The following is a 228975-nucleotide window of genomic DNA, read 5'->3' as shown; positions in this document are numbered from 1 at the left end:
GGCGCAGCGTGCTGATCGCGCTGACCGAAAAGGGGCTTGCGACCGTCGAAGAGGCGGTCGGCGCCCATGTCGCCAATCAGCAGCGGCTGACGCGCAACCTGACGGCCGGGGACAGGGCCGAATTTGACCGGCTGCTGAAGAAGTTCCTCGCGGATTTCGAATAGTCAAATGGCGGCGAGCGCCTTGCGGACACGCTCCAGATGCGCCTTGCGCCTGGCTTCCGTGGCGCGGTCCATGTCATGCAGGCTCAGCATGCGGAAGACGAGCTTTTTCGAACAGAAGCTGGCGATACCGCGCTTCAGCAGGCGGCGGACGGGATTGCCCATATAGAAATGCACCAGCCACCATGGCGAGCCCGTCGTCGTCAGCGCATAGAGCAGCCTGATATTGGTGAGCTCCGGCACGATCCGGCCGCCGGCGGCATCATGCGTGAAGGCCACACCCGGCGCGAAGACGCGGTCGAAGAAGCCTTTCAGGATGGCTGGGAAATTGAACCACCACTGCGGAAAGACGAGGACGAGACCATCGGCCGCCTTCAGCCGGGCCACCATGTCGGCCACATCAGAGGTGCCGTAGGGCATATCGAAGTAAGCACGGCGCTCGGCTTCGGAGAGGCGTGGATCGAAATTCTGAGCGTAGAGATCGACGAGGTCGACGGCATGGCCGGAGGCTTCCAGGGCTTCGCGAGCCGTGCGTGCCACCGAGGCGGCAAAACTTTCCGGCAGCGGATGGGCAAGCACCAGCAGGATCCGCATCGTCAGAACAGGCTTCCCTGCTTCGTCGGCTCCGCCGGTTTTGTGCTGCGCTTCTTGGTGCCGCCAGGCGGAGTGCCGCCTTCCGTGGTCATAGCCCCAATACGGCCGTCGGCAAATTCGATGGCGATGCCCATGCCGGCGGAGAGTGCGGCCGCTTGCGAGACCGGCCTGTTGTCCTCATCGCGAATGACGGCGTAGCCGCGCTTCAGCACGTTCTTGTAGGAGAGCGACTGCAGCACGCGATCCTGCGCCGAGAGCTCGGCGCGGGCGCGCGTCAGCTGGTGGCGGATCGCCGTATCGGCATGGCGGGAAAGATTGCCGAGACGTTCGCGGGAGCGGCCGGTTTGCGCTTTCAACCGTGCCGGCAGCGAAGCAAGGATCGCCTCGGCACGCTCGACACGCGATGTCGAGCGGTCGATCAGCCGCTCGACCATGCGCTCGGCCCGCACCATCCGCTCGTTCAACATCTGGCGGCGCTCGGCAAGGCGACCGGAAAGAAGGTCCGGGCGCAGATGTGTGGCGACGCGCTCGAAGCCGCGGCGCTTGTTGATCGTATTGAGCTCCAGTCCGCGGCCGAGGCTGGCCGCCGCCTCGTCGAAGCGGCGGCGCGGCAAGGCGAGAAGCTGATCGAGCGAGGGCAATGCCCGCATCAGACTACGGACGGACTGGCGGCGCTGATCCATCTGCCGGTTCATACAGCCCTGCAGGCGCGCGGCAAGCGCCGCAGCCTGCGCCTCGAGCTCCGCCTTGACGGGCACGGCCATTTCCGCCGCCCCGGTCGGCGTCGGAGCGCGGACATCGGCGGCATAGTCGATCAGCGTCCAGTCGGTCTCGTGGCCGACGGCCGAGATCAGCGGTATGCGGCTTTCGGCCGCTGCGCGCACGACGATTTCGTCGTTGAAACTCCAGAGATCTTCCAGGCTGCCGCCGCCGCGCGCGACAATCAGCACATCCGGGCGGGGGATGGCGCCGGCGGGCTCCAGCGCATTGAAGCCGCGAATAGCGTTCGCCACCTCCTCGCCGGATCCCTCCCCCTGGACCTTCACCGGCCAGACGAGAACATGCACGGGAAACCGGTCGGAGATGCGGTGAAGGATGTCGCGGATGACGGCGCCGGTCGGCGAGGTGACGACGCCGATCACATGCGGCATGAAGGGCAGCCGCTTCTTGCGAGCGGCATCGAACAAGCCCTCGGCGCCGAGCCTGCGTTTACGCTCCTCGATCAGCGCCATCAGCGCGCCGGCCCCTGCCGGCTCCAGCATCTCGATGACGATCTGATATTTCGAGGAGCCGGGAAAGGTGGTGACCTTGCCGGTGGCGATCACCTCCATGCCTTCCTCGGGGCGGAACTTCAGCCGCGAGAAAGTGCCCTTCCAGATAACGGCGTCGATACGGGCGCGATCGTCCTTCAGCGCGAAATAAGCGTGGCCGGAGGAGTGCGGACCGCGATAACCGGATATTTCGCCGCGCACGCGAACCTGGTCGAAAGCGGTTTCGACGGTGCGCTTGATCGAGCCGGAAAGCTCCGAAACCGAATATTCGGCAAGGTTGGTCGGCGAATCGCTGTCGAAGAGGTTGCTCATCCCTCCTTTCTATTTCCATTGGCGGGAAACGGGAAGGTCGCGACCGCAGGAGAGACCCGTTTTCCCGACTGCTGAACCGTTGGCGTGGCAAAGTCATCGCCGTTCCATCAAGCTTCATGCTCCAGGCATTGCGTGCATGCGGTCGTTGCAGCAGCAAGAATGACAAGAAAAACGGGAAAATTCGCTTCGCCGGGGAACGCATAGATAAAAAGCGCGTTTTACCCGAAAGGGATTGCTAACCACCGCAATACAAAGGATTTTCAGCCCAGAGAGCCGGTAAATCTTTGTTAGTTGGCGCTTCCTATGCTTCCCCTCGTTCTCTCTGGGAAGGTGCTGAAATGATTATTCTCACAGCAGCAGCATTGGGCATCAGCGCCGGGTTAATGCGCTCGGCCGCCAGCATCGCGTTGGTGGCCGCGCTGATCGGAATGAGCTTCACGCTGGCGGCGATAACCTCGCCGGGGCCGGTTTCACTTCTGGCGCTTGTTTATGCCATTCTCGGCTACAATGGTGGTCTTATCCTCTTCGTGCTCGGGCTTTATGCCAGCGACCGTCTGCGGGCCGTCCGCACGTCTCACTGACGTCGGCGCAACATCAGGCTGTCGGCGTCAATTCGCCGTCGGCCGGTAACGGAAGAATTGGACGCCCGTATCCGGCACCTTCGCCAGCGGTTCCAGATAGGGCGGAATATTCCCCTTGCCGAGTTCGGCATAGAGCCCATCCGGCTTCAGTTTAGCGAGTTCGCGCGTCTGCAGGTCCTTCGGGCAGAAGGCAAGCGTCGTGACACGGGCCCCCTTCAGGAAGGCTTCCGCCTCCTGCGGCTTTGCCAGGCCGATATGCATTTCCGTCAGCATGCCGCCCTGATCGCGATGATAGGGGGCGGAGAGAACCCGATTCTGCGTGAAGCGGAGGATCGGTACACCCATTTCCGATGGCGCGGAGACCAGGCCGGGCGGGAGTTCCGCAAGCGATGCCAGCGCCTCTTTCGATGTGCAGGAAAGCGCCTTTGTCGGCTCCGCCGCCTTCTGCGCATCGTTCTCCATCTGCATTGAAACAAGCCCGCCGCCGACGGCCCAGACCGCCGGAACGCTTGCGAGTACGGTCATCACATAGACGAAGGCGACGGCGACATTCTCGCTGTCGCTGTTGGAGATGCGCCTGACATCGATGATCAGCAGGGCGAGCGGCAGGATCGAAAGCAGGTTCGAGAAAGTAGCGCCGCGCACCTGGACCAGCGCGATCGCCCAGCTCGTGGCGAGCAGAAAGAGCAGGACCAGGTGGATCTGCACGCGGTCGCGCCGAATGATGCGAAAGATGCAGACGGCAATGCCGAAGAGACCTGCCGCGTAGAAGGCGCCGACCGAGGTGGGATCGGTGCGCGCCAGCGCCAGGAGCGATTGGGCTTCCGAAATATGCCGCAGCCAGAGTTCGACCAGCATCGGATCGAGACCGCCCAACGGATCGCTCAGGCATTGCGGTGCGATGACGATCGCCGCACCGAAAACGCCGGCGCCGACAAAGGCGAGTGCGGCAAAGCGTAAGGGCCGACGCAAGCCGCTCGCGAAAACGGCCGAAAACAACAGGAGGCCGCTGCCGATCGCCGCCAGACTGTAATAGCCGAGCGAGAGATTGTCGCAGGTGACCATCGAATAGAGCCGGGGCGGCACCGTTGCGAAGAAAAGAATGTTGATCGCAATCGTCAGCGACAGCCCGAAGGCCCGGGCGGGGATGGCGAAATTCTCGCCTTCCCATGCCCAGAGCAGGGCGACCGTGAGGCAGACGACAGCGACGAAAGGGGTGGTCTCGGCGCCGATGGCGATGGCGACAGCCGCCGCAACGCCGGCGACCGCGTAGCTCCAACCGCGACGCTCGGGATCCACGAGCATCGCCACCATCGTCGCGACCAGCGCCAGCTGCGCATTGTGATGATCGATGGCGCCCGGAGCGAAGCGGTTTCCGGTGTAGATCGCCGGAGCGGTGAGACCGAGAGCGATATGCATGCCGGCAACCCCGCCGATCCGCCGGCCCGCCACGCCTATGGCGAGCATGGCAGGAACGATGAGCGATACGGGCCAGACGGCGAGCGCCAGCGCCTCGGCGGTTTCACGCGGCGCAAACAGCCCGAAAAACCGGATCAGCGAAGCGATCGGCAGATCGATCAGCCTCGACCAGTGCATCAGCGTACCGCCGGCAAGGCCGAGACGATATTGCATCAGATCGAACCAGCCTTGGCCGGCAAGAAAATCGCGAACCTCGACGAGACGCATGCCGTCGTCATTGTCGGGACCAACATAATCGGTGGCGCCGGAGAATTTGGTAACAAGGATAACGGCGGCGAGGATAACACTATAGGCAATGACAGCCGGCCAGAGACGCGTCATGAGGCCCCCGAGCCGGCTCCTGCGGGCGGCGGTCACGGCGGATGCATCAGCGATCGGCTGCACGGCGTTCATCGTGGTTAGCGCTTCGTTTCCAGATGGCCGAACCTTAGCGGGCGCCGATCAAGAAAGTGTAAAGCCGTCTGCGACCGCAGCCGATTTTGCCTGCGTCATAGCGTCTTATTAACGCTGCGTGATTTAGGCTGGTAACGGCTTTTCAGTGTAACGAGTAGAGTTATGGCCCGAACGCTTACCGATCACCCGGACATTGCCGTCCTGCTTCCCTGCTATAATGAAGCTGCGACGATCGGCGCTGTGGTGCAGGGCTTCCGGGCGACGCTGCCGGATGCGGCGATCCACGTCTACGACAATAATTCCACCGACGGCACCGCGCTGCAGGCGATGCTGGCCGGAGCGCATGTCGTGCGCGAGCGGCGCCAGGGCAAGGGACACGTCGTGCGCCGCATGTTCGCCGACATCGAGGCCGACATCTACATCATCGCCGACGGCGACGGAACCTATGCACCCGGCGATGCCGAGGAGCTGGTGCGGACGCTTCTCACCGAGCGTGCCGACATGGTTGTGGGAACCCGGCGGGGCGTGCATGCCGATGCCGGCCGTCAGGGCCATGCGCTTGGCAACCGGCTTTTCAATCTGCTCTACCGGATGATCTTCGGCCCTGACTTCACCGATATCTTTTCCGGCTATCGCGCTTTTTCGCGCCGCTTCGTCAAGAGCTTCCCGGCGGTATCCGGCGGCTTCGAGATCGAAACCGAGATGTCGGTGCATGCCTCCCGACTGAAACTGCCGGTGAGCGAACTGGAACTCGATTATGGCCGCCGCCCGGAAGGCTCGCACTCCAAGCTTTCGACGTTCCGCGACGGCGGAAAAATCCTCTGGATGTTCGCAATGCTGATGAAGGAAACCCGGCCCTTCGCCTTCTTCAGCGCGATCAGCGCCGTCTTCATGCTGACGAGCCTCGGCTTCATGACGCCGGTGCTGGCGGAGTATTTCGACACGGGCCTCGTCAGCCGCATGCCGACCTGGGTGCTGTCGATGGCGCTGATGATGATCTCCTTCATGCTTTTTACCGCCGGCGTCATCCTGGATTCGGTGGCCCGGGCCCGGGCCGAGCAGCTTCGCATCCATTATATGAGCCTGGAGACCCCCAGTGCTGCCAAGGCGCCGCTCGCCGACACCAAACCGGCGCCGCGTGAACGTCCCGGCAAGGCGGATGCGGCATGAGAAAGCTCGTCCGCTTCGCGATCGCCGGCGGCATCGGCTTCCTTGTCGATGCCGGCATGCTGGCGGCGCTGCTTCATCTGACGCCGCTCGGGCCGTTTCTGGCCCGGCTCGTCGCCATCGCGGTGGCAATGGCGGCCACCTGGGCCTTCAACCGCAGCTTCACCTTCGATCGCTCCGGCCGTTCGCTTGCCGCCGAGGGCTTCCGCTACGGCTCGGTCGGCGTGACGGCGGCGCTGGTCAATTACGGGCTTTACTCTGCGCTGCTGCTTTCGCTGCCCGCGCTTCAACCGCTGGCGGCCATGGTGATCGCCAGCGTCGCCTCGATGGTCTTCAGCTTCTTCGGCTATTCGCGCTTCGTCTTCCGCCCGGAATGAGCGGAACGATCAGACTGCCTCCCAGCCGTCCTTCTCACTGGCGCGGTAGATCGCATCGATCACCTTCTGGTTCAGCTTCGAGTTTTCGAGCGTGACGATCTCTTCCTTGCCGTTCTTGACCGCGCGAGCGAAGGCCTCGACCTCGCGCCTGTATTGGCGGCTGTCCTGATAGCGGAAAATGCGCGATTCATTGTGGCTGCGATCGGCAAGTTCGATCTCTTCCGGTCCCCAGCGATTGGCGTTGAAGGGCGATTTGACCTCGATGTAACCTTCGGTGCCATGGAAGACCATGACCTGGCGGTTGGCCATCTGGGTCGAGACGTAGAAGCTCAGCTCGAAATCGCCGAAATCGGCCTTGACGCTCGAATAGACATCCGTGCCGAAATCCGGGTCGCGCTCGGTGATCGCCTGGACCCAGAGCGGCTCCTTGCCGGTGGAAAAACGCGTGCTCATGACGGGATAGACGCCGATATCGGGAAGGCCGCCGCCGCCGAGTTCGGGCACGTTGCGCATGTTGGCAGGATCGCGGTTAAAATAGGTGAAAGCGCCCTGCACATGCCGGAGCGAACCGATGACACCCTCGCCGATCAGCGAACGCACCTTCTGCCAGACCGGAGAATAGGTGACCATATAGGCTTCGGTGACCACCACGCGGTTGCGGTCGCGGGCAGCGATCACCGCGTCGATATCACTAGTCTTCAGGGCCAAGGGCTTTTCGCAGAGCACATGTTTGCCGGCATCGGCTGATTTGATCGACCATTCGATGTGCTGCGACGTCGGCAGCGGGATATAGACGGCGTCGATGACGTCGGAGGCCAGCATCTCCTCGTAAGAGCCGAAGGCATGCGGCACGGAGAAGCGATCGGCCATCTCCCTTGCTCGCGCCAGATCGCGGCTGGCAATCGCCGTGACGACGCAATTTTCCGCGTCCTGGATGGCGGGAACGACATTGTCGCGGCCGATCTTCGCCGTTGAAATGATACCGAAACGCAGCATGTGCGAGCCTCCCAAAACCAATGTCGCGCACCATATTCAGGCCTCCGCCACGACGCAATGGCGCGACATGAAATTGCGGAAGCCGGGTTTGCCTGCCGCCGGGATCGCGCTAACTTGGCCAGACGGCGTTCTGCCGTATCCGCGATTCAATACAGCCTTTTATATTTCACCCATTTTGGAGAGCCTTATGGAAATGCGCCGGCTTGGGAAAACAGGCCTTTCGGTCGCGCCGATCGTGATCGGCGGCAATGTCTTCGGCTGGACGGCCGACGAGAAAACATCCTTCGCCATTCTCGACGCCTTTTTCGATGCCGGGCTCAACACGATCGATACGGCGGACGTCTATTCCGCATGGGTTCCCGGCAACAAGGGCGGCGATTCCGAGGAGATCATCGGACGCTGGTTGAAACAGGCGCGGATCTCCCGCGACAAGGCCGTCATCGTCACCAAGGTCGGCTCGGAAATGGGCCAGGGAAAGACGCTCAAGGCGAGCTACATTCTGGCGGCAGTCGAGGCGTCGCTGCGCCGGCTGCAGACAGACTATATCGATCTCTATCTCACCCATTGGCCGGATGCCGACACGCCGCATGAGGAGACGCTCGGCGCCTTTGCAAAGCTGAAGCAGCAGGGCAAGATCCGCGCCATCGGCTGCTCGAACTATGATGCCGATCTGCTCCAGGCGTCCGTCGACGCAGCCGAGAAAGCCGGCCTGCCGCGATACGACGTGCTGCAGCCGGAATATAATCTCTACCAACGCGCCAGTTTCGAAGGGCCGCTTGCCGATCTTTGCATCCGTCAGGATATCGGCGTCATCACCTATTTCGGCCTTGCCGCCGGCTTTCTCACCGGCAAATACCGCAGCAAGGCCGACACGCAGGGACGGGCGCGCGAAGGCCGTGTTTCGCAATATCTTGACGCCAAGGGACTGCGCATTCTCGCCGCGCTCGACAAGGTTTCTGCCGAGACCGGCGCCAAGCCGGCGGAAATCTCGCTTGCCTGGCTCTTGCGCAAGAAAGGCGTGACGGCGCCGATCGCCAGCGCGACCAGCCTGTCACAGCTCGAAAGCCTGGTGAAGTCGGCGACACTTTCCCTTTCCAACGACGCAATGACGCTGCTCGACAAAGCCGGCGCTGAAAGAACAGAGCCATGACCGCAACGATACGTGATGCCCGCCCCGAGGATGAAGCCCGCTGGCGCGAACTCTGGGCCGCCTATCTCGCCTTTTACGAGGTGACCGTCGATGCCGATATCACCGACCAGACATGGCGCCGGGTCTTCGATCCGGCCTCGGCGATCGCGATGCGCGTCGCCGAGATCGATGGCAGGATTATGGGCTTTGCTCTTTTCCTGACGCATGAGGGCACCTGGATCCGCGGCAGGGACTGCTATCTCGAAGACCTCTTCGTCGATCCCGATGCGCGCGGCAAGGGCGTCGGCCGGGCGCTGCTGGACGATCTAGTCGCGCTCTGCAAGGCGAAGGGTTGGTCGCGGCTCTATTGGCATACGAGCGAGCAGAACAAGACGGCCCGCGCGCTCTACGACAGCTATGTCGAAAGCGACGGCCACATCCGCTATCGCATCAGTTTCTGAGCGGGGGGAATCCTTCGTACAAAGCAGCGTGATCACCCTCCCAGTTCGCCATGCCCGGCTTGGTCAGGATGCCGCGCGGGCTGACATAGCTCTGGATCACCCGCTTCGGCCGTTCGTGCCATTGGATATTGAAGGCCCAGAGCTTCGGAAAGAAGCAGAGCGAGGCGTAGGGCAAATGGTCGTGGATCCACCAGGCGAGCCGCTGCCAGTCGCTTTCATCGCGATAGCGGTCGATCACCCACGGCACGGCAATGCAGACGGCGGCGCCCATGCAGCCGTCGAAGTCCCTCAGATCCCAGATGTGATGCGCAGCGGTGGCGGCATTGGTGGAACAGTTCAGATTGTTCGCGTTGCCGAAGCGGTTGACTTCGGGCGAGCGGTAGCCGGAGCGGATGTGCAGACGCCCGAACGTCGCTTCCAGCGGCTCCAGCAGTTCCTCGCAAAGTCTTTTGCCGGCTTCGATCGCCAGATCGGGATCCTCGGGGATATTGGGAATGCGGTAGAAATCGGCGATTTCCGAATGCAGGAAATCGCGGAAGAAGAAGTTTTGCGACAGCCGCACGCGGCCGAGATCCTCCAGACCTTTCATCGAACCCGGCTTTCGCATGATCTTTTCGTCCTCCCCATCGGTGGCAGGATGATTGCCCGGCGCGGTTTTCCAGTCCACCCGAAATCGGTCGGGAACAAATTGCGCGATCTTCGCTTCTTAGTGTGTCGCCGCATTCGCGGCCTTTCCCAAAACAAGGATCGAGAAAATGGCCAAGGAAAAGACGTTGGAAGATCTCTTCTACGACACGCTCAAGGACATCTATTTTGCCGAGCGGCAGATATTGCGTGCCCTGCCGAAGATGGCGCGCGCCGCCCAGTCCTCCGAACTGAAGGCCGGTTTCCAGAAGCATCTCGAGGAAACCGAAGGCCAGGTCGAGCGCCTGCAGCAGGTTTTCGAAAAGATCGGCAAGCGCGCTCAGGGCAAGACCTGCGAGGCGATCCAGGGTATTATCGCCGAGGGCGAAGAGATCATGGAAGAATTCAAGGGCACACCGGCGCTGGATGCCGGGCTGATCTCCGCTGCCCAGGCGGTCGAGCACTATGAAATCGCCCGTTACGGCACGCTGAAGACCTGGGCCGCAACGCTCGGCCTGAAGGATGTCGTCGCCCTGCTCGACCAGACGCTGCAGGAGGAAACGGCCACCGACAAGATCCTTACCAAGCTCGCCATGACGGCGGCAAACCAGAAGGCAAAAGCCGCCTGACGAAAACGAGGGAAACGAGCGGCGGCCCTCACCGGCCGCCCGCATCCCTCTCCACATATCTGAAGAAATCGATGAAAGCGCGTAGCGCCGGCCGCATTTGCCGCCGGCTCGGATAATAGACAAACGGCCCGGGATAGGGCGCGCACCAATCCTCCAGCACCCGCACGAGCCTGCCGGCCGACAGCTCGGTGTGCACCCGCATGTCGAAGAGATAGGCAAGACCGGCGCCGTTCAGCGCGGCAAGAAGGGCCAGCCGGTCCTCGCTGACAACAAGCGGCCCGTCGACCGCGACGATCAGTTCCTGCCCGTCCTTTTCGAATTCCCAGCGATAGATGGAGCCGTTGGTGAAGCGTCGCTTGATGCAGCGATGATGGACGAGATCGCGCGGGTGCTGCGGCTTCGGATAGCGCTCGAAATATTCGGGCGAGGCCGCAATCACCGTCGTCAGATTGGGCGAGATTCTGACGGCGATCATATCGGCCTCCAGGCTCTCCTCCAGCCGGATGCCCGCGTCGAAACCCTCCTTGACGATATCGGTGAAGCCGTCCTCATTGGCGATCTCCAGCGTAATATCGGGATAGAGATTGAGAAAATCGCCAAGGCGCGGTGCGAGCAGGATATCGGAGGCGAAGCGCGGCGCAGTGACGCGCAGGTTTCCGGCCGGTTTGCCGCGCGTATCATTGACCGCCTCCAGCGCGATGCCGATCTCTTCGAGCGCCGGACGCAACCTTTCGAGAAGCAGCGAGCCTTCCTCCGTTGGCGCGACACTGCGGGTCGTGCGCGCCAGAAGCCTGACGCCGAGACTGTCCTCCAGGCTCGATATGGCATGGCTGACCGCCGACGGCGCGATGAGCAGTTCCTTGGCCGCGGCCCGGAAGCTGCGATGTTCCGAGACGGCAGCGAGAACGGCGAGTTGAGAGAGTTGCCTTCTGTTCATTGATCGAAATTATAGAACAGGCTGTTAGAAACTGCATGCATTTTTTGATTGATATGGTGCCGATATAGTCTGCCCGTACCGCAATGATCTCCCAGGCGGTTCGACGCCAGCTCAGAAAAGGAGCGCATCATGAAAACCAGAAAACTCGGAAACGATCTGTCGGTCTCTGCCGTCGGCCTCGGCTGCATGGGCATGAGCTTTGCCTATGGCGCCAGCGACGAAGCGGAATCGGTGAGAACACTGCACCGCGCCGTCGATCTCGGCGTCACTTTTTTCGACACGGCCGAGGTCTATGGCCCCTTCACCAATGAGGTTCTTCTCGGAAGAGCGCTGAAGCCCTTCCGCGACCGCGTGGTGATCGCCACCAAATTCGGATTCAAGATCGATACCAGCCAGGCCGGCGCTGCCGCCATCGCCGGCGTCGACAGCCGTCCTGAACATGTGCGTGCGGTTGCCGAAGCCTCACTCAAGCGTTTGGGCATCGAGACGATCGATCTGCTCTACCAGCACCGGGTCGACCCCAACGTGCCGATCGAGGAGACGGTCGGCGCCATGGCCAAGCTTGTGAAGGAAGGGAAAGTCCGCGCCCTCGGCCTCTCGGAAGCCGGCAGCGCCACCATCCGCCGCGCGCATGCGGTCCATCCAATCGCAGCGCTTCAGAGCGAATATTCACTGTGGACGCGTGATCCCGAAGAGGATGTGCTTGCCACCTGCCGGGAACTCGGCATCGGCTTCGTGCCCTACAGCCCGCTCGGCCGCGGTTTCCTGACAGGAGCGATCCGCAAGGCCGACGACCTTGCCACCGACGATTTCCGCCGGCAGGTGCCGCGTTTCCAGGCCGAGAATTTCGATGCCAATGTGGCGCTTGTCGCAACGCTCGAAAAACTTGCGGCTGCAAAAGGCGTGACGGCGGCGCAGCTGGCGCTGGCCTGGGTGCTGAACCAGGGCGACGACATCGTGCCAATCCCCGGCGCGCGCAAGCTTCACCACCTCGAACAAAACGTCGCCGCTGCCGATATCACGCTCAGCACGGAGGAGATCGATCAGCTCGGCGAAGCGATCCCAGCGGCACAGGTCGCCGGCAAGCGCTATGCCGATGCCTCGCTTGCCATGACGAACATTTGAAAACGGACAAGCCCGGCCGGTCGCACAGGTCGGGCTTGCCTTCGCGGCCGGCGAAACTATCTAACGCCATCTCGGAGAACGGGATGGAAACATGTCGGACAGGCAGGCAGTCGAACAGACGGTTCATCTCTATGTCGAAGGCATGGCCTTCGCGAATGCGGCAGCCTTGAAGAAGGCCTTCCACCCGAAAAGCTCGATCATCGGCTATTACCAGAATGCCGTCGAATGGCTGACGCGGGACGAATTCATCGCCGCGATCCTGGCCGAGGAGCCGGCCCCGCCCGGCACGCAGCCTTTCATGGACATCCAGAACGTCGATGTCGAGGGCGACGCAGCAAGCGTGAAGGTCACCGACGATTTCGCCGGAATGCGCTTCACCGACTACCTTTCGCTGCTCAAGATCGAAGGCCGGTGGGTGATCGTCAGCAAGCTCTATCATCTGCACACATGAAAAGACCGGCCGCTTGCGCGACCGGTCCAATCTATCTTCGGCAGATGAGGCTCAGCTTCTGAGGACGCCGCCGGTGAATTTCGTGACGCTCGCCACGATCCTCTGCGTCAGCGCCTCGAAATCCTCGTCCGTCAGCGTACGATCGACCGGCTGGATTTGAACCTCGATCGCTACAGACTTCTTGCCCTCGCCGACCGATGCGCCCTCGAAGATGTCGAAGACGGTAACGCCGGTGATGAGCTTGCGGTCGGCGCCGGTCGCAGCCTTGACGATCGCGCCTGATTCCACCGTCTTGTCGACGACGAAAGCGAAGTCGCGCTTGACCGCCTGGAAGGGCGACAGATCGAGCGCCGGCTTGGTGCGGGTCGCCTTCTTCTTCGGCTCCGCCATGGCATCGAGATAGACTTCAAAGCCGCAGAGAGCGCCGGAGACGTCAAGGGCTTCCAGCGTCAACGGATGGAATTCGCCGAAATAGCCGAGCACGATCTTCGGCCCCATCTTGATCGTACCGGAGCGGCCGGGGTGATACCACTCGGGGCCGCCCTGCTCGATCTGGATATTGCCCATCGGCAGGCCGCAAGCTTCGATGACGGCGAGCGCATCGGCCTTGGCGTCGAAGACGTCGACCGGCTTGCCGCCGCCCTTGGCTGTATTGGACCACATGCGGCCGGCGCCGGCGAGCGAGGCCGTGCCGCGGCGGATGCCGCCGGCGACGCGGCGCTGGCCTTCCGGCCGGTCGTTTTCATAGGTGCCCGAGACCTCGAAGATGGCGACGTCGGCATAACCCTTGTCGGCATTGCGCTGAGCTGCGGTCAGCAGACCCGGCAGCAACGACGGGCGCATGTCGGACATTTCGGCAGCGATCGGATTGGCAAGCTTGAGGGCTGGCGAACCGCCGCCGAACAGCTTGGCATGTTCCTCCGGAATGAAGGACCAGGTGACAGCTTCCAGCATGCCGCGCGCGGCTAGCGCCCGTTTGGCCGCACGGGTGCGGATCTGCAGAGTCGTCAGAATCTTGCCGTTGACGGCGGAATGGCTTTCGAGCGGCGCCGGCTTGATATTGTCGACGCCATGGATACGCATGACCTCCTCGACAAGATCGGCCTTGCCGTCGACATCCGGGCGCCAGGAGGGAACAGCAACGGAGACGCGCTCGCCGGAGCCGGAGACCGTGAAGCCGAGACGCGTCAGGATCGTATTGCTTTCCTCATTCGAGACGTCGAGGCCGGTCAGGCGCTTGACCTCCGAATAGGGGAAATCGACGACCTTCGGTTCGTAGCCGTGATAGCCGACAATCTCTGCCCTGGCGGCGGTGCCGCCGCAGAGTTCCAGCACCAGTTCCGTCGTGCGTTCGAGACCGGGAACCATATATTCCGGATCCACGCCGCGTTCGAAGCGATAGCGGGCATCGGTAATGATGCCGAGACTGCGGCCGGATTTGGCGATGTTCATCGGATCCCACAGAGCGGATTCGACCAGGACGTCGACGGTGTCGTCGTCGCAACCGGAATGTTCGCCGCCCATGATGCCGCCGATCGATTCGATGCCTTGTTCATCTGCTATGACGACATTGTTCGGGCCGAGCTTGTATTCGCGCTGGTCGAGCGCCAGCACGGTCTCCCCTTCCCTCGCCCGGCGGACGGTGAGACTGCCCTTGATCTTGGCGGCGTCGAAGACGTGGATCGGCCGCCCCTGATCGAAGGTCATGTAATTGGTGATATCAACGAGCGCATTGATCGGACGCAGGCCAATGGCGGTGAGCCGCTGCTGCATCCAGCGCGGGCTCGGGCCGTTCCTGACGCCGCGCACGAGACGCAGGGCAAAGCCGGGGCAGAGCCTGGGATCATCGAGATCGAGCGTCAGCTTCACCGGCGTTTCGCCTTCGATGGCGTAGGACGGCGCGGGCCGCGTCTTCAGCGTGCCGAGACCGGAGGCGGCGAGATCACGGGCGATGCCGTGGATCGAGGTGCAGTCCGGCCGGTTCGGCGTCAGGTTGATCTCGATGACGGGATCGTCGAGATGGGCGTAGGCCGCATAGCTCTGGCCGACCGGTGCATCCGCGGGCAGATCGATGATGCCGTCATGATTGTCGGATATCTCAAGCTCCTTTTCGGAGCACATCATTCCGCGGCTTTCGACGCCGCGGATGTTGCCGACGGCCAGCGTCACCTCGATGCCGGGAACATAGGTTCCGGGAGCGGCGAAAGCACCGACGAGGCCGGCGCGCGCATTCGGGGCACCACAGACGACCTGGACCGGCGCGCCGGATCCGGTATCGACCATCAGAACCTTCAGGCGATCGGCCTGGGGATGTTTTTCCGCCGAGACAACCCTCGCGATGACGAAGGGCTTGAACGCCGCCTTGTCATCGACCTCCTCCACCTCCAACCCGATCTCGGTGAGGCGGGCGCAGATTTCATCCAGCGTGGCATCCGTTTCGAGATGCTCTTTCAGCCAGGAGAGCGTGAATTTCATCGTCCCAAATCTCCGTTCAAGCGCTCAGACCGCCGAACAGCGTCGGCATGTCGAGCGGGCGGAAGCCGTAATGCGTCATCCAGCGGACGTCGGCATTGAAGAAGTCGCGCAGGTCGGGCATGCCGTATTTCAGCATGGCGATGCGATCGAGGCCCATGCCCCAGGCAAAACCCTGATATTCGTCCGGATCGAGCCCGCCATAGCGCAGCACGTTCGGGTGGACCATGCCGCAGCCAAGGATTTCCATCCAGTCGGTGCCTTCGCCGAATTTTACGATCGGGCCGGAGCGGTCGCACTGGATATCGACCTCGAAGGAGGGCTCGGTGAAGGGGAAGAAGGACGGGCGGAAGCGCATCGTCACGCTGTCGACCTCGAAGAAGGTCTTGCAGAATTCTTCCAGCACCCAGCGGATGTTGGCGACATTGGCCTTCTTGTCGATGACCAATCCCTCGACCTGATGGAACATCGGCGAATGCGTGGCGTCGCTATCCTGGCGGTAGGTCTTGCCGGGAATGATGATGCGGATCGGCGGCTGCTGCGCTTCCATGGTGCGCACCTGCACCGGCGAGGTATGGGTGCGCAGGACCTTGCGCTCACCATTCTCATCCGGATTGAAGAAGAAGGTGTCGTGCATCTCGCGGGCCGGATGGCCTTCGGGGAAATTCAGCGCGGTGAAATTGTAGTAGTCGGTCTCGATATCGGGACCTTCGGCGATCGAGAAACCCATGTCGGCGAAGATGGCGGTGATCTCGTCGACGATCTGGCTGATCGGATGGATGCGGCCGCGCTCGGCAGGCGAGGAGCGCACCGGCAGGCTGACATCAACCGTCTCGGCCTTAAGCCGCGCATTGACAGCCGCAACTTTCAGCACCGACTTACGCTCGGCAACGGCGTCCGTCACCGCATTCTTCAGGGCGTTGATCGCAGCGCCCCGGGTCTGGCGTTCCTCCGGCGTCATGGCGCCGAGCGTCTTCAGGAGTTCGGAGACGGAGCCCTTCTTGCCAAGCGCAGACACGCGCACGGCTTCCAGGGCTGCCTCGTCATTGGCGGCGGCGATTTCCGCGAGCAGCGATGAGTTGAGCTGGTCGATATCTGACATTGTCACTTCTTTCCGTCCAGTATCAGGCGGGGATCGGGAGGCAGGCGGCGCCGAACGGGCGCAAGGAATATAAAGAAAGAAAAACCCGCGCCAGCCCAAACCAGCGCGGGTTTCCCAAAATTCAAAAAAGCGTCAAGCTTGGGAAGCGCTGGTTACCGAACCGCGCCTTCAAACTCGTTCGCCGTGCCGGTTTCCTTGAGATACTCAAGGGCCTTTTTGGCGGCAGCAACCAGGGCGCCGAATGCTTCCGGCTCGTGGATCGCCATGTCGGAGAGAACCTTACGGTCGACTTCGATGCCGGCCTTGTTCAGGCCGTCGATGAAGCGGCCATAGGTCAGGCCGAATTCACGGACGGCAGCGTTGATGCGCTGGATCCAGAGGGCGCGGAAGTTGCGCTTGTTGACCTTGCGGTCGCGGTAGGCGTACTGCTTGGCGCGATCGACGGCAGCCTTGGCGGTCCGGATGGTGTTCTTGCGGCGGCCGTAAAAGCCCTTCGCGGCCTTCAGAACCTTCTTATGCTTGGCGTGGGCTGCGACGCCTCTCTTTACACGTGCCATTTCATGATCTCCTTAATCTAACGCGTTACCGGAATAGTCTCAGAGACCGTTCGGCAGATAGTTCTTCACGACCTTGCGGCCATCGGGTTCTGCGAGAACCATCGTGCCGCGTGCATCGCGAATGAACTTGTTCGTGCGCTTGATCATGCCATGGCGCTTGCCAGCAGCAGCCGCCTTGACCTTGCCGGATGCGGTGATCTTGAACCGCTTCTTGGCAGCGGACTTCGTCTTCATCTTGGGCATTTTGCTACTCCTTCTGTCCTCCCTGCGCGCTTCATCAAAAAGCCCTCCTTGCGAAGTCCGGTTCTCCGGTCGTCGCAACAAGGTGCGGGAGCGTTTGTTGTTGATCTGCGGCGTCGGCGACGAACCGTTCCGCAAGCATTCGAAACTGCCACGGCATGCCCTGCCGGTCAGTTCGGACGCGCGCTTATAACCGCAGCCTCACGAAAGTGCAACGGGGCCGCGGAGGAATCTTCGGCTATGCATGTCGCCCGGAAGTGTGCGGCGGTTCCGGGATAACGACATGCATAAAACAAAGGCCGAAGATACGGTGGCCGAAAGCACGAAAGCCGCCCTTGCGGACGGCCTTGGGCAAAAAGTGTCTGGCGCTTACTTCGGCGCCAGCACCATCATCATCTGGCGGCCTTCGAGCTTGGGCTCGGCTTCCACCTTGGCGATCTCGGTCGTATCGGCCTTGACCTGCTGCAGAAGCTTCATGCCGAGTTCCTGGTGGGCCATCTCACGGCCGCGGAATTTCAGCGTCACCTTGACCTTGTCGCCCTCGTCGAAGAAGCGGCCCATCGCCTTCATCTTCACCTCATAATCATGGGTGTCGATGTTCGGGCGCATCTTGATTTCTTTGACTTCGACGATCTTCTGCTTCTTGCGCGCCTCGGCAGCCTTCTTCTGGTTGGCATATTTCAGCTTGCCCAGATCGAGGATCTTGCACACCGGCGGTTCGGCATTGGGGGAAATTTCGACAAGATCGAGGCCGGCTTCTTCTGCCATTCTCAAGGCCTGGTCGGTAGGCACGACGCCCATATTCTGTCCGTCAGCCGCGATCAGCTGAATTTTGGGAATGCGGATTTCACGATTCGAGCGCGGTCCGTCCTTCACGGGCGCATCGGTCTTAAAAGGTCTGCGAATGGTCGTATTCTCCTCGCGTTGTTTCGGAACGTTGCAGCGGCGCACGCTCAATCAGGGTGCACAAACCTATCTCGTTATCGCTGCAACGGAGTCAATATCATCCTTTAGCGGAAAAATCACCAGCTGTCAGCCTGCCAAGAATCTGTTTTATAGGCCGAAACAACAGGAGGTTTCGCCGATGTCCGATCAGATCAGCAATGCCCTACCGCAGTTCCTGACTGTTGGCGAAGGCGAGGCGGCACGGGAGATCGCCATGCTCCTGCGTCCGGCGCAGGCCGGCAATGCTGCCCCATCGCTCGTTTGGCTATCCGGCTACCGTTCCGACATGAGCGGCACCAAGGCGGCAGAGATCGATGGGCTGGCGGCCGAACTCGGTGTCGCCTGCATCCGCCTCGACTATTCCGGCCACGGGCTTTCCGGCGGCAGTTTTCGCGACGGCACGATCTCGCGCTGGCTGGAGGAAGCGCTTGCCGTCATCCGCCATGTTGCGCCCGAGCGCATCATTCTCGTCGGCTCGTCGATGGGAGGCTGGATTGCACTCCGGCTGGCGCAGGAACTCGCAGGGCAAGGTGGTCCGAAGCTCGCCGGCATGGTGCTGATTGCCCCGGCGCCCGATTTCACCTCCGAACTGATCGAGCCGAACCTTAAGGCCAGGGAGCGCAAGTCGCTGGCAGAGCGCGGTTATTTCGAAGAGCGCTCGCAATACAGCCCGGAACCGAACATTTATACGCGGGCACTGATCGAGGACGGGCGCAGGAACCGGGTGCTCGACGGCATGATCGAGACGGGTTGCCCGGTGCATATCCTCCAGGGCATGAAGGATCCCGACGTGCCGCATGCGCACGCGATGAAGCTTCTGGAGCACCTTCCCGCCGACGACGTGGTGCTGACCTTCATCCGCGACGGCGACCACCGGCTTTCCCGCCCCGGCGATATCGCCCTTCTGCTCGGCGCCGTCAAAGGCATCATCCGCGCATCCGCGAACGGGCGATAATCTCCCGAAGCCGGCTGCGAATCCTGTTGCATTTTAACCATGTCGGCGAGTCGCAAGGCTCTCCCAAGAAGTAACGATTGACTCTTCTCGGCCCTCTCCATTAACAATTTGTTAATAATTAAGGGGCGATCGAGGAAAGAGCGGGCGTGCGATTCAAAGGTATCTTTGTGGCCATGATGGCCGTGTTTGCGATGGCGCCTGCCGCCATCCCAGCTCCAAGCAGAAATGCTTCCATGGTAACAGGCAATGCCACCTCGCAACCGATCGGCCATTACGATTTCTGTCAGATCCACAGCAGTGAATGCGGCGCCAACCGCAACGCGGGGCCGGTCGAAATGACGCCGGCGAAGTGGTCGCTGGTCCGTTCGGTCAACGCCACGGTCAACAGCACGATCAAGCCGATGACCGACAAGGAAATCTACGGCAAGGACGAGGTCTGGGCCTATCCGACGACTGCCGGCGACTGCGAGGATTTCGCGCTCTTGAAGCGCCGCATGCTGATCCAGCGCGGCTTTTCGGCCGCCGACCTGCTGATGACCGTCGTGCGCAAGCCCGACGGTGAAGGCCATGCCGTGCTGACGCTGCGCACCGCCGGGGGCGATTTCGTACTCGACAATCTCGCTGCCGACGTGAAGCCCTGGTTTGCGACGGCCTATACTTTCGTCAAGCGCCAGTCGAGCTACAATGCAGGCCGCTGGGTCACCATCGAGAACGGCCGCGACCTTCTGGTCGGCGCTCTTCGCTAAGAATTTCCGAGGGGATGCGGGGGAAAAGGCCGGCGAAAGCCGGCCTTTTTGTTTGAGTGATCTCTCTGGCATGCCGCACCGTCTCCCGGCCTTCGCATGACTCCGGGCGTTCGCTGCTGCAATCGATTCGCCGGATCGATTGCTTGGGCTCCGCCCGACCGCAGCTCACCCATTCCCAATCAAAATACCGGCGGCGAGCACGAGGCCGCCGCCGAGCACGACCTGGAAGGCGGCGCGCAGGAACGGCGTTTCCATGTAGCGGTTCTGGATGAAGGCGATTGCCCAGAGTTCGAAGAAGACGATGATGGCGGCGGTGATCGTCGCCGTCCAGAAATGCGGGATCAGATAGGGCAGCGCGTGGCCGAGGCCGCCGAGCGCCGTCATGATGCCGCAGGCAAGGCCACGTTTGACCGGCGAGCCCCGGCCCGAGATCTTGCCGTCGTCATGGGCGGCTTCGGTGAAGCCCATCGAGATGCCGGCGCCGACGGAGGCGGAAAGGCCGACCAGGAAGGTCTGCCATGTATCCTGGGTGGCGAAGGCGGCGGCAAAGATCGGCGCCAGCGTCGAGACCGAGCCGTCCATCAAGCCGGCCAGACCCGGCTGCACATAGGTCAGCACGAATTGCCTGTGCGCCGTCTCGTCCTCGTCGCGCCTGATATCCTCAGGCGTATGTTTGTCGCCAAGCATGCGGGCGATGTCTTCGTGCCCTTGTTCGGCGAGTGCAAGGTCGCCGAGCAGTTCACGCGTCGAGGCGTCGGTGGTGCGCTTTGCCGCTTCGACATAAAAACGATAGGCCTGCTCCTCCATCGCCTCGGTTTCCTGCCGCATCGCGTCGAGTGACAGGTTGGCTCTCAGCCAGTCCGGCTTGCGCTCGTAAAAACCTTGCACATGCTCGCGCCGGATCAGCGGAATACGCTCGCCGAAACGCTGGCGATGGATTTCGAACAGCGATTTGCGGTGCGTGTCCTCGACCTCGGCCATATCTTCAAAGACCTTGGCCGAAGCCGGAAATTCAGGGCGCAGCCTATCGGCATAGGCGAGATAGATGCGGGCGTCGTCTTCCTCGGAGGCAATCGCAAGGGCGAGAATCTCCTGCTCGGAGAGCGAGTCAAAGGATCGTTTCGGCGACCTGAAAAAACGCGCCAGCATAAACTTCTCCAACAATTTAGAATAATTCTAAACCTAAGCAAGGAAGCGATGGTGGTCAAGTGGCGGGGCGGACCGGCTGACAGATTGCCGCAATCCGCACGAGCGGCTTTGGTTCGCTGAGGTAAAGACCTATATGGAGGCTGCCGCATCATGCGGCGCCGGGGTTTATGATGAACAATGACATTCAGGGCCGCCCTGCCCATGTCGCGGCGATCCGCGAAAAGGCGGAGGCCGAGATGCGGGCGATGGGGGTCGACGAGGCCTTTATCGGCAGACTGGTCGAAACGTTTTACGGGCGCGTGCTGGAGCATCCCGATCTCGGGCCGGTGTTCGATGCGCGGCTTTCCGGCCGCTGGCCGGAGCATATGGAGAAGATGAAGAGCTTCTGGTCGGCCGTCGCCTTCCGCACCGGCGCCTATGGCGGCAAGCCGGTGCAGGCGCATACGGGCGTTCAGAACGTAACGCCCGATCTTTTTCCGAAGTGGCTGTCGCTGTTTGCCGCAACGCTCGACGATGTCGCCCCCTCGCCGGAAGCCAAGGCCTGGTTCATGGCAACCGCCGAGCGGATCGCCAAAAGCCTGACGCTGTCGCTGTTCTACAATCCCGCTCTCGACGATCCCGCGAAAAAGGTGGGCTGATCACTATCTTGCGGAAAAGGTCGCGCCGGCACTTGCGGCAACCACCAAGGCAGTTCCGGCCATCTGCAGCAGCGTCATCGGCTGCGCCAGAATGACGAAACCTGCGAGTGCCGCAATGGCCGGCTCGAGGCTCATGAGAATGCCGAAGGAGGCTGTCGGCATGCGCCGCAGGGCAATCAGTTCCAGCGTGTAGGGCAGCAGCGGCACAAGAATGGCAAGGCCCGCCATTTCAACCAGGCCGTAAGCATCGAGCTTCGGCATGGCGCCGGCAAAGCCGAAGGGTGTCGCGACAAGAGCGGCGACCATCAACGACATGGACAGCCCTTCCAGCCCCTTGAAGCTCGCGCCGATCTTTTTCGTCAGGACGATATAGATCGCCCATCCGGTTCCCGCGCCGAGCGCAAAGAGAATGCCCCCGATATCGCCGACCCAGCCTTCACCGTCATGGGCGAGGGCCAGAACGCCAAGTGCCGCAATGAGCGGCCAGATGAGGCGCCGGCTGAGGCCATAGCCAATGGTCGCTACGGACAGCGGACCGAGAAAATCGATCGCCACGGCAAGACCGAGCGGAATGCGCTCGATCGACGCGAAGAAGCTTATGGTCATCAGCGCTGTCGTCGCGCCGAGAACCAGTGCGCTCGTCCATTGCGCCCTGTTGTAGCTGACGATGCGCGGCCGCACGACAAGGGCAAGAATGATGGCCGCAAAAGCCAGGCGCAGCCAGCTCGCGCCGGCCGGTCCATAGGTTGAGATGGCTGAGGATGAGAGTGCGGCGCCGAACTGGATCGACGACATGGACAGGAGGCACATCAGGCCACCGGTCGCTACTCCGCCAAATGCTGTTGACGCCTCTGCGGTCAGCGTGCCCGCGCCGGCATTTGCTCTTTCTTCCATGCTCGTCCCCGATTGTGCGCTCTTCTTACGAAGACGGCTTGCGAGCGACAAATTCAAACTTCTGATCCGGCCAGCAAAAGGCCTTATGCGATATCAAAGATGGCCGACCAGGATGACGTCTTCGGCATCCTCCAAACTCATGTCGAACACCTTCCTGCCGATGTCGAAGCTGAAGCCGTTGCGGGCGAAGGCCGAAAGCTCTTTGGCCTTTCGCTTTTCATCAAGCTCGACGCGGCGGAAGGGGCCGAAGGCGCGTTTGCGGGCGAAGATCGTCGCGGCATAGAGATCGTCAGCCTGCTCGAGGGCGGCCTCGACCTTGTCGCCGGAGACGCCCTTGGCCGCAAGTTTCCGGGCGATGGCGCGCTTCGATTTGCCGCCGCGCAGCTGGGAACGCGTGCTGATCTCGGCATAGGCGCCATCATCGAGCGCCTTGTTGTCATAGGCGAACCTGACGGCGAAATCGGCAAGGGCTTTGAGTTGCGCCGCGCCGATATTCTCGAACTTCTCTTTCGCCTTGCGAGTGATGGCATCAAACAGCTGCTTTTCGGTCATCATCCGCCGCTCCAAGCGATAAATGGCGGAGTTGCGCGCCCAGCTCAGCATGCGTGGTGTCGGTGTATCGGAGGAAACAGTCTCGTCGGTCATATCAAGCGATCAGGCTTCCAGGCCCTTGAGGACATTGGCGACGTTGAGGCCGATTTCCGGCACGCCGTAACCGCCCTCCATGCAGGTGACGACGGGCAGGCCGGCGGCGGAGATCATCTCTCCCATGCGAATGAAGTCTTCGGATTTCAGCTGGAAGAAGGAAATCGGGTCGCACTCGAAGGTATCGACGCCGAGGGCCACGACGATCGCCTCGGCGCCGAAGGCCTTGATGCGAGCGAGAGCATCGGCAAGGGCCGAAGACCAGACCTGCCAGGGCGTGTGCGGCGGCATCGGATAGTTGCGGTTGGCACCCGCGCCCTCCCCCTCCCCTTCCTCATCGGCATGGCCGAGGAAATAGGGAAAGGCGAACAGGGGATCGCCATGCAGCGAGGCGGTGAAGACATCGCCTCTGTGATAGAAGAGATCCTGCGTGCCGTTGCCATGGTGGAAATCGACATCGAGCACGGCGACCTTCTTCGCACCGTGATCGATGAGCCGCTGGGCCGCGACGCCCGCATTGTTGATGAAACAATAGCCGCCGAAGAGATCGATGCCGGCATGATGGCCGGGCGGACGGCAAAGCGCAAAGGCGAAACGGTTGCCGGCATTCAGCCAATCCGCGGCTGTGACGGCGCAACGCATCGAGGCGATCGCCGCTTCGTAGGAGCCTTTGGTGATGGAGGTGTCGGCGGCATTGGCGTAATGGCCGATCGCGCCGACGATATTGTCGGGCACGCGCTGGCTGGTGCGGCGGACCGGGAAGGAATTGGCGATCGCCTCACCCTCGAAGCCGGCCGCGACCCAGCGATCCCAGACGGTGGCGAGAAAATCGAGATAGGCGGGATCATGCACCTTTCGGGCCGTATCCAGCCCATGCGCATCCGGCGCCACGACATCCCGGAAACCGGCTTCAGTGACCGCCGTCAGGATCCACTCGGCCCGAAACGGCGCCTCGAAGGGCGTCACCAGCTGGCCGGCATAGAGCTCGGTCCTGGCATCACGCAGCTTGTGGTCTTCGGAATAGATGACGCGCATTTCAGATCCTGTCCTTGAACAAAAATCGATCGGCGAGATCGACACTTACATGGAGCGGGGCCAACAAAAAAGCGGCATGGCGCTCTTGATTGCCCAAGCAAACGAAGCCACCTTCGGCCGCCGTTCCGGAGCGAGGGAATCTGCCGCATGAAAGTGTTGATGGTCGATGTCGATGGCGTGCTGATTCATGGGCGTCCGGCCGACGGCCTCCCTCTCTTCACATTTCTGGAACGCGATCTGGGACTTAGTCTCGAGCTGCTGCAGCGGGAATTCTTCCAGACTCACTGGGGCGAGATCATCGTTGGCCGCGAGGCGCTGGAACCGAAGCTCGCCCAGGTGTTGGCAAAAATCGCGCCTCATCTCAGCGCCGCGACGCTGATCGATTACTGGTTTGAAAACGATTCCCGCATCGACCGCTATCTCTTGGAAGAGCTCGTCGCGCTTCGACATAGCGGTGTCACGCTCTTCCTGGCGACCAACCAGGAGCATAGGCGAGCGCGCTATCTGATGGAACAGGCCGGCCTTGGCGTGCATTTCGACGACATCCTCTATTCCGCAGCCCTCGGGCACCGGAAACCTTCTCTGGACTTCTTCAGGCTTGCAACCGAGCGCGCGGGCGTCCCGCCCGGTGACATCGCCTTCATCGATGATATGGCGGAAAATGTCGAAGCGGCGCGACAGTTCGGCTGGAATGCGGCCGTGTGGACAGCGGGCGCTACAGTTGCGGGTGCGTTTCCGGTATTCGGCCGGTTGGCTTGAGTCGATCTGGCGCAATCAGGCGAGCCGCTTGTAGAACAAGGTGGTGTCGCAAAAGCCGCCTTCCGGCCACAGAGCATAATCGGGAATGACGCCGACGCGCTGCCAGCCCAGGCGGGGATAGATCGCCTCGGCATCGCTGCCGGTTGCCGTATCGAGCACGAGCAGGGTCTTGCCGCGGGCGGCCGCCTCGCGTTCGGCGGCTTCCATCAGCAGCCGGGCAAGGCCGCGCCCGCGGGCGGAACGATGCACCAGGAGCTTCTTCAGATCGCCGCGATGCGGCTGGTTCGGCATCTGCGCGGCGCCCACCTGCACCGTGCCGACGATCCGGCCATCGAGTTCGGCGACAACAAGCAGGCTGCCGCCGCCGGCAACCGCATCGGCAACGTCCAGCCAATAGGGCTCGGCATCTTCAGGTCCATAGGGCTGCATGAAGCCGACGGAGGCGCCGCCCGTGACGCAATCGGCCAGCACCTCCGAGAGGGCCGGAATGGCGGCGCGGGCCTCCTCGGCAGAAAGGATGCGAATGTCAGGCATGTTCTGCTCCTGAAATGAAGGTCGTCATCGGCCGCCGCGATCGAGCACGACGCAATAGCGCGCCGGCGCATCGCCGGGATTATTAAAGGAATGGCCCTCGCCGACCGGCATGAAAAGGCAATCGCCTGGACGCAGCCGGTAGACCGCCTCACCCGCCGTCATCTCCAACTCGCCGTCGAAGAGCCAGACATGCTGCGTCATGTCATGGGATGCCGCATGCGGTGGGAAGCTGACGCGGGCGCCGGGTGGAAATTCGACTTCGACGATATCGACGGCGGAGCCGGTGCCGGGCGCCGATACCGCGCGCCTGAGATAACCGGTCTCCGGATCGCGCCAGACCTGCTGCTCCTGCCGCCGCGCCAGCGGCGAGGCCTGCTGCCCCTCCTCTGCAAAGAAGGCTGAGAGCGACAGGCCGAGCGCGGCGCAGACCCTCGCCAGCAGCGAGGCGGTCGGGCTCGCCTCCGCCCGCTCGATGCGCGAAATCATTGCGCGGCTGACGCCCGACGCCTCGGCAAGCTCATCCAGCGTCAGGCCCTTTTCCAGCCTCAAGGTGCGAATGCGGCTGCCGATCGCCTGTTCGAGTTCCTGTTCCATCGCCGATCCATGATTCTACTATATGAGAACTACATTATCTCATGATAGAATCAAGCCTCCCTCGATGCTTCATCTCGCTTGCCTTCACCCCCGCGCCGCCGATATATGGCAGCGGCGCTTGCAGAGCGGAGGACATCATGGACGGCAGCATGCAGAACACCGGAATCACGGGAAGCTTCACGGCCGCCGCCTGGGAGCAGATCAAACCTCTTATGGCCGAGATCGAGCGATTGCCGCTCTTGGAACGGCTTTCGGACGGCACGCTGCCGCCGGAGGTTTTCCGTCACTACATCCTGCAAGACGCAATCTATCTGAAGCATTATGCCCGGTGCCTCGCCATCGTCGCGGCCAAGGCGCCCGACAATGCACAGGTGCTGCGCTTCCTGGGTTCGGCGCAGAAGGCCATCACCGTCGAGCAGGGCCTGCATGCGGGCTTCCTCTCGCAATTCGGCATTTCGAGCGCGGATGTGACGGCCGCCGAGCCCTCGCCTTCCTGTTTCGCCTATACGAATTTCCTTCTGGCGACCGCCTATCACAGCTCCTATGCCGTTGCGCTTTCGGCCATCCTGCCCTGCTTCTGGATCTACATGCATGTCGGCGAAGGCATCAAAGGCAGGCCGGCGATCGACGGCAATGTTTTTCAGGCCTGGATCAACACCTATGGCGATCCGCAATTTGCAGCCGGCGCCCGCGAGGTGATCGCACTGACCGATATCGCCGCCCGCGCGGCATCGGAGACGGAGCGTGTCGCGATGATGGACGTTTTCGCGCGCGCCTCGCAGTATGAATGGATGTTCTGGGATTCGGCCTGGCGGCTGGAGACCTGGCCGGTCTGACGCACGCTGGGCAAACCCGCAAAATAGCGTAAAATCCGGGATAATTACCGCTTTGCGGCAGGGGGCGGCGCTGCTATATGGCGCGCATGAGCACCAATTCGACCACTCCGCTGTCCCATATCCGCAACTTCTCGATCGTGGCCCATATCGACCACGGCAAATCGACGCTGGCCGACCGCCTGATCCAGACGACGGGCGGACTTGCCGAGCGCGAAATGTCCGAGCAAGTGCTCGACAATATGGAGATCGAGCGCGAACGCGGCATCACCATCAAGGCCCAGACCGTGCGCCTGCACTACCAGGCGAACAATGGCGAGAAATATATTCTCAACCTGATCGACACGCCCGGTCACGTCGACTTCGCCTATGAAGTCTCGCGATCGCTGTCGGCCTGCGAGGGCTCGCTGCTGGTCGTCGACGCCAGCCAGGGCGTGGAAGCGCAGACGCTCGCCAATGTCTACCAGGCGATCGACAACAACCACGAGCTCGTCACCGTGCTCAACAAGATCGACCTGCCGGCCGCCGAACCCGACCGCATCAAGGAACAGATCGAGGAAGTGATCGGCATCGACGCTTCGGAGGCCGTGCTGATTTCCGCCAAGACCGGCCTCGGCATTCCCGACGTGCTGGAAGCGATCGTCCACAAACTGCCGGCGCCGAAGAGCCCGGGCGGCGACAAGGCGCCACTGAAGGCGCTGCTCGTCGACAGCTGGTACGACACCTATCTCGGCGTCATGGTTCTCGTGCGCGTCATCGACGGCGTGCTGACCAAGGGCCAGACGATCCGCATGATGGGCACGGATGCGAAATACCAGGTTGAGCGCGTCGGCGTGCTGACACCGAAGATGGTCAATGTCGACAGCCTCGGCCCCGGCGAGATCGGTTTTATCACCGCCTCGATCAAGGAAGTCGCCGATACGCGCGTCGGCGATACGATTACCGAAGACAAGCGCCCGACCGCAGAAGCCTTGCCGGGCTTCAAGCCGGCGCAGCCGGTGGTGTTCTGCGGCCTGTTCCCGGTCGATGCCGCCGATTTCGAGGATCTGCGCGCCGCGATGGGCAAGCTTCGCCTCAATGACGCGTCCTTCTCCTTCGAAATGGAATCATCTGCCGCTCTCGGCTTCGGCTTCCGCTGCGGCTTCCTCGGCCTCTTGCATCTCGAAATCATCCAGGAGCGCCTGGAGCGCGAGTTCGACCTCGACCTCATCGCCACGGCTCCTTCCGTCGTCTATCAGCTGACGATGACCGACGGCAGCGAGCGCGAACTGCACAATCCGGCCGACATGCCCGATGTCGTCAAGATTGCCGAAATCCGCGAGCCGTGGATCAAGGCGACGATCATGACGCCGGACGATTATCTCGGGGGCATTCTGAAACTCTGCCAGGACCGCCGCGGCATCCAGACCGAGCTGACCTATGTCGGCACCCGGGCGATGGTGACCTATGAACTGCCGCTCAACGAAGTCGTCTTCGACTTCTACGACCGGCTGAAATCGATCTCCAAGGGCTACGCATCCTTCGACTATCACCTCGAAGGCTACCGCGCCGGCAACCTCGTGAAGATGTCGATCCTCGTCAATGGCGAGCCGGTCGATGCACTCTCGATGCTCGTGCATCGCATGGCAGCTGAAAAGCGCGGCCGCGACATGTGCGAGCGGCTGAAGGAGCTGATTCCGAAGCACATGTTCAAGATCCCGATCCAGGCGGCGATCGGCGGCAACGTGATTGCCCGCGAAACCATCTCGGCGCTGCGCAAGGACGTCACGGCCAAGTGCTACGGCGGCGACGCCACCCGCAAGCGCAAGCTGCTCGACAAGCAGAAGGAAGGCAAGAAGCGCATGCGCCAGTTCGGCAAGGTGGAGATTCCACAGGAAGCCTTCATCGCCGCGCTCAAGATGGGCGATGAATAACGCTTCTCAATGACGTCTTATGCGCATATGATCTGCGCATAACACGAGGAGATCCTTATGGGTCATCAGGCGAGAAAAGCAGCGAATCTTTCACTTGATGAAAGCCTCGTTTTCCAGGCCCGCGAGCTCAAGATCAACATATCCAGGGCGGCGGAAGAAGGTATCGCGAAAGCGATAAAGGCCGAACGCGAGCGGCTGTGGCGGATCGAGAACGCCGAGGCTATCGCCGCTTCCAATGCTTATGTCGAGAAGCACGGCCTGCCTTTTCAGAAATATCGACAGTTCTGATGGCTCGGTTTCATGTTTACAATCTGATGCATAGCGATGCGTTCGCCCTCGATCTGCAGTCAGACCTACACGGCGAGCTGACGACGCGAATCATGGCGCCGATGCTTCCGCTGGAAGCTCTTCCCAAAATCATGCGTCAGCTCAATCCGCAATTCGTCATCAATGACGTGCCATACGTGATGGCGACCCAGTTTATCGGTGCGGTTTCCACTAAGGAGATCGGCGTCGTTGCCGCGGATCTCACCTCCGATAGCGATCGCATCGTCGCTGCCGTCGATTTTCTTTTCCAAGGCTTCTAAGCCCTCACCTCCTGCCCATATACTCCTTCACCAACCCCTCGTAGGCGTCCATCTCGGGTAGCGCTTCGTAACTATACACCGCGCCGGTCTCGGCAAACGACAGCTTCTCGCTCGTCCATGTCTCGATGAAGGGCTTGAACCAGCTGGGGTCGTCGAGCATGGTGACGCGTAGGTTGACGAACCAGTCCATGCCTTCCGGCCGGGTGAACATCCAGCTCATGCAGTGCGGGCAGAAATAATGCTTGGTGGCGCCGTGCAGGCCGCCGATAACAGGCTCGCCCTTGGCAACCTCGAAGCCTTCGCTGGGGATGGCGGCACTCAGCGAATAGGCGCTCGCCGTCATCTTCTGGCAGCCTGTGCAATGGCAGGCCATGGCCAGCAGCGGCGGAGCGCTGATCTTCAAGCGCACCCGGCCGCAGCGGCAGCCGCCCTCCATGGGCAAATTCGGTGATGTCATGATATCTCTCCCCTTCCGTCCTCTGATCTAGAGGAGGCGGCGTCATTGTCGAGGGAGCGCACCGGTGCAAATCTCAAAAGCGGTTTATCGGACGCGCGGGATTGCCGACCACCGTTGCGCCCGCCGGCACATCCTTCGTGACGACGGCGCCCGCACCCACGATCGCGCCATCGCCGATCGTCACGCCGCCGAGGATGATGGCGGCGCCGCCGATCCAGACGTCGCTGCCGATTGCGACCGGCCGGGCGATCTCGATCCCCCTACTGCGAAGCGCCGGATCCTTGTGATGCTCGGCGCAATAGATCTGCACGCCCGGGCCGAACATGGTGCGATCGCCGATCGTCACGCTGCCGGAATCAAGGATGGTGCAGCCGGCATTGACATAGACGCGCTCGCCGAGAACGATATTGATGCCGTAGGAGCAGTGAAACGGCGCTTCGATAAAGATATCGGAGGCGGCCTGTGCAAAAAGCGCCCTGAGGGCGGGCGCTGCGGAGCCGCGCTCGTCCGGCGGCAGCGTATTGTGGGCGTGGACGGCGAGCCGCGCCTGCCGGCGCAGGTGATCGAGCTCGTCGTCAAGGCAGCAATACCACTCACCCGCCACCATCTTCTCGCGTTCGCTTGCCATCAGCGCATCGCCCTTCAAGCCGGGACCTGCGACAGCATCTCGACCTCTTGCCGTTCGATCTGCCCGACCCAGGCGCGGGCGATGGCAAGGCCGGCGGCATCGGCGCCACCAGCATGCTGCGCAGTCAGCTCGGCATAGCTTTCCAGCCAGCCGGGCGCGATTCGCTCGATCGTATCGGGGAATTCCGCCTTCCACTGCTCGATCACCGTTCTGTCAGCCTCGAAATGAAACTGCGTGCCGTAGACGGCGCGGCCGATGCGGAAAGCTTGGTTTTCAGCGACAGGGCTGCTCGCGAGACGAACGGCGCCTGCAGGCAGGGAAAAGGTGTCGCCATGCCACTCGAAGATGGTGAATTCGCCGCCAAGCGCCGAGAGCAGCGGATCGGCGCGGCCTTCATCGGTGACGCCGATGCTGTGCCAGCCGAATTCGCGGGCGTTTCCGAGATGGTTGTCGGCGCCATAGGCGCGGGCAAGGATCTGGCTACCGAGGCAGATGCCGAGCACGGCCTTGCCGGCATCGCCGAAGCGGCGCGCGAGCCGGGCGAGCTCCGGCAGATAGGGATGCGTCTCGTCATCCAGCGCGCTCTGCTCGCCGCCGAGAACGACCAGCGCGTCATGACTGGCTATGTCTGGCGGCAGGATGCCATTCCGCCAGACCCGGAACCACTCGATCTCAGCACCCGCCTCGTCGAGCGCCGTCGCAAGCGCGCCGAGGCCGGTGTTGCGCATATTTTCGACGACTGCGACTCGCATAGGTTCTCCCCGATGGTCGGCAGGAAGAGACCATGCCAAAGAACGGCATGCAAGATGCTTGCGCATGCGCGATTGCGCCCGCAGGCTGCAAGGGCTTAAATCACCCCAAATGAAGGGAAAACGCAATGACCGAAAAAGCCCGCGTCTCGATCCTCTACTGCACCCAGTGCAACTGGCTGCTGCGCGCCGCCTGGATGGCGCAGGAGCTGCTGAGCACCTTTTCCGACAGTCTCGGCGAGGTGGCGCTGATCCCCGGCACCGGCGGCAATTTCGAAATCCGCGTCAATGGAGATCTCATCTGGGAGCGTAAGCGCGACGGCGGCTTTCCCGGGCCGAAGGAGCTGAAGCAACGCGTCCGCGACATCATCGAGCCCGGCCGCGATCTCGGCCATGTCGACCGCGTCTCGCACGAAAGCTGACCAAACCCGCTCAGCGATAGGGTGAGCGGCAGACCCTGTAGACGCCTTCATAGGTGAGGAAGTGATCCGTCCGCGGATTATAGGAACGGTATTCATTGGTGCACCAGGCGATGTGCTTGTTCATATCCCGTGCCGGCTGCACCTGGCGCACCGGCGGCGGGTCATAGGTCAGCTGCGGCCGCCCCGCCGCGCCCGGCAGATAATAGGTCGGCCCCGCGCCCCGCGGACGGTAATTCGGCTGGACATAGGCCGGGCGATGCCATTGCTGCGGCCCAAAACCGAAGCAGCCGCGAAAATCGCAGAGCGTCGATCCCGTGTTGACCGGCCCGAGACCCGGCTTCGGCGAATCAGCGCTGGCCACGACAGGCGCGAAAACGGCAAAAAGGCCGGCGAGCAGAAGCGTGCGGGCAGCGGGCATGAGGCGTTCCTTTCGAGACCCCCTCTATATAGGGCGCCCGGAGCGAACCGCGATGTCTCACCTCCAGCCGCTCCCTCGCATGTGATCGGCTGTTTTTTGCAGACTGTCAGGAAAACTTCAAAAACCCAGTTGACAGTCACGAGCCACCCCCTTACATCGCTCTCCGTCGCCCAGATGGCGGAATTGGTAGACGCGCAGGTTTCAGGTACCTGTGCCGCGAGGCGTGGAGGTTCGAGTCCTCTTCTGGGCACCATTTCCTTTTGATCGCTGCCAAGATCAAATATTCGAACCCTTCCAAAAATTACGCACTTGGCTCTGTGGACAGAGGCCATTGACGTGCTTGCCTGGATACCGCTCCGTGAGCGGCGCAGGTTGAAGCCGGTCACGCCGCCATGTGGGATGTCGTCTTCCCGCTTTCCGATACGACCGACAAAGCTGTAATGCCGGCTTCTCTGGCGGCGCGAAGAAGCAATTCCCTCAATTCCTCCATACCGGCCTCTCCCGCGACCGCATCGTCGCAAGCCTTCACAGCCGCGACATATTCCTCTCCATCGTCGAACGGCCAATCAATTATCAGAACTTCGGCTGCGTCTCGGAGGGTCTTGACGATCCTTCGCCGACCGCCAAGAAAGAGGACAAGAGGTGCAAAATTCGGTGATGCGTTCCATTGCATGACACTTTCTCCCAAAGGTTAGAATATTAGTAATGATGCAAGAAGCATGCCGGGGAGCGGAAGGCGCTCCTGGAAGTTCTGAGCCATTTTCGCGAGATCGCCGGCGGGTCTCGCACTCACCGCCTTTGGCATCGCGGCCGGGACATATTAAGCTGAAAGGACATCAACTGATTCGACCGTTCCAGAATCGTTGACCCCATCTCTTCTATGACCGCCGAGATCAGCGGTCTTCATGAGGAGGCCTGGCGATGGATGTCAGCGCATTGCAAATGTGTGAAACACGCTAATAGCAATTCCAGGCCAAGTCTCGATGGTAGCACCCATTGCAAATTCCACCCGGCTGATGGACGCCGTCTCCTCTCAAATCGATCACATTCTGTTCGAATGTGACGACGGAACCAGCATTTCAAGTTCGAGCCTGCTGGAATTCAGCGCGCAGCGCGCATTTCGACAGACGCCCCGGCGGCTGGTCTTCTGCATGTGCGAGAACGACCCGGGCGGTTTGCTGGGCTATCTCAGCCTACTCAAACTCGATGCCGTTCCGCTGATGCTGAGCGCTAGCCTGGCGGCGGCGCAATTTGAGAAGCTGGTGTCGGCCTATCGTCCGGGTTTTGCATGGCTGCCGGACCACCGAGCCGGTGAATTCGGCGACGGGCATGTGCTGCTCTCTCACATGGGATATAGTCTCGTCGCCGCCGCGGCAGATGAAGCTTATCCGATCGACGATTCGTTGGCGCTGCTGCTCAGCACCTCGGGAAGCACGGGAACGCCGAAGTTCGTGCGGCTTTCGCACGACAATATCCTCGCCAATGCTGAGGCCATCAGCACCTATCTGGGCTTGACCGGCGAGGAGCGGCCGCTCACGACGCTGCCGCCGAGCTATTCCTACGGCCTTTCAATCATCCACAGCCATCTTCTGGCGGGAGCCACGATCGCGCTGACCAACAAGACATTCTTCGATCGGGCATTTTGGGACTTTCTGAAATCGTCGAAGGCGACGAGTTTCGGCGGCGTGCCCTATCATTACGAAATGCTGAAGAAACTGCGTTTTCCATCCATGGATCTTCCGAGCCTCAGGAGCCTGACGCAGGCGGGCGCGCGGATGGAGCCCGAACTGACGCGCGACTTCGCCGAGCTTTGCGCCAACAAGGGTATCCGCTATTTCAGCATGTACGGGCAGACCGAAGCCACCGCGCGGATGTCCTATCTCTCTCCCGACAGGGCGATCGAGAAGGCCGGCAGCATCGGCCGGCCGATCCCGGGCGGCGCTTTTTGGCTCGAGGACGAGCACGGGCAGAAGATCGAGGGCAACGACGCAGCGGGCGAGCTCGTATATTACGGCCGGAACGTCTCGATGGGCTATGCGGAGGGCTATCGGGATCTGGCGCTCGGCGACGAGCGAGGCGGCGTTCTGCGCACAGGCGATATCGCCCGCCGGGACGCCGAAGGCGATTATTACATCGTCGGGCGCCTGAAGCGTTTCCTCAAAATGTTCGGCCATCGCATCAATCTGCAGGATGTCGAGGCGCAGTTGCTGGCGGCCGGTCACACCGTCGTCTGCGCTGGCCAGGACGATCAGCTGGAAATTTACCTCCCTCAAGGCTCCGGCGAGGCCGGTAAGCTCATCAAAGCCAAACTCATTTCGGATCTGAAGATCAGCCCGAAAGCGATCAGCGTCTATGCGATTGCCGAGCTGCCGCGGAATGATTCCGGCAAGATCCAATATAATCAACTGAAGTCATCTGCCGGGGATAGCCTCGCATGAGCGTTTTTGATCCCTCCCAATGGCTCGATCGCGAGCCCTATTCGATGAAAGCCGCGGAAAAATCGGGGGCGCTGACTGAAGTCATGCGCAATCTGACCGAATGGCATCGCGACCATTGCGCCGAATATAGCGGCATTCTCGACCTCGTCAGCGATAGGGCGGCAGCGGTGGACGGATTGGAGGACGTGCCGTTCATTCCGGTTCGGCTGTTCAAGGAATTGGATCTGTTGAGCATCGAGAGAGGTCAGGTGTTCAAGACGATGACCTCATCCGGCACCAGCGGCCAGCAGGTATCGCGCATCTACCTCGACAAGGAAACCGCGGCGCTGCAAAGCAAGATCCTCGCCCGGCTGATGGCCGAAGTACTCGGCAAGAAGCGGCTGCCGATGCTGGTCATCGATTCACCGAGCGTGCTGCGCAACCGCAACGCTTTCTCGGCGCGGGGTGCCGGTATTCTCGGCTTTTCCTTCTTCGGGCAGGACGTCACCTATGCCCTCGACGACGAAATGAACCTGGACATACCGGCCATCGAGGCCTTTCTCGAGCGGCACCCGGACCAGCCGATCTTCCTGTTCGGCTTCACCTTCATGATCTGGCAGCATTTCTATGCGCCGCTGAAGGCGATGGGTAGACGTCTGCCGATCGACGGGGGCATCCTGCTGCATGGCGGGGGCTGGAAAAAGCTGCAGGATCAGGCGGTCGGCAATGTTGAATTCCGGGCGGCGATGACCGAATGCGCCGGGATCAGGCGCGTCGTCAATTATTACGGCATGGTCGAGCAGACGGGATCAATCTTCCTGGAATGCGAAGAGGGGCATCTGCATGCGCCGATTTATGCCGATGTCATTATCCGCGATCCGAAGGATTTTCGGACGCTCGAAGTCGGAGAGACCGGGCTGATCGAAGTCATGTCGCTGATACCGCGCAGTTATCCCGGGCATGCGCTGCTGACCGAGGATATCGGCCGGATCGAAGGCGAAGACGACTGCCCCTGCGGGCGGCATGGCAAGTATTTCTCGGTGGCCGGACGCATCGCCAAGGCCGAGGTCAGAGGCTGCAGCGACACCTATGAAGCAAATTCCTGAACTGCCCGTCACCCTTCGCGTCGGCGGTGCGCTCAACATGCTGGAATGCAAGCCGCTGGCGCCCTACTCCACTCAGGCGATGGAATTTCTGGCGACCCTTTCGAAGGCGTTGCTCGCGCTGCCGGCAGCGCGCCAGTATCCCGATATCGCCGCCTTCGGCTATTGGTGCCGAGCCGCAAACCTTGCCAAACTCGCGCGCGAATTCGGCACGCAATATCCCCGTATCGGCCGAGGCCTCGTGCTTCACATCGCGCCGGCCAACGTCCCGGTCAACTTCGCCTTTTCCTTCGCCTTCGGGCTGCTGGCCGGCAATGCCAACATCGTTCGTATTCCTGAACGGGATTTTCCGCAGGTCGAGATCATCTGCGACGAGATCGCCAGGCTGTTCGCCCTGCCAGTGCACAGCCGGCTGGCCGCAATGAACCGGCTGATAAAATATCCGCGCGATGACGAGATCACCGGCGCTTTGTCGGTTCATTGCCAGGCGCGGATGCTCTGGGGGGGCGATTCGACGATCGCTCATCTGCGCAAGCTTCCCGCCCATCCGCGCAGTGTCGATATCGCCTTCGCCGACCGTTATTCCTTCTGCCTGATGCAGGCCGAGGCCGTGCTCAGGGCCGACGAGCGGGCGATCGCGGAACTCGCGAGGGGTTTCTTCAACGATGTCTTCCTTCTTGACCAGAATGCCTGCTCGTCTCCGCATCTGGTGATTTGGCAAGGCGATGAAGAGCAGGCCGCAAAGGCGCAGGACCGGTTCTGGCCGACAATGGCGTCGTATCTCCAGCAGCGTTACGAGATCGCGCCGATCCATGCCGTCGACAAGTTCGTCAATCTTTGCCGGACAGCAGACAGGCTGCCGCAGGCAAGCGGGAGCACGCGGCACGACAATCTGATCTACCGCGTCAGCCTGGATGCCCTGCCCTCCGATATCGAGCGGCATCGCGGCCAATACGGCTTCTTCTACGAATATGTGACCGCAGATCTCGGCTGCCTCGCCGGGATCGTCGGCGAACGTTACCAGACGCTGACCAGCTTCGGCATCGACCGGGACGCACTGGTCCGTTTCATCATCGATGAAGGGCTGACGGGCATCGACCGGGTGGTGCCGGTCGGCAGAGCGCTCGATATGGGCGCCATCTGGGACGGCTACAACCTCGTCCAGGAGCTTTCGCGGATCGTCAGTACAGCCTAGCGCAAGGACGGCGGCGCATTGTCGGTGTTCATGTTCAGGCGCAGCTGCTGCGATTCGGACCGCTTTTGACATCGAGTGAGGACATCAGACTATGAGCAACCGTGAGAAATATCAGGCCGCTTTTGCGGAAACCTTCATGCTGGACGCCAAGGACCTGCCTAACCTGAAATATCAGGAAGCCGCAGCCTGGGACAGCGTCGGGCATATGGCGCTCATGGCCGCGCTGGAGGAAGCCTTCGGTATCGAAATGGACATCGACGACATCATCGAATTCTCCAGCTACGAAGCCGGACAGGAGATCCTGGCAAAGTACAATGTGAGCATCGAGAAGGCCGCATGAGCGACGCAACGAACGCCGTCGCTTTCGATATCAACGGCATTATCAGCCATCAGCGAAATCGCTATCCTGTTCTGCTGATCGATCGCGTCACAGCGGTCGATCCCGGCAGGAGCGCCTCGGCGGTGAAGTGCTTTACCTATAATGAATGGTTCTTCCCCGGCCATTTCGATGATGAGCCGAATGTGCCGGGTTTCATCCAGATCGAATCGCTGACGCAGACCTTCATCATGACCTTCCTCTGTATGGAGGAATACAAGGGCATGAAGACCAATTTCGTTTCGCTCAACAATGTGAAGTTCAAGCGCAAGATCGTTCCGGGCGACGTCTTGGAGATCGATGCAGTCCTCGTCTCCTTCAAGCGCGGAATTGCAATCGGCTCGGTCAGCAGCGCGGTGAGAGGCGAACCTGCCTGCAGCGGCGATTTCATCGTGGCCGTGCCCGACATCCTGGATCGCTTCAAGCCGAAAACCCCATGAGATAGACGATCGATGAGAGTTGCCGACTATATAATGCAGCGTCTCGCTGAGGCCGGGATCGGACACGTATTCCTGGTCACCGGACGTGGCGCCTTGTTCCTGACCGACGCGCTGGCCAAACATGCTGAGCTGCAGGGCATATCGGTCCATCACGAACAGTCGGCTTCTTTCGCGGCTGCCGCCTACGCCCATCAGACCGGCGGACTGGGCGCGTGCCTCGTCTCCACCGGCTGCGCCTCGACCAACACGATCACGGGCGTGCTGTCGGCCTGGCAGGACGGCATTCCCTGCATTTTCATCTCCGGCCAGAATACGCTGAAAGAAACCAGCCGCTATACCGGCATTCCGCTGCGCACCTACGGCCAGCAGGAAGCCGACATCATCTCGATCGTTCAACCGATTACCAAATATGCGAAAATGATCACCTCGGCCGAAGAGATCGTCGAAGCCATGGACACGGCGCTGACGCTCGCTAATACCGGCCGGAAAGGCCCCGTCTGGATCGATGTGCCGCTGGACTTGCAGAGCGCCCAGATCGATCCCGAAACGATCGCGCGGGCAAGTCAGGCGCCGGTGCTGCCCATAGCAACGCAGCAAGATATGGATGCTGTCGTCGCGGCGTTGTCGGCGGCCAAACGCCCCGTCGTGCTGATCGGCAATGGCCTGCGTTCCAGCGGTGCGGCGGACGCCTTTCGGCAGTTCGTGGAGCGCTGGAACGTCCCGGTGACCTTCGCCGCCTCGGCTCCGGACGCCTATGGCAGCGCCAATGCCAGGTCAATCGGCTCCGTCGGTTCGATGGGGTGTTCGCGCGCCGGAAATTTCGCGGTGCAGAATGCCGATCTGCTGCTCGTCCTCGGCTGCCGGCTGACCTCGCTGACGACGGGACCGGACTTCTGCAAATTCGCCCGGGCGGCAAAGATCGTCGTCGTCGACATCGATCAGGTCGAGCACAGCAAGGAAACCGTGCAAATCGACCGATTCGTGCATGCGGAGCTCGCCAACTTCCTCGAACGGATCAATGCAGCCGACTGCGAGCCGGCGAATGCCGCCTGGATGGCCAAGTGTCAGCACTGGAAGGCAATCTTCTCAGGCCCCGAGCCCGACTTCAGGCACGCGGAGCGCGTCGACCTCTATGAATTGGCCGAATGCCTGACCGAGCTGATGCCGCCGTCCTCGACACTGGTCACCGATTCCGGATTGAACGAGGTGATCCTGCCGACCAACATCCAGTTTTCCGACGGCATGACCGCTGTTCATCCGGCCATGCAAGGGGCGATGGGCTTTGCCCTGCCGGCGGCGATCGGCGCCTATTATGCAAAGCCGCAGCCTGTCATCGCCGTCATCGGTGACGGTTCGATCATGATGAACCTGCAGGAATTCGAGACGATCCGCTACCGCAACCTGCCGGTCAAGGTCATCGTCATCAACAACAACGTCTATTCGATCATCCGCAGACGCCAGCAGGAGCTGTTCCGGAAGCGCGTGATCGGTGTCGATCCCGCCAACGGCGTGAGCGCGCCCGATTTCTCCAAAGTCGCCGCCTGCTTCGAGCTCGATTACATCAGGATCGACGCCCCGGATCAGCTGCGGAGCGGTCTTGAGGATCTTCTCAGCCGGGATGGACCGGTTCTCTGCGAGATCATGGGCCGCGAAGATCAGGAATATATCGAGCTGGGGCAGACACGTAGCGCGATCGACCGGCGTTTCGTACGCCGTCCACTCGAAGATCAGGCCCCCTTCCTCGACCGCGATCTTTTCCTTTCGGAAATGGTCATCGAGCCCATCGACCAATAGGCAAACTCATCATGGCAACTGTCACACTTCGCAACGGCCGGCTGATCGGTGATTATCTCGCGCCCTACGTCATCGCCGAGCTGAATACGAGCCATTTCGGCGAGGTGGCCACGGCGCGAACCATGATCGCTCAGGCGAAAGAGGCCGGCTGCGATTGCGTGAAATTTCAATCGTGGAGCACGGAGTCTCTTTATTCCGCCGGTTATTACCGCGAGAACGCGATCGCGAAGCGCATCGTCAACAAGTTCTCACTTGCGGATGCGAAGCTTGAAGAGCTCGCGGCCTACTGCCGGGAGATTGGCATCGACTTCGCCTCAACGCCCTATTCGCGTTACGAAGCCGAGTTCCTGGTGAAGGTCTGCGAGGTTCCCTTCATCAAAATCGCCTCGATGGAGCTGAACAATCTGCCTTATCTCCGCCATCTCGGCAGTCTCGGTGCTCCGCTGGTGCTCTCGACCGGCATGGGTTCGCTGGAGGAAATCATCCGCGCAGTCGAGGCCATCGAAGAGACCGGCAATCGGCAGATCATCATCCTGCACTGCACCTCGGTCTATCCGGCGCCGCCGGAGACCATCCGCCTTCAGAATATCCTCGGCCTGCGCAGCGAATTCCCGGCCTACCCGATCGGATATTCCGACCACAGCACGGGTATCGAGATCCCGGCCGCGTCGATCGCGCTCGGCGCATGCGTCATCGAAAAACACTTCACGCTCGACAGCTCGCGCATCGGCATGGACAACCAGATGGCGACGGAGCCCGAGGAAATGAAGGTGATGATCTCAGCCTGCCGTAAGGTGCATACGGCGCTCGGCGGCACGGGACGGATCCTCGATCCTTCCGAGCGAGACCAGATACCGAAGATGCGGCGGAGCATCATCACTGCACGCGCCTTGAAGGCGGGCAGCGTCATCGGAGCAGACGATCTCGATGCGAAGCGGCCGGGGACGGGCATTGCGCCGACCGAAATCGGTACCGTCGTCGGCAAGCGGCTGAAAGTCGACATCGATGCCGACGAGATCATCCTTCCGGAACATTTCGAGTAACTGGAAAGTCAGCCGATGACCCCGATACAGCAATATATCCACGATATCGTGCAGGAGAAAATTTCGGCGGTCATCGATCTCGTCGACGAGAGCGGCACTCCGATCGGAAGACTCGTTCCATTGACTGTCAGCCATCTCGACGACGAAGTCATCCTCGGTAAGCTGACCGACTGGCGTAACGCCAATATGAATTTCTTCCTGACGCATTTCACCGCGACCATCGAGCGGACGAGAAGCTGGCTTGCCAATGTCGTTTTCAAGAACCCGACGCAGCTGATGTTCCTGATCTATTCGTCCGACCAGCTGATCGGCCATTTCGGCTTCAAGGACCTGACGGAGAAGGACGTGCTGCTCGACAACGCCATGCGCGGCGAGCGCGGCGGCCATCCGAAATTGCTCCAGGCCGCCGGCCGCGCCCTGATCGACTGGCTGTTCGAAAAGACCAATGTCAAAACGGTCTATGGATATGTGCTGACGACAAATGCGGCAGCGATCATGCTTAACCGGGCGATGGGCTTTGGCCTCTGGGACAAATATCCGCTCAACAAGTCCGTGACGAATGGCGAGGCTCGCTGGGACATGGGACCAAAAGGCGGAAACAGCGACGACAATTCATACTGCTATCGCGTCGAGGTCGTCCGAAGCGGCGCCTGATGCGATCCCTAGGCACTACGGTAAGCCTCGCACAAGAACGAAATTGGATACCGGAACAGGATGAAATGCGGGCTTTTCCGCCTGTTGAAAGCCCGGCGCGTCGCAGGACGGGCGGGCGGACTTGATTAGATACTCTGGAGTTCGCTTGGGATGAAAGTCGTAATTCTCGCCGGTGGCCTTGGCTCTCGTCTTGCCGAGGAAACCAGTATCCGCCCCAAGCCTCTGGTCGAAGTCGGCGGCATGCCGATCCTCTGGCACATCATGAACATCTATGCCCATCACGGGCTCAATGATTTCATCATCTGCGCCGGCTACAAGGGCTACATGATCAAGGAATACTTCGTAAACCTTGTTCTCCATCACAGCGACGTCACCGTCGATCTCGCCTCCAACAGCATCGATTATCACGGCGGCAAGCGCCCGAACTGGCGCGTCACCGTCGTCGATACCGGCGTGCATTCGATGACCGGTGGCCGTATCGGCCGCGTACGCGACTATCTCAACCCCGGCGAACCCTTCTGCATGACCTATGGCGACGGCGTCGGCGACATCGACATCGCCTCTGAAGTCGCCTTCCATCGCAGTCATGGCTTAAAGGCGACGATGTGCGCAGTCTCCCCTCCCGGCCGCTACGGCGCCACAAACATCGAAGGAAAGTTCATCACCTCCTTCGTGGAGAAACCGAAAGGCGACGGCCAGCGTATCAATGGCGGATTTTTCGTGCTCGACCCCTCGGTGGTCGATCTCATTCCGAGTGATGACACGATTTGGGAAGCAGGGCCGCTGGAATGGCTCGCCGCCAACAACCAACTCGCCGCCTTCAAACATGACGGCTTCTGGCAGCCGATGGATACGCTTCGAGAGCGCAACCATCTGGAAGAACTCTGGAACACCGGAAAGGCGCCGTGGAAGCTATGGGCCTGACCAACTTCTGGAAAGGACGGCGGGTCTTTCTGACCGGACATACTGGCTTCAAGGGATCCTGGCTCTCCCTGTGGCTGGAACGGCTCGGCGCCGCGATGACTGCGGTGTCTCTGGCGCCCGAGACCGGACCGTCGCTCTATCGGAAGCTCGCCCCCTGGGACGATCGCCGCCACCATATCGTCGATATTCGCGATGCCGCGGCACTTCTCGCCATCTTCAAAGGCTTCGAGCCGGAGATCGTCATTCATATGGCTGCGCAGGCGCTGGTGCGGCGCTCCTATGAGAACCCGGCCGAAACCTTCTCGACCAACGTGATGGGAACGGCAAATATCCTTGACGCGATCCGGCACACGCCATCCGTCAAGACGGTGCTGGTCATCACTTCGGACAAGGTCTACGCCAATAACGGCAGCGGCATACCTTTCGTCGAAACAGATACGCTCGGCGGCAAGGATCCCTATAGCAACTCCAAGGCCTGCACAGAACTCGTCTGCCAGAGCTATCGCGATAGTTTCTTCAAGGGACGCGATCTCAGACTCGCGACCGTGCGCGCCGGCAATGTCATCGGCGGCGGCGACTGGTCCAGGGACCGGTTGATCCCGGACTTCATCCGGGCCTTCGAGGGCGGCGAGCCGATCATGCTGCGTTATCCCGAGGCGATCCGCCCCTGGCAGCATGTGCTGGAGCCGCTCGGCGGCTATCTCGGCTTTGCCGAGGTGCTGACGGAGGAGCGCGGCAAGAATCTGCCGGACGCGCTGAATTTCGGCCCGAATCCGGAAAGCTTCGCCACGGTTTCCGAACTCGCAGAAGCGCTCGGGCGCGCGCATGACGTCGAAAATGTATGGCGGCTTGCGCCGGGCGAACATCTGCCTGAAGCGCCGGCGCTGACGCTGAGTTCGGCCCTTGCGTTCGACACCATCGGCTGGCGCCCACGCCTCAGCCTGCAACAGACCATCGACTGGACTGCCGCCTGGTACAAGGCCAACCGCGAAGGCGAAGACATGCGCGCCTTCTCGCTCGGCCAGATCGCGGCATATGAGGAAGCAGTATCATGACAGCGCATAATTGCCGGTTTTGCGACGCTCCGTTGAAGCATCGTTTCGTCGATCTCGGCTCGACGCCGCTCGCCAATGCCTACCTGACGGAAGAGCAGCTCAACCAGCCGGAACCGTCCTATCCGCTGCGCGCCTTCGTCTGCTCCGAATGCTGGCTGGTGCAGGCCGATGCCTTTGTTCCGCCGGAAGATATCTTCAGCCACTACGCCTATTTTTCCTCTTACAGCGACAGCTGGGTGGAGCATGCGCGCCGGTTCACCATCATGGTGCGGGAGCGCTTCGGCCTCGGTCCGACCTCGCAGGTCATCGAGGTGGCGAGCAATGACGGTTATCTCCTGAAGCATTTTGTCGAGGCCGCCGTGCCGGTGCTCGGCATCGAACCGGCCGAAAACGTAGCCGAAGTCGCCCGCGCCATCGGCGTGCCGACGGAGGCGCGCTTCTTCGGCAAGGCGACGGCCGCCGATCTCGTTTCGCGCGGGCATGCCGCTGATATCGTCATCGGCAATAATGTGCTTGCCCATGTGCCTGACATCAACGACTTCGTCGGCGGGCTTTCGGCCGTGCTGAAGCCCGACGGCGTCGTCAGCGTCGAATTTCCGCATCTGCTGCGGCTGATGGAGAGCATCCAGTTCGACACCGTGTACCACGAGCATTTCTATTATCTTTCTCTGCTCGCCGTCGAAAAGGTCTTTGCCGCCCACGGCCTGAAGGTCTTCGACGTCGAGGAACTGCCGACTCATGGCGGCAGCCTGCGCATCCTCGCCTGCCGCACGACCTCGACCGCCCACGCCACCGGTCCTGCCCTTACCAAGGTACGGGCCGACGAAAAGGCCGCCGGCTTCAACAGGACCGAAACCTACGAAGCCTTCCAGAGCCGTGTCGCGCCAATCAAGCAAGGCCTGCTCGCCTTCCTCAACGAAGCCAAGCGGAACGGCAAGAGTGTGGCCGCCTATGGCGCGGCCGCCAAGGGCAATACGCTTTTGAACTTCTGTGGCGTCGGCACCGACCTCATCGACTATGTCGTCGATCGCAATCCGCACAAGCAGGGCCACTACCTGCCGGGCAGCAAGCTGCCGATCTATGCGCCGGAGAAGATGGAAGAAACCCGGCCCGACTACGTGCTGATCCTGCCCTGGAACATCAAGAATGAGGTGGTTTCCGGCAACAGAAAGGTCGCCGCCTGGGGCGGACGTTTTGCCGTCGCCGTGCCTGAATTGACGGTGCTCGGATGAGGTTTTCGCCAACCGCGGTTGCAGGAGCCTTCGTCGTCGACGTCGAGGAACGCGCCGACAACCGCGGGGTGTTTGCGCGAACCTTCTGTGCGGAAAGCTTTGCCGCCCACCGGCTCGCCTCGGTCTATCCGCAGTGCAACGTCTCGCAGAATCACAAGCGCGGAACGCTGCGCGGTATGCACTACCAGGCCGATCCGAAACCGGAGTCAAAGCTCGTCAGGGCAATACGCGGTCGGGTCTTCGACGTGGCGCTCGACCTTCGTCCGGCATCCGAGACCTACCTCAAATGGGCCGCGGTCGAACTCGACGGCGAAAAGCGCAACGCCTTCTACATTCCGGCGGGCTGCGCCCACGGGTTCCTCACTCTCGAGGACAATTGCGAACTCTTTTACCAGATGTCCGAAGTCTACGTTGCCGAACTCGCGAGGGGTGTGCGGTACGACGACCCTGAATTCGGCATCGCCTGGCCATTCGCGCCAGTCATCATCAGTGAGCGCGACGCCGCGCTCGAAAGCTATGTCAGGGGGACACTCACTTGAGCGGCATCAAACTCAGCATCTGCATTCCGACCTATAATCGCGAACCTTTCCTTCGCCATTGCCTGACCTATTGCGAAAACGACTACAAGTTCGATTTCCCCTTCGAGATCGTCATCTGCGACAACGCCTCCACCGACGGCACACAGCAGGTGGTCGAGGAATTCATCGCCCGCGGCCTGCCGATCCGCTACTTCCGCCGTGACGAGAATGCCGGCGGCGGACCGAACTTTGCCAGCGCCTTCCGCCTCGGCAAGGGCGAATATCTCATCTATCTCGCCGACGACGACATACTGATCCCCGACGCCGTGGCCGAAACCGTCGAATATCTCGACCGGAACCCGGACGTGACCGCCGTTCAGGCGCCATGGTTCCTTTATGACGAGGTCAACAAGACCGATCTCGGGCAGTTCTTCAATCTTGAATCCGACGTGAAGTTTCAGCGGGGCAGTTTCACCGAAGTCTTCCAGTTCATCTACGAACGCCACATCTTTCCCGAGATCGCGGTCTACCGCGCCTCCGCACTTCGCTCGGCCTGGGTTCCCCGGGAATTCTGTTTCTACCCGTTCTCGTTCCTCGCCCATTTCCTCGACCAGGGCGCCGTCAGCTTCCTCAAGCGGCCATTCTACCGCTCGGTCTCCAACACGGTGATCGAACGCGACCGGCCGCAAGCGGGCACCGACGAGGTGATGACGAGCTGGGACCGCTACCGCGCGGGCCTCGAATATTTCCTCTTTACCGGAGCCAAGCGTGGCGCGATCCACCTCACGGCGGAGACCCGGCTTCAATATGAAGAAAAGTGCAAGATCTTCACGCTCAACCGCATGGCTGTCGCCTTCCGCTTCTGGGCGATGCGCAAGAACTTCCTCAAAGCATATGAACTCTACGTCCGGATCGTCTGGGGCGGCATTATCGATCACCCCGAGATCCGGCCCTTCCGCGACCGCCTGCCGCTGATGGTCGTGATCCAGACACTCGTCGGTGAAGTGAACGGCGCGATCGGCGTCAACGCACTGCTGCTCGCCGGTTTCACGGAAACGCCCGCTCTAGAGGCACTGATGCGCGAACTCGGCCTCAAGCCGCGCGTGAAAGTGACGACGGAAATCGGTGCCGATCCGATCGAGACGACGGCGGTCTTCGTCGCCGACGGCAGCGACCGAGACTATTTTGTCTCGCTCGGCTACCTGCCTGGCATCGTCCTGCACGAACACGACCTCGCCCGGCATGTGATCATGTAAGCCTCAAGTCACGTGAGCCCCGGGGCGAGTTTCAGGCGCCAAGTTTATCCGATCTCCATTTCACTCAGAAGAAGCAGCGGCATGAGCAACAGGATCTTCTACACCAAGCCATCCATCACCCAGCTCGAAACGGACTACGCGGCGGATGCCGCCGCCACCGGCTGGGGCGCGCGCTGCTACGATTATCTCAACCGCTTCGAGCACGACTTCAAAACCTATCTCGGCAGCGGCTTTGCAATCGCCACGTCGAGCTGCACCGGCGCCATGCATATGGGGCTTGCAGCGCTCGGCGTCGGCGCCGGCGACGAAGTGATCCTTGCCGATACGAACTGGGTCGCGACCGTCTCGCCGATCGTTCATCTCGGTGCCACACCTGTCTTCGTCGATGTGCTTGCCGACACCTGGTGCATCGATCCTGAGCAGGTCGAGCGCCATATTACGCCGAAGACCAAGGCGATCATCGCGACACATCTCTACGGCAACCTTTGCGACATGGATGCGCTGCTGCAGATCAGCAAACGCACCGGCATTCCCGTCATCGAAGACGCCGCCGAAGCGATCGGCTCCGTCTGGCACGGCCGCCGTGCCGGCTCGATGGGCGCCTTCGGTACCTTCTCCTTCCACGGCACCAAGACGCTGACGACGGGCGAAGGCGGCATGTTCGTCACCGATGACGCCGCCCTTTACGAGCGCGTGCTGACGCTCAGCAATCATGGACGCGCCCGCGGCCAGACGAAGCAATTCTGGCCGGATGCGATCGGCTTCAAATACAAGATGTCGAATATTCAGGCGGCCATCGGCTGCGCCCAGCTCGAGCGTATCGATGAACTCGTCAATCGCAAGCGCGAAATTCTGGCTTCCTATATGATCCGGCTTTCGACCCTGCCCGGCATCACAATGAATCCGGAATATACCGGCACGATCAACGGCGCTTGGATGCCAACAGCAGTCTTCCATCCCTCGACCGGCATCACCCGCGAGATGCTGCAGCAGGCTTTTGATGCGGCGAATACCGACGCACGCGTCTTCTTCTATCCGCTCTCCAGCCTCGCGATGTTCGAGGACCGACCGGAAAACCTCAACGCCTGGAGCATTCCAGGACGGGCGATCAACCTGCCGAGCTATCATGACATGAGCGAGGCCGATATCGAGCGAGTGGCGGCAACGCTGGTCAGTCTCGCCTCGACTCGAATGTATCACAACAGCATGACATTGCGGCAGCAGGCCTGAAAAGGCCTTACCGCACCGGCTGATAGTGGCCGCGGAGCGGAACCTTTTCGCCCATGGTCACGAAGCCGTCGCGGTCGCAGACATACATCAGCGTCGGCATGCCGCCAGAGCGGAAGATTTCGTCATAGCGACGGCGGATCTGGACGGTCTCGGTGCGGCAATTATAGGATTCCTCTTCCTTCTTGTCTGGCTGCGCCTTGACGCCGGGAAGGCCCTTGTAGGGATAGAGGGGTTGAACAGTCGAATCCACGGATTTCGTCCAGTCGACAGCGAAGGCTGACGCCGGGGCGAGGCTGGACAGGGCGCCGAGCGATATCAGAAGCATCATCAACAGCCGCATGGGAATTCTCCTGCGGCGACAAACCGCTTCTCCTGCATGTAGGAAAACCGATGGCCCGCATCAAGCCGCCGCGGCGGGGGATTTCCTGAAATAGCCTCTGATGACGGAGTGGCCGAAGAGACCGGCGAGGATGGCAAAGGCGGCACCCAGGAAGAACCCGGCGAGGAAGCCGCCGATGATGCCGGCGACCATCAAGATCTTCTTCCCCGGACCATCGGCCTTGACCGGCGGTTCGGCCGGAGAGATGACGCGGATGTTGCTCTGGCTGAGGTTCTGCTCCTCGCTCGTCTGGCTCGAGCGCTTGAGCACCGTTTCGTAGATATCGCGCGCCGCCGTCGCCTTGCGCTGCAATTCGTTCAGCTCCACCTGCTTGTCCGAGGTCGTCGCCTGCAGCGCCTTCTGAACGGCGAGTTCCTTGGCGACGCTGTCCTCGGCAGCCTTGGCCTGCTCGTATTCGCCCTTTGCCGAGGTGGCGAGGCGCTGCAATTCGCCCCTGATTTCGCCTGCTATGCTCTGCAGCGAGGAGCGCGCCGCCTGCAGGCGCGGATGACGCGTGCCCATCTGGCTTTCGAGGCTGCCGACGGCGGCGGCCTGGGCGGCATATTGCTGACGCAAGCTGACGAGCGGCGAGGTGACGCCGCCCTCCGCCTGATTGCCGGCAACGATGTCCTCGACGCGCAGATTGGCGACGGCATCGGCGCGGGCCTTCGCCTGGATGGTCTTTTCCTGCGCCGTCACCAAGAGCGTGTTCAGCGAGACGAGGCGCTGGTCGGAGATCAGGTTGCCTTCAGTCGCGGCCATGTCGTTGTCGGCCCGAAAGGTTTCGACCGCCTGCTCGGCCTCCAGCACCTTCTGACGCAGGTCGGCAAGGCGTCCGTCAAGCGTCGAAGAGGTGTTTTCGTAGAGGCCGTTCGAAGCGCTGTTTTCCTCCTCGGTAAAGGAGGTGACGACTTGGTTGGCAAGCCTTGCCGATTTTTCGGGATCGTTGGTCGTCGCGGCGAGCGAAACGACATAGGTGCCGGTCTGGCGGGTGATGACAAGCGCTTTCTGCAGGGCGCCGATCACGGCCGCGCCATCCGTCCTGCCGCCGTTAAATTCCGGATCCTGGTCGAGCTTCATCGCTTGGACGACGCGGCCCAGCACATTGCCCGAGGTCAGAATCTGCACCTGGCTGTCGATCAGGGCCGAGATCATTTCCGGCGATGGGCCTGAAGATTGCGCGCCCGCCTCGGCAAGGCCGATCTGACGCGGATCGAAATAAAGGCTGCTGACGGCAGTGAATTTCTGGCCGATCAGCGGCGCCACCACGCCGCCCCCGACGGCTCCAAAAAGGGCCAGCACAAACACCACCAGTCGGCGGCTCCAGATCGCCGCGATGCTGGAGCGGAGGTCGAGAAGCGGGGCGGCGGGCGCGGATGTGCTCTGCTGCGGCACATTGGCCGCAGGCGGTTCTGGGGCCGCAGGCGGTTCTGGGGCCGCGGGCGGCTCGACGGCAGCGGCCGGCGGCGGCTCGGATCGACGGATTTCTGCAACCCGTGCCGACGGCGGCACGAAAGGCGGTGGGGCGGGTTGGGGCTCGGGACGGGCGAAATCATCCGGACGAACAACGGGACTGCGCGAGCGCACGCCTTCCGGTGCAGTCGGAGACGGCTCGTAACTCCGCCAGCCGGGCAGCCGGCTTACCCTGTTCCTGTCATACTGACTCATACGCGCACTCGTATCCCGCCCAGCGTGAAAGACTGAAGCCAAGGTGCGGAGACTTTAGAAATTCTTAGCTAACGGACCGTTAAGATAGGTGCAGCGAAGTCGATGTTGCGATTTTGCCGTGATTGCGAGGATAGCCATGAGGACGATACGACATCCGGTGGCGCTGCTGCTTGCGGCCGCCCTCATGGCGTCGCCGGTCTTTGCGGCCGGCGCGCCGTGTTATCGCGGCGTCAATCTTTCCGGCGGCGAATATAGCGAGCGCGGCGCCATCTACGGCACGAACTACATCTATCCGAGCGAGCAGACGATCCGCTATTTCGCCGAAAAGGGCATGACGATCATTCGGCTGCCCTTCCGCTGGGAGCGGCTGCAGCCGGCGCTCGGCGGGCGGCTGGACGAGGACGAATTCAAGCGGATCAAGGAAACGGTCGGCCTGATCCGAAAGCAGGGCATGGCCGTTCTGCTCGACCCGCATAATTTCGGCTATTACGATAAGGCGCAGGTCGGCACCGCGCCGGCGACGGACGCCGCATTCGCCGACTTCTGGGCAAGGCTCGCGGTCGAATTCGCTAATGAGGACGGCGTTCTCTTCGGCCTGATGAACGAGCCGCACGACGTCAAGGCGACGGACTGGCTCGATGCCGCCAACGCGGCGATCCGCGCCATCCGCGCCGTCGGCGCTCGCAACCTCATCCTCGTGCCGGGTACCGCCTGGAGCGGCGCTCACAGCTGGGAGGAGGATGTGATCGGCGGTGCCAACGGCACGGTGATGCTCGGCGTGCGCGATCCGCTCGATTTCTACGCTTACGAGGTCCACCAATATCTCGACGTCGATTCGTCGGGAACTCATGCCAGCTGCGAAGGCGCCACCGCCGCGGTCGAGGCCATCGCCGGCGTCACCGCCTGGCTGAAGCGAAACCATAAACGCGGTTTTCTTGGCGAATTCGGCGGCTCCGCCGATAAGGACTGCATGAGCGGCCTGACCAAGATCTACGCCACCATGTCCGACAACAGCGATGTCTGGCTCGGCTGGTCCTATTGGGCGGCGGGCGAATGGTGGCCGGCGGACGAACCTTTCAACGTTCAGCCGGGCAAGGGCCCCGAGCGACCGCAGATGCGGCTTCTCGCCGCGTCGGTGAAAGCGGATACCGGCGCCTGCACCGCCGTCAAGCCTGCGGGGAACTGACCTTGGCGGCCGTCGATCTGAAGGCAGCGACTTTCACGGCAGCGGGCAGCCGCCTCGATGCGGCCGGGGGAACGTCGCGCATCGACCATCCGGTGCTCTGGCTCGGCCTGCTTTCGATGCTCTATAACGGCATTCTTGCCTTCATCAACCACAACATCATGCCGCTGTCGATGACACATGTCGCCGCCAGCGAAGGCCTGATTCTGGCAGGCGCCATCATCTACATCCTCCATAAGGGGATCTACGAGACGGATCTGCCGGCCTTCCTGTTCCTGCTGTTCACGCTTGTCGTGACCGTCTATGTCAGCGTGCTCAACCGCATGCCGTTCGTCGATCATTTCCGCAACGTGCTGATCATCTTCTGCTTTACCGGCCTCGGCGGCTGGAGCAACGAGAGAACGATGAAGCTGGCCTTCCGCTGGGCAAGCCTCGTCGTGCTGATCTTCCTGATCTTCGAGATCATCAGCGTGCCTTTCTATGTCAGCATCGTGCATCCGTCCGATTATTTCGCCAATACGCGCGGGCTGCTGCCGCTGAGCTACAACAAGACGGGCCTTTTCCAGAATGCGCTCGGCTTTCCCGAGCGCTTTTCCTTCGGCATCATCGACCATCGCTCGTCGTCGATTTTCCTCGAACAGGTGTCGCTTGCCAATTTTTGCGGCGTGATCGCGATCTACCTGATTTCCATGTGGGAAAGATTGGGGCGCTGGGACCGGCTGCTCTTCATCAGCACGGCGGTGCTGATCCTGGTGACGAACGATACACGCACCATGCTGATCTTCTGTTTTGCCTGTATCGTCGGCTATTTCGTCTTTCCGAAGATCCCGCGGAATTTCAATCTGGCGCTGATGCCGCTGATCGTCGTCGCAGGTTTCGTCGTCTATACCCTCAAACCCAATGCGACGGGTGACAATTTCACCGGCCGCATCAATCTGACGATGAAGAAGATCATGGAGCTCGATCCTCTCGCCGTGCTCGGGCTTTCGGTCGACAGGGTCGCCGAGTTCGCCGACAGCGGCTATGTCTATCTGATCTACGCGGCGACGATCTTCGGCGTCGTCGCTCTTTGGCTGTTCGTCTGCCTCTTCCCCGCCGGGCGTACGGCGGCGCAGCGGCGCTGCGCCCATTCACTTTCTCTTTTCATTTTTCTGAATATGATGATCGGAGGGACCGCCGTTTTCTCGATGAAGATTGCCGGCCTCTTGTGGTTCGTCGTCGGATATATGCGCTTCCACGACAGCCCGCGCATCCGACAGGGTCGTGCGGTAGATGTACTGAGTTGACCGCAGCGGCACGGTAAATGGCGACCGCGCGAGCCCGAGGAGCAAGACATCAGATGCTTGTCCAGCTTCAATATCTGCGCGCGGTTGCGGCGCTGATGGTTGTTTATTTCCATGCGATATTGCAGCTTGCCAAGGTCAATCCCGCCGTCGATGCCACGGCTTTTCTTTATGGCGAAACCGGCGTCGACATCTTCTTCGTCCTCAGCGGTTTCGTGATGTGGCTGACGACGAGCGGGCGCGCGATCAGCCCCATCGATTTCGCCCGTCGCCGCATCAGGAGGATCGTGCCGCTTTATTGGCTGGCAACATTGTTTTCGGCTGTCGTGGCGCTGGCGGCCCCGTCATTGTTGAAATCGACGGTGTTCGACCTTCCGCATCTCATCGCCTCGCTGCTCTTTCTGCCATGGGCCAATGCCGCCGATCCAAGCACGATCACCCCCGTCGTTGTGCCGGGCTGGACATTGAATTACGAGATGTTCTTCTATTTCATCTTTGCGCTGCTGCTGCCGCTCTCGGAAACCCGCCGGATTCCAGCGATGTTTGCCGTCTTTGCGGTGATCCTGATTGCCTGCCGGGTGCTGCCGGAAACGACGGCCACCCGGTTCTACGGCGAACCGATCATGCTGGAGTTCCTCGCCGGCGTCTTGCTCGGCTGGCTGTACGGGCAGAAGGTGCTTCTTCCGAACCGCTGGGCATGGGCGGCACTGGCCACGGGTTTTGTGTTCCTCTTCATCAACGAAGCGCTGATGCCGCCGGAGAGCCGGTTCTACGCCTGGGGAATTCCGGCGATCTTCATCATCTACGGAGCAGTTTCCATCGACTTTTCCCGGCTGCCCGTTCTGGGATGGCTGAACTATCTCGGCGACTGCTCCTACAGCATCTATATCACCCACGCTTTCACGCTCGCTTTCCTGAGGGTGGCTTCGGACCGCCTGCCGCTCGGCATCCTGCAGCAGCCGGTGCTCTTCGTGATCCTGTCGCTGGTGCTGTCGTCAATCGGCGGCGCAATCATTCATGAAATCACCACGCCGCGCCGGAAGGTCGCCGTGGCAAGCCGTCCGCCGGCCTAACCCTTCGGATCCACTTTCCGTCCTTCACATGCTTGGTTTCCCGCCTCCCGATGTCGCAAATTGCTCATCAGCTTTCAGCGACATGCTTTAATTTCATTCACTGAAGGCGAGAATACACATCCGTGCGGCGCTGGCGGCACAGCGTTTTGAGCAACTTCTTTTAAGCTGATCCGGCGATGAGAGAACTTGCAGGAACGTGATGGTTTATCTTGCAATTTGTCGCATAAATGAAAGTGCGCCGGCCTATTCGCGGCACGGGCTTTGATCTAAGCACGGGCTGCGGCCTCCAAGAGGGAAGAGGGAGAGACATGAAAAGCTATGTATTGACGGTATCCTGCAAATCGACGCGCGGCATCGTTGCGGCGATTTCGAGCTATCTGGCCGAGAAGGGCTGCAACATCATCGACAGCTCGCAGTTCGATGACCTCGATACCGGCAGGTTCTTCATGCGCGTCAGCTTCATTTCCGAGGAAGGACTTTCCGGTTCCGCGATCAGCGCCGATTTTGCTGCCGTCGCCGCGCCCTTCGAGATGGAGTACGAATTCCACGACAGCGAGAGCCGCATGAAGGTGCTCTTGATGGTGTCGCGCTTCGGCCATTGCCTCAACGACCTGCTCTACCGCTGGAAGATCGGCGCCCTGCCGATCGATATCGTCGGCGTCGTCTCCAACCATTTCGACTACCAGAAGGTCGTGGTCAATCACGACATCCCCTTCCACCACATCAAGGTGACGAAGGAGAACAAACCGCAGGCGGAAGCCCAGCTCGTCGATCTCGTCGAGCAGACCGGCACCGAACTGATCGTGCTCGCCCGCTACATGCAGGTTCTCTCCGACCAGCTCTGCAAGCAGATGTCGGGCAAGATCATCAACATCCACCACTCCTTCCTGCCGAGCTTCAAGGGCGCCAACCCTTACAAGCAGGCCTATCAGCGCGGCGTCAAGCTGATCGGCGCCACCGCCCATTACGTCACCGCCGACCTCGACGAAGGCCCGATCATCGAGCAGGACACCGCCCGCATCACCCATGCGCAGTCGCCCGACGACTATGTCTCGATCGGCCGCGACGTCGAAAGCCAGGTGCTGGCGCGCGCCATCCACGCTCATATCCATCACCGCACCTTCATCAACGGCAACCGCACCGTCGTCTTCCCGGCCAGCCCCGGAAGCTACGCCTCCGAACGCATGGGGTGAGCCGGCCGAGGCCGCGCATCTCTTTTGCTGGCAGACAACAATCTCCCGTTGCCTGCCAGCGGCAAGTATTTGATTATCGCGCTTAAGGGGTAATCGAATCATGCTGCGGGAGGGGTGTCATGACCGACGAGGCGCTTGTGGATCGCATGACGCTGCCGCGTCCCGACGTCACCGTTGCTGACGCGGAAGAAATCCTTCTTGCCCATTACAGCCTGACCGGCACGCTCGCTGAACTCGGCAGCCAGCAGGATCGGAACTACCGCGTCGACAGCGATCGCGGTCGATACGTCCTGAAGATCTGCCATGCCGCCTACGAGGTCCGCGAGCTCGAAGCGCAGAATGCCGCGCTCAATCATCTCAAGAGCCGAGAGGATGCGCCACGCGTTCCGAAGGTAATCGCCACGAATGACGGCCGGGAAATTGTCGTCCTTACCGTGCGCGGGCGGGGCTATCAGGTCCGGCTGCTGGAATATCTGGAAGGCCAGGGACTGACGGAGATGAGATATCTGGCGCCGGCGTCCGTCGCGGCGCTTGGCGCGCTCTGCGCGAGGCTGGCGCAGGCGCTTGCCGATTTCGACCATCCGGGCCTCGACCGCAGCCTGCAGTGGGATTTGCGACGCGCCGGCCCTGTCGCCGTACAGCTGCTGTCCGCCATCACCGACAGCGCTGCCCGTGACCGGATCGCCAAAACCATGGTGATGGCAGTTCGCCGCATCCAGCCCCTGGCGCCGTCGCTTCGGCTCCAGGCCGTCCATCACGACGTCACCGGCGACAATGTCGTCGGCCATCGCGACGCCCATGGCCACACGATCCCCGATGGCGTGATCGATTTCGGCGACATCATCCGCGGTTGGCTGGTCGGCGACCTTGCCGTTACCTGCGCTTCGCTGCTGCATCAGGCGAATGGCGATCCCTTTCATATCCTGCCCGCCGTCACCGCCTATCAGGCGATCTATCCCCTGAGCGACGACGAGCTGAAGGCGCTCTGGCCGTTGATCGTCGCGCGCGCGGTCATCCTCGTCGCCAGCAGCGAACAGCAGATGTCGATCGATCCTGATAACGATTACGTCCGCAGCAATCTCGACCGCGAGCGGGCGATCTTCGATACGGTGATGTCGGTTCCGTTCGAACTCATGGAAGCCGCGATCCTCAAGGCGGCCGGCGCAGATGTCGCCGCCCCGTCGGCATCAGCATGGCTGCCCTTGCTGCCAGATATCGATCCCGCCACTATCGCCTATGTCGACCTTGGCGTACGAAGTGCGCATTTTTCCGCCGGCAACTGGCTGGACGCCGATATGGACTGGCGGCTGCTTGCCCGGGCTGCAACCGAAAGCGGCACGGCGGCGACGCGCTATGGTGAATATCGGCTTTCCCGCACTGCGCTCGGAAACGACGCGGGACAGGCGACCTTCGCCCTGCATGTCGACATCTGCCTTGCCGCAGGAAGCGCGGTCGCGGCACCCTTTGCTGGCCGCATCGGCTGGAAGGACCAGCATCTGACACTGACGGATGACAGCATGACCCTGCATCTCGATGGACTCAACCCTTTGGTCGAGGATGGCGTCGTGCTTGCCGCCGGCGATCCGCTCGGTTCGGTTTTCGGTGAAGCGTCGTCGCTCGGCGGCCTGCGCCTCCAGCTCTGCAGCGTCGCAGGCCTCGAACCACCGCTCTTTGCCATGCCGCGCAAGGCGCCGGCCTGGTCGGTGCTCTGCCCTTCGCCTTCATCCCTTCTCAGCCCGGGCGCGGATGCGCCGCGACCGGAGACCATTGAACTGCTCGTCAGGCGGCCGGCCCATCTCGCCAGCGCCCAGAAGAACTATTATGCCGCGCCGCCGCAGATCGAGCGCGGCTGGAAGGAGCACCTGTTCGATGTCGAGGGCCGCGCCTATCTCGACATGGTCAACAATGTCACGATCCTCGGCCACGGCCATCCCAGGATGGCGGCGGCAATCAGCGCCCAATGGCTGCGGCTCAATACGAATTCACGCTTCCACTATGCGGCGATTGCGGAATTTTGCGAACGGCTCGCGGCGCTCGCGCCTGATGGCCTCGACGCCGTCTTCCTCGTCAACAGCGGCTCTGAGGCGAACGATCTGGCGATTCGGTTGGCGCGGGCCCATAGCGGCGCCCGCAACATGCTCTGCCTGCTCGAAGCCTATCATGGCTGGTCGGCGGCGAGCGACGCCGTCTCCACTTCGATCGCCGACAATCCGCTGGCGCTGAGCACCCGACCGGATTGGGTGCATGCGGCCGTTTCGCCGAATACCTATCGCGGCGCGTTTCGCGGACCCGACACAGCGGCGAGCTATCTGGCCGCCGTCAAGCCGATGCTCGAGACGATCGACGCCGGCGGCCAGGGCCTTGCCGGCTTCATCTGCGAATCGGTCTACGGCAATGCCGGCGGCATTCCGTTGCCGGAAGGGTATCTGAAGGAGATCTATGCCGAGGTGCGCGCCCGCAGCGGGCTCTGCATCGCCGACGAGGTGCAGGTCGGTTACGGCAGGCTCGGCCATTATTTCTGGGGCTTCGAACAGCAGGGGGTCGTGCCCGATATCATAACCATCGCCAAAGGCATGGGCAATGGCCATCCGCTCGGCGCCGTCATCACCAGACGGGAGATTGCGCAGTCGCTGGAGAAAGAAGGGCCTTTCTTCTCCTCCACCGGCGGCAGCCCAGTCAGCTGCGTCGCCGGCATGACGGTGCTCGATATCATGGCCGAGGAGAAGCTGCAGGAAAATGCCCGAACGGTCGGCGACCATCTGAAGGCGCGACTTGCCGCGCTGATCGACCGACACCCGATCGCCGGCGCCGTCCACGGCATGGGTCTCTATCTCGGCCTGGAATTCGTCCGCGACAGAACGACGCTGGAGCCGGCGACGGAAGAGACGGCGGCGATCTGCGACCGGCTTCTCGACCTCGGTATCATTATGCAGCCGACCGGCGATCACCAAAATGTGCTGAAGATCAAGCCGCCGCTCTGCCTCAGCATCGAAAGCGCGGATTTCTTCGCAGACATGCTGGAAAAGGTGCTCCAGGAAGGCTGGTGATCCATGCTTTCGGGCGTTAACCAAATCGATCATTTCGAGGCATCTCGATTTTTACCGACGGGGCCCATTGTCGGAATCAGACAGACTTCCTATTTCTGCTGCGGCGATCGAAAGAGTGTCGATTCTGTCATGCGAATTTTACGAAGAGCTGATATGTTTCCTTCTGTAAGTTCGGGCCAGGATGGAATGAATTTTTTCGGATCGTCGATATTTTGACACGTTTCGGAATATGTTTCCGACAGGCTGTCGGGTAATTTCTACTAAGTTAGTAGATATTGCAGACAGCCATCACCGCCCCCGGACTCTTCCGGGACCATCGAGCGCAACGCCAACGAAAGGAACGAGACATGATAGACATCGAAATTCTCGCCACTCTCCTTGGGCGATCTGTGCTTGGCAATGACCGTCCGGGCGCCCTCTCCCGCCCGAACTGTCGAATGTGACGTTCGTCCTCCTTTCAACGGTACCAGACAAGTCAATTCGCCATGGCTGCGCATGCCCGCGCGGCAGGAGTTCTATCTATGAAGAAGCAAGTTATCGAATATGCTGGCGTTCCCGTCGGCATCGTTATCCCCGACGAAGACCGGCTGAAGTTCATCGCCGTGAAATTCCATGTCCACGACCTCGATGAGCAGCGGTTCGGTTCGCCCGACGAGGTGCGGCTGGCCATCCACGACCTGATGACCCGCCGTCATCCGAAGCCGCTTCATGCCTGACGGCATGCGGCCGCTAGCGACTTTCGCGGCTTTTCTGATGTGACCGGTCCTGCCAAAAGGGCCGGTCTTGTTTTTTGTGGGCAATTGCAGTCCTATCGGCCGGATCAGCGCCACCAGGATCAGCCCTTGCCCGATCTTCTCAATCTGCTCACCGATATCGAAGGCGTTTCCGTCGGCCATGCGACCAACCTCGCGCTGGGATCCGGCGTCACGGTCATCGTCTTCGACGAGCCGGCGGTCGCATCCGGCACGATGCTCGGCGGCGCGCCGGGCGGACGCGACACCGATCTGCTCGACCCGTCGATGACTGTCAGTGCCGTCGATGCCTTCGTGCTCTCGGGCGGCTCGGCCTTCGGGCTCGATGCAGCCGGCGGCGTGCAGGCCGGCTTGCGCGAAGCCGGCCGCGGCTTTGCCGTGGGTACGGTGCGAATACCGATCGTGCCGCAAGCGATCCTGATGGACTTGCTGAACGGCGGCGACAAGGATTGGGGCCTTCACTCCCCCTATCGTGAGATGGGTTATGCGGCATTGAAGGCCGCGACGAAGGGGGTATTTGCGCTCGGCACCGCCGGCGCCGGCACCGGGGCGACGACGGCCACCTTCAAGGGCGGGCTCGGCTCGGCCAGTGCCGTCAGCAGCATCGGTCATCGCATCGCTGCGATCGTCGCCGTCAATGCGCTCGGTTCGGCAACGATCGGCGACGGGCCGCATTTCTGGGCGGCACCCTTCGAGAAAGATGGCGAATTCGGCGGGCTCGGCATGCCTGCGACGACCGATCACCGGATGCGGCTCAAGGGGATGACCACGCCGGCAACGACGATCGGCGCGGTCGTCACCGACGCGCAGCTGACGAAGGCGGAAGCGCATCGGCTTTCACTTGCCGGTCATGACGGCCTTGCCCGCGCGCTGCTGCCGGCCCATCTGCCGCTCGACGGCGATACCGTCTTTGCCGCTTCGACGGCCAAACATTCAAGAAACGAGATGGCAAGCCTGATGGAGCTTTGCCACCTCGCCACCATCGTCATGGCGCGGGCGATCGCGCGCGGCGTCTATATGGCAAGCGCCCTTCCGGCCGAAGGCGGACAAATAGCATGGCAAGACCGCTATGCTGAACGCCATTGATTGAATAGGGTCTCAAGCTGATAGAATGGCGGAGACACGTGAATGCAGATCCTGGCGCTGATGTATTTTCGACGAGCTGGTGAGAACCAAATCATGTGCCGGGGGATAGTTTCGTTTGCGTCTTCGGCGCGCTTCATCAAGCGGCTTTCCCTCGTTGCTGCGTTATCGGCCGGTCTCGTAGTGACGGCAATGACACCGGCGGAAGCGGCCAAGACCACCCTCAATCTGGGCATGAGCGTCGAACCAACAGGCCTCGACCCGACGATCGCCGCGCCGGTCGCGATCGGTCAGGTCACCTGGCAGAATGTATTCGAGGGGCTGGTGGCGATCGATCAGACCGGCAAGGTCCAGCCGCAGCTGGCGAAGAGCTGGGAGATTTCGGCCGATGGCCTGATCTATACCTTCAAGCTGCGGACCGGCGTGAAATTTCATGACGGCGAAGCCTTCGATGCCGCCGCCGCCAAATTTGCGCTCGACCGCGCCCGCGGGACGGATTCGGTCAATCCGCAGAAGCGCTTCTTCGCCTCGATCGCCTCGATCCAGGCGCCGGACGCCGAAACGCTGGTGCTGCATCTCTCGGCGCCGACCGGCAGCCTGATCTACTGGCTGGGCTGGCCGGCATCTGTCATCGTCGCCCCGAAGACGGCCGACAACGACAAGGTCATGCCGATCGGCACCGGTCCCTTCAAGTTCGTCAGCTGGACGAAGGGCGACAAGGTCGAACTCATCAGGAATGGCGACTACTGGAACAAGGATGCGTCTGCCAAGCTCGAGAAGGTGACCTTCCGTTTCATCCCCGATCCGCAGGCGCAGGCGGCCGCGCTGAAATCGGGCGATCTCGATGCCTTTCCGGAATTTGCCGCGCCCGAGCTGATGAGTTCCTTCGACGGCGATGCCAGGCTCATCACCAAGGTCGGCAATACCGAACTCAAGGTCATCGCCGGCATGAACAATGCCAAGAAGCCCTTCGACGACAAGCGCGTCCGCCAGGCGCTGATGATGGCGATCGACCGGCAGACGGTGATCGACGGCGCATGGTCCGGCCTGGGCACGCCGATCGGCAGCCATTACACGCCGAACGATCCGGGCTACCAGGACATGACCGGCGTCCTGCCCTATGATGTCGAAAAGGCGAAGGCGCTGCTGGCCGAAGCCGGCTATCCCAACGGCTTCACCTTCACGATCAAATCGCCGCAGATGGCCTATGCGCCGCGCAGCGCCCAGGTGATGCAGGCAATGTTTGCCGAAATCGGCGTGACGATGAAGATCGAGCCGACCGAATTTCCGGCGAAATGGGTCCAGGACGTCATGAAGGATCGCAACTTCGACATGACGATCGTCGCTCATGCCGAACCGCTCGACATCGACATCTACGCACGCGATCCCTATTATTTCAACTACAGGAACCCGGCCTTCGATGCGCTGATGAAGAAGGTCCAGGAGACCGCCGATCCTGCCGCACAAAACGCGGTTTACGGCGAGGCGCAGAAGATTCTCGCCGAGGACGTGCCGGCGCTCTACCTCTTCGTCATGCCGAAACTCGGCGTCTGGGACAGGAAGCTGAAGGGGCTGTGGGAGAACGAGCCGATTCCGTCGAATGTGCTGTCCGAGGTTTATTGGGAGGAGTGAGCGGCGGGCCTGGTGGGGACGCGAAAATGAGGATGGCCTTGGACAGATCCGAGATGTATTTGGCCGATAGAGCGCGCAGCCCTTTCCCTGGCTCGCTAAGTCCGTTCAGCCGGGACCGACATGGTTTGATTTCGCTGGATGGCACTCCTGGCGTCAGCGCCTTCGATGACTCCTTCCACCCACCCCGCCTTCCGTCATGCTCGGCCTTGAGCCGAGCATCCACACGGCATCCACCAGCAGCCGCGACATGGATCCTCGGCTCAAGGCCAAGGATGACGGAGACTGGGGTTGACCTTCTCGCCAAACTCAACGTCAGCCCATGGGAGAGCCGCCGTGCCACCTCGGCAGCGCAGCCCACATGATCGCCCTCCTCGCCCGCCGCTTCGCCGGTCTCCTCGTCACCCTCGTGATCGTCTCACTGCTGATATTCGCCGTCATGGATCTCCTGCCGGGCGACCCTGCCTCGATCATGCTCGGCACCTCGGCAAGTCCGGAGACGCTGGCGGCACTGCGCCACGAGCTCGGTCTCGACCAGCCGCTCCTCCTGCGCTACGGGCAATGGCTGGCCGGCGTGGTGTCGGGCAATCTCGGCCAATCCTATACCTATGGCGTTCCCGTTGCGGGACTGATCGTCGAGCGGCTGGCGGTGACGCTGCCGCTGGCGCTGATGGCAATCGTGCTGTCGGTGGCGATTGCGCTGCCGCTCGGTGTGCTGGCCGCTTCGCGCCGCGGCGGTGTCTTCGCTGTCATCGCAACGCTGTTTTCGCAAATCAGCATCGCCGTGCCCGCCTTCTGGGTGGCGCTGCTCTTGATCATCCTTTTTTCGACGATGCTCGGACTGATGCCGGCCGGCGGCTTTCCGGGGTGGGGCGCCGGTCTTCTGCCGGCGTTGCAGGCGCTTGTCATGCCGGCCGTCGCGCTGGCGCTGCCGCAGGCAGGGGTGTTGACGCGCGTCGCACGTTCGGCGGTGCTCGAAACGATGCATGAGGATTTTGCCCGGACCGCCGTCGCCAAAGGACTGTCACGCAGTGCGGTGCTGTGGCGGCATGTCGTGCCGAATGCGCTGATCCCGATTCTGACGATGATCGGGCTGCAATTCACCTTTCTTGTCGCCGGCGCGGTGCTGGTGGAAAACGTCTTCTACCTGCCGGGTCTCGGGAGGCTCGCCCTTCAGGCACTCTCCCAGCGCGACGTCATCGTGATGCAGGACGTCGTGCTGTTCTTCGCGGGCTTGGTCATCGTGGTGAATTTCATCGTCGATCTCTCCTATCTGGCGATCGATCCCAGGATGAGGAAGGCGGCCTGAAGCATGACTTCCGTCATTTCCGCCACCATCATCAGTCGCCGGGTTTTAAAACTTAGCCGGCGAATTAACTTGATATCCGGAGCGGTGATCATTGGCCTGCTGGTCGCCGTTGCGCTGCTGTCGCTCGTCTGGACACCCTTGCCGCCGGCGAAGATGCAGATCATCCATAAACTGCAGCCGCCGCTCGCCTTCGGCCTGCTTGGCACGGATCAGTTCGGCCGCGACGTGGCCTCGATGCTGATGGCGGGATGCTGGAACTCCCTGTCGGTCGCCATCACCGCGGTTGCGATCGGCGGGACGCTTGGCTCGATATCAGGCATCTCCGCCGCGGCGTTCCGGGGTCCGGCCGAAGCGCTGCTGATGCGCATCTGCGACGTCATCTTCGCCTTGCCGCCGATCCTGTCGGCCATGGTGCTCGGCGCCTTTCTTGGGCCGGGGCGGTTCACCGCGATCACAGCGATCGCCGTCTTCATGATTCCGGTCTTTGCCCGGGTAACGCTGGCAACCTCGCTGCAGGCCTGGAGCCGCGATTATGTGACGGCGGCGCGCGCGATCGGCAATACGCGTCTGACCATTTCACTGCGCCATGTGCTGCCGAACATCATCGGCCAGATCATCGTGCATGGGACAATCCAGCTCGGGCTGGCGATCCTGACCGAAGCCGGCCTCAGCTTTCTCGGGCTCGGCATGGCGCCGCCGGCGCCGACATGGGGCCGGATGCTTGCGGATGCGCAAACCTATCTGGCGTTGGCCCCCTGGCTGGCGGTCCTGCCCGGCCTTGCCATCGCGCTCACCGTCCTTGGCTTCAACATGCTCGGCGACGGCTTGCGCGATCGTCTCGATCCACGTGAAGCGAGCCGCTGATGTCCTTCCGAAACAAAGCTCCGATGGCCGAAACCGACCTTACCATCCGTGAACTCAGGCGACGCTTCGCCGATAAGAGCCTCTCGCCGCTCGAATACTGGCTCTTCCTCGAAGACCATATCGCCGCCTGGGAGCCGTCGATCTCCGCACTCTACCTCTACGACCCGGAGGCGGCGCGCGTGCAGGCGAAAGCTTCGACGGAGCGCTGGGCGAAGGGACAAACGCTCGGCACGCTCGACGGCATCCCGGTCACGCTGAAAGAACTGATCGCGACGAAGGGCCAGCCGGTGCCGCTCGGCACTAGGGCGGTGGAACCAAAGCCGGCGGAGGCCGACGCGCCGGCTGCCGCGCGGCTGCGCGAGGACGGCGCGGTGATCTTCGCCAAGACCACCTGTCCCGACTACGGCATGCTTTCCTCCGGCCTGTCGAGCTTTCATCCTCTCAGCCGCAATCCCTGGAACATCGCGCAGAATCCCGGCGGATCGAGCGCCGGCGCCGCGGCCGCGGCGGCGGCCGGTTACGGGCCGCTGCACATCGGCACGGATATCGGCGGTTCGGTGCGGCTTCCTGCCGGCTGGACCGGCATCTTCGGCTTCAAGCCGAGCCATGGGCGCATTCCGGCCGATCCCTATTATGTCGGGCGCTGTCTCGGCCCGATGACGCGCACCGTCGAGGACGCCGCTTTTTCCATGGCGACGCTGTCGCGACCCGACTGGCGCGACGGCACCAGCCTGCCGCCCAACGATTTCGACTGGATGGATTTCGCTGTCGACATGTCAGGCATGAAGATCGGCCTGATGCTCGATGCCGGCTGCGGGTTTGCTGTCGATGATGAGATCAGGGTCGCGGTCGAATCGGCAGCGAAACGTTTCGAGAAAGCCGGCGCGACCATCGTCTCCGTTCAACCGGTGCTGACGCGCGCGATGCTTGACGGGCTCGACACGTTCTGGCGCGCCCGTCTGTGGAGCGATATCGCAGGGCTTAACGAAGAGCGGCGCGACAGCATCCTGCCCTATATCCGGGATTGGGCGAAGGTCGGCGCCGATATTAGCGGCGTCGATGCCGTCAGAGGCTTCAATCAGACGATCGAAATGCGCAGGAGCTGCGGACGGCTGTTCACCACGGTCGACGCCCTGCTTTCGCCGACCAATCCCATCATCTCCTATCCGGCCGAATGGGCGTCGCCGACCAACGATCCGACGAGGCCGTTCGAACATATCGCCTTCACCGTAGCGTGGAACATGTCGGAACAGCCGGCCGCCTCGATCAATTGCGGCTTCTCACGGTCGGGCATGCCAATCGGGCTGCAGATCGTCGGACCGCGTTTCGACGACATGCGGGTGCTCAGACTGTCGAAAGCTTTCGAGGATTGGACCGGCGGCGTGAGCGTCTGGCCGCAGCGGCCGATTACTTAGCTAAATGGGCGGCGATAGCCGGTCGGCCGTTGGTATAGCGAGCCGATGCGCTCGACGGCCGCCTCGAAATTCTCACGCGCCACCGTCATGCTATGGCCGTTGGCGTGGAGAATGGTTTGGGGATCCTCGAAAATGGCGACATGGCCCTTCCAGAACACCAGGTCGCCGCGGCGGATCTCCGAGCGGTCGATCGGCTCGCCGAGTCCGGCCGCCTGCATGTCGGCATCACGCGGCGCCTGTCTGCCGGTCATCAGCATCGCCAGCTGGACGAGGCCGGAGCAATCGATGCCAAGGCCGGATCGGCCGCCCCAGAGATAGGGTGTCTCGAGGAAACGGGCGGCGATACCGACATAATCGGCACCCTCGAGAGCGCCGATCGGCTGCACGTGCCTGGCGAAGATCGCCGTGCCGTCCGTCAGCACGACGTAGTGATTGCCGCGCACCTCCGCCTCGCCGGCGACGTGAACGCGGCTTCCCATCGACAGGATGGCCCGGTGCGGCTTGCGCAGCTCCGGCTCCGGATAGAGGAAGGTGCGCTGGACGGTGACGATGTGGGTCGGCGCCGGCCCGGTTTGCAAGAGCGCCTCCGCCTTGAGATAGCCGACATAACCGTCGGAGACAGCTTTCACCCAGCACCAGCCGTCGGCGCGATCGAAAACGGTCACCTCCTCGCCGAGGAGCAGTTCCGTATCGATGCCGCGGGCAAGGTCCGGCTCAGGGCGCAGGGCGGCGACGGGAAGGGCAACACGCGCTGCGGCGCCTTCCACAAATCGCGACGCCTTCACCTTGCCCTCGAGCCCCGCTTCCGCGAGATCCGGCCGATAGGCATGCAGGCGGCGGTCAAGCATCGTCATTTATCTTCCTTTCAGATCGGCAGCCGGCGGCCCTGATCCCGCACGAGATCGCCGAGCTTTTCCAGATAAAGCGCACCGCCGACGGTACGTTTGATGATCACATTGCGGCGGTCGGCATCGTCGCGCACGCGATCAACCAGGCCCATCTCACCCATCGTATCCAAGGCGCGGGTAATGACAGGCTTGGTGACGTTGAGCGTGGCGGCAAGCCCGCGCACCGTGTGGGGCGGCGGCACGAGATAAATATGCAGCAGGATCGCCATCTGGCGCAATGTCAAATCGCGGTCGTCATGACGAACCTGATCGAGCGCCACGCCATGCCAAAGCCCCAGCGCCTGCGAGGCGGTCAGTTCGATCGGCACGGCCCCTCCGGAAAATCGTTACGCTAGCGTTTCATTTTCCGGCAGTTGCAATGGACATGCAAGAGGTGGCCAGATCTGCCGCCCGGCAGGGTGAATAAAATTTTAACGATTGGCCGCGAGGCGCCGCGTGAAGCGGCGGCGCGACCTCTCTTGCATCCGTCAGCGCAGGCTCCCGCGGATATGATGAAAGAGCGCGCGGATCGCCTGTGCTTCGCCGCCGCCCGGCGAATGCGGCCGTTCGGACGGAGCCCAGCCGTAAATGTCGAAATGCGCCCAGCTCTTGGTCTTGCTGACGAAGCGCTTGAGGAAAAGGGCGGCGGTGATCGACCCCGCCATGCCCCCGGCCGGGGCATTGGTCAGGTCGGCGAATTTGGCGCGGATATCCCTTTCGTAGCCGGCATAGAGAGGCAGGCGCCAGATCGGATCGTCCGTCTCCAGGCTTGCTTCGGTCAGATCATGGGCCAGATTGGCATCATCGGTGAAGAAGGGCGGAAGATCCGGACCGAGGGCAACGCGGGCAGCCCCTGTCAGCGTCGCCATGTCGATCAAAAGGTCGGGCTCTTCCTCATCGGCATAGGCAAGCGCATCGGCCAGGATCAAACGGCCTTCGGCGTCGGTATTGTCGATCTGGACGGTCAGGCCCTTTCGGCTGCGGTAGATGTCGCCGGGGCGGAAGGCATTGGAGGAGATGGCGTTTTCGACGACCGGGACGATGACGCGCAGATCGACCTTCAGCTTGGCGTCCATGATCATCAGGGCCAGCCCCATGACATTCGCCGCGCCGCCCATGTCCTTCTTCATCAGCAGCATCGAGGCGGCAGGCTTGATATCGAGACCGCCGGTATCGAAGCAGACACCCTTGCCGACGAGCGTCACCTTGCGATGACCCTTCTTGCCCCAGCGCAGTTCGAGAAGGCGCGGCGCGTCAGCGCTGGCGCGGCCGACGGTATGGACCAGCGGGAAATTCTGCTTGAGCAGTTCATCGCCCGTGATGACCGATAGTTCCGCCTTGTAGTGCCCGGCCAGGGCGCGGAAGGCGGCCTCGAGCTGGTCCGGCCCCATATCGTTCGTCGGCGTATTGATGAGGTCGCGGGCAAGAAAGACGCCGGCGAGCTGGCGCTTGATGTCGGCGCCGTCGGCATCGCGGGGAATCATCAAGGTCGCTGCCGGCGACTTTTCCGATTTGTAGCGATCGAAACGGTAGCTGCCGAGCCCGAAGCCGAGGGCGAGGCGATTCGCCGTCAGCGGCGCGGTCTCGATGTGCCAGTCGCCGGCGGGCAGCGCACGGGCCAGCCTGCCGGTGATGTAGGGCTGTTCCGACGGGTTGGTGCCGAGGCCGAAAAGCGCGCCGCCGAGATGGCCGTCGGCCGTCGGGATCAGCAAGAGCGAGCCGCTTTCGGCCTTGTAGCCCGCCTTGCGCGCCCAATCGAGCGCAATCGGATCGATCGTGCCGGTCTCGATGTGGGCAGGCGTGACGGCAAAGATCGGCAGCGTCGAGCCGCCCTTCGTGTTGAAAGGAGTCGGTCTTTCGATGAACTGATAGGGGGCCATGATTGTCCTTCGGCGGTCGCCAGGAATCGTTCCTTAACGGTCTGTTAGGGTTAACAGACTATTGCTGGAGCGAAGATTGCGTCAAACCTTTCCCTGTTCCGCTTCGAGGTCAGGCGCCGATTTCGGAATCAGGAACGCAACATGCCTGCCTCGCGCATCACCATATCCATGAACCATATCCTGCGCGGCGCAGCAGCTTCGCTGATCATCCTCGCGCTTGCCGGCTGCTCGACGACGGCCAAGGACCGGATGACGACAGGCTCGGTGCCGAAGCTTACCAAGCCGGTCGAAGAGATGGATGCGACCGAGCTGCGCTCGGCGACGGACCGGATCGGCCAAGCCTATGAAAAGAATCCGCGCGATCCCGTCAACGGCGTCAACTATGCCAACCTGCTGCGCATGAGCGGCCGCGACGCGCAGGCGCTCGCCGTCATGCAGCAGGTGGCAATCGCCAATCCGGGCGACCGCAAAGTGCTGGCCGCCTACGGCAAGGCGCAGGCGGCGGCCGGGCAGTTCCAGCAGGCGCTCGACACGATCGGCCGCGCCCAGACACCCGATCGTCCCGACTGGAGGCTGATCTCGGCCGAAGGCGCAATCCTCGACCAGATGGGCCGGGCAAGCGAGGCCCGGCAGCGCTACCGCGACGCGCTCGACATTCAGCCGAACGAACCTTCCATCCTCTCCAATCTCGGCATGTCCTATGTGCTGACCGGCGATCTGCGCACGGCCGAAACCTACCTGCGCTCCGCCGCCGGCCAGCCGACCGCCGACAGCCGCATCCGGCAGAATCTTGCCCTCGTCGTCGGCCTGCAAGGGCGTTTTGCGGAAGCGGAACAGATCGCGCGGCGGGAACTTTCGCCGCAGCAGGCCGATGCCAACGTCGCCTATCTCAGGGGCATGCTCTCGCAGCAGAATTCCTGGCAGAAGCTCGCTGCCAAGGACAAGCCGCCGGGCGCAGCCGATGGCAGCAACACCAACTGATCTCGTCATTTTGCCGGATGACCAGGCCTTCTCCGCCTGTTCTACCTGATGCTGAGGCCCGAGAGAATGAGCCGCAGACCAAGGCCGCCCATCACCGCACTGGCGGCCCTGTCGATCCAGCCCTTGGCATGGAGATAGAGCCGCCGTGGGTGGCGGGCCGAAAAGGCGAGCGCCACGATCGAATACCACCCCGCCTCCACCGCGAAAACGCCGACCGGCAGCGCCACGAGGAGATCGAGCGGCACCGTTCTCGGCAGAAGCGCCGCAAAGAGACTGGCGTAGACGATGATGGTCTTCGGGTTGCTGAGCTGCGTCAGCAATGCAGTGATGAAGCTGCGCATGGGCGCACGATAGCCATTGACGGCATCGGAAAGCTCGATCGGCTTTGTGGCGCCTCGCCAGATATTGACGGCGATGTAGAGGAGATAAGCCCCGCCCGCTACCTTGAGCAGCACATAGAGCCATTCGAATTGCGACAGCAATGCCGTCAGACCGGCGAGCGCCAGCCCGGCGAAAACGACGCCGCCGGCGCCCATGCCGAATGCGGCCGCAAGTCCATCCAGCCGCGAACGCGAGATGGCGATCCTGGAGACGACGACGAAGCTCGGGCCGGGACTCATCGCGCCGACGACCAAGGCTGCCATGATGCTGATGAAAATGCCTGCGGAAGACATCGAAACCTCTTTTTCGAGATCGGATTGCGCTGGAAAAAGCAGCGGCCACTTCCGTGCTCCCGACCGCCCCATCCCGTTTACCAGCTATGCCAGCGCCGGTCACGCGGGTCGAAGGCCCCCAGCGGTTCAGAACCTATCCGCCACCTGGATGCCGGCCGGGCCGAGGATGACGGCGATCAGCACCGGCAGGAAGAACAGGATCATCGGCACCGTCAGTTTCGGCGGCAGGGCGGCTGCCTTCTTTTCCGCTTCGTTCATCCGCTCGTCGCGTCCTTCCTGAGCCAGAACGCGCAGGGCCTGTGCAACGGGCGTGCCGTAGCGGTCCGCCTGGATCAGCGCCTGGGTCACCGAGCGCACGAGCTCGAGCTGCGTGCGTGCGGCGAGATTATCGAGCGCCACGCGGCGATCCGGCAGGAAGGAGAGTTCGGCGGTGGTCAACACCATCTCCTCGGCAAGCGGCGGCGACTGTTCGCCGAGTTCCTCCGACACGCGACGCATCGCCGCCTCCATCGAGACGCCGGATTCGACGCAGATCAACATCAGGTCCAGCGCATCCGGCCAGGCGCGCTTGATCGAGTGCTGACGCTTGCTCATGCGGTTGGAGATATAAATATTCGGCGCATAAAAGCCGAGATAGGCGATGCCGATGACGGCGAGCATGCGCATGGGCATGCCGCGATCAGCAAGGCCGCCGAGACCGAAGACCCAGAAGCAGGCGAGCGCGAGGAAGAGAAATGGCAGCAGGAAGCGCGCGACGAGAAAGGTATTCAACGCATTTTCCGAGCGAAAACCGGCGGCGCGCAGCTTGTTGACCGTGTTTTCGTCGACGAGCGCCTTACGCAGGTTGAAGCGTTCGACGATCTGGCGGACCGAGCGGTTGTTCTGATTCCTGAGCGAAGTCTTGCCGGCACCTGGTTCCGTATTCATGCGCGCGCGTTCGCGGGCGCGGATCTGCTCGCGCTCGGTCGAGACAGCTTTCATGCGCTTGTTGAGATCGCCGCGCTCGAAGAAGGGGATGGCGATCGTGTAAAAAGTCGCGAAGACGGCGATCGCGACGAACACAGCGATCAGCATGCTCGGATTGGTCAGCGTTGCGGCAAGATCCTGCGACACGGTGCTTCTCTCCCGCTAGATGTCGAAATTGACCATGTTGCGCATGACGAGGATGCCGATCGACATCCAGACCGCCGAGGCGCCCATGATGAAATGGCCGCGCGGATCGGTGAAAAGAACGATCATGTAGTTCGGCGACGTGAGGTAAACGAGGGTCGCGACGATAAAGGGCAGAGCGCCGATGATGACGGCGGACGCCTTGGCTTCCATCGACAGCGCCGAGACCTTGGCCTTCATCTTCCTGCGCTCGCGCAGCACCTTTGACAGGTTGCCGATCGCTTCGGAGAGATTGCCGCCAGCCTGTGACTGGATAGCGATGACAATCGCGAAGAAGTTAACTTCCTGGAGCGGCATATGGAGCGTCATGCGGGCGCAGGCGTCGGGAATGCTGAGGCCAACCTGCTGAGCTTCGATCACGCGGAGGAACTCGCTCTTCACCGGCTCAGTGCCCTCAGTGGCGATGAGGCGGATCGCATCGTTGAGCGGCAATCCCGATTTGATCGAACGGGTGATGACATCGAGCGCATTGGGGAATTCGTTGAGGAACTTATTCTGGCGGCGCTTGATCAGGAAACCAATGACCCAACGCGGCAGACCGAGTCCGGCCACGAAAGCGATGCCGATCATGACCAGCCACGACGCGCCGATGATGAAAGCCATGAACAGCAGCACCGAAGCGAAAATGGCGCTGAAGAGATAGAACTGCGTCAGCGTGATCGTCAGGCCGGCCTGCACCAGCCGCGATTTCATCGACAGGGTCTTCTTGGTCTTTTCGTTCTGGCGCTTTTCCAGATCCTTCAGGTTGTCCTGCACCGATTTGCGCCGCTTCGACATCTCCTGCACCCGGTCGCGGGCGGCCTTGACCTTGGCGCGGTCGACCTCGGCCGATTTGACACGGTTGATGCGGCTTGCCGATTTCTTGTCGGCCTCGATCCGGGAAAACAACAGGGCATAGGCGACCGCCGCTGCGGAGACAGCGGCGAGGATGACGATTGCCAGGACTACCGGATCGAATCCGAACATCACCCTATTCCTTCGATTTCGCTTCCATCGCGTCGAGGGCGCCGGCCAGGCGCTTTTCCTCGTTGAAGTAACGAGCCCGATCCCAGAAATGCGGTTTGCCGACGCCGGTCGACATGTGCCGGCCGATCAGTCGGCCGCCCGCATCCTCGCCATCGATCTCGTAGCGCATCAGATCCTGGGTGATGATGACGTCGCCTTCCATGCCGATCACCTCGGTAATCTGGGTAATGCGGCGCGAACCGTCGCGCAGTCGTGCCGCCTGGATGATGACGTCGACGGAGGTAGAGATGATCTCTCGGACCGTCTTTGCCGGTAGCGAGAAGCCGCCCATGGCGATCATCGATTCGATGCGGCTCAGGCATTCGCGCGGCGTGTTGGCGTGGATCGTGCCCATCGAGCCGTCGTGACCGGTGTTCATCGCCTGCAAGAGGTCGAAGACTTCAGGTCCGCGCACTTCGCCGACGATGATGCGTTCGGGACGCATGCGCAGGCAGTTCTTGACGAGATCGCGCATGGTGATCTCGCCCTCGCCTTCGATATTCGGCGGACGCGTTTCGAGACGCACGACGTGCGGCTGCTGCAGCTGCAGTTCGGCCGTGTCCTCGCAGGTGATGACGCGCTCGTCGCGATCGATATAGTTGGTGAGGCAGTTCAGGAGGGTCGTTTTGCCCGAACCCGTGCCGCCCGAGATGATGACGTTGCAGCGCACGCGCCCGATGATCTGCAGCACGGTCGCGCCTTCCGGCGTGATCGCGCCGAAACGGACGAGCTGATCGAGCGTCAGCTTGTCCTTCTTGAACTTGCGGATGGTCAGCGCCGGTCCGTCGATCGACAGCGGCGGCGCGATGACGTTAACGCGCGAGCCATCGGGCAGGCGCGCGTCGCAGATCGGGCTCGATTCATCGACGCGGCGGCCGACCTGGCTGACAATGCGCTGGCAGATGGAGAGAAGCTGCGCATTGTCGCGGAAGCGGATTTCCGATTCGATCGTCTTGCCGCCGACTTCGATGAAGGTCTGGCCGGCGCCGTTGACCATGATGTCGGCGATGTCGTCGCGCGCCAGCAACGGCTCCAGCGGACCGTAGCCCAGAACGTCGTTGCAGATATCCTCGAGCAGTTCCTCCTGCTCGGAGATCGACATCGCGAAGTTCTTGATGGTGATGATGTCGTTGACGATGTCGCGGATTTCCTCGCGCGCGCTTTCGCCATCGAGCTTGGAGAGCTGCGAGAGATCGATCGTGTCGATCAGCGCGGAAAAGACCTGCTGTTTGGTGTCGTAATATTCGTCGGTGCGAACCGGTCGCTTGCGCTGCGGCGCCTGCATCGGCGGCGGCGTCACCTGCTGGCGCGAGGATTCGCGCTGGGGTTCGACGAGGACGGCAGGAGAAGAGGCCACGGCGGCGGCGGCCGGGGCCGGCGGCGGAGGAGCAATCGCGCCTCCGGCCTTTCCGAAACCTTCGTTTCCGCGTTTTCCAAACATGCCGCTTAATCCGATCTCTTCATTCTGGTGATCTATTTCCGCTTCAGGAGGCCGAGCAGGCCGCCCTTCTTCGCCTTCTTGATGGCGACCCGGCCGGTGACGATGTGCGATATCTGCGAAAAGGTTTCGGCCGTCGGCGACTTCGGATCGACTTCCGAGATCATCCGGCCGCTGTTGGCGGCGTTGCCGAAGAGGTTGATGTCAAAGGGAATGATCGCGATCGGATCGGCCTCCAGCGGCTCGCAGAAATCCGACGGCGATATCTCCGGACGTTTCGGCATGCCGACCTGATTGAGGATCAGATGCGGCGGCTTGTCATTCGGCCGCATCTTGCGCAGCGCGTCCAGCATATTTTTGGTGTTGCGCAGGTTGGCAAGGTCGGGAACTGCGGTGATGACCACTTCGTCGACACTCGCCAGAACCGAGCGCGTCCATTCCGACCACGCGTGCGGAACGTCGAGCACGGTGACGGGCGCGCTGCGCTGCAGGACGTCGAGCACCGGCTGGAAAGCCTGGCCATCGAAATCATAGGCGCGGTCGAGCAGCGAGGGTGCGGCAAGCAGGGAAAGGTGCTCGGAGCATTTCGTCAGCAGGCGGTCGAGAAAGACCTCGTCGAGCCGATCAGGCGCAAAGACCGCTTCGGCGATGCCTTGCGCCGGATCCTGGTCGAAGTCGATATTCGCCGTGCCATAGGGCAGGTCGAGATCGGCGAGTATAGTCTCGGTGGAGAAAAGATTGGAAATGCCGAAAGCGCAATTATGCGCGATGGTCGAGGCGCCGGTACCGCCTTTCGAGCCGATGAAGGCGATGCTGCGGCCGAGCGGCTCGGCTTCCGGATCAACGAAGATCGAGGCCATTGCCGTCAGAATGTCGGGCATGGCGACCGGCTGAACCATATATTCGGAAATGCCGTTGCGGATGAGTTCGCGATAGAGCCCGATATCATTGTAGTAGCCGACGATCACGACCTTAGTGGTCGGGTCGCAGACGGCGGCGAGCGGCGCAAGTTCGCCGAGCAGGCTTCCGGAATTGGCTTTGGTCTCGAGGATGATCAGGTTCGGCGTCGGCGCGGCGGCGAACATATTGGCGGCAGCGGCTATGCCGCCGCTGGTGATGCGCATGCTTACCTTCGCCATGCGCCGATCATTGGCGCAGCGTTCCATGACATGCTGCAGGGCCTCGCTCTCGCAGAAGGCGTGAACGGAGATGCGCGGCAACGGCCGCATAGCTTCCAAATCCGCCATCCGCACCGCCTCTTCGGCGTGGTGAAGTTCGCTGGGGTTGCTGATTTCGTATTCGATCGCGCTCATCGTCCGGTTCCGCCTCAGAAGCTGCTGTCGCTGCCGGCGACATCCTCGATCGTCGTTGTCGTCGTCCGGTATTCCTGGATGGCGTTGTTGCGCCGCTGTGCATCGATCGGGGTCATGCCACGAGGCGCCACCAGGTCCTCCGGATTGGCGATCTGGGCGGCGAGGTTGTTCTGCGAGGCGCAGCCAAAATTATAATAGTTCTGATTGGCGAGATCGTTCGAGATATCCTTCGGCCACTGGCCGCATTGCGTGGTGATCGCGGTCGTACCGGTAAAGCTCAACCGGATCGGCGCCGCATCGCCGGCACCGGCAGCGGCATAGGAGGTATTGATGATTTTCGAGCTCGCGATCCCTCTTGTCGTCAGTTCGGCACGCACCTGATTGCGCAGCAGATAGGCGGCCGCGGAATTGGGCGAACCTTCCGGCGACAGGACGTAAACCGGGCCCGACGCGCGTGAAATGTAATTGGCAGCAAAGCCGCGGATGAGGTCGCGCTGGGCGATGGTCAGGCGGCGGTCGGTCGAGGCGACGGGTATATCCACCGTCTGCTCGGCCTCGGTGACGATGATCGGATGGCGGGCGCGGTAGTCGTCGGGAATCCCGCCTGTCGTCAGCTGGTCATGCGGACCGGCACATCCGGAGAGGATCGCCACCGACATGACCGCCGTGGTAAAAAGCGCCCTGGAGTAACCGAGCTGGTGTGTCGTCGCATTGATGTGGGCCATCGCCTGATCTCTGTTTTGTGCCATTGCTGCCGATCGTGCCCCGCTCATTTGTAGATGAACCCGATCGAGCCGTGGAACTGCGCGTCGGCGACGGGTGCCTCGCGGCGGCCATAGACCTTGTTCACACGGTTGAGGAAGAAGGTTGCGCCGTCATTCTCAGGGCTGAAATTGTCATCCGGCCGGTTGAGCTGATTGCGCGCCACCGGACGCACCAGGTAGGGTGTGGCGATGATGACAAGCTCGGTTTCCTGACGTTCGAAGCCCTTCTGGCGGAACAGCGTGCCGAGCAGCGGGATCTTCGAGACGCCGGGCGTGCCGCCCATCGTCTGGGAAACATTGTCGCGGATCAGGCCGGCCAGCGCGATCGAGCCGCCGGAGGGGAGTTCCACCGAGGTCTCCGCCGAGCGGCGCTGATAGGTGGCGTTGCCGCTGCCGGCCACCGGCTCGGAGACGTTGGTCTTGATCTCCAGGCTGATGCGTCCAGACGACAGCACCACCGGTTTAAAGGCAAGGTTGATACCGTAGTTGAAGGGAACGACGGTGACGTTGCCGTCATTGTCGGTCGTCGAATAGAGTTGCTGGCCGCCGGAATTGAAGGTTGCCGCCTGGCCTGATATCGCCGTCAATGTCGGCTCGGCCAGGGTCCTGACCACCTTGGCCTGCTCCAGCGCGTTGAGATAAGTCGAAATGTCATATTTGCCGATCGAGCTCTTGAAGAGAGCCGCCAGGCCGCCGCCGACGGTGGCTGTGGCGCTGTCAGCGCTCGGAGCACCAAGCTGAGCAACCGTCATGCCGGAAGAATTGGAGACGAGATTGTCGAAGCCGAGTTGCTTCAGGACCTCGCGGCGAACCTCGGCGATCGTCACCTTGAGGGTGACCTGGTCCTCGCCCTGGATCTGCAGGAGGTTGACGACCTGCGACGTCTGGCGGCCTTCGGCAAAGAGCGCCACCGAGCTGTCGCCGCCGGTGCCGGATGCCGTCTCGGTTCTCGTCGTCGCTTCGCCGCCCTTCAGGAAGACCTGCGCTAGATCGGCCGCCTGGGTGGCATCCTGCGGGGTGCGCACGGTGCCGGTCAGCACGATATTGTCGGAGACGATTTCGACTTTGATGTTGGAGTCGGGAATGAAGCGGCGGAGATTGGTTTCAAGACCGGAGACATCGCGCTCGATCTCGATGTCGAGATTGACGACCTCCTGCCCGCCGGCGCCGAAGACAAAGATATTCGTCTGGCCGACCTTCTTGCCGAACAGGTAGATGCGCCGCGAAGTGCGGGTCACGGCATCGGCCATTGTCGGGTCGGAGACGAGGATATCATGGGCATCCTCCGGCAGATCGACGACGACGGCCTTGTTCAGCCCGAGCTTCAGTCGGCGATGGGCGTCGGGGCCAGTTTGCGAGATGCGGACAAGGCTTTCCGCGGCACGCGCCTCACTGACAACGAGAAGCGGTCCGAAAGAGGCCGGTGCCATGCCGGTCGCGCCGACTGCCAGCGAGAGGCAGCCTGTCAGGAGAAGCTTGGCGCGCCGTGTTGAATTACCCATTTGCACGTCCCTTTACTCCGCCTTCGGCGCTGCGCCGGCATCCGTCACGATGGAGCCCGACTTGATGACCTGAATGATCGCGCTGCCGTTGTCGCCGCTCAGCAGATAGTCCGCCGCACTGGTATCCTGCTCCTGCGCATCGGCGACGGAGCGCAGAGCGAGCGAAAGCCGGTCAGCCATCTGCTGGGCAACGGCGAGAACTTTCGTCTGGTCCGGGGTCAGCTCGAGCGTTGCGGTAGTGCCGACCACCGTCTTCGAGCCATCGTCCTTTTCCTGGATCTGCTGGTCGATGGCGAGAACGCGCACATTGCTCAGCACCGTCTCGGTGATGAGCTTGTTGGCCTCGGTACCCTTGCGGACCATGATGACATCGACGCGATCGTTCGGCAGGATGAAACCGCCGGCGCCCGTTGCCACAGATATCTCAGTCGCAACGGCGCGTTTGCCGGCCGGCAACAGCGAGGACAGGATGCGGCTGCTGGAATCGGCGACTTTTTCAGGCCGGATCGGCTCGCCTTCGAAAATCGGCAGACGCACGACGGCGCCCTGCAGATCCTTGATTGCATCCGGCTTGTCAGCCTCGGTGATGAAGCCCTGGACCACGCCGCCCTGCGGCCAGGCCATCCAATGCACCGTGTCGTCGCCCAGCCTTGCTCCGACCGGCAGATTTTTGCTCGAAACGAGGATGTTAACGGTGGGTTCTTTCTCGATAACCGACTGCACCCGCGTGACGACGCCACCACTGCCGCTCATGCGCATTGCCAGGAGCCCGGCGAGGCCGGCTGCCGCCACGGCGACAGCGAGAATTATAAGGCGGGCCGGTTTCATCGATCATTCCCCAGGGCACGATATGTTCGCCCTGCAGAATGCTCAGCAATTGGTGTAATTATGGTTAATGGAATGCTTACATTTTAAGTTAACGGGCATTTAAAATGCGTTATTTCAGGCTTTCCAGTGCAGCGATGAAGAGCGGCGAGGACGGGAAGGCCATGTAGCCGCCGATCGCGATGGCGATGCCGTAGGGGATCTTCTTGGCGAGCAGCAAAGAGTTCGGCACCGGCAGTCCGATCGCAAGGATGGTATTCGACTGGCCCCTCACCAGCAGGATGAGAAGGGTAAGGAGGCCGCCGATAATGGCAACATCGGTCATCAAGAAAAGCAGGGATTCGTTCAAGCCGAACCAGAGCGCGGTGGCGGTCAACAGTTTTGCGTCTCCGCCGCCCATCACATTAAAGGCAAAAAGAGCGAAGCATGCGGTAAAGAGGATCGCGCCGGCGGCAAGATGCATGCCGATCGCCTGCAGGCCGAGACCAAAAAACGGCGCCAGTGCGAGGAAAGAGACAACAAGGATCAGGGAAATACGGTTCGGGATCGTCATGGTGAACAGATCCGAGAAGGCCGCCATGGCGAGGCAGAGTGGCAGTATGACAAAGACTGCAGCTGCGATCATGCGTATACCCGATCTTAACAGAATGCGAAAAGGCTCACGGCCGTTCAGCGCGTGAGCCCGCTCGATGGACCAGCCAGATCAGATCCGGCCAGAATCAGGAAAGTGCCGCCTCGCGGCACCTCGATTAGTTCGCCTTCGAAGTGGCGTCGTCCATCTTGGTGCTCAGACCGTTGAACGTGTTGCCGATCTTCTCGCCGAGGGTCGTGGCGCCGGCGATGAGCGCTACGGAAATGAGGGCTGCGATCAGGCCGTATTCGATTGCGGTCGCGCCGGATTCGTCCTTCAGAAAACGGCTAAAAAGCTTGGTCATGGGTACTCCTAACTCCAGTTGATGTTCAGCACGTCCGCCAACTGTTGCCGTTGATCGGATGAACCGCAATCTAATGAATGGGCGTTTCCATCGGCTTAAGAAAAAGAGTTAACCGCATGTGAAAGCCGCCGGAGGCTCCTGCAGGGTAAGCTTTACCTTATTCATTTCGCTCAATATTTAATGATATTCAGAGGTTAACAACGGGATTCATCCGGAAACAGCACAGGCACGGCATCCAGCCGCAACACACCCCGGCCGAAGCCAGTGCCAAATCAGATCATCCTGCTTCACCGCGAAACAGCATGGCGAGATTAAGGCTTCATTCACCATTTTTTTCCATTCTATCGCCTATTGCGCTGTGATCGTGAAAGAGGACCAGATGTCATCGAGCGGCAAAACCATTTTCTTTGCCGGCATGATCGCCGTTTCCGGTATTTCGGGAGTTTCCTCGGCCGCAGACGATGACATGCTGCGCGTCTATATGGATCACGCGCGCGTCTTGAAGCTCGACCGCCCCGTCAGCAAGGTCATCGTCGGCAATGCCCAGGTCGCCGATGCGACCGTAGCCGATGCCAAGACGATCGTGCTGACAGGACGCAGCTTCGGAACCACCAATCTGGTTCTTCTGGACGCTGACGGCAACGCAATCCTGGACGAGCGCATCCTTGTGTCGATAGACGAGGGCAACACGGTGCGCGTCTACCGGCAGACCGAGCGCTCCGTGCTGTCCTGCACGCCCAATTGCGAGCAGCATGCGCAGCAAGCGGCCGCCGGCGCCACGTCACCCTGATCGGCCCGGTTCGGATCTTCTGGCATCAGAGCCTTTCCTGGTCAGATTGAATCATTCTGTTGGCTCAAACGGAGTCGGATGGTCGACCGGCCGGCGCGCGTCGTAGCCCAGCTCTACGGCCAAGCCGGCCGGTCGATCAGCCGGCCCGTTTCAGCCAACCCGAAGGGCCGCGCATCTTTCCGCCAGGATCAGAGGCGATCGGCTCGGACGTACCTGGAGGTATGCCCATCGCCAATCGCCTCTGCCCTGACGCAAACCTGCTCCGGCAGAATGCTTCAATCTGACCAGGAAAGGCTCTTAGTTAAAATCGTCGTATCGGCCTGAAACGGAAAATCAACGAACGGACCCTAGTGTGGCAGGCAGAGATGTCGCTCGGGTCCAGGCAATGACGGTAGTTGATCAGAAGACGGATAGAAAGCGCGCCTTTGCGCCGAACCGTTTCTCCCAGTTTCGCGCTGTCGCCCGCTCGCGCGACGGCGCAGCGGCAATCGAATTTGCCTTGCTTGCCATTCCGTACTTCCTGGTGATCTTCGCGATCCTCGAAACCTTCATCGCCTTCGCCGCCGAAGAACTCGTCTCCAACGCCGTCGATACGATGAGCCGCCGGATGCGGACCGGGCAGATCACCTACAATCTCGGCCGTACGACCGATATGAGCCGGACGCAATTCCGCCAGGCGTTCTGCAACGAGATCTCGATCCTGATCAGCTGCTCGACCAGCGAAGCCGCCACGCCGAGCAAGCTTTACGTGGATGTGCAGACGTTCGGCTCCTTCTCGGCGATTCCGACGACGATCCCCAAGGTTTCCAGTGACCGATATGCCGACATCAATACCGCCGCCTTCAAATATACGCCTGGCGGTGCCGGCACGATCAACATGCTGCGCGCCTACTATCGATGGGAAATCATCACGGATCTGGTCCGGCCCTATATCACGACGATCCGTCCGTCGGACGGTTCGATGCCGACGCAATATCTGATTATCGCCACCTCCGCCTTCCAGAACGAGCAGTATCCATAATGGCGATGCGCAACCCGTTCACCAGACTGGTACAGCAGGCGCGTCGGCTGGCGCGAGAGCGCGAGGGCGCCGGAGCGATCGAATTCGCGATCCTCTTTCCCGTGCTCGTCATGCTCTATATCGGCGCTTTCGAGATTACGATCGGCCTCAGCGTCAGCAAGCGCGCGACACGCGCCGCTGGTTCGATCGCCGACCTCGTCACCCAGCAGCAATCCGTTACGAAGAGCGCACTCGCGCAGATGCCGTCGGTCGCAACGGCGATGTTCGTGCCCTACAATTCAACATCGCTGACGCTGAAAATCACCGGAATTTCAATCGACGCCGGCGCCAATGCGAAAGTACTCTGGTCCTGGGCGCAGGACGGAACGACGCCCTATGCGAAGAATGTGACGGTGAGCGACGTGCCGGCCGATATGAAGACGGCAAACAGCTTCCTCGTTCGGACCGAACTCAGCATCCCTTATACGATGTTTCTGTTCGCTCCGAACTTCATGCCGGATGGGATGCGCACGATTACCATCAGGCGCAGTTACTTCTACCGCCAGCGGCAAGGCGACTCGATCTCCTGCGGCGACTGCTGACCCCTTCCCCGTCTCGAATTTGCCAAGCCAGGCGCGGCACTATATGCGTGGGCTTCAGCCTCCGACGGTCCGGAGGCCGGCGATCGGTCCTTTCGGGGGTAAAATGGCGCGCGCCTTTCTTTTCGTTCTCGATTCCTTCGGCGTCGGCGGGGCGCCGGATGCGGCAGCCTATGGCGACGAGGGCGCCGACACGCTTGGCCATATCGCCGAATTCTGCGCGGCCGGTGCCGGAGACCGCGCTGGGCTGCGCAGCGGGACGCTTTCCCTGCCCAACATGTCGGAACTCGGGCTTCTGCACATCGCCCGCGCCGCCTCCGGCCAATTTCCGGCCGGCATGCCCCTGCCGGAAAAGGTCTACGGCATTTATGGCGCGGCCAGCGAAATCTCTCGCGGCAAGGACACGCCATCGGGCCATTGGGAGATCGCGGGGACACCTGTCAATTTCGATTGGGGTTATTTCCCGACGGAGGGCGACGCCTTCCCGCTGGAACTGATAGAAGCGTTGTGCCGAGCCGGCGATGTGCCCGGCATTCTCGGCAACTGCCATGCCTCGGGAACTGAGATCATCGCCCGTCTCGGTGAGGAGCATATCCGCACCGGTAAACCGATCTGCTATACCTCTTCGGATTCCGTCTTCCAGGTCGCCGCGCACGAAGCGCATTTCGGCCTCGATCGGCTGCTCGCCTTCTGCCGTATCGCCCGCGGGCTGCTCGATCCCTACAATATTGGCCGCGTCATCGCCCGGCCCTTCATCGGCCAGTCGGCGTCCACCTTCCAGCGCACCGGCAACCGGCGCGACTTTTCGGTGCTGCCGCCGGAACCGACATTGCTCGACAGGCTCCTTCAGCACGGCCGGCACGTGCATGCGGTCGGAAAGATCGGCGATATCTTCGCCCATCAGGGAATTTCGCGCGTCATCAAAGCGACAGGCAACGAGGCGCTGATGGATGCGTCGCTGTCAGCGATCGACGCGGCGAACGACGGCGATCTCGTCTTCACCAATTTCGTCGATTTCGACATGAACTACGGCCATCGCCGTGATGTGCCGGGCTATGCCGCAGCCCTCGAAGCCTTCGACGCGCGCCTGCCCGAAGTCCACAAGAAGCTGAAACCCGGCGACCTCGTCGTGCTCACCGCCGATCATGGCTGTGATCCGACCTGGCGCGGCACGGACCATACGCGCGAGCGCGTGCCGATTATCGCCTTCGGCCCCGGCATCCGGTCGCGTTCGATCGGGGTGCGCCGCACCTATGCAGATATCGGCGAAAGCATTGCACGGCATCTCGGCATTCCGGCCGGGCCGCACGGAAGGAGTTTTCTGTGACATCGCATTTGAAGAAGGTCGAGCTGCACTGCCATCTGGAGGGTGCGGCACCGCCAGCCTTGACCGAGGCGCAGGCGCGCAAATACGGCATCGACATCAGCGGGCAGCTTCGCGACGGCGCCTATGTCTGGCATGATTTCGCAAGTTTCCTCGAATGTTACGACAAGGTTTCGGAAGTCTACAAGACCGAGGAGGACTATGCGCTTCTGACCGAAACCTATCTCGATGAACTCGCCGCCATCAACACGATCTACAGCGAACTCATCGTGTCGCCCGACCATGGCAAGCGCATCGGGCTCGGCGCAGATGCGTATATATCCGGCGTCTGTGAAGGCATCCGGCGGGCCAAGGCCAAAAGCGGCATCGAGGCCCGCCTGATCGTCACCGGCGAACGGCATTTCGGTCCGGAGAGCGTGATCGGTGCGGCCGAATATGCGGCAAAGGCCGGCAATCCCTTGATCACCGGCTTCAACCTGGCCGGTGAAGAGCGCATGGGCCGTGTCGCCGATTATATCAGAGCCTTCGATATTGCCCGCGATGCCGGCCTCGGGCTTACCATCCATGCCGGCGAGGTCTGCGGCGCCTTCAGCGTCGCCGATGCGCTCGATGCGGTGCGCCCGGCGCGCATCGGCCATGGCGTGCGCGCCATCGAGGATCTCGACCTGGTGAAGCGGCTTGCCGATCTCGGCACCGTGCTCGAGGTCTGTCCCGGCTCCAATATCGCTCTTCGGGTCTTTCCCGATTTCGCTTCGCATCCGCTGCGCCGGCTGAAGGAAGCGGGGGTGCCGGTGACGATCAGCTCGGATGATCCGCCTTTCTTCCACACGTCGCTCGAGCGGGAGTATGCGCTCGCCGCTGAAGCTTTCGGCTTCAGCGATGCGGAGATCGACGCCATGACGCGCACCGCAATCGAAGCGGCCTTCGTCGACGAGGAGACGCGGAAGACGCTGCTCGCCCGCGTTTGAGGGTGAGAGCCCTTCCTGACCGGGAAAGGCTCCGGAGGTTGGGGAAGATCGGCGCAAATTCGGCTGCACTCTTGCGGTCGGGCCAATTTCCGTGAAAGAAACATTCGATAGAAAGAATGAAAGGCTTCCCCATGGACGGCGTCACGGTCATCGATCACCCGCTTGTGCAGCACAAGCTCACCATCATGCGACGCAAGGAGACATCGACGGGAAGTTTCCGGCGCCTGCTGCGCGAAATCTCCACGCTGCTCTGTTACGAGGTCACCCGCGATCTCGAATTGACCATGGCAACGATCGAGACGCCGCTGCAGACGATGGACTCGCCGATCCTGGAAGGCAAGAAGCTGGTCTTCGCCTCGATCCTGCGCGCCGGCAACGGGCTGCTCGAAGGCATGCTCGATCTCGTGCCTTCCGCCCGCGTCTCGCATATCGGCGTCTATCGCGATCACGAGACGCTGCAGCCGGTCGAGTATTACTTCAAGGCACCGGAAGACGTGGCCGAGCGCCTGATCATCGTCGTCGACCCAATGCTGGCGACTGGCAATTCCTCGATTGCTGCGATCGACAAGCTCAAGGAACGCGGCGCCCACAATATCCGCTTCCTCTGCCTGCTCGCCGCCCCGGAAGGCATCCGCAACTTCCGCGCGGCGCATCCGGATGTTCCGGTCTTCACCGCGGCGATCGACAGCCATCTCAACGAGAAGGGCTACATTATGCCGGGCCTCGGCGATGCCGGCGACCGCATGTACGGAACCAAATAATTTCAGCCTTCCTTTACCAAATCGCAAGACTTTGTGGCCCGGACGGTTCGCTCCGGGCCTTTTTATTATCGATATTAGCAAGTTATCAGGATTTGAGGGTTAGCAAGCTGGAAGCATGAGGCCTCGCATGAAGCGGGGTTTATACAGGAAGGATTTCTGTTTCATGCTCGCGCGTACCGTCATTTTCGCCAGCATCGCCGCGGTGCTGGCCACACAGGTACCTTCCTTCGTTGGAAGTGTCAGCCAGCAACCTGCCGACGGTCTCTCCGCCAATTTCGTATCGGCCGACGCCGGCCAACCCGCTGCACCGGCGCCCGCTTCCGGCACTGGTACGATCCGCCTGCAGGCGGATGCGCAGGGGCACTATACCGGCAGCTTCAAGATCAACGGCAAGCCGGTGCCAGGGCTGATCGATACCGGCGCCACCTATGTCGCCCTCAACGAGACACTCGCGCGCCGGCTCGGCTACACCGCAAATCAGCTCGACTTCCGCTATGGTGTGAACACGGCGAACGGCCAGACGAAGGCCGCGCACGTGATCCTCGATCGCGTCGAAATCGGCGGCATCCGCGTCCGGAATGTCGAGGCCTTCGTGCTCAGGGACGACGCGCTGACGACCACGCTGGTCGGCATGAGCTTCCTGCAGAAACTCGCCTCTTATTCCGTCGCCGACGGCTCGCTCAGCCTCAAACAGTAAACCGCATCAGACCCGGCCTGCAATGACGGAGGCCAATTCCGGCTTCTCGTCAGCAATGCGATAATGCACGGCAAGGGCCGCAGCTGCTTTTTCCGCCGCGGCTTCGTCAGCAGCGTGGACGACAGCGATCGGATCGCCCGCATTGACCCGGGTGCCAAGCGGCAGGAGACCGGAGAAACCGACGCGGTGATCGATCCGATCTGCCGGATGATGGCGGCCGCCGCCGAGATCGATGACGCTGATGCCGATACCCCGCGCGTCGCAGGCGGCAAGCCAGCCGGATCGGGCGGCCGGGACTTCTTTTTCGACCGGCGCCCTGGCCAGGTATCTCTCCGGATTTTCGACGAGATCGGCCGGTCCGCCGAGCATGGATATCATACGCCCGAAGGTTTCGGCCGCCTGTCCCGATGACAGCGCTCGGCGCGCCATCGCATCGGCTTCTTCAGCGGAAGCGGCAATGCCCGATTTCACCAGCATCTCGGCGGCAAAGGCAAAAACCACGGTCTCGAGCCGCGTGCCGGTCTTCCTGCCCGCCAGGAAGTCCAGGCAGTTGCGCATCTCGACGGCATTGCCGGCGCAATCGGCGAGCGGCTCATTCATGTCGGTGATCAAGGCGGATGTCTGCACGCCCGCGCCGTTGGCCACTTCGACCAGGGAATGCGCCAGCATCTTCGCCTGACGGCGGTCGGCCATGAAGGCGCCGTTGCCGAGCTTGACGTCGAGCACCAGCGTCTCGAGCCCGGCCGCGAGCTTCTTCGACAGGATGGAGGCAGTGATGAGCGGAATGGAATCGACGGTGGCAGTGACGTCGCGCACGGCATAAAGCCTGCCGTCGGCGGGCGCCAAGCTTCCGGTCTGGCCGATGATGGCGCATCCCGCCTCCTTCACCACCTTGCCGAAGAGCTCCGCATCGGGGGTGATCCTATAGCCCGGAATGGATTCGAGCTTGTCGAGCGTGCCGCCGGTATGGCCGAGGCCGCGCCCCGAGATCATCGGGACGGCGAGGCCGCAGGCAGCGGCGATCGGCGCCAGCATCAGCGAGACATTATCGCCGACGCCGCCGGTCGAATGTTTGTCGGCGATCGGACGGTCGATGCCAGCCCATTGCAGCCTGTCGCCGGAATTGGCCATTGCCAGCGTCAGGGCCACGATTTCCTCGCCTGACATGCCTTTGAACCAGACGGCCATGGCGAAGGCGCCGATCTGGCCTTCGGACAGCTGCCCGGCGGCCAGCGCTGCGATGAAGGAGCTGATATCGGCGGCGTCGAGTTCCTCGCCATCGCGTTTACGCCGGATGATCTCCTGCGGAATCATCTCAATAGCTCGACGCCGCAGCCGGTGCCGGCTGCGCTCCGCTCAGAACCGCCAGTATGTCGTCGAGCAGGCCGGAAGCGCCGAAGCGGAAGGTCGAAGGCATGGCCCAGTCCGGCGCCATGATGGTTTCGGCAAGGCTGAGATAGAGCGCCGCATCGGTCACCGAGCCGATGCCGCCAGCCGGCTTGAAGCCGACCTTGCGCCCGCTTTCACGAATGGCCCGGATCATGATGTCGGCGGCTTCGAGCGTCGCGTTGACGGCGACCTTGCCCGTCGAGGTCTTGATGAAATCGGCGCCGGCATCGATCGCAAGTTCGGAGGCACGGCGGATCAAGACGGCATCCTTCAACTCGCCGGTCTCGATGATCACCTTCAGCAGGACGGGGCCGGCGCATTCGGCGCGCACCGCCTTGACCATGTCGGTCACCGCCTTCTCGTTGCCTGATATGAGCTTGCGGTAGGGAATGACCAGATCGATCTCATCGGCGCCGTCGGCAATCGCCTCACGGGTTTCGGCGGCGACATCGGCCACTTCCATATCGCCCGCCGGGAAATTGACGACCGTTGCGATCCGCACGGGATGGCCGGCGCCGAGGATATTGCGGGCATAGGCGACGAAACGCGGCCAGATGCAGATCGCGGCGCTGTTGCCGTAGGGTGTCTGCGCGCGGACGCAGAGCGTGTCGATCTGCGCCTCGGTGCAGTCGTCCTTCAGATTGGTGAGGTCGAGAAGGGAAAGGGCGACCGCCGCCGTTTCCCGGATGGAATGGCTATTCATTTTTCGCTTCCTTCGGCCGCAATCATCTCTCTCAATATGTCGGCAAGACGGGCGCCGCCGACGGGCGCCATGTCCTTGGTTTCTTCATGGCTGAGCTCATTGCCGGTCATGCCTGCTCCATAGTTGGTGATAACGGAAGCGGCCGCAACCCTCAGACCCAGCATTCTTGCGATGATCACTTCGGGCACTGTCGACATGCCGACGGCATCGGCGCCGAGAATGCGCGCCATGCGGATTTCGGCCGGCGTTTCGAAGCTCGGACCGGAAAACCACATATAGACGCCCTGCCCCAGCTCGATCTTGAGCTTTGCCGCCGCCTTCCGCATCGCCGCGGCAAGACCGGCATCATAGGCATTGGTCATGCCGACGAAGCGATGGTCGCTTTCCTCGCCGATCAGCGGGTTCATGCCGGAATAGTTGATGTGATCGGTGATCTGCATCACCGAGCCGGGCGGCATGTCGTCGCGCAGCGATCCGGCCGAATTGGTCAGGATCAGCGCCTCGACGCCGAGCGCCTTCAGCACCTCGATCGGCAGGCGCATGGCGCTGGCATCGCCCTTCTCATAATAATGCACGCGGCCGGAAAGCATGATGACCGGCTTTCCACCGAGGCGGCCGGCGACGACTTCGCCGGCGTGGCCGGAGACGGCGCTGACGGGAAAGCCCGGCAGGTCGCGATAGGGAATACGGATGGCGCCTTCCAGCTGGCCAACCAGGGAGCCGAGACCGGAGCCGAGCACGATTCCGTAGCGCGGCTTGATGGCGCCGAGCAATGCGGCGAGCAGGTCGACCGTCGCCCTCATCCGAGTTCCGTCTCGAAGCTGAAGGGAAGAAGCTCTTCCATCGTCATGGTCTTCTTCACGCCCGCCTCATCGCAGAGATAGATCTTCGTGTCCTTGGCGGCGAATTCGGAGATCTTCTGGCGGCAGCCGCCGCAGGGCGGGCAGAGCGGCAGCTTCTCGGCGATCACGGCCATTTCGACGATCTTCCTGGCGCCGCCCATGATCATGGCGCTGATCGCCGTCGGCTCGGCGCACCACCCCTGCGGGAAGGAGAGGTTTTCGATGTTGGCGCCGGTATAGACCTTGCCGTCCTCGGCGCGGATCGCCGCGCCGACCGGGAATTTCGAATAGGGCGCATGCGCAAAAGCCATGGCGCCGCGGGCGGCTTCGAACAGGTCGTGGGACATGATCAACGTTCCTTCGTATAGGGCACGCCGCCGGCCTTCGGCGGGATTGCGACGCCGATGAAGCCGGCAAGCAGAATGCAGGTCAGGATATAGGGCAGCGCCTGGAACACCTGGACCGGCACTTCACCGACCAGCGGCACCTGCTTGCCCTGCATGAAGTTCGCCAAAGCATCGAGGAAGCCGAAGAGCAGGCAGGCGAACATCACCGGTACCGGCTTCCACTTGGCGAAGACCAGCGCCGCCAGCGCGATATAGCCCTTGCCGGCCGACATGTCCTTGATGAAGGCGGCGGACTGGGCGATCGCGAGGTACGTGCCGGAAAAGCCGCAGAGGATACCGGCGCACATGACGGCGCGGTAGCGCAGCCAGGCAACCGAAATGCCTGCCGTATCGACCGCGCCCGGATTTTCGCCGACGGCGCGCAGCCTGAGGCCGAAGCGTGTGCGGTAAAGCACCCACCAGGAGAAGGGCACGGCGAGGAAGGCGAGGTAGGTGAGGATGTTGTTGCCCGAGATGACATTGGCATAGAGCGGGCCGAGGATCGGCACACTATGGATGGCATCTGCGCCCGGCAGGATGATCGGCGCGAAGCGCGCTTCCGGCGAAAGCTGCGGCGTGCGCCCGCCTTGGCCGAACCAGGCCTGGCCGAGCACGATGGTGATGCCGGCGATGAAGAAGTTGATCGCGACGCCCGAGACGATCTGGTTGCCGCGATTGGTGATCGAGGCAAAGCCATGCACCAGGCTGAGCGCCACCGAGCAAACAACGCCTGCGCCAAGCCCCAGCCAGGCCGAACCGGTAAGATAGGCCACACAGGCGGCGGCGAAGGCCGAGCCCAGCATCTTGCCTTCCAGACCGATATCGAAGATGCCGGCGCGCTCGGAAAACAGCCCCGCGAGCGCGGTAAAGATCAGCGGAATAGAGAGCCTGACCGTCGAGCTCAGGACGTTGATGAAGATGTCGTAGTAATCCATCGTCCGCTCCTCAGGCTCGCTTCAGTTGCTGGTAGACGTGCACCATTGCCGGCCGGAACATGTATTCCAGCGCGCCGGCAAAGAGGATCACCAGTCCCTGGATGACCAGAATCATTTCGCGGGTGATATTCGGCATCTCGAAAGAGATCCAATCGCCGCCCTGGTAAAGGGTGCCGAAAAGGATTGCGGAAAAGATGATACCGAGCGGATGGTTGCGGCCCATCAGCGACACTGCAATGCCGACGAAGCCGGCGCCACCAACGAACTCGACCTGCAGACGGGCGGAAGAGCCCATGACGGGATTGAGCGCCATCATGCCGGCGAGAGCGCCTGAAATCAGCATGGCGATAATGACGATACGTGCATAGGGTATGCCGGCATAGGCAGCCGCGGTCGAGCTCACGCCGAGCGTACGCATCTCAAAGCCGAGCTTGGTGCGCCAGATGAGGATCCAGACAAACCAGGCGGCAAGAAGGGCGATGATGAAGGAGACGTTGAAGGGTGCTGCGCCTAATTTGGCTCCGAAGATGCTCATGACCCAGCCAAGCTTGGGAAGCTGCCCACCCTCGAAGAAGGTGCGGGTTTCCGGCGCCATCTTGCCCGGCACGATCAGCACGTGCACCAGCAGATAGACCATAAGGGCGGCTGCAATGTAGTTGAACATGATTGTCGTGATAACGATATGACTGCCGCGTTTGGCCTGCAGGAAAGCGGGAACGAAGGCCCAGGCCGCACCGAAAATACCGGCGCCGACAATGGCGATCGGCATCGTTACATACCAGGGCACGTAATGATCGAGCGCAAGCGCTACCAGCGCACAGCCGAGCCCGCCGACGTAGGCCTGGCCTTCAGAGCCGATGTTAAAGAGACCGGCATGGATGGCGACGGCCACGGAAAGGCCGGTGAAGATGAAACTCGTTGCATAGTAGAGCGTGAAGCCTATGCCTTCGCCGCTGCCGAAGGCACCCTCGATCAGCAGCGAAAGGGCGGCGAGCGGGCTTTCGCCGATCAGCCAGACGACGAAACCGGAGATCAGGAAGGCGACGACCAGGTTTAAAAGCGGGATCAGACCGTAATTGATCCATCTCGGTAGCGGTACGGAAGCAGTGCTCATAAAGGCCTCACGCGGCAATGCCGGCCATCATCAGGCCGAGGGTCTGTTCACCGGCATCGGGCGTCTTCTCGCCGACGACCTGGCCGGCGAACATGACAAGGATACGGTCTGATAGGGCGCGGATCTCATCGAGTTCGACGGAGACGAGCAGGATCGCCTTGCCCGCATCGCGCATTTCGATGATCCGGCGGTGGATGAATTCGATGGCGCCGATATCGACGCCGCGGGTCGGCTGGCCGATGATCAGCATCTTCGGATCGCGTTCGATTTCGCGGGCGACGACGATCTTCTGCTGATTGCCGCCGGAGAAATTCGCCGTCTTCAGCCGCGGGTTCGGCGGGCGGATATCGTATTTTTCGATCTTCTCCATCGCATCCTTGCGGATCGCTTCGAGATCGAGCAGCGGCCCTTTGCTATAGTCCGGACGGCGGTGATAGCCGAGGACGGCGTTTTCATATTCCTCGAACTTCAGCACCAGCCCCATATGGTGCCGGTCCTCGGGAATATGGGCGAGGCCGAGATCGCGCAGGCGGGCGGGGTCGGCCTTGTCGATCGTCTGGCCATCGAGAAGGATTTCGCCTGAGACAGGCTTGCGGATTCCGGCAATCGCCTCCAGCAATTCCGATTGGCCGTTGCCGGCAACACCGGCGATGCCGACGATCTCGCCGGCGCGCACGTCGAAGGAGACGTTATCGACCATGGTGACGCCGCGATTGTCTTTGACCGTCAGGTTGCGGACGGAGAGCACGGCGGCGCCCGGATTGGCTTCGCCCTTCTGCACGCGCAGCAGCACGCGACGGCCGACCATCAGCTCGGCAAGCTCCTCCACCGTCGTTTCCGCCGTCTTGCGGGTGGCGACCATCTCGCCGCGGCGCATGACGGAGACCGTATCGGTGATCGCCATGATCTCGCGCAGCTTATGGGTGATGAGGATGATCGTCTTGCCCTGGTCGCGCAGCACCTTGAGGATGCGGAAGAGGTGGTCGGCTTCAGCCGGCGTCAGCACGCCTGTGGGTTCGTCGAGGATCAGGATCTCGGCGCCACGATACATGGCTTTCAAGATTTCGACGCGCTGCTGCAGGCCGACTGGGAGCTCTTCGATTAGCGCGTCAGGATCGACTTCGAGGCCGTATTCGGTTTCCAGCCGCTTGAGCTCGGCGCGGGCCGATGCGACGCCTCTGGCCAGCAGCGAGCCGCCTTCGGCGCCGAGCATGACGTTCTCGAGCACCGTGAAATTGTCGACCAGCATGAAATGCTGGTGCACCATGCCGATGCCGGCAGCGATCGCCGCCTGGCTGTCACGGATGGTGACCGGATTGCCGTTGACGCGGATCTCGCCGCTGTCGGCGTGGTAGAAACCATAGATGATCGACATCAGCGTCGATTTGCCGGCGCCGTTTTCACCGATGATGCCGTGGATCGTCCCCTTGGCAACGGTGAGGTTGATGTCCTTGTTGGCGTGGACGGCACCGAATTTCTTATCGATGCCGACAAGCTCGATGGCGGGCTTATCTGTCACTGCAGGCTCCAAATAAGAAAAGGGCGTATGGCGAAAATCCCCTCCGCCATACGCCCGATCTCAATCGTCGATTACATCAGGGCGCGGATCACTTCGGGCAAGCGTTGTCCGAGGTATAATCGTGAACTTTCACGGTTCCCGCAATGATGTCAGCCTTGGCCTTGTCGACGGCCGCCTGCATTTCCGGCGTGATCAGCGACTTGTTGTTGTCGTCGATCGCCGCGCCAACACCATCTTCCTTGACGCCGAGCGCCTGGACGCCGCCGGTGAACTTGTCGTTCTTGGTGTCGGTGTAGGCGTTGTAGACGGCGAGGTCGACGCGCTTGACCATCGAGGTCAGCACCGAGCCCGGATGCAGATGGTTCTGGTTGGAGTCGACGCCGATCGAGAGCTTCTTGTTGTCGGCCGCGGTCTGCAGCACGCCGAGGCCGGTGGCGCCGGCCGCCGCGTAAATGACATCCGCGCCCTGGTCGATCTGGTTCTTGGTGAGCTCACCGCCACGAACCGGGTCATTCCAGGCAGCGCCCGTCGTGCCGGTCATGTTCTGGAAAACCTGGATATCGGCCTTGGCGGCGCGAGCGCCCTGCTCATAGCCGCATTCGAATTTGCGGATCAGCGGAATGTCCATGCCGCCGACGAAGCCGACCTTGCCGGTCTTGGAGGCCATGCCGGCGAGAATGCCGACGAGATAGGAGCCTTCTTCTTCCTTGTAGACGACCGAGCGGACGTTCGGCTTGTCGACGACGGAGTCGACGATGATGAATTTGGTATCGGGGAATTCGGCTGCGACCTTCTCAATGGCCGAAGTCCAGGCGAAGGAAACGGCGACCACGGGGTTGAAGCCGCGGCTTGCGAAGTTGCGGATGGCCTGTTCGCCCTGGGTGTCGCCGGTCGGCTCGAAGTCGCGATAGGCAATGCCGGTCTCGGCCTTGAACTTCTCGGCGCCGTTATAGGCCGCTTCGTTGAAAGACTTATCGAACTTCCCGCCGGTGCCGTAAACCAGCGCCGGCTTGACATCGGCGGCAAGCGCCGTCGTCGACATGGCAGCCACGGCAAGGAGAGTGAGAAGGGATTTTTTCATTGTGCAGCCCTGTTGTTGCTATTCGTTAGGGGTCCTCCCGCAAGCCCTTTTCGGACATGTCTGCGGAACCACCGACCTCCCCCCGGAGGCCTGGCTGCGCGCATCCTTGCATGGCTCACGGAAAAATTCACCAGAAATTTTTCAGGCGGTAAAGATTTGCAGCGATTGCTGAAAATCAGTTCTTCCCGGCTGTTTTTTGGACATTTCCCCATCAAGGCTGCGGTTTTTCTAGCCAATCCGCCGGCAGATGCCAAAGCCGCGGAGGGCCGTATCAGCCTTCGCCGCATCGCACCGGCTCAAACCGATCGGCTATGCGATGAAGCGGCCGGAAACTTGCGGTTTCTTGTAGCCGACCATCCAAAGAAGCAGCGCGATCACCAGAAAAACCGCAAAGGCCGGCTGCAGCATCAGCCACTGAAAGATGAAGGCATAGAAGCGCGGGTGGATATAGTAGGAAAGCGCGGATTGCAGCGACGTCAGCGTGTCCGGGCTCACATCCTGCCAGGCATCCGACATCGGCGTCATGATCACGGCGGAGGCGGCAACCGACTGGATCGAATCGATGGTCCCGGCAATAACGGCTGCCGCAAGCGCGACAAGACTCGCCAGACGCAACAGGAAACGCATCAATCCCTCCGACGCTTCGATATGCCGGATAATTCCGGCGAGCCCGCGCCATTCTCCACCTTGAGAATTACATAGTCATCGCTGAGGTGAAGCACAATGGGATGGGCCGAGCGGAGTTTTATCGGAAGAAGTCAAAAAACTGTTAGATTTGGGTTGATCGGCAAAAATTCATCGGTATATATCGCGCCGTTCCGACGATTTGCACCTATCCGGGCGCGAACGCCAAAGGACAGGTGGCCGAGTGGTTTAAGGCGCACGCCTGGAACGCGTGTGTACGTGAAAGCGTACCGAGGGTTCGAATCCCTCCCTGTCCGCCATTTTCACATCTGGATCTTCCAAGATTGAATTTTAAGCCTGGGCGGCCCAAGCTTCGTGTCCATGGCGAATACGGACAATGAGAACATCCTCGCTCTCTGTAACCATATAGACGACGAGATGGGCCTTGAACGGATGAATGCGCATCGGAGGAGAAATTTCATGCCGTTCACGCGCCACGGGGATTGGCGGCAATCAGATCGAAGATGGCGTAAAGTTCATCGTGATATTGGCACGCTCTTCCACAGTCTGCAAGGAAGCGAAGGCTCGATCTCATTAAACGAAGTGTAGCGCTGACCAGAAAGATTCCTGAATTTTTACCACGCTGCTTCACCGCGTCTTTGCACGTTTGGGTTTAGGTTCTGCCAAACCAAAAACAGAGGTAAAACAGGTGGAAGAACTTTCGGTGAAGTCGAAGATCATCAAATCCGTCTATTTCAGCCAGGAAGACGGGCGGCTCAGGATCTGCTTCAAGAACGGCGAGGAGCGTCTGTTCGAAGGCGTGCCCTCTTCGGAAGCCCATGCGATGACGGCGGCGCCGTCTCCCGGACATTATTACCTCGACCGGATCAGAACGCGGTTTCGCAGACTGGCCGCCTGAAACCCGCCGGTTCAGCTGGGGATTGCGCCGGATTGAGACGGGGCCGGTGGATAGTAACCACTGGTTAACTCTCGCCTTCATCACCGTTGGATCGGCCCGAGCGGAAAGCGGCAATTGTCAGTGCTGCCGCTTTCAGAGATTCGGTCAGCCGGGAGGCTCGGTGGCGGACCCCAGCCAGGAAGCCGGGCCTCCCCGTCACGCCCTATCCATTTCGCCAGATCGATCCGAGGTCGGCTGCGATCGCCTTGAAATAGCGAAATGGGCTAATCCTGTGAAAAACCGGAATGCTCACATCCGGACTCGACAATGCTTCATTAGCATGATTGCATAAACCCATGGAACGGGAGGCCGGGTGATGATGTTCGAGAATCTGCTTGAGATGCAGGAGCGTGGCGTGCGCGATCGTGCTCGCGGCCGCAGCCTGGCGGACAATCCGATGTCGAAGCCGGATGTGCTGCCGATCACCGATTTTCAGGAATGGTATGCGATGTTTGACGCCTGGCGCTTCGGCTGGTCGATCGAGGATGCGATGGCGGGGCATATCGATGCGCCCCGTCATGGCCGCGCCTCACCTCGTGCCTATACCAGGACGGTCTGATCGACCCGATCCTCGGCGCCGAAGAATTTCAGGTAGCGTTCGACCTCCGCCGGTTCGCCGGTAGCCTTCTGCGGATTGTCGGAGAGTTTTACCGCCGGACGGCCGTTGGCGTCGCTGACCTTGCAGACGATCGAGATCGGATTGAGGCCTGAGATTTCCGTCGGCGCGCAGCCGGCAAAATCATTCGTCAGGTTGGTTCCCCAGCCGAAGCTCATGCGCACGCGGCCTTCGAAATGCCGGTAAGTGTCGATGATGGCGTCGACATCGAGACCGTCGGAGAAGATCAACAGCTTCTGGCGCGGATCGCGGCCCATCTTCTTCCACCAATCGATGATCTTTTCACCGCCTTCGATCGGCGGCGCGCTGTCCGGACGGAAGCCGGTCCAGTCGGCGACCCATTCGGGGGCGTCGCGCAGGAAGGCCGCAGTGCCGAAGGCGTCCGGCAGGACGATCAGCAGGTTGCCGCCATAGAGCTTGTTCCAGTCGCGCAGGATCTTGTAAGGGGCATTGCGCAGTTGCTCATCGGTCTGCGCCAGGGCGGCTGCCACCATCGGCAGTTCGTGGGCATTGGTGCCGACCGCCTCGAGATCGGAATCCATCGCCAGCAATACATTGCTCGTGCCGGTGAAGGCCGGACCGATACCTTCCTTCAGCGCCTCGACGCACCAGCGCTGCCAGAGAAAGCTGTGGCGGCGGCGGGTGCCGAAATCGGAGATGCGCAGGCCGGGCAATTCCTTCAGCCGCTCGACCTTCGACCACATCTTCGCCTTGGCGCGGGCGTAGAGCACATCCAGCGTGAAAGGGCCGAGCGCCTTCATCGCCGAACGCGAACGCAGTTCGTTGACGATGGCGAGCGCCGGGATCTCCCACATGGTGGTTTCCTTCCAGGACCCATGGAAGTCCAGCACATATTGCCCGTCCTTCTTCGACAGCTCGTATTCAGGGAGCTGGAAATTGGACAGCCACGCCAGGAATTCCGGCTCGAAGATCTGCGCGCGGCCGTAGAAACTGTTACCCGCCAGCCAGATCATCTCCTTCTTGGAGAGCCGCAGCGTGCGCGCATGATCGAGCTGCTCCCGCAATTCGCCTTCATCGATCTCTTCGGCGAGATGTACGCGCTTGGTGCGGTTGATCAGGGTGAAGGAGGCGTTCACATCAGGATAGAGCTTCCAGATCATCTGCAGCATCAGCAGCTTATAGAAGTCGGTATCGATCAGGCTGCGGATGATCGGGTCGAGTTTCCAGGCGTGATTGTAGACGCGTCTCGCGATATCGGTCTTGGCCATGAGATTCCTGCCCCTGTCCACTCCGGTCAGGTGCTGCCAAGTTCCGGGCCGGCGCACGAAACCGGCTCGTGCGCCTTCTTATCGAAAAATCGGCGAAGAAAGTCCAGACAAAACATAAACATCCCGCCGCATGGCGGCGACGGGATGCGGGAGATTATCTGTCGAACGCCTATTGGGCCGGAGGTTGAGCCGGGGCCACAGGAGCGGTATTCGGGGCCGGCGCCGTTTGCGGCGTCTCGGTCGGGACCGCATTGCCATTCTGCATGGTCGGCGCGCGTGCTGCGTCCGACTGCTGCTGCTGGAGCTGTTGGCCGGGCTGCTGCGGCGCCACCTCGTTCGCCTCGCGGCGGCCCCAGATCTCGACTGGAATCCAGACCACGAAAGCAAGGATCAGCGCCACGAGCAGCACGGTCAGGATACGATAACCCATACGCCCCTGCTTTGCCTTGACCGGCGGGATTTGCTGTTCCTTGTGAAGTTTTCCGTCGGATTTTTCCCAGCGTGTTTCGGTCTGATGCGCCATCATCGTCTCCTTCGCTGCCTTGGCGGCCGAACCGGCCGCAAAGAACTTCGCAAGGAAAACGGGTGGCCGTCTGGAAGGTTCCGGGCTCAAACGCGCCGCGGTCTTGGGAATAGCCAAACCGCCGCAGCTTTGGCACGAGATGCCGCTTAAATCTAATAACCGGCGGCGCGATCGATCACGAACTGCAGCGGCTCGCCGCGCTCAAAACGGGCGATCTGCGTCTCGACATGGCGGAACAGCGCGTTCTCTTCGGAGACCGCCGCGTCGTGCGGGGTGATGAAGACGTTCTCCAATGCCCACAACGGGCTGTCGGTGGCGAGCGGCTCCACTTCGAAAACGTCGAGAGAAGCGCCGCCGAGGGTCCCCTCCCCGACGGCCGAGACGATGTCGGCCTCGATCTGGCTCTTGCCGCGGCCGGCATTGATGAAGACCGGCTGTCCCAGCGCACCGTCGCGGCGGAGCTTCTTAAATAGCCCGCTATCATAGAAGCCCGTCGTCTCAGGCGTCAGTGGCAGCAGGCCGACCAGAATGTCGGTCTTGGCGAGAAACCGGTCCAGTTCGCCCGCGTCGAAGGTCTCAACGCCCTCGATTGTTTTGCGGGTGCGCGACCAACCGATGACGTTGAAACCCATCACTTTCAGCTTGGCGACCGCATCCTGGCCCAGAATGCCGAGCCCCATGACGCCGACGGTCACCTCCGCCGCTTCCGGCGCTACCAGCTTGGCCCATTCGCGCCGCCGCTGGTGACTGTCATGGCCATATTGCCCGCGTAGATGCATCAGACACTGCATGACGACCCATTCGCTCATGCGGGTCGTCAGGCTGCGGTCGACGAAACGAACGATCGGAATATCAGGCAGGCCGGCCATGCCGATGATGTGATCGACACCGGCGCCGCCCGAGAAGATGACCTTGAGGTTCGGTGCCCGTCGAAAGAGGTCGGCATCCGGCTTCCAGAGAAGCGCGTATTCCGTTTCGCTGAAATCACGCTCGCGATTGGCGGGATCGGCGAGATTGATGCTGCCGCGGTCGGCAAAGGCCGTCTTCAGGACCCGGTCGACACCTTCGGGGTTGAACTTGATATCGACGAGGACGGGAGGACGAACTGACATGATCTTCTTTACTGCTGCACGGCGGGCGTCGGCACCGCCTCGATGTTGAACGCGGCTGCCATCAGCGCCTTGGTGTAATCGTCCTTGGGCGCGCGGAAGATTTCCGCGGAGGGACCTTGCTCCACCACCTTGCCGAACCGCATGACGATGACGTCGTTGGCGAGCGCCTTCACCACCTTCAGGTCGTGGCTGATGAAGAGATAGGCGAGGTCGTGTTTCTTTTGCAGATCGCGCAGGAGGTCGACGACCTGCGCCTGCACGCTCATGTCGAGCGCGGATGTCGGCTCGTCGAGCATGACGAAACGGGGCTTCAGCACCATGGCGCGAGCTATGGCGATGCGCTGGCGCTGGCCGCCTGAAAATTCATGCGGATAGCGCCAGCGGGTCAGCGGATCGAGGCCTACCTCCTCCAGCGCCCAGCAGACACGCTGGTCGCGCTCCTCGGCGCTCAAGGCGCGCTCATGCACCTTCAGCCCTTCGGCAATGATATCGCCGACCGACATGCGGGGGCTGAGCGAACCGTAGGGATCCTGGAAGACGATCTGCAGCTGATTGCGCAGCGGTCGCATCTCATTGAACGAATAGCCGGCTATATCCTTGCCGATAAAGGCGATCCGGCCCTGTGAAGAGATCAGCCGGGTGAGCGCCAGGCCGAGCGTGGTCTTCCCGGAGCCGGATTCGCCGACGACGCCGAGCGTCTGGCCGGCGCGCAACGAAAGATCGATGCCGTCGACGGCCTTCACATGATCGACGACGCGGCGCATCAGCCCCGCCTTGATCGGGAACCAGACGCGGATATCCGAACCTTCCATCACCACCGGTTTCGACGGGTCGGCGAGCGGCGGCTCGCCGCGCGGTTCGGAAGCGAGCAGATGGCGGGTATAATCGTGCTTCGGATTGGCGAAGACTTCCTCGACCGTCCCGGTTTCAACAATCCGGCCCTTGGTCATGACGCAGACGCGGTCGGCGAATTTGCGCACGATGCCGAGATCGTGGGTGATGAACAGCAGCGACATGCCGTGTGCCGTCTTCAACTGCCGGAGAAGCTCGAGGATCTGCGCCTGCACTGTGACGTCGAGCGCCGTGGTCGGCTCGTCGGCGATCAGCAGTTCCGGCCGGTTGGCAAGCGCCATGGCGATCATGACGCGCTGGCGCTGACCGCCGGAGAGTTCGTGCGGATAGGCCTTCAACCGCTTCTCAGGCTCGCGGATGCCGACCTGATTCAACAATTCCAGCACCCGTTCGCGCGCCGGCTGGCCGGTAAGCCCCTGGTGCAGGGCGAGGATCTCGGCGATCTGCTTCTCGATCGTGTGAAGCGGATTGAGCGAGGTCATCGGCTCCTGGAAGATCATGGTGATGTCGTTGCCGCGCACCTCGCGCAGCGCCCGCTCCGATGCCTTCAAGAGATCCTTGCCCTTGAACAGGATTTCGCCGGAGGGATGGCTTGCCGAGGGATAAGGCAGAAGCCGCAGGATCGAGTTGGCCGAGACCGATTTGCCGGAGCCGGATTCGCCGACGAGCGCCACGACCTCGCCTTTGGCGATATCGAAGGAGATCCGATCGACGGCAAGCGAGGCTTCGCCGCCCTGATGAAAGGCAACCGAGAGATCGCGGACGGAAAGGAGCGGTTCTGTCATGTCACTCATTGAAACGTCTTCCTCGGATCGAAGGCGTCGCGCACGGCTTCGCCGATGAAGATCAAAAGGGAAAGCATGATCGACATGGCGAAGAACGCCGTCAGCCCGAGCCAGGGCGCCTGCAGGTTGGTCTTGCCCTGGGCGATCATTTCGCCGAGCGAAGGCGAGCCCGGCGGCATGCCGAAGCCGAGGAAGTCGAGCGAGGTCAGCGTCGTGATCGAGCCGGAGAGGATGAAAGGCAGGAAGGTGAGTGTCGCCACCATGGCGTTCGGCAGCAGGTGGCGCCACATGATGGTGCGGTTGTTGACGCCGAGCGCGCGGGCGGCGCGGACATATTCGAAATTGCGGGCGCGCAGGAATTCGGCGCGCACCACGCCGACGAAGCTGACCCAGGAGAAGAGCAGCATGATGCCGAGCAGCACGAAGAAGCCGGGCGGCAGGATCGCGGCGATGATCAGCAGGATGTAAAGCACCGGCATCGACGACCAGATCTCGATGAAGCGCTGCAGCAGGAGATCGGTCAAGCCGCCGAAATAGCCCTGCACCGCCCCTGCCGTCACGCCGATGATTGCCGAGCAGATGGTCAGCGCCAGGCCGAACAGCACCGATATGCGGAAGCCGTAGATGACGCGCGCCAGCACGTCACGCGCCTGGTCATCGGTGCCGAGCCAGTTGAGATTGCCGAGCGTGCAGCCGGGATCATTCGCCCCTTGCGGATAACCGGAGCAGCGTTCCTCCTTGGTCATCAGCCAGAAGGGGGCGGTCGGCGCCGAATGCGGAATGTTCGAGTTGACCGAGCGGTAGGAATAGCGGATCGGCGGCCAGATCATCCAGCCATTGGCGTTGATCTCGTCCGATATCACCGAGGAGCGGTAGTCGGTTTCGGCGAGGAAGCCGCCGAATTTTTCCTCGGGATAGTCGATCAGGACGGGAAACAGGATTTCGCCCTTGTAGGAGGCGATGATCGGCCGGTCGTTGGCGAGGAACTCGGCAAAGAGGCTGAGCGCGAACAGCAGCAGGAACAGCCACAGCGACCAGTAGCCGCGGCCGTTCGCCCGGAAATTCTTCCAGCGGCGGATGTTGGTCGGCGACAGCAGGCCCTTGCGCGGCGGTTTGACCGGGGTTGCGGTGGCGGGGTTTGCGGCGGCGTCCATCAGACATCCCTCCGCTCGAAATCGATGCGCGGATCGATCCAGGTGTAGATCAGGTCGGAAATCAGGCTGACGAAGAGACCGAGCAGCGAGAAGATATAGAGTGTCGCGAAGACGATCGGATAATCCCGGTTGACCACCGAGAGATAGCCGAGGCGGCCGAGGCCATCGAGCGAGAAGATGTTTTCGATCAGCAGCGAGCCGGTGAAGAAGGCGGAGATGAAGGCGCCGGGAAAACCGGCGATGATGATCAGCATGGCGTTGCGGAAAACATGGCCGTAGAGCACCTGCCGCTCGTTCAAGCCTTTGGCGCGGGCGGTGACGACATATTGCTTCTTGATCTCCTCGATGAAGGAATTCTTGGTCAGAAGCGTCGTGGTAGCAAAGGCGGCTAGCGAAAGCGAGATCAGCGGCAGAGTGAGGTGCCAGAAATAATCGAGTGGCTTCTGCCACCAGGCGAGCTCACCGAAATTATCGGAAACGAGGCCGCGCAGCGGAAACCAGTCGTAGAAGGAACCGCCGGCGAAAAGCACGATCAGCAGGATGCCGAAGAGAAAGCTCGGAACGGCATAGCCAATGACGATGACGCCCGAGGTCCAGACATCGAAGGTCGATCCGTCCTTGACCGCCTTGCGGATGCCGAGCGGGATGGAGATGGCGTAGGAGAAGATCAGTATCCAGATGCCGAGCGAGATCGATACCGGTAGCTTCTCCTTGATGAGGTCGAGCACGGAGGTGTTGCGGAAGAAGCTCTCGCCGAAATCGAAGCGGATGTAATTCCACATCATCTCGCCAAAGCGCGTCAGCGGCGGCTTGTCGAAGCCGAACTGTTTTTCGAGCTTGGCGATCAGCTCCGGATCAAGCCCCTGGGCGCCGCGATACTTCGAACCTTCGTCGCTGCCGCCGCCACCGAGGAGATCGCCGCCGCCGGACAGGCGCTGATCAGCGCTGTCGGCCTGGCCGGTCAGCTGGGCAATCACCTGCTCGACCGGGCCGCCGGGTGCAAATTGAACGACGATGAAGGAAATTGCCATGATGCCGATAATGGTCGGGATCATCAAAAGCAGGCGGCGAATGACATAGGCACCCATCAGCCTTCAGCCTCCGGGATAGTTTTTCCTGTCTGCACGCCGTTCATTCCAATGCCGCTCAATCCGCCAGCCTTCCCTTGCCGGCCTCGCCGGCTTGTCGTGATTCGCTCGTGCCATTTGGAGCCCAGGGCCCCGTTAATGCAAGCCCGCTCATTTTGCCGAGGCCGACCACCAGGCATCGGGGAAACCAAGGCTGTAGGCCGGAAATTCGGCAGGATGCGTGACTGTGTTCCAATAGGCAATATTAACGGTATCGCGGTAGAACAGCGGGATGACGTAGTGATTTGCCAGCAAGACCCGGTCCATTGCCTTGATCGCAGCGACCTGTTCATCGCGGTTCGGCGCGAAGATAATCATGCGGATGAGCTCATCGACGGCTGGGTTGGCAATGCCGGCGTAGTTGCGAGAACCCTGCTGGTTGACAGAGCCGGATCCCCAATAGTCGGCTTGCTCGTTGCCCGGATTCATTGTCTCCGCCCAGACATTCCAGATCATATCGAAGTCAAAGCTGCGTTCGCGGTTGACAGCTTGCGAAGCGTCGACTGTCCGAACTCGCGCATCTATGCCGATTTTCTTGAGATTGCTGGCATAAGGCACTGCCCAGCGCTCCAACATGGGGCTCGACAATAATATCTCGAAACTCATTGGCTGGCCGGTCTTGGTATTGACCATGCGATTGCCCTTCAGCTCCCAGCCGGCTTCTTTCAGAAGAGCAATCGCCTTTCGGAGGTTGTCGCGGCTCTTCTGCGGATCGCCGCCAACGGGATTGGTATACGGCGTCGTGAAGACCTCGGGCGGAACCTTGTCCTTCATGCCTTGCAGAATTTCCAGCTCCCGCCCCTGCGGCAGACCGGAGGAGGCGAGCTCGGTATTCCAGAAATAGCTGTCGATGCGCTTGTAACTGTTAAAGGCAACGGTGCGGTTCAACTCCTCGAAATCGAGGCCGTAGTTCAGCGCCTCGCGGACCCTGATATCCTTGAAGAGGTCACGCCGCATATTCGGCACAAGAGCCTGCAGAATGCCGGTGGAGCGCAGGGGATTTGCAACCTCTTCCTTCTTGACGCGTCCTTCCTTCACTGCAGGAAAATCATATCCAGTTGCCCAGCGGGCAGCCGTTGTCTCCTGCCAATAGTCGCTATTGCCGGCACGAAAGGCTTCGAACTCAACATCGCGGTCACCGAAATAGGTGTAGATGACATTGCGGAAATTGTTCTGGCCGACATTCACATTGAGGTCCTTGCCCCAATAGTCGTTACGCAGCTCATAGCGGATCGTTGCGCCGGGCGAGAAGGAAGCAATCTTGTAAGGCCCGGACCCCATTACGGGCTCCAGCGTCGTTTTGGTAATGTCACGCGGCTTGCCATCCGCTCCGGGCGCTTCCCACCAATGTTTCGGCACAATCATTAACTGGCCGAGAATGTTGGGCAGTTCGCGGTTGTTCTTCTCATCAAAGGTGAAGGTCACATCCCGCTCGCCGGTCTTTTCCGCTTTGACGACGTGATGGTAGTAGTTCCCGGCGACGGGGTTCAATTCCTTAGTCTTGTCCAGGCTGAAAATGACATCTTCCGGAGTTACCGGCTGACCGTCCGCCCATTTTGCTTCCTTGCGCAGGCGAAAGGTCGCGCTGGAGACGTCATCGGGATAGGATAGCCCCTCGGCAAGCAGACCGTAAGAGACGAGAAGTTCGTCATCGGCCGGCTTCATCAGCGTGTCGTAAGCAAGTGAGAGGCCTATCGCCGTTTGGCCTTTTGCCAGCAGAGGGTTGAAGGTGTCGAAGGCGCCGCTGGCGGAAAGACGCAGATCTCCACCTTTTGGAGCATCGGGATTGACGTAGTCGAAGTGCGCAAAGCCCGGCTTGTACTTCATCTCGCTGATGACCGAGCTGCCAATCTGAAAGGGTTGGTCCTGAGCTGTTGCCGTCATCGGCGCTAAGGCTCCCGCAAGCGTCAGAAACAAACCGATCTTCGACCACAAAGCCGCCATTCACGCTCTCCCCTAATTATTGGTGGGTTCGACAATACGAAAAATACAGGCGAAAAACAGGAGAGAGTTTGGTTTTTGCCGGGCTCGCGAAATTTTGACCTTGCTTTGCCGCGCCAAGGTTGAAGACCTCATCGGAATTGCAGGCGGCCGCAACGCTGCGGCGATCCGTCACCGCCGCCGCCTGTCGCCGCTAGCCAAAACATCGATTCACCAAAATCGCTTTTCACGATAGATTTGCGGCAAATCACTTCGGCAGCGCTTCAAGGAAACAGTATGGCTTTCGGCTTCGTTCAGGCTTTCAGAACATTCGGCAGACTGGCGCTTGCCGGCGCGATCGGGGCCGGCCTTGCCGCCGGCGATGTCGTCGCCGAGCAGAAAACGCCGAGCCCCGGCAGCGCCAAGGCGCTGTTCGCAGGCGTCAGCCTGCCGACGCAGGGGCCGGCGCAGCCGATCGGCTTTTATGCAAAGGGCTGCATGACCGGCGCGGTGGCGCTGCCGACCGACGGGCCGACCTGGCAGGCGATGCGGCTTTCGCGCAACCGCCGCTGGGGCAACCCGGCGATGATCGCGCTCCTGGAACGGTTTTCGCAGGATGCGGTCAAATATGCCGGCTGGCCGGGCATCCTCGTCGGTGATGTCGCCCAGCCGCGCGGCGGGCCGATGCTCAACGGCCATTCCTCGCACCAGATCGGCCTCGATGCCGATATCTGGTTCACCCCGATGCCGGCGCGCCGCATGACGGCTGAGGAGCGCGAGGACCTGCCCTTCACCAGCATGCTGCAGAAGGACAAGTTCCTCACCGTCAACCCCAAAGTATGGACGGAATCGCGGGCGCGGCTTTTGATGCTGGCGGCGAGCTATCCCGAAGTGGAGCGCATCTTCGTCAATCCGGCGATCAAGAAGAAGATGTGCGACACCTGGACCGGTGACCGCACCAACCTTGGAAAGCTGCGGCCGATATACGGCCACGACTCGCATTTCCACATCCGCATCAAATGCCCGCCCGGTGCTGCCGGATGCACGCCGCAAGCTCCCGTCGCCTCAGGAGACGGCTGCGACAAGTCGCTCGCCTATTGGTTCACCCCGGCACCTTGGGCGCCGCCGAAACCGCCCAAGCCCGGCGCCAAGCCGCCGAAGCCGCCGCGTGAGATGATGGTCTCCGACCTGCCGAAGGCCTGCTCTGCCGTGCTCGATGCCGCTTCCGTCGCTTCGATGCAGGCTGCCACCTATGGCGGGCCTTCCGCCGTAAGCGCGTTCGCCGCCGCTCCGGCAGCCGCGCCGGCTGATGACGACGAGGGGTTGCCGGATGTCGGCCCCGTCCCGAACGACAAGCCGGCGATCCAATGAAGGGGCGGACGCATTGTCTTTCAAATCGCAAATACTTGGTATAAAGCGATCAAATCGATTGAATTGTTGGGGCGGAGAATCACTTCATGGCCGGCAGCAAGTGCCTTGCGCTGATCGCGCATGACCAGAAGAAGGACGACATGGCGGCGTTCGCCCGCGCCAATCAGGACCTTCTTTCGCGCTGGAAGATCGTCGCGACAGGTACCACCGGCGGTCGCGTGCTCGATGCCGCTCCTGATCTCGACGTCACCAGGCTGAAAAGCGGGCCGCTCGGCGGCGACCAGCAGATCGGCGCGCTGATCTCGACCGGAGAGGTCGACGCGCTGATTTTCTTCGTCGACCCGCTGACGCCGATGCCGCATGATGTCGACGTGAAGGCGCTGATGCGGCTCGCCATCGTCTACGACATTCCGATGGCACTCAACCACGCGACCGCTATAAAGCTCCTTCCCACACTCGAAGCCTGATCAGCACGGAACCGGCCATGCCCAAACCCAGCCACAGCACCGCTCCGCTTCCCTTCCCGATCCTGATCGGCGATATCGGCGGCACCAATGCCCGCTTCTCCATCCTGACCGACGCCTATGCCGAACCGAAGCAGTTTCCGAACGTGCGCACGGCGGATTTCGCCACGATCGACGAAGCGATCCAAAAGGGCGTGCTCGACAAAACAGCGGTGCAGCCGCGCTCGGCGATCCTCGCTGTCGCCGGCCCGATCAACGACGACGAGATCCCCCTGACCAATTGCGACTGGGTGGTGCGGCCAAAGACGATGATCGAGGACCTCGGCATCGAGGACGTGCTCGTCGTCAACGATTTCGAGGCGCAGGCGCTGGCGATCGCCGCCCTGTCGCATGAAAACCGCGAACGTATCGGCAGCGCCACCGGCGACATGGTCGCCTCGCGCGTCGTGCTCGGACCTGGCACCGGCCTCGGCGTCGGCGGGCTCGTGCATGCCCAGCATACTTGGATCCCGGTCCCCGGCGAAGGCGGCCATATCGATCTCGGGCCGCGCAGCAAGCGCGATTATGAGATCTTTCCGCATGTCGAGACGATCGAAGGACGTGTTTCGGCCGAACAGATCCTCTGCGGACGCGGCCTCGTCAATCTCTATAACGCCATCTGCGTGATCGACGGCATCCAGCCGACGATGAAGGATCCGGCCGAGATCACCTCACATGCGCTTGATGGCAGCGACAAGGCCGCCGTCGAGACCGTTTCGCTGTTTGCCACCTATCTCGGCCGCGTGGCGGGCGACATGGCGATGGTGTTCATGGCGCGCGGCGGTGTCTATCTCTCCGGCGGTATCTCGCAAAAGATCCTCCCGGCGCTGAAGAAACCGGAATTCCGGCAGGCTTTCGAGGACAAGGCGCCGCATAGCGCGCTGCTTCGCACCATCCCCACCTATGTCGTGACGCATCCGCTGGCGGCGCTCGCCGGGCTTTCGTCCTATGCGCGCATGCCGGCCAATTTCGGCGTATCGACGGAAGGCCGCCGCTGGCGGCGCTGAGCCAGCGCGTGTCCCTCCGGGCCGCGCCGCGGTCTAGCCAAACCAGTCCCAACTCTTTATAGAGCCGGCCAAAGTGCGCGCCACGTTCACGACGCGCTCAGTCTCGGACAGGAAGCTTGATATTTGGAAGCCGTGGAAAGCAGAAAGCAGAGCGTCAGCAGCGATACCGTCACCGGCATCCTGAAGCGCATCATCGCTGAAAACGGCCGCGACCATCTCTGGGGTTATGTCTTCGCAATCGCCTGCCTCGTGGTCGTGGCGCTTTCGACGGCGTTCACCGCCTGGATCATGCGGGCGATCATCGACGAGGCCTTCGCCAATCGCCGCGCCGACGTCGTCTGGATCATCTGTCTTTCGATCTTCGTCGCCTTCGTGCTGCGCGGCTTTGCCAGCTACGGCCAGGCCGTGGCGCTTTCCAAGGTCGGCAACAATATCGTCGCCCGCTATCAGCGCCGCCTCTATGCGCATCTGATGACGCTTTCCGTTGGCTTTTTTAGCGAGGCACGCTCGGCTCATATCGCCGCGCAGGTGAGCCAGAACGTCAGCGGCATCCGTGACGTGCTCAACCTGACGATCACCTCGACGGTGCGCGACCTCCTGACCTTCGTTTCGCTGATCGGCGTGATGGTCCTCCAGGACCCGCTGCTCAGCCTCGCCGTCTTCATCATGGCGCCGCCGCTGCTCTATGCACTGCGTTATATTTCCAAACGCCTTCGCTCGGCAACCCGCGAGGCCGTGCATCTGAACAGCCACGTGCTGGGGGCCATGCAGGAGACGATCCAGGGTATTGCCATCGTCAAAGCCTTCACGATGGAAGAGGAACTGGAGAACAAGGTCAACAAACTCATCACGGCCGCCGAGAATCGGGCGAACCGGATTGCCCGGCTTTCCGAGCGCACCTCGCCGCTGACGGAGAGCTTCGCAGGCTTTGCCGTCGCCAGCGTGCTTGCCTATGCCGCCTATCGTTCGATCTATTACAATGTCGCCCCGGGCGCCTTCTTCTCCTTCGTGACGGCGCTGCTGCTTGCCTATGACCCGGCCCGCCGCCTTGCCCGCCTGCAGGTGCAGATGGAACGCGCCGTCGTCAATGCACGGATGATCTACGAACTGCTCGACATGGAGCCGCGCCAGCGCGACCTGCCGGATGCCCGGCCGCTGACGGTGACACAGGCCAGGATCGAATTCCGCAATGTTTCCTTCGCCTACGGCAATGAAAGCGTGCTGAACGGCGTCAGCTTCGTCGCCGAGGGCGGAACCACCACGGCGCTCGTCGGCCCCTCGGGTGCGGGCAAATCCACCGTCATCAGCCTCATTCCGCGCTTCTACGATCCGCGCGAAGGCGAGATACTGATCGATGGGCAGGATATCGCCCACATCACCAAGAAGTCGCTGCGCCAGCAGCTCGCCTATGTTTCGCAGCAGCCCTACCTGTTCGAAGGCACGATCCGCGACAATATCCGCTATGGCCGGCCGGAAGCGACCGACGCCGAGGTGGAAGAGGCGGCCCGGCTGGCCTATGCGCATGATTTCATCTCGGCGCAGCCGCAGGGTTACGATACGCCGGTCGGCGAAAACGGCGTGACGCTTTCGGGCGGCCAGCGGCAGCGGCTGTCGATCGCGCGGGCTTTGGTGCGCAACGCGCCGATCCTGCTGCTCGACGAAGCGACCTCCGCGCTGGACACCGAATCCGAGGCTGCCGTGCAGAAGGCGCTCGACGAGGCGATGACCGGGCGCACCGTCGTCGTCATCGCCCATCGGCTTTCGACCGTCGTGCGCGCCGACAAGATCGTCGTCATGCAGCAGGGTCGGGTGGTCGAGGAAGGCAATCATGAGACGCTTGCGAAGGTCAGCGACGGTCTTTACGCTCGCCTCAACAACCTGCAGAGGCCCTCGGCCTCGGATTCATACTAACCTGGTGAGACTGACATGAGCGATGCTGCGATGAAACTGGTGGTGGTCGGCGCAGCTGGGCGCATGGGGCAGACGCTGATCCGGCTCATCCATTCCATCGAGGGCGTGACTTTGCATGCCGCCGTCGAGCGCCCCGGTTCGCCGTACGTCGGCAGGGATGCCGGCGAGATTGCCGGGCTCGGCCCGACCGGCGTCATCATCGGCGACGATCCGCTCAATGCCTTCCTGCATGCCGAGGGCGTGCTCGACTTCACCTCGCCGGCGGCGACGGTGGAATTTTCGGGCCTCGCTGCCCAGGCCCGCATCGTCCATGTCGTCGGCACCACCGGCTGTTCGGAAGACGACAATGCCAGGATCGCCGCGGCCGCCCGCCATGCCCGCGTCGTCAAGTCGGGCAATATGAGCCTCGGGGTCAATCTGCTCAGCGTGCTCGCCGAGCAGGCAGCGCGGGCGCTCGATCCTGATGACTGGGATATCGAAATCCTGGAAATGCATCACAAGCACAAGGTGGATGCGCCTTCCGGCACCGCGCTTCTTCTCGGCGAGGCCGCGGCCAAGGGGCGCGGCATCGATCTGGCCTCGAAATCGGTCCGGGTGCGCGACGGCCATACCGGCGCTCGGCAAGCCGGCACAATCGGCTTTGCGACGCTGCGCGGCGGCTCCGTCATCGGCGAGCATTCCGTGCTTTTCGCCGGAGAAGGCGAAATTGTCACCCTGTCGCACAGTGCGGCCGACCGCTCGATCTTCGCGCGCGGCGCCATCAAGGCGGCGCTTTGGGCGCGCGACAAGAAGCCGGGCCTCTATTCCATGCTCGACGTGCTCGGGCTTTCTTCCCAATAACGACATTCGGAGACATATTGATGAGCGGAACCCTCGTCCTCGTTCGCCACGGCCAGAGCGACTGGAACCTGAAGAATCTCTTCACCGGCTGGAAGGATCCCGATCTGACTGAACTCGGCATTCAGGAAGCCAACACGGGAGGCGCCGCACTTGCCGAATACGGGATCAAATTCGACGTCGCCTATACCTCGGCGCTAGTGCGCGCGCAGCACACGCTGAAGCTCATCCTCGACAAGGTCGGCCAGCCCGATCTCGAAACGATCCGCGACCAGGCGCTGAACGAGCGCGACTACGGCGATCTCTCCGGTCTCAACAAGGATGACGCGCGCGCCAAGTGGGGCGAGGAACAGGTGCATATCTGGCGCCGTTCCTATGACGTGCCGCCGCCGGGCGGCGAGAGCCTGCGCGACACCGGCGCCCGTGTCTGGCCTTACTACCTCACGGAAATCCTGCCGCGCGTGCTGCGCGGCGAAAAGGTGCTGGTCGCCGCCCATGGCAATTCGCTGCGCTCGCTGGTCATGGTGCTCGACAAGCTGAGCAAAGAAGGCGTGCTCGCCCTCAATCTCGCGACCGGCGTTCCGATGGTCTACAAGCTGAAGGCGGATTCCACCGTCGCGTCCAAGGAAGTTCTGGGCGATATGTCCGGCGCACACTAATTCGATGAGGCGTGCCGCCGGAAGCGGTCGGCACGCCTTGCCTCAATTATTGGCCTCAGTTCTCGATCGTGAACTGCACCCGGTCGGCGGCGAAACGGCTGATCGAATATTGCACCGGCACGCCGTCGAGATCGGTGTTCATTGCCTTGGCGATCAGCAGGATCGCGCCGGGGGTGAGTTCCAGATCGGCAAGGTCGGCTGTAGCAGCATGGGCGGCCGTCACCTCGGTCGTCGCCCGGACATAGTCCGCCAGCCCGAGCTCGGCGAAAGCCTTGGTGATCGATTCATGCTTTCGGTAGGCCTCGCCGATCCCCGCGAAGCGTTCAGCGGGAAACCAGCTCGTCGCCTTTGAAACCGGCCGCCTGTCGGCATGGCGCAATGTTTCCAGCCGGATCACCTGCTCGCCCTGTTTCAGGCCCAACCAGCGGGCAACCTCGGCACTCGCCTCCTCCTGCGCCTCATCGAGCAGAAGACCACGCGTCTCACGCGCCTGATCGCCGATGCCGGCGGTGAAGCGCGTGCGCCGGGTGATCGGGAAGTTCAAGCGCTCCTTACGCTCGATCAACGTGCCGCGACCTTGCACCGCGCGCACGATTCCCTCCTGCGCCAGCGCCGCCAGCGCACTGCGTACCGTATGCCTGTTAACGCCGAATTGCAGCGCCAGCACCGTTTCCGGCGGCACCATTCCCGTTTCGTCATAGGTTCCATTGCCGATCGCCTCGCGAATTCGATCGGCGATCTGACGCCAGAGCGCCACACCTGTCTGCCTCTGCACCTGCTTCAGTCCTGCCATTCTGCCCCTGCCTTGCCCCACGATGTCACACGCTTGTCACGACACCGATTTAAGGCTAGGTATAGCTTGTATGGTTGTCTATATCAATAGACATTTCGGGGAAAGCAGCGATGATATCAGCGGACAAGAAGGACGCCGCGTCACAGACGGTCTCGGAGCGCAAACGCGCCGCCGATCTGCTGGCGCGTGCGGAACGGAGCGAACTCCAGGCAGCCTGGGATGCGTTGCCGCAGAAGCCCGTGGCTTATCCGGTGCGCGGACCGGAGACGGGACTGGTGATGGTGCGCGGCCGCATCGGCGGCGGCGGAGCTCCTTTCAATCTCGGCGAGGTGACGGTGACGCGCGCAACGGTGCGGCTCGAGACCGGCTCCATCGGCCATGCGCAGGCGCTCGGCACCGACCGGGAGAAGGCCCGCCTTGCGGCGATCTTCGATGCGCTCTGGCAGGAGGAGGCGACCAGGGATTTCGTCGAACAGGCGCTGCTTTCGCCGATTGCCGCACGCATCGCCGTCGCTGAGCGCCGCAAGGCGGACGAGACGGCGGCAACCCGCGTCGATTTCTTCACCATGGTACGGGGAGACAACTGATGGGTCTTGCGACAGAAGCCTTGACCGGCGGTTTTGCCGACCCGGTTTTCCATGCGCAGAGCGTCTTCAAGATGCTGATGGACGGCATGGCCCGTCCCGGCGCCATCCAGACAGTTGCGCCCGATATCGCTCCGCCGGCGCCGCTCGGCATTGCCGCCGGCGCGATCGCGCTCACCCTTTGCGACCACGACACATCAGTCTGGCTTACCTCGGGACTGGCGAAATCCCCCATGCCGGAGTGGCTCGGCTTCCACACCGGCGCGCCCCTGACAGCCGAAAAGGCCGATGCGCGTTTTGCCTTCATTGAGGCGGGCACTGCGCTTTGCTCCTTCGGCCTCTTCGCATCAGGCACGCAGGAATATCCCGACCGCTCGACGACTGTCGTCATCGAACTTCCCGAACTCGAAGGCGGACGCAGGCTGGCGCTGATGGGTCCGGGCATCCAGAGCGTCGTGGAGATCGCGCCGGCGGGGCTGCCGGAGACCTTCCTCAGGCTCTGGACCGAGAACCGTGCGCTCTTCCCGCGCGGCATCGACATCGTGCTGACGTCGGGCACGCGCTTCGCCTGTCTGCCGCGCACCACCAAGATCACAGCAACGGAGATCTGAGCTCATGTATGTTGCCGTCAAGGGTGGCGAGGCCGCCATCGCCAATGCCCACCGTCTGCTTGCCGACCGCCGCCGCGGCGACCGTTCGCTGCCGGCGATCGGCATCGAGCAGATCGTCGAACAACTCGCCCTCGCCGTCGACCGCGTCATGGCCGAGGCCTCGCTTTTCGACCGCACCCTCGCCGCGCTGGCCGTGCGTCAGTCGCGCGGAGACATGATCGAGGCGATCTTCCTGCTGCGCGCTTACCGCACGACGCTGCCGCGCTTCGGCTATTCCAAACCGCTCGACACGGCTGAGATGACGATCGAACGGCGCATCTCGGCGACCTACAAGGACCTGCCGGGGGGCCAGCTTCTTGGTCCTACTTTCGATTATACTCACCGGCTGCTCGATCCCTCACTGCTTCAGGACGAAGCGGTCGAGGCGCCCGCGCAGCGCACAGCCGAGACCGGCCGCGTCATGCGCGTCTCCGAAATCCTCGGCGAGGAGGGCCTGATCGAGGCTGACGGCGACATGCCCGAAGATCACGAGATCGGCGATCTGACCCGCGAGCCGATGGAATTCCCGATGACCCGCGATCTGCGCTTGCAGGCGCTTTCCCGCGGCGATGAAGGCTTCCTGCTGGCGCTCGGTTATTCCACGCAGCGCGGCTATGGCCGCAGCCACCCCTTCACCGGCGAGATCCGCATCGGCGCGGTCGAGGTGGAGTTCGACGTGCCGGAGCTCGGTTTCGCCGTCTCGCTCGGCGTCATCCAGATCACCGAATGCCAGATGGTCAACCAGTTCAAGGGCTCGGCCAAGGCGCCGCCGCAATTCACCCGCGGCTACGGCTTGGTCTTCGGCCAGAGCGAGCGCAAGGCGATGGCAATGTCGCTTGTTGATCGGGCGCTTCGCGCCGAAGAGCTCGGCGAGGACATCACCGCGCCGGCCCAGGACGAGGAATTCGTCATCTCCCATTCCGACAATGTCCAAGCGACGGGCTTCGTCGAGCACCTAAAGCTGCCGCATTATGTGGATTTCCAGGCGGAACTCGATCTCGTCCGCCGCATGCGCCGCGAATTCGAAGCCGCCCGCAATGCCCGCGAAGACATGAAGGAAGCCGCCGAATGAGCGATCTCGCCAGCTACAACTTCGCCTATCTCGACGAACAGACCAAGCGGATGATCCGCCGCGCCATTTTGAAGGCGATCGCCATTCCCGGTTACCAGGTGCCCTTCGCCAGCAGAGAAATGCCGATGCCCTATGGCTGGGGCACCGGCGGTGTGCAGGTGACGGCCTCGATCATCGGGCCCGATGACGTGCTGAAGGTGATCGACCAGGGCGCCGACGACACGACCAACGCCGTCTCGATCCGCGCCTTCTTCCAGAAGGTCGCCAATGTCGCGGTGACAACGCGCACCAGCGAGGCGACGATCATTCAGACGCGCCACCGCATTCCGGAAGAGAAGCTCGGGACCGGCCAGGTGCTCGTCTATCAGGTGCCGATCCCCGAGCCGCTGCGTTTCCTCGAACCGCGCGAGACCGAGACGCGCAAAATGCATGCGCTCGAGGAATATGGCCTCATGCATGTGAAGCTCTATGAGGATATCGCCCGCAACGGCCGCATCGCCACGACCTATGCCTATCCGGTCAAGGTGTTTGGCCGCTACGTCATGGACCCGTCGCCGACGCCCAAGTTCGATAATCCGAAGATGCACAGATCGAACGCGCTGCAGCTTTTCGGGGCCGGCCGAGAAAAGCGTATCTATGCCGTGCCGCCCTATACCGATGTCGTCAGCCTGGACTTTGAAGACCATCCCTTCGAGATCCAGCGCTTCGACAGGCCCTGCGCGCTCTGTGGCGCAGAGGATGTCTACCTCGATGAGGTCATCCTAGACGACAAAGGCGGGCGCATGTTCGTCTGCTCCGACACCGACCATTGCGAAGATCGCCGGGCCCAGGGGCATGCCGGCGAGATGCTGGCCCGGGAGGCTGCAGAATGACCGACACACCGCTTCTCAAGGTCAACGACCTCTCGAAGTTCTACGGCAAGCGCATCGGCTGTCGGAACGTCTCCTTCGAGCTCTGGCCCGGCGAGGTGCTGGCCATCGTCGGCGAATCCGGTTCGGGCAAGACGACGCTGCTCAACTGCATCTCCACCCGGCTGATGCCGACGACCGGCAGCGTCGAATACCATATGCGCGATGGCAGCTACCGCGACCTCTATCATATGAACGAGGCCGAACGCCGCTTCCTGATGCGCACCGACTGGGGCTTCGTGCACCAGAACCCGGCCGACGGGCTGCGCATGACCGTCTCGGCCGGCGCCAATGTCGGCGAACGGCTGATGGCGATCGGCGACCGGCACTACGGCAAGATCCGCTCCACCGCCATCGACTGGCTCGAACGCGTCGAGATCGATGCCGATCGCATCGACGATCAGCCGCGCGCCTTTTCCGGCGGCATGCGCCAGCGCCTGCAGATCGCCCGCAACCTCGTCACCGGTCCGCGTCTGGTCTTCATGGACGAGCCGACCGGCGGCCTCGACGTTTCGGTGCAGGCGCGTCTGCTCGATCTGGTGCGCGGCCTCGTCAACGATCTCGGCCTTTCGGCCATCATCGTCACCCATGATCTTGCCGTCGCCCGTCTGCTTTCGCACCGCATGATGGTGATGAAGGACGGCTCCGTCATCGAACAGGGTCTCACCGACCGCGTGCTCGACGATCCCAGGGAGCCTTACACGCAACTGCTCGTCTCCTCGATCCTGCAGGTCTGAGCCGTCGTTAGAAAATAGGAAGAAACAATGCCAACGCCCCTCGTCGTTTCCGAAGTCTCGAAGAGCTTCACCATGCACCTGCGCGACGGCATCAGGCTGCCCGTCGTCTCCGACGTCGCCTTCTCCGTGTCGTCAGGCGAATGCGTCGTGCTCGGAGGCCCCTCGGGCATCGGCAAGAGCTCGCTGCTCAAGATGATCTACGGCAATTATGCCGTCGATACCGGCCAGATCCTCATCCGCCACGATGGACGGATCGTCGATCTCGCCGCCGCCGATCCGCGCACCGTGCTCAAAGTTCGCCGCGATACACTCGGCTATGTCAGCCAGTTCCTGCGCACCGTACCGCGCGTGGCGGCGATCGACGTGGTGGCCGAACCGCTCGTGGCGCGCGGCGAAGAAATCGTCGTTGCACGCGAAAAAGCAGGCGCGCTGCTCGCCGAGCTCAACCTGCCGGAAGCGCTGTGGCAGCTTCCGCCCGCCACCTTCTCCGGCGGCGAGCAGCAGCGCGTCAACATCGCCCGCGGCTTCATCACCGAGCATACGATTCTGCTTCTCGATGAACCCACAGCCTCGCTCGATGCGAAAAACCGCGCCGTCGTCGTCGGCATGATCGCGGAGAAGAAAAAGGCGGGCGTCGCCCTTCTCGGCATCTTCCACGACGAGGAGGTGCGCGAGGCCGTCGCCGACCGCATCCTCGACGTCCAGCAATTCTCGCCGAGGAAGATCGCCGCATGAGCCGCCAGTTGGGCATCGAGCCCTATATCCACGAAACGGCTGATGTCAGCGGCTCCACTTTCGGGCGCTTTACGGAGGTCTCCGAACGCTGCCGCATCAGCGAAGCCACTTTCGGCGACTATTCCTACATCATGCAGGACGGCTCCGTCTGGTGCGCGACGATCGGCAAGTTCGTCAATATCGCTGCCGCCGTGCGCATCAACGCCACCAACCATCCGACCTGGCGCGCGACGCTGCATCATTTCACTTATCGCGCCGCCGATTATTGGCCGGACGCCGACATGGAGACGGACTTTTTCGCCTGGCGGCGCTCGAACCGGGTGACGATCGGCCACGACGTCTGGATCGGCCATGGCGCAACGATCCTGCCGGGCGTCAATGTCGGCAACGGCGCGGTGATCGGCGCCGGCGCGGTCGTATCGAAGGACGTCGCGCCATACACGATCGTCGGCGGCGTGCCGGCGAAACTGATCCGCGAACGGTTTTCGAAACCGGTCGGCGAACACATGGACCGGCTCGCCTGGTGGGACTGGGAACACGACCGGCTGCGCCAAGCCTTGCAGGATTTTCGCAACCTTGGCGCGGAAGATTTTCTGGCGAGATATGGTGGCTAAACCTCCGATATAGGCGCGGTGAATTGTGACACGAACTACACAAATATGACACGTGAGGTTCATGAAGCGGGACTAATGCGATGCTGACTAAGGTCTGGAGCGCAAGGGAAGAGCATGATGTTCGAGCTGAAGGATGTCACCCGCCGTTTCGGAAACAAGCTCGCCGTCGATGCCGTCACCCTCACTATTCCCCAGGGTCAGATGGTCGGCATCATCGGCCGCTCCGGTGCCGGCAAGTCGACGCTGCTGCGCATGATCAACCGCCTGCAGGAACCGAGTTCCGGTTCCATTCATTTCGCCGGCGTCGAAGTCTCCGGGCTGCGCGGCCGGGCATTGCGCAACTGGCAGCGCGACTGCGCGATGATCTTCCAGCAGTTCAATCTGGTGCCGCGCCTCGATGTTCTCACCAACGTCATGCTCGGCCGCCTCAATCACCGCTCGACGCTTCTGAGCCTCCTCAACATCTTCACCCGCGAGGAGCGCGTGCATGCGATCGCAGCACTCGAACGCCTCGGCATCGAGCAGACGGCGCTGCAGCCGGCCGGCACGCTTTCCGGTGGCCAGCAGCAGCGCGTGGCGATCGCCCGCGCCCTGATGCAAAACCCGAAGATGGTCCTCGCCGACGAGCCGATCGCCTCGCTCGACCCGCTGAACGCCAAGATCGTCATGGATGCGCTGCGCGACATCAACGAGCGTGAGGGCATCACCGTCATCACCAATCTGCATACGCTCGACACCGCCCGCAATTATTGTGAGCGCATCGTCGGCATGGCCGGCGGCCGCGTCGTCTTCGACGGCAAACCGTCGGAGCTGACGGCCGAAGCAGTGAAGGCAATCTACGGAACGGACAAGGATGGCGCCGGCATCGACGAAACCATGACGTCGACGTCCATCACTATCGCTGCCGAGCGGGCAGACAATCAATCCGCCGGCGCCCAACCGCTGGCATTGGCCGGCCTCTGAGCGGGACGGCCGCGATCGAACGCCCGCGTCAAGGGCACATTTCTTCGTAACGGGAAGGCCGGGGACACCGGTCGATAGGAGAGAACGCATGTTGAAGAAAGCACTCTTTGCGGCAACGGCGCTGTTCGCGCTCGCCGGCGCCGCCAATGCCGCAGACCTTAAAGAATTCCGCATCGGCATCCTTGGCGGCGAAAACGAAACCGATCGCCTGCGCAATTATGCCTGCCTCGCCGACCATCTGAAGCAGGAGTTCGGCTTCGAGAAGGTCTCGCTCTTCCCGGCCGCCGATTATGACGGCGTGATCCAGGGTCTGCTCGGCGGCACGCTCGACTTCGCCGAACTCGGCGCTTCCGGCTACGCCTCCGTCTACCTCAAGGACCCGAAGGCTGTTACGCCGATCCTGACGACGCAGCAGAAAGATGGTTCGACGGGTTATCACTCGATCGGCCTCGCACTGAAGTCCTCCGGCATCAAGACCATCAAGGACGCCAAAGGCAAGAAGCTCGGCTACGCCGATCCGGACTCCACCTCCGGTTACCTCGTGCCGCTGACGCAGATCCCGAAGGACACCGGCATGCCTAACGACAAGTTCTTTGCCTCGACCCAGTTCAACGGCGGTCATGAAAACAATCTGCTTGCCGCCTATGACGGCAAGGTCGACGTTGCCGTCGACGATTCGTCGGGCATCGGCGATTTCAAGGACGGCTACACCTCCGGCACCTTCCGCAAGGAAGTCGACAAGGGCGCCGTGGATCCGAACAAGCTCGTTGAAGTCTGGCGTTCGCCGCTGATCCCGAACGGCCCGCTCGTCGTGCGCAACGCCCTCGGCGAAGAGTGGCAGACGAAGCTCGCAGCCTTCTTCACGGCCCTGCCGGAAAAGGATCACAAGTGCTTCTCGGCCGTCGAAGGCGGCGACTACAAGGGCTACGCTCCCGTCAAGCACGACTTCTACAATGCTGTCGTCGAAGTTCGCAAGGCGGCCATCGGCGGCTGATCGCCTTTTGAATACGGAGGCGGCCGGCAACGGCCGCCCCTTCTTTTGTGACTACAGCGCCGCGCGTCTTTTCAGACGCGTAAAGGACGCTGTCGAACTTTGAATTTGCTACATAATTCCATCCTCAAATCGAACTCGATTTGAGGATGGAATTATGTAGCAGGCGGGGCATCCATGACTATTGCCGATACACAGCCGCACATGCAGAGCACGCAGGATATCCGCACCGCCTGGGAGCGGATGGTCGCCAGGCGCCGATTTTACACCGTCCTCGGCCTGATGATCCTCACTGTGGCTTTCGTCAGTTCCGTCCGATTCGCCGACGAGAGCAATGCCGGCCATTTCTTCGACCGCCTGCCACATCTCTTCGACTTCCTGAGCTGGCTCATCCCCAAGGATTGGAAGGACGTCTGGCGCGCGCTTTTCGACATAACAAGCGTCAACGACAAAGGCGGCGAGGAATTCAATTTCGACAAGGGCCGTGTCTACGTCTGGGGCGCCTTCTACATTCCGGAATATTTCGAGCTGATGATCGTTACGATCAACGTGGCGCTGATCTCGACAATTATCGCCTTCATCTTTGCTGTTCCCTTGAGCTTCTTTGCCGCGCGCAACCTGACGAGTTCATGGCCGCTGCGCATCTTCACCAAACGCCTGATGGAATTCCTGCGCGCCTTTCCGGAAATCGTCATCGCCGGCCTGTTTTCGGCGATCCTGTCGATCGGACCGGTCGCCGCCATCATCGCCATCACCCTGCACACGATCGGCGCGCTCGGCAAACTCTTCTATGAAGTGGCCGAAAATATCGACATGAAACCGCATGAGGGGATGAAGGCCGTCGGCGCCAACTGGTGGGAGCGGGTGCGCTTCGCCGCCCTGCCGCAGGTGTTGCCGAATTTCACCTCCTATGCGCTGCTGCGCCTGGAGATCAACGTGCGCGCCTCGACCATTATCGGCGCCGTCGGCGGCGGCGGCATCGGCGAAGAGCTGAAGCTGTCGATCTCGCGCGGCTTCGGCGCCAAGACGGTGGCGCTCGTCCTGCTGCTGTTCGTGACGATCGTCGCCGTCGACCAGTTCTCCGCATGGCTGCGCCGCCGTCTCGTCGGCGAGCACGCTTTCCTCCTGCAACATTGAGGCCGCCATGACGGTGATCGACGCCAACCGCATGCACGAAATCGAAGCGCGCTATCCGGAATATTTCCACCGCTCGTTCCGCCAGCGTTTCGGCGGGCTGATGATTGTCATCGCGACGCTGCTCTACGGCCTTTACGCCGTCTGGTTCTTCGACCTGCCCAAGCTTCTTGCCGAAGCCCACTGGGAGCGCGTCGGCATCTATCTCAGCCAATGGGTGAGCTACGATGTCCAGCCGGACCTCCGCATCCAGGAGGACGGCTCGATCGAGGTGCGTTATCCCCGCTTCTCGCCGCTCGGCGATAATCCGCATCCGGACTGGGTGGTCAACAATCCCGACGGCAGCATCACCGTTTCCGTCAGCGGCACCGGCCGCAGCGTCACCGTCTCGAAGAGCGAAACGATCGTGACTGCACACGGCGTCAGTGTGCCCGTCGACGTTTCGAGCGGCGCGCCTGAGGTGGTCGGGCCGGTGCCGAGCTGGATGACGGTCTATGACGACAACGTGCTCGCGGATCTCGGCTTTGCCGGCGACGTCAGCATTTCCGTCGACCGCGTCAAGGTCCGTAAACGCTTCCTCGGCTGGGCGAATTTCATCTTCGACACGCAATCCTCCTTCTTTGACAAGCCGGTCGGCGAAGTCATCGGCCTCATCGTCTCCGGCCCGCGCATCAAGCCCGACCAGACCAATCTGTCGCTCGCCTTCGATGACATCTGGAACAACAGCGAATGGCAGCATGGCGACGTCTGGACCAAGCTGTTCCAGACGATCGTCATGGCCTTTCTCGGAACGCTGCTCGGCGCGCTCGCCGCCTTCCCGCTTGCCTTCCTGGCGGCACGCAACATCACGTCGAACCGCATTTTGAACCAGATCCTCAAGCGCTCATTCGATTTCCTGCGCTCGGTCGACATGCTGATCTGGGCGCTGTTCCTGACCCGCGCCTTCGGCCCCGGGCCGCTTGCCGGCAGCGGCGCGATCTTCCTCACCGAGACCGGCACCCTCGGCAAGCTTTATTCCGAGGGACTCGAGAACATCGACAACAAGCCGCGGGAAGGCATCAAATCGACCGGCGCCCAGACGGTGCTCGTCCATCGTTACGGCATCATGCCGCAGATCGTTCCCATCTTCGTCAGCCAGACGCTCTACCAGTGGGAGTCGAACGTGCGCGGCGCCACCATCATCGGCGCCGTCGGCGCGGGCGGCATCGGCCTCAAGCTCTGGGAGGCGATGCGCACCAACGCCAACTGGGAAAACGTCGCCTATATGGTCATTCTGATCCTGATCGTCGTCTTCCTGTTCGACGCCGCTTCGAACGCGCTGCGCCACCGGTTGATGGGCACGAAGACGCACTGATCGATCGATGAGGGGCGGTGGCGGCGCTGCCGCCATCATCATTCTGTCACGGAAATCTTTTAGCCGGGAGCCTGCTTGCGGTTCGCCGCCAAATCACTGCACATTGCCCTCCCCGTTTCGATGATCCCCAGGATAAAAGCCTTGCGCTACGCCCTCTATTTCTCGCCGCCGAAGGAAGATCCCCTGACCGGCGCGGCTTCGCGCTGGCTCGGCCGCGATGCTTTCACCGGCGAAACCTATCCTGCACCCGACCATGAGACACTCGGTGCGGCAGAGCAGTTCGAGCTGACCGCCGACCCACGCCGCTACGGCTTTCACGCGACGATCAAGGCGCCGTTTTCGCTTGCCGCTTCCGTCACCGAAAAGGATCTCATGGCCTTCGCCGAGGAGTTTGCCGCCCGGACCCCTGCCTTCGAGATTCCTCAACTCGTGCTCGGGCAGCTCGGCCGTTTTTTTGCCCTTGTTCCGGCTTCTCTTCATCAACCTCTTCAGGATTTCGCCGCGAAGGTGGTAAAATCCTTCGAGCCGTTCCGCGCGACGCTTTCCGAGGCCGATATCGCGCGCCGCAATCCGGAGAGGCTCAGCGACAGCCAGCGCGCCAATCTGCAACGCTGGGGCTATCCTTACGTCATGGAGGATTTCGGTTTCCACATGACGCTGAGCGGCCAGGTGCCGGAGACACGTGCCGAGACGATGAAAACGGTCCTGGCGGAGCGTTTTTCCGGTTTCACCGGCCGGCCGCTTTCAATTTCCGGCCTCGCCGTCTTCATCGAGGAGAGGCGCGGCGCCCCGTTCAAAGTTCATTCCTGGCTGCCGCTTTCCGGCGCCAAAAGCTGAAAGACCTGACGATATGAGCAAAGAGACCGTCTTTTCCAACGCCCGCATCGTTCTGGAGGACGACATCCTTTCAGGATCGATCCTCATCCGCGACGGCAAGATCGCCGACGTCTCCGAAGGCAATTCGGTAGCCGGCGAAGATTTCGAGGGCGATTACGTCATTCCCGGCCTTGTCGAACTGCATACCGACCATCTCGAAGGCCATTACCAGCCGCGCCCGGGCATCCGCTGGCACAAGACCGCTGCCGTCCAGGCGCATGACGCCCAGATCGTCACATCGGGCATCACGACGGTCTTCGACTGCCTGCGCATGGGCGCGGACGAGGACGGCGGTTTCGAACATGGCGAGATGCGCGAGATGGCCGACGCCATTCAATCAGCGGAGAAGGAAGGCCGGCTGCGCGCCGAGCACCTCATCCATCTTCGCTGCGAGGTTTCGGCCGACAACGTACTCGAACATTTCGCCGATTTCGAAAACGATCCGCATGTGCGGCTGGTCTCGCTGATGGATCATGCGCCCGGCCAGCGACAGTTCCAGACGATGGATCAATACATCTTCTACTATCAGAAGAAGCGGGGCCTGAGCGACGAGGCCTTCGCCCGTTTCGTCGCCAAGCGCCAGGCGGAATCGGCGCGCAATTCAACCCCGCATCGCAATGCCATCGCCAAGGTTTGCGCCGAGCGCGGCATCACGGTCGCAAGCCATGACGACGCCACGCTCTCCCATGTCGACGAGGCAATCGACAATGGCGTGCGCCTTGCCGAGTTTCCGACCAGCTTCGATGCCGCCCGGGCATCGCACGAGCACGGCATGAGCGTACTGATGGGCGCGCCGAATATCGTGCGCGGCAAATCCCACTCCGGCAACATCGCCGCGCGCGATCTCGCCGAAATGGGCGTGCTCGACGTGCTGTCCTCCGACTACGTGCCGCTCAGCTTGCTGCACGCACCCTTCATCCTTGCCGACGAGGTGGAGAGCATCACCCTTCCGAAAGCGATCGCGATGGTGACGTCGACGCCTGCCCGCACCGTCAGCCTCGACGATCGCGGCCGGATCGCGACCGGGTTGCGCGCCGATCTCGTCCGTGTCCACCGCTCGCACGGCGTGCCGGTCACACGCTCCGTCTGGCGCCGGGGACGCCGTGTCGCATGACCCCGCACGAACCCCATGCAGCAGCCGGAGCCGAACGCGGCATCATGGTCGTCGTCGTCGGGCCGAGCGGCGCCGGCAAGGACACGCTGATGAATCTCGCTGCGCGGCGTTTTGCCGGCCGCGACAACGTGCATTTCGCCCGCCGCGTCATAACCCGCCACCGTGATGCCGGCGGCGAGGATCACCTTTCCGTCTCTCTCCAAGGCTTTGCCGCCATGGAGCAGTCAGGCTCCTTCGCCGTCTGGTGGGAAGCGCATGGCCTGAGATACGGCATTCCGGCCGAAGTCTCGGTGGCGCTGTCGCGAGGCCACGTCGTTGTGGCCAACGGCTCGCGCTCGGCGCTTCACCGCTTCCAGGCCGCTTTCCCGCGGCTGAAGGTCATCAATGTCACGGCCAGCCCCGACGTGCTCGCCAGCCGGCTGGAAGCGCGCGGCCGCGAGACACACGAGGACATCATGGCCAGGCTCGCCCGCGGCCCGCTGACCGTGCGTGGCGACTACGATGTGACGGAGCTCGACAATAGCGGCTCGCTCGAAGAGGCCGAGCAGAAGATGATCGCGATCCTGGACGGATTGCTGGCCGAAGTGCGCTGACCACGGTAGAGAAGCAGGATGCGCGCCATCAAAGTCGTCGATTACGACCCTTCCTGGCCGCTGCTGTTTGCTGAAATCAGCGTCGAAGTCTCCATCCTGCTCGGTGATCTCGTGCGGTCCATCGACCATATCGGCAGTACATCGGTGCCCGGCCTTGCGGCCAAGCCGAAGATCGACCTCGATGTCATCGCGATATCCGATGAAGCGCTACCGCCAGCAATCGAATTGGTACGCGCCGCCCACTTCATCTTTCACGGCGACCCTCATGGCGACGGCCGCTGGGTCTTTACCCGGAATCGCGAGTGTTATGGTTTCAGACTCTATCTTTGCGGTCCCGACAATCGCGCGCATCAAGAACGCATCCTGTTTCGCGATTATCTCAGAGACCATCCCGACAGGGCCAAAGCCTATGCCGACCTGAAACGCCGGCTGGCGGCGGAGGCAGACGGCGATTGGGATTTCTATACCGGCGGGAAAATCAGCCTTCGTCAATGAAACAGTAGAGTTGGCCGCGTTGAGAAGATGAGACCGAAGAGGCGTTGCGCACTTCGGTCATTGTCTATCAATCGCCGTCGCTTCGCCCGGAAACGATCTCGCGCTTGCCGACATGATTTGCCGGACCGACGAGACCTTCCTTCTCCATGCGCTCGACCAGTGAAGCAGCGCGGTTATAGCCGATGCCGAGGCGGCGCTGGATATAGGAGGTCGAGCACTTCTTGTCGCGCATGACGACCTTGACCGCCTGCTCGTAAAGCTCGTTGCCGTCCTCTGAGGCCATGGCGCTTTTGTCGAAAACGGCGCCGGCGTCTTCCTCTTCCGGCTCTTCCTCCTCGTCGGCGGTCACGGTGTCGAGATATTCGGGGCGACCCTGCGTCTTCAGGTGCGCAACGACCTTTTCCACTTCGGCATCGGAGACGAAGGGACCGTGGACGCGGGCGATACGTCCGCCGCCCTGCATATGCAGCATGTCGCCCTGGCCGAGCAGCTGCTCGGCCCCCTGCTCGCCGAGGATGGTGCGGCTGTCGATCTTCGAGGTCACCTGGAAGGAAATGCGGGTCGGGAAATTCGCCTTGATCGTGCCGGTGATGACATCGACCGACGGACGCTGGGTCGCCATGATCAGGTGAATGCCTGCGGCGCGCGCCATCTGCGCCAGACGCTGGATCGCACCCTCGATCTCCTTGCCAGCGACCATCATCAGATCAGCCATCTCGTCGACGATGACGACGATATAAGGCATCGGCGCAAGATCCAGCTCTTGGCTTTCCTCGATCGGCGCGCCGGTCTGCCGGTCGAAGCCGACCTGGACCATGATGTGGATGGTCTCGCCCTTTTCGCGCGCCTGGGAGACGCGGCCGTTGTAACCGTCGATGTTGCGCACGCCGAGGCGCGACATCTTGCGATAACGCTCCTCCATCTCGCGCACCGCCCATTTCAATGCCATGACGGCCTTCTTCGGGTCGGTGACGACGGGCGTCAGCAGATGCGGAATCCCGTCATAAACGGAAAGTTCGAGCATCTTCGGGTCGACCATGATCAGCCGGCACTGTTCCGGCGTCATGCGGTAGAGCAGCGACAGGATCATCGTATTGATGGCAACCGATTTCCCCGAGCCGGTGGTGCCGGCGACGAGCAGGTGCGGCATCTTTGCGAGTTCGGCGATCACAGGCTCACCGCCGATGGTCTTGCCGAGGCCGAGCGCCAGCTTATAGCCGCTCTTGTCGAAATCCTGGCTCTCGATCATCTCGCGGAAATAGACGGTTTCACGGGTAACGTTCGGCAGCTCGATGCCGATGACGTTGCGGCCAGGGACGACGGCGACGCGAGCCGACAGCGCCGACATCGAGCGGGCGATATCGTCGGCCAGGCCGATAACGCGCGACGATTTCACGCCGGGCGCCGGCTCGAATTCATAAAGGGTGACGACGGGGCCGGGGCGGACATGGATGATCTCGCCCTTGATGCCGAAATCCTCAAGCACGCTTTCCAGAAGACCGGCATTCTGCTCCAGCGTCTCCTGCGACATGATCTCGCCGAGACGTTCAGGCGGCTCCTGCAACAGCGCGCGCGGCGGGAATTCATAACCCGATGCATCGACCCTTTCAGGCCTCGCCGCAAGGCGCGGCGACGGCAGGACCGCGGCGACCGGGGGTGTAGGCCGAGGTACGGCGGCGGGCTGAGGCACGATGGCGGGCTGAGGCACCGGCGTGACCTGAGGCATCGGCGCAGTCTGGGGCGCGACCTGCGGCGCCGGTGCAATCGCCGCCTCGCGGGTACGCACGGGCCTTTCCAGAGAAATCGCCGCCGGCGGGCGCGGAGCTACCGGCGCGGGCGCTGCAGCCGGTGGCTGGACCGGTCGGGAAGCGGTCTGAGCGGGCTTCAGCGCGCCCGGACGCCATTCCATTATGCGAAACCGCGAGGTGATTGATTCGGGCGCGGTCTCGATCTTCGGAAGAATGATCGAGGGCGCGCGCACCGGTTCGCCTTCCTCGAAGGCCATGACTTCCCAGAAGGCAAAATCGGAAATCGAAGACAGTTCGGAAGCGACGCGCAGGGTAGGAGCCTCCGCCGCGGCGGCCGGCGGCTGCAGCGCCTCGATCTCCGCCTGCGCTACGGCAGGTTCAGCGGGCTCCGGCAGGTAGATATCGAAGGGCACGTCGACCGCCACCGGTTCTATCCGTATCGCCTGCTGCTCCGCTTCCGATTCGCAGCGAACGGGCTCGTTCGATGGGCGGCGGCGGCTGATCAGCGTTTCGGGCGTGCGGGTGAAGCGAACATTCGGCGCGAGCGAGAAGTTGCTCTGCCAGATCGGCGCCGGCGGCCTCTCGCCTGGATTTTCCTCCGGAAGCTCCGTTTCAATGCCGCTGGAAAAATCTGCGGCATCCGTCAAATTGGTTCTGGGAAAACGCATGCGTCCGCTACTCACTCATGCCTAACAAATTACGACCCTACCGGGATAGAAAAGGAAGGTTAATAAGTTCCTTCCAGCCGTATCGTTCCGATACGGCCCAGGGCGGCACATCGTCGTGAATTCAATGGGTTAGGGCAGGCGGAAAAATCTTTTTCGTTTTGGGGAGGCGGTTAATGCGCCTCGTCCCAATTGGTGGCGGCGCGGGCATCGACCTTGAGCGGCACGCGCATTTCGAGCGCCGGCATCGTAGCGTTTTCCATGACCGAGACGATGACCGGCATCGCCTTTTCGACGTCCTCGTCCTCGACCTCGAAAATCAGCTCGTCATGCACCTGCAGCAGCATGCGCACGCGCTCGGCAAGACCGGCTTCGGCGAGCGCCGGCTCCATCTTGATCATCGCCCGGCGGATGACGTCGGCCGCAGAGCCCTGGATCGGCGCGTTGATCGCCGCCCGTTCGTTGAAGGCGCGCACCGAAGGGTTTGAGGAGCGGATTTCCGGATAGTTGATGCGGCGGCCGAAGATCGTTTCGACATAACCCTTGTCGCGGGCCATCGCCTTGCGGCTCTCCATATAGTCGCGGATCCCCGGGAAGCGTTCGAAATATTTCTTGATGTAGTCGCCGGCTTCCGAACGCTCGATCGAAAGCTGGTTGGCGAGGCCGAAGGCGGAGATGCCGTAGATGATGCCGAAATTGATCGCCTTGGCCCGGCGGCGCACCTCGCCCGGCATGCCTTCGACCGGCACGCCGAACATTTCCGACGCGGTCATGGCGTGAATGTCGACGCCGTCCTCGAAGGCCTTGGTCAGCTGCGGGATCTCGGCCACATGGGCAAGCACCCGCAGTTCGATCTGGCTGTAGTCGGCGGAGATCAGCTTGTGACCCGGCGTCGAGATGAAGGCGGTGCGGATCTTGCGGCCTTCTGCGGTGCGCACCGGAATATTCTGCAGGTTCGGTTCGGACGAGGACAGGCGCCCCGTGGTCGTCGAAGCCAGCGAATAGGAGGTGTGGACCCGCCTGGTCTGCGGATGGACATAGCCCGGAAGCGCGTCGGTATAGGTGGATTTCAGCTTGGTGACTTGGCGCCAGTCGACGATCTTGCGCGGCAGCTCGAAACCGGCTGCGGCGAGATCCTCGAGCACCGAGGCGGAGGTCGACCATTGTCCGGTCTTCGTCTTGCTGCCGCCGGCAAGGCCCATCTTGCCGAACAGGATGTCGCCCAGCTGCTTCGGCGAACCGATGTTGAAACGCTCGCCGGCGAGCTGGTAGATCTCGTCTTCCAGGCGCGCCGCACCCTGCGCCAGTTCGCCGGACAGCCGCGACAGGATCTGCCGGTCGACGGTGATGCCGCGCGCTTCCATATGCGCCAGCACCGGCAGCAGCGGCCGCTCCAGCCGCTCGTAGACGCTGGTCAGCCCCGCCGCCGCCAGTCGCGGCTTCAGCACCAGCCAGAGGCGCAGCGTCACATCGGCGTCTTCGGCGGCATAATGGGTGGCGCGGTCGATATCGACGAGGTCGAAGGTGACGTTCGCCTTGCCGCTGCCCGCCACATCCTTGTAGGGGATCGGCGTATGGCCGAGGAATTTTTCCGAGAGCGGGTCCATGCCGTGCGCGCCGGTGCCGGCGTCGAGCACGTAGGAGATCAGCATCGTGTCGTCGAAACTCTTCGTCTCGATGCCGTAGCGTTTCATCAGGAGGTAGTCGTATTTCAGGTTCTGGGCGACCTTGAGAACCGATTCGTCCTCCAGCAATGCCTTCAGCCGCGGCAAGGCGTCACCCATGGGAATCTGGTTTTCGGCAAGGCCGCCGCCGAGCAGATCGCCGACGCCGTTCTTATGGGCGAGCGGCACATAGGCGGCACGGATCTTCGTGCCGGTCGGATCGGCGACATTGTCGGCGATCGCCATCGCAAAGCCGACAAGCTCGGCCTGCATCGCATCCAGTGACGTGGTCTCCGTATCGAAAGCGATGAGCCCTGTGTCGCGCGCAGCGGCAATCCATCGGTCGAGCGTCGCCAGATCGCGGATCGTTTCATAGGTCGAGTGATCGAAGGGCAGCGTCGCAAAAGCCTCGGCCCGCGCCTTGGCAAGATCGGCCGGCGAAAAAGCGCCTTCGACGCCGGCCTTCGCCTTCGCGCGCGGCGGCACGGGCACCGCTTCGCCCGAAACGTCTGGGATGCCGCCGGCGACGGGTTCGGGCTCGGCCGCGTCCAGATCGGGACCATGGGCCGCCTTGCCCCATTCGATAGCGACGACCGCCGGTTCGATGGCGCTCGCATCGCAATCGCAGACTTCGGCGACGCGTCGGGTCAGCGATGTGAATTCCATCGTCTTCAGGAAGCCGACGAGCTTCGGGCCGTTCTGCGGTTCCAGCACCAGCGCGTCGAGATCGAGATCGAGCGGCACGTCGGTGCGCAGGCGGACGAGGTCGCGCGAGAGCTTGGCCATTTCGATATTGGCAAGGATCGTCTCGCGACGCTTGACCTGCTTGATCTCGGTGGCGCGTTCGAGCAGCGTGTCGAGGTCGCCGTATTCCTCGAGCAGCTGGGCAGCCGTTTTAGGGCCGATGCCGGGAATGCCTGGAACGTTGTCGACAGAATCGCCGGTCATCGCCTGCAGGTCGATCATCTTTTCCGGCGGCACGCCCCATTTCTCGACAACGTCGGGAATGCCGATCTGCTTGTCCTTCATGCTGTCGTACATGTGGACATTGGGAGTGACGAGCTGCATCAGATCCTTGTCGGAGGAGACGATGGTGACGTCGGCACCTGCCGCCTCGGCCTGGCGGGCATAGGTGGCGATGATGTCGTCGGCCTCGAAGCCTTCGGTCTCGATGCAGGGCAGGTTGAAGGCGCGGGTCGCCTCTCTGATGAGGCCGAATTGGGGAATGAGCTCTTCGGGCGGGGCCGAACGATTCGCCTTATAGGCGTCGTAGAGATCCTTACGAAAGGTCTTGGCGGAATAATCGAATATGACGGCGAGATGGGTCGGCGTTACCCCGACATCGGTGTTGCGCGCATCCCGCAAGAGCTTCCACAGCATGTTGCAGAAACCGGAAACGGCGCCGACCGGCAGGCCGTCCGATTTGCGCGTCAGCGGCGGCAGTGCGTGAAAGGCCCGAAAGATGAAGCCGGAACCATCGACTAGGAAGAGGTGATCGCCTTTTTTCATGTGCGCATGGATAGCGCGGGCAGGAAACCAGGTCCATATAAAGTTCGGCCAAGAGCGGAAGGATTTCTGCTCACCAAACTGTTACCGATTTGTAACGTACCGTGACCCTTGAAAAACCACATTCGTAGCTACAAATCGATGTCACCGGCGCTGTTGATTGCGTCGCGGGTCTGATTACCGGCTTGTCCCCCGCCGCATCAGGCTTGGACAAAGGCCTTATCCCCCTCTCCGGGCCTTTGTCCCCATTTTAAAGTCGCCATGGCCAACCTCCAGGTCATGGCGACTTTTGTTTTCCAGGTCTGCGCAGTTCCGATCGCGGCTTGCATTTTTTGGGGCATCCTCTGCGATTTGCTGCATTGTCTCCGGCACGGTTTTGAGCCTAACTTGCAATCATGGGATTTAACCGCATGGATTCGGGAGCTTACCTTGCCAGCCAGCTGGCGAAGGGTTTTGCCCGCTCGCTGCACCAGCGCGCGGTAGGGCTTGGTTTCTCTCCAGGCCAGTTTCCCATCCTGCTGGAACTCTGGGCCGAGGATGGCCTGACCCAGAAACAGCTTCTCGACCGAGTCGCTATCGAGCAGGCGACCATGGCCAATACGCTTTCGCGCATGGTCCGCGACGGGCTGATCGAACGCCGGCCGCATCCGTCCGACAAGCGGGCGCAGCTGATTTTCCTGACGCCGAAGGCCCGTGCCATGGAGGCTGAGGCGATCGAGACCGCGCGTGAGGCGGATCTGGCGCTGTTCAAAGGCTTTCGCGGATTCGAGCGCGAGCTGACGCTCGAATATATCCGCCGGCTGCTGGAAAACGCCAAGGCGCTCTGACCGAGCCTACTCCCAGGCAAGACGCGTCGGTCGCCGCCGCGCTATCGGCAGTGCGTCGGCGTCAGCCGTTGAGGACAAGAGGTCTTTACGGGCGGCGAGCTTGATGCTCGGTTCGATATCCGGCTTGCCGAGCAAAAAGCCCTGTATCTGGGCGCAGCCTTCTTCGACGACGATCTGGCGCTGCGTCTCGGTTTCGACGCCCTCCGTCACGACAGGCATGCCGAGGCTGTGGCCGAGGCCGATGATCGCGCGCACGATCGAACGTGACGCTGCGTCATGTTCCAGCATGCCGGTGAAGCTGCGGTCGACCTTGATCTTGTCGAACGGGAAGGTTCGCAGGTTGGAAAGCGAGGAAAAGCCGGTGCCGAAGTCGTCCATGACGATGTGAACACCCAGACTGCGCAGGCGCTGCAGCGTGGCCATCACCCGATCGCGGTCACGGATGAGAGCGGCCTCGGTGATTTCGATTTCCAGCCGGTCGGGCGCGAGCCTCGTTTCCTCGAGGATTGCCTCGATCCGCTCGCAAAGGTTCGGCAGCATGAACTGCACCGGCGAGACATTGACGGCGATCGTCAGCGGGTGCGGCCAGCGCGCAGCCTCTGTACAGGCCTCGCGCAGCACCCATTCGCCGAGCTGGACGATCGATCCGCTTTCCTCGGCGATCGGAATGAAGACGTCCGGCTCGCTGATGCCGTGCCCCGGCCGGTTCCAGCGCATCAAGGCCTCGTAACCGCTGACCTCGCCACTAAGTGCACCGTAAATCGGCTGATAGCTGACATGGATCTGATTGCGGGTGATGGCGTGGCGCAGTTCGCTTTCGATCTGGCGGCGGGCTCGCGTGGCCTCGTCCATTTCCGCATCGAAGAAACAGGCCTTGCCGCGGCCGCCGTGCTTGACCCGATAAAGTGCGATATCGGCATTGTTGCAGATCTCGTCCACATCTCGTCCGTCGGCCGGATAAAGGGCAATGCCGAGGCTGACGCCGACGGCCGTGGGGTCGCGTGCCGTATCCATCTCGGCGGCGAATTCGTCGAGGATCGCGGCTGCGAGCTTCTGCGCGGCCGCCGGTTGCTGTCCGGCGGGCTGAATGATGGCAAATTCATCGCCACCGAGACGGGCGATCGTATCGCTTTCATCGGCGACGCGCCGGAGAATCGAGGCAACCTTGCGAAGAATTCGGTCGCCCTCGGCATGGCCGAAAATATCGTTGACGCTCTTGAACCGATCGAGATCGATATAGAAGAGGGCCACCTTGCTGTTCTTTCGTTCGGCCATCTGCAGTGCCTGGCGGACGCGCGTATCGAACAACGACCGGTTCGGAAGATCGGTCAGAACATCGTGGTGGGCGAGATGTTCGATCATCTCCTCGGCCTGCCTGCGCTCCGTCAGATCGCGCACCGCCAGCACGTCACAATTGTGCCCGCGATAGACGATCCTGCTCGTGTTCACTTCGACGGCGATCTCCTTGCCGCTGCTGGTACTGAGCAAGGTCTCGCCGGGCCTGTTCTGCCCCTGGATGGCGGTCAAAGCAGCGGACGGCGCCTTGCCGACAAGATCGGCAAGCTTCCAGCCGGAAAGAGTTTGGAACCGTTCATTGGCATCGATGACCCTGCCTTCGCGCAGGATCAGCAGCCCTTCCTGCGAGGCATTGGCGAGCCCTCTCAGATCCGTCAGATGGCTGTCGATAAAGACTACCGCGATAGCGGTCAGAATGAGAGCTGTCGCCGCTACCACGACGATCGCTGCCAGCAGGCTGGTATCGAGCACCATCGCCGGGACCTCTTTGCCGGGATCCGGCACAAGCGTGATGCTTGCCATCGAAATGAAGTGGAGAGCGCAGATTGCAAGAACGAAGATGACGGACGAGGTGAGGAGCCGCCTCAGGCCGCTCCATTGGAAGAAAGCGTAGAAGGCAGCGCTCGACAGCAGCGCTCCCGCCAGAACCGCACTCAGCGTCATGTAGGGATCGTAAACGATGACCGCCTGTGTCTCGATCGCCTGCATACCGGTCAGGTGCATCGAGGCGATGCCGAGCGCCATCAGGACGCCGCCGCGGATGCGCGAAAACCTGCCGCGGCTCTCCGACGCGACGACGATCGCCGCCCACGAACCGACAACCGACAGGAGGAAGGAAAGCGCCGTCAGCCCCAGTTGGTAGCTGATCGGCATGCCGCCGTCATAGGCCAGCATCGCGATGAAGTGCGTTGCCCATACGCCTGTGCCGAAGGCGAAAGCCGAGGCGCCGATCCAGAGCTTGCGGCGCCCGGCATCGCATCCTTGAGCGCGCGAAAGCGGCAGCATCGCTGCCATCGCGCCGACCAGGCAAACCGCCGCCGCTGCCAGCACCAGCCGCCAATCGTGATCGTCCCGAATACATGTAATGACCGAAAACATCCGTCCCCCCGAACAGCTGAATTCTGTCAGGTTATTTAGGTTGTACTAAATAACTGTAAATTGAATTAGAAGCTTCTTCTATATTATCCGGCAATCTTCTTGCACCCGATCTGGATATGGCCACTTTCGCGCCGCCCATTTTGCTTTTCCGCCTCGCCTGCCTTCCTCGTTTGGTCTATCGTCCGGCCAAATTTCAAAAAGGAGTCGAAAATGACGGATCTACAACAGGTGCTTGCGCGCGCGGATCAGAACCTTTCCTCAAGCCTCGATAAGCTGTTCGAGCTTCTGCGCATCCAGTCGATTTCCACTGATCCCGTCTACAAGGCCGAATGCCGGAAGGCGGCCGAATGGCTGGTCGCCTATCTCGAAGGCCTCGGCTTTACCGCCTCGGTGCGTGACACACCGGGCCACCCGATGGTGGTCGCCCACCACGCCGGCGCTTCCGCCGACGCGCCCCATGTGCTTTTCTACGGCCATTACGACGTGCAGCCGGTCGACCCGATCGAGCTCTGGGAAAACGATCCCTTCGAGCCATCGATCAAGGATGTCGGTGATGGCCGCAAGATCCTGACCGGGCGCGGCACCTCCGACGACAAGGGCCAGCTGATGACCTTCGTCGAAGCCTGCCGCGCCTATAAGGAGATCAACGGCGCACTTCCCTGCCGCATCACCATTCTGTTCGAGGGCGAGGAGGAATCGGGCTCACCGTCCCTGAAGCCTTTCCTCGAAGCCAACGCCGCCGAACTCAAGGCCGATTATGCGCTTGTCTGCGATACCGGCATGTGGGACCGCGACACGCCGGCAATCGCCGCGGCACTCCGCGGCCTCGTCGGCGAGGAGGTGGTCGTGACGGCGGCCGACCGCGACTTGCATTCCGGCCTCTTCGGCGGTGCTGCGGCCAATCCGATCCATATTCTCGTCGAGGCGCTTGCCGGCCTGCATGACGAGACCGGGCGCATCACGCTCGAGGGCTTTTACGACGGCGTCGAGGAAACGCCCGACAACATCAAGGCGTCATGGGAGACGCTCGGCAAAACGGCCGAGAGCTTCCTCGGTGAAGTCGGCCTTTCCATTCCCTCCGGCGAAAAGGGCCGGTCGGTGCTGGAACTCACCTGGGCGCGGCCGACGGCCGAAATCAACGGCATCTGGGGCGGATATACGGGCGAAGGCTTCAAGACGGTCATCGCTGCCAAGGCCTCGGCCAAGGTTTCGTTCCGGCTCGTCGGTACCCAGGACCCGGCCGCTATCCGCGAGGCTTTCCGCAGCTATGTCAGGTCGAAAATTCCGGCCGACTGCTCGGTGGAATTCCATCCGCATGGCGGCTCGCCAGCGATTCATCTCTCCTATGATTCGCCTGTTCTGACCAAGGCGAAGACGGCGCTTTCCGACGAGTGGCCGAAACCTGCCATCGTCATCGGCATGGGCGGCTCGATCCCGATTGTCGGAGATTTCCAGAAGATGCTCGGCATGGAATCGCTACTCGTCGGCTTCGGCCTCGCCGATGACCGTATCCATTCGCCGAACGAGAAGTACGAGCTTGTCTCTTACCACAAGGGCATCCGCTCCTGGGTGCGGATCCTTCGGGCGCTCGCCGGCTAAACGCGATGGCAGGCCTTGTGGCCGGCCCGTCAAAATCAAAACAAAAGGCCGGTCGCCCGGCCTTTCGTCATCCGCTCGGCTCGGTGCCAGTTCATCCGTGGTCAAGGAGCAAGCGGGTATGCCGTCAGATTGCCGCCCGAAGGTTAACAGGCGGTTAACGGTGCTCTCATGAGGTACTCTCGATGGACCATGAGAGCGCGCACCCGAATGTGGCGCACAAATCTCCCCCCGTTCAAGCTGCGTTCATCGCGCTCGATCTATAAGGTGTTGAAAGACAAAGCGAATGATGACGCCCTAACAAATGCCGGCGATCGCTCTATCTTTTGTTCCAGATGGCATATGCCAAGGAAACGCAGCCGAGCGCTGCCTGAAAAACACGCCAACGAGGAGTGAGAAGCGTGAGAAACCTCATCGTCAAAATAGCCGCGGCCGCGCTGCTTGTGCTGGCTCCGGCAATAGCGCAGGCCGCCGAGGGATACTCGACGGCCAACGTCAACATGCGCGCGGGTCCGAGCACCCGGTACCCGGCCGTCGCCGTCATACCGGCCGGTTCGTCCGTCGAAATCCGTGGATGCCTTTCCAACGTCAACTGGTGCGACGTCGAATTCTACGGCGGCCGCGGCTGGGTCTCCGGCCAGTACGTGCAGGCCGTCTACCAGCAACGCCGTGTCTATGTCGGTCCGCAATATTACCGTCCGCTCGGCATTCCCATGGTTACCTTCAGCGTCGGCAATTATTGGGACCGCTACTACCGCGGCCGCGATTTCTATCGCGAGCGTGACCGCTGGAGCCGCGGCCCGGACTATTATTATCGCGACCGGGACTACCGGGATCGGGATTACCGGCGGGAGTATCGGGATCGGGATTATCAGGTCCGCGAGTACCGGGATCGTGACCGCGACCGGCGCGACGACGCCCGAAGGGAGGAACGCCGCAGAGAGGTCCGCAGGGATGACGGCAACAGGAGTTCGGATTTCCGCGATCTGCCGCAGTTCAGAGGCGGGAAGGCCGACACCTACAATCATCCGGATCCAAGGGCTTCGCCTTTCGTCTGCCGCCCGGGCGATCCCTCCTGCGGCGACTGAAATATCGTGGGCGGCGGCAATGCCGCCCTTTCTGCACAGAATCGCTGGAAAGCGGAGCCACGAAAAAGCCCGGCGCTCCTTGGGGGGATGCACCGGGCCTGATGTCGATCGGCACGCGTTGAGGGGAGACGGCCGATCATTCGCGGGACGTGAGGGGCTGTCCCGCTTCTCCGTAAACAGCCGTCGAGCCTATTGGTTCCGCTCGCAGCGTAATTCTTTAAATCAGCATTCTATTTGATTGCTGCAACGCCTCCGGGGTCTGTGGTCATGACCTGCGCGGCTCGACAGCGCGACCCACCTCACTCGTTGTCCTTTAACACCCCGTTAAATCGCCGCAATTACAGTTCAGTCGGATGATCACGTCGCCCGCTGCATAGTTCCTTAAATCGAAATCAGTTTAAGGACAAAATTATGCAGCACTTCAAAGGTGCTACAGCGTCCTTCGCGCGTCTGAAGAGACACCCGGCGCTATAACAGGACGCCGTTATGCGAAGTGGGCTTCGCGATCGAACAGGGGATGCGACCGGTCCGCGATGGCAGGCAGAGGCAAATCAGGCGACAGAATCGAACCGTCCTTCAGCGGCCGCCCGGTCCGCGACGATGATGAATTTTCGCTCGACGCCGATGACCGCGTCATCGGAAGCAGATCCGTGCGGCGTGGCGGCTCCAAGCCCCCGCCGCAGCGTGCCGCCCGCCAGCGGCGGCGTGAGCCGCGGGAGCGTGAAGGCGGCGGCCTTTTCGGCTTCCTGCGCGGCGTGGTCTACTGGTGCGTCGTGCTTTTCATCTGGGCCGGCATCGGCGTTGCAGGGCTTGTCCTCTATTACGGCTCGCGCATGCCGAGCGCCAGCACATGGGCGATCCCCGAGCGGCCGCCGAACGTCAAGATCACCGCCGTCGACGGCAGCGTCATTGCCAATCGCGGCGCCACCGGCGGCGAGGCGCTGTCGCTCGAAAACATGTCGCCCTATATTCCCGAAGCCGTCATCGCCATCGAAGACCGGCGTTTTTATTCGCATTTCGGTGTCGATCCGCTCGGCCTCGGGCGGGCGATCGTCACCAATTTCACGGCCGGCCACATGGTGCAGGGCGGTTCGACGCTGACGCAACAGCTTGCCAAGAATCTCTTCCTCTCTCCCGAGAGAACGCTGGAACGCAAGGTGCAGGAGGTGCTGCTGGCGCTCTGGCTGGAGCAGAAATACACCAAGGACCAGATCCTTGCGATGTATCTCAACCGGGTGTTTTTCGGATCGAACGCCTATGGCGTCGAGGCGGCCTCACGCCGCTATTTCAACAAATCGGCGCGGGATGTGAACCTTGGCGAGGCCGCGGTGCTGGCCGGCCTGCTCAAGGCGCCGTCGCGGCTTTCGCCGGCCCGCGACGCGGAAGCGGCGAATGCGCGCGCCCAGCTCGTGCTCGCGGCGATGCGCGAGCAGGGTTTCATCACCGATTCCGAGGTCAAAACAGCGATGTCGCAGACCCCGGCTTCGGCCAAGAGCTACTGGTCAGGCGCCGGGCATTATGTCGCCGATATGGTCATGGACGAATTGCCGGGCCTGATCGGCGACGTCAAGGAAGATATCGTCGTCGATACGACGATCGACAAATCGCTGGAGAAGAAGGCCGAGCAGTCGCTGGTCGACGTGCTCGACAAGGAGGGCGGCAAGCTCGACGCCTCGCAGGCGGCGCTGGTCTCGATCGACGGCACCGGGGCGATCCGGGCACTCGTCGGCGGCAGGGACTATGCGACGAGCCAGTTCAACCGCGCCGTCAAGGCCAAGCGCCAGCCGGGATCTTCGTTCAAACCCTTCGTCTATACCGCGGCGCTGGAAAAAGGGCTGACGCCTTTTTCGGTGTTCAACGACGCGCCGATCCGCATCGGCGACTGGACGCCGGAGAATTACGAGAAGAAATACAATGGCGAAGTGACGCTCGCCACCGCGCTCGCCAAGTCGCTGAACACGGTGGCCGCGCAGCTGGTGATGTATGACGGGCCGGATCAGGTGATCAAACTCGCCCACCGGCTCGGGATCGAAAGCGAGCTGCAGCCGAACGCCTCGATTGCGCTCGGGACGTCCGAAGTGTCGCTGATGGAACTGACCGCCTCCTATGCCGCCTTCATGAACGGCGGCTACAAGGCGACGCCGCACGTCATCCGCCGGGTGACGACCGCCGAGGGCAAGGTTCTCTACGAAAATACCTATGACAGTCCGCCGCGCGTGCTTTCCGAGCAGATCGCCGCGCAGATGAATACGATGATGATGGGCGTCATCGAAAACGGCACCGGCAAGAGTGCCAAGATTCCCGGCTGGCAGGCGGCGGGCAAGACCGGCACGACGCAGAATTCCCGCGACGCGCTGTTCGTCGGCTTCACCAGCAACCTCACGACAGGCGTCTGGTTCGGCAATGACGACGGCAAGCCGATGAAGAAGGTGACCGGCGGCGGTCTTCCTGCCAAGGCCTGGAAGGAATTCATGATCGCCGCCCACAAGGGCCTTTCGCCGGCGCCGCTCTTCGGCAACGGCCAGCTGATCGACAATCCGAACAGCGGTCAGCCGATGGCGCAGGCAGCGCCCGACGGCGGGCAGCCGGTCACGGCCGAAGTGCCGCCGACGACGACGATCGGCGGCATCATATCAGGCGTCTTCGGCGGCGGCGAGAATGCCGAGCGCTATCCGCAGGCGCCTGTCCGGCAGCAGCGCGCAAGCCCCGGAAACGGCCCTGTCCCTCCTGCAGACGTTGCCGAAGGCGGCGGTTCAGGCTACGACGACATCGTGCCGCCCGGCGATGTCGGTGGGTCGCAGACGACCTCTTCGGTGCAGCCCCGGCGCACGACCCTGCTCGATCTGATCATGGGTCAATGAGATTCCGTGCTGCATGCCCGGCGCAAGCCATATATCCTAGAAATCGCACGCTTTCCGGGGATCGGGCGACCTCTTTCCGGGCTGCTGCGAAAATTGAAGGCAACACATTCGTTTTGCTGGATTCCGGGCTATTTCCCGCCTTGCAGTCGAGAAAACCGCTCCTTATATACGCCGCATCACCGCAATCACGATTGCGTAATCACGTAGACCCATCCCGTAAGGGGCTGTCAGGGAAATGCCTTCTGGGGGTTCCGACAGCTTGCTTCAAGGAGAGAATGACATGGCAAAAGTAATTGGTATCGACCTTGGAACGACGAATTCCTGCGTCGCAGTCATGGACGGCAAGGACGCAAAGGTCATCGAGAATGCGGAAGGTGCGCGCACGACCCCTTCCATGGTGGCCTTTTCAGATGATGGCGAGCGCCTCGTCGGCCAGCCGGCCAAGCGCCAGGCGGTCACCAACCCGACGAACACGCTCTTTGCGGTGAAGCGCCTGATCGGCCGCCGCTACGAAGACCCGACCGTCGAGAAGGACAAGCATCTCGTTCCCTTCACCATCGTCAAGGGCGACAATGGCGACGCCTGGGTCGAAGCCAATGGCAAGGGCTACTCGCCCGCACAGATTTCCGCGATGATCCTTCAGAAGATGAAGGAAACCGCCGAATCCTATCTCGGCGAAAAGGTCGAGAAAGCCGTCATCACCGTTCCCGCCTACTTCAACGACGCGCAGCGCCAGGCAACCAAGGATGCCGGCAAGATCGCCGGTCTTGAAGTGCTGCGTATCATCAACGAGCCGACCGCTGCCGCTCTCGCCTACGGCCTCGACAAGAAGGACGGCAAGACGATCGCCGTCTACGACCTTGGCGGCGGCACCTTCGATATTTCGATCCTTGAGATCGGCGACGGCGTCTTCGAAGTGAAGTCCACCAACGGCGACACCTTCCTCGGCGGTGAAGACTTCGACATGCGTCTCGTCGAATATCTCGTTGCCGAATTCAAGAAGGACAACGGCATCGACCTGAAGAACGACAAGCTTGCCCTGCAGCGCCTCAAGGAAGCCGCGGAAAAGGCCAAGATCGAGCTGTCGTCCTCGCAGCAGACCGAAATCAACCTGCCGTTCATCACGGCCGACGCCTCCGGCCCGAAGCACCTGACGCTGAAGCTGACCCGTGCCAAGCTCGAGAGCCTGGTCGACGATCTGGTCCAGCGTACGATCGCGCCCTGCAAGGCAGCCCTCAAGGACGCCGGCGTCACCGCTGCCGAAATCGACGAAGTGGTTCTGGTCGGCGGCATGAGCCGCATGCCGAAGGTGCAGGAAGTCGTCAAGCAGCTGTTCGGCAAGGAGCCGCACAAGGGCGTCAACCCGGATGAAGTAGTTGCGCTCGGCGCCGCCATCCAGGCCGGCGTTCTGCAGGGCGACGTCAAGGACGTTCTGCTGCTCGACGTCACTCCGCTGTCGCTCGGCATCGAAACGCTCGGCGGTGTCTTCACCCGTCTGATCGAACGCAACACGACGATCCCGACGAAGAAGAGCCAGACCTTCTCGACCGCGGAAGACAACCAGCAGGCCGTCACCATCCGCGTTTCGCAGGGCGAGCGCGAAATGGCTGCCGACAACAAGCTGCTCGGCCAGTTCGACCTCGTCGGCCTGCCGCCGTCGCCGCGCGGCGTGCCGCAGATCGAAGTCACCTTCGACATCGATGCCAACGGCATCGTGCAGGTTTCGGCCAAGGACAAGGGCACCGGCAAGGAACAGCAGATCCGCATCCAGGCTTCCGGCGGCCTTTCCGACGCGGACATCGAAAAGATGGTCAAGGATGCCGAATCCCATGCTGCCGAAGACAAGAAGCGCCGCGAGACCGTAGAAGCCAAGAACCAGGCCGAAAGCCTGATCCATTCGACGGAAAAGTCGCTGAAGGATTACGGCGACAAGGTCTCCGAAGCCGACCGCACTGCCATCTCGGATGCGATCGCCGCGCTGAAGTCCTCGACCGAGGCAACCGAAGCCGACGCCGAAGACATCAAGGCCAAGACCCAGACGCTCATGGAAGTTTCCATGAAGCTCGGCCAGGCGATCTATGAAGCACAGCAGGCCGAAGGTGGCGCTGCTGCCGATGCCTCCGCGGAAGGCGGCGACAATGTCGTCGACGCCGACTACGAGGAAATCAAGGACGACGACCGCAAGAAGTCCGCGTAATCCGCGGCGGCGTGGTTATGCTTCAACACCTGATCCGGCTGCTCACCATGGCAGCCGGAAATCCATTTCCGGGGTTTAATCCTTAATGGCAAAAGCGGACTTTTACGAAACTCTGGGTGTAGCCAAATCGGCGGACGAGAAAGAGCTGAAGAGCGCCTTCCGAAAGCTGGCGATGAAATATCACCCGGACAAGAACCCGGATGACAAGGAAGCCGAACGGAAGTTCAAGGAAATCAACGAAGCCTATGAAATGCTCAAGGACCCGCAGAAGCGGGCAGCCTATGATCGCTATGGCCACGCAGCCTTTGAGCACGGCGGCATGGGCGGCGGTGGCGGCGGATTTGCCGGCGGCGGCTTCTCCGACATCTTCGAGGATATTTTCGGCGAGATGATGGGCGGCGGACGGGCGCGCCAGCGCTCTGCGGGAGGCCGCGAGCGCGGCGCCGATCTTCGCTATAATATGGAAATAACGCTGGAAGAGGCTTTCTCCGGCAAGACGGCGCAGATCCGGGTGCCCACCTCGATCACCTGCGACGTCTGTTCGGGTTCGGGCGCCAAGCCCGGCACACAGCCTAAGAACTGCGGTACCTGCCAGGGCTCGGGCCGCGTGCGCGCGGCGCAGGGCTTCTTCTCGATCGAGCGGACCTGCCCGACCTGCCACGGCCGCGGCCAGATCATTCCCGATCCGTGTCCGAAATGCCACGGCCAGGGCCGGGTGACGGAAGAGCGGTCGCTCTCCGTCAATATTCCCGCCGGCATCGAGGACGGCACGCGCATCCGCCTGCAGGGCGAGGGCGAAGCCGGGGCCCGCGGCGGACCGGCCGGCGATCTTTATATCTTCCTGTCGGTGAAGCCGCATGAATTCTATCAGCGCGACGGAGCTGACCTCTATTGCGCCGTGCCGATCTCGATGACGACGGCGGCTCTCGGCGGAACCTTCGACGTGGCGACGCTCGACAGTACCAAATCGCGGGTGAGCGTGCCGGAGGGCACGCAGGCTGGCAAACAGTTCCGCCTCAAGGGCAAGGGCATGCCGGTGCTGCGTTCGGCGCAGACGGGCGATCTCTATATCCAGATCCAGATCGAGACACCGCAAAAGCTCACCAAGCGCCAGCGCGAGCTGCTGCAGGAATTCGAGCAGATTTCTTCCAAGGAGAACAATCCGGAGTCGACGGGTTTCTTTGCCCGGATGAAGGAATTCTTCGAAGGCTGATCTGTCGGTCGATAGGTAATCGCGAAAGCCGGGGACGGAAACGTCTCCGGCTTTTTTGCTCGCGCAAATCCTGATTTGGGACAGAGGCAGTTGATGCCAGGCGATCTGTTCAGATCCGCCGCGCAATCTGTTCCAGATCGACACGGTGCCCGATCGTAAAAGGAACTTGCGTTAACGCAGCCCGATGATGCCGCTTGCAAGTTTTTCAAATGACTTCAATCTTTGCCGTCAGTGCATGACCCAGGAGATCGGAATCGATATCAGCAAGGTGATGCACAGTTTCAAAGCGACAGAGCGTTTCCAGCGCGTCCCATTGGACGCAGGCGCTCTAACTGGGACCACCGAAGCAAGAGTATCCATCATGGCGCCAGCCTTTTCCTCTCAGTCCGACGATGTCGACGTTCTCGCCGGCGCCATCTACACATGGTGTGCCGAGCGCAATATCAAGCTTCGCAGCCAGCAGGGCCTTTCCATCGCCAGTATCGCGATCGACCTTTACCACGCCGGCCACCAGACGCAGGACGAGCTGCTGACGGCGTTGCATGGGTGCGAGATTCACTGATTCACCAGCGCGTCGCGAAATGCTTCTACCGCTGGGAACAGGCAGCCCCGACAGGTTCGAAGGTCATCCCTATCTGAAGATAGTCTTGCCTTTCTCGAGGTCAGCTGACCGCTTCAGCGGAGTCAAGCGGCGTTATCGACCGCATCGCCGCTCATGAGTGTCAGGATGGTCTTGACCGCTTCCTTGCCTGCCGCCGAGTTCAGCTTGTCGTAGCTCAGTGCAAGGGCATAGGCATCAGGACTGAGTTCGATACGGCCGCCGAATTCCGATATATCCGTCCCCTCGAAGAGGGCGGAGATCTCGACACCGAGAAAAACCGCGATCTGATGCAGCTTGCTGGCTGAAACGCGGTTCGTTCCCTTTTCATATTTCTGGATCTGCTGAAAAGTCAGCCCGAGTGCTTCACCGAGCTCGAGCTGGGAAACGCGACGAATGGCGCGAAGCTGTCTGATGTTGCGACCAACAATGATATCGACCGGATCTGGCACTTCACCACTCTCTTATACATGAACCTTTTGTTCACCATATCGTTTTCCCGAGATAACGCAACCCACTAGTTGCAAAATTCAACCGACTTTTTCTGGACATCACGTTACGTCAGCAGCCACCGAAGAATGTCGCAGAAGCCCTGCCATGCAGGCAATCCGAGAGCGCCGACGATGACCGTCGTCGGTGAGCACGCTAATGTCGGACGCCTCTGATGCGGTTGTATTTTTTGCGGATTTTGGGAAAACAGTACCGGAACGTTCCGGAATCGATCGTATTTGCTATTTGTCCGGTGAAGCGCGCGATCGCGGCCCGAAGCAGCGAGCTTGCCATCCGCGCCGCTTCGGCTTAGCTGTCACGCTTCACGAATACGGATACGCAATGCCGCATAAGGTTTCTCTTTCCCGTCTGAAGCTGACGGACTTCCGCAATTATGCGGCCGCGAGCCTTAGTCTCGACGGTCGGCATGCCGTGCTGACCGGAGACAATGGCGCCGGCAAGACCAATCTCATGGAGGCGGTCTCGCTGCTTTCGCCTGGCCGCGGCCTGCGCCGAGCCGCCTATGGCGACATTACCCGTGTCGGCGCGGCCGGTGGCTTTTCGATCTTCGCAGCGCTCGACGGCATGGAGGGCGAAGTCGAGATAGGAACCGGCATAGAAGCGGGCGAGGAGACCACAGCCCGCCGGCTTCGCATCAACGGCACCCCGGCAAAAACCGCCGACGAATTGACCGATCACCTGCGTCTTCTCTGGCTGACACCGGCAATGGACGGGCTCTTTACCGGCGCCTCCTCCGACCGCCGGCGCTTTCTCGACCGGCTGGTGCTGTCGCTGGATCCCGCCCACGGCCGCCGCGCCAGCGATTTCGAGCGCGCCATGCGCAGCCGCAACAAGCTGCTGGACGAAGGCCGTTTCGACCCTTCCTGGCTTGCGGGAATCGAAGAACAGATGGCAAGTCTCGGCATCGCCATGGCGCTCGCCCGCCAGGAGATGCTCGGCCTATTGACCCGGCTGACCGAGGAAACACTGGAGAGCTCGCCTTTCCCGTCTGCCTCACTGCAGCTCTCGGGTTTCATGGACGGCCAGTTCTCGCGCCCATCGGTCGACCTCGAGGACGACTACGCGGCGATGCTCGCCGAAAGCCGCTACCGCGATGCCGGTGCGGGGCGCACGCTGGAGGGACCGCACCGGACCGATCTCATCGTCCACCACCGCGAAAAGGCGATGGAGGCGGAGCGGTGTTCCACCGGCGAGCAGAAAGCGCTGCTTGTCGGGCTGGTGCTTGCCCATGCGCGGCTCGTCGGCAATCTTACCGGTCATGCGCCGATCCTGCTGCTCGACGAGATCGCCGCGCATCTCGATGAGAACAGGCGCGCCGCGCTGTTCGACCTCATCGACGGACTCGGCGGTCAGGCCTTCATGACCGGAACGGATCGGGGAATGTTCTTGGCCCTTGGCGACAGGGCGCAGTTCTTTACGGTTGCGGACGGAAGGGTGTTCGGATGAGGGAGACAGCTTTTCCCGATGTCGAGGACCATGCTACCATCGCCGCCATGGAACCTCTCAGCCCCGATGAAATCGCCCGGTATCAACGCCATATCCTGCTACCCGAAATCGGCGGCGCAGGCCAGCAGAAACTCAAAGCCGCCCGCGTGCTGGTGATCGGCGCCGGCGGGCTCGGTGCGCCGATCCTGCAATATCTCGCCGCCGCCGGTATCGGCACGCTCGGCATCGTCGACGACGACCGGGTGTCGCTATCCAATCTGCAGCGCCAGGTGATCCATGATTCCGGCACGATCGGCGAGCTGAAAACCGAAAGCGCCGCCTTGGCCATTGCCAGGCTCAACCCGCATGTGCGGCTCATCCGCTTCGAGGAACGCTTTTCTCGCGAGACTGCCCGGCGTCAATTATCCGGTTTCGATTTCCTGATCGACGGCTCCGACAATTTCGATACGCGTTATGCCGCGGCCGATGCGGCGGAGGAAGCACTTATTCCGCTCGTCACCGGCGCCGTCGGCCGTTTCGACGGTTCACTGACGGTGCTAAAACCTTATGAGACGGCCGAGGACGGAGCGCCCAACCCAGGCTATCGCGACCTGTTTCCCGAGCCACCCCCGGCGGGTCTGATTCCCAGCTGCGCCGAAGCCGGCATTATCGGCGCGCTCACCGGCGTCATCGGCACGATGATGGCGATGGAGGCGATCAAGCTCATCACCGGCGCCGGCGAGCCGCTGATCGGGCGACTGCTGCTTTACGACGCACTCTCGGCCCGGTTCGAAACCGTGCGCTACAAGCGCCGCCGCACCAGGCAGGCCGGATGACGATTATCCGCCTCGATCCGAGTTTCACGCGCTGGGACGAGCTGCTCGCCCTCATCCTTGCGGCCTTCGCTTCGATGAACGGCAGGATCGATCCGCCGTCCTCGGCGCTCAGTCTGACAGCGGAGGTGCTGGCGGCAAAGGCGGAGGCTGAGATCGGCCATGTCGTCATCGAAGATGGCAAACTGACCGGCTGCCTGTTTCTGCGGCCGGAGGCCGATTGTCTCTATGTCGGCAAGCTCGCCGTTCTGCCGGCAGCGCAAGGCAAAGGCCTCGGCAGGCGTTTGCTGGCAGTTGCCGAGGAGACGGCCGCAGAATTCGGCCTTGCCGCCTTGCGGCTGGAGACACGCATCGAGCTTACCGACAATCACGCCGTCTTTGCCGCCTGGGGCTTTTCCAAAACCGCCGAGAAGGCGCATCCCGGTTTTGCCAGGACGACCTTCATCGAGATGCGGAAGAGCCTTGGACGCTGACGCGCGTCAGCGGCCAGGCAGCACCCGATTCGGCGGCCTGTGGCCATCGATGAAGGTGCGGATATTGATGATGACCTTGTCGCCCATGTCGATCCGGCCTTCGATTGTCGCCGAGCTCATATGCGGCAGCAGCACGACCTTGCCCTCGTTGGCGAGCTTGACGAGCTTCGGATTAACGGCCGGCTCGTTCTCGAAGACGTCGAGGCCGGCGCCGGCGATCTTGCCCTCCCTCAGGCACTTGATCAGCGCGGTTTCATCGACGACGTCACCGCGCGCCGTATTGACGAGATAGGCCGTCGGCTGCAGCAGCGCCAGGCGGCGCGCCGAAATCAGGTGAAAGGTCGCCGGCGTCGAGGGGCAGTTGATCGAGACGATGTCGACGCGGGCCAGCATCTGGTCGAGGCTTTCCCAATAGGTTGCCTCCAACTCATCCTCGACGGCCGGATTGACGCGCTTGCGGTTGTGGTAGTGAATCGCAAGACCAAAAGACTTGGCGCGGCGGGCCACGGCTGTGCCGATTCGCCCCATGCCGACGATGCCGATCCGCTTGCCGTGAATGCGCCGGCCGAGCATCCAGGTGGGAGACCAGCCGGCCCACTCGCCCGGCTTGTCGGTCAGGATCCGCGCCCCTTCGCCGAGCCGCCTCGGAACCGCGAGAATCAGCGCCATCGTCATGTCGGCAGTGTCCTCGGTCAGGACGTTCGGCGTGTTGGTGACGGTGATGCCCTTGCGCGCCGCCGCCTCGACGTCGATGTGGTCGGTGCCGTTGGAGAAGCTGGCAATCAGCTTCATCTGCGGTCCCGCCTCATCGATCAGCGCCGCATCGATGCGATCGGTGACCGTCGGCACCAGCACGTCGGCGGTCCGCACAGCGGCGATAAGCTCGGGAACGGAGCGCGGCGCGTCATCGATGTTCAGCTCGGCATCGAAGAGCTCCCGCATTCGGGTTTCGACGGCATCCGGCAGCTTGCGGGTGATGTAGACCTTCGGTTTTTTCTTCGCTGTCATGGCCGCCTGCGATGCCTTGTTCAGAGGTCTTTAACCAAGAGGGGTGATAATTTTCCCGTTCCGGGCAATTTCTACCAGACCCGCACGCGAAGACAAACAAAACTCGTGGTGCAGCCGGGGAATGTCAAAGCCCGGACCGCGTGCAGGCCGAGCTTGCCCGCGAATTCGAGCAAACGGAAGCCTCCATGCGCAGCAAAGTCCTGAAGTCCTGCCTCGCCCTCGCGATCGCTCTGGCCGCATCCATGGGAACCTTAGAATTTGCTCATGCGCAGGCGGCCAAGGGGCCGAGCGGCCTGCCATTGCCGCGCTTCGTCACATTGAAATCGAAGCGCGTCAACCTGCGCATCGGCCCCGGAACGGACTTCGCCGTATCGTGGATGTATCTGAAGTCCGGACTGCCGGTGGAAATCATCCAGGAATACGACAATTGGCGCCGCATCCGCGATGCCGACGGCACTGAAGGCTGGGTCAATCAGTCGCTTCTATCAGGCCAGCGCGCGGCGATCGCCGCACCCTGGATGAAGACGAAGGGCAAGGGGGTCTATGTCAATCTGCGCCGCGAGGCGCAGCCCTCCGCCTCGATCGTCGCCAAGCTCGAACCCGGCGTGATGCTGACGATCGGCGAATGCAACGGCGATTGGTGCCACGCAGAGACCGACGGCGCCGCGGGCTGGGTGGCGCAGTCGGAAATCTGGGGCGCCTATCCCGGCGAAGCCTTCAAATAAGCCCCGCCTGTTTGGCGGCCTCGGAAAGCGAGGTCATCGGGCGTGGGCCGATCTGCTGAATGACTATGCCGGCGGCGAGACAACCGAGCTTGCCGCAATCCTCGAGCGACCGTCCCTGCGTGTAGCCATAGAGGAAGCCGGAGGCAAACAGGTCGCCGGCGCCCGTTGTATCGACGACTTCCCGGATCCTGATCGCATTGACGTAATAACGCTCCCGGCCCTTCAGGATGACGGCGCCGTTCTCGCTCATCGTCACGGCGGCGATCTTGCAGTCCGCGGCAATCCTGTTCAGCGCCTCTTCGAAATCGTCGGTCTGATAAAGCGACAGCGCCTCCTGGCGATTGGCAAAGACGATATCGACCTTGCCGGAGCGCATCAGATCGAGGAACTCGCCGCGATACCGGTCGACGCAGAAACTGTCGGACAGCGTCATCGACATTTCCCGGCCGTGTTGATGGGCGATGCGGGCGCAATCGAGAATCGCCTCCTTGGCGCGCGGCGGATCCCACAGATAACCTTCGAAATAGGTGACCTTGGCATCGGCAACGACATCGGCCTCGACATCCTCAGGACCGAGTTCGACGCAGGCGCCGAGATAGGTATTCATCGAACGCTCGCCATCTTCGGTGACGAAGATCATCGAACGCGCCGTCGGCGGGAAGGTGCCCTTCGGCTTCGTCTGATAGTGGACACCCTGGGCGCGGATATCGTGGGTGAAGATGTCTCCGAGCTGATCTGCGGCGACATTGCCGAAATAGGCGGCTTTGCCGCCGAGATTGGCAACGCCCGCCGCCGTGTTGCCGGCGCTGCCGCCGGAGGCTTCCAGTGCCGGTCCCATGCGCGAATACAAGAGTTCGGCGCGTTCGGCGTCGATGAGGTTCATCGCCGCCTTGGTGATCTGGTTGTCAATGAGGAACTGGTCGTTGCAACGGGCGATGATATCCACGATTGCGTTGCCGACCGTCAGAACATCGAATCTTGTCATGAAATGGGGGGTCCCGGATTTGTGATAGCCGGGGTTCGGTCTTAGCGAAATTTCCGGGGTTTGGAAGGACAAATGGTGAATGGCGCATCTATTTCTTCGCAAAAGTGCCGCTTATCCGTCATGCCGCTGTCATCTTCGAAATCTAGAAATACTCGCAGGAACACCGGCATGAGCAGCTTTCAGTTGCAGCCGGGCGCCCGAGGGATGATTCCTTCGACTTACCGGCGCGATGCTGACCACGGATGAACTGGCAGCTTCGCGATTCGGGTATCCGGCAAGGCCGGAGCGGAAAAGCGGGCAGTGCCCGCTTTTTTTGCTCTGCGGAGAATTCCGCGGCCGGAGCGGGCGGCGTTTGCCTGCTGCTCGAGCGCGGTGCGTCCGTGGGGCGCACAAAGGACGCTCTCACTCTTTAAATCTGCGCATCGGGCTTACCGAAAATCGATTCCGATTTTCGGGCCGATGCTGTAGAGGTCGGATACTCCCCTCCCCCGCAGAGCATCCCGCCTCATGTCAGCCATCATTCTCGACGTCCTTCCCATCTTCATCCTGATCCTCATCGGCTGGGTGATCGTTCGCAGCGGCCTGATGACGTCGAATGTCGGCGACGCGCTCAGCGAATTCGTCTTCAAGATCGCCGTGCCGCTTCTGCTCTTCCGCACCATCGCCGAGGCGGATTTCCACGGCGCCTCGCCTTTCCGGCTCTGGATCGTCTATTTCTCCGGCGTCGCCATCACCTGGACGGCCGGGCATATCGCCGCCACGCGGCTTTTCGGCCGCGACGAACGGATCGGCGTTCTCGCCGGCGTTTCCTCAGCCTTCGCCAATAACGTCTTCATCGGGCTGCCGCTCGTTCAGCGGACCATCGGCGACGAAGGGCTGGTAGCGTTGTCGATCCTGCTTGCCGTGCATCTGCCTGTCATGATGGTCGCCGGCACAGTGCTGATGGAGCATGCGGAGCGCAAGATCGCGGGCAAAAGCGACCGCAGCATGGTGTTCGTGCTTCGCCAGATCGTCATCAATCTCATACGCAATCCGCTGGTGATCGGGCTTGCGGCCGGCATGGCCATGCATCTTTCCGGCCTTACCATGACGGCGACGCTGGCGACGGTCGTCAATCAGATCGCCGGCATTGCCGGTCCGGCGGCGCTGATCTCGCTCGGGATGGCGCTGGAGAGATACGGCGTCTCCGGCAATTTCGGCATTGCCAGCGTCACCTCGAGCTTAAAGCTGCTGCTGCTGCCCGGTTGCGTCTGGGCGGCGAGCCATCTCCTCGGCCTCAGCCCTGAATGGACGGCAGCGATCGTGCTGACCTCGTCGGTGCCGACAGGCGTCAACGCCTGGCTGATCGCCAACCGGTTCGGCGTCGGTCACAGCCTCGCCGCCTCGACGATCACGGTGACAACGGCGCTCGGCGCCATCACGGTCTCGCTCTGGGCTTATTTCCTGGGGGCCTGAGCGGGTCTCGGCATAATAAGAAAAGCCCGGCTTGCGAGCCGGGCTTTTCCATGAATGCGATCATCCTGCCGTTCACTGCGTGGCCGTCTTCGGATCCGGCAGCGGCACCGGCGAATCGGCAAGCGTGTGCAGGTAGAGGATGACGTTGGCGCGGTCCTGATCCTTCGGAAGACCGGCGAAGCCCATTGCGGTGCCGGGAACGTCCTTCTTCGGCGCCGTCAGGAACTTGTTGAGGTTCTCAAAAGTCCACTTCTCGCTGCTGCCCTTGGAGAAATCCTTCATCGCAGAGGAATAGGCGAAGCCTTCATGCGAGGCGATCGGACGATCTACGACACCAAAGAGGTTCGGACCGACCTTGTTCGGTCCGCCTTTGGTGCCGTCATGACAGGCCTGACACTTCTTGAAGACCGCTTCACCGGCCTTGGCATCTGCAGACGCGAGCAACTGCGCGATCGGAACGGCAGCAGCGGCCGGCGCAGCTTCCCCACCGGCGGCAGGCGCCTCTTCGGCAACGATCGCGAAACCTTCCTTCTCCGGCGCTTCGGAATGGAAGATCCCCTCGGACGCGATGGAGACCGACATCAGAACGAAAATCGTTCCGAGCAGCGCCCCCACGGCCGTATTGACGTATGAATTCATCTGCAATGCTCCCCTTGCAGCCGGCAGACCAGAACCGGACCATCTTGAAATCGCGCGGAACCTATGTCTTTTGACTGTTCGTTGCAACTGTCTAAATGGTCTTATGCGTGAGACTTTTTGACACTTTTCAGCCCGGAATAGAAGGCCCGAACAATGCGTGATTCAAATTTCGACGACGTGCTCGTATTGATCCCGGCACGAATGGCCTCCACTCGGCTTCCGGGCAAGCCGCTCGCCGATATTTGCGGACTGCCGATGATCGTGCAGGTGGCGATGCGCGCAAAAGAAGCCGAAATCGGCCGGGTCGTCGTCGCCGTCGACGACCCGCAAGTGTTCGATACCGTGGCCGCCGCCGGTTTCGAAGTCGTCATGACCAGCAAGGATCATCAATCCGGCTCGGACCGCATCTTCGAGGCGTTGAAGAAAGTCGATCCGGACGGCAAGGCGAAGTTCATCGTCAACGTCCAGGGCGACCTGCCGACAATCGAGCCGGAAACGGTGCGGGCGGCCTTGCGCCCCCTCGAGAACGAAGCGGTCGATATCGGCACGTTGACCATCGAAATCGATAATGAGGAGGACAAGACCGCGCCGCACATCGTCAAGGTCATCGGTTCGCCGATTTCCGACACCCGCCTGCGCGGCCTCTACTTCACTCGCGCGACGGCGCCTTACGGCAAGGGGCCGCTGTACCATCATATCGGCCTTTATGCCTATCGGCGCGCTGCGCTCGAACGGTTCGTGTCGCTCGGCCCGTCGACGCTTGAAAAGCGCGAATCGCTGGAGCAGCTGCGGGCACTGGAGGCCGGCATGCGCATCGATGCCGAGATCGTTGACACGGTTCCGCTCGGTGTCGATACTCCGGCCGACCTCGAAAAAGCGCGACGCATTCTCTCTGCACGGCAGAACTGACGGGACTATCATGAACATCAAGACCAACAGGATCGCCTTCCAGGGCGAATTCGGCGCCAATTCCGACATGGCCTGCCGCGACATGTTTCCGACGATGGAGCCGCTGCCCTGCCAGACTTTCGAGGATGCCTTCACGGCGGTGGACAATGGCGACGCCGATATTGCGATGATCCCGATCGAGAACACGATTGCCGGCCGCGTCGCCGATATCCATCATCTGCTGCCGGAATCGCGGCTGCATATCATCGGCGAATATTTCATGCCGATCCGCTTTCAGCTGATGGTGCTGCCCGGAGTCACCAAGGATGAGATCCGCACGGTGCACAGCCATATCCATGCGCTCGGCCAGTGCCGCAAGATCGTGCGCGCTCACGGCTGGAAGCCTGTCATCGCCGGCGATACGGCAGGCGCTGCAAAACTCGTGAAGGAAACCGGCGATCGCTCGATGGCCGCACTTGCTCCGCGCCTTGCCGCCGATCTCTACGGGCTGGAGATCGTTGCCGAGAATGTCGAAGATACGGAAAACAACGTCACCCGTTTCGTGATCCTGTCCCGCGATGAGGAATGGGCGCAACGCAATTCGGCTGAGGAAAAGGTCGTCACCACCTTCGTCTTCAACGTTCGCAACATTCCGGCCGCGCTCTACAAGGCGCTCGGCGGGTTTGCGACGAACAACATCAACATGACGAAGCTCGAAAGCTATCAGCTCGGCGGAAAATTCGTGGCAACGCAATTCTACGCCGATATCGAGGGCCACCCGAACGATCCGAACGTTCGCCGGGCATTGGAGGAGCTGCGTTTCTTCTCCGAAAAGGTGCGAATCCTCGGCGTCTACAAGGGGCATGTGATGCGAGGCCTGCTTTAATAGGCCTCGCGCTCTCTCATTATTTATCCGGCTCGCAGACGCGCAGCCGATGCCCGTCCGGGTCGAGTACGACGAAGGTCGGGCCGAAATCGAGTTCGGTCAGGTCCTGGGCAATCGGCAGACCGCGCTGACGCCAGTCATCATATTGCCTGGCGACGGCATTTTCTCCCGCCAGCATGAAGGCCACTTCGCCTCGATTGCCAATCGCCGATGGCTGCGGCTCGACCTTGCTGCGCCGCCAGAGACCAAGGGTGAAGCCGCCATCGAGCGGGAAGGCGACGAAATTCGGCGCCTCCACGGCCGGCTCGCGGTTCAGGAGGTTCCGGTAGAAGTTGGCGCTTTCGGCCGGATCCTTGACATAGAGGATTATCAGATTGGGGCTGGTCATTTCGGTTCTCCCGTTGCTGTAAGTTTGTCTGCGAGATCTCCTGCTGCCAATTTATGGCAGCAGGAAACAAAAGGCGTTGCGAAAGCAACGCCCGTTCTCGTCAAGTGGATGAGCTGGAAATCAGGTTTAGAGCGGGAACCGGTCCTGGAGGCGTGGGTTGCGCCCATCCATGAAACCGAGGTCGCGCTTGCGGGAATCCGGTATGGCTTCGACATCGAGTTTTGGGCGGCTTGCCGCGGGGATCCGAAAAAGGCTCATAGCCAGGCGCAGCAGCCCGGAGCGTGCCGACTGCCGAACGTCGGCAAAAGTTTCGGCCGAAATGATATCGGCAAAACTATCGGAAGCGAAGCGATCGCCGGCCTGTTGAATGACTGGAGGCGTTACCATGATCAGTACTCCTTCCCTGGCGCATCGGCACGATGCGCAAAACCTGGATGTCACAGCGTCCTTGCGCGTCCGAAGACGCGCGGCGCTGTAGTGGATTGGCACTGATAATAACGCTCCCTGCTGACAGTTTCTGGCAGCAGTGTTCAGCTCTCGAGCGGCACGTCCTGCGTCTCGCGCCATTCCTTTAGGAGCACCGTACGGCGACGGGGATAACGCGTCTCATGGACCGCCATATCGATGATGCGATCGGTGCGGAAATGGCGGAAATCCTGGCGCAGTTCGCACCAGGCCATGATGATGCGCACATGCTCGAAATAACCGAGCGCGAAGGGCCAGACACGGCGGCGGGAGATCCGGCCCTGTTCGTCGCCGTAATGCAGTTCGAGCACGCGCTCCAGACGGATCGCCTTGCGGATAGCCGAAACATCAGCGCTGTCCTCGTCCTGGCGCTTGCGGCCAACGAAGAGTGTCGCCGAATCGACCATTTCACGCATGTCGGCCGGCAGCACGGCGGCGATCTTCGCGAGTGCATCGGCGCCGGCGCCGGCAAGGCGCGGCTCGGCGGCGCGGGCCACCCAGCGCGAACCGAGCACCAAGGCTTCCAGCTCTTCTTCGGAAAACATCATCGGCGGCAGCATGAAGCCGGGCTTCAGCACATAACCGATGCCCGCCTCGCCTTCGATCATCGCGCCCTGAGCCTGCAGGCTGGCAATGTCGCGATAGAGCGTGCGCAGGCTGACGCCGGTTTCCCGGGCAAGAACAGTTCCGGTCACCGGCCGCCGATAACGCCGAAGCGTCTGGAGCAGCGTCAGCAGCCGTTCCGAGCGGGCGACCGGCATGGCGTTACCGCTTCCACTCCGCCCAGTCGCGCATCAGGCGGTGGGCGATCGCCCCTTTCGGTGGAGAGGCCTTGCCGGTCGCACTCGGGCGTTCCAGCATCTCGATTGTTTCCTCGCGGGTGAACCAGCGGCAATCCTCGAGTTCCGTCTCGTCGCGCGTAATTTCGGTGGATTTGGCCTCGGCGTAACAGCCGATCATCAGCGAATGCGGCATCGGCCAAGGCTGCGAGGCGTGATAGCGGATGCGGCCGGTGCGGATGCCCGATTCCTCCAGCGTTTCGCGGCGCACGGCATTCTCGATGGTCTCGCCGGGTTCGACGAAGCCGGCAAGACAGGAATACATGCCGGGCGTGAAATGCGGGCTGCGGCCGAGCAGGCAGAGGCCGCGCTGCTCATCGATCGTCAGCATGATGACAACGGGGTCGGTTCGGGGGAAGATCATGTGTTCGCAGGCTGTGCAGACGCGCTTGTAGCCGCCGATATGAATCTCCATCGCCGATCCGCAGCGGCCGCAGAATTGGTTGTCGCCATTCCAGCGGATGAGGCTTGCGGCCTGGGCGAATTCGCCGAGCAAGACTTCGTCGATCAGCATCTCGCGAAACAGCGTGCGACCGTCGGCGGGCTTGTATTGGCTGGTGAGATCGTCGACGTCGATGCCGACGGGAACGGCAAGGCGCGGTTCGCCTGATTTGCGGTAGCCGAGCAGCACCGTCTCGTCCCAATTCGGCTGCAGTTCCTGCAGTTCGTAACGGGCAAACAGCGGATCGAGCACCTGGCCGTCATGTTTCAGCACCAACTTGTCCCGGGCGAAGGCGAAGATGTGGGTACCGTCCTTTGCCAGCGCCCTTTCGACGGAATGTTCGTCGCGGTGTTCGGAATCGCGATTGAGGTCGTTGGCGGCAAAGGCAGTGAGATTGCTGGGTTCCGGATGGGGCACATCCGAATCGAAAAGCGAATGGTTCATGATGAAAGGGCTTCCCGCAGCTTTGCTGTGAATTCTTCTCTCCTTGCGTCCTCGTAAGGCTCCGCGCGCCCGAAACCCCAGACGGGACCCGGCCAGTTGGCATCGCCTTCGAAGCGGGCAATGACATGAACATGAAGCTGGCGGACGATATTGCCAAGAGCCCCGATATTGATTTTTGTCGCGCCGGTAATGTTCTTCAAGGCTTTGGCGACGAGCTCCGTCTCGAAGGCGAGCAACACCTGATCGAGCGGCGTCAACTCGAAGATTTCGGTAATATCGGCCCGGCGCGGAACCAGAATGAGCCAGGGCCAGCGGGCATCCCTCGACAATCTGAGATCGCAGAGACCGGTGATCATGATGCTGGTGCTGTCGTTTTCCAGCCGGGGGTCGAGCGCGAAACCTTTCAAAGGGCATTCTCCTCATGTTTTCCAACGACTAGCAGTTTTTTTGCATGTTGGCTTGCTTTTGATGACGATATTGCCGATATGTGCATTCGGGAGGTTGGTGGTGGACGAGCCACTCGCCAACCGGGTCAGGTCCGGAAGGAAGCAGCCCTAACGAGCCCGGCACGGGTCATCGTGCCAGCCTCCCACCTTCTCTCCACGAAATGCCCGATAGTCCGGGCGACAAGCAGGGCGATGAGCGATACCGAGCGACAATCAAAAGATGCCGCCTCGACGGGCACCGGATACCGGGTGCTGGCTCGCAAATACCGCCCCAAGGATTTCACGGACCTGATGGTCGGCCAGGAGCCGATGGTCCGCACGCTTACCAACGCCTTCGAGACCGGCCGCATCGCGCAGGCCTATATGCTGACCGGCGTGCGCGGCGTCGGCAAGACGACGACGGCGCGCATCCTGGCGCGAGCGCTGAATTACAAGACGGCAGAAATCGACAAGCCGACGATTGATCTGCGCGTGCCCGGCGAACATTGCCAGGCGATCATGGAAGGCCGGCATGTCGATGTGATCGAAATGGATGCCGCCTCGCATACGGGTATCGACGATATAAGAGAGATCATCGAGCAGGTGCGCTATCGGCCGGTTTCGGCGCGCTACAAGGTCTATATCATCGACGAAGTGCACATGCTCTCGACACAGGCCTTCAACGGCCTGTTGAAGACGCTGGAAGAGCCGCCGGAACATGTGAAGTTCATCTTCGCCACCACTGAAATCCGCAAGGTGCCGATCACCGTGCTGTCGCGCTGCCAGCGCTTCGACCTGCGCCGCATCAGCGCGTCGGATCTCGTCGGGCTGTTCACGACAATCGCGGCCAAGGAGGGCATCGAGGCGGAAGGCGACGCACTGGCAATGATCGCGCGCGCCGCCGAAGGCTCAGCGCGCGACGGCTTGTCGCTGCTCGACCAGGCGATCGCCCATGGCGCCGGCGCCGTGCAGGCGGAAGCCGTGCGGGGCATGCTCGGCCTTGCCGACCGCGCCCGGATCGTCGATCTCTTCCAGCATGTCGTCGAAGGCGATGTCGCAGCTGCCCTCGGCGAATTCCAGAACCAGTACGAGGCCGGCGCCAATCCGGTGGTGGTGCTGACCGATCTTGCCGATTTCACCCATCTGGTGACGCGGCTGAAATATGTGCCGGATGCGGCAAACGACCCCTCGCTCAGCGAAGTCGAGCGCACCAAGGCGGCGGAATTCGCCAAGGGCGTTGCGGTGACGACGCTGTCGCGCATCTGGCAGATGCTGCTGAAGGGCATTCCCGAAACGGAAGGCTCGTCGCGCACGGCGGGTGCAGCCGAAATGGTGCTGATCCGGCTTGCGCATGCGGCGCATCTGCCGGCGCCCGAGGATGCGGCGCGGAGGCTTGCGGAGTTTTCCGGCGACAATGCCGGCCAGCGGCCCTCCTCGCCCTCGGGCAATGGCGGCGGCAACGGAACGCGGGTTCCCTATCAAAACAGTGTCACGGCACGTGCGACGGAGCCAACACCACGGCCGCAGCCCTCTGGGCCGACCGCCATGTTGCGCGCCGTGCCCAATCCGGAGCCACAGAATATCGGCCGCACCGAAACCAGGCCCGCAGAGGCGCCGAAGCCGCTCGTGCGTGTCAATTCCATCGCCGATATCGTCGACCTTGCGACCGAGAAGCGCGACGTCAAGCTGAAGGCACTGGTGCGCAACTTCGTGCGGCCGGTGCGTCTCGAGCCCGGCCGGCTTGATGTGAACCTGACCGACGGCGCTCCGAATACGCTGCTCAACGAGCTCGCCGTCAAGCTCAAGGAATGGACCGGAATCCACTGGATCGTCAGCACCAGCCGCGAAGAAGGCGGGCCGACGATGGTGGAAGCGGAAGCCAAGGCGCAGGAGCAGCGCGTCAGCGATGCGAGGCAGGATCCTGATGTGGCGGCGATCCTGGCGCATTTTCCCGGCGCAAAAATCATCGACGTGCGCGTGCGGGCGCCGGAACCGGAAGAGGAAGGCGAGGCCAAAGCGCCGGCCGCCGCCGAATCCGAAGAAGGCGACATTCTGCCCGGCGACGACATAGAATTCTGAACGTTCAACAAGGAGCGAGACGATGCGCGACATCATGGGCATGATGGGCAAAGTCAAGGAAATGCAGGCCAAGATGGAGCAGATGCAGGCGGAGATCGCCGAGCTCACGGCCGAAGGCAAGGCCGGCGGCGGCCTCGTCACCGTCGTCATCTCGGGCAAGGGCGAGTTGAAAAGCCTGAAGATCGACCCGTCCCTGTTCAAGGAGGACGATGTCGAGATCCTCGAGGACCTGATCGTCGCCGCCCACAAGGACGCCAAGGACAAGGCCGAGGCGCTCGCCGCCGAAAAGACCAAGGCGCTCACCGCCGGGCTGCCGATCCCGCCCGGCTTCAAGCTGCCGTTTTGATAGCTGATGCTGCTGTCGGGCCGGCGACCTACAGAACGCCGCTCTTAACGCTGCGCTTCCAGCATCGCCCGCAGCTTGTAGTGAATGGGAGCGGCGAGATATCGCGACCGGTCCGCCTCCGAAAGCTGTCGGCCTAATGTTTTCATAAGCTCCGGCATCGTCACCTTCTCTCCGGAAAAGGATTGACGCTCCACCGGCACCCCGGCCTCGGCCACGCCGCCTCTGACGACGCGGCAGTAAATGCCGGGGCGGGCGGCCACCGTATAGCGCTTGACGAATTTCGGATCGGCCATCTTGACCGCAAAGGTGGCGCAGGGAATGTGACAAGCGGTGGCCTCGAGAATAAGATCGCCTGCTATGAATCGGTCGCCGACTGAAACGTCGCGATTGTCGAGGCTTGAGATCACCATGTTTTCACCGAAGGTGCCGGGCTCGCAGGGCCGGCCGAGTTCGCCGGCCCACCAGTCGAGCGTCAGTGATCCCTCGATATAAACCGCCTGATCGATGCCGCCATGGTGCTTGCGGTTGCAGATGGCATCGCCGACCAGCCCTTCAGCGTCGATCATCACCGCGCCGTTGACGGACCGCTTGAAGATTCCGGTCTTGTAGCTCTTCCCTGGCAGCTTTTCCGGATTGCTCATGCAGAGGGCCAGGATTTTCATAGGGCAGCCGATCCTTCCGCGATTCCGTTTTCGTTCCATATCAGTTAAGAACGGCGCATGGCAAAACGAGTCACCGGCCCCGAAATCGAAAAACTCATCCAGCTTCTGGCGAAGGTGCCGGGCCTCGGGCCGCGCTCGGCGCGCCGGGCGGCACTGCATCTGATCAAGAAGAAGGACCAGTTGCTGGGGCCACTGTCGAAAGCGATGGGCGAGGCCTATGACAAGGTGAAGATCTGTTCGCGTTGCGGCAATGTCGATACGGTCGACCCCTGCACCGTCTGCACCGACACGCAGCGCGATCAATCCGTCATTATCGTTGTCGAGGACGTTTCGGACCTCTGGGCGCTGGAGCGGGCGGGCGCGATGAACGCCGCCTACCACGTGCTCGGCGGCACGCTGTCGCCGCTCGACGGGATCGGGCCCGACGACCTCAACATTCGCGGGCTGGTCGACCGGATCGGCGAAGGCGGCATCCGCGAGCTGATCATCGCGGTCAACGCCACCGTCGAAGGACAGACGACGGCGCATTACATCACCGACCAGTTGCAGGGGCTCGAGGTGAAGATCACGCGGCTGGCGCACGGCGTGCCTGTCGGTGGTGAACTCGATTATCTCGATGAGGGCACGCTTGCGGCGGCGCTGCGGGCGCGGACGGTGATATGAGGGGATTGTATATGCGGCGAATATTCGCGCTCGCCATAACAGCGGCGCTCCTCCCCCTCCCCTCATCCGCAGCCCCTTCGAAAACCGATGTCGAGGCACAGTTCGAAAGCTGGGTGCAGAAGGACCTCTGGCCCGAGGCGAAGGCGGGCGGTGTCTCCGAGAAGACTTTCAAGGCCGCTTTCTCCGGCATCACGCTGAACTGGAACCTGCCCGATCTCGCGCCGCCCGGTTTCCCGCCGCCGAAGGAGCAGAAGCAGACGCAGGCGGAATTTTCCTCGCCCGGCCCCTATTTCAACGAGGACCGGCTGAAGAAGCTCGCCGCGACAGGGCGCGGCTTTGCCGCGCAATATAGCTCGACGCTGAAGCGGATCGAGAAGACCTATGGCGTGCCGGGCTCGATCGTGCTTGCCATCTGGGGCCGCGAGACGGGGTTCGGAGCCGCGAAGATCCCGGAATCGGCGATCGAAGTGCTGGCGACCAAGGCCTTCATGTCGACGCGCAAGGAGATGTTCCGCACCGAGCTGGTGGCGGCACTGCATATTCTCGACGGCGGCGACGTCACGCCCGCCGATTTCAAGAGCTCATGGGCCGGAGCGCTTGGCCAGCCGCAATTCATGCCGACGAGTTATCTGAAATATGCGGTGGATTTCGACGGCGACGGCCACCGCAACATCTGGACCTCGGTGCCGGATACGCTCGCCTCGATCGCCAACTATCTGGTCAAGAAGGGCTGGCAGCGTGATCGCGACTGGGGCTTCGAGGTGTCGATACCTGAAGCCGTCTCCTGCGCGCAGGAGGGACCTGATCTGGCAAAGCCGCTTTCGCACTGGGCCTCGCTCGGCATCGAGCGCATCTCCGGCAAGGCCTTTCCCGCAGGTGAGATGAAGGCTCAGGGGATGATGCTGGTGCCGGCCGGCCGCGACGGCCCGGAATTCATCGTCACGCCGAATTTCTACATCATCAAGGAGTATAACAACTCCGATCTCTACGCGCTTTATATCGGTAATCTCGCCGACCGGATCGACTCGAACGGCGGCGTATTCGAAGGCGAATGGGGCGATGTCGGCAAGATGCTGCGTTCGGATGTCGCCGCCATGCAGAAGGCGCTGGAGCGTCAGGGTTATGACGTCGGCGGCTCCGACGGATTGCCTGGCTACAAGACGCGGCGCTCGATCGGTCAGTGGCAGGCAAAGAACGGCATCAAGCCAACATGCTTTCCCGAAGCCAGTATGAAGGGCAGACTGAAGTAGCCCGATTCACAGGTTGCGTTTCAGCCTTTCATGGCTGACGACGAAACCGAGCTTTTCGTAGAAGCGGATCGAGTCTTTTCGTGTCTTGTCCGATGTCAACTGCACAAGGCCGCAGCCGCGCTCGACGCATTGGGCGACCGCCCATTCGATGAATTGCGCGCCGAGGCCCGCTCCGCGACACTCTCTTGCGATACGCACGCTTTCGATATGCCCGCGCCACATGCCGGTCCGGGAGAGGCCGGGAAGAAAGCTCAGTTGCAGGCAGCCGAGGACCTGGTCGGAGGCGTCGGTTGCGACTGCCAGCAACTGATTGGCGTCCGCCTCGATCGCCGCGAAGGCCGAGAGATAACGCGCATCGACGGGATCGGAGACGATTTCCCTGGCGGCGCCGAGATCGTCATCGGCGAGAAGCCGGACGATGGCGGCGAGATCGGATAGGCGGGCGAGCCTGAAACTGTGCATGGCTGTTCTCAATGATGCAGATCGATCGGCGCCTTGTGGAAGACATCGTCGCCTGGCGGGATGGCCTGGCGCTCGATCATCCGGTGGACATGCGGCGGGCCTTCGCCGCGATGGAGCGCGCGCAGTCGGTCGATGTTTTCGGCATCGGCCTGCGTGCGCCGCTGGTTGTGTCTTATATATTCGACCCAGGTCGGCGTATGGTAAGTCTCCGTCCACAGCCCGGGATTTTCGAGATCGCGCATCAGCGCCCAGTTGCGGGCGCCGTCGCGGATGCGGATGCGGCGGCGCTCGCCCATCAGCACCATGAATTCCTCCAGGTCGTCGCCGGCGATCTCGTAATCGACCTGGATGACGATCGGACCGCTGCGCGGGGTGATGTCGAGGCTCAAGGACGGGGCGGTGAAGCGGTTCAAGGGATCGAGATTAAGCGAGGCGAAGGCGGGCATGGAAAAGCGCAGACCGATCGCAATGCCGAGCAGCATGACGGCTGATGACATCAGCAGCGCATCGGCGACCCCATAGCGATCGGCGGCGACACCCCAGAGCCAGCTGCCGCCGGCGATGCCGCCGAAGGTGACGGTCTGGTAGAGCGACAGCGCGCGTCCGACCACCCAGCGCGGCGTCGACAGCTGGACGATGGTGTTGAAAAGCGACAGCGCCGAGACCCAGCAGGCGCCGGCGACAAGCAAGCCGGCGGAGGTCAGCACGGCGCTTGGACTATAGGCGGCGATGACGGCGCTCAGCGCAAAGCCTGTAAAGGCCAGGCGGATGATCGTCTCGCTGGATAGCGCCTGGCGAATTCTCGCACTCAGCACCGCACCACCGATCGCGCCGATGCCGAAGGCGCCGAGCATGAAGCCATAGGTCAGCGGACCGCCGGCAACGAGGTCGAGCGCGACGACCGGCAGCAGCGCCAGGATCGAGCTCGCGCCGATGCCGAAAACCAGCCCTCGCACGAGGACCTTTTCGAGATTGGGCGACATCGAGACATAACGCAGGCCGGCGAAGATGGCGCTGCCGAGCGCTTCGCGCGGCAGGGTGGAGACTGGCGTGCTCGGCCGCCAGCGCAACAGGGCGTAGATCAGGGCGAGGTAACTTGCGGTGTTCACCGCAAAGGCCGCGGCGGCACCCGCTGCCGCCACGATGACGCCGCCGATCGCCGGGCCGACGCTGCGGGTGATGTTGAAACCCATGCTGTTCAGCGTGACGGCGCCCGGCAGATCGGCGCGCGGCACCATATCGCCGACGGAGGCCTGCCAGGAGGGGTTGTTGAGCGCCGTGCCGCAGCCGATCAGGAAGGTGAAGAAGAGCAACAGCCAGGGCGTGACCCAGCCGAGAAGGGTTGACGCCGTCAGCAACGCCGAAACCGTCAGCATCATGCACTGCGCCGTCAGCATGACCCGGCGGCGATCGAAATTATCCGCCAGCGCCCCCGATATCAGCGAAAACAGCATAATCGGCAGCGCCGTCGAGGTCTGCACCAGCGCGACCATGTCCTCCGAGGCGGTGATCGTCGTCATCATCCAGGCGGCACCCACCGCCTGGATCAGGCCGCCGAAATTCGAGGAAAGGCTGGCGAACCAGACGGTGCGGTAGGTATCGTGCCGCAAGGGCGCCAGTGTCGACGAGGTATAGCCCACGATGTCTCCCGCTTTTGTTATTGTGCGCCAACGGCAATATATGCGGAAGATGATCGCTGGCCATAGGTCCGTCCCCCTCGCCCGGCATGAATTGGCGGAATCGGTCGCAGACCTTGCAATTTCGGAAAAACCCGACTATATGGCTCTCAAATTCTTGATCGCTTGATGAAGAGTGGGCCGCAAGGACCCGCTCTTTTTTATTAGCTCGATCGCCTGAACAGCTTGAAATTGCGAGGAGCGCCGCTTGTCGGACATGACAAACGCAAACAACGAACTTGAGCCGCGGCTGATTACCGAAACCGGGCTCGACCAGCGTCTGGCCGATATCATCGAACCCGTTCTCGTCGGCATGGGTTTCCGGCTGATCCGCGTGCGCATGCTGAACCAGAACGGCGCGACGATGCAGGTGATGGCCGAGCGCAATGACGGCACGATGACGGTTCAGGACTGCGAAGAAGTCTCGATGGCGATTTCTCCCGTCCTCGATGTGGAAGATCCGATCGATAAAGAGTATCATCTCGAGGTGTCTTCGCCCGGCATCGACCGTCCGATGGTGCGGAAATCCGATTTCGTCCGCTGGCAAGGCCACCTTGTAAAGTGCGAAACGTCGATCATGATCGGCAACCGCAAACGCTTCCGCGGCAAGATCGTCGAAGCAGACGCCGATGGATTCACGCTCGAGCGTGACCAGGTCGCCTACGGGGAAGAGCAGAAGGTCATCATTCCCTTCACGGCGCTTAGCGATGCGAAGCTCATTCTGACCGACGATCTGATCCGCGATGCGCTGCGCGCCGACAAGCTGGCGAAAGCGCAGGCCGCGAACCAGAACGAAGCAGACGACCAGGAATAACCGATCAACAGACCGCTCCCAGGGACGGGAACCCTGGAGTAAAGACGGAGAAACAAAACAATGGCAGTCAGTGCGAACCGGCTCGAACTTCTGCAGATCGCAGATGCAGTGGCGCGCGAAAAAGTCATCGACCGGGAGATCGTGCTTGCCGCAATGGCCGATGCCATCCAGAAGGCGGCGCGCTCCCGTTACGGCACCGAATCCAACATCCGGGCCGACATCAATCCGAAGACCGGTGAAATCCGCCTGCAGCGCCTGCTCGAAGTGGTCGACAAGGCCGAGGATTATTCGACGCAGATCCCGCTGGAACTTGCCCGCGACCGCAATCCGGACGCAGCCCTTGGTGATTTCATCGCTGATCCGCTGCCGCCGATGGATTTCGGCCGCATCGCCGCACAGTCCGCCAAGCAGGTGATCGTACAAAAGGTGCGTGAAGCCGAGCGCGACCGCCAGTTCGACGAATTCAAGGATCGCGTCGGCGAAATCGTCAACGGCACCGTCAAGCGTGTCGAATACGGCAACGTCATCGTCGACCTCGGCCGCGGTGAAGGCATCATCCGCCGCGACGAAATGATCCCGCGCGAGAACGTGCGCTATGGCGATCGCGTCCGTGCATACGTATATGATGTCCGTCGCGAGCAGCGCGGTCCGCAGATCTTCCTGTCGCGCACGCATCCGCAGTTCATGGTGAAGCTCTTCACCATGGAAGTGCCCGAGATCTACGACGGCATCATCCAGGTGAAGTCGGTCGCCCGTGATCCGGGCTCGCGCGCCAAGATCGCGGTGATCTCGAACGACAGTTCGATCGATCCGGTCGGCGCCTGCGTCGGTATGCGCGGTTCGCGCGTCCAGGCCGTCGTCGGCGAACTCCAGGGTGAGAAGATCGACATCATCCCCTGGAGCCAGGACCCGGCAACCTTCGTCGTCAACGCCCTGCAGCCGGCGGAAGTGGCCAAGGTCGTTCTCGACGAGGACGCCGAGCGCATCGAAGTCGTCGTTCCCGACGAGCAGCTGTCGCTTGCGATCGGCCGCCGCGGCCAGAACGTCCGCCTCGCTTCGCAGCTGACCGGCTGGGACATCGACATCATGACGGAGGCCGAGGAATCGGAACGCCGTCAGAAGGAATTCAACGAGCGCACCAACCTGTTCATGGATTCGCTCGACGTCGACGAGATGGTCGGCCAGGTTCTGGCGTCGGAAGGCTTTGCCGCCGTCGAAGAACTTGCCTATGTCGATCTCGACGAAATCTCCTCAATCGACGGTTTCGACGAAGAGACGGCGCAGGAAATCCAGCAGCGCGCCCGCGAATTCCTCGAGCGTCTCGAAGCCGAGATGGACGAGAAGCGCAAGGCGCTCGGCGTTGAGGACGAGCTGCGCCAGATCGACGGCATGACCGCCCAGATGATGGTGGCGCTCGGCGAGGACGGCATCAAGACGATCGAGGATTTCGCCGGTTGTGCGGCCGACGATCTGGTCGGCTGGAGCGAACGCAAGAACGGCGAAACGAAGAAATTCGAAGGCCTGTTCTCGAAGTTCGACGTCTCGCGTGTCGAGGCCGAGCAGATGATCGTGCAGGCCCGCCTCGCGGCCGGCTGGATCACCGAAGAGGACCTGGCGAAGGGGACCGAAGAAGAGGTCACCGAAGCCGAACAGGAAGCATGATGACCGCGCATGAGCCGAACGTTCATCCTGAGGACGACGATCTTGCAGGGTATGACGTGAACGGACGCATGTGCATCGTGACGCGCGAAAGCGGATCGCCGGAAGAGCTGATCCGCTTCGTCGCGGCTCCCGACGGAACCGTCGTCGCCGACCTGAAGCGCGAGCTTCCGGGACGCGGCTGCTGGGTGAAGGCCGACCGGTCGCTGGTCGACAGGGCGGTGGCGAAAAAGTTGTTCGCCCGAGCGCTGAAAGCGGACGTGAAGGCGGCGGACGATCTCGGCGCAAGCGTCGACCGGCTGCTGGCGGCGCAAGTGATGCAGATGATGAACATGGCGCGCAAGGCCGGCCAGTTCGTCAGCGGCGCCTCGAAAGTGGATGCCGCGGTCAGAAGCGGAGCAGCCCTTGCGGTGTTCCACGCGACTGACGCGGCGGACGACGGCGTGAGGAAAATCGACCAGGCCCGCAAGGCCTGGCACCTCGGAATGGAGACCGAGGAGGAGATACCTTCCTACCGCTTCTTCTCGGAGAGCGAAATGGAAGGCCTGATGGGCCAGAATGCTTTTATCCATGCCGCAGTGCTTGCAGGGCAGGCGGGTGAGGGTGTAGTGAAGCGCGCAAAGATGCTCGAACAGTACCGTATTGGCGGTCAGTCCCGGGCAGCGGGCGGCGCTGGCCGGCAAAAACAATGAGGCGGTCACCGGCATCGGCCGGTCTCATTCTCATTGATCGACAGTATTTGAACGACAGGGTCTGATCTAGTCATCGCTCCCTGTCCGAAGGAACGGGAACGAATGACCGATAGTAACGACGACAAGACACTCAGCGTAACGGGCAAGAAGACGCTCACCCTGAAACCATCGGGGATGAGCCAGGGTACCGTTCGCCAGGATATGGGTCGGGGTCGCACCAAGGCGGTCGTGGTCGAGACCCGCAAGCGGCGCCCGATGCGCCCGGAAGACGAAAAGCCGATCACGCCTGCGGCCCCCGCAGCCCCGGTTCGCGCAGCCGAACCGGCGCCGGCACCTGCTCAGGCGCGTCCGCAGCAGTCGACGCCGGCTCCGCGGATTCACCAGCCCGGCGGCGGCCAAGGCAACCAGCGTCCGCAGCAGTCCTATCAGCAGCCGCGTCCGAACGATCGCCCGCGTCCTGTCGTGCTGAACCATCTGTCGCCTGAGGAAATGGATGCGCGCCGCCGTGCGCTCGCCGAATCCCAGGCGCGTGACGCCCAGGATGCGATCCGCCGCGCCGAGGAAGAAAAGCGCCGTGCCGCCGAAGAGGCTGTCCGCAAGGCAGCCGAGGCGGAGGAAGCCGCACGCCGAGCCGTCGAAGAGGCAGCCCGGCAGGCCGAAGCCGCCGCCGCTGCTGCCGCCGAGCCGGCTGCCACTGCGGCAGCGCCGGCACCCGCTACGGCCGAGGCTCGCCCGAACACGACGCCGCGCCCGGCAGCACCCGCGCCGGCAGCACGCCGGCCCGATGCCGACGGAGCAGCCGCTCGCCCGGCGCCCGGCGCGCCGGCTGGCATTCGGGGCCGTCGCAATGACGGCGACGAGGACGATCGTGGCGCTTCGCGCAGCGGTCCGGCGCGCGGCCGCGTCGTTCGCCCCGAACCCGCAAAGCCGGTGACGACCCGTCCGAAAACGGATGAGGAGCGCCGCCGCGGCAAGCTGACGATCACCACTGCCGATGTGGACGGCGAGGACGCCGGCCGCAGCCGTTCGCTTTCGGCGATGCGCCGCCGGCAGGAGAAGTTCCGCCGCAGCCAAATGCAGGAGACTCGCGAGAAGATTTCCCGCGAAGTCGTCCTGCCGGAGACCATCACCATTCAGGAACTGTCGCAGCGCATGTCCGAACGCGCCGTCGACGTCATCAAGTACCTGATGAAGGAAGGCCAGATGATGAAGCCGGGCGACGTCATCGACGCCGACCTTGCCGAGCTCATCGCCGGCGAATTCGGCCATACCGTCAAGCGTGTCTCTGAATCCGACGTCGAACTCGGCATCTTCGACATCGCCGACGTCGAAGGCGACCGCGTTTCGCGTCCGCCCGTCGTCACCATCATGGGCCACGTCGATCACGGCAAGACCTCGCTGCTCGACGCCATTCGCCATGCCAACGTTGTTGCCGGCGAAGCCGGCGGCATCACCCAGCATATCGGCGCCTATCAGGTGGAGCAGAACGGCCAGAAGATCACCTTCATCGACACCCCCGGCCACGCCGCCTTCACGGCGATGCGTGCCCGCGGCGCGCAGGCGACCGACATCGCGATCCTGGTCGTGGCAGCCGACGACAGCGTCATGCCGCAGACGATCGAATCGATCAATCACGCCAAGGCAGCCGGTGTTCCGATCATCGTGGCGATCAACAAGATCGACAAGCACGAAGCCGATCCGCAGAAGGTGCGCAACCAGCTTCTGCAGCACGAAGTCTTCGTGGAATCGATGGGCGGTGAAACGCTTGACGTCGAAGTCTCGGCTAAAACAGGCAAGAACCTCGACAAGCTGCTCGAAGCCGTTCTGCTGCAGGCGGAAATCCTTGACCTCAAGGCCAATCCGAACCGCACCGCGGAAGGTACCGTCATCGAAGCCCAGCTCGACCGCGGCCGCGGCTCGGTTGCCACGGTTCTCGTTCAGAACGGTACGCTGAAGCCGGGCCAGATCATCGTCGCAGGCGACGTCTGGGGCCGTGTGCGCGCCCTCGTCAACGACAAGGGCGAGCATATGAAGGACGCGCCGCCGGCGATGCCCGTCGAAGTGCTTGGCCTTTCCGGCACGCCGCAGGCGGGTGACAAGTTCGCGGTGGTCGACAGCGAGAGCCGCGCCCGCGAAATCTCGGAATACCGCCAGCGTCTTGCCCGCGACAAGGCGGCTGCCCGCCAGTCGGGCCAGCGCGGTTCGCTGGAACAGATGATGACGCAGATGCAGAGCACCGGCATCAAGGAGTTCCCGCTCGTCATCAAGGGCGACGTGCAGGGCTCGATCGAAGCGATTGCCGGCGCGCTGGAAAAGCTCGGCACCGACGAGGTCCGTGCCCGCATCGTCCATTCGGGCGCAGGCGGCATCACCGAGTCGGATATTTCGCTTGCCGAAGCCTCGAACGCGGCCATCATCGGCTTCAACGTTCGCGCCAATGCGCAGGCGCGCCAGTTCGCCGAACGCCAGGGCATCGAAATCCGCTACTACAACATCATTTACGATCTCGTGGATGACGTGAAGGCAGCGATGTCGGGCCTCCTGTCGCCGGAACGGCGCGAGACCTTTATCGGCAATGCCGAAATCCTGGAGGTGTTCAACATCACCAAGGTCGGCAAGGTCGCCGGTTGCCGCGTCGTCGAAGGCAAGGTCGAGCGCGGGGCGGGTGTGCGCCTCATCCGCAACGACGTCGTCGTTCACGAAGGCAAGCTCAAGACCCTCAAGCGCTTCAAGGACGAAGTCTCCGAAGTGCCGATGGGCCAGGAGTGCGGCATGGCCTTCGAAAACTACGAAGACATGCGCGTCGGCGACGTCATCGAGTGCTTCCGCGTCGAACATATTACGCGCACGCTCTAATCCTCGGCGTACAGTCGCTTGACAACAGCCATCCGCTCTCCGGCGGGTGGCTTTTCTACATGCCGGCTTGACCTTTTCGGCCAAAAGAGTCATGGACGCTCTCCTTTGACGGGTTCGATTCCCAGCCGCATCGGCAAACAGAGATAACAATGACCAGACCAACATCCTCCGCGCCGTCGCAGCGCATGCTGCGCGTTGGCGAACAGGTCCGCGCCGCGATCACCCAGGTGCTGCAGCGCGGCGAAGTGCGCGACGACATCATCGAGTCGACCGTGATTTCAATTTCGGAAGTGCGCATGTCGCCGGACCTGAAGATCGCCACGGCTTACGTGACGCCGCTCGGCGTTTCCGACCACAGCATCGTCATCGAGGCTTTGAACCGCCACGCGAAGTTCATCCGCGGCCGCCTCGGACCGCAGCTTCGGCAGATGAAATATATGCCGGAAGTGCGCTTCCGCGACGATACCAGCTTCGACAATTACAAGAAAATCGACGAGCTCTTGCGCTCGCCCGAAGTGAGCCGCGACCTCGACGGCGATAGCGACGAAAAATAACAGAAGAGACTGATGTCCAAACCACGCAAACCCAAGGGCCGGCCGATTTCCGGCTGGCTGATTCTCGACAAGCCGGTGGATTTCGGCTCGACGGAAGCCGTTTCCAAGATCAAGTGGCTCTACAAGGCGCAGAAGGCCGGCCATGCCGGCACGCTCGATCCGCTGGCCTCCGGCATGCTGCCGATCGCGCTCGGCGATGCGACCAAGACCGTTCCCTATGTGATGGACGGCCGCAAGATCTATGAATTCACGGTGAGCTGGGGCGAGGAGCGCGCCACCGACGATCTCGAAGGCGAGGTCACTGAGAGTTCGGACGAGCGCCCGAGCGAACAGCACATCCGCGACATCCTGCCCAAATATATCGGCAGCATCAGCCAGGTGCCGCCGCAGTTTTCCGCCATCAAGATAGCGGGAGAACGCGCCTATGACCTGGCGCGCGATGGCGAAGCCGTGGAGATCCCCTCGCGCGAAGTGGAGATCTTCCGGCTGACCCTGCTTGCCTGCCCGGACGCCAATACCGCACATTTCGAAGTGGAATGCGGCAAGGGCACCTATGTCAGAGCGCTCGCCCGCGATTTCGGCCGTGAGCTCGGCTGCTATGGCCATATATCCGGGCTGCGGCGCACCTTCGTCGCGCCCTTTTCGGAAGAGGCCATGGTGCCGCTCGCAAACCTCGTGGCGCTGGAATCGATCGAGGATATTGATGAGCGGCTCGCCGCCCTTGATGCGCTCCTGATCGACACCTGCGAAGCATTGTCGGCCCTGCCCCATCTCGTCATCAACGACGACCAGGCGCACCGGCTGAAGATGGGCAATCCGATCCTGGTGCGCGGCCGCGATGCGCCGATTGCCGAAAGCGAAGCCTATGCGACGGCACGCGGCAGGCTGATCGCGATCGGCGAAATCGGCCAGGGCGAGTTTCGACCGAAGCGGGTTTTCGCCTGAGTCCGTACCACTGACGATTGTCAAGCGGTAGCGATGCGATATCCTTGCCCTTGGGCCATGGCGGCCCGAGGGGAAAACCATGCGTAGAATTGCGAAAGTCCTGACGTTCTTTTCGTTATTCCTGATCATTGCCGGCGCCCAAGCCACCGAACGATGGGCCGAGCTTCCCGCATTTCCTTCAATGCCGACGCCGAAGACCAGCGGCATGGCCGATGTGAACGACATCAAGATGTATTACGCCGAATATGGTGAAGGCGATCCGATCCTCTTCATCCATGGCGGTCTTGGAAATGCCAACGTCTGGGGGCATCAGGTGGCGGAGTTTGCCAGGGATCATCTGGTCATCGTCGCCGACAGCCGCGGTCACGGCCGGTCGACACGCAGCGGGCAGCCTTTCGGCTACGATCTGATGACCTCGGACTACGTTGCCCTTCTCCACTATCTGAAGATCGACAAGGTGACGCTCGTGGGGTGGTCGGACGGCGGCATCATCGGCATCGACATGGCGATGAACCATCCGGAAAAGCTGATCCGCGTCATTGCCCAGGCGGCCAACGTGACGACTGATGGCGTCAAGGACGACGCTCTGACCAACAAGACCTTCAAAGAATACATCAACGTCGCCGGCGACCAGTACAGGAAGCTTTCGCCGACGCCGAACGACTACGATACCGTCTACACGCAGATCTCCAAGATGTGGGCGACCCAGCCGACCTGGACAGCCGCCGATCTTGCGAAGATCTCGGTTCCGATCACGCTTGCGATCGGCGATCACGATGAAGCGGTCAAACTCGATCATACGGAGATGATGGCAAAGGAGATCCCGGACGCCAAACTCGTGATTCTTAGGGATGTGAGCCATTTCGCCATGCTGCAGGATGCTGAGGGTTATAACGGGATGATCCGGGATGCGATGGCGAGCCATTAAAGCCGCCAGAATACTCCCTCTTTCCATCGCTGCATATTTGGTTTATAGGCAGCGCCAGCGTCAGGTCCGCCTGCTCGCATTCACGGCCAAAGCTGGACGGCATCCCGGCTTTTGGCGACCTCTTCTCCTCTCATAGAAAGGAACATCCGATGTCGATCACTGCTGAGCGCAAGGCTGCGCTGATCAAGGAATATGCAACCGCCGAAGGCGATACCGGTTCTCCGGAAGTTCAGGTTGCGATCCTGACAGAACGCATCAACAACCTGACCGAACACTTCAAGGACCACAAGAAGGATAACCATTCCCGCCGTGGCCTGCTGACGATGGTTTCGAGCCGCCGCTCGCTTCTTGATTATCTCAAGAAGAAGGATGAAGGCCGCTATTCCAAGCTGATCAACAGCCTGGGTATCCGCCGCTAAAATTGTCCGGCGGGCGCTTTTAAGCGTCCGCCGGATCTGTTTCGGGACGAGGTTCCCGATGAAATGTTCCGCCCGCGCCCTATCTCAAGCGGTGGAACGACCGGCAGACCCGGATGGGCCGGTTCTGCCAAACCAACCGCTGACCTGTCATGGGGCAGGATTGCCGGATGCTTTCGGCCGGAGCTTCTCGAAGCTTTGGCCCGATTTCCCCGAGGACAAGGGTTCCCGAGGAAGCTGAGACGAAAAGCCTCCCGTTGTCTTGCCCGTGATACGTCGCATTGATTGCGGTCGACTGTGCGCTGCGCCCTGATATCGGCGATGGCGCGTGCTCCCGCATTGAAGGACAAGATATGTTTGATACACACACAGTGGAAATCGAGTGGGCCGGCCGCCCGCTGAAGCTCGAAACCGGCAAGATCGCCCGTCAGGCCGACGGCGCGGTTCTCGCCACCTACGGTGAGACCGTCGTTCTTGCCACTGTCGTTTCGGCGAAGGCGCCGAAGCCCGGCCAGGACTTCTTTCCGCTCACCGTCAACTACCAGGAAAAGACCTACGCAGCCGGCAAGATCCCCGGCGGCTATTTCAAGCGCGAAGGCCGTCCGAGCGAGAACGAAACGCTCGTCTCCCGCCTGATCGACCGCCCGATCCGCCCGCTCTTCCCGGAAGGCTACAAGAACGACACGCAGGTCGTCGTCACCGTCGTCCAGCACGACCTTGAAAACAATCCCGACATCCTGTCCATGATCGCCTCTTCGGCGGCGCTGACGCTTTCCGGCGTTCCCTTCATGGGCCCGGTCGGCGGCGCACGCGTCGGCTACATCAATGGCGAATATGTTCTCAACCCGCATCTCGACGAGATGGATGAGTCGAGCCTCGACCTCGTCGTCGCCGGCACCTACGACGCCGTGCTGATGGTCGAGTCCGAAGCCAAGGAACTGCCCGAAGACGTCATGCTCGGCGCCGTCATGTTCGGCCACAAGGGCTTCCAGCCGGTTCTCGACGCGATCATCAAGCTCGCCGAAGTCGCTGCCAAGGAGCCCCGCGACTTCCAGCCGGAAGACTATTCCGAGCTCGAAGGCGAGATGCTGAAGCATTTCGAGGCCGAACTCCGCGAAGCTTACAAGATCACCCAGAAGGCCGACCGCTACGCCGCGGTCGACGCCGTCAAGGCAAAGGTCAAGGCGCATTTCCTCCCCGAGGAAGGCGAAGCCAAGTATACGGCCGAAGAAGTCGGCGCGATCTTCAAGCACCTGCAGGCCAAGATCGTCCGCTGGAACATCCTCGACACCAAGAGCCGCATCGACGGCCGCGACCTTGAAACCGTTCGTCCGATCGTTTCGGAAGTCGGCCTTCTGCCGCGCACGCACGGTTCGGCGCTCTTCACGCGCGGCGAAACGCAGGCGATCGTGGTGGCCACGCTCGGCACCGGCGAAGACGAGCAGTATGTCGACAGCCTGACCGGCATGTACAAGGAGCGCTTCCTGCTCCATTACAACTTCCCCCCCTTCTCGGTTGGTGAGACCGGCCGCATGGGTTCCCCAGGTCGCCGCGAGATCGGTCACGGCAAGCTCGCATGGCGTGCGATCCGTCCGATGCTGCCGTCGGCGGAGCAGTTCCCCTACACGTTGCGCGTCGTTTCAGAGATCACCGAATCCAACGGCTCGTCCTCGATGGCAACCGTCTGCGGCACGTCGCTGGCGCTGATGGATGCAGGTGTCCCGCTCGCGAAGCCGGTTGCCGGCATCGCCATGGGCCTGATCCTCGAAGGCGATCGCTTCGCCGTCCTCTCCGACATTCTCGGTGACGAAGACCACCTCGGCGACATGGACTTCAAGGTTGCTGGTACGGCCGATGGCATCACTTCGCTGCAGATGGACATCAAGATCGCCGGCATCACCGAAGAGATCATGAAGGTTGCTCTCGGCCAGGCCAAGGGCGGTCGCGCCCATATCCTCGGTGAAATGGCCAAGGCGATCACCGAAAGCCGCGGCCAGCTCGGCGAATTCGCTCCGCGCATCGAAGTGATGAACATCCCGGTCGACAAGATCCGCGAAGTCATCGGCTCCGGCGGCAAGGTCATCCGCGAAATCGTCGAGAAGACCGGCGCGAAGATCAACATCGAGGACGACGGCACCGTTAAGATCGCCTCCTCTTCCGGCAAGGAAATCGAAGCGGCCCGCAAGTGGATCCATTCGATCGTCGCCGAGCCTGAAATCGGCCAGATCTACGAAGGCACTGTCGTCAAGACCGCCGACTTCGGCGCCTTCGTCAATTTCTTCGGCGCCCGCGACGGCCTCGTCCACATCTCGCAGCTCGCTTCCGAGCGCGTCGCCAAGACGACCGACGTCGTCAAGGAAGGCGACAAGGTTTGGGTCAAGCTGCTCGGCTTCGACGAACGCGGCAAGGTTCGCCTGTCGATGAAGGTCGTCGATCAGGCCACCGGCCAGGAGATCCCGAACGAGAAGAAGAAGGAAGAAGCGGCCGAATAAGCCGCCTCTGCCGACTTTAATTCCGGGCGCGGGAATCTTCCGCGCCCTTTTTCTATTCTAAATGAGACGAGACCGATGAGCCGCGAAACGCTGAAGACCCTGTTCCATCCCTTTGCGAGCGGCACGATCCAGCCGCCCGGCGAGGCCGAGCGTGTGCTCTTTCTCGGCGCCGAGGCCGGTTTTGCGCTGCCGGAAGGTTTTACCGCCTCGCTCAGCGCCGTCCAGGGCTTCCGACCGCTCTACCGCCAGCTGCTGGCGCAGCGAATCGAAGCCACACCTGAGATCGACGGCGAGGACTATGACGCAGCACTCGTGCTCTGCACCAAGCACAAGGGCGAGAACGAAGCCAACCTCGCCGCCGCAATCGCCCGCACGCGGGCCGGCGGCCTGATCGTGGTCGCCGGCGCCAAGGAGGACGGCATCCAGCCCTTGCGCAAGCGTATGGAAGGTTTCGGCCTCGCCATCGACCATATGCCGAAATATCACGGCGTCGCCTTCTGGTTCGGCCGGCCGGCCGATGCCGGCGACATCATCTCGAAACTGGCGAAGGCACCGGTGCGCGTCGACGGTCGATTCCATGCGACAGCCGGCATGTTCTCGCATGACCGGATCGATGCCGGATCGGAACTGCTCGCTACGCGTCTGCCGCAGGATTTTACCGGAGATGTCGCCGACTTCGGCGCCGGATGGGGTTATCTCTCGGTCGAGATGGCGCAGAGATCGCGTGGACTGGCCCGCCTTGACCTCTATGAGGCCAATCATGCGGCCCTGGAGGCCGCGCGGGATAACCTGGCGGAGAACTGCCCGAACGCGCCGGTGCGCTTCTTCTGGCACGATCTGGCGGGCGAGCCGGTCAAGGACAAATACGACCTCGTCATCATGAACCCGCCCTTCCACGAGGGCCATGCGGCCGAGCCATCGCTCGGCCAGGCGATGATCAAGACCGCCGTCTCCGCCCTTCGCGGCGGCGGCCGGTTGATGCTGGTCGCCAATCGGGGCCTGCCTTACGAGCCGGTTCTGGCGGCGAACTTCAGGGAAAGCGGCGAAACCTGCCGCAATGCACGTTTCAAGGTGCTGTGGGCGAAGAAATAAGGCTCAAGCGGCCTCGATCTCCTTGCGGGCAGCGCTTGCAAGGAAAGCCGAACGGGTAAGGCCGCGCTCCTTTGCGGCCTTATCGATCGCGTCAAGCATGCCTTTGTCGAAAGTGACATTGGCTCTAACGGTGCGCGTCGTATCTTCGATAAAGGGAACCCGCGTCAGAAAAGCGCCTGCAGCCAGCTGCTCGCGGATATCCGGTCTCGAACTGATCTCGTCGTAGGAGGACGGTACCGGCAAGGTTTCATCCTCCGCCCAGAGACGAAGTGCGTCGATGGCGTTTGCGGTAAGATCCTCTTCCTCACCTGCCGCGGAGAATACCGACGGCAGATCCGGAAAGCTGACGCCGAAGGCGCTATTCTTGTCCTTATGTACGAGCGCAATGAAATATTTTATGGTGCCTCACTCATTCCAGCCGGCCTGCTTCGCAATCGCAAGCGCAGTGCCGATCGGCAGATCCTTCCTGGGATGCGAAACGATAACGGTCTGATTGCCTCTTCGAAGCTTGTGGTGCGAGCCCTTGATTGAAACCACTTCGAAGCCCTCCCGCTTCAGCCTGGCGATAATCTTCTGGTTCGTCCGGATAAAACAGCAAGGCCATGCGCATTAAAATGCGCATGGTCGTATGACATTACCGGAAGTGGCCTTATTCCACGTCTGCGTTGCGCAGGGTGTCCAGCGTCGGCATCGAGGTGATGTTGAAGCCGGCATCGACGAAATGGATTTCGCCGGTGACGCCGGCGGAGAGGTCGGAGAGCAGATAGAGCGCCGAACTGCCGACCTGATCGATGGTCACGGTCTTGCGCAATGGCGCATTGCGCTGGTTCCAGGAGAGGATTGCGCGCGCGTCCGAAATGCCGGCGCCGGCAAGCGTGCGGATCGGGCCGGCGGAAATGCCGTTGACGCGGATGCCGCGCGGGCCGTAATCGGCGGCGAGATAACGCACCGAAGCCTCGAGCGCCGCCTTGGCGACACCCATGACATTGTAATTCGGAATGACGCGCGTCGAGCCGTTATAGGTCAGTGTCAGCATCGCGCCACTGCCTTCCATCAGCGGTGCGCAGCGCTTGGCGATCTCGGTGAAGGAGAAGCAGGAGATGACCATGGTGCGGCTGAAATTCTCCCGCGTCGTATCGGCGTAGAGGCCCTTCAGCTCGTTCTTGTCGGAGAAGCCGATGGCATGGACGATAAAATCGAGCTTGCCCCAGCGCTCGCCGAGCGAGTCGACTACAGCGTCGACCGAGGCGATGTCCTCGACGTCGCAGGGGAGCACGAAATCCGAGCCGACTTCGGCGGCAAGCGGCTTGACGCGCTTGCCGAGCGCATCGCCCTGATAGGTGAAGGCGAGGTCCGCACCCTGTGCGGCGAGGGCCTTCGAAATTCCCCAGGCGATCGAGTGGTTGTTGGCGACGCCCATAACGAGGCCGCGCTTACCCTGCATGATTCCAGTCATGTTGTTATCCGTTATGGCGCTGGAAGACGAGCGTGGCGTTCGTCCCGCCGAAGCCGAAGGAATTGGAGAGAGCGATATCGATCTTCGCATTGTCGATTCGCTTGCGCACGATCGGCACGCCTTCGAATTCGGGATCGAGCTCGGCGATATGGGCGCTTTCGCCGATGAAACCTTGCTGCATCATCAGCAGGGAATAGATCGATTCCTGCACGCCGGCTGCACCGAGCGAATGGCCGGTCAGCGACTTGGTCGACTGGATATGCGGGATCTTGGTGCCGAACACCTCGCGGATGGCGCCGATTTCCTTGCTGTCGCCGACCGGCGTCGACGTGCCGTGAGTGTTGATATAGTCGACATCGCCTTTGACGGTGGAAAGCGCCTGGCGCATGCAGCGGATAGCGCCCTCGCCCGAGGGAGCGACCATGTCGTAACCATCAGAGGTGGCGCCGTAGCCGACGATTTCGGCGTAGATTTTGGCGCCGCGAGCCTTGGCGCGCTCCAGCTCCTCCAGCACCAGCACGCCGGCGCCGCCGGCGATGACGAAGCCGTCGCGGTTGACGTCATAGGCGCGCGAGGCGGTATCGGGCGTGTCGTTGTACTTGGAGGACATGGCGCCCATGGCGTCGAAGAGATTGGACATCGTCCAGTCGAGATCTTCGTGGCCGCCGGCAAACATCATGTCCTGCTTGCCCCACTGGATCATTTCAGCGGCGTTGCCGATGCAATGGGCAGAGGTCGAGCAGGCCGACGAGATCGAATAATTGACGCCGTGGATCTTGAACCAGGTGGCGAGTGTGGCCGACGCGGTGGAGGACATCGCCTTCGGCACGGCGAAGGGACCAATGCGCTTCGGGCTATTGTTCTTGACGGTGATCTCGGCCGCCTCGATGAGCGTGCGGGTTGACGGTCCGCCGGATCCCATGATGATGCCGGCGCGTTCGTTCTGGGCGTAGTCCTTCTCTTCCAGACCGGAATCGGCGATCGCCTGCTTCATGGCGACATGGTTCCAGGCGCCGCCCTGCGACAGGAAGCGCATGGCGCGGCGATCGACCAGTTCCCCAAGCTCCGTCTGGCCGAGCTTGGGGCTGCCCCAGACCTGGCACTTGAAGCCGTGTTCGGCGAAATCGTTGGAAAAGGAGATACCCGACTTTGCCTGGCGCAAGGATTCGGTGACTTCGGCCGCATCGCTTCCGATCGAGGAAACGATACCCAGACCCGTGACAACTACCCGTCTCATCTGATCAAACCTTTGTTGTTTTCGTCAGCCGCTCGAAATGCGGTTTCAGGCGGTCTTGTCTTTCGATAGACCGACGCGAAGGTCGGACGCCTGGTATATGGTCTCGCCATCCGCCTTCAGCCAGCCGTCGGCCGTGCCGAGCACAAGGCGACCGCGCATGACGCGCTTGAAGTCGATGCCGTATTCGATCAGCTTCGTATGCGGCCGGACCATGCCCTTGAATTTCACTTCGCCGGTTGAAAGCGCCATGCCCCGACCTTCCTCGCCGAGCCAGCCCAGGAAGAAACCGGTCAGCTGCCACATGCCGTCGAGGCCGAGGCAGCCCGGCATGATCGGATTGCCTTCGAAATGGCAGGGAAAGTACCAGTCGTCGGGGCGCACGTCGTATTCGGCCCTGAGATAGCCCTTGTCGAAGGCGCCGCCCGTTTCGGAAATGTCGGTGATGCGGTGAACCATCAGCATGGGCGGCAGCGGCAGCTGCGCATTGCCGGGTCCGAACAGCTCGCCATGGGCGCAAGCGATGAGTTCTTCATACGAGAAGCTGGACTGTCTGGTGGTCATAAAATTTCTTTTTCCCCCCCGCGTGAAGCCGATGGATGTGAACGTGTAGTCCAAGTTCTTCAGAAAATGAAGCACAAGCAAGGCAGCTTCATTCATCGGCTTGGACCAGGCTTACGCCATTATTTGGTGGTCGCATACAGGAAGGCCAGAGCTGCGACCAGACCTATTTGCATCAAAAGCCCGTTTTTGCCGCGTTTATCAGGCTCTTGTCCCCACTGAACTATTGAAAGGCTCCGATGCAAAAGTTATACCGCTTGAAGAAACATGATTGCTTTATGCAGGAATAATCGGAGTTCGTGTTGATGACGGGTGCACTCCCGATCGCAATAGAGGTAAGGCTGCGCGGCGCGGGCCTGCGCCCTACACGCCAGCGCGTCGCGCTCGGCGACCTCCTGTTTGCCAAGGGCGACCGGCACTTGACCGTCGAGGAACTGCATGAGGAGGCGGTTGCCGCCGGCGTGCCGGTTTCGCTGGCGACCGTCTACAACACGCTGCACCAGTTCACCGAAGCCGGTCTCATCCGCGTTCTCGCCGTCGAGAGCGCCAAGACCTATTTCGACACCAATGTTTCCGACCACCACCATTTCTTCATCGAAGGCCACAACAAGGTGCTCGACATTCCCGTCAGCAACCTGACGATCGGCAATCTGCCGGAGCCGCCCGAAGGCATGGAGATCGCCCATGTCGACGTGGTGATCCGGCTGCGGGCCAAGCAGGGCTGACGGCGCCCAAAAGGCTCACATCACATCGTCGGGATGCCGCCCGGGTTTGTGCTTGTAGATCGGGAAGGTCCAGCCGAACCACAGCGCGCCGCCGCGAACGGCAAAGGCCGCCACAACGCCGCAGCCCGAGGCGAGATAGAGCGGCATTCCCAGCGCATTGGCGAGCGTAAACACGCCGGCGCCGATCAGCGCCGCCGTCACATAGATTTCCGGCCGCAACAGCACCGAAGGCTCGTTTGCCATCAGATCGCGCAGGATGCCGCCGAAGGTCGCCGTCAATGTGCCGGTGACGATCGCGATGGTCGGCGAGCCGGTGGCGGCAAGTCCCTTGGCGGCACCGAGAACGCAATAGGCGGCAAGGCCGATCGCATCCAGCCAGATCAGCAGGCGATAGCGCGATTCCAGCAGATGGGCGGTGAAGAAGACGATGACGCCCATGATGCAGCAGACGAGGATATAAGCGGGGTTCAGCACCCAGAAGACCGGCACGCGGCCGAGCACGATGTCACGCACGGTGCCGCCGCCGGTTCCCGTCACCATGGCGAAAAACAGAAAGCCGATCAGATCGAGCTGCTTGCGCGAGGCGGCGAGCGCGCCTGTCGCGGCAAACAGCGCAATGCCGGCATAATCGAGATAGACGAGCAAGGACATGCGGACCCCGGAACCGGCGAACAGTTTCCGGAAAGAACCATGGCGGCAAGGGCGGCGCAAGGCGGCGCGGCCATAAAGCATCGGTCTTTATTCGATGCATGTTGTTATCCCAAACCGCCGCACAGGTTCGGGCAACATGCATAGGCTTCAGAGCCTTTGTCCAAAAGAGGAAAGCCCGTGAAAACGCTGGTGCTCGCCGTTCTCAATATCGTCCTGCTGCTCGCCATGCCGGTTGGCGCGCTTGCCCAGCAATCGCTGATCTCCGACCCCGAGATCTACGAGAAGAAGCATTTCCAGGAACAGTGCAAGGCGGCCGAATTTGCCGACGGGTTCGTTATCAGGCAGGACATCAACAATGACGGGCTGATCGACGCCGTGGTCAATGAGGGCCAACTGACCTGCGACGGGCAGAAGGGGCCGCAATGCAACGACGACGGCTGCACCTATAATTTCTATCTGCAGGTTGCCGAAGGCGGTTATTTCATGATCGCGACGGCGCAGATCTATGGCTACGACTTTGTCCAGCGCTTCGGCAACATGGTGCTGGCGATGAAGATGCATCCGCGTTTCTGCGACCGCACCGAAGGCGATCCCTGCATCGTGACCGCGCGTGTGCGCGGCGCGAAATTCGTCACCATCTCGAAGAAATAGGCTTAACGCGGATAGAGCTCCGACGTCCGGCCGGCGAGATAGTAGCCGATGAGGCCGTACCATTCGCGGATCGCCGTCGCCATATTCTGGGCATTGAGGTTCGGCTGAGTGAAATCTAAGGTCAGCCGAACCTGCCCGTCGGTACGATAGTCGGTCGGCCAGGGCACGATGTCGATGCCGAGCTTGCGGAAGATGCCGACGGAACGCGGCATATGGAAGCCCGAGGTGATCAGCAGGCAATGGGAAAGGCCCTGGCCTGCGAGGAATTCCCTGGTGTTGACGGCATTTTCGAAGGTCGTGCGCGATTGCCGCTCCTCGATCAGGCGATCCCTGCCGATGCCGAACAGTGGAAAGAAACGCTCGGATGCCGCCGCATCGCCTTCGTAAATGCCCGAAATGGAGCCGTCGCCGCCCGACACGAGAATGCGCGACTGCGGAAATTTCTGCGCGAGCCGCAAGGCTTCGACGAAGCGGTCGGCGCCGGCGTTGAATTCGATGCCGTGGCGGGCCGTGTTCACCTCGTTTTCGAAGGCGCCGCCGAGCACGATCATGCATTGCAGGCTCTGCGGATCGGCGACGGGTTTTGGAAACCGCTGCTCGAGGCCCTGCATCATGAGGTTGCCGGCGGTGGTGTAGAGCGTGACGAAGAGGATGAGCGCGCTAGCCGTTGCAGCAAGAATACTTAAGGCACGCCAGCGCAGCAGCTCGGCGATGAGGGCGAAGAAGACGAGCAGGAATGCCAGCGACAGCGGCTGGGCAAAAATCCAGACGAGCTTCGAAATCAGGAACACGATCTACTCCTTGAGGACGGACAGCGATCTTCCTATCCGATTCGAGGGTAACAGGAATGCGACGCTTCTATTTGCCGCGCACTGCGGCCGAGCGGTGCGAAGCAAGCTTCTGGTTGAAGCGCCGCTGAAGCGGCCGGGGAATGAACATGGCGACAAGCGCCAGCGCCATGGCAAAGATGGAGACCAGCCACAAGGCATGGGCACCGGTCAACCGCGTCAGGACCGCACCGGCGATCGCGCCGAGCACCATGCCGCCCCAGGGCACGATCTGGATCGTCCATTCGACACGGCGATCGCCGATGATCCAGCGGCCGATGCCGCGGCCGAAGCGCGACAGGGCGCCGGTGACATAGGTCAGCCCGATCGGCAGGCCTTCGATATGCTCGACAGCGGCGTTCACCATGCCCATGGAAAAGACGATCAGGTAGAAGCTCGCGAGCATCATGCTCTGCCATGTCGTCATCGATGCGAGCGCCAGGACGAGGCCGACGCAGCCGAGCACGACGAATATTCGGCGCTCGGAGACATGGGCGATGACGATGCCGGCCGCATTGCCGAGCACAAAAACGACAATGGCGGAGATCAGCACCGCCGCGTGAAAGAGATTGCCCTCACTCAAGGCGAGCGCCGCCCGCGTCGTATTGCCGGTCATAAAGGAGACGAAATCGCCGGTCAGCAGCAGCCCGGTCGCATCGGTCATGCCGGCAAGAAACGAAATCGAGGCGACGAGGGCGATCCCGGTGACGGTTCGTCGTGTACGGATGATGCGGCGGCGTCTTGCTCTGGTCATTGCGGGTCCTGAAGCCGAATCGCTGAGTTTCCGGAAGAAGGATAAATCCTCTTCATTGAGGAATTGGCAAAGAGGGATTGAAAGTGGTTGGGCGGGACTTGAGCAGAGCGATATTTTCCGCCATAAAACGGCGTCGCTTCAGACCGAAGCTCCGTAAGCGTTTACGTCAATCAACGCGCAACCCGCCGATCGGCGCTGCGCTGTTTGTTCTGATCGACATCTTACGGAGACAAAAAATGCCCAAAGGCAAACTCCCGAAACGCTATAATGCCATCGTCATGCCGCTCATGCTGTCGCTGCTGATGACCTCAGTCGTCTCGGCGATCAGCATCCTCAGAGCACAAGGCCTGACCGCAGCCGCCCTTGCCATGTGGCCGTCCGCATGGGCGCTCTCCTGGGCGATCGCCTTTCCCGTGCTGCTGTTGGTGCTTCCAGTGGTGAGGCGGGTGACGGCGGCCATTGTCGAGACTTAAGCGAGGCGCCGGTGGGCTGTGGGGGCGGCCTACCGGTGTTGAGGGGAGGGCTAGAGTCGTTTCTTTGCAAATGCCTCGCGCATATCAATTCAGGTTATCGAGGCGACTGAAACCAGATTCGGTTGGATCAATCTCTTGCTGGCAAACGCCCTGCCGGAATGCGATTTCAGGTAGGTTTCGAATTCAAGCGCTTTGTACTTTTCGGGAAAGGCGCAATACCAGAGCAAATTCCAAGGCGCGAATTTGGCGGTGTGGGCGGATTTTCCAGCATTGTGAGCCGTAAGGCGCTGTTTCAGGTCTGCAGTAGACCCGGTGTATTCCTGATCGGGAAAATCGATGCTGCGGAGAATATAGACGTACCACATCAGCGTTTCAGCCCGTCGTCGCCCTTCGGGCTATGCCGGGCACTGCTTCGGCCTAACGGTTTCTCGCGGCTGCGCCACGCGAAGCCCGTAAGGGCGAAGCGTGGTGGAGCTAAGCGGGATCGAACCGCTGACCTCTTGCATGCCATGCAAGCGCTCTCCCAGCTGAGCTATAGCCCCATCAAGATGGTCCGGCTCAGGGCCGGTCCTGGGATGCTCCGAAGGCGAGTGCCCTGCGGAGTGGCGGCTTATTACTTCCGGTTTTCGGAGATAGCAAGCCTAAAAAATTCGGCCCGGAGAATTTTTTCCTCGCCGGGCCGGAATGCAGCCGTCAGACTTCGTCTTCGTCGCCGGTTACGCCGATGATGTCGCTCATGTCGTCATCGTCGTCGTCTTCGTCGGGCGTGAGGAAGGTGTCGTCATCGTCGTCGCCTTCGATTTCGACGTCGTCGTCGCCCATATCGGGGATGTCGTCGCCGCCGGCGGCGTCATCGGCATCCTCGAGCGAAACCAGTTCGACTTCGGTGTTTTCCGTATCGACTTCCGCAACCTCGTCTTCCTCGGCAACATCAGCGATCGCCGAGGTTTCCTCGAAGAAGGACAGGGGATAGGACTTGCCGGTATAAGGGGAAACGATCGGATCCCGGTTCAGATCATAAAACTTCTTGCCGGTTTCCGGATCGGTGCGCTTGGTTCCAAGTTCCGCTTTCGCCACTATAAGCCTCGTGAGAATGGCCGAATCCGCGATTCGGCAAAATGCCGTGCAAGCCGGCGTTCCATCGGAATTTATAAGCCGGTCCCCTTAATCGCTGTGGCTTCCCATGTCAAAGCCAAACTTTATCATCTCCGTGCGGCCGTTTTCGCCGGCTGGCGGGTGACCGCTGACGGCGTTTGTGGTAACGAGCCGCGGCAGGAGAAAAAGCGGGCGAAGGCAGCAGCCGGCCAAACCGAAGCTTCGGAAGAAATACTCTGCAGTTACAGGGGATTACGCGATATGCACGGCTCTGCGCCGCAGTCCGCCGTCAACTTCGAGATCTTCCGGCGCATTTCGGCAACACGGGCTCCTTCACCCATCATCGCAGGATTGATCCCCATGGCAACCAAGGCTTTCACCATCGCCATCGACGGCCCGGCGGCGGCCGGCAAGGGGACGCTCTCGCGTCTTATCGCTGAACGATACGGCTTTCACCATCTCGACACGGGGCTCACCTACCGCGCCACGGCCAAGGCGCTGCTCGACGCCGGCCTGCCGCTCGACGACGAGGCGGTGGCGGAAAAGATCGCGCGGGAGGTTGAACTTGCCGGATTGGATCGCGATATACTTTCCCGACACGAAATCGGCGAAGCCGCCTCGAAAATCGCCGTCATGCCGGCGGTGCGCCGGGCCCTGGTCGAGGCGCAGCGTCGGTTTGCGGCAAAGACGCCGGGCACGGTGCTCGACGGACGCGATATCGGCACGGTCGTATGCCCGGATGCGCCGGTGAAGCTCTATGTGACGGCGTCGCCGGAGGTGCGGGCCAGACGCCGTTACGACGAGATCCTCGGCAAGGGGGCGACGGCGGATTTCGATGCGATTTTCGAGGACGTCAAGCGGCGCGACGAACGCGACATGGGACGGGCCGACAGCCCTTTGAAACCAGCCGATGATGCACACTTGCTTGATACGTCGGAAATGAGTATAGAGGCCGCGTTTCAAGCTGCTCAATCGATCATCGATGCGGCCTTGAACCGAAATGCCTAAATTCAAGCGATTTTGCATGCTCAGACGCATGGATCGCTTTAATGCAGCCTGAAATTCCGTCCAAGCGCCGGATTGCCTTCGTGAAAGAAGGCGGACTGGGTTCAGGCCCATTCAACACGAACCAACCGGCGCATACGTGGGCCTTGAAGCTATCGTAGGCCACGCAGGAGATTTTATGTCAGTAGCAACTCCCTCTCGCGAGGATTTCGCGGCCCTTCTCGAAGAGTCCTTTGCCAAGAACGATCTGGCTGAAGGCTATGTCACCAAGGGTATCGTCACGGGCATCGAAAAGGATGTCGCCGTTGTCGACGTCGGCCTCAAGGTCGAAGGCCGCATTGCGCTCAAGGAATTCGGCGCACGCGCCAAGGACGGTTCGCTGAAGGTCGGCGACGAAGTCGAAGTCTATGTCGAGCGCATCGAAAACGCGCTTGGTGAAGCCGTTCTGTCGCGCGAGAAGGCTCGCCGCGAAGAAAGCTGGATCAAGCTCGAAGCCAAGTTCGAAGCCGGCGAGCGCGTCGAAGGCGTGATCTTCAACCAGGTCAAGGGCGGCTTCACGGTCGACCTCGACGGTGCGATCGCCTTCCTGCCGCGTTCGCAGGTCGATATCCGCCCGATCCGCGACGTAACGCCGCTGATGCACAACCCGCAGCCCTTCGAAATCCTCAAGATGGACAAGCGCCGCGGCAACATCGTGGTATCCCGCCGTACGGTTCTGGAAGAGTCCCGTGCCGAGCAGCGTTCTGAAATCGTTCAGAACCTCGAAGAAGGCCAGGTTGTTGACGGCGTCGTCAAGAACATCACCGATTACGGTGCGTTCGTCGACCTCGGCGGCATCGACGGCCTGCTGCATGTCACCGACATGGCATGGCGCCGTGTGAACCATCCGTCGGAAATCCTGAACATCGGCCAGCAGGTCAAGGTTCAGATCATCCGCATCAACCAGGAAACCCACCGCATCTCGCTCGGCATGAAGCAGCTCGAGTCCGATCCGTGGGATGGCATCCAGGCCAAGTATCCGGAAGGCAAGAAGATTTCCGGTACCGTCACCAACATCACCGACTACGGTGCATTCGTCGAGCTGGAGCCGGGCATCGAAGGCCTGATCCACATCTCGGAAATGTCCTGGACCAAGAAGAACGTTCACCCCGGCAAGATCCTGTCCACGAGCCAGGAAGTCGAAGTCGTCGTTCTCGAAGTCGATCCGTCCAAGCGCCGTATCTCGCTCGGCCTCAAGCAGACGCTGGAAAACCCGTGGGCAGCATTCGCCCGCAGCCATCCGGCCGGCACTGAAGTCGAAGGCGAAGTCAAGAACAAGACCGAATTCGGCCTGTTCATCGGCCTCGACGGCGATGTCGACGGCATGGTGCACCTCTCCGACCTCGACTGGAACCGTCCGGGCGAACAGGTCATCGAGGAGTACAACAAGGGTGACGTCGTCAAGGCCGTCGTTCTCGACGTCGATGTCGAGAAGGAACGCATCTCGCTCGGCATCAAGCAGCTCGGCAAGGATGCTGTCGGCGAAGCCGCTGCCTCCGGCGACCTGCGCAAGAACGCCGTTGTTTCCTGCGAAGTCATCGCCATCAACGATGGCGGTATCGAAGTGAAGCTCGTCAACCACGAGGACATCACTTCCTTCATCCGTCGCGCCGATCTCGCCCGCGACCGCGACGAGCAGCGTCCTGAGCGCTTCTCGGTCGGCCAGGTCGTCGACGCCCGCGTCACCAACTTCTCCAAGAAGGACCGCAAGATCATGCTGTCCATCAAGGCTCTGGAGATTGCGGAAGAGAAGGAAGCCGTCGCTCAGTTCGGTTCGTCCGACTCGGGCGCTTCGCTCGGCGACATCCTGGGCGCAGCCCTGAAGAACCGCGGCGGCGAATAAGCCTCGCATCCGCTTTCGAATTGAAGAACCCGCCGGAGCGATCCGGCGGGTTTTTATTTTCAGGTAACGAAAACCGCTATTCCCAGCCGACCATGCGCTGATAGAGCGCGTAGACCGGATCGGCCGCCGTGTCGGGCCGATACGCCGAGGGCTCGGTGTCGATCATCCTCGGCGTCCTCAGCTCGGGTGCCGCTTCCGCCCCTTCGGCATCCGGCTCGGCATCCTCGCCGCCGGATTGCGCCTGCTGCTCGTCCTGCGGCGCACCGTCCTGTTGATGGTGATGCTGGTGGCTCGTTTCACCCGCCTTCTCGTTCGACGGCGTATCCTTGGCGAATTGATAAGGCAGCTGGGCATAGGCAAAGCCCTCGGGCAGCTTGGCCGCGAGCGACACATAGGAGGCCTCGGCCATCTCGGGAAGCGGCACCGGTTGCGGCTGTGCGGCGATTTCTTTCGGCTGGGCGGCCGCAGCCGTGGCCCCGGTTTCCATCTGCGACGGGTGGGGCGCTGCGGATTGTCGAGCATCGGCGGCGAGGTCTGCCGGCTGTCTCGTCAACGTCTCCTTCGCTTCGCTGATGACGACCTCGTCGAGAATGGCGTCGATCGCCACCGCCGCCTCGACAGCACCATCCTCCAGCACGTTTTCAAGGTCCTGCTCGCGGATGATGGTGACGATCATCTCGGAGACCTCTTCGGTCATGGAGGTGACGATTCCCGTCCAGTTCCGGGGAATGACGGGATCGGCTTTTTCCGACGTTGCGCGAGACTGAATGACCGGCGGCTCCGTCACCTCGGCCGTGTCGTCAACCGCGTGCTGCTCTGCCGGCGCCGATTGCCGGGCTTCGACCTTCGGGGCAACCTCTGCTTTTGTCACCGAAGCGGAGCGAATCCGGTTTTCAGACTGCGAAATTTCGGGGTCAACGGCTTCGGCGGTGAGCGCTTCCGCGCTTGTCGCACGCAGGGCGGTCTCGATCAATTTGCCGGCTGGTTCAGTTCGCTTTTCCACCGGCTGACGGATCGCGGCGGGCAGACTGTCTTCATGCAGCTGGATCTCGGGCCGCGCTTCGGCGCGCATCGGCGAAGCATCGTTCTGACCATAGGATCGGACGACGGCGCGCGCGGCGAGATCGCGGTCCTTGTAGCGCACGATTTCCAGATAGGCGACGATACGCGCCGCCTCAGGCCCCGTCGGATTCTTCAAGGCTTCGGCGATCGTCCGAAGCGGCAGACTGTGCCCCTGCGTACTCAGCTGGCGTTCGACCTCATCGATCTTGGCGGCCGGCAGCCCGCGGATGGCATCGGCGAGCCGAGAGGCGAAGGCGGAGTTGCTCTCGTCCTCGCCGCGATCGAGCGAGATCGAGCGGCCAGCCGCATCGATGACATCGAAAAGGGCTTCGACCATGCGCTCGCGCGCCGCAAGGAGCAGAATATTGAGTTTGCCGGCAATGGCCGAATTCAGGTCGGCGGCTTCGACCGCGTTGACGGGCGCGGGGGCAATCACCGAACGATCAAGACCGCCGGCAACGATCGCTGCAGTCTGGCCTTGAGACGAAAAGCTTGCATTGGACGCTGCACGAACGGGGGTCAGCATGGCATGCCCTTTCGTAAAGTGACGATGAAAGCAGGCTCTATGAAAGGACCGCGCTCATCCGGTCCCTTGCATTCCGAGCAGATCCTCCCGTCCGCATGACGCAAGCGGCGCCATCGAATGCATAAAAATTAAATCGAATATTAAGAAACAGAGATTAACGAATCGCTAACGCCCGCGGATCAGTCCATGCGTGGCTGCAGACAGTGAAGACTGACGGCAATTCGCTCAACTGTGAGCGAAGATGTCGGCCTCTTCCCAGCCGAGAAGATCGAGCTTGGCGCGGGTCGGCAGGAATGCAAAGCAGGCCGTGGCATGGTCGAATCGGCCGTCGCGGATCAGGCGGGCCGTCAGCTTGTCGCGAAGCGCGTGCAGATAAAGTACGTCGGAAGCGGCATATTCGAGCTGGGCCGGCGACAGCGTCTCGGCCGCCCAATCGGAAGATTGCTGCGCCTTGGAGACATCGACGTCGAGCATCTCCTTGAGATTGTCCTTGAGGCCGTGGCGATCGGTATAGGTGCGGCAGAGGCGCGAGGCGATCTTGGTGCAGAACACCGGGTTGGTCGTGACGCCGAAGGTATGGAAGAGCACGGCGATATCGAAGCGGCCGTAATGAAAGATCTTCTGGTGCGTGGGATCTTCGAGAAGAGCGACGAGATTGGGTGCCTCTTTCTGGCCGGCGGCGATGCGGATGATGTCGGCGGTGCCGTCACCGGGAGAAAGCTGGACGACGCAGAGACGATCCCGCCGCGGCACCAGGCCCAGCGTCTCGGTATCGATCGCGATCGCGCCGGTGTAGCGGGCCGCGTCGGCCGCGGAAATATCGCCTTCGTGATAACGGATGGTGGCGGCCATGAGACTGTCTTTCGTTCGGATATTCTCCACTCGCGCTATAGCGCAAAGGCACACATTGCGAAACTGCTTCCTGCTGCGGCCGGTTCAGAATGTCGGCGGCGTGTTGATCCATAAAAGCACGGTTTCGCCATCGTGGCGGTTACGCCAGGAATGGTAGCGGCGGCTTTCGAAATACAGTGAATCGCCCGGGCCGAGATCGAAGAACTGATCGCTGTCGAGCACCAGTTCCAGCCGGCCGGACAGGACATGCATGAATTCCTCGCCTTCGTGGCGATAGGCGCCCTCGCTGGCAGCGCCCGGCGCCAGCACGAAACGATGGCAATCCATCATCCTGCGGCCTTCGGCAAGCAGCTGCACCGTAACCCCGGGGGTTGTTTCCGGCCAGGTGCGCCACTCGCCGGCGCGTATCACTGCCGGCACCTCCTCGTTTTCCTCGCCGGAGAGGCGGGAGACGGTGGTGGCGTAATATTCGGCGAGGTCGTGCAGCGTCTTGAAACCGACGCCTTGCGAGGTGCGCTCCAGCGTCGAGAGCGTCGAAGCGGTGATGCCGATATCGCTCGCCACCTGATCGAGGGTCTTGCCTGCGGCGTGGCGGAGGCTCCGCAGTTTCCGGCCGAGGCCGGAACTCTGGCCGGTTTCGGCACCGTCGGCGGAAGGTTCCTCGCTCTCCAGCGCCTCGCGAATGGCCGCCGGATTGAGACCGCGCTCGACCCGGTACCACGAGACGCGCTTCAGCCGCGCCACGTCGTCGGCGCTGTATTGGCGATGGCCGGTTCCGGAGCGGCCGGGAACGACCAGACCCTGGCTTTCCCAGAGGCGCAGCGTCGAGGCGGAGACGCCCGCCAACCGCGCGGCCTCCGCCACCTTGTAGCGCACAGGCCCGTTGTCACTCATCAGCCAATACCCCGATTCTCGTTGCGCGAGCATTCATCAAATCGCGTGATGTTTGAAGCAAAAAATGCCGCTTGTTTTCTTGCAGAAAAAATGTAGGAATTTCTCATTACAGAAATTATGCAAGATAATTCCAAAACCTTCAACATGGGAACAGATCGATGACCGCGACAAGCCTTACCGACCGGAAGAACGCCGCGATTTCACGCGGTGTCGGCATGACCACCCAGATTTATGCGGACCGCGCAGAGAATGCCGAAATCTGGGACAAGGAGGGCCGCCGCTATATCGATTTCGCCGCCGGCATCGCCGTGCTCAACACCGGTCACCGCCATCCCAGGGTCATTGCTGCGGTCAAGGATCAACTCGACCGCTTCACCCACACCTGCCATCAGGTGGTGCCCTACGAGAGCTACGTGCATCTCGCCGAACGGCTGAATGCGCTGGTGCCCGGCGACTTCGAGAAGAAGACCATCTTCGTCACGACAGGTGCCGAAGCGGTCGAAAACGCCGTCAAGATCGCGCGCGCCGCCACCGGCCGCTCGGCCGTCATCGCCTTCGGCGGCGGCTTCCACGGCCGCACATTCATGGGCATGGCGCTGACCGGCAAGGTCGTGCCCTACAAGGTCGGCTTCGGCGCGATGCCGGGCGACGTCTTCCATGTTCCCTTCCCTGTCGAACTGCATGGCGTCTCCGTCGATCAGTCGCTTGCGGCGCTGAAGAAACTCTTCGCCGCCGATGTCGATCCGCAGCGCGTCGCGGCCATCATTCTCGAGCCGGTACAGGGCGAAGGCGGCTTCTATCCGGCGCCCGCAGCCTTCATGAAGGCCCTGCGCGAACTTTGCGACCAGCATGGCATCCTGCTGATCGCCGATGAGGTGCAGACCGGTTTTGCCCGCACCGGCAGGATGTTCGCGATGGACCACCACGAAGTGGCGGCCGATCTGACGACGATGGCGAAGAGCCTTGCCGGTGGCTTTCCGCTCGCTGCCGTCACCGGCCGCGCCGAAATCATGGACGCGCCGGGGCCGGGCGGGCTCGGCGGCACCTATGGCGGCAATCCGCTCGGTATCGCCGCTGCCCATGCCGTCCTCGACGTCATCAAGGAGGAGGATCTCTGCAACCGCGCCAACCTGCTCGGCGGGCGGCTCAAGCAGCGGCTGGAATCGCTGCGCGAGAGCGTACCGGAGATCACCGATATCCGCGGGCCGGGCTTCATGAACGCCGTCGAATTCAATGACCGGACGACGGGATTGCCGAGTGCTGATTTCGCCAACAAGGTGCGGCTGACAGCGCTCGACAAGGGGCTGATCCTGCTCACCTGCGGCGTCCATGGAAACGTCATCCGCTTCCTCGCGCCGATCACCATCCAGGACGAGGTCTTCGGCGAGGCGCTCGACATTCTCGAAACCTCGATGCTGGAGGCGAGTGCCGCCAGCTAGCGCCGATCGAACCCGGATTTCAATGGCGCCGGCGATCGGCAGCCGCTCCCAAGGAGATATGACATGGCTTTCACCACCGCTCTGACCAGGCATGTTGCCTTTTCCTCGCCCCTTCTGCGCGATGCCGGCTATATCAACGGTGTCTGGACATCGGGCGATGCCGCAAAGACCTTCGACGTGCTGAACCCGGCTACCGGCGAGCTGCTCGCGTCGCTGCCCGATATGGGCGCAGCCGAAACGCGGGCGGCGATCGATGCGGCCTATGCCGCCCAGCCGGCCTGGGCTGCCCGCCCGGCCAAGGAACGCAGCCAGATCCTGCGCAAATGGTTCGACCTGATCGTCGCCAATGCCGATGCGCTCGCGGCGATCCTGACCGCCGAGATGGGCAAGCCCTTCCCGGAAGCGCGCGGTGAGATCCTTTATGCCGCGGCCTATATCGAATGGTATGCGGAAGAGGCAAAGCGCATTTACGGCGAGACGATCCCGGCGCCGTCCCAGGACAAGCGCATGATCGTTATCAAGCAGCCGGTCGGCGTCGTCGGCACAATCACGCCGTGGAATTTCCCGGCGGCGATGATTGCCCGAAAGATCGCGCCGGCGCTTGCCGTCGGCTGCGCTGTCGTGTCGAAGCCGGCCGAGCAGACGCCGCTGACGGCGATTGCCCTTGCCGTGCTCGCCGAACAGGCCGGCATTCCCGCCGGCGTCTTCAATCTCATCGTCGGGCTCGATGGCCCGGCGATCGGCCGCGAGCTCTGCAGCAATGAAAAAGTGCGCAAGATCAGCTTCACCGGCTCGACCGAGGTCGGCCGTATCCTGATGCGGCAGTGCGCCGACCAGATCAAGAAGGTGAGCCTGGAGCTCGGCGGCAACGCGCCGTTCATCGTCTTCGATGATGCCGATCTCGACGCCGCCGTCGAGGGCGCGATCGCCTCCAAATACCGCAATGCGGGCCAGACCTGCGTTTGCGCCAACCGCCTCTACATCCAATCGAGTGTCTATGACGCTTTCGCCGCGAAGCTTGCCGCCAAAGTCGCCGAGATGTCGGTCGGCGATGGGTTCAAGCCCGGTGTCGAGATCGGGCCGCTGATCGACGAGCAGGGTCTTGCCAAGGTGGAGGACCATGTCGGCGACGCGCTGGCCAAGGGCGCCAAGGTTCTCACCGGCGGCAAACGCATCGACGGCGCCGGCACCTTCTTTGCGCCGACAGTGCTAACCGGCGTGACGCGCGGCATGACGGTGGCGCGCGAGGAAACCTTTGGGCCGGTGGCGCCGCTCTTCCGCTTCGAGACGGCCGAGGACGTCATCGCTGAGGCCAACGACACCGAATTCGGCCTTGCCGCCTATTTCTATGCCGGCGATCTGAAGAAGGTCTGGCGGGTGGCGGAAGCGCTGGAATATGGCATGATCGGCATCAATACCGGCCTTATGTCGTCCGAGACGGCGCCTTTCGGCGGCATCAAGCAATCCGGCCTCGGCCGCGAGGGTTCGCGCCATGGCGCCGACGATTACCTGGAAATGAAATATCTCTGCATCGGCGGCGTCTGATCCGTCGCCCCTAACAGGACAAGCACGCGGCATTGCGCCGCGTGCTTTTAATAATGCGGCGGACGGGTGATGGCCGGGGCTTCCAGCGACTGCTCCTCCAGCGACAGGAAGCGTTCTGTCAACCGATCAAGCTTGGTGCGCATCTGCTCCACGATCTTCCATTGTTCGGCGAGCTGATCGGAAAGCTCCTCGATCGTCTTTGCCTGATGCGCCAGCATTTCCTCCAGCCGGGTGATGCGGTTGGTCTCGTCGGACATCGATCCTCCTTTGCCGACACCGGCAGAACAGATGGTTTTTCCAAAGCCGAAATAGACCGCCGCGTCAATGTTTTCGACCCCCGGCGCGGCCATGCGCAAAACTGAACCGTTTGGTTACTAAAAGACCTTGCCGTGCCCGATGTAGTGGGGTAGGCCCTAATCCATCAGGGAGGAATACTGATGGATGCAGGCAACGGCTTTCTTCATCCGGACCGGCTCTTTCCGGCCGACCCGGCGACACGGACCATCGCGCGAGACCTCTACGAGACGGTGCGCAATCTTCCGATCGTCAGCCCGCACGGGCACACCGAACCGTCCTGGTTCGCCGACGATAAGCCCTTTGAAGACGCGGCTTCGCTGCTGGTCATTCCCGATCACTATCTCTTCCGCATGCTGCACAGCGTCGGCGTCACCTTGGACGAGCTCGGTGTTCCCAGGCTCGACGGCAAGCCGGTGGCTGAGGGGCGGGCGATCTGGCGGACCTTTGCCAGGCATTACCATCTCTTCCGCGGAACGCCTTCGAGCCTCTGGGTCGATCACGCCATGTCGGCCGTGCTCGGCTGCACCGAGCCGCTGACGGCGGATAATGCCGATGCGCTCTACGATCACATCAATGCCCAGCTCGCCCGTCCCGAATTCTGCCCGCGGGCGCTGCATCAGCGATTCGGCATCGAAACGATCGCGACGACCGAAGGTGCGCTCGACCCGCTTGTCCATCACCAGAAGATGGCGGCAGAGGGCTGGATCGGCAAGGTGCGCACCACCTACCGGCCGGACAGCGTCACCGATCCTGATGCCGTCGGCTTCCGCGACAATCTCCTCAAGTTCGGAGAGATCACCGGCGCCGACGTCACGAACTGGGACGGCCTGATCGAGGCTCATCGGCGCCGGCGCGCCTATTTCCGCCAGTTCGGCGCCACTGCGACCGATCACGGGGTGCCGACAGCCTTCACCGCTGATCTGCCGCTTGGGGAAAAACAGGCGTTGCTCGACAAGGCATTGAAGGGCCGGCTTTCGGCTGTTGATGCCGAGCTTTTCCGCGGCCAGATGATGACCGAGATGGCCGGTCTATCGGCCGAGGACGGCATGGTGATGCAGATCCATGCCGGCTCGCGACGCAATACCGACAGCGGGCTCTTTGCCACCCGCGGTCCCAATATGGGCGCCGATATCCCGACACGCACGGACTGGGTCGGCGGCCTGAATGCGCTGCTTTCCAAATATGGACATGCGCCGGGCCTGCGCATCCTGCTTTTCACGCTCGACGAGACGACCTATGCCCGGGAGCTGGCGCCGATGGCCGGCCATTGGGCCTGCCTGATGGTGGGCCCGCCCTGGTGGTTCCATGACAGCCCGCTTGGCATCCGCCGCTATCTCGACCAAGTCGTCGAGACGGCCGGTTTCGCCAATATGGCGGGTTTCAATGACGACACGCGCGCGCTGCTGTCGATCCCGGCCCGCCACGACGTCTGGCGCCGTGAAGTCTGCCGCTTCCTCGCTGGGCTCGTCGCCGAGCACCGGATTTCCGGGCAGGATGCCGAGATCGTGGCGCGCGAACTCTCCTATGACAATGCGAAGAAGGCCTACAAGCTGTGAGCGACAGACTGCAGAACGTGACCGGCCTTGCGCCGACGGCGAAGCTTCCCGCCTATAACAGGAATGCGCTGAAGGCCGGCATCCTGCATCTCGGCCCGGGTGCCTTCTTCCGCGCCCATTTCGCACCCTTCACGGATGGCGCGCTCGCAGCCGCTGGCGGCGACTGGGGCATCGAGGTGGCGAGCCTGCGCACGCCCGATGTCGCGGACAATCTCTCCGCCCAGAACGGGCTCTATACGGTGCTGATCCGCGACACGTCAGGCACGACGGCCGAAGTGATCGGCTCGATCCTGAAGGCGCATGTGGCACCGCGCGATCCGGCCGGGCTGCTGGCGCGGCTCGAGGACCCTGCCATCCGCATCGTCAGCATGACGGTGACGGAAAAGGCCTATGGTTTCGATCCCGCAACGGGCGGCCTCGACCTCAAACATCCGGATATCGTCGCCGACCTCGCCAACCGACGTGCGCCGCGCGGCGTCATCGGCTATCTCGTCGAAGGCCTCGCGCGCCGCCGGCAGAAGGGCATAGCGCCCTTCACCCCACTCAGCTGCGACAACCTGCCGAGCAACGGCGCCGTGCTGAAGCGCCTCGTGCTCGAATTCACTTCGCGCATCGATGCCGAGCTGCATCGCTGGATCGAAGCGAACGTGCCCTTCCCGTCGACGATGGTCGACCGAATCACGCCCGCCAGCACCGACGCGACCTATGTCGATGCCGAGCGGCTGACGGGCCGCACCGACATGGCGGCGATCGAGACGGAGCCCTTTACGCAATGGGTCATCGAAGACCATTTCGCCAATGGCCGTCCGGCTTGGGAAAAGGTACGCGGCGCGCTGATGGTCGAGGAAGTTTCGGCCTACGAAAAAATGAAGCTCAGGATGCTGAACGGCGCCCATTCGCTGCTTGCCTATCTCGGTTATATCGGCGGCTATGAATTCATCCGCGACGTCATGGATGACGTGGGTCTAGCGGCGCTGGCCTATCGCCACATGCATGCGGCGGCACGCACCCTCGACGCAGTGCCGGGTATCGATCTCGATGATTATGCCAATGAATTGATAGCACGCTTTGCAAACAAGGCGATCGCCCACCGCACCTATCAGATCGCCATGGACGGCACGCAGAAACTGCCGCAACGGCTGCTGGAGCCGGCATGCGAGGCGCTTGCCCTTGGCGACCGGGCGGAGACCTACGCGATCGCCGTGGCGGCCTGGATGCGCTATGCGATCGGCGAGCGTGGTAATGGCGAGCGCTATGAGCTGCGCGATCCCCGGGCTGCTGAGATCGCCGCGCTGATTGCCGATATCCCGCGCACCGGTCCGGGGATCTCGGCGGCGCTGTTCACTCTTCCCGGACTTTTCCCGAAGGCTTTGACGGAACACCGGGCCTGGTCGCAGGATGTGTCGGACAAGCTGGAAATCCTGATCCAGGACGATCGGCTGCCGCTGTTTTGAGGTTTTCCGACAGCGAGGCCACGCCGTGACAGCCCCCCTCTGCCCTGCCGGGCATCTCCCCCACAGGTGGGGAGATCACAACTGGCCAAACCTTCGGCACCGTCTATCGTTGCGCCGGGCTTTGACGCAAGTTGTTTGGGGAAGCCAGTGAGCCCAGCCAATCTCCCCACCTGTGGGGGAGATGCCCGGCAGGGCAGAGGGGGGCTGTCACGGCGTGGCCTCTCGTCATGCGTACCCTCGGAGTGCTCGAGCGCACAGGGAATTCACCCCATCACGCCTTCACACGCGCCATACCAGGATCGTAGAGCGGCGCCAGCGACACCTTGCAGGGAATGCGTTCCCTGGCGACGTCCAGCTCATAGCTGCCGGAGAGGATGAAATCCTCCGTGACGCCCCCGGCATTGCGAACATAGCCGTAGCCGATCGCCTTCCCAAGCGTATAACCGAAGCCGCCGCTCGATAGCCAGCCGACACGTTTGCCGTCGCGATAGATGGTTTCGCGGCCGAGCAGCACGGTATCGGGATCATCGGGAACGAAGCAGGCGAGGCGCTTCTTCACACCTTCCTTGAGCTGCCGCTCGATTGCTTCGCGGCCGCGGAAGGGAATGTTCTTGCGGGTCTTCACCGCCCAGCCGAGGCCGGCTTCGACAGGCGTGTGATCGGGGCCGATATCGGAGCCCCAGGCGCGATAGCCCTTTTCCAGGCGGCAGCTTTCGATGGCGCGGTAGCCGGCGTTGACGAGGCCGAATTCGCCGCCTGATGCCATCAGCACGTCATAGACGGTGGTGGCATATTCGACGGGCACATGCAGTTCGTAGCCGAGTTCGCCGACATAAGTGATGCGCAGCGCCCGCACCGGGCAGCCCGATATGCCGATCGTTCTGACCTGGCCGAAGGGAAAGGCCGCGTTCGAAACATCGCTGCCGGTCACTTTTTCCAGCACGGCGCGCGCATTCGGCCCCATCAGCGACAGAACGGAATAGGCAGAGGTGACGTCGACCAGTTCGGCATGCATCTCGGCCGGAATATTGCGCGCGATCCAATCGAAGTCGTGCGTGGCGAAGCCCGTGCCGGTGACGATGTAATATTCGTTCTCGGCGATCCGGGCGACCGTCAGGTCGCACTCGATGCCACCCCTGTCGTTCAGCATCTGTGTATAGATGAGCGATCCCACAGGCTTGGCGACATCGTTGGCGGCGATCCAGGAGAGCGTCGCCTCGGCATCGCTGCCCTTCAACACGAATTTGGCGAACGAGGTTTGGTCGAAGATGACCGCCCCCTCGCGCACTGCCCTGTGCTCCCGACCGACGGCCTCGAACCAGTTCTGCCTCTTGTAGCTATAGACATCCCTCGGCTCCTCATTGGCGAAGAGATCGGCAAACCAGTTCGGCCGCTCCCAGCCGAGTTTTTCACCGAAACAGGCACCCTGCGCCTTCAGCCGATCGTAAAGCGGCGATTTGCGGCAAGGGCGGCCGTTCGCATATTCCTCGAAGGGGAAGGCCAGCGTGTAGTGTTTGCCATAGGCTTCCAGCGTGCGGGTGCGCACCCAGTCGGTATCGAAATGCGGGCGTCCGAAACGGCGGATGTCGACCGGCCAGAGATCATAGGGCGGCTCGCCCTTCGTCACCCATTCGGCAAGCGCCATGCCGGCGCCGCCGGCAGACGCGATGCCGAAGGCGTTGAAGCCGGCGCCGACGAAAAAGTTCTTGAGTTCCGGCGCCTCGCCAAGAATGAAATTACCGTCGGGCGTGAAGCTTTCCGGGCCGTTCAAGAGCTGCTTGACGCCGACATTCTCCAGCGCCGGAACGCGGCCGAGCGCCTGTTCCATGATCTGCTCGAAATGCTCGAAATTGCTGTCCAGCAGCGTGTAGTGGAAATCCTCGGGAATGCCTTTCTCCGCCCAGGCGATCGGGTTCGGTTCGTAGCCGCCCATGACGATGCCGCCGACCTCCTCCTTGTAATAGGTCAGACGATCGGGATCGCGCAGCGTCGGCAGGTTGGAAGGCACGCCGAAAGATTCGGTGATGATATATTGATGTTCGACCGAGACCAGCGGCACGTTGACACCCAGGCGGGCTGCAAAGGCGCGGGTCCATTGGCCGGCGCAGACGACGACCCGCTCGCATTCGATGCGCCCCTCTGCGGTGATGACGGCGCGAATCTTCCCCTTGTCGATTTCGAGGTCGAGGACTTCGGTATCCTCGAAGATCGAAACGCCTGATATGCGGGCGCCTTTGGCGAGCGCCTGGGTGATGTCGGAAGGGTTGGCCTGACCGTCTGTGGGAAGGAAGGCGGCGCCGACCAGATCGTCAATCGTCATCAGCGGCCAGAGATCGAAGGCTTCCTGCGGCGTCAGCAACTGCATGTCGAGGCCGAAGGACTGGGCGGTGGTCGCCTGGCGCTTCACTTCCGTCCAGCGCTCCTCGTTGCAGGCAAGCCGCAGGCCGCCGTTCATCTTCCAGCCGGTGCCAAGGCCGGTTTCCTCTTCCAGCCGCTTGTAGAGATCGACCGAGTAACCGAGCAGCTGGGTGATGTTGGCGCTTGTGCGCAGCTGGCCGACAAGGCCGGCGGCATGAAAGGTGGTGCCGGAGGTCAGCTTCTTGCGTTCCAAGAGAACGGTATCGGTCCAGCCGAGCTTGCCGAGATGATAGGCTGTCGAACAGCCGATGATGCCGCCGCCGATGACCACGGCCTTTGCCGTCTTCGGTAATTGTCTCGTCATTTATTGATCCCGTTCAAAGGCTTGATAGGCGCGCTCGAAACGAGCGAGATTCTCTGCCGTATAGGCGGCATAGTCGAAATCGATCGTGGAATGGATTTCCGAAATCATGCTCCAGAGCGTCTCGCGCAGCAGCGAGGCGCATTTCATCGCAGCGTAGCGTCTGATGAGTTCATCGGTTGGCGGCCGGCCGAAATAGATTTCCAGCATCATCCGCTCGGCTGCTTCCGGCAGTTCGTTGTTGGAGGCCAATCCACCGAGATCGAAAAGCGGCGTGTTGAAGCCCGCATAATCCCAGTCGATCAGCCAAAGCCGCTTGCCGTCATCGAGAAAATTGGCTGCCAGCAAGTCGTTGTGGCCGAAGGCGATGTCGAAGGGCCCTGCCGCTTCTTCCAGCGTCTCGGCCCTGGCGAGGAGTTTCGCAAGCAAGGGAAGGTGGGCGCTGCCCGCCGCCCTCAGGCTGGCGGCATAATCGCGGATGACGTGGAAGACCCAGAAGATCATCGCCGGGCCGCGGAAATGCCGGGCGATGTCGTGGTGACAGGCACGCATCAGCGGCACCACCCTGGCAAGCATGTCAGGCGCCCTGATATCTTCCGGCACAAGTGCCCTCGCCTCGATATATTCGAGCACCAGCACGCCAGGCGAATGGTGGATGACGGCCGGCGACAGGCCGGCGGCATGTGCGGCGCGGCTGGCGGCAAGCTCGTTCTGGCGGCTGATGTGATGGATCGGAATGTCGGTGCCCAATCTCACCACGCAACGCGCGACGGCATCGCTGACCAGATAGTTCCTGTTGGTGATGCCGCCCGCGATCGGCGATATTTCGATTGAGCCCTGCCAGATGCCAAGCGCATGAATCCTATCCTCAGGCGTCATGCTCACCCCTCCTTGCGGCCCCTTCCGAAATGATGGGACAGAGCAGGATCGGCTGTCAAGCAGCGGCGGCAGCGCTACGCGTCCTTCTGGACTCGCGGGAGCGCAAGAGTCAGATCGTTTTACCGGCGGCGTCGAATACGTGGCAGCGGGCGGGATCGAAGAAAGTCTTCACATTGGCGCCCCGCTCGACCTTCTGCTGGCCGTCAAGGGCGATCGTCAAGAGCTGCCCATCCGGCGTCGTGGTGTAGAGCATGGTGGCGCCGCCAAGATTTTCGACGAGATCGACATTGACCGTCGAGAGCGTGATGGCGCCCTCTGTAAGCGAAAGATGTTCGGGGCGAATGCCGAAGGTGACCTCCTGACCGGCTTCGCCTTTCAGCCGGCGCGGCAGGCGGACGGAGTTGCCGCAGACATGAATGCTGGTTTCGGCCTCGCCGACCTGTTCGATACGCGCCTTCAGGAAATTCATCTTCGGACTGCCGATGAAGCCGGCAACGAAGCGGTTGGCGGGATTGTTGTAGAGATCGAGCGGCGCACCAACCTGCTCGATTCGGCCCGAATTCAAGACGACGATCTTGTCGGCCATCGTCATGGCTTCGACCTGGTCATGAGTGACGTAGATCATGGTGTTGCCGAGCTGCCGGTGCAGGCGGGAAATCTCGACCCGCATCTGCACTCGCAGTTCGGCATCGAGGTTCGACAGCGGTTCGTCGAACAGGAAGATACGTGGCTCGCGCACGATGGCGCGGCCGATCGCGACACGCTGGCGTTGGCCGCCGGAGAGCGCCTTCGGCTTACGCTCAAGGAGCTTTTCTATCTGCAGGATCTCGGCGGCGCGTTTCACCTTCGGCTGGATATCGGCCTTCTTGTAACCGGCCGTCTCCAGGCCGAAGGCGAGGTTCTTGTAAACGGACATATGGGGATAGAGCGCGTAGGACTGGAAGACCATGGCGATGCCGCGCTTGGCCGGCGCCACCTCGTTCATGCGCTCGCTGTCGAGCAGCAGCGCGCCGCCCGAAATCTCCTCGAGGCCGGCGATCATCCGCAGAAGCGTGGATTTACCGCAGCCCGAGGGGCCGACGAAAACGACGAATTCGCCGGGATCGATCGTCAGGTCGATGCCATGGATCACATCCATTGCGCCGTAGCGCTTCTCGACCTTCTGAAGAACGACACTGGTTGCCATCGTCTCAAAACCCCTCTCTTTTACAGGTTACTTGGTTCTTGCGCGCCAATCGGCGTATTTGGGACTGTCGGGACCGACCGGCAGCGGCACTTCGGCGCCGCTGTCGGAAGACTGGTAGATGGCGGTGACGAGTTCGAGCGCGCGGCGCGCATCCTTCGTGGTCACCGGCAGGGGTCCAGTGCCGCTGAGGAAGGCGTGGAACTGACTCATCTGGGTGGTGAAGCGCGGCGCAACGGGCTGCCAGTCGCCGACCACGCGATCGATCTTTTCCTGAACGTCGTCATTGGCGGCGATGATCTTCCAGGGATCCTTGCCCGGCGTATAGGGTTCGTGCGTGCTTTCGAAGGTGACGTTTTCGAAATGCAGTCTCAGCCGGCTGATCTGCTCCTGCGAACCGAGGGTGCAGGACAGCGAGACGAAGGCACCGCTTTCCATCAGCAGGCTGGCGGAGGCGCAATCCTCCACTTCGATATCGTTGACGCGGGTGGCGACGCGGCCGAAGACCCTTGCGGCCGGGCCCATCAGGTGCATCAGCATGTCGTGCAGATGCAGGGCATGGGTGACGAGCACACCGCCGAGTTCGGTCGCCCATTTGCCCCGCCAGGGCACGGCGTAATATTCGGGCTTGCGCAGCCAGAAGGTTTCGACGGAAGCCGTATAGGGCTTGCCGGCAATGCCGGCATCGATGATCCGTTTGGCCTTCTGGATGCCGTCGCCGTAGCGGTACTGGAAGATCGGCATCAGCACGCCTTTGGCGTTCTTTTCCGCTTCCATGATCGTATCGACCCCGGCAAGGGAGCCCGTCAGCGGCTTTTCGCAGACGACATGCTTGCCGGCACCGAGAGCGGCGACCACCTGCTCCAGATGAATGCCGGGAGGGGTGCAGATATCGATGATGTCGATCGTTTCGTCGGCCAGCAGCGCCTCGAAAGAGGTGGTGCGGCGTTCGATACCGAACTCGTCGCCGACGACCGCCAGGCGTTCTTCGTTCAGATCGCAGATCGCCGTCACCTTGAACTTGTCGGAATGCGGCAGATAGCCTTCGACGATATGCGAACGGCCGATGCCGCAGCCGACGATCGCGACGGTCTTGATGCTCATGTCACTCTTTTCCATTGCTGCCATCAGCGTTTCATGCCGGTCGTGGCGATGCCCTCGATCAGCAGGCGCTGGAAGAACAGGAAGAAGAAGAACACCGGCACCAGCGTCAGGGTCGACATGGCGAACAAGCCGCCCCAATCTGAGGCGCTGGTGGAATCCACGAAGGTGCGCAGACCGAGCTGGATCGTGTAGGTGTTCATGTCGTTCAGGTAGATCAGAGGTCCGAAGAAATCGTCCCAGGTCCAGATGAAAGAAAAAATGGCGGCCGTTGCCAGCACCGGTAGCGACAGCGGCAGCATGATCTTCCAATAGATCCGCCAGGCGCTGCAGCCGTCCATCATCGCCGCCTCGTCGAGTTCGCGCGGGATGCCGCGGAAGAACTGCACCATCAGAAAGATGAAGAAGGCGTCGCTAGCCAGGAACTTCGGCACGACGAGCGGCAGGATGGTGTTGACCCAGCCAAGATTGAGGAAGAGCACATATTGCGGGATCAGCGTCACGTGATAGGGGATCATCAGCGTGCCGAGCATGATCGCGAACCAGAAGTTCCGGCCGGCAAAACGCAGCCGCGCAAAGGCGAAGGCCGTCAGCGAGCAAGCGATGACATTGCCTGTCACGACCAGCAGCGAGATGACGAGCGAATTCCAGAAGAACCGGCCGAAGCTGACGTCGAGGCCGACCCACCCGCGGGCATAAGAGGAAAAATCGATCGACGACGGAATGAGCGAGGTCGACGAGAATATCTCGGTTTCCGGCCTGACCGATGCCGAAACCATCCACAACAGCGGATAGACCATGAGAAGCGAAGCGGCGATCAGCAGGGCGTGGACAATGAGCGACCCGGGCAGGCTGCGTTTGGTGATATCCGATGGCGGCCTGGCCGCAGTGACGGAAGCGGTCATCTCAGTCATCGTAGTGCACCCAATAACGCGAGCTTAGGAAGGAGAAGGCGGTGAAGATGGCGATGATCACCACCAGGATCCAGGCGAGCGCCGAAGCGTAGCCCATGCGGAAATTGCCGAAGGCTTCCTGATAGAGGTAGAGCGTATAGAACAGCGTCGAGTTGATCGGACCGCCGGTGCCGCCCGATATGATGAAGGCGGGCGTGAAGGCCTTGAAGGCTTCGATCGTCTGGACGACGGCGTTGAAGAAGATCACCGGCGTCAGCAGCGGCAGCGTGATCTTGTAGAACTGCCGGAATTTCGAGGCGCCGTCGAGGCTTGCCGCCTCATACATATCCTGCGGGATCTGGCGCAGGCCGGCGAGAAAGATGATCATCGGCGAACCGAACTGCCAGACGGACAGCGCCACCAGTGTATAGATCGAATAATTCGGATGCGAGATCCAGCTTGGCCCCTCGATGCCGATCTGGGCCAGTGCGGCGTTGACGAGGCCGTCGCTGGCGAAGAGCTGGCGCCAGAGAACGGCGATGGCAACGCTGCCGCCAAGCAGCGACGGCAGATAGAAGATGGCACGGTAGATGGGCAGACCGCGCAGGCCGCGGTTCAGTGCCATTGCGACCAGCAAGGCAAAGGTCAGTTTGAACGGCACCGAGAAGACGACATAGGTCAGGGTGACGTGCATTGCGGCGGAAAATTTCGGATCCGCCGTGGCGATGCGCACGTAATTCGCAACTCCCACCCACCGCGGCGACTGCAGCATGTCGAAGTCGGTGAAGGACAGGTAAAGCGAAATCAGGGCCGGCCCGAGCGTCAGCCCGAAAAAGCCGATGAGCCACGGAAGGAGGAAGAGATAGCCGGGAGCATTGGCATTCCAAAGACGCCGGAAGCGTCCTTCGGCCACGGCCCCCTGATATCTTTCCACTGATATGGCCCCTGCGGGCGTGCGCATCGCATTGCTCATACGGCATCAGCCTCGTGCGAGAATCTGCGTAATTTCGGTGACAAGCTGCTTGCCGCCGTCGGAGGGAGAGAGTTGTCCGAAACCGACCTGTTCGGCAATGTTGCGCAGCATCAACTCGCCTTCGCCGGCGCCTGCCGGCGGCGGCGGCGGCAATTTGCCGGCGAGATCGCCAAGGCCGCTGACATAGGCCAAGGCAACCTTGCCGTTGTCGTCGAGCTTCGCCGCGACGACCTCGCGCATGGCAGCCGATTCCGGAATGCCGCGCTCGACATCCAGGAGCAGCACAGCCTCGGGGTTCTTGACGAAGAAGTTGATGTAATCAACCGCCTGATCGATCGACTTCGACTGCGCCGAGACCGAGAAGAACATCGAAGGCTTGCGATAATGGCCGCCCTTCGAGTCCGGCTTGATGCGCATGTAGTTGGTGAGCGCCAGCTTGTCCTTGTTCATGGCCTGATAGGCGACGAACTGGTTGGAATGGGCAAAACCGGCGGCAGCCTTGCCGAGCGACACCGTGTTGGTTTCGATATCGTTCTTGTCGAGAGCTTGGATATCGGCAGGGACGCAGGCGCCGGCCGCACGGAACTTGGCCCACATATCGTACCATTCCGATGCGTCGTCCACACCGAAACCGATCTTGCCGTCGGCGGTATAGAGCGCCTTGCCGCGCTGGCGCAGCCAGTTTTCGAACAGCGGTTCACCGCCGCTGCCGTCGGCGAGGCCGAACATGCCCTTGCGCTTGCCCGCCTTCGTGATTTCCGCACCCATTCGGGCGAATTCATCCCAGGTGGTCGCCTGCGTCGGCAGATCGACGCCCGCCTCTTTGAAGGCCGTTGTATTCAGCACCGTTGCAGCCGAATTGGCGCCCAGGCTGACGCCATAGAGATGGCCGTCGACGCTGCCGCCTTCGATCTGCGCCTTGTCGAAATCGTCGAGATTGAGCTTGGCCGGCATATAGGATTCAAGCGGCGCGAGCGCGCCGCGCCGGGCGTATTGAACAATATAGCGATAGTCCATCTGAATGACGTCGGGCGCGTTGCGGCCGGCGACCTGGGTCGCCAGACGCGGCCAGTAATCGCCCCAGCCAAGGAATTCGCCGGTGATCGAGGTGCCCGGGTTCTTCGTCTGATAGAGCTGCGACACCTTGTTGGTGCGGTCGGCGCGCGGCTGCGAGCCCCACCACAGGAGACGCAAGCGCGTTTCCTGTGCCAAAGCGCTGGTTCCGAGCGCCGACAGCGACAGAAGTGCTGCGCTTCCTGCAACGAAATTACGTCTGCTAACACGTAGAGTCATTTTTTCCTCCTCCAAAGGGAAGCGCCTCCACACGCTTCCAATTTAGTTTTGCTTGCGCAAATAACTAATTGGTTACAAGCTACGAGCAAAGCGGCAAGCCTGTCAAGCGGTGTCGGTCAGAGCATGATGTCGAAAGCGTCAGCGGTTTTCGGCGACATCATGCTCTCAGCATTCCGTTCCAGCGGGCCGCCCTTCCAAATTCGGTTTTTACAATTTCGCACCGAAGGCTTATGAGCGCAACACGTGAAGACAGGGGTGGAGCGATGCACGACAGCGGGGGAAACAGAGAAAAGAAACCGGCCCGGCGACCGTCAACGGAGCGGACGGCGCAACGCGATCCGGAGCGGACACGCGCCGCCATCCTCGAGGCAGCAACCCGCGAATTCGCCGAAAACGGCATGGGCGGAGCCCGTGTCGACGCCATCGCCGAACGTGCCGGCACCAACAAACGCATGCTCTACCACTATTTCGGCGACAAGGAGCAGCTCTACCTCAAGGTGCTCGAAGAGGCCTATGTCGGCATCCGCACGGCGGAACGCGCGCTGCATATCGGCGACCGCAGCCCCGAGGAAGGCATCGGCGAACTGGCGCTCTTCACCTGGCGTTATTTCCTCCAGCATCCGGAATTCCTGAGCCTGCTCGGCACCGAAAACCTGCATCGTGCCCGATGGCTGCGTCAGTCCATCCGGCTCAAGGAACTGCATTCGCATCTGATCGGCGAGCTTTCCCAAGTGCTCGAGCGGGGCAAGAAGCAGGGCGTCTTCATCGAGACCGCCGATCCCCTGCATGTCTATCTGACGATCGCCTCGCTCGGCTATTTCTACCTTTCCAACCAGTATACGCTTTCGACGATCTTCGGCCGCGACCTGATCGAGCCGGCCAATCTCAGTGCCTGGGAAAGGCATATCGTCCACGTCACCCTCGCCTCGATCAAGCGCTGAATAGCGAAAGCAGGATTTGACTATTGACAGCCTCGCCGCTCTTCTGCCATCAAGTAACCGTTTAGTTACCGGCTTGGGAGGGCCGGGCCAGGACGCCCGCTCCCGCCATAAAAGATTGCAGGGAGGAAAACATGGCACGCTTGGGGATCATTTTGCACGGCGTCACCGGCCGCATGGGTTACAACCAGCACCTGGTTCGCTCTATCCTGGCCTTCCGCGACCAGGGTGGCATCACGCTGAAATCGGGCGAAAAACTCGAGATCGACCCGATCATCGTCGGCCGCAACGGCGCGAAGATGGAAGAGCTGGCGAAGAAGCATAACATCAAGCGCTGGTCGACCGATCTCGATGCCGCGCTCGCCAATCCCGACGACATGATCTTCTTCGATGCCGGCACGACGCTGATGCGCGCCGAGCTACTGTCCAAGGCGCTCGACGCCGGCAAGCACGTCTATTGCGAAAAGCCGATTTCCGACGATCTGCAGGTGGCGATCGATCTCGCCCGCAAGGCACGGCGTTCCGGCCTCAAGCACGGCGTCGTGCAGGACAAACTGTTCCTGCCCGGCCTGCGCAAGCTGGCGCTGCTGAGGGATTCCGGCTTCTTCGGCAAGATCCTCTCGGTGCGTGGCGAATTCGGCTACTGGGTCTTCGAGGGTGATTGGGGCGTGCCCGCCCAGCGCCCCTCCTGGAACTACCGTAAGGGTGACGGCGGCGGCATCATCCTCGATATGCTCTGCCACTGGCGCTATGTGCTCGACAATCTGTTCGGCGAGGTCAAGGCCGTCTCCTGCCTCGGCGCCACGCATATTCCGCGCCGCATCGACGAGCAGGGCAAACCCTATGATTGCGACGCAGACGATGCGGCCTATGCAACCTTCGAACTTGAAGGCGGCGTGATCGCGCAGGTCAATTCCTCCTGGGCGGTGCGCGTGCGCCGCGACGATCTCGTCACCTTCCAGGTCGACGGCACGCATGGTTCGGCCGTGGCCGGCCTGACGAAATGCTGGAGCCAGCACCGCGTCAACACGCCGAAGCCGGTGTGGAACCCCGACCAGCCGCAGACAATCGACTTCTACAAGACCTGGGACGAGGTTCCCGATACGCAGGCCTTCGACAACGGCTTCAAGGCGCAGTGGGAAATGTTCATCCGCCATGTCGTCGAAGATGCGCCGTGGCCCTACGGGCTGGAAGCCGGCGCCAAGGGTGTGCAGCTTGCCGAACTCGGGCTGAAATCCTGGGCCGAACGCCGCTGGCTCGACGTCCCCGCACTGGAGTTCTGAGCCGTGACAACGATCAATCTCCCCCTCGACGGCAAGATCGTTCCCTATACGCTGACCGGTACGCCGATCGAACTGAAGAAGCGCGACGCCAAAAGCTTTCCGCGCATCGCCTTTGCCGCCGCCCATGTCGTCGCCGACCCGCTCGCCGACAACGACCCCTGGCTGACGCCGGCGATCGACTGGGAGCGGACGCTCGCCTTCCGTCATCGGCTCTGGGATCTCGGCCTCGGGGTCGCCGAAGCCATGGATACGGCGCAGCGCGGCATGGGCCTCGGCTGGCCGGAAGCGCGCGACCTCATCCGCCGGGCGCTTGCCGAGGCGGCCGGCCGCAAGGACGCGCTGATCGCCTGCGGCGCCGGCACCGACCATTTGCCGCCCGGTCCCGATGTGACCGTCGATACGATCATCAAGGCCTATGAAGAGCAGATCGAAACGGTGGAGGCGGCCGGCGGCCGCATCATCCTGATGGCAAGTCGGGCGCTTGCCGTCGCGGCCAAGGGGCCGGACGACTATATCAGGGTCTATGACCGCATTCTTCGCCAGGTCAAGGAACCCGTCATCATCCACTGGCTCGGAGAAATGTTCGACCCGGCGCTTGAGGGATACTGGGGCAATGGCGACCACCTCAAGGCAATGGAAACCTGCCTTGGCGTGATCGAAGCCAATGCCTCAAAGGTCGACGGCATCAAGATCTCGCTGCTTTCCAAGGAGAAGGAAGTGACGATGCGCCGGCAACTGCCGAGATCCGTGCGCATGTATACCGGCGACGACTTCAACTATGCCGAACTGATCGCCGGCGACGAAGAGGGCCATTCCGATGCGCTGCTCGGCATTTTCGACGCCATCGCGCCGGCGGCTTCGGCAGCACTCGACGCGCTCGGCCGCAAGAGCAATCACGAATTCTTCGACCTGCTGGAGCCGACCGTGCCGCTGTCGCGCCACATCTTCAAGGCTCCGACCCGCTTCTACAAGACCGGCGTCGTCTTCCTCGCCTATCTCAACGGGTTGCAGGACCATTTCACCATGGTCGGCGGCCAGCAGAGCACCCGCTCGCTGACGCATCTGGCCGAACTCTTCCGGCTGGCCGACAAGGCGCGGGTTTTGGCCGATCCGGAACTCGCAACCGCGCGCATGAAACAGGTGCTTGCCGTCCACGGCGTCAACTGAAACACGACACCGCACGGGAGAAGAATGACATGAAGGTCGAAGGACTCTCGATCAACCTGGCGACGATCCGCGAGCAGTGCGGCTTCGCGGAAGCCGTCGATATCTGCTTAAAGCACGGCATTACCTCGATCGCGCCCTGGCGCGACCAGGTCGCCAAGGCCGGTCTCGACAAGGCGGTGCGGATCGTCAAGTCGAACGGCATCAAGCTGACCGGCCTTTGCCGCGGCGGTTTCTTTCCGGCGGCAACCGAGGCCGACTGGCAGAAAAACCTCGACGACAACCGACGCGCGATCGACGAGGCGGCGGCCTTTTCCGCCGACTGCCTCGTGCTCGTCGTCGGCGGCCTGCCGGGCGCTTCGAAGGATATCGTCGCCGCCCGTCAGATGGTCTTCGATGGCATTGCCGCGGTGCTGCCGCATGCGCAGGCATCAGGCGTGAAACTTGCGATCGAGCCGCTGCATCCGATGTATGCGGCCGACCGAGCCTGCGTGAACACGCTCGGCCAGGCGCTCGACATGTGCGAGCCGCTCGGCGAGGATGTCGGCGTCGCGATCGACGTCTACCATGTCTGGTGGGATCCCGATCTTGCCAACCAGATTGCTCGCGCCGGACGCATGAACCGTATCTTCGCCCATCACATCTGCGACTGGCTGGCGCCGACGAAGGACATGCTGCTCGACCGCGGCATGATGGGCGATGGCGTCATCGACCTCAAGGGCATAAGACGGATGATCGAAGCCGCCGGATTCTTCGGCGCGCAGGAAGTGGAGATCTTTTCGGCCGAAAACTGGTGGAAGCGTCCGGCCGATGAGGTGATCGCCACTTGCGTCGAGCGCTTCCGGAACTGCTGCCAGATCTGATTTCAAATCCAATTGTTTCATCACGTATGAAAGAGGAGTCATTCGATGGAGAAACGCCGTTTTGCCCTGATCGGCACCGGTAACCGCGGCACCACCATGTGGGGCAAGGACCTGCTTGCCGGCTGGCGCGAACATGTCGATCTCACAGCCATCGTCGAAAAGAACTCGCTTCGCGGCGAGCGCGCCCGCAACATGATCGGCAGCAATGCGCCGCTCTATGACAACATCGATTCCATGCTTGCCGAGCAGAGGCCGGATCTCGCCATCGTCTGCACGCCTGACCATACACATGACGATATCATCGTGCGGGCACTGGAATCCGGCATCGACGTCATCACCGAGAAGCCGATGACCACCTCGATCGAGAAAATTCGCCGGATTCTCGATGCCGAAAAGCGCACCGGCCGCCGGGTCGACGTCTCCTTCAACTACCGCTATGCGCCGACGGCCGCCAAGATCAAGGAACTGCTGAATGCCGGCGAGATCGGCCGGGTCACCTCGGTCGATTTTCACTGGTATCTCAACACCAAGCACGGCGCCGACTATTTCCGCCGCTGGCATGCCTATACGGAAAATTCCGGCAGCCTGTTCGTCCACAAGGCCACCCACCATTTCGATCTGCTGAACTGGTATCTCGACAGCGATCCGGAGTCTGTCACCTCTTTTGCCGACCTGCAGAACTACGGCCGCAAGGGCCCGTTTCGCGGGCCTCGCTGCAAGCTCTGTCCGCACGCGCATGAATGCGACTATTATCTCGATATCGAAAAGGATCCGTTCCTCGATTCACTTTACGAGGATCCTTCTGAGATCGACGGCTATTTCCGGGACGGCTGCGTCTTCCGCGAAGATATCGACATCCCCGACACGATGGTCGTGTCCATCCGCTACCGCAACAACGTCCACGTCTCCTATTCGCTGAACACCTTCCAGCCGATCGAGGGCCATCACCTGGCCTTCAACGGAACGAAAGGCCGCATCGAAATCCGCCAGTATGAGGCGCAGCCCTGGGAAGAGCCGAAGCAGGATACGATCCTGCTCATTCGCAATTTCCCGAATGGGAAGGAGGCGGTGGAGCGCATCGTCGTTCCGCATTTCACTGGCGGCCATTACGGCGGCGACGACCGGATGCGCAATATGATCTTCAAGCCCGACATGGAAGACAGGCTCGGCCAGCGCGCCGGCACACGGGCGGGCGCCATGTCCGTGCTCTGCGGCATCGCCGCGCTGACGAGCTCGCGCACCGGCAAGGTGGTCGACATCGCCGAGCTGATGCCCGAGCTCGCCAATGACGGCTCGCCCAATTCGTTGAGGACGTCGCGCTGACGCACGCCATTGGTTGCGTCAGGCGATATTTTCGAGATCCTGGCGGCGGATCTGGTAGAGCAACGGCCGGCCGGTCGTAAAACGCTCGACCTCATCCGTCGCCATCGCGCCGAGACGCGCCCGTTCCAGGCCGATGGCGCCGGCGATGTGCGGTGTCAGGAAAACATTCGGCAGATCGTAGAAGAGCGAGCCCGCCTCCGGAATTTCCGGATCGGTGACGTCGATGACCGCATCGATGCGGCCGGTCTTCAGCTCCGAAAGCAACGCGGCCTCATCGATGAGGATGCCGCGCGCGGTGTTGATGAGCGTTGCCCCGTCCTTCATCAGCGACAGTCTTCGCGCATCGATCATATGCTGCGTCGACGGCAGTGACGGCGCGTGCAGGGAAACGATATCCGCGCGCCGCATCAAATCGTCGAGATCGACCTTTTCCGCTCCGAGACCGGCTGCTTCGGCGGCATCGAGCATGGGATCGAACAGCAGCAGCCTGTAGTCGAAGGGTTTCAGGAGTTCGATCACCCGTCGGCCGATGCGCGAGGCGCCGACGATGCCGAGGGTTCGTCCATAATTGCCGATCGCTTCCCGCTGCATCGGATAGGTCCGATCGCGGTTGCGGTCGCCGACGTAGAGGTCGCGGAAACGGAAGGCACGTTTGCCGGCGAAAATAATCGCGGCAAGCGTGAACTCGGCAACGGGCACGGCATTGGCCTCGGCCGCGTGGCTGACCGCTATGCCGGCTTCGAAGATGGCGTCATCGATGATACCCTTCACCGTGCCCGCCGCATGGACGATGAGGCGAAGTCGCGGCGCGGCAGCCGGAATCTCAGGCCCGACATAGGGCGCACCCCAGCCGGTAATCAGGATCTCCGCTTCTGAAAGCAGGCGCCTTGCCCGCGCGTCGTCGAGGCGCTGCAGCGGCTCGGGATCGAGAAGGCGGCCGATGGCATCGAGCCGGCGCAGGATCTCATCGGGCAGGACATGTTCCGTGCGCGACGGCTCCATGGCAAGGACGATGGCCGGACGGCTCATGGCATCTGACCCGGCGCTTCGATGGCGCTGACGGTCACGCCCTTTTCCCGCACCAGGGCCTCCAGCGCCGCAATATCAGGCGCTTTCGGCGGCCGTGTCCAGGCTGACGAAACAGCGGCGGGATCGGCGAGCGCCAGCACCGCCGTCACCAGAATGGTCTCGCCGGCCGGAATCTGCCCGCGCAGTTGCGGCACGATGGTCTTGGCGACGATCACATTGGTGTTCGGCTGGGCCTTTTGGGCAAGTCCGACACGTTTGATCGAAGAGCCGAGGTCGAGAATGCCGGTGAAATCGGCTTCGCCGATCGCATAGGCCGCCCCCTCCGAGGCCGACAGCCGATCCTGCTCGAAGTCGCGGCGGCCGATGGCAAAGCCGCCTTCGGCAATCCGCAGCGGCCGGCCCGACCTGATCCGGTGGAGGCGGATATGCCAGGGGGCGGCGGGCACGAGCCAAGTTTCGACTTCGGCATTGGGGAAGGGCGACCATTTCGAATGAAGCACATCACCCGCGAGCCGGGCCTCCTCATTCGTTTCACGCACGCGGTAGTGCAGGCCGTCATCGCTGAAGGCCAGCATGGAATCGAAGGCGGCAAGCGCAAAGCCGCGTTCGTCGGACTCGACGCTGAAGCCGTACCGCGTGGAATAGGCGAATTTTGCGTATTTCTCGGTGCCGAAACGCATCTGCAGGTTTTCCTGGCCGGAAGAAAGAGCCACGACATCGCGGCCCGCCTGCATGAGAACCACGCCGGGATGGCGCTGGGGAACGACCTCAGGCGCCTGCTCCGGCGCCTTCTCGCAGGCGCTCCAGAAGGGATGGTTCTCCGCGATCGCCAGCGGCAGGAAGGCCTTCAAGGCCCAATAGGGCGAGCCGGCGGAATTGTAGCTCTCCGACATCAGCAGGTTCGGGTAGCCGAAACCAATCGAGAGAACGCCGTCGCGGTCGGCAATCGGCTTGTCCCTCCACCAGCGCAGATGCTGCAAGCAGAGATGCTTGACCTCGCCCCAAGGCAAAGCCTCGACATCGGCAAAGGCGAGCGCCGACCAGAAGCCGGCGCAGGCAAAGCGATAGGTCAGGCTGCGGCCGAAGGGGATCGTCGCGCCGTCGGCGGCAAACCAGTGGCGGAAATCCCGGGCGAAGAGGATGGCGCGCTCGCGATAGCGCTTCGCATAATCGTCATCGACGAGCTTCGAATAGATCAGCCCATAGAAATGCATGGCAAAAGGAATGTAGTGGTCGATACGACGCACGTTTCCGTCGCGATACCAGCCGTCACCGATATAGAAACCTTCGAGCTCCTGCAGATATTGCCGCGTCAGGCTGCGGTCGAAATCGACGCCGAGACGATCGAGGGCGATATCGACGAAGATGCGGAAAAATTTCCAGTTGTTATCGGCATAGTCGAACTCTCTGGCATGTTTGAGATAGGCGACGACATTGCTGCGGGCGCGCGCATCGAGCGGCCCCCAGATCTTTTCCGGCACCAGCGCCAGGGCAAAGCCGAGGGCAGCAAGCTCGACCATCCGCTGATCCCGGCCATTGACTGTTCCCCAATATTCGGGATGGGCGGGGTCGGTGCCGTTTGCGAGACCTTCGGCAAATCGATGCCAATGGGCGAAGTCGCCACCCCCGGCGCCAAAAGGCGCCAATCCCCAGAGCGGGCGGGCAAAACCCTCGAGATCGGCCGCCGCCCGATCGAAATGGGCGGCTGCGCCACTGAGCCTGACTCGAGCATTGCCCTGCGAAAAACAGGGAAGTAGCGGATCGAAGAGAGCGAGCAGAGCGCGGCTCATATCGGCGCGGGTTTCCAGCGGATTGCCGGCAAGCGGATTGGCGCTGGCAGGATCATAGGTCATCGGCACCTCTTACGGGTTCTCGGCATTGGCAACGGTCCCCCCCGGAACGGGAACGACCGCCTGGCAGATGTGGCGCGCAGCCGCTGTTCGGTTGCGGAACCGGGTCAGCATCAGCGACACGGCCTCGCGCCCGAGAGCGGCACGGTCGACGCGCATGGTGGAAAGCCGCGGATTGGTCATCAATGCGCAGGGCAGATCATCAAAACCGATAATCGCGAAATCCTCGGGCACCCGCAGGCCGGCCTCGGTGACCGCCTCCAAAACGCCGACGGCAATGAAATCATTCATGCAGAACGCCGCGGTGAAGCCGGCATTCTCGGCAAGGATTGCCGCGGTGCGTTCGTGGGCCTCGCGGCTTGCGCTGCCCTGGAGCGCCAGCGAAACGAATCGTCCTTCGGCGCCGGGGACGGCGGCGATCGCCGCCTCGAAGCCACGAATGCGCTCGCGAATCGTATGGCGGTGAGAGCCGCTCACATGCAGGATACGGCGATGGCCGGCCCGGGTCAGCCGGCTGGCCGCCTCATAGGCACCGAAGAAATTAGCCGGCGAAACACCGTCGAACTGCATCCTGGGATCGGTGCCGTTGACAAGCACGGTCGGTGTCGTGGTGGCCTGCAGCCAGTCGCGCAAGCTTTCGATGGGGTCGATGCCGACGAGAAAAAGACCCGCAGCCCCCGCGGCCTGCATATAGTCGCGCACGGCAGCCGGCGTGATCCGATCCTCGCGGACCAGCCGAATTTCGAAAGGCATGCCCGCTTCGGCGGCTCCGGTGCGCAAGCCGTCGACGATCGCTTCATAGAAGACGCTGAGCCCGCCGGTGACGCCGTCGCTAGCAATCAGCGCCAGCCCGCCGGCAATGGCTTCGGCAGCAGGCTTGACGGGATAACCGTGTTCGCCGGCCACCTTCAATATCTGCCGCCGGACGGTCTCGCTGATCCCCGGTTCGTTGGCGAGCACGCGCGACACCGTCGAGACGGAGACGCCCGCTAATGTGGCTATGTCGGCCTGTCGCAGCCGTCTGACTTTTTCATCGCTCATAGGCAAACTTTATGCAAATCACGCAAATTTGCAATACAAACGTTATTTCTTGCAATAAATTCTTTTTTGCGTAACCTGTCTCGCGAAAATCCGACAACGCCATGGAGGATGGCAGCGGACAAATTGGGACAAGGGAGGATATCATGCAGGTCAATCGCCGTTCATTTCTGATGGGTTCAGCCGGTGTAGCCGCCGGCCTTGCCTTTGGCGCCGGAGGCGCCATCCCGGCCTTTGCCGAAGACACGCAGCTGCGAGCCATGTGGTGGGGGTCGAACGACCGCGCCAAGCGGACGCTCGATGTCGCCAAACTCTACCAGTCGAAAACACCCGGTGTCACGATCGTCGGTGAATCGCTTTCGGGCGACGGCTACTGGACGAAGCTCGCCACGCAGATGGCCGGCCGCTCGATCGCTGACGTCTTTCAGCTCGAGCCGGGAACGATCTCCGATTATTCCAAGCGCGGCGCCTGCATGCCGCTCGACGAATTCGTCCCCTCGACCTTGAAGGTCCAGTCCTTCGGCGCCGACGTTCTGAAACTGACCACCATCGACGGGAAACTCTATGGTGTCGGCCTCGGCCTCAACTCTTTCTCAATGTTCTTCGACACGGTGGAATTCGAAAAGGCAGGCATTCCGGTGCCAACACCCGACCTGACATGGGATGAATATGCCAAACTCGCGGTGGAACTCTCCAAGTCCTCGGGCAAGGCAGGCGGCCCCTACGCGGCACGCTACGCCTATGTGTTCGACGCCTGGCTGCGCCAGCGGGGCAAAAGCCTCTTTGCCAAGGAAACGGTGGGGCTCGGTTTCACGGCCGACGATGCCACGGAGTGGTTCGACTACTGGGAGAAGCTGCGCAAGGCGGGAGGCACGGTTGCTGCCGACGTCCAGACGCTCGATCAAAACACCATTGACACCAACGCCCTCGGTCTCGGCAAATCGGTGATCGGCATGGCCTATTCCAACCAGATGATCGGTTATCAGCTGATCATCAAGAACAAAATCGGCATCACCATGCTGCCGCGGGAAAAGAAGGGCGGGCCGTCCGGCCACTATTACCGCCCTGCGCTGATCTGGAGCGTCGGCGCCACGACGAAGAACGGCGAAGCGGCCGCGAAATTCATCGACTTCTTCGTCAACGACATCGAAGCCGGCAAGATTCTCGGCGTCGAGCGTGGCGTGCCGATGTCACCGGCCGTGCGTGAGGCCATTCTGCCGCAGCTGAACCCGACGGAGCAGGAGACGGTCAAATACGTCAACATGCTCAAGGATCAGGTCGGCGAATATCCGCCGCCGGTGCCGATGGGTGCAACCCAATTCGACCAGCGCGTGCTGCGCCCGATCTGCGACGAACTCGCCTTCGAACGGACCTCGCCCGCCGATGCGGCGACCCGGCTCGTCGAAGAGGGTAAGGCAACGCTCAAGGGATGATCGCTTGCCTTATATGAGAGGAGAGGGCCGCAAAACCCCGGCGGGCCTCTCCCTCGTTAAGCAACATCAGTTGTCCGCCAAGCTCTCGACCACGCGCCAGTCAGGCCGGCCGAGATTGAACGGCCAGGCATGCACGTCCCGGTCATTGAAATAGACCACTTCCCGAAGGTTCGGGAAGGCGCTCTGTTTCAAGGTCGCGGTTTCGATCCAGGGCCTCATATAGGCGTCGCCGCCTTCGTAGCCGAGCTCTGCGACCCAGATGGGCTTTCCATAGCCAGCGACCAGATCATAGCCCTGCCTCAGCGCCTCCGAGAAGGTCCGGTGCTTGTTGTAAGCAAGTTCATCATAGCGCTCCAGCCCGAAGACCGACAATCCGACCAGATCGACATAGTTGTCGCCGGGATAGTAGTCCTGCAGGCCTGGCAGGCCCTTCGGTGACCACATGATCTCGGTGCCGGGCGCCTCCTCGCGGAGCATGTCCATCATGCGTTTGTAGGCGGCGATATAGTCTTGCGGGTTCCAGCCGGCCCACGAAAAGCGCCCGGATTTGTCTTCCATCTCCTGTCCCCAGCGGACGATCACGGGGCTTTTCAGCTGGGATATCATCTGCGCGATCGCCCGCATGTTGACATCGTAGTCGCCGCGCAGAACCTTTGCGCGAAGCTCGCCCGAGGTCAGCCGCCAATCGACATCCCAGGACCAGGGCTCCACCGTAATCAGCAGGTTGCGGCCCCTGGCCAGTGCATAGGCATCCGCAACGCGCAGCGTCTCCAGGTCAACGTCTTCCCACGGCAGGAACAGGGCTTCGGTCGAGACATTGGCCTGGGCGCCGAAATCCCCATGCGGGTCGTAGGCGCCGAACTTGATGCCGTCGGCATGGACGACCGGGCGTTTGTCGATGATCGTTCGCGCGCTCGCCGCCGGGTTCGGCGCGATGCCCGCATATTGCACCTCGCTTCGGCCCGGCAGTCCCGCGACGCACAACAGCAGCAACGCGATCGCGGCGGCCGAGAGGTGATTTTTTGTCAGCTTCTTCATGGCTCACCCTCCTTTTCGGGCTATTTCCTGATTCAGCAGGAGCTGCTTCAGTTCATACGCCTTGGCGCTGACGGTATCCGTAGAGACGAGCTTGCCGTATTCGTCATCCTGGCGCACCGAAGAATGGCGGAAGACGTACCAGTTGCCGTCCGGCTGACGGCGCTGGTAGATCGTATTGCCGATCTTGCGGTGACCGAAACAGGTGCTGGCACGGGCTGCTCCCTCGGCATTCGTCCAGGTCGCGCGCATGCAGAGCTGGCCGAGATCGTCCACCACCCATTTGCCTTCGGCGAAGGACTGCTTGCCCTTGTCGTTGGTCCAGGCCACGAACCGCCGGCCTTCATCGAAGAAACGGCCGCCGCCGGTGCCCCAGGTCCAGGTCTTGTCACCGTAGATGCGATAGAGTTCATAGGCGCTGAGCGGCGTCGGCGGCGTCTTGGTGGCCTCGGCAGCGTGCGCCATCACAGGCAGGCACAGGCTGAGAGCCAGGGCTATGCCATACAGTCTCGATCCGATGCTCATTATATGCTCCTCCTCGACACGTGCCGGTTGGCCGGTTCAAACACCCTGTTGGCCCCGTCCCGCGCTTCCGAATCCATTCCATCTGAGGCGAAACTTCACGGTCCTGGTCTTGCCGCCGAGGCCGGCCCCGGCGACGGCAAATTGCGATTGGCTGAAACTGATGAGCGTCTGGCCATGGGAAAGGGCTTCGAGGCCGCGCAGACCGTGGTTGCCCGCCTGCAAGCCGCCGGCGACACAGATCGCCAAACCGGTGGCCGTCGCGAACCAGAGGCCGCGCGATTGCGGCAGCAGCGGCAGGCCGTTCTCGATCGCATGGCGAATGACAATCAGCACCGTCAGTGACAGATAGAGCACGAGGTTCATCGCAGCGAAAAGGTAAAAGCCCTGAGCGGCAGCGGCCTCGCCGGCGAGCGCCATGGCCGCGGCGCAAAGCCCCGCGAGAGCAAGATAGGGCGCAACCACGCGCAGCGGCAAAGACTGCTGCTGCTGCCTTCCCTTCGGGGTGATGCGAAAGTCGACGAAAGAACCGGAGATATGGTCGCGAATGGCCGCCAGGCTGCCGGCCAGCGACCATGGCCAGCGCAGAAAGGTGAAGGCCAGCCCTTCCCATCCAAACAGTTTCGCATCGTGCGGCCGGAAGGTTCCCGTGGCCCGCCAGAAGAAAGCAAAGAGCGTCAGCACGATCGACATCGGCGCGAAATGCAGCAGAAAATCCGGATAGGTCACGTTGACGAAGACCTCGCCCGTCAACAAGGCGGCAACCGGCAGCAGGAACATCACTGCCATGACCGAGGAAAAGAGCGGATACCACAGCTGCGAAAAGACGAACTGGAATTTCAGCCGCCAGGGGAGATGGATGACGTAGCGGCGGGAATATTGCAGCAGAATGGTGACAAGGCTGCGCGACCACTGGAATTCCTGCACGGCGAGATCGACGAAATTCGCCGGGCCGTCGCCATGAGCGATCGCATCGACCGCGTGGACGCCGCGCCAGCCGCCGGCGTTCATCATCAGCGTCGTCGAATGATCTTCGGCAAGCTCGGGGCCAAGGCCACCGATCTGGCGAAGGGCTGATGTGCGGACCGCATAGTGGGAGCCGATGCAAAGGGGCGCCCAGCCATTGTTGTAACCGGTCTGCAGCGAACCGTGCAGACTTGCCTCCGCATAGAGCCTGCCGCGCGCGACCCAACTCGCCGCGGCATTCGCATCACAGATGCTGGGAGCGGTAACATAGCCGACGCCAGGATCGGCGAAGGGACGCAGGACTTCACGGAGATAGGTCGGTGTCGGCACATGATCGGCATCGAACTGGGCGACAAAATCGTAACGGGCATAGCCGAAATGGTCGTAGAAATAGGCGAGATTGCCTTCCTTGCACCGCGTCCGGCGCGGCCAGGTCGTGCGGTGATACTCCGCCACGCCCTTTCGCGTCGAGATCAGCACGCCGTGCTCGGCGCACCAGCGTCTGGTTTCCGCGGAAGGATCCTCATCGGCCAGCCAGACATCGAACTCGACACCGGTCTGATCGAGCATCGCCTGAAGCGTGGCGCGGACGACGGCAAAGGGTTCGGACGGCGCCTTGGTGACGACCATTGCCACGCGTCCTTCCGGCAGCAGGACGCGCGAACCGATCGTTCTGGCATCGAGGAAGATCAGGATGAAATAGGCGGGGACAAGCGTTATCCAGGCAAGCACGACGGTGACGAGCACGAAGGCTGGCCAGGAAATGATGTGGGCGGACCGACACCACCAGCTCCAGAAATAGCCGAGCGCCGCCAGCCAGCAGAGGATGCCGAAAGCATAGGCAACACGCTTCCGACCCGTGAAAACCGGGTTGAATGCATCGGCGGCATTCGCCGTCCTGATCCGGTGATCGATCGCCGAAACCAGGCTCATGCCGTCATCTCCAGCCCGAAGGTGGGTCCGGCAGTGCGGATGATCGTGTCGATATCCGAAAGAGCCGGCACGAAGCCGAGCTCTGCCTTGGCCCGTGCCGTATTGGCAAACAGGATCGGCGGATCGCCGGGGCGGCGGGCGCGATAACGGACGGGGACTTCGCGGCCGCTGGCGCGATAGACCGCGTCGAGGATCTCGCGCACTGACGTGCCGCGGCCGGAACCGAGATTGACGCTCAGCGAGGCGCCGTCTGCGATCAGGTGGTTGACGGCGGCCAAATGTGCCTGCGCGAGATCGCTGACATGGATATAATCGCGAATGCAGGTTCCGTCCTCGGTCGAATAGTCGGTGCCGAAGATATCGAGCCGCTCCAGCCTGCCGGCGGCGGCGAGGAGGGCGCGAGGAATGAGATGTGTCTCGGGCTCGTGACGCTCGGCAAGCTCGCCATCCGGATCGGCGCCGGCCGCGTTGAAATAACGCAGGGCAGCGAAGCGGATGCCATAGGCAGCGGCAAAATCCTCGAGCGCCATCTCGAAGATCAGCTTGGTACGTCCATAGGGATTGACCGGCTGCTGCGGGCTTTCCTCCCGTATCGGCAACGAGGCGGGGACGCCATAGGTGGCGCAACTGCTGGAAAAGACGATCCGATCGATTTCCTGGTCGAGGCAGGCTTCGAGCAGCGTGAGACTGCCGACGACATTGTTGCGGTAATATTTCCTCGGCATGTCGACGGATTCGCCGACATAGGCATTGGCGCCGCAATGGATGACGCAATCGGGCGAAAATTCGGCCATCGTCCGACGCAGCGCGATCGCATCGCCGAGTTCCCCGCGAACGAGCGGTCCCCAGCGGACGCTGTCGGCATGTCCGGTCGAGAGGTTGTCGTAGGTAACCGGGATCATCCCGGCGCGCGACAGCGTTTTGCAGATATGACTGCCTATGAAACCGGCGCCGCCGGTAACGAGAATATAGCGGGGCATCTCATACAGCCTCCGCCTGCTCCGTCCCGGCAAGCAGGCCGTCGAAATATTCAACGGTGCGCGCAAGGCCGGCTTCGAGCTCGATATGAGGCTGCCATGCCAGTTCCGTCATCGCCCGTGAGATATCCGGCCGCCGCTGGCGGGGATCGTCGACGACAGCCGGCAGGTGAACGATGCGGGAGCGCGAATTGGTGAGGTCCCGGATGATCTCCGCCAGGCGTCGAACGGTAAACTCGCCCGGGTTACCGAGATTGATCGGACCGTGGCATGCGCTGCCGGCTGCCGAGAAACGCAGGAAACCTTCGACGAGATCGTCGACATAGCAGAAAGAGCGGGTCTGCTGGCCGTCGCCGTAGATCGTCAGGTCGGCGTTGCGCAGGGCCTGCACGATGAAGTTGGAGACCACGCGGCCATCATCCAGGCGCATGCGAGGTCCGTAGGTGTTGAAGATGCGGCCGACCTTGATGTCGACGCCGTAGGTCCGGTGATAGTCGAAGAACAGGGTTTCGGCGCTGCGTTTTCCCTCGTCGTAACAGGCTCGCGGCCCGATGGAGTTGACATTGCCGCAATAGGATTCGCGCTGCGGGCTCTGGGTCGGATCGCCATAGACTTCCGACGTCGACGACTGAACGACGATCGCGCCGGTCCTGCGCGCACAGTCCAAGGTGTTGACGGCGCCGAGTACGTTGGTGAGCAAGGTGCCCACCGGATCCCGCTGATAATCGGGCGGAGAAGCAGGAGAGGCGAAGTTGAAGATCAGCGACGCTTCGATATCGAAGGGCTGACGGACATCGTGCTCGATGATGCGAAAGCTGGGATTCGACGCGAGATGCTCGACATTTGCACGGCGGCCGGTGGAAAAGTTGTCGAGGCATACGACGCTATAGCCGCGCAGCAGAAGCCTTTCGCAGAGATGCGAGCCAAGAAAGCCGGCTCCGCCATTTACAAGAGCGGTGCCCAGATTCTTGAGCACCGCTATGTTCTTTACTTCAGAATAGCCTTCGCCGGGAATGAAACTACGCATTACAAACTCCTCCCCACGTTTTAGTCTTTTGTATTATTAAGGCGCCTTGCACATCCACTACCCGGATGGATATTCATGCAACTGAGTACCCATACAGGAATAATTTCGAGGCTATTCTTCAGATAACTCATTTACTATTGAAATGATAAGACGATTGTTATCACGGTCAACTTTAAAAACATAAAATATCCCAAATAATTACGCGGTTGTTCTTTAGAATAACAAATGATTAATCATTTTACCTATTTTTTCGCGTAAAACGGGAATCACGCCGTTGCTCAAACTTTGCTCAATAAAGATCGGATAGAAGGGGGAGAGGCCGACCGCGCAGGGCTGCGCGACCGGCCTTGCATCCGGAAGCGTCATATGCGAGGGATTTAGGCATGTTCAAAAATCGCGCCGCAGCCCAGCCGAAAGGCTGGAGTCCATTTCATTTGGCGATGCTTGCCGGGGGAGCGACGCTTCTTGCGATCGGAGCAACGGCTTGTGCGGTCGTTGACGACGACATGGCCGCCATCGCGAAAAAGAATGTTGCCGTCGTCGAGACGACACCCGTGTCGAAGACTTACACCTACCCGGAAAATCGAACCGCTCGGCCTGCTGCGGCACGAGCCCGCATCGTCGCCTATCACGGGTCCGCGCCCTATATCTGCTCTCCAAGCGGCTTCGGACAGAAGTCGCGCTGCTTTGCGCGTCCCTCGATCTGAAGCAAAAGCGCCGCTGCATATTTCTTAAATCGGAATCGATTCAAGGATAGGACCATGCGCTCGTTGCACGCCTGAAAAGGGGCGCGGCGCTGCCGATCAGTTGCGCCAACGGCTGGACATGTCGTCATCGCCGACCGGATGATCATTGAAGAAGCGGGACGCTGCTTCCGTGCGGTTTCGGACGTTCATCTTCTTATAGATGTTGCGGACGTGAACCTTCACCGTATTTTCGGAAAGGTGCAGCTTGTCGGCTATAATCTTGTTCTGCGTCCCCTTGCAGATGAGATCCAGGATCTGAACCTCCCGGGTCGTCAAGGCGGAGATGCTGTCGCGTCTCAGCTTGAGCGCATTGTTGCGGGCGGCATCAACCGATTTCGTCTGATAAAGTGAGGCCTCCAACTGGGCCCCCTTGTTGGTGAGGCGGTTGAGAAGCGCCGAGGGAAAATGCTCCCCGCCCTTCATCAGCAGATCCACCGCCGCCATGAAAACATCAAGTCGAAGATTAAGCGGCAGGACGCCGTCGATGATCCTTGCCTCCACCAAGCGGCTGACATAGGGCTCCATCATGTCTATGGCCTCGACGACAAGTCCGATCGAGGTTTCCGGATGATTTTCTCTGACCGCCTGCAGCGCGTCTTGCAGCTCAGGCGCAGGTATATGGTAAAATAAAACGAGCTTTATATCGCTAGTATCCTTCTCCAGCATCGTATTTGCGCTTGTTATGCTTGGCACATCGCAGTTTGGAAATTTCTTTGCCAGCGCCTCCACCATGCATTCTGAAAACAGATCAGCCTTGGCTACTACAAGGATAGTATCTCCGGATGGGCTAGACTTCTTTGCCTGGTCCGCATTCTCCATTCCTGAGCCTGTCATGAACATATACGCCTCCCCTAGCGGTACACTTTACTCAAACATGAAGCGATGGCAGGTATAAGATAGTATGAAATGCCGGTCCTATTGTGTCATCGCCTTTTTCTTTAGACATTTCTTAATTATGTTAATACGGATTGAGAAGGAAGGAAATGGCCCAAAGTGATTAGTTTTAGGGAGCGAGAAACAATAAGATACTACGTATCGGTTGTATTTTTACTGATACTTATACTTCAAGGTTATATTTGTTCCCACTATAGATAATTCAGTAAATGTAATATTTCAGTACAAATTGTAATATTTTTGTCATCTTCTCCCGAAGATTATGAGGCAGGCGAAACGCTCGCAGGTTGTTCAACCCGGCGCGGTTGGCGGAAGTCTCGCATTCCAGCTGCTCGCGCCCGGTCGTAATCCCTGCAGGGCCAGCACTGCTCTCGAACGTCTCCGATCGTTCGCCGAGGCCGCGCATCGCAAGGCTGATATCAGCGCCAGCAAGGCGAAAAAAGGCAGCCGCGTCTGCGCTGACGCGCTTGCGCGGCCGTTAAATGCACGCGACCGGGCGCATCATCACCATGCTCTTTGATTTTGAGCTGCAATCGCTGCTAAAAGAGGCGTGAGCCTATTTTGCACTCCTCAGTGAGAAGTCATGCAGATCGATGCGGACAGGGTGGAACGGGAACAGCTTCTGGCCATTCTCGATTTCTGGCATAAAATCGAGTTTTTCATACCTTATGATCTCTCCAATCGTCTCGTCCTCGGCGAAGGACGGACCGTTTTCTGGCTGCATGCAGAGACGCTCTTGCAGGACAGCGCTGTACTCAGCCGTCCCGTCATACCCGAGGAGAAGCAGATCACCGGCTTCACCTTGTTCCTCGGCGTTTTCAGCAAATCCGAGATCGCCGACATCCGCAGGCACTTCGACAGCGCTGCGATCGACTTTACCGAGTATGAGGATGCCGAACGCAGCGATCTCGATGGCGATACCTGCTTTGCCAGCCTGCAGCTTACTCCGCTCGGACAGCCGATGTTCGAAACATTTTCCGTCTCGACGCTTCCATGGGCCCTCGGACGGGCACGGAAATCTGGTCTCTCCTCGCTCAGCCATGAGGCATTTGCAGACGGCAAGCGGCAGCTGTCGGAATTGCTTCAAAACTTCCAGGCGCAGCGACAGCTGGGATCTTCATCCTTCGAGGCCGCCACCGATCAGCCGATCGATGCCGGCGAAATCCTGGCGCTGCATGAATTGCTCTGCGATTGGGCGGGTTTTGCCTCACGCCAGGAAAAGCCCATCGCCGCCGTCGAAATACGCTACCGCGACAGGGCTGAAAGACCCGAGCTCATTTCGTTGCCGCCTCAACAGGAGGATCATGCAGCCAATGCCGACGAGGAAGACGAAGGTGCCAGCCTTGATGAGGACATCGGCATTCTGAACAGCTTCTTTATCGAGGATATCGAACGGGCGATGATCTGCGTCAGGCAGGGCAATGTCCCGGAGCCGCTCCGGCGGTACCTCAACCCGCCGGCAGATGAAAATCGGGTCGACGTTTATTCGGAAGAAGGACGCCGGGCGATCATTCGGGCGCTGCATCCCGCCAATCTCAACCGTGGACGCTGGCTGAGCGAGCCCCATCTTGCAATGAGCCTCATGCAACAATTCGCGATCAATTCGGCGATCGGCGGCCTGTCGGAAACGGGTTTGTTCTCGGTCAACGGCCCGCCGGGCACCGGAAAGACCACGCTGCTGCGTGACATGTTCGCGGAGAATATCGTTCGGCGCGCCCGGGTGCTCTCCTCCCTGACGACGGCGCGCGACGCCTTTGACGGCTCGCCACGTCGTGTCGGTTTTACGGATCGGAGCACCGCCTCAATATCGGCGCTGATCCCAGCCCTTGCCGGGTTCGAAATGGTCGTCGCCTCCTCTAACAATGCCGCCGTGGAGAATATTTCGCGCGACCTTCCTAAGCGGAGCTCGATCGCGAGGACGTCTTCCTTTCAATATCTGCAGACGGTCGCACACAAGATCGCCTGCCAGAAAGACAATGGATCGGTCGTCAAGCTCTCCGACAGCGACCGCCCATGGGGATTGATCGCCTGTGCCCTCGGCAATTCCCGGAACCGCCGAGCCTTCAAGGAACGTTTCGCCTTCATGGAGATCGCCGAAAGACCGAAGCCCGGCTGGTCGGGCGCCGCAAAGCCGCAGAGCATCTGGGAATGGTTGAAGAGCTATGAGGGGCCAAGCTTTGCCGAAGCGGCATCGGCTTTTCATGCCGCCGACGAGATGGTTCGCGAAAAGATCGGCCAATATGCGCGCTATGCCGATCTCCGCGATGAAATAGCGCCCGTTTCGGAGGATGCATTCTGCCGCCAAGCGCTCGAGAGGGTGGCTGCCGCCGCGGACGAAGTTTTGCATGCGCAGAACCGATGCGACATGCTGGCGACCGAAATGCGCCACATCGCCGACGGTTTGTCTTACCTGAAGGAGGAGGAACAACTGCTCGACCGCAGCGCCCCTGCGCGATGGAAGAGAGTGCTCTCGACCAACCCGACCCGGCAGCATCGGCAAGACGTCATCGTCAATGCGCGAAAGCAGCTGGAACTGCGCAAGGCGTTGGCCGAATGCGAAGATCGGCTCGCGAAAACCGATAAACCCGCGCTGGAACGGGCTTTGCGAGAGCATGACCGGGCCGAACGAGCACTGCGGTCACGCCGGAAAATCTGGTCTGCGAAAAAGGAGGAACTCGAGTGGCTGGGGGAAATTCTCGATCACCCCGCCGCACCGGAGCGTCCCGCCGATCTCGATAAGGACCGGGTGCAGATCGACGGTCTTTGGCATCAGGACGAACTGGCGGCTCTGCGTTCGGCATTGCTGGAAGCAGCGCTGACACTGCATGAAGCTTGGTTGGCCGATGTCGGCAGGAAGGGCGGAGGTTTTGGCGGAAACATCGTTGCCATCACCAAGCTGCTTTCCAACAACAATCCCGTCGATGACAAACACATTGCATCGATCTGGCAGAGCCTTTTCATGATCGTTCCGATCGTGTCGACGACGTTCGCGTCTTTTGCCAAGCAGTTCCGCGGGCTCGGGCCCGACTCGATCGGCTGGGCCTTCATCGATGAAGCCGGCCAGGCCGTGCCGCAAGCGGCGGTCGGGGCCTTGTTACGTGCACGTCGCGTCATGGTGATCGGCGATCCCTTGCAGATCGAACCGGTTTTCACGCTTCCGAGCGCGCTGATTTCAGGCGCTTCGGCTCTTTCACCCCACACGGCGGCAGGCCAATATTCGCCGAACAGGGCGTCGGTGCAGATGCTGGCCGATGTCGCCAATCGCTACGGAACGACACTTCAGGGCGAGGAGGCAGATGGGCTCTGGATCGGCAGCCCACTCAGAGTGCATCGACGCTGCATCGATCCGATGTTCAGCCTTGCCAATCAGATCGCCTATCAGAACAAGATGATCTTCGGGCTGCACGAGCGCCGACCGGCCGGCGACGCATCGCCCTTTTATGGCGACAGCGCCTGGATCGACGTCAAGGGCAAAGTATCGGGCAAACAGGCCGTCGCCGAGCAGACCGACTTCATCGTCGATCTCCTCGCCGCGACCTATCGCCGGGATGGTGCATTGCCAGACATCTATCTCATCTCGCCGTTCAAGGAGATCAAGACCAGTTTGAGACGGGCTCTTTCTCAGGCGGTCTGGATCGATCAAGACGGATATGCGCACGGATCTCCAGCGAAACTGCAGAAATGGCTTCAGGAACGGGTAGGCACGGTCCATACCTTCCAAGGCAAGGAAGAAGATATCGTTTTCATGGTCCTCGGCGCCGATGCCGAACATCGCGGAGCGGCTGGCTGGGCCGCATCCAAGCCAAACCTGTTGAACGTGGCGCTGACGCGCGCTAAGCGCCGTTTCTACATCGTCGGCGACCGCACGCTCTGGCAAACGCTTCCCTATTTCAGAGAGGCAGCAAATGCATTGCGGACGATCCAACCCGCGGAATTCCTGGCCCGCAATGAGCTGAACGTGAGAGATCGGACTCCGGCGCCGTTCGCTGAACGCCTGCTCTGACGATTTCCAGGAATCAAAAAAGCCCGCGAGCTGCGGGCTTTTTTGTATTTGGTTGCGGGGGCAGGATTTGAACCTGCGGCCTTCAGGTTATGGTGAGCTTCAGCGAACGACGAGCTGCCATCGCCAGCGAAGATGAAGTCTTCGCGCGAGCGATAACTGATGCTGGTGTTCCTGGAAGATATGGAAAGGATTGGTTGCGGGGGCAGGATTTGAACCTGCGGCCTTCAGGTTATGAGCCTGACGAGCTACCGGGCTGCTCCACCCCGCGGAAGTATTATAACACGAAAGGCCGCTTTTGAGCGGCCCTTTGTTCGGCTTTGGGCCGTTGGATTGTGATTGAGAAGATTTTATCAATTGAGTTGCGATTTGCAGACCTGGCAGCGACCTACTCTCCCGCGTCTTAAGACGAAGTACCATGGGCGCAGGGGCGTTTCACGGCCGTGTTCGGAAAGGGAACGGGTGCAGCCACCCCGCCATAACCACCAGGTCGGCAAAGCGCAACTTTGTTTGAGAAGCTGGCAGGCGTTAGCCTGTTTTGTTTTGAACACGTCTTTGATCTTTCCGGCTGCGGGTGCTTGTGGCACCCATACAGGCCAGAGGCCGTCGCGCTTTGTGGCGCGGGCCGTCCGCAGCGCCCTTGGCGCGTCAGGACAAGGTCAGGCCTCATCAGCCTTTGGCTGATGAGCATGAACAATGAGAACGATCAAGCCGATCGAGCTATTAGTACCGGTAAGCTTCATGCGTTGCCGCACTTCCACACCCGGCCTATCAACGTGGTCGTCTTCCACGGCTCTGATAGGGAACACTCGTTTTCAGGTGGGTTTCCCGCTTAGATGCCTTCAGCGGTTATCCCGTCCATATATAGCTACCCTGCTATGCCCTTGGCAGGACAACAGGTCCACCAGAGATATGTCCATCCCGGTCCTCTCGTACTAGGGACAGATCCTGTCAATATTCCTACACCCACGGCAGATAGGGACCGAACTGTCTCACGACGTTCTGAACCCAGCTCACGTACCGCTTTAATTGGCGAACAGCCAAACCCTTGGGACCTGCTCCAGCCCCAGGATGCGATGAGCCGACATCGAGGTGCCAAACAACCCCGTCGATATGGACTCTTGGGGGTCATCAGCCTGTTATCCCCGGCGTACCTTTTATCCGTTGAGCGATGGCCCTTCCACGCGGGACCACCGGATCACTATGACCGACTTTCGTCTCTGCTCGACTTGTCAGTCTCGCAGTCAGGCGGGCTTATGCCATTGCACTCGACGACCGATTTCCGACCGGTCTGAGCCCACCATCGCGCGCCTCCGTTACTCTTTCGGAGGCGACCGCCCCAGTCAAACTACCCACCATACACTGTCCCGGACCCGGATGACGGGCCGCGGTTAGACATCCATGACGATAAGGGTGGTATTTCAAGGATGGCTCCACGGAAACTGGCGTCCCCGCTTCAAAGCCTACCACCTATCCTACACATGCCGACACGAATGCCAGTGTAAAGCTATAGTAAAGGTGCACGGGGTCTTTCCGTCTGACCGCAGGAACCCCGCATCTTCACGGGGAATTCAATTTCACTGAGTCTATGTTGGAGACAGCGGGGAAGTCGTTACGCCATTCGTGCAGGTCGGAACTTACCCGACAAGGAATTTCGCTACCTTAGGACCGTTATAGTTACGGCCGCCGTTTACTGGGGCTTCGATTCAAAGCTTGCACCTCTCCTCTTAACCTTCCAGCACCGGGCAGGCGTCAGACCCTATACGTCGTCTTGCGACTTCGCAGAGCCCTGTGTTTTTGATAAACAGTCGCTACCCCCTGGTCTGTGCCACCCCACAATAGTTGCCTAAAATGGGGTCACGCTTCTTCCGAAGTTACGCGTGCAATTTGCCGAGTTCCTTCAACATAGTTCTCTCAAGCGCCTTGGTATACTCTACCTGACCACCTGTGTCGGTTTCGGGTACGGTCTATACGGTGGAGCTATTTCCTGGAACCGCTCCGCTGCCCTGATAATCCAATAAACCAGAACAACTTGTGCAATCCGTCACTACCACCAGGCCCACGAATATTAACGTGGTTCCCATCGACTACGCGTGTCCGCCTCGTCTTAGGGGCCGGCTAACCCTGCTCAGATTAACTTTAAGCAGGAACCCTTGGTCTTTCGGCGAGAGGGTCTCTCACCCTCTTTATCGTTACTCATGTCAACATTCGCACTTCCGATACCTCCAGGAGCCCTCACGGGTCTCCCTTCATCAGCTTACGGAACGCTCCGCTACCACTTGCATTACTGCAAATCCTCAGCTTCGGTGCATGGCTTCAGCCCCGTTACATTTTCGGCGCAAAGACCCTTATTTAGACCAGTGAGCTGTTACGCTTTCTTTAAATGATGGCTGCTTCTAAGCCAACATCCTGGTTGTTTTGGGATCCTCACATCCTTTCCCACTTAGCCATGACTTGGGGACCTTAGCTGGAGGTTAGGGTTGTTGCCCTTTTCACGACGGACGTTAGCACCCGCCGTGTGTCTGCCGAGTAGTACTCCCCGGTATTCGGAGTTTGGTTAGGATCAGTAAGACGGTGAGTCCCCATAGCCCATCCAGTGCTCTACCCCCGGGGGTATTCGCTCGACGCTCTACCTAAATAGATTTCGCGGAGAACCAGCTATTTCCGAGTTTGATTGGCCTTTCACCCCTAGCCACAAGTCATCCCAATCTATTGCAACAGATGCGGGTTCGGTCCTCCAGTTGGTGTTACCCAACCTTCAACCTGCTCATGGCTAGATCACTCGGTTTCGGGTCTAATGCAACAAACTATATCGCCCTATTCAGACTCGCTTTCGCTGCGCCTACACCTACCGGCTTAAGCTTGCTTGTTACACTAAGTCGTTGACCCATTATACAAAAGGTACGCCGTCACCCTTGCGGGCTCCGACTGTTTGTAGGCATCCGGTTTCAGGTTCTATTTCACTCCCCTTGTCGGGGTGCTTTTCACCTTTCCCTCACGGTACTTGTTCGCTATCGGTCATGCACGAGTACTTAGGCTTGGAGAGTGGTCTCCCCATGTTCAGACAGGATTTCTCGTGTCCCGCCCTACTCTAGGACAATCGTGATATCTACGCGTACGGGGCTGTCACCCACTACGGCCGCACTTTCCAGAGCGTTCCACTTTAATCACAATTGCCACTGGCCTGGTCCGCGTTCGCTCGCCACTACTTGCGGAGTCTCGGTTGATGTCCTTTCCTGCAGGTACTTAGATGTTTCAGTTCCCTGCGTTCGCTTCTTACACCCTATTTTATTCAGGTGCAGATACCTTATCACAATGCTTGGAAAGATAAGACGATCAGCAGATCGTCTTAAATTTTCCAAGCATTTAAGGTGGGTTGCCCCATTCGGAGATCCATGGATCAAAGCTCATTCGCAGCTCCCCACGGCTTTTCGCAGCGTATCACGTCCTTCATCGCCTGTGCATGCCAAGGCATCCACCAAATGCCCTTACGACACTTAATCGTTCTCATTGCCAATGCTCATCATCTCGCCACCGTCCCCAAAGGAAACGGCAACAGACCGGGTTACCTTTTACAACCCAGTCAATCCAACAATGCCATCGACGTGTTCGACAGGTCTGCTTTATTGGAGCTACGCCGAGCAGCCCACTTGCAGCCTGTCTTAAGACCAGCTTCTCGAGATATGATCCGATACCGCGCGGTCAGGCAACGGCAATCAAGTCGTCCGTCAGATGCTTCATCCCTAGAGATCAAACAAACAACAACGACCCAGAGCGACAAGCTTCCTACCTACCTCCAGTCCCTCCACCATATCCGGCCGGCTAGGCCATCCATGGTTTCACA

General features: G+C 61.6%; 218 protein-coding genes, 4 tRNA genes, 2 rRNA genes, 1 other RNA gene and 2 pseudogenes (1 of these 227 cut by a window edge). 123 read left to right on the top strand and 104 right to left on the bottom strand.

The genetic code is table 11. The features are described from left to right. Nucleotides 1–164 carry the 3' end of a MarR family winged helix-turn-helix transcriptional regulator gene (locus AMK02_RS01450; RefSeq protein ID WP_064800355.1) on the top strand. It extends 334 nt beyond the left edge of the window, so the window shows 164 of its 498 coding nt (coding positions 335–498); its start codon lies off the left edge, out of view; the stop codon is at nt 162–164. Here AMK02_RS01450 and AMK02_RS01445 read toward each other — a convergent pair whose 3' ends face one another. Continuing rightward, a complete protein-coding gene (locus AMK02_RS01445; RefSeq protein WP_064800354.1) occupies nt 165–755 on the bottom strand; it encodes an NAD(P)H-dependent oxidoreductase in 591 nt (196 codons plus the stop codon). A 2-nt stretch (nt 756–757) separates the two neighbouring features. After that, complete coding sequence (gene xseA / locus AMK02_RS01440) at nt 758–2338, bottom strand: exodeoxyribonuclease VII large subunit (protein WP_064800353.1); 1581 nt, start codon at nt 2336–2338, stop codon at nt 758–760. Between the two features lie 338 nt (nt 2339–2676). Between xseA and AMK02_RS01435 the strand changes: the two genes are divergently transcribed. Continuing rightward, on the top strand, nt 2677–2919 hold the full coding sequence (locus AMK02_RS01435; protein WP_064800352.1) for a hypothetical protein: 243 nt from the start codon (nt 2677–2679) through the stop codon (nt 2917–2919). Nucleotides 2920–2946: 27 nt separating this feature from the next. On the opposite strand, the gene AMK02_RS01430 is transcribed toward AMK02_RS01435, so the two are convergent. Beyond that, nucleotides 2947–4791, bottom strand: coding sequence for a hypothetical protein (locus AMK02_RS01430; protein ID WP_064800351.1), 1845 nt, complete (start codon nt 4789–4791; stop codon nt 2947–2949). A 162-nt stretch (nt 4792–4953) separates the two neighbouring features. On the opposite strand from AMK02_RS01430, the gene AMK02_RS01425 reads away from it, so the two are divergent. After that, on the top strand, nt 4954–5961 hold the full coding sequence (locus AMK02_RS01425; RefSeq protein ID WP_064800350.1) for a glycosyltransferase: 1008 nt from the start codon (nt 4954–4956) through the stop codon (nt 5959–5961). Next, a complete protein-coding gene (locus tag AMK02_RS01420) occupies nt 5958–6335 on the top strand; it encodes a GtrA family protein (protein ID WP_064800349.1) in 378 nt (125 codons plus the stop codon). Before AMK02_RS01425 ends, AMK02_RS01420 begins: the two co-directional genes overlap by 4 nt. 9 nt (nt 6336–6344) lie before the next feature. Here AMK02_RS01420 and AMK02_RS01415 read toward each other — a convergent pair whose 3' ends face one another. Then, on the bottom strand, nt 6345–7331 hold the full coding sequence (locus AMK02_RS01415) for a Gfo/Idh/MocA family protein (RefSeq protein ID WP_064800348.1): 987 nt from the start codon (nt 7329–7331) through the stop codon (nt 6345–6347). 187 nt (nt 7332–7518) lie between these two features. Between AMK02_RS01415 and AMK02_RS01410 the strand changes: the two genes are divergently transcribed. Next, the gene (locus AMK02_RS01410; RefSeq protein WP_064805838.1) at nt 7519–8481 is read left to right on the top strand and encodes an aldo/keto reductase; all 963 of its coding nucleotides are present in this window, start codon (nt 7519–7521) and stop codon (nt 8479–8481) included. Then, nucleotides 8478–8921: a GNAT family N-acetyltransferase gene (locus AMK02_RS01405; RefSeq protein ID WP_064800347.1), complete on the top strand. Its 444-nt coding sequence runs from the start codon at nt 8478–8480 to the stop codon at nt 8919–8921. Before AMK02_RS01410 ends, AMK02_RS01405 begins: the two co-directional genes overlap by 4 nt. On the opposite strand, the gene AMK02_RS01400 is transcribed toward AMK02_RS01405, so the two are convergent. Next, the gene (locus AMK02_RS01400) at nt 8911–9528 is read right to left on the bottom strand and encodes a hypothetical protein (protein WP_064805840.1); all 618 of its coding nucleotides are present in this window, start codon (nt 9526–9528) and stop codon (nt 8911–8913) included. The two genes, AMK02_RS01405 and AMK02_RS01400, sit on opposite strands and share 11 nt — an antisense overlap. Before the next feature lie 148 nt (nt 9529–9676). Between AMK02_RS01400 and AMK02_RS01395 the strand changes: the two genes are divergently transcribed. Next, complete coding sequence (locus AMK02_RS01395; RefSeq protein ID WP_064800346.1) at nt 9677–10174, top strand: YciE/YciF ferroxidase family protein; 498 nt, start codon at nt 9677–9679, stop codon at nt 10172–10174. A gap of 28 nt (nt 10175–10202) precedes the next feature. On the opposite strand, the gene AMK02_RS01390 is transcribed toward AMK02_RS01395, so the two are convergent. Next, the gene (locus AMK02_RS01390) at nt 10203–11111 is read right to left on the bottom strand and encodes a LysR family transcriptional regulator (protein ID WP_064800345.1); all 909 of its coding nucleotides are present in this window, start codon (nt 11109–11111) and stop codon (nt 10203–10205) included. Nucleotides 11112–11240: 129 nt separating this feature from the next. Between AMK02_RS01390 and AMK02_RS01385 the strand changes: the two genes are divergently transcribed. Continuing rightward, nucleotides 11241–12236 (top strand): aldo/keto reductase, encoded by a 996-nt coding sequence (locus AMK02_RS01385; protein ID WP_064800344.1) that lies wholly within the window; start codon nt 11241–11243, stop codon nt 12234–12236. Between the two features lie 91 nt (nt 12237–12327). Next, on the top strand, nt 12328–12687 hold the full coding sequence (locus AMK02_RS01380; protein ID WP_011423650.1) for a nuclear transport factor 2 family protein: 360 nt from the start codon (nt 12328–12330) through the stop codon (nt 12685–12687). Between the two features lie 51 nt (nt 12688–12738). Here the strand turns inward: AMK02_RS01380 and pheT are convergent, their stop codons facing one another. From pheT to infC, 5 genes are all read right to left on the bottom strand, one after another. Further along, nucleotides 12739–15162 carry a phenylalanine--tRNA ligase subunit beta gene (gene pheT, locus AMK02_RS01375; protein ID WP_064800343.1) on the bottom strand — a complete coding sequence of 808 codons (2424 nt, stop codon included), beginning with the start codon at nt 15160–15162 and terminating at the stop codon, nt 12739–12741. Between the two features lie 16 nt (nt 15163–15178). Next, nucleotides 15179–16261 (bottom strand): phenylalanine--tRNA ligase subunit alpha, encoded by a 1083-nt coding sequence (gene pheS / locus AMK02_RS01370; RefSeq protein ID WP_064800342.1) that lies wholly within the window; start codon nt 16259–16261, stop codon nt 15179–15181. Between the two features lie 152 nt (nt 16262–16413). Further along, on the bottom strand, nt 16414–16818 hold the full coding sequence (gene rplT / locus AMK02_RS01365) for a 50S ribosomal protein L20 (protein WP_011423647.1): 405 nt from the start codon (nt 16816–16818) through the stop codon (nt 16414–16416). Nucleotides 16819–16857: 39 nt separating this feature from the next. Continuing rightward, nucleotides 16858–17061: a 50S ribosomal protein L35 gene (gene rpmI, locus AMK02_RS01360; RefSeq protein ID WP_011423646.1), complete on the bottom strand. Its 204-nt coding sequence runs from the start codon at nt 17059–17061 to the stop codon at nt 16858–16860. Between the two features lie 366 nt (nt 17062–17427). Next, nucleotides 17428–17964, bottom strand: coding sequence for a translation initiation factor IF-3 (gene infC / locus AMK02_RS01355; RefSeq protein ID WP_082240342.1), 537 nt, complete (start codon nt 17962–17964; stop codon nt 17428–17430). A gap of 178 nt (nt 17965–18142) precedes the next feature. Between infC and AMK02_RS01350 the strand changes: the two genes are divergently transcribed. Continuing rightward, nucleotides 18143–18958 (top strand): alpha/beta hydrolase, encoded by an 816-nt coding sequence (locus tag AMK02_RS01350; protein ID WP_064800341.1) that lies wholly within the window; start codon nt 18143–18145, stop codon nt 18956–18958. Between the two features lie 146 nt (nt 18959–19104). Continuing rightward, nucleotides 19105–19704, top strand: coding sequence for a transglutaminase-like cysteine peptidase (locus AMK02_RS01345; RefSeq protein ID WP_041678522.1), 600 nt, complete (start codon nt 19105–19107; stop codon nt 19702–19704). Between the two features lie 165 nt (nt 19705–19869). On the opposite strand, the gene mbfA is transcribed toward AMK02_RS01345, so the two are convergent. Then, complete coding sequence (mbfA, locus tag AMK02_RS01340) at nt 19870–20853, bottom strand: iron exporter MbfA (protein WP_064800340.1); 984 nt, start codon at nt 20851–20853, stop codon at nt 19870–19872. 170 nt (nt 20854–21023) lie between these two features. Between mbfA and AMK02_RS01335 the strand changes: the two genes are divergently transcribed. Beyond that, on the top strand, nt 21024–21491 hold the full coding sequence (locus AMK02_RS01335; protein WP_064805834.1) for a group III truncated hemoglobin: 468 nt from the start codon (nt 21024–21026) through the stop codon (nt 21489–21491). Between the two features lie 3 nt (nt 21492–21494). On the opposite strand, the gene AMK02_RS01330 is transcribed toward AMK02_RS01335, so the two are convergent. From AMK02_RS01330 to AMK02_RS01320, 3 genes are all read right to left on the bottom strand, one after another. Further along, nucleotides 21495–22385 carry an EamA family transporter gene (locus AMK02_RS01330; RefSeq protein ID WP_064800339.1) on the bottom strand — a complete coding sequence of 297 codons (891 nt, stop codon included), beginning with the start codon at nt 22383–22385 and terminating at the stop codon, nt 21495–21497. A 93-nt stretch (nt 22386–22478) separates the two neighbouring features. Next, on the bottom strand, nt 22479–23030 hold the full coding sequence (gene recX, locus AMK02_RS01325) for a recombination regulator RecX (protein ID WP_064800338.1): 552 nt from the start codon (nt 23028–23030) through the stop codon (nt 22479–22481). 9 nt (nt 23031–23039) lie between these two features. After that, nucleotides 23040–24065: a histone deacetylase family protein gene (locus AMK02_RS01320; protein WP_064800337.1), complete on the bottom strand. Its 1026-nt coding sequence runs from the start codon at nt 24063–24065 to the stop codon at nt 23040–23042. On the opposite strand from AMK02_RS01320, the gene AMK02_RS31595 reads away from it, so the two are divergent. Both AMK02_RS31595 and AMK02_RS01315 read left to right on the top strand, forming a co-directional pair. Beyond that, a complete protein-coding gene (locus AMK02_RS31595; RefSeq protein WP_164517753.1) occupies nt 24055–24216 on the top strand; it encodes a hypothetical protein in 162 nt (53 codons plus the stop codon). The genes AMK02_RS01320 and AMK02_RS31595 overlap by 11 nt on opposite strands. Further along, the gene (locus tag AMK02_RS01315) at nt 24213–24824 is read left to right on the top strand and encodes an HAD-IA family hydrolase (protein ID WP_064800336.1); all 612 of its coding nucleotides are present in this window, start codon (nt 24213–24215) and stop codon (nt 24822–24824) included. Before AMK02_RS31595 ends, AMK02_RS01315 begins: the two co-directional genes overlap by 4 nt. A gap of 15 nt (nt 24825–24839) precedes the next feature. Here the strand turns inward: AMK02_RS01315 and AMK02_RS01310 are convergent, their stop codons facing one another. Both AMK02_RS01310 and AMK02_RS01305 read right to left on the bottom strand, forming a co-directional pair. Next, a complete protein-coding gene (locus AMK02_RS01310; protein ID WP_064800335.1) occupies nt 24840–25358 on the bottom strand; it encodes a GNAT family N-acetyltransferase in 519 nt (172 codons plus the stop codon). Nucleotides 25359–25382: 24 nt separating this feature from the next. Further along, on the bottom strand, nt 25383–25952 hold the full coding sequence (locus tag AMK02_RS01305) for a helix-turn-helix domain-containing protein (RefSeq protein WP_064800334.1): 570 nt from the start codon (nt 25950–25952) through the stop codon (nt 25383–25385). 137 nt (nt 25953–26089) lie between these two features. On the opposite strand from AMK02_RS01305, the gene tenA reads away from it, so the two are divergent. From tenA to AMK02_RS01285, 4 genes are all read left to right on the top strand, one after another. After that, a complete protein-coding gene (gene tenA / locus AMK02_RS01300; protein WP_064800333.1) occupies nt 26090–26788 on the top strand; it encodes a thiaminase II in 699 nt (232 codons plus the stop codon). A gap of 77 nt (nt 26789–26865) precedes the next feature. Further along, nucleotides 26866–28698, top strand: coding sequence for a translation elongation factor 4 (gene lepA / locus AMK02_RS01295; protein WP_064800332.1), 1833 nt, complete (start codon nt 26866–26868; stop codon nt 28696–28698). A 57-nt stretch (nt 28699–28755) separates the two neighbouring features. Continuing rightward, complete coding sequence (locus tag AMK02_RS01290) at nt 28756–28986, top strand: type II toxin-antitoxin system CcdA family antitoxin (RefSeq protein ID WP_064800331.1); 231 nt, start codon at nt 28756–28758, stop codon at nt 28984–28986. Next, nucleotides 28986–29285, top strand: a complete 300-nt coding sequence (locus AMK02_RS01285) for a CcdB family protein (RefSeq protein ID WP_064800330.1) — start codon at nt 28986–28988, stop codon at nt 29283–29285. Before AMK02_RS01290 ends, AMK02_RS01285 begins: the two co-directional genes overlap by 1 nt. A 4-nt stretch (nt 29286–29289) precedes the next feature. On the opposite strand, the gene AMK02_RS01280 is transcribed toward AMK02_RS01285, so the two are convergent. The 3 genes from AMK02_RS01280 to AMK02_RS01270 all read right to left on the bottom strand — a co-directional run bounded on the left by AMK02_RS01280 (nt 29290) and on the right by AMK02_RS01270 (nt 31122). Then, on the bottom strand, nt 29290–29742 hold the full coding sequence (locus AMK02_RS01280; RefSeq protein ID WP_064800329.1) for a GFA family protein: 453 nt from the start codon (nt 29740–29742) through the stop codon (nt 29290–29292). A 73-nt stretch (nt 29743–29815) separates the two neighbouring features. Then, a complete protein-coding gene (locus AMK02_RS01275; RefSeq protein ID WP_064805832.1) occupies nt 29816–30373 on the bottom strand; it encodes a sugar O-acetyltransferase in 558 nt (185 codons plus the stop codon). An 11-nt stretch (nt 30374–30384) separates the two neighbouring features. Then, the gene (locus tag AMK02_RS01270; protein WP_064800328.1) at nt 30385–31122 is read right to left on the bottom strand and encodes a type 1 glutamine amidotransferase; all 738 of its coding nucleotides are present in this window, start codon (nt 31120–31122) and stop codon (nt 30385–30387) included. Between the two features lie 125 nt (nt 31123–31247). Here AMK02_RS01270 and AMK02_RS01265 point away from each other — a divergent pair, with 125 nt between their 5' ends. Further along, on the top strand, nt 31248–31541 hold the full coding sequence (locus tag AMK02_RS01265) for a SelT/SelW/SelH family protein (RefSeq protein ID WP_011423629.1): 294 nt from the start codon (nt 31248–31250) through the stop codon (nt 31539–31541). 10 nt (nt 31542–31551) lie between these two features. Here the strand turns inward: AMK02_RS01265 and AMK02_RS01260 are convergent, their stop codons facing one another. Continuing rightward, nucleotides 31552–31959, bottom strand: coding sequence for a BA14K family protein (locus AMK02_RS01260; RefSeq protein ID WP_064800327.1), 408 nt, complete (start codon nt 31957–31959; stop codon nt 31552–31554). Nucleotides 31960–32127: 168 nt separating this feature from the next. Between AMK02_RS01260 and AMK02_RS01255 the strand changes: the two genes are divergently transcribed. After that, nucleotides 32128–32212 (top strand) — tRNA-Leu (locus AMK02_RS01255). A gap of 129 nt (nt 32213–32341) precedes the next feature. Here AMK02_RS01255 and AMK02_RS01250 read toward each other — a convergent pair. Continuing rightward, the gene (locus AMK02_RS01250) at nt 32342–32632 is read right to left on the bottom strand and encodes a DUF982 domain-containing protein (RefSeq protein ID WP_064800326.1); all 291 of its coding nucleotides are present in this window, start codon (nt 32630–32632) and stop codon (nt 32342–32344) included. 310 nt (nt 32633–32942) lie between these two features. Between AMK02_RS01250 and AMK02_RS01245 the strand changes: the two genes are divergently transcribed. The 14 genes from AMK02_RS01245 (at nt 32943) to AMK02_RS01180 (ending at nt 47196) form a co-directional block, all read left to right on the top strand. Continuing rightward, nucleotides 32943–34397, top strand: coding sequence for an AMP-binding protein (locus AMK02_RS01245; protein WP_082929634.1), 1455 nt, complete (start codon nt 32943–32945; stop codon nt 34395–34397). Next, nucleotides 34394–35482, top strand: coding sequence for a LuxE/PaaK family acyltransferase (locus AMK02_RS01240; RefSeq protein ID WP_064800324.1), 1089 nt, complete (start codon nt 34394–34396; stop codon nt 35480–35482). Before AMK02_RS01245 ends, AMK02_RS01240 begins: the two co-directional genes overlap by 4 nt. Then, nucleotides 35466–36674, top strand: a complete 1209-nt coding sequence (locus AMK02_RS01235; RefSeq protein ID WP_064800323.1) for an acyl-CoA reductase — start codon at nt 35466–35468, stop codon at nt 36672–36674. The genes AMK02_RS01240 and AMK02_RS01235 overlap by 17 nt, the downstream gene beginning before the upstream one ends. A gap of 91 nt (nt 36675–36765) precedes the next feature. Beyond that, the gene (locus AMK02_RS01230; RefSeq protein WP_064800322.1) at nt 36766–37014 is read left to right on the top strand and encodes an acyl carrier protein; all 249 of its coding nucleotides are present in this window, start codon (nt 36766–36768) and stop codon (nt 37012–37014) included. Continuing rightward, nucleotides 37011–37490, top strand: coding sequence for a 3-hydroxyacyl-ACP dehydratase FabZ family protein (locus tag AMK02_RS01225; protein ID WP_064800321.1), 480 nt, complete (start codon nt 37011–37013; stop codon nt 37488–37490). Before AMK02_RS01230 ends, AMK02_RS01225 begins: the two co-directional genes overlap by 4 nt. Before the next feature lie 12 nt (nt 37491–37502). Beyond that, the gene (locus AMK02_RS01220; protein WP_064800320.1) at nt 37503–39284 is read left to right on the top strand and encodes a thiamine pyrophosphate-binding protein; all 1782 of its coding nucleotides are present in this window, start codon (nt 37503–37505) and stop codon (nt 39282–39284) included. Between the two features lie 11 nt (nt 39285–39295). Next, nucleotides 39296–40327 (top strand): N-acetylneuraminate synthase family protein, encoded by a 1032-nt coding sequence (locus tag AMK02_RS01215; RefSeq protein ID WP_064800319.1) that lies wholly within the window; start codon nt 39296–39298, stop codon nt 40325–40327. Between the two features lie 15 nt (nt 40328–40342). Next, complete coding sequence (locus AMK02_RS01210) at nt 40343–40981, top strand: GNAT family N-acetyltransferase (RefSeq protein WP_064800318.1); 639 nt, start codon at nt 40343–40345, stop codon at nt 40979–40981. Between the two features lie 150 nt (nt 40982–41131). After that, entirely contained in the window at nt 41132–41905 is a 774-nt protein-coding gene (rfbF, locus tag AMK02_RS01205; RefSeq protein WP_064800317.1) for a glucose-1-phosphate cytidylyltransferase, read from the top strand. Beyond that, a complete protein-coding gene (rfbG, locus tag AMK02_RS01200; protein ID WP_064800316.1) occupies nt 41896–42960 on the top strand; it encodes a CDP-glucose 4,6-dehydratase in 1065 nt (354 codons plus the stop codon). The genes rfbF and rfbG overlap by 10 nt, the downstream gene beginning before the upstream one ends. Then, nucleotides 42957–44192 carry a class I SAM-dependent methyltransferase gene (locus AMK02_RS01195; RefSeq protein ID WP_064800315.1) on the top strand — a complete coding sequence of 412 codons (1236 nt, stop codon included), beginning with the start codon at nt 42957–42959 and terminating at the stop codon, nt 44190–44192. The genes rfbG and AMK02_RS01195 overlap by 4 nt, the downstream gene beginning before the upstream one ends. Then, nucleotides 44189–44731 carry a dTDP-4-dehydrorhamnose 3,5-epimerase family protein gene (locus tag AMK02_RS01190; RefSeq protein WP_064800314.1) on the top strand — a complete coding sequence of 181 codons (543 nt, stop codon included), beginning with the start codon at nt 44189–44191 and terminating at the stop codon, nt 44729–44731. The genes AMK02_RS01195 and AMK02_RS01190 overlap by 4 nt, the downstream gene beginning before the upstream one ends. Continuing rightward, complete coding sequence (locus AMK02_RS01185) at nt 44728–45966, top strand: glycosyltransferase family 2 protein (protein WP_064800313.1); 1239 nt, start codon at nt 44728–44730, stop codon at nt 45964–45966. The genes AMK02_RS01190 and AMK02_RS01185 overlap by 4 nt, the downstream gene beginning before the upstream one ends. Before the next feature lie 81 nt (nt 45967–46047). After that, a complete protein-coding gene (locus tag AMK02_RS01180) occupies nt 46048–47196 on the top strand; it encodes a DegT/DnrJ/EryC1/StrS family aminotransferase (protein WP_064800312.1) in 1149 nt (382 codons plus the stop codon). A gap of 7 nt (nt 47197–47203) precedes the next feature. Here AMK02_RS01180 and AMK02_RS01175 read toward each other — a convergent pair whose 3' ends face one another. Further along, the gene (locus AMK02_RS01175) at nt 47204–47536 is read right to left on the bottom strand and encodes a hypothetical protein (RefSeq protein ID WP_064800311.1); all 333 of its coding nucleotides are present in this window, start codon (nt 47534–47536) and stop codon (nt 47204–47206) included. Between the two features lie 60 nt (nt 47537–47596). Continuing rightward, nucleotides 47597–49243, bottom strand: a complete 1647-nt coding sequence (locus AMK02_RS01170; protein WP_064800310.1) for a GumC family protein — start codon at nt 49241–49243, stop codon at nt 47597–47599. A 136-nt stretch (nt 49244–49379) separates the two neighbouring features. Here AMK02_RS01170 and AMK02_RS01165 point away from each other — a divergent pair, with 136 nt between their 5' ends. The 11 genes from AMK02_RS01165 (at nt 49380) to AMK02_RS01115 (ending at nt 64074) form a co-directional block, all read left to right on the top strand. Next, nucleotides 49380–50429 carry a glycoside hydrolase family 5 protein gene (locus AMK02_RS01165; RefSeq protein ID WP_064800309.1) on the top strand — a complete coding sequence of 350 codons (1050 nt, stop codon included), beginning with the start codon at nt 49380–49382 and terminating at the stop codon, nt 50427–50429. A gap of 2 nt (nt 50430–50431) precedes the next feature. Next, the gene (locus tag AMK02_RS01160) at nt 50432–51712 is read left to right on the top strand and encodes a hypothetical protein (protein ID WP_064800308.1); all 1281 of its coding nucleotides are present in this window, start codon (nt 50432–50434) and stop codon (nt 51710–51712) included. Nucleotides 51713–51765: 53 nt separating this feature from the next. Further along, the gene (locus AMK02_RS01155) at nt 51766–52782 is read left to right on the top strand and encodes an acyltransferase family protein (RefSeq protein ID WP_064800307.1); all 1017 of its coding nucleotides are present in this window, start codon (nt 51766–51768) and stop codon (nt 52780–52782) included. A 308-nt stretch (nt 52783–53090) separates the two neighbouring features. Continuing rightward, the gene (gene purU / locus AMK02_RS01150; RefSeq protein WP_064800306.1) at nt 53091–53975 is read left to right on the top strand and encodes a formyltetrahydrofolate deformylase; all 885 of its coding nucleotides are present in this window, start codon (nt 53091–53093) and stop codon (nt 53973–53975) included. A 119-nt stretch (nt 53976–54094) separates the two neighbouring features. Further along, nucleotides 54095–57022: an aminotransferase gene (locus AMK02_RS01145; RefSeq protein WP_064800305.1), complete on the top strand. Its 2928-nt coding sequence runs from the start codon at nt 54095–54097 to the stop codon at nt 57020–57022. A gap of 521 nt (nt 57023–57543) precedes the next feature. Then, entirely contained in the window at nt 57544–57738 is a 195-nt protein-coding gene (locus tag AMK02_RS01140) for a hypothetical protein (protein ID WP_003544544.1), read from the top strand. Between the two features lie 126 nt (nt 57739–57864). After that, the gene (locus AMK02_RS01135; protein ID WP_064805830.1) at nt 57865–58860 is read left to right on the top strand and encodes a P1 family peptidase; all 996 of its coding nucleotides are present in this window, start codon (nt 57865–57867) and stop codon (nt 58858–58860) included. A gap of 93 nt (nt 58861–58953) precedes the next feature. After that, nucleotides 58954–60489, top strand: coding sequence for an ABC transporter substrate-binding protein (locus tag AMK02_RS01130; protein ID WP_064800304.1), 1536 nt, complete (start codon nt 58954–58956; stop codon nt 60487–60489). 358 nt (nt 60490–60847) lie between these two features. Beyond that, nucleotides 60848–61795 (top strand): ABC transporter permease, encoded by a 948-nt coding sequence (locus AMK02_RS01125; RefSeq protein ID WP_064800303.1) that lies wholly within the window; start codon nt 60848–60850, stop codon nt 61793–61795. A 3-nt stretch (nt 61796–61798) separates the two neighbouring features. Further along, entirely contained in the window at nt 61799–62659 is an 861-nt protein-coding gene (locus AMK02_RS01120) for an ABC transporter permease (protein WP_064800302.1), read from the top strand. 23 nt (nt 62660–62682) lie between these two features. Continuing rightward, a complete protein-coding gene (locus AMK02_RS01115; RefSeq protein ID WP_064805828.1) occupies nt 62683–64074 on the top strand; it encodes an amidase in 1392 nt (463 codons plus the stop codon). Here AMK02_RS01115 and AMK02_RS01110 read toward each other — a convergent pair. The 3 genes from AMK02_RS01110 to AMK02_RS01100 form a co-directional block, all read right to left on the bottom strand. Next, entirely contained in the window at nt 64071–64928 is an 858-nt protein-coding gene (locus AMK02_RS01110; RefSeq protein ID WP_064800301.1) for a C40 family peptidase, read from the bottom strand. The two genes, AMK02_RS01115 and AMK02_RS01110, sit on opposite strands and share 4 nt — an antisense overlap. Before the next feature lie 11 nt (nt 64929–64939). Beyond that, nucleotides 64940–65290 carry a MarR family transcriptional regulator gene (locus AMK02_RS01105; protein WP_011423607.1) on the bottom strand — a complete coding sequence of 117 codons (351 nt, stop codon included), beginning with the start codon at nt 65288–65290 and terminating at the stop codon, nt 64940–64942. A gap of 159 nt (nt 65291–65449) precedes the next feature. Next, nucleotides 65450–66841, bottom strand: a complete 1392-nt coding sequence (locus AMK02_RS01100; protein WP_064800300.1) for a leucyl aminopeptidase family protein — start codon at nt 66839–66841, stop codon at nt 65450–65452. Nucleotides 66842–66982: 141 nt separating this feature from the next. Between AMK02_RS01100 and AMK02_RS01095 the strand changes: the two genes are divergently transcribed. Further along, entirely contained in the window at nt 66983–67822 is an 840-nt protein-coding gene (locus AMK02_RS01095; protein ID WP_064800299.1) for a tetratricopeptide repeat protein, read from the top strand. A 41-nt stretch (nt 67823–67863) separates the two neighbouring features. Here AMK02_RS01095 and AMK02_RS01090 read toward each other — a convergent pair whose 3' ends face one another. From AMK02_RS01090 to AMK02_RS01045, 10 genes are all read right to left on the bottom strand, one after another. After that, entirely contained in the window at nt 67864–68496 is a 633-nt protein-coding gene (locus AMK02_RS01090; RefSeq protein WP_064805827.1) for a LysE family translocator, read from the bottom strand. 126 nt (nt 68497–68622) lie between these two features. Beyond that, nucleotides 68623–69609 (bottom strand): type II secretion system F family protein, encoded by a 987-nt coding sequence (locus AMK02_RS01085; protein WP_064800298.1) that lies wholly within the window; start codon nt 69607–69609, stop codon nt 68623–68625. 15 nt (nt 69610–69624) lie between these two features. Next, nucleotides 69625–70632 (bottom strand): type II secretion system F family protein, encoded by a 1008-nt coding sequence (locus AMK02_RS01080; RefSeq protein WP_064800297.1) that lies wholly within the window; start codon nt 70630–70632, stop codon nt 69625–69627. A 4-nt stretch (nt 70633–70636) separates the two neighbouring features. Further along, nucleotides 70637–72112, bottom strand: coding sequence for a CpaF family protein (locus tag AMK02_RS01075; protein ID WP_064800296.1), 1476 nt, complete (start codon nt 72110–72112; stop codon nt 70637–70639). Nucleotides 72113–72144: 32 nt separating this feature from the next. Then, a complete protein-coding gene (locus AMK02_RS01070) occupies nt 72145–73422 on the bottom strand; it encodes an AAA family ATPase (RefSeq protein WP_064800295.1) in 1278 nt (425 codons plus the stop codon). Between the two features lie 14 nt (nt 73423–73436). Further along, nucleotides 73437–74195: a CpaD family pilus assembly protein gene (locus AMK02_RS01065; RefSeq protein WP_064800294.1), complete on the bottom strand. Its 759-nt coding sequence runs from the start codon at nt 74193–74195 to the stop codon at nt 73437–73439. Next, entirely contained in the window at nt 74192–75688 is a 1497-nt protein-coding gene (locus AMK02_RS01060; RefSeq protein WP_064800293.1) for a type II and III secretion system protein family protein, read from the bottom strand. The genes AMK02_RS01065 and AMK02_RS01060 overlap by 4 nt, the downstream gene beginning before the upstream one ends. Nucleotides 75689–75700: 12 nt before the next feature. Further along, a complete protein-coding gene (gene cpaB, locus AMK02_RS01055) occupies nt 75701–76516 on the bottom strand; it encodes a Flp pilus assembly protein CpaB (protein ID WP_064800292.1) in 816 nt (271 codons plus the stop codon). A 109-nt stretch (nt 76517–76625) separates the two neighbouring features. Further along, on the bottom strand, nt 76626–77138 hold the full coding sequence (locus tag AMK02_RS01050; RefSeq protein WP_064800291.1) for an A24 family peptidase: 513 nt from the start codon (nt 77136–77138) through the stop codon (nt 76626–76628). Between the two features lie 124 nt (nt 77139–77262). Then, a complete protein-coding gene (locus AMK02_RS01045; RefSeq protein WP_064800290.1) occupies nt 77263–77448 on the bottom strand; it encodes a Flp family type IVb pilin in 186 nt (61 codons plus the stop codon). A gap of 379 nt (nt 77449–77827) precedes the next feature. On the opposite strand from AMK02_RS01045, the gene AMK02_RS01040 reads away from it, so the two are divergent. The 7 genes from AMK02_RS01040 (at nt 77828) to AMK02_RS01010 (ending at nt 83587) form a co-directional block, all read left to right on the top strand. Next, nucleotides 77828–78238: a pilus assembly protein N-terminal domain-containing protein gene (locus AMK02_RS01040; protein ID WP_020920118.1), complete on the top strand. Its 411-nt coding sequence runs from the start codon at nt 77828–77830 to the stop codon at nt 78236–78238. Nucleotides 78239–78623: 385 nt separating this feature from the next. Next, a complete protein-coding gene (locus AMK02_RS01035; RefSeq protein WP_064800289.1) occupies nt 78624–79259 on the top strand; it encodes a TadE/TadG family type IV pilus assembly protein in 636 nt (211 codons plus the stop codon). Then, nucleotides 79259–79840, top strand: coding sequence for a TadE/TadG family type IV pilus assembly protein (locus AMK02_RS01030; protein ID WP_064800288.1), 582 nt, complete (start codon nt 79259–79261; stop codon nt 79838–79840). Before AMK02_RS01035 ends, AMK02_RS01030 begins: the two co-directional genes overlap by 1 nt. A gap of 103 nt (nt 79841–79943) precedes the next feature. Continuing rightward, nucleotides 79944–81164, top strand: coding sequence for a phosphopentomutase (locus AMK02_RS01025; protein ID WP_064800287.1), 1221 nt, complete (start codon nt 79944–79946; stop codon nt 81162–81164). Next, nucleotides 81161–82129, top strand: coding sequence for an adenosine deaminase (locus AMK02_RS01020; protein ID WP_064800286.1), 969 nt, complete (start codon nt 81161–81163; stop codon nt 82127–82129). Before AMK02_RS01025 ends, AMK02_RS01020 begins: the two co-directional genes overlap by 4 nt. Nucleotides 82130–82260: 131 nt before the next feature. Beyond that, entirely contained in the window at nt 82261–82890 is a 630-nt protein-coding gene (upp, locus tag AMK02_RS01015; protein ID WP_020920114.1) for a uracil phosphoribosyltransferase, read from the top strand. Nucleotides 82891–83017: 127 nt separating this feature from the next. Further along, nucleotides 83018–83587, top strand: a complete 570-nt coding sequence (locus tag AMK02_RS01010) for a TIGR02281 family clan AA aspartic protease (RefSeq protein ID WP_064800285.1) — start codon at nt 83018–83020, stop codon at nt 83585–83587. 6 nt (nt 83588–83593) lie between these two features. Here the strand turns inward: AMK02_RS01010 and deoA are convergent, their stop codons facing one another. The 9 genes from deoA to AMK02_RS00965 all read right to left on the bottom strand — a co-directional run bounded on the left by deoA (nt 83594) and on the right by AMK02_RS00965 (nt 92183). Then, a complete protein-coding gene (gene deoA, locus AMK02_RS01005) occupies nt 83594–84901 on the bottom strand; it encodes a thymidine phosphorylase (RefSeq protein WP_064800284.1) in 1308 nt (435 codons plus the stop codon). 1 nt (nt 84902) lies between these two features. Further along, a complete protein-coding gene (deoC, locus tag AMK02_RS01000) occupies nt 84903–85679 on the bottom strand; it encodes a deoxyribose-phosphate aldolase (protein ID WP_064800283.1) in 777 nt (258 codons plus the stop codon). Continuing rightward, the gene (locus tag AMK02_RS00995) at nt 85676–86482 is read right to left on the bottom strand and encodes a purine-nucleoside phosphorylase (RefSeq protein WP_064800282.1); all 807 of its coding nucleotides are present in this window, start codon (nt 86480–86482) and stop codon (nt 85676–85678) included. The genes deoC and AMK02_RS00995 overlap by 4 nt, the downstream gene beginning before the upstream one ends. Beyond that, a complete protein-coding gene (locus AMK02_RS00990; protein WP_064800281.1) occupies nt 86479–86868 on the bottom strand; it encodes a cytidine deaminase in 390 nt (129 codons plus the stop codon). The genes AMK02_RS00995 and AMK02_RS00990 overlap by 4 nt, the downstream gene beginning before the upstream one ends. 2 nt (nt 86869–86870) lie before the next feature. Next, nucleotides 86871–87842 (bottom strand): ABC transporter permease, encoded by a 972-nt coding sequence (locus tag AMK02_RS00985; RefSeq protein WP_064800280.1) that lies wholly within the window; start codon nt 87840–87842, stop codon nt 86871–86873. Nucleotides 87843–87852: 10 nt separating this feature from the next. Continuing rightward, a complete protein-coding gene (locus AMK02_RS00980) occupies nt 87853–88956 on the bottom strand; it encodes an ABC transporter permease (protein WP_064800279.1) in 1104 nt (367 codons plus the stop codon). Between the two features lie 7 nt (nt 88957–88963). Next, the gene (locus AMK02_RS00975; protein WP_064800278.1) at nt 88964–90475 is read right to left on the bottom strand and encodes an ABC transporter ATP-binding protein; all 1512 of its coding nucleotides are present in this window, start codon (nt 90473–90475) and stop codon (nt 88964–88966) included. An 88-nt stretch (nt 90476–90563) separates the two neighbouring features. Then, on the bottom strand, nt 90564–91556 hold the full coding sequence (locus tag AMK02_RS00970) for a BMP family lipoprotein (protein ID WP_064800277.1): 993 nt from the start codon (nt 91554–91556) through the stop codon (nt 90564–90566). A 309-nt stretch (nt 91557–91865) separates the two neighbouring features. Beyond that, a complete protein-coding gene (locus AMK02_RS00965) occupies nt 91866–92183 on the bottom strand; it encodes a hypothetical protein (protein ID WP_064800276.1) in 318 nt (105 codons plus the stop codon). 227 nt (nt 92184–92410) lie between these two features. On the opposite strand from AMK02_RS00965, the gene AMK02_RS00960 reads away from it, so the two are divergent. Then, nucleotides 92411–92500 (top strand) — tRNA-Ser (locus AMK02_RS00960). Between the two features lie 31 nt (nt 92501–92531). On the opposite strand, the pseudogene AMK02_RS00955 reads toward AMK02_RS00960, so the two are convergent. Then, nucleotides 92532–92739, bottom strand: a pseudogene (locus tag AMK02_RS00955) (type II toxin-antitoxin system RelE/ParE family toxin); the annotation flags it as partial. A 150-nt stretch (nt 92740–92889) separates the two neighbouring features. Between AMK02_RS00955 and AMK02_RS00950 the strand changes: the two are divergent. Then, nucleotides 92890–93099, top strand: a complete 210-nt coding sequence (locus tag AMK02_RS00950) for a KTSC domain-containing protein (RefSeq protein ID WP_064681543.1) — start codon at nt 92890–92892, stop codon at nt 93097–93099. A 358-nt stretch (nt 93100–93457) separates the two neighbouring features. Beyond that, nucleotides 93458–93697, top strand: coding sequence for a CrpP-related protein (locus AMK02_RS00945; RefSeq protein WP_064805825.1), 240 nt, complete (start codon nt 93458–93460; stop codon nt 93695–93697). Here AMK02_RS00945 and pncB read toward each other — a convergent pair. From pncB to AMK02_RS00910, 7 genes are all read right to left on the bottom strand, one after another. Then, on the bottom strand, nt 93679–94983 hold the full coding sequence (gene pncB / locus AMK02_RS00940) for a nicotinate phosphoribosyltransferase (protein ID WP_064800275.1): 1305 nt from the start codon (nt 94981–94983) through the stop codon (nt 93679–93681). The two genes, AMK02_RS00945 and pncB, sit on opposite strands and share 19 nt — an antisense overlap. 169 nt (nt 94984–95152) lie before the next feature. Beyond that, complete coding sequence (locus AMK02_RS00935) at nt 95153–95509, bottom strand: hypothetical protein (protein ID WP_064805823.1); 357 nt, start codon at nt 95507–95509, stop codon at nt 95153–95155. A 149-nt stretch (nt 95510–95658) separates the two neighbouring features. Beyond that, on the bottom strand, nt 95659–96618 hold the full coding sequence (locus tag AMK02_RS00930) for a 2-hydroxyacid dehydrogenase (RefSeq protein ID WP_064800274.1): 960 nt from the start codon (nt 96616–96618) through the stop codon (nt 95659–95661). An 8-nt stretch (nt 96619–96626) separates the two neighbouring features. Further along, on the bottom strand, nt 96627–98264 hold the full coding sequence (locus AMK02_RS00925) for an ABC transporter ATP-binding protein (RefSeq protein WP_064800273.1): 1638 nt from the start codon (nt 98262–98264) through the stop codon (nt 96627–96629). Continuing rightward, nucleotides 98261–99409, bottom strand: a complete 1149-nt coding sequence (locus AMK02_RS00920) for an ABC transporter permease (RefSeq protein ID WP_064800272.1) — start codon at nt 99407–99409, stop codon at nt 98261–98263. Before AMK02_RS00920 ends, AMK02_RS00925 begins: the two co-directional genes overlap by 4 nt. Further along, nucleotides 99409–100497 (bottom strand): microcin C ABC transporter permease YejB, encoded by a 1089-nt coding sequence (locus AMK02_RS00915; RefSeq protein ID WP_064800271.1) that lies wholly within the window; start codon nt 100495–100497, stop codon nt 99409–99411. Before AMK02_RS00915 ends, AMK02_RS00920 begins: the two co-directional genes overlap by 1 nt. A 150-nt stretch (nt 100498–100647) precedes the next feature. Further along, nucleotides 100648–102480 carry an extracellular solute-binding protein gene (locus AMK02_RS00910; RefSeq protein WP_064800270.1) on the bottom strand — a complete coding sequence of 611 codons (1833 nt, stop codon included), beginning with the start codon at nt 102478–102480 and terminating at the stop codon, nt 100648–100650. A 273-nt stretch (nt 102481–102753) separates the two neighbouring features. Here AMK02_RS00910 and mepA point away from each other — a divergent pair, with 273 nt between their 5' ends. The 6 genes from mepA to AMK02_RS00880 all read left to right on the top strand — a co-directional run bounded on the left by mepA (nt 102754) and on the right by AMK02_RS00880 (nt 108744). Further along, nucleotides 102754–103827: a penicillin-insensitive murein endopeptidase gene (gene mepA / locus AMK02_RS00905; protein ID WP_064800269.1), complete on the top strand. Its 1074-nt coding sequence runs from the start codon at nt 102754–102756 to the stop codon at nt 103825–103827. An 86-nt stretch (nt 103828–103913) separates the two neighbouring features. Then, entirely contained in the window at nt 103914–104294 is a 381-nt protein-coding gene (locus AMK02_RS00900) for a methylglyoxal synthase (RefSeq protein ID WP_064707596.1), read from the top strand. A 17-nt stretch (nt 104295–104311) separates the two neighbouring features. Continuing rightward, on the top strand, nt 104312–105337 hold the full coding sequence (locus tag AMK02_RS00895) for a glucokinase (RefSeq protein WP_064800268.1): 1026 nt from the start codon (nt 104312–104314) through the stop codon (nt 105335–105337). A 123-nt stretch (nt 105338–105460) separates the two neighbouring features. Next, entirely contained in the window at nt 105461–107248 is a 1788-nt protein-coding gene (locus tag AMK02_RS00890; RefSeq protein ID WP_064800267.1) for an ABC transporter ATP-binding protein, read from the top strand. A 15-nt stretch (nt 107249–107263) separates the two neighbouring features. Beyond that, nucleotides 107264–108088 (top strand): 4-hydroxy-tetrahydrodipicolinate reductase, encoded by an 825-nt coding sequence (gene dapB / locus AMK02_RS00885; protein WP_064800266.1) that lies wholly within the window; start codon nt 107264–107266, stop codon nt 108086–108088. Nucleotides 108089–108108: 20 nt separating this feature from the next. Next, nucleotides 108109–108744, top strand: a complete 636-nt coding sequence (locus AMK02_RS00880) for a 2,3-bisphosphoglycerate-dependent phosphoglycerate mutase (RefSeq protein WP_064800265.1) — start codon at nt 108109–108111, stop codon at nt 108742–108744. Nucleotides 108745–108799: 55 nt separating this feature from the next. On the opposite strand, the gene phnF is transcribed toward AMK02_RS00880, so the two are convergent. Next, entirely contained in the window at nt 108800–109537 is a 738-nt protein-coding gene (phnF, locus tag AMK02_RS00875; protein WP_064800264.1) for a phosphonate metabolism transcriptional regulator PhnF, read from the bottom strand. A 110-nt stretch (nt 109538–109647) separates the two neighbouring features. Between phnF and phnG the strand changes: the two genes are divergently transcribed. From phnG to AMK02_RS00800, 15 genes and pseudogenes are all read left to right on the top strand, one after another. Beyond that, nucleotides 109648–110124 carry a phosphonate C-P lyase system protein PhnG gene (gene phnG / locus AMK02_RS00870; RefSeq protein WP_064800263.1) on the top strand — a complete coding sequence of 159 codons (477 nt, stop codon included), beginning with the start codon at nt 109648–109650 and terminating at the stop codon, nt 110122–110124. Then, the gene (phnH, locus tag AMK02_RS00865; RefSeq protein ID WP_064800262.1) at nt 110124–110732 is read left to right on the top strand and encodes a phosphonate C-P lyase system protein PhnH; all 609 of its coding nucleotides are present in this window, start codon (nt 110124–110126) and stop codon (nt 110730–110732) included. The genes phnG and phnH overlap by 1 nt, the downstream gene beginning before the upstream one ends. Before the next feature lie 4 nt (nt 110733–110736). Beyond that, the gene (locus AMK02_RS00860; protein ID WP_064800261.1) at nt 110737–111843 is read left to right on the top strand and encodes a carbon-phosphorus lyase complex subunit PhnI; all 1107 of its coding nucleotides are present in this window, start codon (nt 110737–110739) and stop codon (nt 111841–111843) included. Then, nucleotides 111840–112715 carry an alpha-D-ribose 1-methylphosphonate 5-phosphate C-P-lyase PhnJ gene (locus AMK02_RS00855; protein ID WP_064800260.1) on the top strand — a complete coding sequence of 292 codons (876 nt, stop codon included), beginning with the start codon at nt 111840–111842 and terminating at the stop codon, nt 112713–112715. The genes AMK02_RS00860 and AMK02_RS00855 overlap by 4 nt, the downstream gene beginning before the upstream one ends. Then, complete coding sequence (gene phnK, locus AMK02_RS00850; RefSeq protein ID WP_064800259.1) at nt 112712–113488, top strand: phosphonate C-P lyase system protein PhnK; 777 nt, start codon at nt 112712–112714, stop codon at nt 113486–113488. Before AMK02_RS00855 ends, phnK begins: the two co-directional genes overlap by 4 nt. Before the next feature lie 27 nt (nt 113489–113515). Next, on the top strand, nt 113516–114223 hold the full coding sequence (phnL, locus tag AMK02_RS00845) for a phosphonate C-P lyase system protein PhnL (protein ID WP_064800258.1): 708 nt from the start codon (nt 113516–113518) through the stop codon (nt 114221–114223). Beyond that, a complete protein-coding gene (locus tag AMK02_RS00840; RefSeq protein WP_064800257.1) occupies nt 114220–114837 on the top strand; it encodes a DapH/DapD/GlmU-related protein in 618 nt (205 codons plus the stop codon). The genes phnL and AMK02_RS00840 overlap by 4 nt, the downstream gene beginning before the upstream one ends. A gap of 117 nt (nt 114838–114954) precedes the next feature. After that, a complete protein-coding gene (phnC, locus tag AMK02_RS00835) occupies nt 114955–115800 on the top strand; it encodes a phosphonate ABC transporter ATP-binding protein (protein WP_064800256.1) in 846 nt (281 codons plus the stop codon). 88 nt (nt 115801–115888) lie between these two features. After that, entirely contained in the window at nt 115889–116794 is a 906-nt protein-coding gene (gene phnD, locus AMK02_RS00830; RefSeq protein WP_064800255.1) for a phosphonate ABC transporter substrate-binding protein, read from the top strand. A gap of 174 nt (nt 116795–116968) precedes the next feature. Then, nucleotides 116969–117928 carry a phosphonate ABC transporter, permease protein PhnE gene (gene phnE / locus AMK02_RS00825; RefSeq protein ID WP_064800254.1) on the top strand — a complete coding sequence of 320 codons (960 nt, stop codon included), beginning with the start codon at nt 116969–116971 and terminating at the stop codon, nt 117926–117928. A 7-nt stretch (nt 117929–117935) separates the two neighbouring features. Beyond that, nucleotides 117936–119279, top strand: a complete 1344-nt coding sequence (gene phnE / locus AMK02_RS00820; protein ID WP_064800253.1) for a phosphonate ABC transporter, permease protein PhnE — start codon at nt 117936–117938, stop codon at nt 119277–119279. A 141-nt stretch (nt 119280–119420) separates the two neighbouring features. Then, nucleotides 119421–120116 (top strand): DUF1045 domain-containing protein, encoded by a 696-nt coding sequence (locus AMK02_RS00815; RefSeq protein WP_064805822.1) that lies wholly within the window; start codon nt 119421–119423, stop codon nt 120114–120116. A gap of 13 nt (nt 120117–120129) precedes the next feature. Further along, on the top strand, nt 120130–121269 hold the full coding sequence (locus AMK02_RS00810) for an alpha-D-ribose 1-methylphosphonate 5-triphosphate diphosphatase (protein ID WP_064800252.1): 1140 nt from the start codon (nt 120130–120132) through the stop codon (nt 121267–121269). Next, nucleotides 121266–121862 carry a phosphonate metabolism protein/1,5-bisphosphokinase (PRPP-forming) PhnN gene (phnN, locus tag AMK02_RS00805; RefSeq protein WP_064800251.1) on the top strand — a complete coding sequence of 199 codons (597 nt, stop codon included), beginning with the start codon at nt 121266–121268 and terminating at the stop codon, nt 121860–121862. Before AMK02_RS00810 ends, phnN begins: the two co-directional genes overlap by 4 nt. Before the next feature lie 18 nt (nt 121863–121880). Then, nucleotides 121881–122388, top strand: a pseudogene (locus AMK02_RS00800) (GrpB family protein). 36 nt (nt 122389–122424) lie between these two features. On the opposite strand, the gene AMK02_RS00795 reads toward AMK02_RS00800, so the two are convergent. Next, on the bottom strand, nt 122425–124773 hold the full coding sequence (locus AMK02_RS00795; RefSeq protein ID WP_064800250.1) for a DNA translocase FtsK: 2349 nt from the start codon (nt 124771–124773) through the stop codon (nt 122425–122427). 170 nt (nt 124774–124943) lie between these two features. Further along, nucleotides 124944–127943: a DNA polymerase I gene (gene polA / locus AMK02_RS00790; protein WP_064800249.1), complete on the bottom strand. Its 3000-nt coding sequence runs from the start codon at nt 127941–127943 to the stop codon at nt 124944–124946. Between the two features lie 407 nt (nt 127944–128350). On the opposite strand from polA, the gene AMK02_RS00785 reads away from it, so the two are divergent. Further along, the gene (locus tag AMK02_RS00785) at nt 128351–128767 is read left to right on the top strand and encodes a MarR family winged helix-turn-helix transcriptional regulator (RefSeq protein WP_011423544.1); all 417 of its coding nucleotides are present in this window, start codon (nt 128351–128353) and stop codon (nt 128765–128767) included. Nucleotides 128768–128773: 6 nt separating this feature from the next. Here AMK02_RS00785 and AMK02_RS00780 read toward each other — a convergent pair whose 3' ends face one another. Then, on the bottom strand, nt 128774–131161 hold the full coding sequence (locus AMK02_RS00780; protein ID WP_064800248.1) for a bifunctional diguanylate cyclase/phosphodiesterase: 2388 nt from the start codon (nt 131159–131161) through the stop codon (nt 128774–128776). Between the two features lie 210 nt (nt 131162–131371). Between AMK02_RS00780 and AMK02_RS00775 the strand changes: the two genes are divergently transcribed. The 6 genes from AMK02_RS00775 to AMK02_RS00750 all read left to right on the top strand — a co-directional run bounded on the left by AMK02_RS00775 (nt 131372) and on the right by AMK02_RS00750 (nt 140678). Next, a complete protein-coding gene (locus AMK02_RS00775; RefSeq protein WP_064800247.1) occupies nt 131372–132760 on the top strand; it encodes a dipeptidase in 1389 nt (462 codons plus the stop codon). A gap of 398 nt (nt 132761–133158) precedes the next feature. Next, on the top strand, nt 133159–133845 hold the full coding sequence (locus tag AMK02_RS00770) for an SH3 domain-containing protein (protein WP_064800246.1): 687 nt from the start codon (nt 133159–133161) through the stop codon (nt 133843–133845). 533 nt (nt 133846–134378) lie between these two features. Then, nucleotides 134379–136706 carry a transglycosylase domain-containing protein gene (locus AMK02_RS00765; protein ID WP_064800245.1) on the top strand — a complete coding sequence of 776 codons (2328 nt, stop codon included), beginning with the start codon at nt 134379–134381 and terminating at the stop codon, nt 136704–136706. Between the two features lie 280 nt (nt 136707–136986). After that, nucleotides 136987–138903, top strand: coding sequence for a molecular chaperone DnaK (dnaK, locus tag AMK02_RS00760; protein ID WP_064800244.1), 1917 nt, complete (start codon nt 136987–136989; stop codon nt 138901–138903). 85 nt (nt 138904–138988) lie between these two features. Next, the gene (gene dnaJ, locus AMK02_RS00755; RefSeq protein WP_064800243.1) at nt 138989–140116 is read left to right on the top strand and encodes a molecular chaperone DnaJ; all 1128 of its coding nucleotides are present in this window, start codon (nt 138989–138991) and stop codon (nt 140114–140116) included. 361 nt (nt 140117–140477) lie between these two features. After that, nucleotides 140478–140678, top strand: a complete 201-nt coding sequence (locus AMK02_RS00750; RefSeq protein WP_064805820.1) for a hypothetical protein — start codon at nt 140478–140480, stop codon at nt 140676–140678. A 122-nt stretch (nt 140679–140800) separates the two neighbouring features. On the opposite strand, the gene AMK02_RS00745 is transcribed toward AMK02_RS00750, so the two are convergent. Next, a complete protein-coding gene (locus tag AMK02_RS00745) occupies nt 140801–141166 on the bottom strand; it encodes a helix-turn-helix domain-containing protein (protein ID WP_064800242.1) in 366 nt (121 codons plus the stop codon). 379 nt (nt 141167–141545) lie between these two features. On the opposite strand from AMK02_RS00745, the gene recF reads away from it, so the two are divergent. The 3 genes from recF to AMK02_RS00730 are packed head-to-tail and all read left to right on the top strand — an operon-like array spanning nt 141546 to nt 143955. Then, complete coding sequence (gene recF / locus AMK02_RS00740) at nt 141546–142670, top strand: DNA replication/repair protein RecF (protein WP_064805818.1); 1125 nt, start codon at nt 141546–141548, stop codon at nt 142668–142670. Continuing rightward, nucleotides 142667–143485, top strand: a complete 819-nt coding sequence (locus AMK02_RS00735; RefSeq protein WP_064800241.1) for a molybdopterin-synthase adenylyltransferase MoeB — start codon at nt 142667–142669, stop codon at nt 143483–143485. The genes recF and AMK02_RS00735 overlap by 4 nt, the downstream gene beginning before the upstream one ends. Next, nucleotides 143482–143955 carry a GNAT family N-acetyltransferase gene (locus tag AMK02_RS00730; RefSeq protein WP_064800240.1) on the top strand — a complete coding sequence of 158 codons (474 nt, stop codon included), beginning with the start codon at nt 143482–143484 and terminating at the stop codon, nt 143953–143955. The genes AMK02_RS00735 and AMK02_RS00730 overlap by 4 nt, the downstream gene beginning before the upstream one ends. Nucleotides 143956–143961: 6 nt before the next feature. Here the strand turns inward: AMK02_RS00730 and AMK02_RS00725 are convergent, their stop codons facing one another. Then, nucleotides 143962–144963, bottom strand: coding sequence for a 2-hydroxyacid dehydrogenase (locus tag AMK02_RS00725; protein WP_064800239.1), 1002 nt, complete (start codon nt 144961–144963; stop codon nt 143962–143964). A gap of 185 nt (nt 144964–145148) precedes the next feature. Here AMK02_RS00725 and AMK02_RS00720 point away from each other — a divergent pair, with 185 nt between their 5' ends. Then, on the top strand, nt 145149–145688 hold the full coding sequence (locus AMK02_RS00720) for an SH3 domain-containing protein (RefSeq protein WP_011423530.1): 540 nt from the start codon (nt 145149–145151) through the stop codon (nt 145686–145688). Here the strand turns inward: AMK02_RS00720 and AMK02_RS00715 are convergent. Next, nucleotides 145681–146673 carry an adenosine kinase gene (locus tag AMK02_RS00715; protein ID WP_064800238.1) on the bottom strand — a complete coding sequence of 331 codons (993 nt, stop codon included), beginning with the start codon at nt 146671–146673 and terminating at the stop codon, nt 145681–145683. The genes AMK02_RS00720 and AMK02_RS00715 overlap by 8 nt on opposite strands. A 507-nt stretch (nt 146674–147180) precedes the next feature. Between AMK02_RS00715 and AMK02_RS00710 the strand changes: the two genes are divergently transcribed. Next, complete coding sequence (locus tag AMK02_RS00710; RefSeq protein ID WP_064800237.1) at nt 147181–148128, top strand: AEC family transporter; 948 nt, start codon at nt 147181–147183, stop codon at nt 148126–148128. 72 nt (nt 148129–148200) lie between these two features. Here AMK02_RS00710 and AMK02_RS00705 read toward each other — a convergent pair whose 3' ends face one another. Continuing rightward, nucleotides 148201–148767, bottom strand: coding sequence for a c-type cytochrome (locus tag AMK02_RS00705; RefSeq protein WP_064800236.1), 567 nt, complete (start codon nt 148765–148767; stop codon nt 148201–148203). 153 nt (nt 148768–148920) lie between these two features. Here AMK02_RS00705 and AMK02_RS00700 point away from each other — a divergent pair, with 153 nt between their 5' ends. Next, the gene (locus tag AMK02_RS00700; RefSeq protein ID WP_064800235.1) at nt 148921–149676 is read left to right on the top strand and encodes a 3-deoxy-manno-octulosonate cytidylyltransferase; all 756 of its coding nucleotides are present in this window, start codon (nt 148921–148923) and stop codon (nt 149674–149676) included. A gap of 10 nt (nt 149677–149686) precedes the next feature. Next, entirely contained in the window at nt 149687–150541 is an 855-nt protein-coding gene (locus AMK02_RS00695; protein ID WP_064800234.1) for a prephenate dehydratase, read from the top strand. 19 nt (nt 150542–150560) lie between these two features. On the opposite strand, the gene AMK02_RS00690 is transcribed toward AMK02_RS00695, so the two are convergent. The 5 genes from AMK02_RS00690 to AMK02_RS00670 form a co-directional block, all read right to left on the bottom strand. Next, entirely contained in the window at nt 150561–150929 is a 369-nt protein-coding gene (locus AMK02_RS00690) for a VOC family protein (protein WP_064800233.1), read from the bottom strand. Nucleotides 150930–151055: 126 nt separating this feature from the next. Beyond that, nucleotides 151056–151316, bottom strand: a complete 261-nt coding sequence (locus AMK02_RS00685; protein WP_064800232.1) for a hypothetical protein — start codon at nt 151314–151316, stop codon at nt 151056–151058. 143 nt (nt 151317–151459) lie between these two features. Beyond that, nucleotides 151460–152155: a helix-turn-helix transcriptional regulator gene (locus AMK02_RS00680; protein ID WP_064800231.1), complete on the bottom strand. Its 696-nt coding sequence runs from the start codon at nt 152153–152155 to the stop codon at nt 151460–151462. 4 nt (nt 152156–152159) lie between these two features. Next, nucleotides 152160–153119: an NAD(+) diphosphatase gene (gene nudC, locus AMK02_RS00675; protein ID WP_064800230.1), complete on the bottom strand. Its 960-nt coding sequence runs from the start codon at nt 153117–153119 to the stop codon at nt 152160–152162. Then, complete coding sequence (locus AMK02_RS00670) at nt 153116–153526, bottom strand: HIT domain-containing protein (protein ID WP_064800229.1); 411 nt, start codon at nt 153524–153526, stop codon at nt 153116–153118. Before AMK02_RS00670 ends, nudC begins: the two co-directional genes overlap by 4 nt. Nucleotides 153527–153615: 89 nt before the next feature. Here AMK02_RS00670 and ffs point away from each other — a divergent pair. From ffs to AMK02_RS00655, 3 genes are all read left to right on the top strand, one after another. Further along, nucleotides 153616–153712, top strand: an RNA gene (gene ffs, locus AMK02_RS00665) — signal recognition particle sRNA small type. A gap of 45 nt (nt 153713–153757) precedes the next feature. Next, the gene (locus AMK02_RS00660) at nt 153758–155623 is read left to right on the top strand and encodes a DNA polymerase III subunit gamma/tau (protein ID WP_064800228.1); all 1866 of its coding nucleotides are present in this window, start codon (nt 153758–153760) and stop codon (nt 155621–155623) included. A gap of 22 nt (nt 155624–155645) precedes the next feature. After that, nucleotides 155646–155969, top strand: coding sequence for a YbaB/EbfC family nucleoid-associated protein (locus tag AMK02_RS00655; protein ID WP_004676719.1), 324 nt, complete (start codon nt 155646–155648; stop codon nt 155967–155969). A 44-nt stretch (nt 155970–156013) separates the two neighbouring features. On the opposite strand, the gene AMK02_RS00650 is transcribed toward AMK02_RS00655, so the two are convergent. Next, nucleotides 156014–156631, bottom strand: coding sequence for an MOSC domain-containing protein (locus AMK02_RS00650; RefSeq protein WP_064800227.1), 618 nt, complete (start codon nt 156629–156631; stop codon nt 156014–156016). A 57-nt stretch (nt 156632–156688) separates the two neighbouring features. Between AMK02_RS00650 and recR the strand changes: the two genes are divergently transcribed. Continuing rightward, nucleotides 156689–157294: a recombination mediator RecR gene (recR, locus tag AMK02_RS00645; RefSeq protein WP_064800226.1), complete on the top strand. Its 606-nt coding sequence runs from the start codon at nt 156689–156691 to the stop codon at nt 157292–157294. Nucleotides 157295–157305: 11 nt separating this feature from the next. Further along, nucleotides 157306–158544, top strand: a complete 1239-nt coding sequence (locus AMK02_RS00640; protein WP_064800225.1) for a lytic murein transglycosylase — start codon at nt 157306–157308, stop codon at nt 158542–158544. Between the two features lie 6 nt (nt 158545–158550). On the opposite strand, the gene AMK02_RS00635 is transcribed toward AMK02_RS00640, so the two are convergent. Further along, entirely contained in the window at nt 158551–159006 is a 456-nt protein-coding gene (locus tag AMK02_RS00635) for a GNAT family N-acetyltransferase (RefSeq protein WP_064800224.1), read from the bottom strand. An 8-nt stretch (nt 159007–159014) separates the two neighbouring features. Next, nucleotides 159015–160646, bottom strand: coding sequence for an MFS transporter (locus tag AMK02_RS00630; RefSeq protein ID WP_064800223.1), 1632 nt, complete (start codon nt 160644–160646; stop codon nt 159015–159017). Nucleotides 160647–160890: 244 nt separating this feature from the next. On the opposite strand from AMK02_RS00630, the gene rimP reads away from it, so the two are divergent. From rimP to AMK02_RS00580, 10 genes are all read left to right on the top strand, one after another. Beyond that, nucleotides 160891–161496 carry a ribosome maturation factor RimP gene (rimP, locus tag AMK02_RS00625; protein ID WP_064800222.1) on the top strand — a complete coding sequence of 202 codons (606 nt, stop codon included), beginning with the start codon at nt 160891–160893 and terminating at the stop codon, nt 161494–161496. Nucleotides 161497–161556: 60 nt separating this feature from the next. Further along, nucleotides 161557–163158: a transcription termination factor NusA gene (nusA, locus tag AMK02_RS00620; protein ID WP_064800221.1), complete on the top strand. Its 1602-nt coding sequence runs from the start codon at nt 161557–161559 to the stop codon at nt 163156–163158. Next, nucleotides 163155–163847, top strand: coding sequence for an RNA-binding protein (locus tag AMK02_RS00615; RefSeq protein ID WP_170965915.1), 693 nt, complete (start codon nt 163155–163157; stop codon nt 163845–163847). The genes nusA and AMK02_RS00615 overlap by 4 nt, the downstream gene beginning before the upstream one ends. Before the next feature lie 102 nt (nt 163848–163949). Then, nucleotides 163950–166703 carry a translation initiation factor IF-2 gene (gene infB, locus AMK02_RS00610; RefSeq protein ID WP_064800219.1) on the top strand — a complete coding sequence of 918 codons (2754 nt, stop codon included), beginning with the start codon at nt 163950–163952 and terminating at the stop codon, nt 166701–166703. A gap of 149 nt (nt 166704–166852) precedes the next feature. After that, entirely contained in the window at nt 166853–167257 is a 405-nt protein-coding gene (gene rbfA / locus AMK02_RS00605) for a 30S ribosome-binding factor RbfA (RefSeq protein WP_064800218.1), read from the top strand. Between the two features lie 12 nt (nt 167258–167269). Continuing rightward, on the top strand, nt 167270–168202 hold the full coding sequence (truB, locus tag AMK02_RS00600; protein WP_064800217.1) for a tRNA pseudouridine(55) synthase TruB: 933 nt from the start codon (nt 167270–167272) through the stop codon (nt 168200–168202). 79 nt (nt 168203–168281) lie between these two features. Beyond that, entirely contained in the window at nt 168282–169130 is an 849-nt protein-coding gene (locus AMK02_RS00595; RefSeq protein WP_064800216.1) for an alpha/beta fold hydrolase, read from the top strand. A 149-nt stretch (nt 169131–169279) separates the two neighbouring features. Next, nucleotides 169280–169549 carry a 30S ribosomal protein S15 gene (gene rpsO / locus AMK02_RS00590; RefSeq protein ID WP_009997779.1) on the top strand — a complete coding sequence of 90 codons (270 nt, stop codon included), beginning with the start codon at nt 169280–169282 and terminating at the stop codon, nt 169547–169549. A gap of 350 nt (nt 169550–169899) precedes the next feature. Continuing rightward, the gene (gene pnp / locus AMK02_RS00585; protein WP_011423507.1) at nt 169900–172038 is read left to right on the top strand and encodes a polyribonucleotide nucleotidyltransferase; all 2139 of its coding nucleotides are present in this window, start codon (nt 169900–169902) and stop codon (nt 172036–172038) included. A gap of 75 nt (nt 172039–172113) precedes the next feature. After that, the gene (locus tag AMK02_RS00580; protein ID WP_064800215.1) at nt 172114–173130 is read left to right on the top strand and encodes a class I SAM-dependent methyltransferase; all 1017 of its coding nucleotides are present in this window, start codon (nt 172114–172116) and stop codon (nt 173128–173130) included. Between the two features lie 3 nt (nt 173131–173133). Here the strand turns inward: AMK02_RS00580 and AMK02_RS00575 are convergent, their stop codons facing one another. The 5 genes from AMK02_RS00575 to fabA all read right to left on the bottom strand — a co-directional run bounded on the left by AMK02_RS00575 (nt 173134) and on the right by fabA (nt 176384). Beyond that, nucleotides 173134–173529 carry a type II toxin-antitoxin system HicB family antitoxin gene (locus AMK02_RS00575; RefSeq protein ID WP_064800214.1) on the bottom strand — a complete coding sequence of 132 codons (396 nt, stop codon included), beginning with the start codon at nt 173527–173529 and terminating at the stop codon, nt 173134–173136. A gap of 6 nt (nt 173530–173535) precedes the next feature. Continuing rightward, the gene (locus tag AMK02_RS00570) at nt 173536–173718 is read right to left on the bottom strand and encodes a type II toxin-antitoxin system HicA family toxin (RefSeq protein WP_064800213.1); all 183 of its coding nucleotides are present in this window, start codon (nt 173716–173718) and stop codon (nt 173536–173538) included. Nucleotides 173719–173779: 61 nt separating this feature from the next. Continuing rightward, nucleotides 173780–174586, bottom strand: a complete 807-nt coding sequence (fabI, locus tag AMK02_RS00565; protein ID WP_064800212.1) for an enoyl-ACP reductase FabI — start codon at nt 174584–174586, stop codon at nt 173780–173782. Between the two features lie 4 nt (nt 174587–174590). Continuing rightward, on the bottom strand, nt 174591–175823 hold the full coding sequence (gene fabB, locus AMK02_RS00560; protein ID WP_064800211.1) for a beta-ketoacyl-ACP synthase I: 1233 nt from the start codon (nt 175821–175823) through the stop codon (nt 174591–174593). 45 nt (nt 175824–175868) lie between these two features. Further along, complete coding sequence (fabA, locus tag AMK02_RS00555) at nt 175869–176384, bottom strand: 3-hydroxyacyl-[acyl-carrier-protein] dehydratase FabA (protein ID WP_020920068.1); 516 nt, start codon at nt 176382–176384, stop codon at nt 175869–175871. A 302-nt stretch (nt 176385–176686) separates the two neighbouring features. On the opposite strand from fabA, the gene irrA reads away from it, so the two are divergent. Further along, nucleotides 176687–177106, top strand: coding sequence for an iron response transcriptional regulator IrrA (gene irrA, locus AMK02_RS00550; RefSeq protein ID WP_064800210.1), 420 nt, complete (start codon nt 176687–176689; stop codon nt 177104–177106). Between the two features lie 15 nt (nt 177107–177121). Here the strand turns inward: irrA and AMK02_RS00545 are convergent, their stop codons facing one another. Further along, nucleotides 177122–177757, bottom strand: coding sequence for a trimeric intracellular cation channel family protein (locus AMK02_RS00545; protein ID WP_064805816.1), 636 nt, complete (start codon nt 177755–177757; stop codon nt 177122–177124). A gap of 177 nt (nt 177758–177934) precedes the next feature. Between AMK02_RS00545 and AMK02_RS00540 the strand changes: the two genes are divergently transcribed. Further along, nucleotides 177935–178408: a hypothetical protein gene (locus tag AMK02_RS00540; protein ID WP_064800209.1), complete on the top strand. Its 474-nt coding sequence runs from the start codon at nt 177935–177937 to the stop codon at nt 178406–178408. A 2-nt stretch (nt 178409–178410) separates the two neighbouring features. Here AMK02_RS00540 and AMK02_RS00535 read toward each other — a convergent pair whose 3' ends face one another. Both AMK02_RS00535 and AMK02_RS00530 read right to left on the bottom strand, forming a co-directional pair. Continuing rightward, a complete protein-coding gene (locus AMK02_RS00535) occupies nt 178411–179199 on the bottom strand; it encodes a YdcF family protein (protein ID WP_064800208.1) in 789 nt (262 codons plus the stop codon). A gap of 67 nt (nt 179200–179266) precedes the next feature. After that, entirely contained in the window at nt 179267–179989 is a 723-nt protein-coding gene (locus tag AMK02_RS00530) for a YoaK family protein (protein WP_064800207.1), read from the bottom strand. Nucleotides 179990–180225: 236 nt separating this feature from the next. Here AMK02_RS00530 and AMK02_RS00525 point away from each other — a divergent pair, with 236 nt between their 5' ends. Beyond that, a complete protein-coding gene (locus tag AMK02_RS00525) occupies nt 180226–180462 on the top strand; it encodes a DUF2798 domain-containing protein (RefSeq protein ID WP_064800206.1) in 237 nt (78 codons plus the stop codon). An 89-nt stretch (nt 180463–180551) separates the two neighbouring features. Here the strand turns inward: AMK02_RS00525 and AMK02_RS00520 are convergent, their stop codons facing one another. The 3 genes from AMK02_RS00520 to AMK02_RS00510 form a co-directional block, all read right to left on the bottom strand. Next, the gene (locus AMK02_RS00520) at nt 180552–180827 is read right to left on the bottom strand and encodes a GIY-YIG nuclease family protein (protein WP_064800205.1); all 276 of its coding nucleotides are present in this window, start codon (nt 180825–180827) and stop codon (nt 180552–180554) included. Nucleotides 180828–180928: 101 nt separating this feature from the next. After that, nucleotides 180929–181004: transfer RNA gene (locus tag AMK02_RS00515), tRNA-Ala, on the bottom strand. Nucleotides 181005–181155: 151 nt separating this feature from the next. After that, nucleotides 181156–181539, bottom strand: coding sequence for a TIGR02300 family protein (locus tag AMK02_RS00510; RefSeq protein ID WP_038686030.1), 384 nt, complete (start codon nt 181537–181539; stop codon nt 181156–181158). 378 nt (nt 181540–181917) lie between these two features. Here AMK02_RS00510 and cmk point away from each other — a divergent pair, with 378 nt between their 5' ends. Then, nucleotides 181918–182565, top strand: coding sequence for a (d)CMP kinase (gene cmk, locus AMK02_RS00505; protein ID WP_064805815.1), 648 nt, complete (start codon nt 181918–181920; stop codon nt 182563–182565). A gap of 175 nt (nt 182566–182740) precedes the next feature. Next, nucleotides 182741–184444, top strand: a complete 1704-nt coding sequence (rpsA, locus tag AMK02_RS00500) for a 30S ribosomal protein S1 (RefSeq protein ID WP_064800204.1) — start codon at nt 182741–182743, stop codon at nt 184442–184444. Between the two features lie 76 nt (nt 184445–184520). Here rpsA and AMK02_RS00495 read toward each other — a convergent pair whose 3' ends face one another. The 3 genes from AMK02_RS00495 to AMK02_RS00485 all read right to left on the bottom strand — a co-directional run bounded on the left by AMK02_RS00495 (nt 184521) and on the right by AMK02_RS00485 (nt 187778). After that, a complete protein-coding gene (locus AMK02_RS00495) occupies nt 184521–186032 on the bottom strand; it encodes a hypothetical protein (protein ID WP_064800203.1) in 1512 nt (503 codons plus the stop codon). Between the two features lie 225 nt (nt 186033–186257). Beyond that, nucleotides 186258–186884, bottom strand: a complete 627-nt coding sequence (locus tag AMK02_RS00490) for a ribonuclease D (protein ID WP_064800202.1) — start codon at nt 186882–186884, stop codon at nt 186258–186260. An 84-nt stretch (nt 186885–186968) separates the two neighbouring features. After that, nucleotides 186969–187778: a MerR family transcriptional regulator gene (locus tag AMK02_RS00485; protein WP_064800201.1), complete on the bottom strand. Its 810-nt coding sequence runs from the start codon at nt 187776–187778 to the stop codon at nt 186969–186971. Nucleotides 187779–187936: 158 nt separating this feature from the next. Between AMK02_RS00485 and AMK02_RS00480 the strand changes: the two genes are divergently transcribed. Both AMK02_RS00480 and AMK02_RS00475 read left to right on the top strand, forming a co-directional pair. Beyond that, entirely contained in the window at nt 187937–189217 is a 1281-nt protein-coding gene (locus AMK02_RS00480; protein WP_064800200.1) for a 4-aminobutyrate--2-oxoglutarate transaminase, read from the top strand. Between the two features lie 63 nt (nt 189218–189280). Then, on the top strand, nt 189281–190762 hold the full coding sequence (locus AMK02_RS00475) for an NAD-dependent succinate-semialdehyde dehydrogenase (protein WP_064800199.1): 1482 nt from the start codon (nt 189281–189283) through the stop codon (nt 190760–190762). A 47-nt stretch (nt 190763–190809) separates the two neighbouring features. Here the strand turns inward: AMK02_RS00475 and AMK02_RS00470 are convergent, their stop codons facing one another. Then, nucleotides 190810–191019 carry a SlyX family protein gene (locus AMK02_RS00470; RefSeq protein WP_064805813.1) on the bottom strand — a complete coding sequence of 70 codons (210 nt, stop codon included), beginning with the start codon at nt 191017–191019 and terminating at the stop codon, nt 190810–190812. A gap of 180 nt (nt 191020–191199) precedes the next feature. Between AMK02_RS00470 and uxaC the strand changes: the two genes are divergently transcribed. Together uxaC and AMK02_RS00460 are read left to right on the top strand one after the other, a co-directional pair. Further along, on the top strand, nt 191200–192615 hold the full coding sequence (uxaC, locus tag AMK02_RS00465; protein ID WP_064800198.1) for a glucuronate isomerase: 1416 nt from the start codon (nt 191200–191202) through the stop codon (nt 192613–192615). Then, complete coding sequence (locus AMK02_RS00460) at nt 192612–194069, top strand: mannitol dehydrogenase family protein (protein WP_064800197.1); 1458 nt, start codon at nt 192612–192614, stop codon at nt 194067–194069. Before uxaC ends, AMK02_RS00460 begins: the two co-directional genes overlap by 4 nt. Nucleotides 194070–194340: 271 nt before the next feature. Here AMK02_RS00460 and AMK02_RS00455 read toward each other — a convergent pair whose 3' ends face one another. The 7 genes from AMK02_RS00455 to AMK02_RS00425 form a co-directional block, all read right to left on the bottom strand. Further along, nucleotides 194341–196791: a GcvT family protein gene (locus tag AMK02_RS00455; protein WP_064800196.1), complete on the bottom strand. Its 2451-nt coding sequence runs from the start codon at nt 196789–196791 to the stop codon at nt 194341–194343. Further along, the gene (locus tag AMK02_RS00450) at nt 196792–197667 is read right to left on the bottom strand and encodes a phosphotransferase (RefSeq protein ID WP_064800195.1); all 876 of its coding nucleotides are present in this window, start codon (nt 197665–197667) and stop codon (nt 196792–196794) included. Between the two features lie 109 nt (nt 197668–197776). Continuing rightward, nucleotides 197777–198853: an ABC transporter ATP-binding protein gene (locus tag AMK02_RS00445; RefSeq protein ID WP_064800194.1), complete on the bottom strand. Its 1077-nt coding sequence runs from the start codon at nt 198851–198853 to the stop codon at nt 197777–197779. 27 nt (nt 198854–198880) lie between these two features. Further along, complete coding sequence (locus AMK02_RS00440) at nt 198881–199978, bottom strand: Gfo/Idh/MocA family protein (RefSeq protein ID WP_189636989.1); 1098 nt, start codon at nt 199976–199978, stop codon at nt 198881–198883. Continuing rightward, nucleotides 199978–200865 (bottom strand): carbohydrate ABC transporter permease, encoded by an 888-nt coding sequence (locus tag AMK02_RS00435; protein ID WP_088396864.1) that lies wholly within the window; start codon nt 200863–200865, stop codon nt 199978–199980. The genes AMK02_RS00440 and AMK02_RS00435 overlap by 1 nt, the downstream gene beginning before the upstream one ends. Continuing rightward, on the bottom strand, nt 200858–201817 hold the full coding sequence (locus tag AMK02_RS00430; protein WP_064800191.1) for a carbohydrate ABC transporter permease: 960 nt from the start codon (nt 201815–201817) through the stop codon (nt 200858–200860). Before AMK02_RS00430 ends, AMK02_RS00435 begins: the two co-directional genes overlap by 8 nt. A gap of 6 nt (nt 201818–201823) precedes the next feature. Further along, nucleotides 201824–203110 (bottom strand): ABC transporter substrate-binding protein, encoded by a 1287-nt coding sequence (locus AMK02_RS00425; protein ID WP_064800190.1) that lies wholly within the window; start codon nt 203108–203110, stop codon nt 201824–201826. Between the two features lie 263 nt (nt 203111–203373). On the opposite strand from AMK02_RS00425, the gene AMK02_RS00420 reads away from it, so the two are divergent. From AMK02_RS00420 to AMK02_RS00400, 5 genes are all read left to right on the top strand, one after another. Continuing rightward, the gene (locus AMK02_RS00420) at nt 203374–204051 is read left to right on the top strand and encodes a TetR/AcrR family transcriptional regulator (RefSeq protein ID WP_064800189.1); all 678 of its coding nucleotides are present in this window, start codon (nt 203374–203376) and stop codon (nt 204049–204051) included. A gap of 131 nt (nt 204052–204182) precedes the next feature. Then, complete coding sequence (locus AMK02_RS00415; RefSeq protein WP_064800188.1) at nt 204183–205331, top strand: Gfo/Idh/MocA family protein; 1149 nt, start codon at nt 204183–204185, stop codon at nt 205329–205331. 3 nt (nt 205332–205334) lie between these two features. Next, nucleotides 205335–206498, top strand: a complete 1164-nt coding sequence (locus AMK02_RS00410) for a dihydrodipicolinate synthase family protein (RefSeq protein ID WP_064800187.1) — start codon at nt 205335–205337, stop codon at nt 206496–206498. Nucleotides 206499–206527: 29 nt separating this feature from the next. After that, on the top strand, nt 206528–207358 hold the full coding sequence (locus AMK02_RS00405) for a sugar phosphate isomerase/epimerase family protein (RefSeq protein ID WP_064800186.1): 831 nt from the start codon (nt 206528–206530) through the stop codon (nt 207356–207358). Nucleotides 207359–207403: 45 nt separating this feature from the next. Then, the gene (locus AMK02_RS00400) at nt 207404–208681 is read left to right on the top strand and encodes a Gfo/Idh/MocA family protein (RefSeq protein WP_064800185.1); all 1278 of its coding nucleotides are present in this window, start codon (nt 207404–207406) and stop codon (nt 208679–208681) included. A gap of 18 nt (nt 208682–208699) precedes the next feature. Here the strand turns inward: AMK02_RS00400 and AMK02_RS00395 are convergent, their stop codons facing one another. From AMK02_RS00395 to AMK02_RS00385, 3 genes are read right to left on the bottom strand one after another with little or no spacing between them, the layout of a single operon-like run. Further along, the gene (locus tag AMK02_RS00395) at nt 208700–209710 is read right to left on the bottom strand and encodes a hydroxyacid dehydrogenase (RefSeq protein ID WP_064800184.1); all 1011 of its coding nucleotides are present in this window, start codon (nt 209708–209710) and stop codon (nt 208700–208702) included. Beyond that, the gene (locus AMK02_RS00390) at nt 209707–211563 is read right to left on the bottom strand and encodes a DUF2264 domain-containing protein (RefSeq protein ID WP_064800183.1); all 1857 of its coding nucleotides are present in this window, start codon (nt 211561–211563) and stop codon (nt 209707–209709) included. The genes AMK02_RS00395 and AMK02_RS00390 overlap by 4 nt, the downstream gene beginning before the upstream one ends. A gap of 9 nt (nt 211564–211572) precedes the next feature. Further along, the gene (locus AMK02_RS00385; protein WP_064800182.1) at nt 211573–212601 is read right to left on the bottom strand and encodes a LacI family DNA-binding transcriptional regulator; all 1029 of its coding nucleotides are present in this window, start codon (nt 212599–212601) and stop codon (nt 211573–211575) included. A 143-nt stretch (nt 212602–212744) separates the two neighbouring features. On the opposite strand from AMK02_RS00385, the gene AMK02_RS00380 reads away from it, so the two are divergent. Further along, nucleotides 212745–214031: an ABC transporter substrate-binding protein gene (locus tag AMK02_RS00380; protein ID WP_064800181.1), complete on the top strand. Its 1287-nt coding sequence runs from the start codon at nt 212745–212747 to the stop codon at nt 214029–214031. A gap of 66 nt (nt 214032–214097) precedes the next feature. Here the strand turns inward: AMK02_RS00380 and AMK02_RS00375 are convergent, their stop codons facing one another. From AMK02_RS00375 to AMK02_RS00355, 5 genes are read right to left on the bottom strand one after another with little or no spacing between them, the layout of a single operon-like run. Beyond that, nucleotides 214098–215069, bottom strand: a complete 972-nt coding sequence (locus tag AMK02_RS00375) for a glycoside hydrolase family 26 protein (RefSeq protein WP_064800180.1) — start codon at nt 215067–215069, stop codon at nt 214098–214100. A gap of 3 nt (nt 215070–215072) precedes the next feature. Next, a complete protein-coding gene (locus AMK02_RS00370; protein ID WP_064800179.1) occupies nt 215073–215591 on the bottom strand; it encodes a DUF995 domain-containing protein in 519 nt (172 codons plus the stop codon). A 36-nt stretch (nt 215592–215627) separates the two neighbouring features. Further along, nucleotides 215628–217487 (bottom strand): glycosyltransferase family 2 protein, encoded by a 1860-nt coding sequence (locus tag AMK02_RS00365; RefSeq protein ID WP_064800178.1) that lies wholly within the window; start codon nt 217485–217487, stop codon nt 215628–215630. Beyond that, nucleotides 217484–218467: a UDP-glucose 4-epimerase GalE gene (gene galE, locus AMK02_RS00360; RefSeq protein WP_064800177.1), complete on the bottom strand. Its 984-nt coding sequence runs from the start codon at nt 218465–218467 to the stop codon at nt 217484–217486. Before galE ends, AMK02_RS00365 begins: the two co-directional genes overlap by 4 nt. Before the next feature lies 1 nt (nt 218468). Continuing rightward, complete coding sequence (locus tag AMK02_RS00355; RefSeq protein WP_064800176.1) at nt 218469–219491, bottom strand: UDP-glucuronic acid decarboxylase family protein; 1023 nt, start codon at nt 219489–219491, stop codon at nt 218469–218471. A 383-nt stretch (nt 219492–219874) separates the two neighbouring features. Here AMK02_RS00355 and AMK02_RS00350 point away from each other — a divergent pair, with 383 nt between their 5' ends. Next, a complete protein-coding gene (locus tag AMK02_RS00350; protein WP_064800175.1) occupies nt 219875–220198 on the top strand; it encodes a hypothetical protein in 324 nt (107 codons plus the stop codon). Between the two features lie 96 nt (nt 220199–220294). Here the strand turns inward: AMK02_RS00350 and AMK02_RS00345 are convergent, their stop codons facing one another. Next, nucleotides 220295–221077 (bottom strand): helix-turn-helix transcriptional regulator, encoded by a 783-nt coding sequence (locus AMK02_RS00345; RefSeq protein ID WP_064800174.1) that lies wholly within the window; start codon nt 221075–221077, stop codon nt 220295–220297. Nucleotides 221078–221714: 637 nt separating this feature from the next. Between AMK02_RS00345 and AMK02_RS00335 the strand changes: the two genes are divergently transcribed. Further along, complete coding sequence (locus tag AMK02_RS00335; protein WP_064800172.1) at nt 221715–225134, top strand: DEAD/DEAH box helicase; 3420 nt, start codon at nt 221715–221717, stop codon at nt 225132–225134. Nucleotides 225135–225325: 191 nt separating this feature from the next. Here AMK02_RS00335 and AMK02_RS00330 read toward each other — a convergent pair. The 3 genes from AMK02_RS00330 to AMK02_RS00320 form a co-directional block, all read right to left on the bottom strand. After that, nucleotides 225326–225402: transfer RNA gene (locus tag AMK02_RS00330), tRNA-Met, on the bottom strand. A gap of 104 nt (nt 225403–225506) precedes the next feature. Next, nucleotides 225507–225621, bottom strand: a 5S ribosomal RNA gene (rrf, locus tag AMK02_RS00325). A 212-nt stretch (nt 225622–225833) separates the two neighbouring features. Further along, nucleotides 225834–228634, bottom strand: a 23S ribosomal RNA gene (locus tag AMK02_RS00320). Nucleotides 228635–228975 lie beyond the last annotated feature (341 nt).

It is taken from the genome of Rhizobium sp. N731 (assembly GCF_001664145.1).
Lineage (GTDB): Bacteria > Pseudomonadota > Alphaproteobacteria > Rhizobiales > Rhizobiaceae > Rhizobium > Rhizobium esperanzae.
This window is presented reverse-complemented; position numbering and strand designations above follow the sequence as displayed.

Bases quoted from the DNA above. Each gene is read 5' to 3' on its own strand.
- AMK02_RS01445 (WP_064800354.1), bottom strand. From the start codon at position 755: ATGCGGATCCTGCTGGTGCTTGCCCATCCGCTGCCGGAAAGTTTTGCC.
- xseA (WP_064800353.1), bottom strand. From the start codon at position 2,338: ATGAGCAACCTCTTCGACAGCGATTCGCCGACCAACCTTGCCGAATAT.
- AMK02_RS01435 (WP_064800352.1), top strand. From the start codon at position 2,677: ATGATTATTCTCACAGCAGCAGCATTGGGCATCAGCGCCGGGTTAATG.
- AMK02_RS01430 (WP_064800351.1), bottom strand. From the start codon at position 4,791: ATGAACGCCGTGCAGCCGATCGCTGATGCATCCGCCGTGACCGCCGCC.
- AMK02_RS01425 (WP_064800350.1), top strand. From the start codon at position 4,954: ATGGCCCGAACGCTTACCGATCACCCGGACATTGCCGTCCTGCTTCCC.
- AMK02_RS01420 (WP_064800349.1), top strand. From the start codon at position 5,958: ATGAGAAAGCTCGTCCGCTTCGCGATCGCCGGCGGCATCGGCTTCCTT.
- AMK02_RS01415 (WP_064800348.1), bottom strand. From the start codon at position 7,331: ATGCTGCGTTTCGGTATCATTTCAACGGCGAAGATCGGCCGCGACAAT.
- AMK02_RS01410 (WP_064805838.1), top strand. From the start codon at position 7,519: ATGGAAATGCGCCGGCTTGGGAAAACAGGCCTTTCGGTCGCGCCGATC.
- AMK02_RS01405 (WP_064800347.1), top strand. From the start codon at position 8,478: ATGACCGCAACGATACGTGATGCCCGCCCCGAGGATGAAGCCCGCTGG.
- AMK02_RS01400 (WP_064805840.1), bottom strand. From the start codon at position 9,528: ATGCGAAAGCCGGGTTCGATGAAAGGTCTGGAGGATCTCGGCCGCGTG.
- AMK02_RS01395 (WP_064800346.1), top strand. From the start codon at position 9,677: ATGGCCAAGGAAAAGACGTTGGAAGATCTCTTCTACGACACGCTCAAG.
- AMK02_RS01390 (WP_064800345.1), bottom strand. From the start codon at position 11,111: ATGAACAGAAGGCAACTCTCTCAACTCGCCGTTCTCGCTGCCGTCTCG.
- AMK02_RS01385 (WP_064800344.1), top strand. From the start codon at position 11,241: ATGAAAACCAGAAAACTCGGAAACGATCTGTCGGTCTCTGCCGTCGGC.
- AMK02_RS01380 (WP_011423650.1), top strand. From the start codon at position 12,328: ATGTCGGACAGGCAGGCAGTCGAACAGACGGTTCATCTCTATGTCGAA.
- pheT (WP_064800343.1), bottom strand. From the start codon at position 15,162: ATGAAATTCACGCTCTCCTGGCTGAAAGAGCATCTCGAAACGGATGCC.
- pheS (WP_064800342.1), bottom strand. From the start codon at position 16,261: ATGTCAGATATCGACCAGCTCAACTCATCGCTGCTCGCGGAAATCGCC.
- rplT (WP_011423647.1), bottom strand. From the start codon at position 16,818: ATGGCACGTGTAAAGAGAGGCGTCGCAGCCCACGCCAAGCATAAGAAG.
- rpmI (WP_011423646.1), bottom strand. From the start codon at position 17,061: ATGCCCAAGATGAAGACGAAGTCCGCTGCCAAGAAGCGGTTCAAGATC.
- AMK02_RS01350 (WP_064800341.1), top strand. From the start codon at position 18,143: ATGTCCGATCAGATCAGCAATGCCCTACCGCAGTTCCTGACTGTTGGC.
- mbfA (WP_064800340.1), bottom strand. From the start codon at position 20,853: ATGCTGGCGCGTTTTTTCAGGTCGCCGAAACGATCCTTTGACTCGCTC.
- AMK02_RS01335 (WP_064805834.1), top strand. From the start codon at position 21,024: ATGAACAATGACATTCAGGGCCGCCCTGCCCATGTCGCGGCGATCCGC.
- AMK02_RS01330 (WP_064800339.1), bottom strand. From the start codon at position 22,385: ATGGAAGAAAGAGCAAATGCCGGCGCGGGCACGCTGACCGCAGAGGCG.
- recX (WP_064800338.1), bottom strand. From the start codon at position 23,030: ATGACCGACGAGACTGTTTCCTCCGATACACCGACACCACGCATGCTG.
- AMK02_RS31595 (WP_164517753.1), top strand. From the start codon at position 24,055: ATGACGCGCATTTCAGATCCTGTCCTTGAACAAAAATCGATCGGCGAG.
- AMK02_RS01320 (WP_064800337.1), bottom strand. From the start codon at position 24,065: ATGCGCGTCATCTATTCCGAAGACCACAAGCTGCGTGATGCCAGGACC.
- AMK02_RS01315 (WP_064800336.1), top strand. From the start codon at position 24,213: ATGAAAGTGTTGATGGTCGATGTCGATGGCGTGCTGATTCATGGGCGT.
- AMK02_RS01310 (WP_064800335.1), bottom strand. From the start codon at position 25,358: ATGCCTGACATTCGCATCCTTTCTGCCGAGGAGGCCCGCGCCGCCATT.
- AMK02_RS01305 (WP_064800334.1), bottom strand. From the start codon at position 25,952: ATGGAACAGGAACTCGAACAGGCGATCGGCAGCCGCATTCGCACCTTG.
- tenA (WP_064800333.1), top strand. From the start codon at position 26,090: ATGGACGGCAGCATGCAGAACACCGGAATCACGGGAAGCTTCACGGCC.
- lepA (WP_064800332.1), top strand. From the start codon at position 26,866: ATGGCGCGCATGAGCACCAATTCGACCACTCCGCTGTCCCATATCCGC.
- AMK02_RS01290 (WP_064800331.1), top strand. From the start codon at position 28,756: ATGGGTCATCAGGCGAGAAAAGCAGCGAATCTTTCACTTGATGAAAGC.
- AMK02_RS01285 (WP_064800330.1), top strand. From the start codon at position 28,986: ATGGCTCGGTTTCATGTTTACAATCTGATGCATAGCGATGCGTTCGCC.
- AMK02_RS01280 (WP_064800329.1), bottom strand. From the start codon at position 29,742: ATGACATCACCGAATTTGCCCATGGAGGGCGGCTGCCGCTGCGGCCGG.
- AMK02_RS01270 (WP_064800328.1), bottom strand. From the start codon at position 31,122: ATGCGAGTCGCAGTCGTCGAAAATATGCGCAACACCGGCCTCGGCGCG.
- AMK02_RS01265 (WP_011423629.1), top strand. From the start codon at position 31,248: ATGACCGAAAAAGCCCGCGTCTCGATCCTCTACTGCACCCAGTGCAAC.
- AMK02_RS01260 (WP_064800327.1), bottom strand. From the start codon at position 31,959: ATGCCCGCTGCCCGCACGCTTCTGCTCGCCGGCCTTTTTGCCGTTTTC.
- AMK02_RS01250 (WP_064800326.1), bottom strand. From the start codon at position 32,632: ATGCAATGGAACGCATCACCGAATTTTGCACCTCTTGTCCTCTTTCTT.
- AMK02_RS01245 (WP_082929634.1), top strand. From the start codon at position 32,943: ATGGTAGCACCCATTGCAAATTCCACCCGGCTGATGGACGCCGTCTCC.
- AMK02_RS01240 (WP_064800324.1), top strand. From the start codon at position 34,394: ATGAGCGTTTTTGATCCCTCCCAATGGCTCGATCGCGAGCCCTATTCG.
- AMK02_RS01235 (WP_064800323.1), top strand. From the start codon at position 35,466: ATGAAGCAAATTCCTGAACTGCCCGTCACCCTTCGCGTCGGCGGTGCG.
- AMK02_RS01230 (WP_064800322.1), top strand. From the start codon at position 36,766: ATGAGCAACCGTGAGAAATATCAGGCCGCTTTTGCGGAAACCTTCATG.
- AMK02_RS01225 (WP_064800321.1), top strand. From the start codon at position 37,011: ATGAGCGACGCAACGAACGCCGTCGCTTTCGATATCAACGGCATTATC.
- AMK02_RS01220 (WP_064800320.1), top strand. From the start codon at position 37,503: ATGAGAGTTGCCGACTATATAATGCAGCGTCTCGCTGAGGCCGGGATC.
- AMK02_RS01215 (WP_064800319.1), top strand. From the start codon at position 39,296: ATGGCAACTGTCACACTTCGCAACGGCCGGCTGATCGGTGATTATCTC.
- AMK02_RS01210 (WP_064800318.1), top strand. From the start codon at position 40,343: ATGACCCCGATACAGCAATATATCCACGATATCGTGCAGGAGAAAATT.
- rfbF (WP_064800317.1), top strand. From the start codon at position 41,132: ATGAAAGTCGTAATTCTCGCCGGTGGCCTTGGCTCTCGTCTTGCCGAG.
- rfbG (WP_064800316.1), top strand. From the start codon at position 41,896: ATGGGCCTGACCAACTTCTGGAAAGGACGGCGGGTCTTTCTGACCGGA.
- AMK02_RS01195 (WP_064800315.1), top strand. From the start codon at position 42,957: ATGACAGCGCATAATTGCCGGTTTTGCGACGCTCCGTTGAAGCATCGT.
- AMK02_RS01190 (WP_064800314.1), top strand. From the start codon at position 44,189: ATGAGGTTTTCGCCAACCGCGGTTGCAGGAGCCTTCGTCGTCGACGTC.
- AMK02_RS01180 (WP_064800312.1), top strand. From the start codon at position 46,048: ATGAGCAACAGGATCTTCTACACCAAGCCATCCATCACCCAGCTCGAA.
- AMK02_RS01175 (WP_064800311.1), bottom strand. From the start codon at position 47,536: ATGCGGCTGTTGATGATGCTTCTGATATCGCTCGGCGCCCTGTCCAGC.
- AMK02_RS01170 (WP_064800310.1), bottom strand. From the start codon at position 49,243: ATGAGTCAGTATGACAGGAACAGGGTAAGCCGGCTGCCCGGCTGGCGG.
- AMK02_RS01165 (WP_064800309.1), top strand. From the start codon at position 49,380: ATGAGGACGATACGACATCCGGTGGCGCTGCTGCTTGCGGCCGCCCTC.
- AMK02_RS01155 (WP_064800307.1), top strand. From the start codon at position 51,766: ATGCTTGTCCAGCTTCAATATCTGCGCGCGGTTGCGGCGCTGATGGTT.
- purU (WP_064800306.1), top strand. From the start codon at position 53,091: ATGAAAAGCTATGTATTGACGGTATCCTGCAAATCGACGCGCGGCATC.
- AMK02_RS01145 (WP_064800305.1), top strand. From the start codon at position 54,095: ATGACCGACGAGGCGCTTGTGGATCGCATGACGCTGCCGCGTCCCGAC.
- AMK02_RS01140 (WP_003544544.1), top strand. From the start codon at position 57,544: ATGAAGAAGCAAGTTATCGAATATGCTGGCGTTCCCGTCGGCATCGTT.
- AMK02_RS01130 (WP_064800304.1), top strand. From the start codon at position 58,954: ATGTGCCGGGGGATAGTTTCGTTTGCGTCTTCGGCGCGCTTCATCAAG.
- AMK02_RS01125 (WP_064800303.1), top strand. From the start codon at position 60,848: ATGATCGCCCTCCTCGCCCGCCGCTTCGCCGGTCTCCTCGTCACCCTC.
- AMK02_RS01120 (WP_064800302.1), top strand. From the start codon at position 61,799: ATGACTTCCGTCATTTCCGCCACCATCATCAGTCGCCGGGTTTTAAAA.
- AMK02_RS01115 (WP_064805828.1), top strand. From the start codon at position 62,683: ATGGCCGAAACCGACCTTACCATCCGTGAACTCAGGCGACGCTTCGCC.
- AMK02_RS01110 (WP_064800301.1), bottom strand. From the start codon at position 64,928: ATGACGATGCTTGACCGCCGCCTGCATGCCTATCGGCCGGATCTCGCG.
- AMK02_RS01100 (WP_064800300.1), bottom strand. From the start codon at position 66,841: ATGGCCCCCTATCAGTTCATCGAAAGACCGACTCCTTTCAACACGAAG.
- AMK02_RS01095 (WP_064800299.1), top strand. From the start codon at position 66,983: ATGCCTGCCTCGCGCATCACCATATCCATGAACCATATCCTGCGCGGC.
- AMK02_RS01090 (WP_064805827.1), bottom strand. From the start codon at position 68,496: ATGTCTTCCGCAGGCATTTTCATCAGCATCATGGCAGCCTTGGTCGTC.
- AMK02_RS01080 (WP_064800297.1), bottom strand. From the start codon at position 70,632: ATGTTCGGATTCGATCCGGTAGTCCTGGCAATCGTCATCCTCGCCGCT.
- AMK02_RS01075 (WP_064800296.1), bottom strand. From the start codon at position 72,112: ATGTTTGGAAAACGCGGAAACGAAGGTTTCGGAAAGGCCGGAGGCGCG.
- AMK02_RS01070 (WP_064800295.1), bottom strand. From the start codon at position 73,422: ATGAGCGCGATCGAATACGAAATCAGCAACCCCAGCGAACTTCACCAC.
- AMK02_RS01065 (WP_064800294.1), bottom strand. From the start codon at position 74,195: ATGAGCGGGGCACGATCGGCAGCAATGGCACAAAACAGAGATCAGGCG.
- AMK02_RS01060 (WP_064800293.1), bottom strand. From the start codon at position 75,688: ATGGGTAATTCAACACGGCGCGCCAAGCTTCTCCTGACAGGCTGCCTC.
- cpaB (WP_064800292.1), bottom strand. From the start codon at position 76,516: ATGAAACCGGCCCGCCTTATAATTCTCGCTGTCGCCGTGGCGGCAGCC.
- AMK02_RS01050 (WP_064800291.1), bottom strand. From the start codon at position 77,138: ATGATCGCAGCTGCAGTCTTTGTCATACTGCCACTCTGCCTCGCCATG.
- AMK02_RS01045 (WP_064800290.1), bottom strand. From the start codon at position 77,448: ATGACCAAGCTTTTTAGCCGTTTTCTGAAGGACGAATCCGGCGCGACC.
- AMK02_RS01040 (WP_020920118.1), top strand. From the start codon at position 77,828: ATGTCATCGAGCGGCAAAACCATTTTCTTTGCCGGCATGATCGCCGTT.
- AMK02_RS01035 (WP_064800289.1), top strand. From the start codon at position 78,624: ATGACGGTAGTTGATCAGAAGACGGATAGAAAGCGCGCCTTTGCGCCG.
- AMK02_RS01030 (WP_064800288.1), top strand. From the start codon at position 79,259: ATGGCGATGCGCAACCCGTTCACCAGACTGGTACAGCAGGCGCGTCGG.
- AMK02_RS01025 (WP_064800287.1), top strand. From the start codon at position 79,944: ATGGCGCGCGCCTTTCTTTTCGTTCTCGATTCCTTCGGCGTCGGCGGG.
- upp (WP_020920114.1), top strand. From the start codon at position 82,261: ATGGACGGCGTCACGGTCATCGATCACCCGCTTGTGCAGCACAAGCTC.
- AMK02_RS01010 (WP_064800285.1), top strand. From the start codon at position 83,018: ATGAAGCGGGGTTTATACAGGAAGGATTTCTGTTTCATGCTCGCGCGT.
- deoA (WP_064800284.1), bottom strand. From the start codon at position 84,901: ATGATTCCGCAGGAGATCATCCGGCGTAAACGCGATGGCGAGGAACTC.
- deoC (WP_064800283.1), bottom strand. From the start codon at position 85,679: ATGAATAGCCATTCCATCCGGGAAACGGCGGCGGTCGCCCTTTCCCTT.
- AMK02_RS00995 (WP_064800282.1), bottom strand. From the start codon at position 86,482: ATGAGGGCGACGGTCGACCTGCTCGCCGCATTGCTCGGCGCCATCAAG.
- AMK02_RS00990 (WP_064800281.1), bottom strand. From the start codon at position 86,868: ATGTCCCACGACCTGTTCGAAGCCGCCCGCGGCGCCATGGCTTTTGCG.
- AMK02_RS00985 (WP_064800280.1), bottom strand. From the start codon at position 87,842: ATGGATTACTACGACATCTTCATCAACGTCCTGAGCTCGACGGTCAGG.
- AMK02_RS00980 (WP_064800279.1), bottom strand. From the start codon at position 88,956: ATGAGCACTGCTTCCGTACCGCTACCGAGATGGATCAATTACGGTCTG.
- AMK02_RS00970 (WP_064800277.1), bottom strand. From the start codon at position 91,556: ATGAAAAAATCCCTTCTCACTCTCCTTGCCGTGGCTGCCATGTCGACG.
- AMK02_RS00965 (WP_064800276.1), bottom strand. From the start codon at position 92,183: ATGCGTTTCCTGTTGCGTCTGGCGAGTCTTGTCGCGCTTGCGGCAGCC.
- AMK02_RS00945 (WP_064805825.1), top strand. From the start codon at position 93,458: ATGTTCGAGAATCTGCTTGAGATGCAGGAGCGTGGCGTGCGCGATCGT.
- pncB (WP_064800275.1), bottom strand. From the start codon at position 94,983: ATGGCCAAGACCGATATCGCGAGACGCGTCTACAATCACGCCTGGAAA.
- AMK02_RS00935 (WP_064805823.1), bottom strand. From the start codon at position 95,509: ATGATGGCGCATCAGACCGAAACACGCTGGGAAAAATCCGACGGAAAA.
- AMK02_RS00930 (WP_064800274.1), bottom strand. From the start codon at position 96,618: ATGTCAGTTCGTCCTCCCGTCCTCGTCGATATCAAGTTCAACCCCGAA.
- AMK02_RS00925 (WP_064800273.1), bottom strand. From the start codon at position 98,264: ATGAGTGACATGACAGAACCGCTCCTTTCCGTCCGCGATCTCTCGGTT.
- AMK02_RS00920 (WP_064800272.1), bottom strand. From the start codon at position 99,409: ATGGACGCCGCCGCAAACCCCGCCACCGCAACCCCGGTCAAACCGCCG.
- AMK02_RS00915 (WP_064800271.1), bottom strand. From the start codon at position 100,497: ATGGGTGCCTATGTCATTCGCCGCCTGCTTTTGATGATCCCGACCATT.
- AMK02_RS00910 (WP_064800270.1), bottom strand. From the start codon at position 102,480: ATGGCGGCTTTGTGGTCGAAGATCGGTTTGTTTCTGACGCTTGCGGGA.
- mepA (WP_064800269.1), top strand. From the start codon at position 102,754: ATGGCTTTCGGCTTCGTTCAGGCTTTCAGAACATTCGGCAGACTGGCG.
- AMK02_RS00900 (WP_064707596.1), top strand. From the start codon at position 103,914: ATGGCCGGCAGCAAGTGCCTTGCGCTGATCGCGCATGACCAGAAGAAG.
- AMK02_RS00895 (WP_064800268.1), top strand. From the start codon at position 104,312: ATGCCCAAACCCAGCCACAGCACCGCTCCGCTTCCCTTCCCGATCCTG.
- dapB (WP_064800266.1), top strand. From the start codon at position 107,264: ATGAGCGATGCTGCGATGAAACTGGTGGTGGTCGGCGCAGCTGGGCGC.
- AMK02_RS00880 (WP_064800265.1), top strand. From the start codon at position 108,109: ATGAGCGGAACCCTCGTCCTCGTTCGCCACGGCCAGAGCGACTGGAAC.
- phnF (WP_064800264.1), bottom strand. From the start codon at position 109,537: ATGGCAGGACTGAAGCAGGTGCAGAGGCAGACAGGTGTGGCGCTCTGG.
- phnG (WP_064800263.1), top strand. From the start codon at position 109,648: ATGATATCAGCGGACAAGAAGGACGCCGCGTCACAGACGGTCTCGGAG.
- phnH (WP_064800262.1), top strand. From the start codon at position 110,124: ATGGGTCTTGCGACAGAAGCCTTGACCGGCGGTTTTGCCGACCCGGTT.
- AMK02_RS00860 (WP_064800261.1), top strand. From the start codon at position 110,737: ATGTATGTTGCCGTCAAGGGTGGCGAGGCCGCCATCGCCAATGCCCAC.
- AMK02_RS00855 (WP_064800260.1), top strand. From the start codon at position 111,840: ATGAGCGATCTCGCCAGCTACAACTTCGCCTATCTCGACGAACAGACC.
- phnK (WP_064800259.1), top strand. From the start codon at position 112,712: ATGACCGACACACCGCTTCTCAAGGTCAACGACCTCTCGAAGTTCTAC.
- phnL (WP_064800258.1), top strand. From the start codon at position 113,516: ATGCCAACGCCCCTCGTCGTTTCCGAAGTCTCGAAGAGCTTCACCATG.
- AMK02_RS00840 (WP_064800257.1), top strand. From the start codon at position 114,220: ATGAGCCGCCAGTTGGGCATCGAGCCCTATATCCACGAAACGGCTGAT.
- phnC (WP_064800256.1), top strand. From the start codon at position 114,955: ATGTTCGAGCTGAAGGATGTCACCCGCCGTTTCGGAAACAAGCTCGCC.
- phnD (WP_064800255.1), top strand. From the start codon at position 115,889: ATGTTGAAGAAAGCACTCTTTGCGGCAACGGCGCTGTTCGCGCTCGCC.
- phnE (WP_064800254.1), top strand. From the start codon at position 116,969: ATGACTATTGCCGATACACAGCCGCACATGCAGAGCACGCAGGATATC.
- phnE (WP_064800253.1), top strand. From the start codon at position 117,936: ATGACGGTGATCGACGCCAACCGCATGCACGAAATCGAAGCGCGCTAT.
- AMK02_RS00810 (WP_064800252.1), top strand. From the start codon at position 120,130: ATGAGCAAAGAGACCGTCTTTTCCAACGCCCGCATCGTTCTGGAGGAC.
- phnN (WP_064800251.1), top strand. From the start codon at position 121,266: ATGACCCCGCACGAACCCCATGCAGCAGCCGGAGCCGAACGCGGCATC.
- AMK02_RS00795 (WP_064800250.1), bottom strand. From the start codon at position 124,773: ATGCGTTTTCCCAGAACCAATTTGACGGATGCCGCAGATTTTTCCAGC.
- polA (WP_064800249.1), bottom strand. From the start codon at position 127,943: ATGAAAAAAGGCGATCACCTCTTCCTAGTCGATGGTTCCGGCTTCATC.
- AMK02_RS00785 (WP_011423544.1), top strand. From the start codon at position 128,351: ATGGATTCGGGAGCTTACCTTGCCAGCCAGCTGGCGAAGGGTTTTGCC.
- AMK02_RS00780 (WP_064800248.1), bottom strand. From the start codon at position 131,161: ATGTTTTCGGTCATTACATGTATTCGGGACGATCACGATTGGCGGCTG.
- AMK02_RS00775 (WP_064800247.1), top strand. From the start codon at position 131,372: ATGACGGATCTACAACAGGTGCTTGCGCGCGCGGATCAGAACCTTTCC.
- AMK02_RS00765 (WP_064800245.1), top strand. From the start codon at position 134,379: ATGGCAGGCAGAGGCAAATCAGGCGACAGAATCGAACCGTCCTTCAGC.
- dnaK (WP_064800244.1), top strand. From the start codon at position 136,987: ATGGCAAAAGTAATTGGTATCGACCTTGGAACGACGAATTCCTGCGTC.
- dnaJ (WP_064800243.1), top strand. From the start codon at position 138,989: ATGGCAAAAGCGGACTTTTACGAAACTCTGGGTGTAGCCAAATCGGCG.
- AMK02_RS00750 (WP_064805820.1), top strand. From the start codon at position 140,478: ATGGCGCCAGCCTTTTCCTCTCAGTCCGACGATGTCGACGTTCTCGCC.
- recF (WP_064805818.1), top strand. From the start codon at position 141,546: ATGCCGCATAAGGTTTCTCTTTCCCGTCTGAAGCTGACGGACTTCCGC.
- AMK02_RS00735 (WP_064800241.1), top strand. From the start codon at position 142,667: ATGAGGGAGACAGCTTTTCCCGATGTCGAGGACCATGCTACCATCGCC.
- AMK02_RS00730 (WP_064800240.1), top strand. From the start codon at position 143,482: ATGACGATTATCCGCCTCGATCCGAGTTTCACGCGCTGGGACGAGCTG.
- AMK02_RS00725 (WP_064800239.1), bottom strand. From the start codon at position 144,963: ATGACAGCGAAGAAAAAACCGAAGGTCTACATCACCCGCAAGCTGCCG.
- AMK02_RS00720 (WP_011423530.1), top strand. From the start codon at position 145,149: ATGCGCAGCAAAGTCCTGAAGTCCTGCCTCGCCCTCGCGATCGCTCTG.
- AMK02_RS00715 (WP_064800238.1), bottom strand. From the start codon at position 146,673: ATGACAAGATTCGATGTTCTGACGGTCGGCAACGCAATCGTGGATATC.
- AMK02_RS00710 (WP_064800237.1), top strand. From the start codon at position 147,181: ATGTCAGCCATCATTCTCGACGTCCTTCCCATCTTCATCCTGATCCTC.
- AMK02_RS00705 (WP_064800236.1), bottom strand. From the start codon at position 148,767: ATGAATTCATACGTCAATACGGCCGTGGGGGCGCTGCTCGGAACGATT.
- AMK02_RS00700 (WP_064800235.1), top strand. From the start codon at position 148,921: ATGCGTGATTCAAATTTCGACGACGTGCTCGTATTGATCCCGGCACGA.
- AMK02_RS00695 (WP_064800234.1), top strand. From the start codon at position 149,687: ATGAACATCAAGACCAACAGGATCGCCTTCCAGGGCGAATTCGGCGCC.
- AMK02_RS00690 (WP_064800233.1), bottom strand. From the start codon at position 150,929: ATGACCAGCCCCAATCTGATAATCCTCTATGTCAAGGATCCGGCCGAA.
- AMK02_RS00685 (WP_064800232.1), bottom strand. From the start codon at position 151,316: ATGGTAACGCCTCCAGTCATTCAACAGGCCGGCGATCGCTTCGCTTCC.
- AMK02_RS00680 (WP_064800231.1), bottom strand. From the start codon at position 152,155: ATGCCGGTCGCCCGCTCGGAACGGCTGCTGACGCTGCTCCAGACGCTT.
- nudC (WP_064800230.1), bottom strand. From the start codon at position 153,119: ATGAACCATTCGCTTTTCGATTCGGATGTGCCCCATCCGGAACCCAGC.
- AMK02_RS00660 (WP_064800228.1), top strand. From the start codon at position 153,758: ATGAGCGATACCGAGCGACAATCAAAAGATGCCGCCTCGACGGGCACC.
- AMK02_RS00655 (WP_004676719.1), top strand. From the start codon at position 155,646: ATGCGCGACATCATGGGCATGATGGGCAAAGTCAAGGAAATGCAGGCC.
- AMK02_RS00650 (WP_064800227.1), bottom strand. From the start codon at position 156,631: ATGAAAATCCTGGCCCTCTGCATGAGCAATCCGGAAAAGCTGCCAGGG.
- recR (WP_064800226.1), top strand. From the start codon at position 156,689: ATGGCAAAACGAGTCACCGGCCCCGAAATCGAAAAACTCATCCAGCTT.
- AMK02_RS00640 (WP_064800225.1), top strand. From the start codon at position 157,306: ATGCGGCGAATATTCGCGCTCGCCATAACAGCGGCGCTCCTCCCCCTC.
- AMK02_RS00635 (WP_064800224.1), bottom strand. From the start codon at position 159,006: ATGCACAGTTTCAGGCTCGCCCGCCTATCCGATCTCGCCGCCATCGTC.
- nusA (WP_064800221.1), top strand. From the start codon at position 161,557: ATGGCAGTCAGTGCGAACCGGCTCGAACTTCTGCAGATCGCAGATGCA.
- AMK02_RS00615 (WP_170965915.1), top strand. From the start codon at position 163,155: ATGATGACCGCGCATGAGCCGAACGTTCATCCTGAGGACGACGATCTT.
- infB (WP_064800219.1), top strand. From the start codon at position 163,950: ATGACCGATAGTAACGACGACAAGACACTCAGCGTAACGGGCAAGAAG.
- rbfA (WP_064800218.1), top strand. From the start codon at position 166,853: ATGACCAGACCAACATCCTCCGCGCCGTCGCAGCGCATGCTGCGCGTT.
- truB (WP_064800217.1), top strand. From the start codon at position 167,270: ATGTCCAAACCACGCAAACCCAAGGGCCGGCCGATTTCCGGCTGGCTG.
- AMK02_RS00595 (WP_064800216.1), top strand. From the start codon at position 168,282: ATGCGTAGAATTGCGAAAGTCCTGACGTTCTTTTCGTTATTCCTGATC.
- rpsO (WP_009997779.1), top strand. From the start codon at position 169,280: ATGTCGATCACTGCTGAGCGCAAGGCTGCGCTGATCAAGGAATATGCA.
- pnp (WP_011423507.1), top strand. From the start codon at position 169,900: ATGTTTGATACACACACAGTGGAAATCGAGTGGGCCGGCCGCCCGCTG.
- AMK02_RS00580 (WP_064800215.1), top strand. From the start codon at position 172,114: ATGAGCCGCGAAACGCTGAAGACCCTGTTCCATCCCTTTGCGAGCGGC.
- fabI (WP_064800212.1), bottom strand. From the start codon at position 174,586: ATGACTGGAATCATGCAGGGTAAGCGCGGCCTCGTTATGGGCGTCGCC.
- fabB (WP_064800211.1), bottom strand. From the start codon at position 175,823: ATGAGACGGGTAGTTGTCACGGGTCTGGGTATCGTTTCCTCGATCGGA.
- fabA (WP_020920068.1), bottom strand. From the start codon at position 176,384: ATGACCACCAGACAGTCCAGCTTCTCGTATGAAGAACTCATCGCTTGC.
- irrA (WP_064800210.1), top strand. From the start codon at position 176,687: ATGACGGGTGCACTCCCGATCGCAATAGAGGTAAGGCTGCGCGGCGCG.
- AMK02_RS00545 (WP_064805816.1), bottom strand. From the start codon at position 177,757: ATGTCCTTGCTCGTCTATCTCGATTATGCCGGCATTGCGCTGTTTGCC.
- AMK02_RS00530 (WP_064800207.1), bottom strand. From the start codon at position 179,989: ATGACCAGAGCAAGACGCCGCCGCATCATCCGTACACGACGAACCGTC.
- AMK02_RS00525 (WP_064800206.1), top strand. From the start codon at position 180,226: ATGCCCAAAGGCAAACTCCCGAAACGCTATAATGCCATCGTCATGCCG.
- AMK02_RS00520 (WP_064800205.1), bottom strand. From the start codon at position 180,827: ATGTGGTACGTCTATATTCTCCGCAGCATCGATTTTCCCGATCAGGAA.
- cmk (WP_064805815.1), top strand. From the start codon at position 181,918: ATGGCAACCAAGGCTTTCACCATCGCCATCGACGGCCCGGCGGCGGCC.
- rpsA (WP_064800204.1), top strand. From the start codon at position 182,741: ATGTCAGTAGCAACTCCCTCTCGCGAGGATTTCGCGGCCCTTCTCGAA.
- AMK02_RS00495 (WP_064800203.1), bottom strand. From the start codon at position 186,032: ATGCTGACCCCCGTTCGTGCAGCGTCCAATGCAAGCTTTTCGTCTCAA.
- AMK02_RS00490 (WP_064800202.1), bottom strand. From the start codon at position 186,884: ATGGCCGCCACCATCCGTTATCACGAAGGCGATATTTCCGCGGCCGAC.
- AMK02_RS00485 (WP_064800201.1), bottom strand. From the start codon at position 187,778: ATGAGTGACAACGGGCCTGTGCGCTACAAGGTGGCGGAGGCCGCGCGG.
- AMK02_RS00480 (WP_064800200.1), top strand. From the start codon at position 187,937: ATGACCGCGACAAGCCTTACCGACCGGAAGAACGCCGCGATTTCACGC.
- AMK02_RS00475 (WP_064800199.1), top strand. From the start codon at position 189,281: ATGGCTTTCACCACCGCTCTGACCAGGCATGTTGCCTTTTCCTCGCCC.
- AMK02_RS00470 (WP_064805813.1), bottom strand. From the start codon at position 191,019: ATGTCCGACGAGACCAACCGCATCACCCGGCTGGAGGAAATGCTGGCG.
- uxaC (WP_064800198.1), top strand. From the start codon at position 191,200: ATGGATGCAGGCAACGGCTTTCTTCATCCGGACCGGCTCTTTCCGGCC.
- AMK02_RS00455 (WP_064800196.1), bottom strand. From the start codon at position 196,791: ATGACGAGACAATTACCGAAGACGGCAAAGGCCGTGGTCATCGGCGGC.
- AMK02_RS00450 (WP_064800195.1), bottom strand. From the start codon at position 197,667: ATGACGCCTGAGGATAGGATTCATGCGCTTGGCATCTGGCAGGGCTCA.
- AMK02_RS00445 (WP_064800194.1), bottom strand. From the start codon at position 198,853: ATGGCAACCAGTGTCGTTCTTCAGAAGGTCGAGAAGCGCTACGGCGCA.
- AMK02_RS00440 (WP_189636989.1), bottom strand. From the start codon at position 199,978: ATGGCAGCAATGGAAAAGAGTGACATGAGCATCAAGACCGTCGCGATC.
- AMK02_RS00435 (WP_088396864.1), bottom strand. From the start codon at position 200,865: ATGACTGAGATGACCGCTTCCGTCACTGCGGCCAGGCCGCCATCGGAT.
- AMK02_RS00430 (WP_064800191.1), bottom strand. From the start codon at position 201,817: ATGAGCAATGCGATGCGCACGCCCGCAGGGGCCATATCAGTGGAAAGA.
- AMK02_RS00425 (WP_064800190.1), bottom strand. From the start codon at position 203,110: ATGACTCTACGTGTTAGCAGACGTAATTTCGTTGCAGGAAGCGCAGCA.
- AMK02_RS00420 (WP_064800189.1), top strand. From the start codon at position 203,374: ATGCACGACAGCGGGGGAAACAGAGAAAAGAAACCGGCCCGGCGACCG.
- AMK02_RS00415 (WP_064800188.1), top strand. From the start codon at position 204,183: ATGGCACGCTTGGGGATCATTTTGCACGGCGTCACCGGCCGCATGGGT.
- AMK02_RS00405 (WP_064800186.1), top strand. From the start codon at position 206,528: ATGAAGGTCGAAGGACTCTCGATCAACCTGGCGACGATCCGCGAGCAG.
- AMK02_RS00400 (WP_064800185.1), top strand. From the start codon at position 207,404: ATGGAGAAACGCCGTTTTGCCCTGATCGGCACCGGTAACCGCGGCACC.
- AMK02_RS00395 (WP_064800184.1), bottom strand. From the start codon at position 209,710: ATGAGCCGTCCGGCCATCGTCCTTGCCATGGAGCCGTCGCGCACGGAA.
- AMK02_RS00390 (WP_064800183.1), bottom strand. From the start codon at position 211,563: ATGACCTATGATCCTGCCAGCGCCAATCCGCTTGCCGGCAATCCGCTG.
- AMK02_RS00385 (WP_064800182.1), bottom strand. From the start codon at position 212,601: ATGAGCGATGAAAAAGTCAGACGGCTGCGACAGGCCGACATAGCCACA.
- AMK02_RS00380 (WP_064800181.1), top strand. From the start codon at position 212,745: ATGCAGGTCAATCGCCGTTCATTTCTGATGGGTTCAGCCGGTGTAGCC.
- AMK02_RS00375 (WP_064800180.1), bottom strand. From the start codon at position 215,069: ATGAAGAAGCTGACAAAAAATCACCTCTCGGCCGCCGCGATCGCGTTG.
- AMK02_RS00370 (WP_064800179.1), bottom strand. From the start codon at position 215,591: ATGAGCATCGGATCGAGACTGTATGGCATAGCCCTGGCTCTCAGCCTG.
- AMK02_RS00365 (WP_064800178.1), bottom strand. From the start codon at position 217,487: ATGAGCCTGGTTTCGGCGATCGATCACCGGATCAGGACGGCGAATGCC.
- galE (WP_064800177.1), bottom strand. From the start codon at position 218,467: ATGCCCCGCTATATTCTCGTTACCGGCGGCGCCGGTTTCATAGGCAGT.
- AMK02_RS00355 (WP_064800176.1), bottom strand. From the start codon at position 219,491: ATGCGTAGTTTCATTCCCGGCGAAGGCTATTCTGAAGTAAAGAACATA.
- AMK02_RS00350 (WP_064800175.1), top strand. From the start codon at position 219,875: ATGTTCAAAAATCGCGCCGCAGCCCAGCCGAAAGGCTGGAGTCCATTT.
- AMK02_RS00345 (WP_064800174.1), bottom strand. From the start codon at position 221,077: ATGTTCATGACAGGCTCAGGAATGGAGAATGCGGACCAGGCAAAGAAG.
- AMK02_RS00335 (WP_064800172.1), top strand. From the start codon at position 221,715: ATGCAGATCGATGCGGACAGGGTGGAACGGGAACAGCTTCTGGCCATT.